The organism is Pseudaeromonas sp. HNCC25DJ180, from assembly GCF_055413345.1.
Genome location: NZ_JBVAYF010000004.1, coordinates 57,672 through 253,019, shown reverse-complemented (window position 1 = coordinate 253,019; position 195,348 = coordinate 57,672). Strand labels below are relative to the sequence as shown.

172 protein-coding genes, 5 tRNA genes, 2 other RNA genes and 3 pseudogenes (1 of these 182 cut by a window edge) are annotated in these 195,348 nt (G+C 55.4%); 97 read left to right on the top strand and 85 right to left on the bottom strand.

From position 1 onward, the window contains the following. Positions 1–238: 238 nt before the first annotated feature. The 4 genes from purB to ACZYTD_RS05500 are packed head-to-tail and all read right to left on the bottom strand — an operon-like array spanning position 239 to position 3,898. Positions 239–1,609, bottom strand: a complete 1,371-nt coding sequence (purB, locus tag ACZYTD_RS05515; protein ID WP_463890099.1) for an adenylosuccinate lyase — start codon at positions 1,607–1,609, stop codon at positions 239–241. A 23-nt stretch (positions 1,610–1,632) separates the two neighbouring features. Next, positions 1,633–2,253, bottom strand: coding sequence for a high frequency lysogenization protein HflD (gene hflD / locus ACZYTD_RS05510; protein WP_463890097.1), 621 nt, complete (start codon positions 2,251–2,253; stop codon positions 1,633–1,635). A 3-nt stretch (positions 2,254–2,256) separates the two neighbouring features. Next, on the bottom strand, positions 2,257–3,378 hold the full coding sequence (gene mnmA, locus ACZYTD_RS05505) for a tRNA 2-thiouridine(34) synthase MnmA (protein ID WP_463890115.1): 1,122 nt from the start codon (positions 3,376–3,378) through the stop codon (positions 2,257–2,259). 55 nt (positions 3,379–3,433) lie between these two features. Then, a complete protein-coding gene (locus ACZYTD_RS05500; protein ID WP_463890095.1) occupies positions 3,434–3,898 on the bottom strand; it encodes an NUDIX hydrolase in 465 nt (154 codons plus the stop codon). A 249-nt stretch (positions 3,899–4,147) separates the two neighbouring features. Here ACZYTD_RS05500 and icd point away from each other — a divergent pair, with 249 nt between their 5' ends. Further along, the gene (gene icd / locus ACZYTD_RS05495; RefSeq protein WP_463890093.1) at positions 4,148–5,401 is read left to right on the top strand and encodes an NADP-dependent isocitrate dehydrogenase; all 1,254 of its coding nucleotides are present in this window, start codon (positions 4,148–4,150) and stop codon (positions 5,399–5,401) included. Between the two features lie 89 nt (positions 5,402–5,490). Here icd and cspD read toward each other — a convergent pair whose 3' ends face one another. After that, positions 5,491–5,709, bottom strand: coding sequence for a cold shock domain-containing protein CspD (cspD, locus tag ACZYTD_RS05490; RefSeq protein WP_463890091.1), 219 nt, complete (start codon positions 5,707–5,709; stop codon positions 5,491–5,493). Positions 5,710–5,940: 231 nt separating this feature from the next. Here cspD and clpS point away from each other — a divergent pair, with 231 nt between their 5' ends. Continuing rightward, positions 5,941–6,261 (top strand): ATP-dependent Clp protease adapter ClpS, encoded by a 321-nt coding sequence (clpS, locus tag ACZYTD_RS05485; RefSeq protein WP_463890090.1) that lies wholly within the window; start codon positions 5,941–5,943, stop codon positions 6,259–6,261. 45 nt (positions 6,262–6,306) lie between these two features. Then, a complete protein-coding gene (clpA, locus tag ACZYTD_RS05480) occupies positions 6,307–8,592 on the top strand; it encodes an ATP-dependent Clp protease ATP-binding subunit ClpA (protein WP_463890088.1) in 2,286 nt (761 codons plus the stop codon). Between the two features lie 66 nt (positions 8,593–8,658). Here clpA and infA read toward each other — a convergent pair whose 3' ends face one another. The 3 genes from infA to aat all read right to left on the bottom strand — a co-directional run bounded on the left by infA (position 8,659) and on the right by aat (position 10,362). Further along, a complete protein-coding gene (gene infA, locus ACZYTD_RS05475) occupies positions 8,659–8,877 on the bottom strand; it encodes a translation initiation factor IF-1 (RefSeq protein WP_460884534.1) in 219 nt (72 codons plus the stop codon). Between the two features lie 67 nt (positions 8,878–8,944). After that, positions 8,945–9,658, bottom strand: a complete 714-nt coding sequence (locus ACZYTD_RS05470; protein WP_463890086.1) for an arginyltransferase — start codon at positions 9,656–9,658, stop codon at positions 8,945–8,947. Beyond that, positions 9,655–10,362 (bottom strand): leucyl/phenylalanyl-tRNA--protein transferase, encoded by a 708-nt coding sequence (gene aat, locus ACZYTD_RS05465; protein ID WP_463890084.1) that lies wholly within the window; start codon positions 10,360–10,362, stop codon positions 9,655–9,657. Before aat ends, ACZYTD_RS05470 begins: the two co-directional genes overlap by 4 nt. A 17-nt stretch (positions 10,363–10,379) precedes the next feature. Between aat and ACZYTD_RS05460 the strand changes: the two genes are divergently transcribed. Continuing rightward, on the top strand, positions 10,380–10,850 hold the full coding sequence (locus ACZYTD_RS05460; protein WP_463890082.1) for a glycine zipper 2TM domain-containing protein: 471 nt from the start codon (positions 10,380–10,382) through the stop codon (positions 10,848–10,850). Between the two features lie 41 nt (positions 10,851–10,891). Here the strand turns inward: ACZYTD_RS05460 and trxB are convergent, their stop codons facing one another. Further along, positions 10,892–11,842: a thioredoxin-disulfide reductase gene (gene trxB, locus ACZYTD_RS05455; protein ID WP_463890080.1), complete on the bottom strand. Its 951-nt coding sequence runs from the start codon at positions 11,840–11,842 to the stop codon at positions 10,892–10,894. A 671-nt stretch (positions 11,843–12,513) separates the two neighbouring features. Here trxB and lrp point away from each other — a divergent pair. From lrp to ACZYTD_RS05435, 4 genes are all read left to right on the top strand, one after another. Further along, complete coding sequence (lrp, locus tag ACZYTD_RS05450; protein WP_463890078.1) at positions 12,514–13,005, top strand: leucine-responsive transcriptional regulator Lrp; 492 nt, start codon at positions 12,514–12,516, stop codon at positions 13,003–13,005. A gap of 192 nt (positions 13,006–13,197) precedes the next feature. Beyond that, entirely contained in the window at positions 13,198–15,756 is a 2,559-nt protein-coding gene (locus ACZYTD_RS05445) for a DNA translocase FtsK (RefSeq protein ID WP_463890076.1), read from the top strand. Between the two features lie 47 nt (positions 15,757–15,803). Beyond that, positions 15,804–16,412: an outer membrane lipoprotein periplasmic chaperone LolA gene (gene lolA / locus ACZYTD_RS05440; protein ID WP_463890074.1), complete on the top strand. Its 609-nt coding sequence runs from the start codon at positions 15,804–15,806 to the stop codon at positions 16,410–16,412. Continuing rightward, positions 16,412–17,749, top strand: coding sequence for a replication-associated recombination protein A (locus ACZYTD_RS05435; protein ID WP_463890072.1), 1,338 nt, complete (start codon positions 16,412–16,414; stop codon positions 17,747–17,749). The genes lolA and ACZYTD_RS05435 overlap by 1 nt, the downstream gene beginning before the upstream one ends. A 21-nt stretch (positions 17,750–17,770) precedes the next feature. On the opposite strand, the gene ACZYTD_RS05430 is transcribed toward ACZYTD_RS05435, so the two are convergent. Further along, a complete protein-coding gene (locus tag ACZYTD_RS05430; RefSeq protein WP_463890070.1) occupies positions 17,771–17,965 on the bottom strand; it encodes a hypothetical protein in 195 nt (64 codons plus the stop codon). Between ACZYTD_RS05430 and serS the strand changes: the two genes are divergently transcribed. Beyond that, on the top strand, positions 17,964–19,262 hold the full coding sequence (gene serS, locus ACZYTD_RS05425; RefSeq protein WP_463890068.1) for a serine--tRNA ligase: 1,299 nt from the start codon (positions 17,964–17,966) through the stop codon (positions 19,260–19,262). The two genes, ACZYTD_RS05430 and serS, sit on opposite strands and share 2 nt — an antisense overlap. Here serS and ACZYTD_RS05420 read toward each other — a convergent pair. Beyond that, positions 19,246–19,446 (bottom strand): hypothetical protein, encoded by a 201-nt coding sequence (locus ACZYTD_RS05420; protein ID WP_463890117.1) that lies wholly within the window; start codon positions 19,444–19,446, stop codon positions 19,246–19,248. The genes serS and ACZYTD_RS05420 overlap by 17 nt on opposite strands. Here ACZYTD_RS05420 and ACZYTD_RS05415 point away from each other — a divergent pair. Then, positions 19,394–19,876, top strand: a complete 483-nt coding sequence (locus tag ACZYTD_RS05415; protein ID WP_463890066.1) for a CvpA family protein — start codon at positions 19,394–19,396, stop codon at positions 19,874–19,876. The two genes, ACZYTD_RS05420 and ACZYTD_RS05415, sit on opposite strands and share 53 nt — an antisense overlap. A 37-nt stretch (positions 19,877–19,913) precedes the next feature. Beyond that, positions 19,914–21,434 carry an amidophosphoribosyltransferase gene (gene purF, locus ACZYTD_RS05410; protein ID WP_463890064.1) on the top strand — a complete coding sequence of 507 codons (1,521 nt, stop codon included), beginning with the start codon at positions 19,914–19,916 and terminating at the stop codon, positions 21,432–21,434. 59 nt (positions 21,435–21,493) lie between these two features. Here purF and ACZYTD_RS05405 read toward each other — a convergent pair whose 3' ends face one another. Together ACZYTD_RS05405 and ACZYTD_RS05400 are read right to left on the bottom strand one after the other, a co-directional pair. Further along, on the bottom strand, positions 21,494–23,449 hold the full coding sequence (locus tag ACZYTD_RS05405; protein WP_463890062.1) for a RecQ family ATP-dependent DNA helicase: 1,956 nt from the start codon (positions 23,447–23,449) through the stop codon (positions 21,494–21,496). 90 nt (positions 23,450–23,539) lie between these two features. Beyond that, complete coding sequence (locus tag ACZYTD_RS05400) at positions 23,540–24,103, bottom strand: acetate uptake transporter (RefSeq protein WP_463890060.1); 564 nt, start codon at positions 24,101–24,103, stop codon at positions 23,540–23,542. A 225-nt stretch (positions 24,104–24,328) separates the two neighbouring features. On the opposite strand from ACZYTD_RS05400, the gene ACZYTD_RS05395 reads away from it, so the two are divergent. Then, the gene (locus tag ACZYTD_RS05395; RefSeq protein ID WP_463890058.1) at positions 24,329–25,123 is read left to right on the top strand and encodes a M90 family metallopeptidase; all 795 of its coding nucleotides are present in this window, start codon (positions 24,329–24,331) and stop codon (positions 25,121–25,123) included. A 20-nt stretch (positions 25,124–25,143) separates the two neighbouring features. Here ACZYTD_RS05395 and ACZYTD_RS05390 read toward each other — a convergent pair whose 3' ends face one another. The 4 genes from ACZYTD_RS05390 to eat form a co-directional block, all read right to left on the bottom strand. Next, positions 25,144–26,133 (bottom strand): 2-hydroxyacid dehydrogenase, encoded by a 990-nt coding sequence (locus ACZYTD_RS05390; protein WP_463890056.1) that lies wholly within the window; start codon positions 26,131–26,133, stop codon positions 25,144–25,146. A gap of 273 nt (positions 26,134–26,406) precedes the next feature. Beyond that, the gene (gene eutC / locus ACZYTD_RS05385) at positions 26,407–27,252 is read right to left on the bottom strand and encodes an ethanolamine ammonia-lyase subunit EutC (protein ID WP_463890054.1); all 846 of its coding nucleotides are present in this window, start codon (positions 27,250–27,252) and stop codon (positions 26,407–26,409) included. Continuing rightward, on the bottom strand, positions 27,249–28,640 hold the full coding sequence (locus tag ACZYTD_RS05380) for an ethanolamine ammonia-lyase subunit EutB (RefSeq protein ID WP_463890052.1): 1,392 nt from the start codon (positions 28,638–28,640) through the stop codon (positions 27,249–27,251). The genes eutC and ACZYTD_RS05380 overlap by 4 nt, the downstream gene beginning before the upstream one ends. Positions 28,641–28,730: 90 nt before the next feature. Continuing rightward, entirely contained in the window at positions 28,731–30,116 is a 1,386-nt protein-coding gene (gene eat / locus ACZYTD_RS05375) for an ethanolamine permease (protein ID WP_463890050.1), read from the bottom strand. Between the two features lie 426 nt (positions 30,117–30,542). On the opposite strand from eat, the gene ACZYTD_RS05370 reads away from it, so the two are divergent. Further along, positions 30,543–31,013 (top strand): NanQ anomerase/TabA/YiaL family protein, encoded by a 471-nt coding sequence (locus ACZYTD_RS05370; RefSeq protein ID WP_463890048.1) that lies wholly within the window; start codon positions 30,543–30,545, stop codon positions 31,011–31,013. Between the two features lie 98 nt (positions 31,014–31,111). On the opposite strand, the gene ACZYTD_RS05365 is transcribed toward ACZYTD_RS05370, so the two are convergent. Beyond that, positions 31,112–31,978 (bottom strand): helix-turn-helix transcriptional regulator, encoded by an 867-nt coding sequence (locus ACZYTD_RS05365; protein ID WP_463890046.1) that lies wholly within the window; start codon positions 31,976–31,978, stop codon positions 31,112–31,114. Positions 31,979–32,173: 195 nt separating this feature from the next. On the opposite strand from ACZYTD_RS05365, the gene ACZYTD_RS05360 reads away from it, so the two are divergent. Then, positions 32,174–32,413, top strand: a complete 240-nt coding sequence (locus ACZYTD_RS05360; RefSeq protein WP_463890044.1) for a hypothetical protein — start codon at positions 32,174–32,176, stop codon at positions 32,411–32,413. Positions 32,414–32,460: 47 nt separating this feature from the next. On the opposite strand, the gene ACZYTD_RS05355 is transcribed toward ACZYTD_RS05360, so the two are convergent. Continuing rightward, positions 32,461–32,889, bottom strand: coding sequence for a hypothetical protein (locus tag ACZYTD_RS05355; RefSeq protein WP_463890043.1), 429 nt, complete (start codon positions 32,887–32,889; stop codon positions 32,461–32,463). Positions 32,890–33,125: 236 nt separating this feature from the next. Between ACZYTD_RS05355 and ACZYTD_RS05350 the strand changes: the two genes are divergently transcribed. After that, complete coding sequence (locus ACZYTD_RS05350; protein ID WP_463890042.1) at positions 33,126–33,662, top strand: YaeQ family protein; 537 nt, start codon at positions 33,126–33,128, stop codon at positions 33,660–33,662. A 74-nt stretch (positions 33,663–33,736) separates the two neighbouring features. Here ACZYTD_RS05350 and ACZYTD_RS05345 read toward each other — a convergent pair whose 3' ends face one another. Both ACZYTD_RS05345 and ACZYTD_RS05340 read right to left on the bottom strand, forming a co-directional pair. Next, positions 33,737–34,900: a ribosomal protein uL16 3-hydroxylase gene (locus ACZYTD_RS05345; protein ID WP_463890040.1), complete on the bottom strand. Its 1,164-nt coding sequence runs from the start codon at positions 34,898–34,900 to the stop codon at positions 33,737–33,739. An 81-nt stretch (positions 34,901–34,981) separates the two neighbouring features. Then, positions 34,982–35,719 (bottom strand): DsbA family protein, encoded by a 738-nt coding sequence (locus tag ACZYTD_RS05340; protein WP_463890039.1) that lies wholly within the window; start codon positions 35,717–35,719, stop codon positions 34,982–34,984. 189 nt (positions 35,720–35,908) lie between these two features. Here ACZYTD_RS05340 and ACZYTD_RS05335 point away from each other — a divergent pair. The 6 genes from ACZYTD_RS05335 (at position 35,909) to ACZYTD_RS05310 (ending at position 46,744) form a co-directional block, all read left to right on the top strand. Next, positions 35,909–35,996: transfer RNA gene (locus tag ACZYTD_RS05335), tRNA-Ser, on the top strand. Between the two features lie 217 nt (positions 35,997–36,213). Further along, positions 36,214–40,062, top strand: a complete 3,849-nt coding sequence (locus tag ACZYTD_RS05330; RefSeq protein ID WP_463890037.1) for a DUF4132 domain-containing protein — start codon at positions 36,214–36,216, stop codon at positions 40,060–40,062. A 15-nt stretch (positions 40,063–40,077) separates the two neighbouring features. Next, positions 40,078–41,166, top strand: coding sequence for an ATP-binding protein (locus ACZYTD_RS05325; protein ID WP_463890035.1), 1,089 nt, complete (start codon positions 40,078–40,080; stop codon positions 41,164–41,166). Further along, positions 41,141–43,567 carry a DUF5682 family protein gene (locus tag ACZYTD_RS05320; protein WP_463890033.1) on the top strand — a complete coding sequence of 809 codons (2,427 nt, stop codon included), beginning with the start codon at positions 41,141–41,143 and terminating at the stop codon, positions 43,565–43,567. The genes ACZYTD_RS05325 and ACZYTD_RS05320 overlap by 26 nt, the downstream gene beginning before the upstream one ends. Next, on the top strand, positions 43,567–44,700 hold the full coding sequence (locus ACZYTD_RS05315; protein ID WP_463890031.1) for a VWA domain-containing protein: 1,134 nt from the start codon (positions 43,567–43,569) through the stop codon (positions 44,698–44,700). Before ACZYTD_RS05320 ends, ACZYTD_RS05315 begins: the two co-directional genes overlap by 1 nt. Before the next feature lie 16 nt (positions 44,701–44,716). Further along, a complete protein-coding gene (locus ACZYTD_RS05310; protein ID WP_463890030.1) occupies positions 44,717–46,744 on the top strand; it encodes an SWIM zinc finger family protein in 2,028 nt (675 codons plus the stop codon). 77 nt (positions 46,745–46,821) lie between these two features. On the opposite strand, the gene ACZYTD_RS05305 is transcribed toward ACZYTD_RS05310, so the two are convergent. Next, entirely contained in the window at positions 46,822–47,808 is a 987-nt protein-coding gene (locus ACZYTD_RS05305; protein WP_463890029.1) for a TAXI family TRAP transporter solute-binding subunit, read from the bottom strand. A gap of 190 nt (positions 47,809–47,998) precedes the next feature. Beyond that, positions 47,999–49,147, bottom strand: coding sequence for a MalY/PatB family protein (locus ACZYTD_RS05300; protein WP_463890028.1), 1,149 nt, complete (start codon positions 49,145–49,147; stop codon positions 47,999–48,001). Between the two features lie 116 nt (positions 49,148–49,263). Between ACZYTD_RS05300 and ACZYTD_RS05295 the strand changes: the two genes are divergently transcribed. Then, positions 49,264–50,442 (top strand): sugar efflux transporter, encoded by a 1,179-nt coding sequence (locus ACZYTD_RS05295; protein WP_463890026.1) that lies wholly within the window; start codon positions 49,264–49,266, stop codon positions 50,440–50,442. Here ACZYTD_RS05295 and ACZYTD_RS05290 read toward each other — a convergent pair. Together ACZYTD_RS05290 and ACZYTD_RS05285 are read right to left on the bottom strand one after the other, a co-directional pair. Further along, entirely contained in the window at positions 50,401–51,369 is a 969-nt protein-coding gene (locus tag ACZYTD_RS05290; RefSeq protein ID WP_463890024.1) for a LysR family transcriptional regulator, read from the bottom strand. The two genes, ACZYTD_RS05295 and ACZYTD_RS05290, sit on opposite strands and share 42 nt — an antisense overlap. A 108-nt stretch (positions 51,370–51,477) precedes the next feature. Beyond that, complete coding sequence (locus ACZYTD_RS05285; protein WP_463890022.1) at positions 51,478–52,227, bottom strand: YciK family oxidoreductase; 750 nt, start codon at positions 52,225–52,227, stop codon at positions 51,478–51,480. 184 nt (positions 52,228–52,411) lie between these two features. Between ACZYTD_RS05285 and sohB the strand changes: the two genes are divergently transcribed. The 5 genes from sohB (at position 52,412) to ACZYTD_RS05260 (ending at position 57,030) form a co-directional block, all read left to right on the top strand. Further along, positions 52,412–53,440, top strand: a complete 1,029-nt coding sequence (sohB, locus tag ACZYTD_RS05280) for a protease SohB (protein ID WP_463890020.1) — start codon at positions 52,412–52,414, stop codon at positions 53,438–53,440. A gap of 198 nt (positions 53,441–53,638) precedes the next feature. Beyond that, a complete protein-coding gene (gene topA, locus ACZYTD_RS05275; RefSeq protein WP_463890018.1) occupies positions 53,639–56,287 on the top strand; it encodes a type I DNA topoisomerase in 2,649 nt (882 codons plus the stop codon). A gap of 162 nt (positions 56,288–56,449) precedes the next feature. Beyond that, positions 56,450–56,525 (top strand) — tRNA-Gly (locus ACZYTD_RS05270). 27 nt (positions 56,526–56,552) lie between these two features. Beyond that, a tRNA-Cys gene (locus ACZYTD_RS05265) sits at positions 56,553–56,626 on the top strand. 200 nt (positions 56,627–56,826) lie between these two features. After that, positions 56,827–57,030, top strand: a complete 204-nt coding sequence (locus tag ACZYTD_RS05260; protein ID WP_463890016.1) for a DUF2517 family protein — start codon at positions 56,827–56,829, stop codon at positions 57,028–57,030. A 20-nt stretch (positions 57,031–57,050) separates the two neighbouring features. On the opposite strand, the gene ACZYTD_RS05255 is transcribed toward ACZYTD_RS05260, so the two are convergent. From ACZYTD_RS05255 to ACZYTD_RS05245, 3 genes are all read right to left on the bottom strand, one after another. Next, positions 57,051–57,380, bottom strand: a complete 330-nt coding sequence (locus ACZYTD_RS05255; RefSeq protein ID WP_463890014.1) for a TusE/DsrC/DsvC family sulfur relay protein — start codon at positions 57,378–57,380, stop codon at positions 57,051–57,053. 37 nt (positions 57,381–57,417) lie between these two features. Further along, on the bottom strand, positions 57,418–59,574 hold the full coding sequence (gene yccS / locus ACZYTD_RS05250) for a YccS family putative transporter (protein ID WP_463890012.1): 2,157 nt from the start codon (positions 59,572–59,574) through the stop codon (positions 57,418–57,420). Positions 59,575–59,686: 112 nt separating this feature from the next. After that, positions 59,687–60,343, bottom strand: coding sequence for a Bax inhibitor-1/YccA family protein (locus tag ACZYTD_RS05245; protein ID WP_463890010.1), 657 nt, complete (start codon positions 60,341–60,343; stop codon positions 59,687–59,689). Positions 60,344–60,515: 172 nt separating this feature from the next. Between ACZYTD_RS05245 and ACZYTD_RS05240 the strand changes: the two genes are divergently transcribed. The 6 genes from ACZYTD_RS05240 to ACZYTD_RS05215 all read left to right on the top strand — a co-directional run bounded on the left by ACZYTD_RS05240 (position 60,516) and on the right by ACZYTD_RS05215 (position 65,788). Further along, positions 60,516–60,603: transfer RNA gene (locus tag ACZYTD_RS05240), tRNA-Ser, on the top strand. Positions 60,604–60,679: 76 nt separating this feature from the next. After that, positions 60,680–61,357 carry a TIGR01621 family pseudouridine synthase gene (locus ACZYTD_RS05235; RefSeq protein WP_463890008.1) on the top strand — a complete coding sequence of 226 codons (678 nt, stop codon included), beginning with the start codon at positions 60,680–60,682 and terminating at the stop codon, positions 61,355–61,357. A 302-nt stretch (positions 61,358–61,659) separates the two neighbouring features. Further along, positions 61,660–62,649 carry an amino acid ABC transporter substrate-binding protein gene (locus ACZYTD_RS05230; RefSeq protein ID WP_463890113.1) on the top strand — a complete coding sequence of 330 codons (990 nt, stop codon included), beginning with the start codon at positions 61,660–61,662 and terminating at the stop codon, positions 62,647–62,649. Positions 62,650–62,731: 82 nt separating this feature from the next. After that, the gene (locus ACZYTD_RS05225) at positions 62,732–63,931 is read left to right on the top strand and encodes an amino acid ABC transporter permease (protein WP_463890006.1); all 1,200 of its coding nucleotides are present in this window, start codon (positions 62,732–62,734) and stop codon (positions 63,929–63,931) included. Positions 63,932–63,933: 2 nt separating this feature from the next. Further along, positions 63,934–65,028, top strand: a complete 1,095-nt coding sequence (locus ACZYTD_RS05220) for an amino acid ABC transporter permease (protein ID WP_463890004.1) — start codon at positions 63,934–63,936, stop codon at positions 65,026–65,028. Between the two features lie 10 nt (positions 65,029–65,038). Next, positions 65,039–65,788, top strand: coding sequence for an amino acid ABC transporter ATP-binding protein (locus ACZYTD_RS05215; RefSeq protein WP_463890002.1), 750 nt, complete (start codon positions 65,039–65,041; stop codon positions 65,786–65,788). 80 nt (positions 65,789–65,868) lie between these two features. Here ACZYTD_RS05215 and ribA read toward each other — a convergent pair whose 3' ends face one another. Further along, positions 65,869–66,492 (bottom strand): GTP cyclohydrolase II, encoded by a 624-nt coding sequence (gene ribA / locus ACZYTD_RS05210; protein WP_463890000.1) that lies wholly within the window; start codon positions 66,490–66,492, stop codon positions 65,869–65,871. Between the two features lie 253 nt (positions 66,493–66,745). Between ribA and cmk the strand changes: the two genes are divergently transcribed. The 6 genes from cmk to pyrF all read left to right on the top strand — a co-directional run bounded on the left by cmk (position 66,746) and on the right by pyrF (position 71,875). Beyond that, on the top strand, positions 66,746–67,435 hold the full coding sequence (gene cmk, locus ACZYTD_RS05205; RefSeq protein WP_463889998.1) for a (d)CMP kinase: 690 nt from the start codon (positions 66,746–66,748) through the stop codon (positions 67,433–67,435). Positions 67,436–67,616: 181 nt separating this feature from the next. Then, positions 67,617–69,287 carry a 30S ribosomal protein S1 gene (gene rpsA, locus ACZYTD_RS05200; RefSeq protein ID WP_463890111.1) on the top strand — a complete coding sequence of 557 codons (1,671 nt, stop codon included), beginning with the start codon at positions 67,617–67,619 and terminating at the stop codon, positions 69,285–69,287. Positions 69,288–69,375: 88 nt separating this feature from the next. Further along, positions 69,376–69,654, top strand: coding sequence for an integration host factor subunit beta (locus ACZYTD_RS05195; protein WP_463889996.1), 279 nt, complete (start codon positions 69,376–69,378; stop codon positions 69,652–69,654). A 56-nt stretch (positions 69,655–69,710) separates the two neighbouring features. Then, positions 69,711–69,995, top strand: a complete 285-nt coding sequence (locus tag ACZYTD_RS05190; RefSeq protein WP_463889994.1) for a lipopolysaccharide assembly protein LapA domain-containing protein — start codon at positions 69,711–69,713, stop codon at positions 69,993–69,995. After that, the gene (lapB, locus tag ACZYTD_RS05185) at positions 69,995–71,161 is read left to right on the top strand and encodes a lipopolysaccharide assembly protein LapB (RefSeq protein WP_463889992.1); all 1,167 of its coding nucleotides are present in this window, start codon (positions 69,995–69,997) and stop codon (positions 71,159–71,161) included. The genes ACZYTD_RS05190 and lapB overlap by 1 nt, the downstream gene beginning before the upstream one ends. Positions 71,162–71,173: 12 nt before the next feature. Beyond that, positions 71,174–71,875 (top strand): orotidine-5'-phosphate decarboxylase, encoded by a 702-nt coding sequence (gene pyrF / locus ACZYTD_RS05180; RefSeq protein WP_463889991.1) that lies wholly within the window; start codon positions 71,174–71,176, stop codon positions 71,873–71,875. Positions 71,876–71,929: 54 nt separating this feature from the next. On the opposite strand, the gene ACZYTD_RS05175 is transcribed toward pyrF, so the two are convergent. Further along, on the bottom strand, positions 71,930–72,178 hold the full coding sequence (locus tag ACZYTD_RS05175; RefSeq protein WP_463889989.1) for a hypothetical protein: 249 nt from the start codon (positions 72,176–72,178) through the stop codon (positions 71,930–71,932). A 619-nt stretch (positions 72,179–72,797) separates the two neighbouring features. Here ACZYTD_RS05175 and ACZYTD_RS05170 point away from each other — a divergent pair. From ACZYTD_RS05170 to ACZYTD_RS05160, 3 genes are all read left to right on the top strand, one after another. Continuing rightward, positions 72,798–76,589, top strand: a complete 3,792-nt coding sequence (locus tag ACZYTD_RS05170) for a chitobiase/beta-hexosaminidase C-terminal domain-containing protein (protein ID WP_463889987.1) — start codon at positions 72,798–72,800, stop codon at positions 76,587–76,589. A gap of 134 nt (positions 76,590–76,723) precedes the next feature. Then, positions 76,724–78,817: a chitobiase/beta-hexosaminidase C-terminal domain-containing protein gene (locus tag ACZYTD_RS05165; protein WP_463889985.1), complete on the top strand. Its 2,094-nt coding sequence runs from the start codon at positions 76,724–76,726 to the stop codon at positions 78,815–78,817. A 195-nt stretch (positions 78,818–79,012) separates the two neighbouring features. Continuing rightward, the gene (locus ACZYTD_RS05160) at positions 79,013–82,069 is read left to right on the top strand and encodes a chitobiase/beta-hexosaminidase C-terminal domain-containing protein (protein ID WP_463889983.1); all 3,057 of its coding nucleotides are present in this window, start codon (positions 79,013–79,015) and stop codon (positions 82,067–82,069) included. 172 nt (positions 82,070–82,241) lie between these two features. Here the strand turns inward: ACZYTD_RS05160 and ACZYTD_RS05155 are convergent, their stop codons facing one another. From ACZYTD_RS05155 to ACZYTD_RS05100, 12 genes are all read right to left on the bottom strand, one after another. Further along, entirely contained in the window at positions 82,242–83,501 is a 1,260-nt protein-coding gene (locus tag ACZYTD_RS05155) for a capsule biosynthesis protein (protein WP_463889981.1), read from the bottom strand. Between the two features lie 15 nt (positions 83,502–83,516). Continuing rightward, entirely contained in the window at positions 83,517–85,544 is a 2,028-nt protein-coding gene (locus ACZYTD_RS05150) for a capsular polysaccharide biosynthesis protein (protein ID WP_463889979.1), read from the bottom strand. A gap of 51 nt (positions 85,545–85,595) precedes the next feature. Further along, entirely contained in the window at positions 85,596–87,158 is a 1,563-nt protein-coding gene (locus ACZYTD_RS05145; RefSeq protein WP_463889977.1) for a polysaccharide biosynthesis/export family protein, read from the bottom strand. Positions 87,159–87,242: 84 nt separating this feature from the next. After that, positions 87,243–88,448: a KpsE/RkpR family capsule polysaccharide export protein gene (locus ACZYTD_RS05140; protein ID WP_463889975.1), complete on the bottom strand. Its 1,206-nt coding sequence runs from the start codon at positions 88,446–88,448 to the stop codon at positions 87,243–87,245. Then, on the bottom strand, positions 88,445–89,101 hold the full coding sequence (locus ACZYTD_RS05135) for an ABC transporter ATP-binding protein (RefSeq protein WP_463889973.1): 657 nt from the start codon (positions 89,099–89,101) through the stop codon (positions 88,445–88,447). Before ACZYTD_RS05135 ends, ACZYTD_RS05140 begins: the two co-directional genes overlap by 4 nt. Continuing rightward, positions 89,098–89,895, bottom strand: coding sequence for an ABC transporter permease (locus tag ACZYTD_RS05130; protein ID WP_463889971.1), 798 nt, complete (start codon positions 89,893–89,895; stop codon positions 89,098–89,100). Before ACZYTD_RS05130 ends, ACZYTD_RS05135 begins: the two co-directional genes overlap by 4 nt. Continuing rightward, positions 89,892–90,890 carry a KpsF/GutQ family sugar-phosphate isomerase gene (locus tag ACZYTD_RS05125; protein ID WP_463889969.1) on the bottom strand — a complete coding sequence of 333 codons (999 nt, stop codon included), beginning with the start codon at positions 90,888–90,890 and terminating at the stop codon, positions 89,892–89,894. The genes ACZYTD_RS05130 and ACZYTD_RS05125 overlap by 4 nt, the downstream gene beginning before the upstream one ends. A 631-nt stretch (positions 90,891–91,521) precedes the next feature. Further along, positions 91,522–92,721 (bottom strand): ABC transporter permease, encoded by a 1,200-nt coding sequence (locus ACZYTD_RS05120; RefSeq protein WP_463889967.1) that lies wholly within the window; start codon positions 92,719–92,721, stop codon positions 91,522–91,524. Next, a complete protein-coding gene (locus ACZYTD_RS05115) occupies positions 92,718–93,929 on the bottom strand; it encodes an ABC transporter permease (RefSeq protein ID WP_463889965.1) in 1,212 nt (403 codons plus the stop codon). The genes ACZYTD_RS05120 and ACZYTD_RS05115 overlap by 4 nt, the downstream gene beginning before the upstream one ends. Then, positions 93,926–94,627 (bottom strand): ABC transporter ATP-binding protein, encoded by a 702-nt coding sequence (locus tag ACZYTD_RS05110; RefSeq protein ID WP_463889963.1) that lies wholly within the window; start codon positions 94,625–94,627, stop codon positions 93,926–93,928. Before ACZYTD_RS05110 ends, ACZYTD_RS05115 begins: the two co-directional genes overlap by 4 nt. Beyond that, positions 94,624–95,778 carry an efflux RND transporter periplasmic adaptor subunit gene (locus tag ACZYTD_RS05105; protein WP_463889961.1) on the bottom strand — a complete coding sequence of 385 codons (1,155 nt, stop codon included), beginning with the start codon at positions 95,776–95,778 and terminating at the stop codon, positions 94,624–94,626. The genes ACZYTD_RS05110 and ACZYTD_RS05105 overlap by 4 nt, the downstream gene beginning before the upstream one ends. A gap of 50 nt (positions 95,779–95,828) precedes the next feature. Further along, complete coding sequence (locus ACZYTD_RS05100) at positions 95,829–96,305, bottom strand: YaiI/YqxD family protein (RefSeq protein ID WP_463889959.1); 477 nt, start codon at positions 96,303–96,305, stop codon at positions 95,829–95,831. A gap of 142 nt (positions 96,306–96,447) precedes the next feature. On the opposite strand from ACZYTD_RS05100, the gene mtgA reads away from it, so the two are divergent. Beyond that, the gene (gene mtgA, locus ACZYTD_RS05095) at positions 96,448–97,221 is read left to right on the top strand and encodes a monofunctional biosynthetic peptidoglycan transglycosylase (RefSeq protein ID WP_463889957.1); all 774 of its coding nucleotides are present in this window, start codon (positions 96,448–96,450) and stop codon (positions 97,219–97,221) included. Positions 97,222–97,277: 56 nt separating this feature from the next. Here mtgA and ACZYTD_RS05090 read toward each other — a convergent pair whose 3' ends face one another. Beyond that, a complete protein-coding gene (locus tag ACZYTD_RS05090) occupies positions 97,278–97,610 on the bottom strand; it encodes a hypothetical protein (RefSeq protein ID WP_463889955.1) in 333 nt (110 codons plus the stop codon). Between the two features lie 225 nt (positions 97,611–97,835). After that, complete coding sequence (locus tag ACZYTD_RS05085; RefSeq protein WP_463889953.1) at positions 97,836–99,974, bottom strand: methyl-accepting chemotaxis protein; 2,139 nt, start codon at positions 99,972–99,974, stop codon at positions 97,836–97,838. Positions 99,975–100,343: 369 nt separating this feature from the next. Between ACZYTD_RS05085 and ACZYTD_RS05080 the strand changes: the two genes are divergently transcribed. Then, positions 100,344–103,058, top strand: coding sequence for a family 14 glycosylhydrolase (locus ACZYTD_RS05080; protein ID WP_463889951.1), 2,715 nt, complete (start codon positions 100,344–100,346; stop codon positions 103,056–103,058). Positions 103,059–103,161: 103 nt separating this feature from the next. Here ACZYTD_RS05080 and cdd read toward each other — a convergent pair whose 3' ends face one another. The 3 genes from cdd to ACZYTD_RS05065 all read right to left on the bottom strand — a co-directional run bounded on the left by cdd (position 103,162) and on the right by ACZYTD_RS05065 (position 105,191). After that, on the bottom strand, positions 103,162–104,052 hold the full coding sequence (gene cdd, locus ACZYTD_RS05075) for a cytidine deaminase (RefSeq protein WP_463889949.1): 891 nt from the start codon (positions 104,050–104,052) through the stop codon (positions 103,162–103,164). 72 nt (positions 104,053–104,124) lie between these two features. Further along, the gene (locus ACZYTD_RS05070) at positions 104,125–104,826 is read right to left on the bottom strand and encodes an LrgB family protein (protein WP_463889947.1); all 702 of its coding nucleotides are present in this window, start codon (positions 104,824–104,826) and stop codon (positions 104,125–104,127) included. Then, positions 104,823–105,191 carry a CidA/LrgA family protein gene (locus ACZYTD_RS05065; protein WP_463889945.1) on the bottom strand — a complete coding sequence of 123 codons (369 nt, stop codon included), beginning with the start codon at positions 105,189–105,191 and terminating at the stop codon, positions 104,823–104,825. The genes ACZYTD_RS05070 and ACZYTD_RS05065 overlap by 4 nt, the downstream gene beginning before the upstream one ends. Positions 105,192–105,679: 488 nt before the next feature. Here ACZYTD_RS05065 and ACZYTD_RS05060 point away from each other — a divergent pair, with 488 nt between their 5' ends. Beyond that, positions 105,680–107,386: a glycoside hydrolase family 36 protein gene (locus tag ACZYTD_RS05060; protein ID WP_463889943.1), complete on the top strand. Its 1,707-nt coding sequence runs from the start codon at positions 105,680–105,682 to the stop codon at positions 107,384–107,386. Between the two features lie 63 nt (positions 107,387–107,449). Here ACZYTD_RS05060 and rne read toward each other — a convergent pair whose 3' ends face one another. Further along, complete coding sequence (gene rne, locus ACZYTD_RS05055; protein WP_463889941.1) at positions 107,450–110,548, bottom strand: ribonuclease E; 3,099 nt, start codon at positions 110,546–110,548, stop codon at positions 107,450–107,452. A gap of 439 nt (positions 110,549–110,987) precedes the next feature. On the opposite strand from rne, the gene rluC reads away from it, so the two are divergent. Both rluC and ACZYTD_RS05045 read left to right on the top strand, forming a co-directional pair. Further along, positions 110,988–111,938 (top strand): 23S rRNA pseudouridine(955/2504/2580) synthase RluC, encoded by a 951-nt coding sequence (gene rluC / locus ACZYTD_RS05050; RefSeq protein WP_463889939.1) that lies wholly within the window; start codon positions 110,988–110,990, stop codon positions 111,936–111,938. After that, positions 111,935–112,603 carry an HAD family hydrolase gene (locus tag ACZYTD_RS05045; RefSeq protein ID WP_463889937.1) on the top strand — a complete coding sequence of 223 codons (669 nt, stop codon included), beginning with the start codon at positions 111,935–111,937 and terminating at the stop codon, positions 112,601–112,603. The genes rluC and ACZYTD_RS05045 overlap by 4 nt, the downstream gene beginning before the upstream one ends. A gap of 20 nt (positions 112,604–112,623) precedes the next feature. On the opposite strand, the gene ACZYTD_RS05040 is transcribed toward ACZYTD_RS05045, so the two are convergent. Next, on the bottom strand, positions 112,624–113,217 hold the full coding sequence (locus ACZYTD_RS05040) for a Maf family protein (RefSeq protein WP_463889935.1): 594 nt from the start codon (positions 113,215–113,217) through the stop codon (positions 112,624–112,626). 126 nt (positions 113,218–113,343) lie between these two features. Here ACZYTD_RS05040 and yceD point away from each other — a divergent pair, with 126 nt between their 5' ends. The 14 genes from yceD to ACZYTD_RS04970 all read left to right on the top strand — a co-directional run bounded on the left by yceD (position 113,344) and on the right by ACZYTD_RS04970 (position 124,357). Continuing rightward, a complete protein-coding gene (yceD, locus tag ACZYTD_RS05035) occupies positions 113,344–113,868 on the top strand; it encodes a 23S rRNA accumulation protein YceD (RefSeq protein ID WP_463889933.1) in 525 nt (174 codons plus the stop codon). A gap of 16 nt (positions 113,869–113,884) precedes the next feature. Next, entirely contained in the window at positions 113,885–114,052 is a 168-nt protein-coding gene (gene rpmF, locus ACZYTD_RS05030) for a 50S ribosomal protein L32 (RefSeq protein WP_463889931.1), read from the top strand. Positions 114,053–114,077: 25 nt separating this feature from the next. Next, positions 114,078–115,097: a phosphate acyltransferase PlsX gene (gene plsX, locus ACZYTD_RS05025; protein ID WP_463889929.1), complete on the top strand. Its 1,020-nt coding sequence runs from the start codon at positions 114,078–114,080 to the stop codon at positions 115,095–115,097. A gap of 8 nt (positions 115,098–115,105) precedes the next feature. Beyond that, on the top strand, positions 115,106–116,065 hold the full coding sequence (locus ACZYTD_RS05020; RefSeq protein WP_463889927.1) for a beta-ketoacyl-ACP synthase III: 960 nt from the start codon (positions 115,106–115,108) through the stop codon (positions 116,063–116,065). A gap of 21 nt (positions 116,066–116,086) precedes the next feature. After that, a complete protein-coding gene (fabD, locus tag ACZYTD_RS05015) occupies positions 116,087–117,022 on the top strand; it encodes an ACP S-malonyltransferase (RefSeq protein ID WP_463889925.1) in 936 nt (311 codons plus the stop codon). A 27-nt stretch (positions 117,023–117,049) separates the two neighbouring features. Next, entirely contained in the window at positions 117,050–117,784 is a 735-nt protein-coding gene (gene fabG, locus ACZYTD_RS05010; RefSeq protein ID WP_463889923.1) for a 3-oxoacyl-ACP reductase FabG, read from the top strand. A 158-nt stretch (positions 117,785–117,942) separates the two neighbouring features. Then, the gene (gene acpP / locus ACZYTD_RS05005) at positions 117,943–118,179 is read left to right on the top strand and encodes an acyl carrier protein (protein ID WP_460884668.1); all 237 of its coding nucleotides are present in this window, start codon (positions 117,943–117,945) and stop codon (positions 118,177–118,179) included. An 81-nt stretch (positions 118,180–118,260) separates the two neighbouring features. Continuing rightward, entirely contained in the window at positions 118,261–119,502 is a 1,242-nt protein-coding gene (gene fabF / locus ACZYTD_RS05000; RefSeq protein ID WP_463889921.1) for a beta-ketoacyl-ACP synthase II, read from the top strand. A 66-nt stretch (positions 119,503–119,568) separates the two neighbouring features. After that, positions 119,569–120,381 (top strand): aminodeoxychorismate lyase, encoded by an 813-nt coding sequence (gene pabC, locus ACZYTD_RS04995; protein WP_463889919.1) that lies wholly within the window; start codon positions 119,569–119,571, stop codon positions 120,379–120,381. Beyond that, a complete protein-coding gene (mltG, locus tag ACZYTD_RS04990) occupies positions 120,317–121,369 on the top strand; it encodes an endolytic transglycosylase MltG (protein ID WP_463889917.1) in 1,053 nt (350 codons plus the stop codon). Before pabC ends, mltG begins: the two co-directional genes overlap by 65 nt. Further along, the gene (tmk, locus tag ACZYTD_RS04985) at positions 121,369–121,998 is read left to right on the top strand and encodes a dTMP kinase (protein WP_463889915.1); all 630 of its coding nucleotides are present in this window, start codon (positions 121,369–121,371) and stop codon (positions 121,996–121,998) included. Before mltG ends, tmk begins: the two co-directional genes overlap by 1 nt. Then, a complete protein-coding gene (gene holB, locus ACZYTD_RS04980) occupies positions 121,983–122,960 on the top strand; it encodes a DNA polymerase III subunit delta' (protein WP_463889913.1) in 978 nt (325 codons plus the stop codon). Before tmk ends, holB begins: the two co-directional genes overlap by 16 nt. Further along, positions 122,947–123,726, top strand: coding sequence for a YchF/TatD family DNA exonuclease (locus ACZYTD_RS04975; protein WP_463890109.1), 780 nt, complete (start codon positions 122,947–122,949; stop codon positions 123,724–123,726). The genes holB and ACZYTD_RS04975 overlap by 14 nt, the downstream gene beginning before the upstream one ends. A 130-nt stretch (positions 123,727–123,856) precedes the next feature. Beyond that, on the top strand, positions 123,857–124,357 hold the full coding sequence (locus ACZYTD_RS04970; RefSeq protein WP_463889911.1) for a GAF domain-containing protein: 501 nt from the start codon (positions 123,857–123,859) through the stop codon (positions 124,355–124,357). Positions 124,358–124,416: 59 nt separating this feature from the next. On the opposite strand, the gene dsbB is transcribed toward ACZYTD_RS04970, so the two are convergent. Continuing rightward, the gene (dsbB, locus tag ACZYTD_RS04965) at positions 124,417–124,938 is read right to left on the bottom strand and encodes a disulfide bond formation protein DsbB (protein ID WP_463889908.1); all 522 of its coding nucleotides are present in this window, start codon (positions 124,936–124,938) and stop codon (positions 124,417–124,419) included. A 127-nt stretch (positions 124,939–125,065) separates the two neighbouring features. Continuing rightward, a complete protein-coding gene (locus tag ACZYTD_RS04960) occupies positions 125,066–125,830 on the bottom strand; it encodes a DNA repair protein (RefSeq protein ID WP_463889906.1) in 765 nt (254 codons plus the stop codon). Between the two features lie 231 nt (positions 125,831–126,061). Here ACZYTD_RS04960 and cysB point away from each other — a divergent pair, with 231 nt between their 5' ends. Continuing rightward, complete coding sequence (cysB, locus tag ACZYTD_RS04955; RefSeq protein ID WP_463889904.1) at positions 126,062–127,036, top strand: HTH-type transcriptional regulator CysB; 975 nt, start codon at positions 126,062–126,064, stop codon at positions 127,034–127,036. Positions 127,037–127,094: 58 nt separating this feature from the next. Here the strand turns inward: cysB and ACZYTD_RS04950 are convergent, their stop codons facing one another. Further along, entirely contained in the window at positions 127,095–127,667 is a 573-nt protein-coding gene (locus ACZYTD_RS04950; protein ID WP_463889902.1) for a CoA pyrophosphatase, read from the bottom strand. Continuing rightward, positions 127,664–129,103 (bottom strand): aminodeoxychorismate synthase component I, encoded by a 1,440-nt coding sequence (gene pabB, locus ACZYTD_RS04945; protein ID WP_463889900.1) that lies wholly within the window; start codon positions 129,101–129,103, stop codon positions 127,664–127,666. The genes ACZYTD_RS04950 and pabB overlap by 4 nt, the downstream gene beginning before the upstream one ends. 150 nt (positions 129,104–129,253) lie before the next feature. On the opposite strand from pabB, the gene ACZYTD_RS04940 reads away from it, so the two are divergent. The 4 genes from ACZYTD_RS04940 to ACZYTD_RS04925 all read left to right on the top strand — a co-directional run bounded on the left by ACZYTD_RS04940 (position 129,254) and on the right by ACZYTD_RS04925 (position 131,645). Further along, on the top strand, positions 129,254–130,780 hold the full coding sequence (locus ACZYTD_RS04940) for a fumarate hydratase (RefSeq protein ID WP_463889898.1): 1,527 nt from the start codon (positions 129,254–129,256) through the stop codon (positions 130,778–130,780). Between the two features lie 445 nt (positions 130,781–131,225). Next, positions 131,226–131,313: transfer RNA gene (locus ACZYTD_RS04935), tRNA-Ser, on the top strand. Between the two features lie 44 nt (positions 131,314–131,357). After that, positions 131,358–131,479: non-coding RNA, RtT sRNA (locus ACZYTD_RS04930), on the top strand. Between the two features lie 44 nt (positions 131,480–131,523). Then, a non-coding RNA gene (locus tag ACZYTD_RS04925) (RtT sRNA) lies at positions 131,524–131,645 on the top strand. A gap of 384 nt (positions 131,646–132,029) precedes the next feature. Here the strand turns inward: ACZYTD_RS04925 and ACZYTD_RS04920 are convergent. After that, complete coding sequence (locus tag ACZYTD_RS04920) at positions 132,030–132,911, bottom strand: LysR family transcriptional regulator (RefSeq protein WP_463890107.1); 882 nt, start codon at positions 132,909–132,911, stop codon at positions 132,030–132,032. 155 nt (positions 132,912–133,066) lie between these two features. Between ACZYTD_RS04920 and ACZYTD_RS04915 the strand changes: the two genes are divergently transcribed. From ACZYTD_RS04915 to ACZYTD_RS04900, 4 genes are all read left to right on the top strand, one after another. Next, complete coding sequence (locus ACZYTD_RS04915; RefSeq protein ID WP_463889896.1) at positions 133,067–133,612, top strand: carboxymuconolactone decarboxylase family protein; 546 nt, start codon at positions 133,067–133,069, stop codon at positions 133,610–133,612. Positions 133,613–133,747: 135 nt separating this feature from the next. After that, positions 133,748–135,037: a pyridoxamine 5'-phosphate oxidase family protein gene (locus ACZYTD_RS04910; protein WP_463889893.1), complete on the top strand. Its 1,290-nt coding sequence runs from the start codon at positions 133,748–133,750 to the stop codon at positions 135,035–135,037. Positions 135,038–135,053: 16 nt separating this feature from the next. Beyond that, entirely contained in the window at positions 135,054–135,653 is a 600-nt protein-coding gene (locus tag ACZYTD_RS04905) for a glutathione S-transferase family protein (RefSeq protein ID WP_463889891.1), read from the top strand. A 24-nt stretch (positions 135,654–135,677) separates the two neighbouring features. After that, positions 135,678–136,151: a nuclear transport factor 2 family protein gene (locus tag ACZYTD_RS04900; protein ID WP_463889889.1), complete on the top strand. Its 474-nt coding sequence runs from the start codon at positions 135,678–135,680 to the stop codon at positions 136,149–136,151. Between the two features lie 364 nt (positions 136,152–136,515). Here ACZYTD_RS04900 and ACZYTD_RS04895 read toward each other — a convergent pair. After that, positions 136,516–136,942 (bottom strand): annotated as a pseudogene (locus ACZYTD_RS04895) (helicase-related protein); the annotation flags it as partial. Next, positions 136,885–137,220: a hypothetical protein gene (locus tag ACZYTD_RS04890; RefSeq protein WP_463889887.1), complete on the bottom strand. Its 336-nt coding sequence runs from the start codon at positions 137,218–137,220 to the stop codon at positions 136,885–136,887. The pseudogene ACZYTD_RS04895 and the gene ACZYTD_RS04890, both read right to left, overlap by 58 nt. Before the next feature lie 197 nt (positions 137,221–137,417). On the opposite strand from ACZYTD_RS04890, the gene ybcJ reads away from it, so the two are divergent. The 4 genes from ybcJ to ACZYTD_RS04870 all read left to right on the top strand — a co-directional run bounded on the left by ybcJ (position 137,418) and on the right by ACZYTD_RS04870 (position 139,789). Next, positions 137,418–137,630: a ribosome-associated protein YbcJ gene (ybcJ, locus tag ACZYTD_RS04885; protein WP_463889886.1), complete on the top strand. Its 213-nt coding sequence runs from the start codon at positions 137,418–137,420 to the stop codon at positions 137,628–137,630. Positions 137,631–137,756: 126 nt separating this feature from the next. Continuing rightward, the gene (locus ACZYTD_RS04880; RefSeq protein ID WP_463889884.1) at positions 137,757–138,398 is read left to right on the top strand and encodes a CatB-related O-acetyltransferase; all 642 of its coding nucleotides are present in this window, start codon (positions 137,757–137,759) and stop codon (positions 138,396–138,398) included. A gap of 169 nt (positions 138,399–138,567) precedes the next feature. After that, positions 138,568–139,371: a DUF1189 family protein gene (locus ACZYTD_RS04875; protein ID WP_463889882.1), complete on the top strand. Its 804-nt coding sequence runs from the start codon at positions 138,568–138,570 to the stop codon at positions 139,369–139,371. A 49-nt stretch (positions 139,372–139,420) separates the two neighbouring features. After that, entirely contained in the window at positions 139,421–139,789 is a 369-nt protein-coding gene (locus tag ACZYTD_RS04870; RefSeq protein WP_463889881.1) for a hypothetical protein, read from the top strand. Positions 139,790–139,812: 23 nt separating this feature from the next. Here the strand turns inward: ACZYTD_RS04870 and ACZYTD_RS04865 are convergent, their stop codons facing one another. Further along, positions 139,813–140,700 carry a DMT family transporter gene (locus tag ACZYTD_RS04865; protein WP_463889879.1) on the bottom strand — a complete coding sequence of 296 codons (888 nt, stop codon included), beginning with the start codon at positions 140,698–140,700 and terminating at the stop codon, positions 139,813–139,815. Positions 140,701–140,907: 207 nt separating this feature from the next. On the opposite strand from ACZYTD_RS04865, the gene ACZYTD_RS04860 reads away from it, so the two are divergent. The 4 genes from ACZYTD_RS04860 (at position 140,908) to ACZYTD_RS04845 (ending at position 143,135) form a co-directional block, all read left to right on the top strand. Continuing rightward, a complete protein-coding gene (locus ACZYTD_RS04860) occupies positions 140,908–141,480 on the top strand; it encodes a hypothetical protein (protein ID WP_463889877.1) in 573 nt (190 codons plus the stop codon). Between the two features lie 110 nt (positions 141,481–141,590). Then, positions 141,591–141,878: a 50S ribosomal protein L25 gene (gene rplY, locus ACZYTD_RS04855; protein ID WP_463889875.1), complete on the top strand. Its 288-nt coding sequence runs from the start codon at positions 141,591–141,593 to the stop codon at positions 141,876–141,878. 124 nt (positions 141,879–142,002) lie between these two features. After that, entirely contained in the window at positions 142,003–142,824 is an 822-nt protein-coding gene (locus ACZYTD_RS04850) for a CvfB family protein (RefSeq protein WP_463889873.1), read from the top strand. Further along, entirely contained in the window at positions 142,821–143,135 is a 315-nt protein-coding gene (locus tag ACZYTD_RS04845; protein ID WP_463889871.1) for a DUF1289 domain-containing protein, read from the top strand. The genes ACZYTD_RS04850 and ACZYTD_RS04845 overlap by 4 nt, the downstream gene beginning before the upstream one ends. Positions 143,136–143,153: 18 nt before the next feature. On the opposite strand, the gene ACZYTD_RS04840 is transcribed toward ACZYTD_RS04845, so the two are convergent. From ACZYTD_RS04840 to ACZYTD_RS04790, 11 genes are all read right to left on the bottom strand, one after another. Further along, on the bottom strand, positions 143,154–143,474 hold the full coding sequence (locus tag ACZYTD_RS04840; protein WP_463889869.1) for an HI1450 family dsDNA-mimic protein: 321 nt from the start codon (positions 143,472–143,474) through the stop codon (positions 143,154–143,156). A gap of 145 nt (positions 143,475–143,619) precedes the next feature. After that, positions 143,620–144,174 (bottom strand): rhombosortase, encoded by a 555-nt coding sequence (rrtA, locus tag ACZYTD_RS04835; protein ID WP_463890105.1) that lies wholly within the window; start codon positions 144,172–144,174, stop codon positions 143,620–143,622. Between the two features lie 119 nt (positions 144,175–144,293). Further along, a complete protein-coding gene (locus ACZYTD_RS04830) occupies positions 144,294–144,704 on the bottom strand; it encodes an H-NS family histone-like protein (protein WP_463889867.1) in 411 nt (136 codons plus the stop codon). A 732-nt stretch (positions 144,705–145,436) separates the two neighbouring features. Then, positions 145,437–146,600, bottom strand: a complete 1,164-nt coding sequence (locus ACZYTD_RS04825; RefSeq protein ID WP_463889865.1) for an EAL and HDOD domain-containing protein — start codon at positions 146,598–146,600, stop codon at positions 145,437–145,439. A 270-nt stretch (positions 146,601–146,870) separates the two neighbouring features. Further along, the gene (locus ACZYTD_RS04820) at positions 146,871–148,154 is read right to left on the bottom strand and encodes an outer membrane protein transport protein (protein ID WP_463889863.1); all 1,284 of its coding nucleotides are present in this window, start codon (positions 148,152–148,154) and stop codon (positions 146,871–146,873) included. Positions 148,155–148,409: 255 nt separating this feature from the next. After that, positions 148,410–149,957, bottom strand: coding sequence for a BatD family protein (locus ACZYTD_RS04815; protein WP_463889860.1), 1,548 nt, complete (start codon positions 149,955–149,957; stop codon positions 148,410–148,412). Continuing rightward, positions 149,951–151,429, bottom strand: coding sequence for a vWA domain-containing protein (locus ACZYTD_RS04810; RefSeq protein WP_463889858.1), 1,479 nt, complete (start codon positions 151,427–151,429; stop codon positions 149,951–149,953). Before ACZYTD_RS04810 ends, ACZYTD_RS04815 begins: the two co-directional genes overlap by 7 nt. Next, complete coding sequence (locus ACZYTD_RS04805; RefSeq protein WP_463889856.1) at positions 151,422–152,393, bottom strand: VWA domain-containing protein; 972 nt, start codon at positions 152,391–152,393, stop codon at positions 151,422–151,424. Before ACZYTD_RS04805 ends, ACZYTD_RS04810 begins: the two co-directional genes overlap by 8 nt. Next, positions 152,387–152,851, bottom strand: coding sequence for a DUF4381 domain-containing protein (locus tag ACZYTD_RS04800; protein WP_463889853.1), 465 nt, complete (start codon positions 152,849–152,851; stop codon positions 152,387–152,389). The genes ACZYTD_RS04805 and ACZYTD_RS04800 overlap by 7 nt, the downstream gene beginning before the upstream one ends. Next, positions 152,848–153,729, bottom strand: coding sequence for a DUF58 domain-containing protein (locus ACZYTD_RS04795; RefSeq protein ID WP_463889851.1), 882 nt, complete (start codon positions 153,727–153,729; stop codon positions 152,848–152,850). The genes ACZYTD_RS04800 and ACZYTD_RS04795 overlap by 4 nt, the downstream gene beginning before the upstream one ends. Further along, entirely contained in the window at positions 153,726–154,682 is a 957-nt protein-coding gene (locus ACZYTD_RS04790; RefSeq protein WP_463889849.1) for an AAA family ATPase, read from the bottom strand. The genes ACZYTD_RS04795 and ACZYTD_RS04790 overlap by 4 nt, the downstream gene beginning before the upstream one ends. Before the next feature lie 174 nt (positions 154,683–154,856). Between ACZYTD_RS04790 and fadI the strand changes: the two genes are divergently transcribed. Beyond that, positions 154,857–156,170: an acetyl-CoA C-acyltransferase FadI gene (fadI, locus tag ACZYTD_RS04785; RefSeq protein ID WP_463889847.1), complete on the top strand. Its 1,314-nt coding sequence runs from the start codon at positions 154,857–154,859 to the stop codon at positions 156,168–156,170. Further along, positions 156,167–158,311, top strand: coding sequence for a fatty acid oxidation complex subunit alpha FadJ (gene fadJ / locus ACZYTD_RS04780; RefSeq protein ID WP_463889845.1), 2,145 nt, complete (start codon positions 156,167–156,169; stop codon positions 158,309–158,311). Before fadI ends, fadJ begins: the two co-directional genes overlap by 4 nt. A 56-nt stretch (positions 158,312–158,367) precedes the next feature. On the opposite strand, the gene ACZYTD_RS04775 is transcribed toward fadJ, so the two are convergent. Further along, on the bottom strand, positions 158,368–161,151 hold the full coding sequence (locus tag ACZYTD_RS04775; RefSeq protein WP_463889843.1) for an insulinase family protein: 2,784 nt from the start codon (positions 161,149–161,151) through the stop codon (positions 158,368–158,370). Positions 161,152–161,307: 156 nt separating this feature from the next. Between ACZYTD_RS04775 and sixA the strand changes: the two genes are divergently transcribed. The 3 genes from sixA to ACZYTD_RS04760 all read left to right on the top strand — a co-directional run bounded on the left by sixA (position 161,308) and on the right by ACZYTD_RS04760 (position 163,468). After that, a complete protein-coding gene (sixA, locus tag ACZYTD_RS04770; RefSeq protein ID WP_463889841.1) occupies positions 161,308–161,775 on the top strand; it encodes a phosphohistidine phosphatase SixA in 468 nt (155 codons plus the stop codon). A gap of 126 nt (positions 161,776–161,901) precedes the next feature. Next, positions 161,902–162,105: a DUF1107 domain-containing protein gene (locus ACZYTD_RS04765; RefSeq protein WP_463889839.1), complete on the top strand. Its 204-nt coding sequence runs from the start codon at positions 161,902–161,904 to the stop codon at positions 162,103–162,105. A 160-nt stretch (positions 162,106–162,265) separates the two neighbouring features. Then, positions 162,266–163,468 carry a methyltransferase gene (locus tag ACZYTD_RS04760; RefSeq protein WP_463889837.1) on the top strand — a complete coding sequence of 401 codons (1,203 nt, stop codon included), beginning with the start codon at positions 162,266–162,268 and terminating at the stop codon, positions 163,466–163,468. A 21-nt stretch (positions 163,469–163,489) separates the two neighbouring features. On the opposite strand, the gene smrB is transcribed toward ACZYTD_RS04760, so the two are convergent. Then, the gene (smrB, locus tag ACZYTD_RS04755) at positions 163,490–164,038 is read right to left on the bottom strand and encodes an endonuclease SmrB (RefSeq protein WP_463889835.1); all 549 of its coding nucleotides are present in this window, start codon (positions 164,036–164,038) and stop codon (positions 163,490–163,492) included. Between the two features lie 63 nt (positions 164,039–164,101). Here smrB and prmB point away from each other — a divergent pair, with 63 nt between their 5' ends. Beyond that, the gene (gene prmB / locus ACZYTD_RS04750; protein WP_463889833.1) at positions 164,102–165,037 is read left to right on the top strand and encodes a 50S ribosomal protein L3 N(5)-glutamine methyltransferase; all 936 of its coding nucleotides are present in this window, start codon (positions 164,102–164,104) and stop codon (positions 165,035–165,037) included. Between the two features lie 7 nt (positions 165,038–165,044). Continuing rightward, positions 165,045–166,133, top strand: coding sequence for a chorismate synthase (aroC, locus tag ACZYTD_RS04745; protein WP_463889831.1), 1,089 nt, complete (start codon positions 165,045–165,047; stop codon positions 166,131–166,133). Between the two features lie 80 nt (positions 166,134–166,213). On the opposite strand, the gene ACZYTD_RS04740 is transcribed toward aroC, so the two are convergent. After that, positions 166,214–166,972 (bottom strand): TerC family protein, encoded by a 759-nt coding sequence (locus ACZYTD_RS04740; protein ID WP_463889829.1) that lies wholly within the window; start codon positions 166,970–166,972, stop codon positions 166,214–166,216. A 238-nt stretch (positions 166,973–167,210) separates the two neighbouring features. Between ACZYTD_RS04740 and ACZYTD_RS04735 the strand changes: the two genes are divergently transcribed. Further along, a complete protein-coding gene (locus ACZYTD_RS04735; protein ID WP_463889827.1) occupies positions 167,211–167,498 on the top strand; it encodes a YfcL family protein in 288 nt (95 codons plus the stop codon). Positions 167,499–167,562: 64 nt separating this feature from the next. Here ACZYTD_RS04735 and ACZYTD_RS04730 read toward each other — a convergent pair whose 3' ends face one another. After that, a complete protein-coding gene (locus ACZYTD_RS04730) occupies positions 167,563–167,988 on the bottom strand; it encodes a hypothetical protein (protein WP_463889825.1) in 426 nt (141 codons plus the stop codon). Positions 167,989–167,998: 10 nt separating this feature from the next. Further along, a complete protein-coding gene (locus ACZYTD_RS04725; protein WP_463890103.1) occupies positions 167,999–168,991 on the bottom strand; it encodes a response regulator in 993 nt (330 codons plus the stop codon). A gap of 201 nt (positions 168,992–169,192) precedes the next feature. Here ACZYTD_RS04725 and nfsA point away from each other — a divergent pair, with 201 nt between their 5' ends. The 3 genes from nfsA to fadR all read left to right on the top strand — a co-directional run bounded on the left by nfsA (position 169,193) and on the right by fadR (position 171,997). Continuing rightward, positions 169,193–169,918 carry an oxygen-insensitive NADPH nitroreductase gene (gene nfsA / locus ACZYTD_RS04720; RefSeq protein WP_463889823.1) on the top strand — a complete coding sequence of 242 codons (726 nt, stop codon included), beginning with the start codon at positions 169,193–169,195 and terminating at the stop codon, positions 169,916–169,918. Positions 169,919–169,998: 80 nt separating this feature from the next. Beyond that, positions 169,999–171,168 carry a 3-phenylpropionate MFS transporter gene (locus ACZYTD_RS04715; RefSeq protein ID WP_463889821.1) on the top strand — a complete coding sequence of 390 codons (1,170 nt, stop codon included), beginning with the start codon at positions 169,999–170,001 and terminating at the stop codon, positions 171,166–171,168. Between the two features lie 115 nt (positions 171,169–171,283). Further along, positions 171,284–171,997 (top strand): fatty acid metabolism transcriptional regulator FadR, encoded by a 714-nt coding sequence (fadR, locus tag ACZYTD_RS04710; protein ID WP_463889819.1) that lies wholly within the window; start codon positions 171,284–171,286, stop codon positions 171,995–171,997. Positions 171,998–172,085: 88 nt separating this feature from the next. On the opposite strand, the gene ACZYTD_RS04705 is transcribed toward fadR, so the two are convergent. The 4 genes from ACZYTD_RS04705 to ACZYTD_RS04690 all read right to left on the bottom strand — a co-directional run bounded on the left by ACZYTD_RS04705 (position 172,086) and on the right by ACZYTD_RS04690 (position 176,392). Then, on the bottom strand, positions 172,086–172,676 hold the full coding sequence (locus ACZYTD_RS04705; protein WP_463889817.1) for a DUF4202 domain-containing protein: 591 nt from the start codon (positions 172,674–172,676) through the stop codon (positions 172,086–172,088). Positions 172,677–172,773: 97 nt separating this feature from the next. Beyond that, positions 172,774–173,943, bottom strand: a complete 1,170-nt coding sequence (gene mnmH / locus ACZYTD_RS04700; RefSeq protein ID WP_463889816.1) for a tRNA 2-selenouridine(34) synthase MnmH — start codon at positions 173,941–173,943, stop codon at positions 172,774–172,776. Then, complete coding sequence (gene selD, locus ACZYTD_RS04695) at positions 173,940–174,974, bottom strand: selenide, water dikinase SelD (RefSeq protein ID WP_463889814.1); 1,035 nt, start codon at positions 174,972–174,974, stop codon at positions 173,940–173,942. The genes mnmH and selD overlap by 4 nt, the downstream gene beginning before the upstream one ends. A gap of 224 nt (positions 174,975–175,198) precedes the next feature. Next, the gene (locus ACZYTD_RS04690) at positions 175,199–176,392 is read right to left on the bottom strand and encodes a class I SAM-dependent methyltransferase (RefSeq protein WP_463889812.1); all 1,194 of its coding nucleotides are present in this window, start codon (positions 176,390–176,392) and stop codon (positions 175,199–175,201) included. Between the two features lie 237 nt (positions 176,393–176,629). Here ACZYTD_RS04690 and macA point away from each other — a divergent pair, with 237 nt between their 5' ends. Genes macA through ACZYTD_RS04675 form a run of 3 tightly spaced genes read left to right on the top strand, consistent with a single transcriptional unit; the run spans position 176,630 to position 181,205 of the window. Then, positions 176,630–177,820 carry a macrolide transporter subunit MacA gene (gene macA, locus ACZYTD_RS04685; RefSeq protein ID WP_463889810.1) on the top strand — a complete coding sequence of 397 codons (1,191 nt, stop codon included), beginning with the start codon at positions 176,630–176,632 and terminating at the stop codon, positions 177,818–177,820. A 3-nt stretch (positions 177,821–177,823) separates the two neighbouring features. Then, a complete protein-coding gene (locus ACZYTD_RS04680) occupies positions 177,824–179,824 on the top strand; it encodes a MacB family efflux pump subunit (RefSeq protein WP_463889808.1) in 2,001 nt (666 codons plus the stop codon). After that, entirely contained in the window at positions 179,817–181,205 is a 1,389-nt protein-coding gene (locus tag ACZYTD_RS04675; protein WP_463889806.1) for an efflux transporter outer membrane subunit, read from the top strand. Before ACZYTD_RS04680 ends, ACZYTD_RS04675 begins: the two co-directional genes overlap by 8 nt. Before the next feature lie 53 nt (positions 181,206–181,258). On the opposite strand, the gene ACZYTD_RS04670 is transcribed toward ACZYTD_RS04675, so the two are convergent. Beyond that, on the bottom strand, positions 181,259–182,683 hold the full coding sequence (locus tag ACZYTD_RS04670; protein ID WP_463889804.1) for a methyl-accepting chemotaxis protein: 1,425 nt from the start codon (positions 182,681–182,683) through the stop codon (positions 181,259–181,261). A 73-nt stretch (positions 182,684–182,756) separates the two neighbouring features. On the opposite strand from ACZYTD_RS04670, the gene yccX reads away from it, so the two are divergent. Then, positions 182,757–183,035, top strand: a complete 279-nt coding sequence (yccX, locus tag ACZYTD_RS04665) for an acylphosphatase (RefSeq protein ID WP_463889802.1) — start codon at positions 182,757–182,759, stop codon at positions 183,033–183,035. Next, positions 182,981–183,892 (top strand): CHAD domain-containing protein, encoded by a 912-nt coding sequence (locus tag ACZYTD_RS04660; RefSeq protein ID WP_463889800.1) that lies wholly within the window; start codon positions 182,981–182,983, stop codon positions 183,890–183,892. Before yccX ends, ACZYTD_RS04660 begins: the two co-directional genes overlap by 55 nt. Here ACZYTD_RS04660 and ACZYTD_RS04655 read toward each other — a convergent pair. After that, on the bottom strand, positions 183,843–186,539 hold the full coding sequence (locus tag ACZYTD_RS04655; RefSeq protein ID WP_463889798.1) for a cation-translocating P-type ATPase: 2,697 nt from the start codon (positions 186,537–186,539) through the stop codon (positions 183,843–183,845). The two genes, ACZYTD_RS04660 and ACZYTD_RS04655, sit on opposite strands and share 50 nt — an antisense overlap. A 426-nt stretch (positions 186,540–186,965) precedes the next feature. On the opposite strand from ACZYTD_RS04655, the gene ACZYTD_RS04650 reads away from it, so the two are divergent. Further along, complete coding sequence (locus tag ACZYTD_RS04650) at positions 186,966–188,390, top strand: DEAD/DEAH box helicase (RefSeq protein ID WP_463889797.1); 1,425 nt, start codon at positions 186,966–186,968, stop codon at positions 188,388–188,390. Positions 188,391–188,516: 126 nt separating this feature from the next. Here the strand turns inward: ACZYTD_RS04650 and ACZYTD_RS04645 are convergent, their stop codons facing one another. From ACZYTD_RS04645 to ACZYTD_RS04620, 6 genes and pseudogenes are all read right to left on the bottom strand, one after another. After that, positions 188,517–188,852, bottom strand: coding sequence for a hypothetical protein (locus ACZYTD_RS04645; protein WP_463889795.1), 336 nt, complete (start codon positions 188,850–188,852; stop codon positions 188,517–188,519). A 250-nt stretch (positions 188,853–189,102) separates the two neighbouring features. Further along, positions 189,103–189,447 (bottom strand): hypothetical protein, encoded by a 345-nt coding sequence (locus ACZYTD_RS04640; RefSeq protein ID WP_463889793.1) that lies wholly within the window; start codon positions 189,445–189,447, stop codon positions 189,103–189,105. A 624-nt stretch (positions 189,448–190,071) separates the two neighbouring features. Next, complete coding sequence (locus ACZYTD_RS04635) at positions 190,072–191,721, bottom strand: S8 family peptidase (RefSeq protein WP_463889791.1); 1,650 nt, start codon at positions 191,719–191,721, stop codon at positions 190,072–190,074. A gap of 39 nt (positions 191,722–191,760) precedes the next feature. Then, on the bottom strand, positions 191,761–192,105 hold the full coding sequence (locus ACZYTD_RS04630) for a hypothetical protein (RefSeq protein WP_463889790.1): 345 nt from the start codon (positions 192,103–192,105) through the stop codon (positions 191,761–191,763). A gap of 341 nt (positions 192,106–192,446) precedes the next feature. Further along, entirely contained in the window at positions 192,447–192,767 is a 321-nt protein-coding gene (locus ACZYTD_RS04625) for a hypothetical protein (protein WP_463889788.1), read from the bottom strand. Positions 192,768–192,921: 154 nt separating this feature from the next. Continuing rightward, positions 192,922–194,476 (bottom strand): annotated as a pseudogene (locus ACZYTD_RS04620) (IS3 family transposase). A 162-nt stretch (positions 194,477–194,638) separates the two neighbouring features. Between ACZYTD_RS04620 and ACZYTD_RS04615 the strand changes: the two are divergent. Together ACZYTD_RS04615 and ACZYTD_RS04610 are read left to right on the top strand one after the other, a co-directional pair. Then, positions 194,639–195,124, top strand: a pseudogene (locus ACZYTD_RS04615) (helix-turn-helix domain-containing protein); the annotation flags it as partial. An 86-nt stretch (positions 195,125–195,210) separates the two neighbouring features. Continuing rightward, positions 195,211–195,348, top strand: partial view of a transposase gene (locus ACZYTD_RS04610; protein WP_463889786.1) — the 5' end (the start) only. 864 nt of this gene lie beyond the right edge of the window; 138 of the gene's 1,002 nt are visible here — the first part of the coding sequence; the start codon lies at positions 195,211–195,213; its stop codon lies beyond the right edge, outside the window.

The following is a 195,348-nucleotide window of genomic DNA, read 5'->3' as shown; positions in this document are numbered from 1 at the left end:
ACCGTAAGGTCAGTCAGCGAGAGTAGGAGACTACTTCGCAGACACGCGACTAGACTGTAAAGTCAGCAAAAAGCCCCGATAGTGATATCGGGGCTTTTTGTTTTATTTGGTTTGGCCATCTCTGTGTCGCAGTAAACACGGGTATCCGCATTGGCTGGCGTTGTGACCATAAAAAAAGCTGGAGTCATACTCCAGCTTTTTGCGTTTTGTTCTTCTTCACTCTAGCGAATGAACGGAGTTACTTCAGTTCATCTACCAGTTTGATGGCGCGACCAATGTAGTTGGCCGGGGTCATCAGCTTGAGTTCTGCCTTGACGTGCTCTGGTAGGGCCAGGGTGTCGATAAACTCACGCATACCCTGGGCATCTACGCGACGACCGCGGGTCAGCTCCTTGAGCTTCTCGTAAGGCTTTTCGATGCCGTAGCGGCGCATCACGGTCTGGATTGGCTCGGCCAGTACTTCCCAGTTGCTATCCAGATCGGCGGCCATGGCGCCTTCGTTGGCTTGCAGCTTGGAGATCCCCTTCAGGGTGGCTTGATAGGCGATCAGTGAATAGCCGACGGCGACACCCAAATTGCGCAATACGGTACTGTCGGTGAGATCGCGCTGCCAGCGGCTGACGGGCAGCTTGGCGGCCAGATGATCGAACAGGGCATTGGCCAGCCCCAGATTGCCTTCGGAGTTTTCGAAGTCAATGGGGTTGACCTTATGCGGCATGGTCGAGGAGCCAATTTCGCCGGCAATGGTGCGCTGTTTGAAATGGCCCAAACAGATGTAGCCCCAAATATCGCGGTCAAAGTCGAGCAGTATGGTATTGAAGCGAGCAATGGCATCAAACAGTTCTGCTATGTAGTCATGGGGTTCGATCTGGGTGGTGTAGGGGTTCCAGGTCAGCCCCAGGCCAGTAACAAACTGCTCGGAGAAGAGATGCCAGTCCACTTCTGGGTAGGCGCTGATATGGGCGTTGTAGTTACCCACGGCACCATTAATCTTGCCCAGCAGTTCGACTGCACGGATCTGCTTGACCTGGCGTTCCAGACGGTAGGCGACGTTCGCCATCTCCTTGCCCATAGTCGTCGGTGATGCCGGTTGCCCGTGGGTGCGGGAGAGCAGCGGCATGTCGCGATACTCATGTGCCAACCGTTTTACCTCGGCTACCAGTTTTTCACAGTAGGGGAGGATCACCTCTTCCCGGGCAGTTTTGAGCATCAGACCATGGGAGTTGTTATTGATATCTTCCGAGGTGCAGGCGAAGTGGATGAATTCACTGACCGCAGCCAACTCAGGATGAGCGGCAACTTTCTCTTTCAGGAAGTATTCGACTGCCTTCACATCGTGGTTGGTGGTGCGTTCGATCGCTTTGATCCGAGCGGCATCCTCTTCATTGAAGTGGGTGATGATGCTGTCGAGTTGGGCATTCGCCGCAGCGGAGAAGGTGGGCACTTCCGGGATCCCGGGGTGGCTGGCCAGTTGTTGCAACCAGCGAACCTCGACTTCTACGCGAAAGCGCAGCAGGCCGTACTCGGAGAAAATGGGGCGCAGGGCCGTACACTTGTCGCCGTAACGACCATCTAAGGGGGAAACCGCAGTCAGTGCTGACAATTCCATGAAATAAGCTCCTGAGGTGGGGGTTATATTTGGTTCAAGGCTGAACGGGCTGCCGCTACCAACTTCTTGCGTGAGAAGAGGATATGACGACGGCGACCGCCCACTTGGCGCCACAATACGGTGGCGCGGATCCCGGCCAGCAGCAGGGCGCGAACCTTGTGCTGGACCAGTGGTTGTTGCAGATAGGCTGGGGTTCCCGCTATCTGAATGCGTGGGCCTATGGGGCTGACATGCTCGCTGTAGATGCTGGCGAGATTGGCCAACACAGGCTCATCCACCAACTGGAAGTGATGGAGCTGGCGTTTGACTTGGGTGATCCGCTCACCCAGCATATTGAGCACATCCCGGCGTCCTGCCAGTTTGCGCTCCAGGGCTACCATGCTGACTACATAGCGGGTCAGCTCGGCATTTTTGGGATTACCGCCATTGCCCAATTGCTCCACAATGGCTTTATAGCCCTCGAGCAATGAGACGTCGGCCAAGACCTCTTCTGGGGTCTTGGGATCTGTGATGAGAATAGATGCTAGGCATTGCTGCAGGCTTGCTTCATCACAATGGCCATGGCGAGCCACTTGCTGTACCAGATAGGCAGCTTGGCAGATACCGGCAAAGGCCATGACTCGAATAGCTTGTTTATCGCTCATCTTCTACTCCTGATGACGAAAACGCTGTTCAATGATACCCCCACCCAGGCAAACCTCGCCTTGATAAAACACGGCGGATTGCCCTGGGGTGATGGCGGACTGAGGGGTTGCAAAGGTGACGCGGATGGTTTCGCTATCCAAGGGCTCGACACGGCAGGGGAAATCCTGCTGGCGGTAGCGGCTCTTGACCGTGCACTCAAATGGGGTGGTGATGGGAGCGCGATCCACCCAGTGCAACTGGCCGGCGATAAGACCATCGGAGAAGAGGCGCGGGTGGTCGTGACCTTGGGCCACAACGAGGACATTGCGTTCCAGATCTTTATCCACCACATACCAGGGGGTGTCATCGGCCTCTTTCATGCCGCCAATTCCCAGTCCTTTGCGTTGACCCAGGGTGTGATACATCAGGCCCTGGTGTTCACCAATGACTATGCCTTCCGGGGTCTCGATGGCTCCGGGCTGTGCGGGTAGATATTTAGCTAAAAACTCGCGGAATTTGCGTTCGCCGATGAAGCAGATACCGGTACTGTCTTTTTTCTTGGCCGTAGCTAGCTCCAGATGTTCGGCGATACGGCGTACCTCGGGTTTTTCCAAGTCCCCCACTGGAAACAGGCTTTGACTTAGCTGCTGTTCACTCAGTGTGTAGAGGAAGTAGCTCTGATCTTTGTTGGTATCGAGGCCGCGCAGCAAACGTGGGTGGCCAGTGCTGTCATCCCGGCGCACATAATGGCCAGTGGCTATGTAGTGGGCGCCTAGCTCTTCGGCGGCAAACTCCAGGAAGGCTTTAAACTTGATCTCTTTGTTGCACAGAATATCGGGGTTAGGGGTGCGGCCAGCTTTGTATTCAGCCAGGAAGTGTTCGAAGACGTTGTCCCAATATTCGGCCGCAAAATTGATGGTATGCAGTTCAATGCCCAGCTTGTCACAGACAGCCTGGGCATCGGCCAAATCCTGAGCGGCTGAGCAGTACTCATCCGTGTCGTCTTCTTCCCAGTTCTTCATGAACAGACCCTCTACCTGGTAGCCCTGTTGCAGCAGCAGGTAGGCGGATACGGAAGAGTCAACTCCGCCGGACATGCCGACGATCACCTTGATTTGGCTGTTATCTGTCATCTGATTCGCTATCGTTACAAAAAACTGTGCGTATTCTAACAGAAATGGTGGTAAGTGACACGGGCTGCTAGCGTCTGGCGCGGCGGTCTTTGAGGCTGCTGAGGGGGAGTCTGACCCCCTGCTGATACTCTTCAAGACACTCCAGAACGAGGGGGCTGCGTAATTTGCTGCCCAGGGCGCGGATCTCGGATTCGGTTAGCCAGTGGCAGGCTATGATGTCGTTATCCGGATCCTGCGGCTCGTGAGGGCCAGGGGCTTGGGTCAGCTCGCAGTAAAAGCAAAAACGCAGGTAGGTCAGCTGACGATAGGGGCTGGAGTAGAGGTAGGTACCCAGCCAGCCATCCGGTGCTAGATCGAGACCGGTTTCTTCCTTTATCTCGCGCTTGACCGCTTCCAGCAGATTCTCATCCGCTTCCAGGTGTCCGGCAGGTTGGTTAAATACCTGGCGGCCATGATCCCGCTCTTCGACCAGCAAGAAGTGATCCTGCCAGCGAATGACGGCGGCGACGGTGACATTGGGGCGAAATCTCATGATGGGTTCTCCGCGCATCGGTAGCCTGCTGGAGGTTGGCGTCGCGGGCGAGTGAATGGTCTGCTGCGACGCTGTCATGCCGTATGCGGTAAGTTAATGACAACGTCTCTATGGTAGCAAATGGCCTGGATCCAGGATATGCGCATTTACTTTGATGTGGCGCGGCAATTTGCATATGGTGTGTGTTGGGCTAAGATGGCCCTCAATTAGATCGACACAATGATAACAAACGGAAGTTAGGAGACACCGATGGAAAGTAAAGTCGTCGTACCCAGTGTAGGGGAAAAGATCACTCTTGATGCTCAGGGCAAACTTGTGGTGCCTAATCATCCTGTTATTCCTTTCATCGAGGGGGATGGCATCGGTGTGGATGTGACCCCAGCCATGATCAAAGTGGTTGATGCCGCCGTCGCCAAGGCTTATCAGGGTCAGCGCAAGATTGAGTGGATGGAGATCTACACTGGCGAGAAGTCTACCCAGGTGTATGGTCAGGATGTCTGGCTGCCTGCCGAGACTCTGGATTTTATCCGTGACTATCATGTGGCCATCAAGGGCCCGCTGACCACGCCAGTGGGTGGCGGTATTCGCTCTTTGAACGTCGCCCTGCGCCAAGAGCTGGATCTCTATATCTGCCTGCGTCCGGTTCGCTACTACGAAGGCACTCCGAGCCCGGTTAAGCGCCCTGATCTGACCGATATGGTGATCTTCCGTGAGAACGCTGAAGATATCTATGCCGGTATCGAGTGGAAGGCCGATTCAGCCGAAGCCAAAAAGGTTATTGCTTTCCTGCGCGAAGAGATGGGGGTCAAGAAGATCCGCTTCCCGGAAAACTGTGGCATTGGTATCAAGCCCATGTCAGCAGCCGGTACTCAGCGTCTGGTTCGTGCCGCCATTGAGTATGCCGTTGCCAACGATCGTGACTCAGTAACCCTGGTGCACAAGGGCAACATCATGAAGTTCACCGAAGGTGCCTTCAAGGATTGGGGTTATCAGCTGGCTCGTGAAGAGTTCGGTGCCGAGCTTATTGATGGCGGCCCTTGGTGTCAGTTCAAGAACCCCAAGAGCGGCAAGACTATCGTCATCAAGGATGTGATCGCCGATGCCTTCTTGCAGCAAATCCTGTTGCGTCCTGCCGAATATGACGTTATCGCCTGTATGAACCTTAACGGTGACTACATCTCCGATGCGCTGGCGGCTCAGGTCGGTGGTATTGGTATTGCTCCTGGTGCCAACATTGGTGATGGCGTCGCTCTGTTTGAGGCCACACACGGTACGGCTCCCAAGTATGCAGGACAAGATAAGGTCAACCCGGGTTCACTCATTCTCTCTGCCGAGATGATGTTGCGGCACATGGGGTGGGTCGAAGCGGCTGATCTCATCATCAAGGGGATGGAAGCGGCAATCCGTAACAAGACGGTCACCTATGACTTCGAGCGCTTGATGGACGGAGCTACTCTGCGTAAGTGTTCCGAGTTTGCCGATGATATGATCGAGCAGATGTAAGCAACGGCCAGGCGCGTAACGTGTCTTGGCTATAATGAAAAGCGGGCTCATGGCCCGCTTTTTCATGCTCTTGTTTTCTTATCCGTTGCTCAGGATTCTTGCGCCCCCGCGGGAATTATGCTGACCGCATGAAATCCCTTGGGCCCAGCCTGTAGCTCAAATTGCACTGGCTGGCCTGCTTTTAAGGTTTTGTAACCCTCCATGTCGATAGTGGAGTAATGAGCAAAAATGTCATCTCCACCACCTTCCGGGCAAATAAACCCAAATCCCTTTGCGTTGTTAAACCACTTGACCGTTCCGGTAGCCATACACCTACGTCCTTAATCAAAATACACCTTAAAGCCGTTGAGTCGGTCGCCAATGATCTTTATAACTGTTTAGTAGCCATCAGTCATAATCGATCCTTGGTTACCAAAGAATCAATCTAGTATGAAAAAACGCCAAGTCAAGTGTTCAATGTTACACCAAAGTTGTAACTTCGATGCAATAATTGACATTGGCCGTAAGCAGGGTAGTAATTAAGTGTAAGGGTTGTGTGTATGAGCAAGTTCAAGGAGGCTGCTAATCCAGCAATACAACAGGAGTCCGATACTGAGACCCGGTTGCAGCCACCCTCCATGTACAAGGTAGTCCTCAATAACGATGATTACACGCCGATGGACTTTGTTGTGGAGGTGCTGCAGAAGTTCTTCCGTTTGAACATAGAGCAGGCGACAGAGATCATGCTTTCCGTGCATTATCAGGGAAAGGGGATCTGTGGGATTTACACAGCCGAGATAGCGGAGACCAAAGTCGAACAGGTCAATCAGTACGCTAAACACCACGAACACCCGTTGCTCTGCACCATGGAAGCGGTGTAATTCAACTGCAGCAGAGCATAGTCAGCATTCTCAGGGGAGGTGCCCATGTTGAGCAAAGAGTTAGAACAAACCCTGAACCTCGCGTTCAAAGAAGCCCGTGATGCTCACCATGAGTTTATGACGGTTGAACACCTGCTGCTGGCATTGCTGGATAACAGTGCTGCCCGGGAGGCCCTGCAAGCCTGTGGCGCGAACCTGGATGGACTACGCAAAGACATCCTGGGTTTTATCCAGCAGACCACACCACTTATACCCACAGATGATTATGAACGTGAAACCCAGCCAACCCTGGGTTTCCAGCGCGTGTTGCAGCGAGCGGTTTTTCATGTGCAGTCCTCGGGTAACAGTGAAGTCAACGGGGCCAATGTGTTGGTGGCCATCTTCAGTGAGCAGGAGTCCCAGGCAGCCTACTTTCTGAAGAAGAGTGATATTAGTCGCCTGGATGTGGTCAATTTTCTCTCTCATGGTATCCGTAAGGAGGGGGGCCATCATGATGAGCCTCGTGGTTCCTCCAACTCATCCCCATCTGATAACGATGGGGGAGCGGAGGAGTCAGGGAGTGTCCAGTTAGAGAATTTTGTCGCCAACCTTAATCAGCGTGTGCTGGAGGGGCGGATCGATCCCCTGATTGGGCGTGATGATGAGCTCAATCGTGCCGTACAGATCCTCTGTCGTCGTCGCAAGAATAACCCCTTGCTGGTGGGTGAAGCCGGGGTGGGTAAGACCGCCATCGCCGAAGGTCTGGCTTACCGTATTGTCAAGGGCGAGGTGCCAGAGGTGATTGCCAATAGCGTCATCTACTCCCTGGATATGGGCTCCTTGCTGGCGGGGACCAAGTATCGGGGCGATTTCGAGAAGCGCTTCAAGGTGTTGCTCAAGCAGTTGGAGAAGCAAGAGGGGGCGATCCTCTTCATCGACGAGATCCATACCATCATTGGCGCTGGTGCGGCCTCGGGTGGTCAGTTGGATGCAGCTAACCTGATTAAGCCTATTCTGTCGGCGGGTCTGCTGCGCTGCATCGGTTCAACCACCTACCAGGAGTATGCTCAGGTCTTTGAGAAGGACCATGCTCTGGCGCGTCGCTTCCAGAAGATTGATGTGGTTGAGCCATCGGTTGATGACACCACACGCATTTTGATGGGGCTCAAGAGCCGCTATGAGGCACACCACAATGTGCGCTATACCAGCAAGGCATTGCGCGCTGCGGCCGAGTTGGCGGCTAAATATATCAACGATCGTCATTTGCCGGATAAGGCTATTGATGTGATCGACGAGGCCGGGGCCAGCCAGCGCATGTTGCCTGCCAGTCGCAGGAAGAAGGTGATCAATGTCGGTGAGATTGAGTCGATTGTTGCCAAGATTGCCCGTATTCCCGAGAAGTCGGTCTCATCGTCCGATCGTGAAGTGCTGAAGAGTCTGGAGCGTAATCTGAAGATGGTAGTCTTCGGTCAGGAGCGTTCCATCGAGGTGCTGACCGATGCGATTCGCTTAAGCCGTTCTGGTTTGGGTAACGAGCGTAAGCCGGTGGGCTCCTTCTTGTTTGCTGGGCCAACCGGTGTGGGCAAGACTGAGGTGACGTTGCAATTGGCCAAGGCGCTGGGCGTTGAACTGCTGCGTTTCGATATGTCCGAATACATGGAGCGCCATACCGTCTCTCGCCTGATTGGGGCGCCGCCTGGTTATGTAGGCTTTGAACAGGGGGGCTTGTTGACCGATGCGGTGCTCAAACATCCCCATTGTGTGGTGTTGCTCGATGAGATCGAGAAGGCGCACTCCGATGTCTTCAACCTGCTGTTGCAGGTGATGGACAACGGTAGCCTCACCGATAATAACGGGCGCAAGGCAGATTTCCGCAATGTGATCCTGGTGATGACCACCAATGCCGGAGTGCAGGAGACACAGCGCAAGTCCATTGGTTTCCAACAGCAGGATCATAGTTTTGATGCCATGTCGGAGATTAATCGGACCTTTAGTCCGGAGTTCCGTAACCGGCTGGATCACATCATCTGGTTCAATCAGTTGAGCATGGAGGTGATCCATCAGGTCGTGGACAAGTTTGTGGTGGAGTTACAGGCTCAGCTGGATGCCAAGGGCGTATCGCTGGAAGTCACCACGGCTGCACGCGAATGGCTAGCCGAGAAGGGATATGACAAGTCAATGGGTGCGCGTCCCATGGCTCGTTTGATCCAGGAAAAGCTAAAGAAACCACTGGCCAACGAACTGCTGTTTGGCCAACTGGTCGATGGGGGCTCGGTGCGGGTGGAACTACTGGATGACGAGTTGAAGTTTCACATCACGTCATCACACAAGCACGAGGCAGCGGTACATTAAGGGCCGCTTTGACCCACTAAAGGCTCAGCCCCCAGCATTGTTGGGGGCTGATACGAATTTCCGGGCTTATCGAGAGCGGAAAACGATGCGGCCTTTAGACAGGTCGTAAGGGGTGAGCTGCACTGTGACTTTGTCACCAGTCAGGATGCGGATGTAGTTCTTGCGCATCTTGCCGGAGATGTGGGCAATGACCACATGACCGTTTTCCAATTCAACCCGAAACATAGTGTTAGGCAGGGTTTCCAGGATGGTACCTTGCATCTCAATACTGTCTTCTTTCGACATTTAATCCTCGTGATGGCCACTATAAAAAACGTGCGGATCATGCCGGATTTAGCCAGCTGTGTAAAGTTTACTCCTGCTTTGAGCTGCCATTTTTCCATTCATGGTCAATAAGTAGCTCATAAGGCTGGAATTGGCACTTGTAATTCATCTTGCGGCAGCCATCTATCTGGTAGCCCAGATAGAGCCATTGCTTCCCCATTCTCCTGGCCAAGTCGATCTGTAACTGTATGGCCAGAGTGCCCAGCGAGCGCGACTCTTCGCTGGCATCATAGAAGGTATACATGGCACTCAGGCTATGGGGCAGGGGATCCGTGATGGCCAGGGCCACCAACTGGCTACCCAGGCGTAACTCCATGAAATAGGGGGTAAGCCAACTACAGAGCAAGAAGTTGTCATATTGATTGCGACTTGGCGGATACATGGAGCCATCGGCGTGGCGCTCGTTTATATAGCGGGCGAAGAGGTCGTAGTATTCGGGCTTATCCTGGGTGCTCAGCACCATCTGCAGATCCTGGTTGCGCTGGCGGATACGGCGCTGGCTGCGACTGGCCTGAAAATGGTGGACTGGAATTCGTATCGAGCGACAAGCCTGACACGCCTGGCAATAGGGACGGTAGATGTCACTGCCGCTACGGCGAAAGCCAGCCGCCAGCAGCGACTCATAGCCGACTGGAGAGAGGTGAGTCTTGTCGAGCAGTACCATCAACTGCTCGCGCTCTGCGGGCAGATAACTGCAGTGGTGCTCTGGGGTCAAACCGACCCTTAATGCAATTTCGGTCATAGAGATACTTGCTGGGTCTCCCAACAGCCAGGGGTTAGGGACTCATCCCTGAGCTGCTTGAGTTGTTTTATAAAGTGCTGCCGTGACCATTCGGCGACTCCCAGGGAGGCCAGATGGTCAGTCCGCATCTGACAGTCTATCAGTGCGCCACCATGGTGAGCAAAATGGTGGCAGAGTGCAATCAATGCCAGCTTGGAGGTGTTAACTTGACGCGAAAACATCGACTCACCGCAAAATAATCGCCCCACACTGATGCCATAGAGACCACCGACCAGTTCATTGTCTGACCATACTTCAATGGAGTGGGCATCTCCCCTGGCATGCAAGAGCTGGTAGGAGAACATCAGCTCTTCGTTAATCCAGGTATCATCAGAGTCTCTACGTGGGGCGGCACAGGCTTGCACCACCTGCATGAACTGACGATTTATCCAGATCTGATACTCATGATGGCGCAGCCACTTGGCCATGCTGCGGCTGATATGGAGCTGCTCCGGCTCTAGCAGGGCGCGTGGATCCGGTGACCACCAGAGGATCGGGTGGTGAGCCGGATACCAGGGGAAAATACCGTTATGGTATGCTGCCAGCAGACGCTCGGGTTTGAGATCGCCGCCCATGGCCAGCAGTCCATTGGGTTCGCTCAAGGCGTGGTGTGGAGCGGGAAATCGGTTAGAGTCTGACTCCAACTGCGTCAAGAAAGTAGACATGGATACAGGATGCCTAAATGAAACATGCCATTAAGATCATAGCGATACTCTGGGCCCTTGTCACCGCAACATCAGGCGTGGCGGCACCTTACCAGCGTAATGTGGCCCGTCCTGTCGATGAGGTGGTGTTTGGTGTGGTGGAGAGTGTCAGAAACATCACCCAGACCCAAGTGACGCAATCCCAGCACTCGGGTTGGAAGACCTTGGGCGGTGCCCTGTTGGGAGGCTTGTTAGGCAACCAGTTTGGTAGTGGTCATGGTCAGGAGATCGCCACGGCGGTGGGCGCTCTGGCTGGGGCGGGGGCGGCGCAGATGTGGACACAGCCCGAGAGTCACGATTATCAGCTGGTGGAGCTGCTGATCCGTACCGAGAAGAACAAATTAATCAATGTGATCCAGGATTATGATGCCAGCATGCAGTTCAGTCAGAAAGAGAAGGTGCGGATCCTTTATTTCAGCGACGGTGTGCGGGTGGATAAGACGTTTTGAGATGAAGCAGGAGGCCGACTCGGCCCCCTTGAATCGATGAATTACAGGCTGTCCAGATAACGCTCGGCATCCAGGGCGGCCATGCAGCCGGTGCCGGCCGAGGTGATGGCCTGGCGGTAGATATGGTCAGCTACATCGCCAGCGGCAAAGACCCCTTCGATACTGGTTTGGGTGGCAAAGCCCTCACTGCCGCCCTTGACCTTCAAATAACCCTCTTTCATCTCCAGCTGGCCTTGGAATAGCCCGGTATTCGGGCTGTGACCTATGGCGATAAAGACCCCCATCAGCTCCACCTCTGAGAGGGCGCCATCCTTGGTGTTGCGCAGTCGCATACCGGTGACCCCCATCTCATCCCCCAGTACTTCTTCCAGGGTCTGATTGACGTGCAGCTTGATGATGCCCTGTGCGACCTTGTCATGCAGGCGCTGGATCAGGATCTTCTCGGCACGGAATTCATCACGTCGATGCACCAGGTGTACTTCCGAGGCAATATTCGCCAGGTAGAGGGCCTCTTCTACTGCGGTATTGCCACCGCCTATGACGGCCACTTTTTGCTTGCGATAGAAGAAGCCATCGCAGGTAGCACAAGCGGATACGCCTTTGCCTTTGAAAGCCTCTTCTGACTCCAACCCCAAATAGCGAGCCGATGCGCCTGTGGCTATGATGAGGGCATCGCAGCTGTATTCACCGCTGTCACCCTTGAGTCGAAACGGCTTGGAGTGCAGTTGCACTTCGTTGATGTGATCAAACACAATTTCGGTTTGAAAGTGTTCGGCGTGGGCCTTCATGCGCTCCATCAGGGCGGGTCCGGTCAGACCCTCTGCATCCCCCGGCCAATTTTCTACTTCGGTGGTCGTGGTCAGCTGGCCGCCTTGCTGCATGCCTGTCACCAGCACGGGGTTGAGATTGGCGCGTGCGGCATAGACGGCGGCGGTATAGCCAGCGGGCCCTGAGCCGAGGATCAAAAGCTTGGCGTGCTTGGTTTGACTCATAATGACACTCTCCTGTTGGTGTTGGCTCAATTCTAGGTAACTGGTTTCATGGGGTAAAGGATGTTGAATCGATTAGTACCATCGCTTTTTTAAATCCCGCTGGTGACTCCGTTTGTCGTTGCCCGCTTATCGTACGCTTGGCACCGTTTTAGGGCGAGAACAGTTGCTATGCGACTCTTATGGGTCATTTTTGGCGACTATTTGGCCTAATACGGCACTAATCTGGTTAAGTATGCTGTTTTTGTTCTTAATCCAAGGCATTTCTCTTGATTCCGTCGCACAAATATGGCAATTGTTAATCACAGCATGGATATGCACACTCGGCCCGCTTCACCATCCCGGATGAATTCCATCTTGGGTCGGCTAGTTGGTCGTGGTTAGTACCATCATGTGGGGGTTGTCTACCTTGTATTGCCTCGATGTCAGTTGAGCTGACCTGCATGGCATGACAAAACACAGGATGCGTTTTTAGGTCTGAATGTCCCAGCTATTGTTGGATATTTATGCTTGAAAGGTGTATTTTTATCCACGCTCATCGTGAGGCTGTCTTCTGATTTCATTTACTCTTGTGTTTAACATCCCAATAATGGGAAGTGATTGACAAATATCACATGGAAATCTATAAATGACTCAGGATATGTCTCTAAAAGTTTGTCAAAGGATGGAATTATATGCTGGAAGAGAACGGTAGGTTACGGGATTTAGACCGGATAGATCGCAACATTCTGAATGAACTGCAAAAGGATGGCAGAATTTCAAATGTGGAGCTCTCCAAGCGTGTAGGTCTGAGCCCAACGCCATGCCTTGAGCGGGTTCGCCGCTTGGAGCGTCAGGGGTTTATCGAAGGCTACACTGCCATTCTCAATCCCCATTTTCTGGATGCGTCCCTGCTGGTTTTTGTGGAGATCACCCTGAATCGTGGTGCGCCTGATGTGTTCGAACAATTCAACAAAGCCGTGCAGACTCTGGAAGAGATCCAGGAGTGTCATCTGGTTTCCGGTGATTTCGACTATCTGCTGAAGACTCGGGTCTCCGATATGTCAGCGTACCGTCGGCTGTTGGGTGAAACCCTACTGCGCCTGCCTGGTGTAAACGACACTCGGACCTATGTGGTGATGGAAGAGGTCAAACAGAGTAATCGTTTGGTGATCAGCACCCGTTAGTCACTATCTCTTTCAAAGAGTGGGGAAGCCTTCACACCATTTCCCTGATCTAGAAATGAGCGGCCATGCCGCTCATTTCTTATTTGCATTCTGATCACCTCTGCCGAGTATAATGTCGCGGCCTGAAACTGCAGGTGGCGAGCCGTTGGCCACTGCCAGTTTCAAATTATTTCAAAGTAAAGGAGTCGGGGTTTGACTGCTAGGAAGTTCACACCTATTTCAGGTTTTCAGCGCATCTTTGAAACTGGCCTTATCGTGCTGAGTGTAGGTGCCCTTTTTCTGCTATTGGCACTGCTGACTTATCATCCCTCCGATCCTGGTTGGTCGCAGACCGCTTGGGGTGGCAAGATCCATAATGCGGCGGGTAGCGCCGGTGCCTGGGTGGCGGATCTCACCTTCTTTATTTTTGGGGTGTTTGCCTATCTCATTCCGCCTTTGCTGGTGCTATTGGGGTGGAGTCTGTTCTGGCGCCCCTACCGGTTGCTGGAGGTGGATTATCTGGCTTTGGGATTGCGGATCCTGGGCTTTTTAGTGCTGTTCTTCGGGATGTCGGCCCTGGGCAGTATGAACTTCAACGATATCCATAACTTCTCTTCTGGTGGCCTGATCGGCGACATGATCTACACCAGCATGCAACCCATGTTCGGTGAATTGGGTACCACCCTAGTGCTACTCTGTTGCATTGCTGCCGGCATGACGCTGTTTACCGGTTGGTCCTGGATCATGATAGTGGAGAAGATGGGCGAGTGTGTCACCGGCTCGGGTCATTTTGTGACGACCTTGCCTGCTCGCATCGCCGGTTGGTTTGCCCGCAAGGCGGGTTATGCTCCTGTTACCACGATGGGCGATGATTTGCTGGATGATGATGACGACGAGGAGATGCCACTGGCCGTGGCCCCCGTCAGCAGTGATGCGCCGCTTATTAAGACCCCGAGATTTTCTATTCATCGCCGTAGCGAACCGAGCACGATAGTGCCAGAGCCGGCCCAAGCCGCCCCCTCTCAACCAGCAGAGAGTGCTCGACGTCAAGAGCCCAGTTTTTCGTTTGCCTCGGAAGCGGTGCAGGTAGCGTCCAACCCGGCTCGGGTGGTAACCATCAGTGCCTTGGATGAGGATGACGAAGATGAGCTTGAATTGCCCTGGGAGCAAGCGACTGCCCCGCAGGTAGCCGCGCCTTTCTCCAAGCCAGTTCCTGCTGCCATGCCGACACCTTTGCAGGCGGCCATTGCGGCAATCAAGTCCAAGCCGGTACCGGAAGGGGAGTTGCCCTCCATCAATCTGCTCAATACTCCGCCGGTCAAGACTCAGGTCATGTCTAATGAAGAGCTGGATCGGATCGCGCGGCTGGTGGAGGCCAAACTGGCCGATTATAACGTGCAAGCCCGGGTGGTTGGTGTATTCCCGGGCCCAGTGATCACCCGCTTCGAGCTGGACTTGGCGCCAGGCATGAAGGCGAGCAAGATCACCAGCCTGGCCCGTGATCTGGCGCGCTCCCTCTCGGCGGTCAGCGTGCGCGTGGTCGAAGTGATCCCCGGCAAACCCTATGTGGGGATCGAACTGCCTAACATTAAGCGTCAAACCGTCTACATGAAAGAAGTGCTCGATTGCGATCGCTTCCGTAATGCCGAGAGTCCGCTCACCATGGTGTTGGGTCAGGACATTGCCGGCGAGCCAGTAGTGGTCAATCTGGCCAAGATGCCTCACCTGCTGGTGGCTGGCACCACAGGCTCGGGTAAATCTGTGGGGGTCAATGTGATGATCCTCTCCATGCTCTACAAGGCCACGCCCGAAGAGCTGCGTTTCATCATGATCGACCCCAAGATGCTCGAGTTGTCTGTGTATGAGGGGATCCCCCATCTGCTCACCGAGGTGGTAACCGACATGAAGGATGCGGCCAATGCCCTGCGCTGGTGTGTGGGGGAGATGGAGCGTCGCTACAAGCTGATGTCGGTGATGGGGGTGCGTAACCTCAAGGGTTATAACACTAAGGTGGGGGCGGCTCATGAGAGTGGAAACCCCATCAAGGATCCGTTCTGGAAGCCGGGTGACTCCTTCGATGCCGAAGCCCCGGATCTGGAGAAACTGCCCCAGATAGTGGTGGTGATCGACGAATTTGCCGACATGATGATGATAGTCGGCAAGAAGGTGGAAGAGCTGATCGCCCGTATTGCCCAGAAGGCGCGGGCAGCAGGTATCCACTTGATCCTGGCCACCCAGCGTCCCTCAGTCGATGTGATCACCGGCCTTATCAAGGCGAACATTCCGACCCGGATCTCGTTCCAGGTCTCCTCCAAGATCGATTCGCGGACCATTCTCGACCAACAGGGGGCCGAGTCGCTGCTGGGGATGGGGGATATGCTCTATCTGCCTGCCGGCGACAGCACACCCACTCGGGTCCACGGTGCCTTTGTCGATGACGACGAGGTACACAAGGTCGTAGCCGATTGGAAGCTGCGCGGTGAGCCCAATTACATCGAAGAGATCTTGAGTGGCGAGATGACCTCGGAGACCCTGCTGCCGGGCGAACAGGCCGAAGGCGGTGAGGATGAGCTGGACGCCCTGTTCGACGAGGCGGTAGCCTTTGTGGTCGAATCTCGTCGTGGCTCCACCTCCAGCGTACAGCGCCGTTTCAAAATTGGTTATAACCGTGCGGCTCGCCTCATCGATCAGATGGAGCTCAACGGCATCGTCAGTCCGCCGGGCAGCAATGGCCAGCGGGATGTACTCGCACCGGCACCCATGCGAGATTGAACCTAACGTGATTACAGCTTGGACTCTTACCCGATAAGGAAAAGCGCATGAGATTATTCAAGGGGTTGGCCGCAGCCTTGCTGTTGGTTGCCACCGGGGCCATGGCGGATGATGCGGGCCAGCTCAAGAGCAAGTTGGCGGCAGTGAAGCTGTTTGGTGCCCATTTCGAACAGACTGTCTATGACATCGAGGGTAAACAGTTACAGCACTCCACCGGGGAGATGCTGGTGTCGCGCCCGGATCGTTTTCGTTGGGAGACCAAACAACCCGATGAGAGTCTCATCGTCTCTGATGGCAAGGCGGTCTGGTTGTTCGATCCCTTTGTCGAGCAGGTCTCGGTGATGAAGTTTTCGGCGGCGGTACAGAACACCCCCTTCTTACTCATCACCAGCAGCGATGAGAAGATCTGGGGTAACTATGAGATTTTACGGGAAGGCAACAGCTTCACCATCACCAGCCGCAAGAAGGATCAGCGCATCGAATCGCTGCGCATCATCTTCGATGCGCGCTCACAGATCAGCCGCTTCGAGGTGAACGAGGCCCAAGGTCAGCGTAGCGAGTTTCAACTCAGCAGCTTCAACCAAACCCCAGCCATCAAGGCTGACACCTTCAACTTCAAGGTGCCGAACGGGGTGACAGTCGACGATCAACGCTGATGAGCTCGCTCTCTCTCGATTTTTCTGCTGATTTTCGTCCTCTGGCCGCCCGTATGCGGCCAGAGAACTTTGCGCAGTACATAGGGCAGGAACATCTGCTGGCCGAGGGTAAACCGTTGCGGCGCGCCATCGAGGCCGGTCACTGTCACTCCATGATCCTTTGGGGCCCACCCGGTACGGGCAAAACGACCCTGGCCGAGCTGATTGCCCACTATGCCCAGGCAGAAGTGGAGCGGGTGTCTGCCGTCACCTCCGGAGTCAAGGAGATCCGCGCGGCTATCGACAAGGCTCGGGATAACAAGTTTCGCGGGGTACGCACCCTGCTGTTTGTCGATGAGGTGCATCGCTTCAACAAGAGCCAGCAAGATGCCTTCTTGCCGCACATCGAGGATGGCACCATCATCTTCATCGGTGCGACTACCGAAAATCCCTCCTTCGAGCTCAACAACGCCTTGCTCTCCCGGGCTAGGGTCTACCTGCTTAAACGGTTGGACGACAGCGCCATTGAGGCCATGATCCAGCAGGCTTTGACCGATCCCCGTGGCCTGGCCAATGAGCCCCTGGCGTTTGCCGATGGTGTGCTCAAGGCCTTGGTGCAGTTGGTGGATGGCGATGGGCGCAAGGCCCTCAACTATCTGGAGCTGCTCAATGATCTGGCGCCCGAACAGCAGGGGCGCAAACTCATCGATCGTCAACTCCTGGCCGAGGTGACGGGTGAGAAGATGGCACGCTTTGATAATCAGGGCGATGTCTACTATGACCTCATCTCAGCCGTGCATAAGTCAATCCGTGGTTCGGCGCCCCAGGCGGCGCTCTATTGGTATGCGCGCATTGTGGCGGCCGGCGGTGATCCCCTCTATGTGGCCCGTCGTCTGCTGGCCATCGCCTCCGAGGATGTGGGCAATGCCGATCCCAAGGCGATGCAGGTGGCATTGGCGGCTTGGGATTGTTTCACCCGGGTCGGGCCTGCCGAAGGGGAGCGGGCCATAGCCCAGGCGATTGTCTATCTGGCCTGTGCCCCCAAGAGCAATTCCGTCTATACCGCCTGGAAGGCGGCACTTAGCGATGCCAAGGAGCTGCCGGATTATGAGGTGCCTGCCCACCTGCGCAATGCCCCTACGCGGCTGATGAGTGAGCTGGGTTATGGCGCCGAGTACCGCTACGCCCACAACGAGCCTGGGGCCTATGCGGCAGGTGAGTGCTTCTTCCCGCCTGAGCTGGCGGGGCGCACTTACTATCAACCCAGCGATCGGGGCCTGGAGAAGCAGATAGCACAAAAATTGGCTTATCTCGCCGAGTTGGATGGTCTCAGCCCAGTGCAACGTTATCGCAAGTAGTGGGTAATCGTCGGCTCGTGCTCAGATAACCCAAGGGAAAATCCAGATGGTGCCATGACAGGCGCCATTGCCTTTTGGTAGACTCCATGACAATTCAGATCCGCCGGAGCCATCTTGCTTGTGCTCGCCAGTCGAGTACCTCACTTCCTCGCCTGTAGTGAGACCCAGGCGCCGGTTTTCCTTTTTCATAGTAAGAACAAGAAGCAGGTCAGACATGCTAGATCCTAAATACTTGCGCGCCGATATCGACGATGTGGCTGCACGCTTGGCTGCCCGGGGCTACACCCTGGACGTGACGCGAATCAATGCCCTGGAGGAGCAGCGCAAGACGCTGCAGACCCGAACCCAAGAGCTGCAGGCTGAGCGCAATGCACGCTCCAAGGCGATTGGTGATGCCAAGCGCCGTGGTGAGGATACCACGCCGCTGATGGCGCAAGTGGGTGAGCTGGGCAGTGAGCTGGATGAGTGCAAGCGTAAGCAGGATGAGGTGCTCAACGAGCTGGAGTCCCTGGCCTTGGCCATTCCCAACTTGCCTGACGAGTCGGTACCGGTCGGCAAGAGTGAAGAGGATAACGTGGAAGCCCGGCGCTGGGGTACACCTCGGCAGTTTGATTTTGAGGTCAAGGATCATGTGGCTCTGGGTGAAGGGGTCAAGGGGATCGACTTTGCCACGGCAACCAAGATCTCCGGCTCCCGCTTTGTGGTGATGCAAGGCCCGACGGCACGTCTGCATCGGGCTCTGGCCCAGTTCATGCTGGATCTGCACACCCAGCAGCATGGTTACACCGAGTGTTATGTCCCTTATCTGGTGAATAGCGAAAGTTTGCAAGGTACGGGTCAACTGCCAAAGTTCTACAACGATCTGTTCCATACCGCCATTACGGGGGAAGGGGATGAAGAGGGCAAGGTGAAGAAGTTCTCCTTGATCCCGACCGCCGAAGTGCCATTGACCAACATAGTGCGTGACACCATCACGGACGAAAAAGAGTTGCCGCTGAAGCTGACGGCCCACAGCCCCTGTTTCCGCTCCGAGGCCGGCTCTTATGGGCGCGATACCCGTGGCCTCATTCGTATGCACCAGTTCGACAAGGTGGAGATGGTGCAATTGGTCAGTCCGCAAACCTCTTGGGCGGCACTGGAAGAGATGGTGGGACATGCGGAGAAGGTGTTGCAACTGCTGGGCTTGCCTTACCGGGTCATTACTTTGTGTACCGGTGATATGGGCTTCTCTGCTGCCAAGACTTACGATCTGGAGGTGTGGTTGCCCGCTCAGAATACCTATCGCGAGATCTCCTCCTGCTCCAACTGTGGCGATTTCCAGGCGCGTCGCATGCAGGCGCGGATGCGTGGTGCCGATGGTAAGCCGGTGTTGCTGCATACCCTGAATGGTTCTGGTCTGGCGGTAGGCCGCACCCTGGTGGCTGTGCTGGAAAATTACCAGCAGGCGGATGGGCGGATCGAGATCCCCGAGGTGTTGCGTCCCTACATGGGCGGTCTCACGCACCTTGGTTGATGGTTATCCCCTCAGGGCCGCTTTTGCGGCCCTGAGCTTTTCTCGTCGCCGTGACGACTCGTATTTTTGCAAGCAAAGCACAATCGTTTTTGCTAAAATGCGCCGCAATTTTACTGGCCAGTGAGGTGCCTGTGGTCTGGATTGATTTTGCTATCCTGGCTTTGATTGGCTTGTCTTCGCTCATCAGTCTGATCCGGGGTTTTGTCAAGGAAGCGCTCTCTTTGCTGACTTGGTTTGCGGCTTTTTTCATTGCCAGCAACTTCTTTGGGGATCTGGCTGTCTATTTCACCTCGATCGCTGACACCATGATCCGCAATGGTGTCGCCATCGTTGTTCTGTTTATCTCGACCCTGATCCTGGGCTCCATCATCAACTACATCATAGGCTCCCTGGTGGACAAAACCGGGTTGTCGGGTACGGACCGCATGCTGGGCATCTGCTTTGGTGCCATTCGCGGTGTTCTCATCGTCAGTGCCCTGTTGTTTTTTATGGATACCTTCACCAGTGCCCATAGCGCCATCTGGTGGCAAAAATCTGTGTTGATCCCGGAATTTGGCGTAGTAGTGAACTGGTTTTTTGAGTTCATGAAGAATTCGTCAAGTTTTATTAAGTAATTCAATTAGTAACTAGTGACCTCGAGGGAACAAGGACATGTGTGGTATTGTCGGTATAGTGGGCACCACCCCGGTTAATCAGGCCCTGTATGATGCGCTGACCGTGTTGCAGCATCGTGGCCAGGATGCTGCAGGCATCGTGACCATAGCTGATGGGAATTTCAAACAGCGCAAAGCCAATGGTCTGGTCAAGGATGTGTTCGAGAGTCGGCACATGCAGCGCCTCAAAGGCAATATGGGGATAGGCCATGTGCGTTACCCCACCGCCGGCAGCTCCAGTGCCGCGGAGGCCCAGCCTTTCTACGTCAACTCTCCCTTCGGTATCACCCTGGCTCACAACGGCAACTTGACCAATGCCAAGGAGCTACGTGACCATCAAACCAAGTTGGCGCGTCGTCACATCAACACCACCTCAGATTCTGAAGTGCTGTTAAACGTCTTTGCCCATGAACTGGAGCGTTCAGTGGATATGCCACTGCGCGCCGAGGATGTGTTCGCGGCCGTGAGCCGGGTTCATCGTCAGGTTCGCGGTGCCTATGCCGTGGTCGCCCTGATCATTGGTCATGGCCTGGTGGCCTTCCGTGATCCCAACGGTATTCGCCCCCTGGTGCTGGGCCGTCGTGATAACGAGGATGGAACTCATGAGTACATGGTGGCCTCCGAGAGCGTAGCGCTGGATATCCTGGGTTTTGCACTGCTGCGTGATGTGGCTCCTGGTGAGGCGATCTACATCACCGAGCAGGGAGAACTCTCCAGCCTGCAGTGTGCCGACAATCCCAAGCTCTGCCCCTGCATCTTCGAATATGTTTACTTTGCTCGCCCTGACTCCTTCATCGATAAGGTCTCCGTCTATGCCGCCCGTGTCCACATGGGGCAGAAGTTGGGAGCCAAGATCAAGCGCGATTGGCCAGAGCTGGATATCGATGTGGTGATCCCCATCCCGGAGACCTCTTGCGATGTGGCTCTGGAGATAGCTCAGCGCCTGAACAAGCCCTATCGTCAAGGCTTCGTGAAGAACCGCTACATAGGCCGGACCTTCATCATGCCTGGGCAGAAGCAGCGTAAGAAGTCGGTACGCAGCAAGCTCAACGCCATCTCTTCCGAGTTCAAGGGCAAGAATGTACTGCTGGTGGACGACTCCATAGTGCGGGGGACGACCTCTGGTCAGATCATCGACATGGCCCGTGAAGCGGGAGCCGCCAAGGTCTACTTCGCCTCAGCTGCCCCTGAGATCCGCTTCCCTAACGTCTATGGCATCGACATGCCGACCAGCAATGAGCTGATCGCCTATGGCCGCAACGTGGAGGAGATCTGCACCATGATCGGCGCCGATGGCCTCATCTTCCAGGAGTTAGGTGATCTGGTCGAGGCGGTGCGCGAGAGCAATCCGGCCCTGACTCAGTTTGAGACCTCGGTATTCAATGGCCACTACGTGACCGGCGATGTGGATCAAGCCTACCTGGATTACCTCAACTCCCTGCGCAATGATGATGTCAAGGCGGTGCGTGAGTGGAATGAAGGGGTCGGCGATCTGGAGCTCTACAACGGCGAAAGTTGATTGCCCAGAGCAAACCTGGTGTTACCCACAAGAGCGGCCAATGGCCGCTCTTGTGCTTTCTACACCGAGCGCGGCAACGCCTCGACCTGAGTCAACACCTGGGCGAAGGGATAGGCTTCCAGCTTGGCAAAGCCTGGCAAGCTTCTAGCCTTGAGCCGGGTGGTGAGCGGGGTGGTGATGCCACACAGATAGCGGGCTAACACTCGGGGCGGTAGTTGGGGTTGGCCACTGGCGGTGAGTAAAGGGTGGCACCAGGCTTGCATCTGTGTGGCCGAGATCATCGCTTGGGCGGGGAGTGGGGGCATGTGAGCGGGTTTGCCCTGGCAGACGCTGCAATGGCCACACTGTTGGGGCGCCTGGTTATCGGCAAAATAGCTAGCCAGGGTGTGGCTCAGACAGGTGCTGGAGGCAAAAAACGCGAGCATGTGCTGGATCCGGGCCAACTCGCTGCGCTCCTTATCCAGGAATTGTTGATGCAGCTGCCTCGCGAGCTCATCCAGGTCATATCCAGTCTGATGTACCCGGTACACTTCGGTCATCTGCTTGCTTTCAAGCTCAATCCAGCCCTGCTCATGCAGGTACTCCAGGGCACGGATGGCCCGCGCGCGCTCCACTCCTTGCTGCTGGAGCCGGGCAAGATCCAGGCTACACCAGCTACGAGCCAGAGGGGCGGCGCGAAAGACAGAAGAAAGAAAGGCCTGCCGCTCGCCGCTGAAGCGACTCACTATCTCCTCCTGGCTGAGGTTCAACTTGAAGCGGTATTCGGCAAAATAGCTGTAACTTGGGGTGAGTATGCCTAGCAGCTCCAGGTAGACCAGCAGGGTCTTGAGCGGCAGTTGGCGAATATTGCTGTGATTGGCCAAAGAGAGCAGGCTTAGCTCCCACTCTCCTGGTTCCGTCGGCTGGGTCTGGCTGTGTTGTATGGCCTGCAGAATCTTGCGTATCCCCTCTTGATCCGGGGTATCTCCGTAGACAAAGTTTTCCAACAGGGGCAACTGTTCGCGGCTGGCCAGCACCACGCAGTGGGATAGCTGACCATCTCGTCCGGCCCGGCCTATCTCCTGACTGTAATTCTCGATGGACTTGGGGAGATCGTAATGGGTAACCCGGCGGATATCGGCCTTGTCGATCCCCATGCCGAAGGCTATGGTCGCCACCACGCAGTGCAGGCTACCGGCCATGAATTGCTGCTGTACCGCCTGGCGGCTTTCACTGCTCATGCCGGCATGGTAGGCGTGGCTATGCAAGCCGTGCTGGCGGAGCAGGGCGGCGATCTCCTCGCTGCTGTGTTGTTGTGTCACATAGACTATGGTCGGTGCGGTAGGCGCCTGTTGCAGCAGAGCCAGCAGGGTGGTCGGGCGATCGATCTGAGCCACCGGCAAGATCTGCAGATCCAGATTCGAGCGATAGAAGCCGGTGACCACCATCTGCTCATTGGCAATGGCAAATTTTTGCTGCATGTCGGCCATGACAGCCGGGGTGGCAGTGGCGGTGAGGAGCAGCACCTGAGGGATCTTCAGCTGTTGCCGATACTCCGGGAGCTTCAGGTAGTCGGGGCGAAAGTTGTGGCCCCATTCGGATATACAGTGGGCCTCGTCAATGACCAGCAGCGAGAGGGGGACTTGGGCGATGAAGTGACGGAAGCGCTCATTCTTCAGCCGCTCAACGGAAATCATCAGTATCTTGATGGTCCCGGCGCGCACCGCCTGCATCACGGCCTGGGTTTGCTGGGGGGTCTGCGTCGAGTCTATGGTGGCCGCCGCAATCCCCTTGTTTGCCAGAAAGGTCAGTTGATCGTGCATCAGCGCCAGCAGGGGAGAGATCACCAGGGTGAGGTGCGGCAGTTGCAAGGCGGGTAACTGATAACAGAGCGATTTGCCCGCGCCAGTGGGAAAAATGGCCGCTGCCGATTGTCCGGCAAGAATGTGGTTGATGACCCGCTCTTGCCCTGGTCGCAGTGTGTCATAGCCAAAGTACTGTTTGAGTAGATGCATGGGGTTTATCTGGGTAGACATGGGTGATCCATTATTCAGGCTTGAGGCGAGTCGGTATATCTGTAAAAAAATAAGGCCGCATAGGCGGCCTTGAGGAGCGAGTCGTGTGACTTACTTGGGTTCGCCGATTGGCAACACAGTACGGCCAAACTTCTCATTCAGCACTTCAGCCATGGCCAGGTAGATAGCGGAGACGCCACAGATGATGCCTTCGAAGCCGGCTATGGTACCAATGGTGGCATTGCCCAGGAAGTCGCGAGCGGCCAGCAGTGCAAACAGCACCACGAGGGAGCCGAATACGAATTGCAGAGCCTTCGGGCCCTTGAGCGTACCGAAGAACATGAACAGGGTGAAAGTGCCCCACATCAGCAGGTACCAGCCCATGGAGAACTCATCGGCGGCGTCTATCCAGCCCCATTTTGGCATCAGGATCAGGAATACCAAGCTGATCCAGAAGAAGCCATAGGAGGTGAAAGCCGTCAGACCGAAGGTGTTGCCCTTCTTGAACTCCATGATACCGGCGATGACTTGCGCCATGCCACCGTAGGCCAAGCCCATGGCCAGGATCATGGCACTGATGGGGAAAAAGCCTGCGTTATGGATATTCAGCAGCACTGTGGTCATACCAAAGCCCATCAGGCCGAGCGGGGCCGGGTTGGCCAATTTTTCGTTCACTATGTCATCTCCATGTGGTGGGGTAACCGGTGGCGGGTGAGCTCGCCGGTTTATCTTGTCAAACGCGCGCGATTTTAGAGGTTGGCTCTGCCTGTGACAAGCTGGCATGGGGATGCGGATGAATTAAATTTTTATCTAGGCTCGTGCCGACTCGCAAACGTGATGTGGGGGCTAGGGGTATAGTAGTGAATTGCGGCAAGAGGTGATATGCATGAGGAGGCTGCATTGAGTTGGGCATGGGCCAAGCGGGTGAAGCTCTGGTGGGGTGGGAGCCAACGCGGTCTGCCGTTGATTGGTGATGAGGTGTGGGCGCGGCAGGTGGTGGCTGTTCCCATATTGCATGGCCTGAGCCCAGAGGAACAACGGCATCTCATCCTGCTAGCCAAACTGTTTGTTCGTAGCAAGGCGATCACCCCCATAGGTGTACGCCCCACCTCGGCCCAGTTGGCGTGGATGGCATTGCAGGCTTGCCTGCCCATTCTATACCTGGGTCTGGATTGGTATCGCAACTTTTATGAGATCATACTGTTACCCACAGCGGTCGAGCGAGCTGAGCCGATTATGCTGGCCGATGGGGTGATGGGGACCGATGTTTCCTTGCATCAGGGGGAAGCCTGGGAGCAGGGGCCTGTGGTGTTGGTGTGGCCTGAGGTGCTACGTGATGGGCAGTGGGATGGCTATCACCTGCTGATCCATGAACTGGTGCACAAGCTGGATATGTTGGCTGGGGGCGTGGCGAATGGCATGCCACCCGCACAGCGTGAGGTGCCCATTAACCGTTGGCAAAGCACACTGGAGCAGGCATATCGTCAGTGGTTGGCCCAGGAGGCGAGGGGGGAGAGCGATGGCTTACTGGATGAGCAGGCGAGCGAGGGGGTGGATGAATTTTTCGCGATAGTCTGCGAACAGTTTTTCACGCGTCCGCGCGCCTTGCGTCAAGCTTATCCGGCTTTGTATGCGTTGTTACAGGCGTGGTTTCATCAAGACCCGGCCAGCAGACAGAGCATGGGGCGCGGCTAACGCGCCCCGACTCCTTCTCGCTATTCTACCTCGTTACCGTTTTTCTGACCGGCAGCAAAAGCCTGCACATTTCCCAGCGTGGTCGTGGCGATGGCCAGCAGCGCCTCTTTGGTCAGGAAGGCCTGGTGGCCGGTGAACAGCACGTTGTGGCAGGCCGAGAGGCGACGGAATACGTCATCGGTGATCACCTCGTTGGACTTATCCTCGAAGAACAACTCCTGCTCCTCTTCGTATACATCCAGCCCCAGCGCCCCTATCTTGCTCTGCTTGAGTGCCTCGATCGCCGCAGTTGAGTCCAATAAACCGCCGCGACTGGTGTTGATGATCATCACCCCCTTCTTCATTTTGGCGAAGGCATCGGCATTGAGCAGGTGGTAGTTCTCTTTGAACAGGGGGCAGTGCAGGCTGATCACATCCGATTCGCGGAACAGGGTATCCAGATCTACATATTCGGCTCCCAGCTCCAGGGCTGCCTGATTCTGATAGGGGTCGCTGACCAGCAGACGCATGCCGAAGCCTTTGAGAATGCGCAGCGTGGCGATGCCGATCTTGCCGGTACCTATGATGCCAGCGGTACGGCCGTGCATGTTGAAGCCGACCAGGCCATCCAGGGCGAAGTTGGCATCCCGGGTGCGTTGATAGGCCTTATGGATCCGGCGGTTGAGGGTCATCATCAGACCGACGGCATGTTCGGCTACCGCTTCGGGTGAGTAGGCTGGAACGCGGACCACGCGGATCCCCAGATCCTTGGCCGCTTGCAGATCCACATTGTTATAACCGGCGCAGCGCATGGCCAGCACTTGGGTGCCATTGGCCGCCAGATCTTCGAGCACGGGACGGCTGAGATCATCATTCACGAAGGCACAGACTATCGGGTAGTTGTGCGCCAGACGGGTAGTTTTGGTGTCGAGACGCACATCAAAGTAGTCGAGCTGATACCCGAACTCCTGATTAGCCAGTTCAAAATGGTCGCGATCGTAGGCTTTGGCACTAAATAGGGCAATCTTCATGGGACACCTCCAGATGAATATGTAATTAAATTACATCATTGGTTATTTATGTCAACGGTTTTGCGGGTGAACGGAGCGCTAATGGGTCAATTCAAGGGATTCTACGGGTGATAAATTGATTTATATCATAGTTCGCCAAGCCTTCCCTGTGTCGACTTGTAATTTAATTACATTTATATGGGGTCGGGGCTATGCGGCGTATCAAGTGGATGGACAACAATCAGGGAGCCTAAGCTCCCTGATTAAGATCCCGACACATAACCCGACAGTGGTTTAATCGGGGGTGCTAAGCGTTGGGGCGGGAGGCGTAATGAGCAGGGTTGCGTCACTCTCATCCTTGAGCACAACGCCGGTCAGCCGCCGGCGGAAGGCTTGCTCCAGCAGCCAGGCCTGTTTGTGTGCCGCTTGAGTATAGTCGAGTCCTTCGGGTCGCACATTGGAGATGCAGTTGCGCTCGGAATCCAGACGGCCGACTCTGGGCTGCCAAGTGAGGTAGAGCCCCAGACTGTCCGGGGAGGAGAGGCCGGGGCGCTCGCCGACGAGAACCAGCACGGCTCTGGCGCTCAGCGCGGCACCCACTTCATCCCCCAAGGCGACTCGCCCTTGTTCGGCCAACACGATCGGGGCCAGAGTAATACCTAGCCGCCGCAGATGAGGCAGAAGCGCCTGAATAAAGGGCAAGGCATGATGATGCAGGGCGGTGGAGGAGAGGCCATCGGCCAGCATGATGGCCAGATCTAATCCCTGTTGTGGTGCAGCTTGTAGCCGGAGCCGGCTCGCTTCATCCAATTGCCGGCCCAGATCCGGGCGGCGTAGATACTCCTCCCGATTGGCGGCGCGGCTATGTACCTGGGCGGTTTCCAGGGCTAACTGCTCTAATTCTGTCGCCAGCTGGGCCACCGCTAGCGGTTGATGCACAGCGTCACGGGCCTGGGCATGGGCCAGGCCAAATTGCAATAGGGCCTGAGTAGGTAGGCTGACACCACTGCGCCCCAGGGCGATGCGGGCCGCGGTATAACGTCGCAGATCCTGCCAGGGATTGGTGACCACAGCCTGTTCGGGCTGCGCCCAGTCGGCTTGCTCGATCCAAGTCTCCAGGGGTTGGCTTGATGGTGTCATGCTGCGGCTCCTTGTGCGGCGAGTTGCTGCAGCAGGGGGTGGTGCAGCGTGGCATTGAGCAACTCTCCCTGCGGCGTGGTCAGCTGCATCCGCTCCAGCCAGGTGGCGAATTCGGGTGCGTGTTTGAGCCCCAGCAGGCGACGGATATAGAGGGCATCATGGAACGAGGTGCTCTGATAGTTGAGCATGATGTCATCGGCACCGGGCACGCCGATGAGGAAGGTCAGCCCGGCATTGGCGAGCAAGGTCAGCAGGGTATCCATGTCATCTTGATCCGCTTCGGCGTGGTTGGTGTAGCAGACATCGCAACCCAATGGCAGGCCTAGCAGCTTGCCGCAGAAGTGATCCTCCAGCCCGGCGCGGATGATCTGCTTGCCGTCATACAGGTATTCCGGGCCTATGAAGCCCACCACGGTATTGACCAGCAGGGGCTTGAATTTGCGGGCCACCGCATAGGCGCGCGCCTCGCAGGTCTGTTGATCCAGGCCATGGTGGGCATTGGCCGAGAGGCAACTGCCCTGGCCAGTCTCAAAATACATGACGTTGTTGCCCACTGTGCCGCGTTTTAGGCTCAAGGCGGCCTCCTGCGCTTCGGCCAGCAGAGCCAAATTGATACCAAAGCCAGTGTTGGCCGCCTGGGTTCCGGCAATGGATTGAAAGACCAGATCGACGGGCACCCCGCGTTCCATCAGCTGCAGGGTATTGGTCACGTGGGTCAGGATGCAGGATTGGGTGGGGATGGCGAAGTGCTGGATCACCTCGTCCAGCATCTGGTTCAGACCCGCCAAGACGGCCAGGTTATCGCTGGCCGGATTGATGCCCACCACCGCATCCCCTGAGCCGTAGAGCAGGCCATCGAGCATGGCGGCGGCGATCCCCTGTCTGTCATCGGTCGGGTGGTTGGGTTGCAAGCGCACACTCAGATGACCGGGCAAGCCTATGGTATTGCGAAAGCGGGTGATCACCTGGCACTTCTTGGCCACCAGGATGAGATCCTGATTGCGCATCAGCTTGCTGACCGCGGCCGCCATTTCGGGGGTAATGCCCGGGGCAATACGGGCCAGGGTCGCGCTATCGGCGGCATCGGAGAGCAGCCAGTTGCGAAAATCCCCCACGGTCAGATGGCTGATGGGTGCAAACGCCAGGGTATCGTGCTCATCGAGAATGAGCCGGGTCACTTCATCCTCCTCATAGGGAATGAGCGGTTGTTGCAGGAATACCTTGAGGGGCAGATCGGCCAGGGCCCATTTGGCCGCCATCCGCTCCTCTGCACTTTCGGCGGCGACGCCAGCCAGATAATCGCCAGAGCGTGCCGGGGTCGCTTTGGCCATTAGGCTGCCTAAGGTGGCAAAGTGATAACTGCGATGAGCGAGATTGCACTTGTACATGACAGACTCCAGTTAGCGGAAATAAACAGGAAAAGAGCCACCGAGGTTACTCGGTGGCAAATCACCGGGGTTAAGGTGTAACGCCTTGACCTAGCAGGCTTTCACCAGTTCGGAGTCAGAGGCCGTGGCCTCGGCATCGTGAGTCAGACGGAAGTAGGCATAGCCAGCCAGCATCAGCCCGCCGAAGATCATCGCCAGCATAGTGTTGTAGTAGACCATGGCGACCAGGCAGAGCACTGCCAGTCCCAACGCCAACGCTGGAGCGTAGGGGAACAGGGGCGCAGTGAAGGGTCGTTCCAGTTTGGGCTCGCTACGGCGCAGCTTGAACAGGGCCGCCATGGAGATGATGTACATGACGATGGCACCAAATACCGACATGGTGACGATATTGGCGGTGAGCGGCAGGCCGCCGATGACGATGAACGAGTCGGAGAAGATAGCCAGGATGCCGACTACCCCACCGGCCAGAATGGCCCAATGGGGAGTATGGAAGCGTCCATGTATGGTCGCCAGGGACTTGGGCAGGTAACCGGCGCGCGCCAAGGCGAAGATCTGCCGTGAGTAGCCCATTATGATGCCATGGAAGGAGGCGATGAGGCCAAACAGCCCCAGCCACACCAGCATATGCAACCAGCCGCTGCTTTCGCCCACTATCATCTTCATGGCCTGAGGCAGAGGATCATTGATGTTGGATAGCTTGCTCCAATCGCCGGCACCGCCGGCAAAAACCATGACGCCCATGGCCAGCACGACCAGGGTCAGAATGCCGCCGATAAAGGCCTTGGGGATGGTTTTCTTCGGCTCTTTCGCTTCTTCGGCAGCCATGGCAGCACCCTCGATGGCCAGGAAGAACCAGATGGCGAAGGGAATGGCGGCGAAGATGCCGGAGATGGCGCCCAGGCTGAATTCCTGTTGACCCGCCCAGCCGTTATGGGTGAAGTTGGCGATGCTAAAGCCTGGGCTGACGACTCCCATAAACACCAGCAGTTCGAAGATGGCCAGCAGGGTGACCAGCAGCTCGAAGGTGGCGGCAATACCTACGCCCACCAGGTTGAGACCCATAAAGAGCAGATAGGCTCCGACCGCCACCCATTTGGGATCTATGGCCGGGAACTGCACGTTCAGATAGGCCCCGATCGCCATGGCGATAGCGGGGGGAGCAAAGACAAACTCCACCAGGGTCGCAAACCCGGCTATGTAGCCGCCAACCGGACCAAAGGCGCGGTAGGCATAGGCGAAGGGGCCGCCAGCGTGGGGGATGGAGGTGGTCAGCTCGGTGAAACTGAAGATGAAGGCGGTATACATGGTAGCCACCAGCAGTGAGGTGACCATAAAGCCTAAGGTTCCCGCTTGGGCCCAGCCATAACTCCAGCCGAAGTACTCCCCTGAGATGACGAGGCCGACGGCTATACCCCACAGGTGGAAGGCTCCTAGCGTGCGTTTGAGTGCCGGTTTGTTTTGTTGAGTTTGTTGCATGTGATACTCCCTATCTGACTGTCAACTCTGACAGCTTCTGTATCAGCGCATCGCAAGGGGCATACCAGAACGGATTTATTATTCTTTTTTATATAAATCAATGAGATGAATAATTGCTCGCTATCGGCGGCGCCTTATTATGGTGCAATCTATCCAGCCTGGCGCATCACAGCGGGGAAAATGGTGAGGTCTCAAGTGGGATGCTCTGCTGATGCCGTTGATGGTGGCGACTAATCTCGGTGGCTTGGCTATGTTGAGTGAAAATGAGAGGCTGACGGTAAAACACAAGCACAAATGACTCCTGAATTTAGTTGCCGGTCAACATGCTTGCAAGCAAGCGGGGTATTGCAGCCGATGCTCCCTCGACTGTGGGTTAAGCAAGCAATTGGCGCTAAGATGAGAGCCTGAATACCCTAAGGAGTCACCATGTTTACTGCCCATATTGACGATCTGCCCTACCTCGTTCTGCCGGCCCGCCTGCGTAGCTATTTGGAGCAGGCGCTGGCCCTGCTGGCCACGGCTCCGCAACCGGGCAAACACCCATTGGATGGCGATAATGCCTTCCTGATCCTGGCCGAGGAGTACACCTCGCCCATCACCCGGCACAGGCCGGAGATCCATGCCCGTTATCTTGATGTGCAGCTGTTGCTGGAGGGGGCGGAGTTGATGGGCTATCGCCCCAGGCGTGCCACTCAGCAGCCGGATGATGATCGCCTGGCCACTCAGGATCTGGCCTTCTTCGATGTGCTGGAGGGGGAGCAGTTTCTGGCGATGGGGCCGGGGGATTTCGTCATCTTTTGGCCAGGGGATGCGCATCGGCCCTTGTGTGCCGTGGCTGAACCCATGCTTATCCGCAAGGCCATCCTGAAGGTGGAGGCCTCCTTGTTGCGGGCATAGTTGTGTACATAGTTGTGTGCATAGTCTCGTGCTGCATAGTTGCGCGCATAAAATCGTGAGCCTTGCGCGTTCATGCTACGGCTCTGAGGGGGTACTCATCACCAGAGCCGATAGTGAGGGCAGGGGGTCGATTGCACCGGCAGGGTAAATCGGAATGGCGCTTCTGATTGTGGGCCGGGGATGTGTAGTTCGATGGGGGCATCGGCATGATGCCACCCCAGATGAAACAACCACTGGGCGTAGCAGTGGTAGAGAAATACCGGCAGCATCTGCATATTGCCCTGCATGGTGAAGGTGGCCTGCCACCCGGTGGGTAGGCTGATGGCTTGACATCCCAGGGGGGGCAAGCCCACGCCTGCGGTGGTTGCGACCATGACACACAGCTGCTTGCCCTGGGGCTGCGGCTGTTTGAATAGCACTATTTGCGGTTTCGCCTCCCCCCATAGCGATGTTAGCTGCCCCATGAGCCGCGAAATCAGGTCACTGAAACCGCAACGGGTCACCGCCTCTGAGTCGATAGGCTCGATAAATCCCCATAGGGTTTGAGCCTGCTTGAGGCTGATCTCCGGCGCTTGTTGCCACTGGGCCGACAGCTCGGTGAGCATGGCATCACCCAGGGCAGGTCTATGGTAGTTGTGAAAGAGACACCCCTGTTCCCGATATTCGCTAGGGCTCATGAAGAATTGGCGGCGAAAGGCGCGGGTAAAGGCTTCATGGCTGCCAAACTGACAATCCAGCGCTAGCCCGAGTATGTCCTGGTGCCCTTGAGACAGGCGCTGGGCGGCGGCCGTCAGGCGTCGACCGCGAACATAGCCTGCCAAGTTCTCTCCCACTAAGCCACCAAAGTGGCGTTGCAGACTGCGTACCGACATGGCGGCCGTTGATGCCAGATCCTCTAGCGTTACCGCCTCAAAGAGGTATTGCTCCAGGTACTCACCGACATATAGCAATCGATCACGGATCATCAAGCCTCCTTGCTGCTATCAGGCAGCCTCTTGAGTCCAGCAGGATATCAAAAATTATACAAAAAGGATCCGTTACCACTTGAATGCTGTATCCATATACAGTACTGTTTGTTTATACACCGAATGCGCTCCTAGGCAGTTATGGACGCCAGTCGGTTCCCCTCAAGATGAGAGATGAATTTTCAGGAGAAGACGATGAGCGTATTCGTAAATGGCATGTATGTAGGCTGTGAGATTTATCCTGGGGTCTATGCCGAGGAGTTGGCAGGGCCAAGTTGGATCCTGCGTAAGGAGAATGAGCAGGGTTGGCCTTGCCGGGTGGGCGAAGTAAAAGGCAGTCGGGATACCGGCGAATTTCTGGCTTGTACCTGCTTGGGGGATGTGCGGGGACGGGCTTATTCATTGCGAACCGCCGCTCGTTTTTTGCTCAATTAGCAGCGCAGGCCCGGCAGCAAACGCGACGGGCCTGCTCACGTAATAACCTACTTGACCCAGCTCACATTGATATGTGGATGATCTGAATGCCAGCTCACCCGCTTGGGTACCAACATGGTCAGGGTTGCTGGCTCGGCATGGGGCCACTCTTTGTCGCTATGAGTGGTTTGCCAGGAGATCTTCACCATTGGACCTTGACTGCTCCACTGCACATGTTTATGGGCATCGGCGGCCAGGGTGGATTCCGGTTGGGTTGGGCCCTCTGTCGCAATTCTGATCTTGTCAGCTTTGGCTCGGGCTACCACCCAGGGAATGTTGGCTGGGGTCTGCCCTTGCTGCCAGCTCACCAGATGATGAGCAATATGCGCCTGCTCGAGTTTGACGGCCTGCAGTGTGATATCCCGCAGAGCTATCCCTTTGACCAACCAGACTACTTTATGCTGTGTCGTTGGCTTGATTACATCATGTTCTTCCATCGCCATTTCCCCTTTATTGTGGATTTAATAATCCACATGGTCGTTACTGCCCGGCGCTAATCATTATTATGACGTCAACTTTTATTGGCTACCAGAAACGGAGGGCCGGATCTTACCCGTCTCTCTACTTAAGTATATGAAGTTGCTACTCAGGCAAAAGGGGTAAGTGCGGATAAATTTGTTGCGTGTGCTCTGGATCGTTAGACTGAAGGCTGATTTTACCCTCAGGAGCAGTTATGGCGTTAAAAGCGACCATTTTTAAGGCAGTTGTCAACGTGTCGGATCTCGACCGGGGGGTTTACCTCGATCAGACGCTGACCCTGGCCAGGCACCCGTCGGAAACCGATGAGCGGATGATGGTCAGGCTGCTCGCCTGGGTCTTGAATGCCGATCCGTTGCTCGAATTCACTAAAGGGCTTTGTGCTGATGATGAGCCAGAATTGTGGCAGAAAGAGCTGCACGGAGAGATAGCCCATTGGATAGAGGTCGGGCTACCGGATGAGAAAAGGCTCAAAAAAGCGTGCAATCGATCAGCTAGGGTCTCGCTCTATGTGTATGGGGCTCGAGCCGCCCAAGTGTGGTGGCAGCAAAACAGCACTCAATTGGCCAAGCTCAGTAATCTGGCAGTTTATTTTTGCCCGGATGAGTTGAGTCAGACGTTGGCGGCGCAAGCCACTCGCTCCATGAGTTGGCAAGCAACTATCAGTGATGGCACCGTCTGGCTAAGTAGCGGTGACTTATCCCTCGATTTTGTGCCGACCCGCTGGCAGTAATAGCGGCCACGCCCCCCCGCATAACCTCATCAACACAGACGCCAGATGCTAGTGCAGATGGCGTCTGCTCTCTGTTAGTCAGCGCTGTCACTCTCCTCATCCCAATCGCTGGAAAAATACCAGTAGCCACTGTTGAGAAGCATGGTCAACCAGGCTAACAGCACAGGGTCATCCAGATAGGCAAGTAACGAATCGGCATCCAAACGTGTATTGTCACACAACATCTGGGCCAGGCTGGTTCCACCCTGAGGCACAGGCAAGCGTTCACCCGCCATGAAACAGGTGTTGGGGTCGCTGTGCAGATAAAAGGCCCGCAGCCCGCCTAGACGCCACAGGGATCCACCTTCCTGCAGGCGGTCATACACATCCCCCTCATTGAAAGCCGGTTCAACGGGTTGCAGATCCAGCTCATGGCGAGGTTGGCTCAAATAGTTGGCCAGCCACTGCTCAAACTCGGGGGTGAGCAGCAACTCCTGCATTAGAGCGCGTAGGCGTTGAACCTCTTGGGGATGAATGGCACCCGGTGCCGTGGTTTGTTGTAGATCGGGATCGGCATAACGCAGATTGCCTGAATCATCGGCCAGCAGCTGATCGGCAAAACTGGAGAAGAGCTCCCGTTGGTTGGGGGCCCGGAAGCCCACCGAGTAATTCAATGAGGGCTCAAGTGCATAGCCATCATGGGGAAATCCAGGAGGAATATAGAGGATATCGCCAGGCTCTAGCTCCACATCCAGGATGGGATCGAATGGATCAACTTGCAGCAGGTTAGGGTGAGGGCAGTGCTGCGGCATAGGTTGTTTTTCTCCTACTCGCCATCTGCGCTTACCCATGCCCTGGATGATGAATACATCGTATTGATCCAGATGGGGTCCGACCCCGCCACCGGGGACGGAAAAGGAGATCATCAGGTCATCCAGTCGCCAATTCGGCAGTACCCGAAAAGGATCCATCAGTTCAGCCACCTGGGGAAGCCAATGATCGACCGCTTGGACTAGCAGCGACCAATTCTTTTCACCCAGTCGCTCAAAATCAGTGAAGGGGCCATGTTCTACTTGCCACTGGTCGCCATGATGGGCGACCAGACGACTGTCGACCTGCTCTTCCATGGCGAGCCCTGCCAACTCATCGGCGGAGATGGGATCGGTAAAGTCAATGAAACCGGACCGGATCACGGTCGGTCGTTTTTGCCAGTACTCGGTCAGGAAGGCTGACCAATTGAGGGTAAAGGAGAGGGACATGGCCGTGGACTCCTGCTAACGAGTGGAAAAGAGAAATAACGGAGCTGTCCTGCCCAGTATAGGGCAGGACAGAGGGGAGGATCAGGATTTGCCGTTGAGCATGGCGCGAATATCATCGGCAGAGCGGGGGGCGCCGCGCAATATGGTCTCACCTATGATGAAGGCCGGGGTGCCAGTCAACCCCAGTTGTTGGGCCAGCTTATGGTTTTCCTGCAACTGCTGGTCAATCTCCGGATCCTTGGTTTTGGCTTCAATGGCTTTCCAATTTAACCCTTGAGCCTTGGCGATAGCGGCGATCTCACCAACCTCTTTGAGTGGGCCTTGGCGCTCCATCAGTGCGTTGTGAAACGCTTCATATTTTTCAGGATGGAGGCGCTGGACGGCCAGTGCAGCCCGAGATGCGAGGTAAGAGGTCTCGCTTAGGATGGGAAACTCCTTGTAGATATAGCGGATCTCTTTGTTTTCGCCGACCACTTCCATAACGGCAGGTTTGGCCCGTTTGCAGTAACCACAGTTGTAATCGAAAAATTCGACAATGGTGATGGAGCCCTTGGCATTGCCACCAACAGGATCATGAGCTTGGTTGTAGATGGCCTGCCGATATTGATTAATGAGCGAGACATCGGCTTTTTCCTGATCCGCCTCCTGCTTGGTACGCAGGGCATTGGACATCTCAATCAGTAGTTCAGGATGCGAGACCAGATATTCGCGCACAATCTGCTCGACATCGCTGCGCTGTAATTCAGCGGCGGACACTTGGGGGGCGATTAGAGGTAACAGGCTGGCAAGCAGGGGAACAGCATAAGACTTCAATTTCATAAGAGAGCCAAATTAGTGGGGTGGGATAGTCAGGTATATAGTGCGTTGTGCCCAGTTCAAGTCAAGCCGTACCCTGCTACCAGCTAGATAATTGCCACATAAACTTGTGATTTGTCGCAAAAATAACCATTTGAATTTTGATGGGATTTACAATCCAAAGTCGAATCGCTACTATCCTGACACACGTGTGGAGGGGTGGCAGAGCGGCTTAATGCAACGGTCTTGAAAACCGTCGATGGGTGACCATCCGTGGGTTCAAATCCCACCTCCTCCGCCATACATATAAAGCCAAAGGCCCGTCATTGACGGGCCTTTGGCTTTTTTGTTGTTGCAACTCTGCCCTCGCCACTTACGACCGTTTGCACAGAGGAACAGCTCCGAATAGTGGGCAATAGTTGTTTGTGCAATCAATCTCAATTGAAACAAGCTGTGGTCGATTGAAAACCAAATCCTGATAATTTACTTGCACGGGAATAGACAGGTTTCGAGAGGCTATGATGCGTCGTTTCGAATACAAGGATGAAAAATCCAGCAAGTTTTGGCAAATCAGACAAGAGGGCGGTGTATTGACGCTGCAGTGGGGGCGAATAGGCACCCAGGGGCAGGGCCAGAACAAGGAGTTTGTCGATGCCGCCCAGGCGTTGGCGGCGATGAACAAGCTGATCAAGGAGAAAACGGGAAAAGGTTATCTCGAGGTCAGCGACACTTCGCAATCCAGCCAATCGCGCCCCGAGCCATCTTGTGCGGCCAGGAGCCACGCGGTTACGGAACACGCCAGTACGCCAGCTTCCACCGTTACCATACCGGATGAACAACCCGATACCATGGCGGTCACTTCGTCTATTGCTGTCGAAAACCCGGCAGCCGAAGCTCCTGCCGTTAGTGCTCGGGCTCCCTGGTTCCTGCCTGCTGATGCGCTTGTTTTTCCAGAAGCCTTGATGCGCCAGCGATTGTGCAGTCGTCGGCATCCGGCGCCAAAGGTGGGGCTGGATGCCCGAGCCAGTTGGATGAACATCCGCAAGCAGCTATTGCTACCCGGGTATATCCGCGTTGATCTGGAGCGTACCAGTGATGAGTTGCGAGCGGATTTTGAGGCGGCCTGGCGGCGATTGGAAGAGGATCAGATAGACGGGGATCTTGCCACCGATACAGTTCTGTTTGCATTGTGTTGCTTGCTAAAACCGGATGATCGAGGTATCGGCTACAGTGATATCACGGATTATCTGGTCGCCCATAAGGGGCTACGTTACGCCACCGATGTGCTGTTGCAGGCGCAAGCCATAGTGACGCATCACGAATGGGACCGCCATAGCCGTGAGTATTACGATTTTTTGACTCATTATCAGAGTGCTTCATACCCCCCCGGTCCCAGATACTCAGCCGCCGAAGTATCGTTACGCACCCTGCTCTCCTGGGCTGAGGAGAGTGAATGGCTTGTTTGTAGCGAGAAATTGCAAGCGGCATTACCCCAACTGCCTCCCAAGCTGCAGCCGCTGATTGCGCTGTTGTTATCCGAACTCCCTGAGCTTGCCGACACTCAGGTTTATCTTGGCCATTCGAATAACCATATCGACTCGTCGCTACTGCTAGTAGCAAGCAGTGAGGAGGCGTTGGCCACCATCATTGAGTCTGGAGTCGGTACTGGATTGCTCAACAATGACTATGCCAAGGCTACCCTGATCGCCGAGCGGGGCGTGGACGCCGTTCCTCTGCTGGCGTTGAATATGGATGCAAACCATGAAGTATTGGTCTCTTTTGGTACGCCAGAGGCCATCGCGGCACTGGCTTCGGTTGCCGGGCAAAGCAAGTCAGTGGCAGCCAGTTTCAGTAAGGCGATCACGCGTTGGCCGCTGGCCGCTATTGCTGCTCTGGCGCAGCTGCTTGCCCACAGCAATAAAAAACAGGAGTTGCTAACTACTTCTTTGACGCAACTCTTGCGGTCGCAGGCCCAACGCCTTGATGAAGTGATGCCTTGGATAAGCATTGAGGGACAGGGGGTGATCAAGGCACTGCTGGCCCGTGAGCCAATCACTGGCGAGGTGGCAGAAGAGAGCGAGTTGCCTGGTGTACTGGTCGCTCCACCCTGGTTAGGAAAAAAGAAAAAGGCGGCCGTGGCCCTGACGCTGGATCTCTTGCCCCTGAGCCCGATCATGGAGTGGTCGGATGCAGAGCGTGAGCAAGCCATGGCGTTTGATGACTTGGATTCATGGCGGCGAGAAAGAGCGGCGGCAGATCCTGACGTCTTGATTGAGAAATTGGGGTTTGGTTATCGAGACCCCAAGGTTGAATCCTTGCGTGAGGCACTCAGGGTTGCGGTCTGTAATCAGGATAGTGCCGCCTTCCTTCAATTATGGCAACAGGTGCTGGAGCAGCAGAGTTTCCTGGTGCTGGATCTGAAATTTACTGCGGATATGGATGATGAGATGGCCCTGGGGTTGTGGTCTGGTTTGGCCTCGATTCCCTATCGCAGGAGCAGCTACATGCTGGCGCGCTTTGGCTTGGTGGCGTTGCCGGGATTGATCACTGCCTGTCAGGTTCGACCTGCGACCGAGATAAAAAAAGCTCTGCACTTTGGCGCCGCCGAGTTGGCGCCCATCATGGCCAGGGCTTATCAGAAGCTCAAGACGGTGCGGGAGAGTGCGCTGCTATGGTTGTTGCGCTATCCGGAACATGCCATCGCCGGTTTGTTGCCAGCTGCGCTGGGTAAACGCACTGAAGCTCAAGGGGCAGCCGTTGCTGCCTTGCGCCTGTTGTCTGCTCATGGTCATGATGATCTGATCATGCAAGTGGCGGCGCGTTATGAGCGCGCCGAGGTCAGTGAGGCTGTGCGTCGCCAGCTGGATGAGGATCCTCTGGATCTCTATCCGGGAAAAATAGCGCCTGCTCCCGAGTTTTGGCAGCCTACTGCCTGGCGCAGACCCCGTCTTAAGGGCAGCAACAAGCTGTTGCCGGAGAGTGCTTTGACGCACCTGGGTACCATGTTGCGCTTTCCTGTCACCGAAGGGCTTTATGAGGGTATCAATCAGGTCAAGGCCGCCTGTGATGGGGAGTCGCTGGCCGATTTTATCTGGGACTGTTTTGCTGCCTGGCAATTGGCCTCAGGTTTGGCCAAGGATAATTGGGCTTTTATATGTCTGGGCTATTTGGGTACTGATGAGACTGCTCGCAAGTTGACACCTTATATTCGTTCCTGGCCTGGTGAGTCACAACATCAACGGGCCGTGGCCGGATTGGATGTCCTGGGGCAGATAGGATCTGATGTGGCGCTGATGTTATTGAACGGCATTGCCCAGAAGGTGAAGTACAAGGGGTTGCAGGAGAGAGCCAAAGAAAAGATAGCGGCCATCGCCGCGGCCCGGGAGCTCACAATTGAGGAGCTGGAGGATCGTCTGGTTCCTGACTTGGGGCTGGATGAAAAGGGCACTCTCTTGCTTGATTTTGGTCCGCGCCAGTTCAACGTCTGTTTTGATGAGTCGCTCAACCCCTTTGTGAAGGATGGTGATAATCGGCGAATCAAGGCATTGCCCAAACCCAATAAGGGGGATGATGAGGCAAAGGCCCTTGCCGCTGTGGAGCAATATAAGCGGCTGAAGAAAGACGCAAAAATGGCCACAGCCCAGCAATTGATGCGTCTGGAGCGGGCCATGTGTCAGCGTCGGCGTTGGGCCCCCGAGCAATTTATGCAGCTTCTGGTGCGTCATCCTCTGCTGCGACATCTGGTGCAGCGGCTGGTATGGGCTCTCTACCGCGTAGAAGAGGATCATAACGATGGCGGGCAGATGTTCTGCTGTTTTCGGGTTGCCGAAGATGGCACCTTGACCACGGCCTATGATGATCCGTTTACGTTGCCTGTTGGTGACGATCTCCGGGTCGGGATCCCCCATGCCCTTGAGTTTTCCGATGAGCAATCGACGGCATTTTCGCAACTGTTTGTCGATTACGAATTACTACAGCCCTTTGTCCAGTTGGGACGAGATACCTATACCCTGACGGATGAGGAGCGTCAGAGTAAGCTGTTGACCCGTTGGGTGGGCAAGGTTGTTCCCACCGGCAAGATACTGGGGTTGGTCAGCAAAGGATGGGTGCGGGGGGAGCCACAGGATGCGGGAGCGATCCTGGAATTCATCAAACCTGCTGCGGGGCAGCTGGTATTCAAATTTGAGCTGGATCCCGGCGTATTTGTGGGTGCGGTCGAGGAGTTTCCAGAGCAAAAGCTGGGTCCTGTTGTGCTGCAGGATCGTTCTACACCCTGGTACCACGAGATATCGCTTGAGCCGTTTACGCTGCTTGACGAGATTATCCTCAGCGAGCTGGTACGCGATATGGAAGCCCTGTGTAGCTAATAAATGGAAGCATCTATGACACCGAAAGAGCAGTTGGCGCTGCAACGTCCGCCCGCGGAGATCCTTTATGCCGATGAATTGGCTCGTTTGCTGGACGCGGATCGGCACGCTAAACCACCGGGTTGGCTGATGAGCCTCAATGCGGCGCGTCGTTTTATTCTGGGGGACCCCGCGCTGGGGATTGAACGCAAGGTGGTGATCGAGGTGGCGGCCATAGAGCGTATGCTGGTCACCTTGGCGACCGGGCGTGGTTTGCTGTTGGTGGGGGAACCTGGAACTGCCAAGTCTCTGCTGTCGGAATTGTTGGCCACAGCCATATCCGGGACCTCGCGCCTGACCATACAGGGAGGGGCGTCAATTACCGAGGATCAGATCAAGTACTCCTGGAACTATGCCTTGTTGATCAACGAGGGGCCATCGTTGGCCGCACTGGTTCCGGCCCCGCTCTATCAGGGCATGCAGCAGGGTAAATTGGTTCGCTTTGAAGAGATCACCCGGGCTCCGCTCGAGGTTCAGGATTGTTTATTGGGTATGCTCTCCGAGCGGGTGATGACCATTCCCGAGTTGGTGGGGGAGGCGGGTCTGCTCTATGCCCAGGAGGGATTCAATATCATAGCGACAGCCAACACGCGGGATCGGGGCGTCAATGAAATGAGTGTTGCGCTCAAACGCCGCTTCGACTTTGAAACTGTATTTCCCATCATGGATTTCCATCAGGAATTGCAACTGGTTGCCGATGCCTCAGCGCGCTTACTGGCCCGTAGTGGTATTCCGCATGTTCTGCCCACGCCTGTGCTTGAGCTGCTGGTGACTACCTTTCGAGATTTACGCTTGGGGGCAGGTGATGGCAGCATGGACAAAATGGCCTGTGTGATGTCGACGGCTGAAGCGGTGAACGTGGCCCATGCCGTGGGCGTTAGAGCCTGGTTTTTGGCCGAGCGGGAGGGACGTCCTGAAGATCTGGTCGAATGTATTGCCGGGAGCGTCGTCAAGGATAATAGCGATGACAGGGCCAGGCTGAGGCGTTACTTCGAACAGACGGTGGCGCAACGTTCGGCTGGACACTGGCGTGACTATTATGCAGCCAGACATCGTTTACCCTGAGGACTATGGTGTGCCAGCCACTGCCGAATGTTCTGAACTGCCGGAAATCATTGGTGTCCGCCACCACAGTCCAGCTTGTGCTCATCTGGTGCGGGAGAGGATCCTGCAGTTAAAGCCCCGCTATGTCCTGATTGAGGGGCCGATGGACTTTAATTCTCGACTTCATGAGCTATTCCTGGCGCATCAACTGCCCCTGGCTATCTACAGCTATGGCATGGCCTCAACTAAAGGGCAAGGCAGTCGCCGTGGCTCCTGGTCACCGTTTGCCGAGCATTCGCCTGAGTGGCAGGCTTTGCTGGCGGGGCGGGCAGTGAATGCCGAACTTCGTTTTATCGATCTGCCTGCCTGGCACCCTGCTTGTGCTGGCATGATTAATCGCTATGCCGATTTAGCCGATGTGCAGCAACAGCGTCAGGCCACAGCCCTTGATCTGGCGCTGGGGCAGCGACTGGGCATTGAGGGGCCCGATGCGCTCTGGGATAGTCTGTTTGAAGTACCTGGCTCACCGGTCGAATTATCCCGGCAACTGCGTTACTACTTTGAGCAATTACGCGCAGATTGTGCTGGCAGCGTTGAAAATCAGGCTCGAGAATCCATGATGGCTAGCTGGATCAGTTGGGCCATGCAGCGTCGGGAGGGGTCGGTTTTGGTTGTCTGTGGTGGCTACCATGCTCCTGCCTTGCTGCAGCTGTGGCGACAGATGAGCCAGAGTAAGGTACCAGAGCCGGTATTGCCTCCGCTGGCCAGCTGTTTTGCCGATGGATCGACGCAAGCCGAATACATAACGGGTTCCTATCTGGTGCCCTATAGCTATAAACGGTTGGATGCGTTCACTGGTTATGTCTCCGGAATGCCATCACCTGCCTTTCAGCAGTGGGTTTGGGAGCATGGGATGGCGCAAGCGGGCACACTTCTCCTGCAAAAGGTGTTTGCCCGTCTGCGTCAACGTGGAGTGCCTGCGTCTACGGCGGATATGGCGGCAGTCTATGCTCGCGGACAAGCCTTGGCCCGTTTGCGGGGTCATGGGGTGCCATTACGTTGTGACTGGTTGGATGCCATGGTCGGGACGTTAGTCAAGGATGCCTTGAGTGTTCCGGTTCCCTGGTCTTATCGGGGCACGCTGCGATCCGGAACCGATCCTGTTCTGGTTGAGATACTGTCTGTGCTCTCGGGTGAGCGCCAAGGCGCTCTGGATCCTCAGACTCCCGCTCCTCCCTTGCTCCATGCTGTTGGTATGTTACTCGATAGCTTGCAATTGACAGCTCAGTGTGAGCTGACTCTGCAGTTGAGTGAGCAAGAAGATCTGCGTCGAAGTAGGGTACTGCATCAGCTCCGCATGCTCGATATTCCGGGCTTTCGCCTGCTGGGCGGGAAACGTCCTCCCTGCTCGGTTCAACTGGAAGAAGTGTGGCATCTGAGTACTCCTCTGGAGCAGACCCCTGCCTTGATCGAGGCGGCCTGTTATGGGGCCACCTTGGCAGAGGCGGCCGGTGGGAAAATGGAGGAGCGGTTCATCACGGCCTGCGCGGCTTCTCATGCTGTCAGTTTGCTAGTTGATCTGTTAAATGATGCTTTGTTGGCCGATGTATCGAATTTTAATCAGCAGATTATTGATGCACTGGACCGTGCCATACAGCAAGAGTCCCGATTTACCGAGCTGGGGCAAGCCATCGGAATATTGCATCAGATCTATCGATATGGTGACGGTAGCAGTCTGTATGGTGCGCTCATATTACAGGTCTTGCTCCAGCAGCTCTTCGATCGAGCGCTCTGGTTATGTGAGGCGCCGGGCTCTGTGCCCGCCTCCGAGAGCTTGAGTCATATCACGGCTTTTAGTGCGTTGAAGGCATTGTTACGTGATCTGTTATCCATGTCACCAGAGCAAAAATCCAGCTGGTTTCCTGCTATTGAGATAGAAAGAGCATTTGCGGTTTTTCGGCGCAAGTCCGTTGCTGAGAATGCAGATCCTTTGAGCCGTGGTGCCGCCATGGGGTTGGTTATGTCGCTTTGTCGGGATCCACTGCCCCTCTCTCCCCTTGATTTGTTATCCAGGATCCCTGTTGCACGCATCGGTGATGGGTTAAGCGGTTTGATTGCACTGGCTCGCCATGAACTGACCGAAGAAGAGGCTTTTGTCTCAGGGTTGGATCAATTGGTCCAGGCTCTTGATGATGGCGATTTTCTTGCTGCTTTGCCGGGTATGAGGGCCGCGTTTGCCTGGTTACCCCCCAGAGAGCGTGGTGAGTTTGCCCGCCGTATTCTGCGGTTACATGACAAGGATCATTTTGCCTGTTCTGTGCTGACAGGGGGCATAACCGCTGCCTCTCTCGAGCATATCGCAGGCTTGCAATATCTGGAAACGCAAGCAATGGCCAAGCTGGCACTATGGGGGGTGACGTAATGACGAACAAGCTCTTCTCCCCGGTTGAATTACAACGTTGGCGACTACTGCTGGGCGAGTCTGCCGAGGCGACGCTGGGCGGTTTGTCACCGGATTATCAGGCGGTTGATAGTGCCCTGGAGTGGCTCTATGGACGAGATCCCGAGTTGCTGGCTCGAGGAGAGAGGCGCGCTGGTCTGGGGAAATCCTGCCTGACAACCCCCGAATGGATTAATGAAATACATCAACTCTTTCCCAAAGAGGTGATCGAACGGCTGGAGCTGGATGCCGTGGAGCGTTACGGCATTGATGACGTGGTTACAAACCTCGAGGTATTGGAGCGGCTGGAGCCTTCAGAATCTTTGCTCAGGGCCATATTGCAAACCAAGTATTTGATGAGCCAACAGGTGTTGGCTGCAGCCAGAAAGCTGGTGGCCGAGGTGGTTAGGCAGATAATGATAAAGTTATCGCGTGAAGTTCGTCCCCTCTTTTCTGGCTCTCTCGATCGACATCGCCCTTCATCAAATCGCATTGCGCGCAATTTTGACTTTAAACGCACGCTGGCAGGCAATTTGCAGCGTTGGAGTCCTTCACACGGCAAACTGTTTATTGAGAAGCCCTTCTTCATGAGCCGGGTGAAACGTCATACCGAGCGCTGGCAACTCATTTTGCTGGTGGATCAGAGCGGCTCCATGGTGGAGTCGGTTATTCACTCGGCTGTGATGGCCGCCTGCTTGTGGAATTTACCGGGAATGGATACCCGGTTAGTGGTGTTTGATAGCGAGGTGGTGGATTTAAGTGCCGATGTCTGTGATCCCGTCGAGTTACTGATGAAGGTGCAACTGGGAGGGGGGACCTCGATTGCCAAGGCCATTGCTTATGCCCACTCCTGCATCTTGACTCCGCAGCGCAGTTTAATCGTGCTGATCACGGATTTTGACGAGGGGGGTAGCCGCGATGAGCTGGTGCGTCGGGTGCGGGCCTGTATTCAAAGTGGGATCCAGGTTCTTGGTTTGGCGGCTTTGGGGCGTGATGCTACACCCGAATATAACCGCGAGATGGCAACCAGACTCAGTGAAGAGGGGATGCAAATTGCTGCCATGACGCCTGGAGAGTTGGCTCTCTGGTTAGCTCAAAAGCTCAGGGGTGACTGAAGATGGGTAGGCCAAGATGAGTCGAGCCGATTTATTGGAGTTGACACCGGAAGCCTTGATGGCATTGAGTAACGTCGGGTTTGTCAAACGGGCACAAAAAGATCTGGCTGCAGGTCAGTATCCCGTTATTACAGAGCAGGATGATGGGGGCATTGATGCGCAGTTTGCGGATGGTCACAGAGTCCTGTTTCCTGTCGGCAAATCTCTGCTCGATGCGAACTGCAGTTGTCCTGCCAGTGGCATGTGTCGCCATAGGGTCATGTTGGTCCTGGCTTATCAGGCGTTAAAGCAACATGTCGGATCTGTGATGCCACAGCATGGAGCCGCGTGGTCTCCGGCTTGCTTCGAGGGGGAGGTTGCGATGCTACCCAAACCACTACTTGCCAGGGCCAGACGCATGATGGGGGAGGGGATAGTCGTTCGCTTGTGCAAAGCCGGGCCAGGTGATGCGACAGCATCGGCTCTTCTTCCTGAGTGTAATGTCCGTTTTTTTTCCCGAAATAGCCTAGCCCATGCTCGTTGTGATTGCATCGCCTCATCGCCCTGTGAACATATGGTGTTAGCCGTATGGGGGTTTGTGCAGGCCGAACGCCAAGAGCCAGGATTTCAGCAGTTAACCCTTACGCTTCAGGCAGTCGATGCCGAGGCCAACGGGCCTCATTCACTGTTTACCCAGACGAAAGCCTGCTCGTTACAAGAAGCGGTTGATACCCTATTGCTGACACTCTGGCTGGAGGGGAGTGCGCAGCCGCAGGCCAGATTGCAGTCACTTATCGCCACAGCAGTCTGGTATGCAGAGCAGTTGCAGTGGCGCTGGGTGCAGGAGAGCCTTAGCGAGATAGCGCTGTTACTCGATGCTCTGCATCATAGATCGAGTCGATATCATCCTTTGCAATTACTCCATGCCGTGAGTGAATTACCTGCTCGACTGATGGCCGCCAGGCACATGGAGAACGCGGATAATCCTCCTCTTCCTGCCTCGGAGATTTTAGGTGTTGGGAAGAGTAGTGAAACCCAATTAAAGCATCTCAGACTGCTTGCGCTTGGTGGCCGCTATTGGTCTGATGATGAAAGAGAAGGAGTAACCCTGATCTTTGTTGAGCCGGATTTGCAAGCCATGATGGTGATGGAGCGACAGTGGTCGGCGGTTGATAGCAGTGGCGATACCCTTTCCCAGCGTCGCATTGCTGGTTATCCGGTAAGAGAATTCGCGGCAGGCCAGCTCATCACCAATGCCGGTAAACGGCGTGCCAATGGCGCTTTCGAATTGGGTGGGCATAGACGTAATCGCTCATTGTTCCCCCTGTCAGCCGATGCCTGGCAGCAACTTGGCGAACCCTTGCGACAACCGGATGCGAACTCGGTAAAACGCTACTTGAATCAATTGGAGCCAAGCTTCGTTCGTCCCCAACAATTGATGGAACGGCTACACATATTGCCGGTGACTACTGTGCAGGACTGGAGCTGGAATGCTTCATTGCAACGGTTGCAGATAGTGATCCAGTCTGGTTTAGAGCAGGAACAAAGTGACAATCGGCTAACTGTGGTACAGGGTTTTGAGCCGAGTTCCCCCAGCGCGGTTGATGTCGTCGCAACGGCATTGTTATCGCCGCAGTGTGGTGTCACCGAAATAGCGGGCATAGTACATCTGGAAGCGGGCGTCTTGCATATTGAACCCCTGGCGTTGATGGGACGAGAGCGGGTCTGGTTGCCTTACCTGGACAGAGGTGATCTAGCGCCATTTTCTCTGGATCGGTTTGCTGAGTCGCGACATGGCACCGATCATGAGCCAACTCTTTGTGATACGGAAGGGCTGCTGGTTTCCTGGTTACAACAAGGAGGGCGGCATCTGGGAGGGCGGGGAATTGGCGAGCTGGAGCGTGTGATCCATTCTCTCCAGGAAAAAGGGTTGTTTCATCTTGCCAAACGATTGGCCCAAGCCCTTTCACTATTGCAGGCTAACGAACAGCTACAATTGCCCACTGAATTGATGGTGGTGTATCAATTACTGAGAGAGCTAAAAGAGGGCTGCGGATCACGGTGAGTTTCTCATCTGCTCTGCTAGACCAGTGAACGCAGGAGGTGGGTGCATTGCCCACCTCTTGCGTTAGTGGACATGGTTTATTCCTTTGAGGGGGGAAGTAGCCCTTGTTCTTGAAAATAACGTAATGCACCCGAGTGAAGCGGGGCTGTCAGCCCTTGTCGCACCATCTGCTCCTTGCTCAGGGAGGCGAAGGCGGGGTGCAGGCGCTTGAACTGTTCAAAGTTATCAAATACCGCCTTCACAATGTAATAGGCTGCCTCGTCGCTTAAGGCAGTGGAGGTGACTACGGTTGCAGAGACACCAAATGAGGGGGTGTCCTGGTCGGCACCTCGGTATAGACCGCCCGGGATTAGCGTTGGCACATATTCAGGATGTTGGGCCAGCAGGGCATCAACTTGGGGCCCGCTCACGGGCAGCAGGCTGATGTCGCAACTGCTGCTGGCTTCCTTGATGGTGCCGCTGGGGTGGCCGACCACATAGACAAAGGCATCAATATTCTCGTCACACAGAGCCTGGGCACGCTCTGCCCCCTTGAGCTCCGACGTGGCGGCAAATTGTGACAGTTGCCAGCCCATGGCTTGGATCAGGTAGTTCATGGTGTTGCGATCCCCTGAGCCTGGGTTGCCGATATCGACTCGTTTCCCTAGTAAATCAGCCAGGGAGCTAATGCCCGCATTCTGCCGGGTAACTAGCGTGAGGGGCTCTACATAGAGGCTAAATAGGCTGCGTAACTCACGGTTGGGGCCGGTCTCGCTAAACAGCCCTTGGCCTTGCAACGCGGCCTTCTGGGCATCGGATTGCACTATGGCCAATTCCAGTTTGTGGCTCTGCAGCCTTTGCAGGTTATAGATGGAGCCTTCGGTGGCTTCGACGGTACAGCGCAGATGATGCGACTTCTGATCTTTGTTGATCAGGCGGCAGATGGCGCCGCCTGCGGGATAATAGACGCCGGTGACGCTGCCTGTGCCTATGGTCAGTTTGCTGGTGGCCGCGAAGGTGGATGTTGCGCCTATTACCAGGCAGGTAACACCCAATGTCATGCTGAGATATTTACTGATGAACATGCTCGATCCTTGTAGGGCTGGGGATGGGCAGTGTCATCCGTGGTGCAAGCGCTGCCATACCGCCAAAAAACCTTAACGATCTTGAGTGAGAAAAGCAATTTAATGATAGGCCAGTTTATCACTAAGCGACTGAGCTAAAATGAAAAAGCTGCATCCAGTTAGATGCAGCTTCCATCGTATGGCGGGCAAATTACTCGGATTGAAGGTAGGGGGCCATGACGGCAATCATGCGATCCAGGGCTTGTTCTAGGATGGCGCGACGGCAGCCAAAATTGAGCCTGACGAAGTGACCATCGCCAAATTGGGCGCCGGGAGAGAGCCCGACTCCGCCCGCTTCAAATTCGGCAATGGGATTGTGCATCTTCAAGGCCGAGACATCGATCCAGGCCAGGTAGGTGGCTTCAATTGTGGCGATATGAATGCCTGGCAGGGAGCCCAGCCGACTCATTACCCGATCCCGATTAGCGCGCAGGTAGCTCAGCTGCTCCTGTAACCAGCTATCGCCTTCTGCATAGGCTGCTTCGGCGGCGATGAAACCCAACAGGTTATTATCGGCTAGCAGACCCCGCATAGATTGTTGCAATCGTTGACGCAAGCGCCCATTGGGGATGATGGCAAAGGAGCAGCATAGGCCGGGAATATTGAAGGTCTTGCTGGGGGCCATCAAGACGGCACTGCGCTGGGCGGCATCGTCATGCAGACTGGCAAAGGGGATATGGCGTGCATCGGGTTCCAGCAGCAGATCGCAGTGGATCTCATCGGAGCAAACCACCAGATCATGGCGTTGGGCGATATCGGCAATTTGCTCCAACTCCTGGCGTGTGAAGACAGTGCCACCAGGATTATGCGGGTTGCATAACAGCAGCAGATCGGCCTTGGGTGCCAACTGTTCCAACACCGCAAAATCGGGCAACCAGCGCTGGTTGACCAGCTTCATCGGCAGGTGGCTGACTTGGCGCTCGGTGTGCTCGGCAGCATGCAAGAAGGGGTAGTAGACAGGGGTTGGGGTGATGACGTGACGATCGGCTTGGCACCACGCCTTGCAGGCGAAGTTTAAGCCAGGCACGACACCAGGCATGAAGAGTAACCACTCAGGTTCAATGGTCCAGCCATAGAGAGCCTGCATGCGTGAGATGACCAACTGGATGAGACTCGGTGAGGGGCGGCTGTAGCCGAACACGCCGTGATCAATTCGTTGATGCAGCGCCTGAATGATGGCGGGTGCTGCCTGAAAATCCGTGTCTGCAACCCAAAGCGGCAGTACATCCTTGTCGCCGAACTTGTCCCATTTCAGACTCTGGGTCTGACGGCGATCGATGGGCTTGTCGAAGTCAAACATCGCTCTCTCTCATGCTATGTAAAAGAGCACTTTAAGAATAATTCTCGTCTGGGGCAACCCGCCCTTGTGATAAAAGCCCGGCTATTTCTACAATAGGCTCTGACTGAGGGGGAGATATGCTGTTGGTTCGGTTTTTTCGCTGGCTTGAGTTGCAGGGCACCAGCTTGGCGTTTATGGCGGTGACCTTCCTGACCGGCATAGGGGCGGCCTTTTTTATCCCGACCATGAGTCTGTTTCTGAGTGACGAGGTAGGTGTGAGCCCCTTCGGGGTGGGCTTGTTTTTCACCGCCAATGCCCTGGCTGGCATAGTGGTTAGCCAGTGGTTGGCCAAGCGCTCGGATCGGCGTGGTAGTCGCAAAAAATTGATCCTGCTCTGTTGTCTGGCGGGGGGGGCCAGTTGCTTGCTGTTTGCCTGTAGCCGCAGTTATCTCTTGTTGCTGAGCCTGGGTATCTTGTTGCTGAGCATAGGCGCGACCACCTCGCCCCAATTGTTTGCGCTGGCCCGTGAGTATAGCGAGCAGCAGGGCAAATCTGCGGTCATGTTCAGCGCCATAATGCGCACCCAATTTTCCCTGGCCTGGGTAGTGGGGCCGCCGCTGGCCTTTGCCATCGCCACTGCCTATGGCTTCTCCTTGCTCTTTACGCTGGGTTCGGTGGCATATCTGCTCTGTCTTGGGGTGGTCTGGCGCTGCTTGCCGGATCTTGGCAAGGTGACTGCCGGGCAGCAGTTGCCGCGCGGTGGCACGTGGCACAACAGGGATGTGCGGCTGTTGTTTATGGCATCGTTGGGTTTGTGGACTTGCAACAGCATGTACCTGATCAATATGCCGCTTTACCTCTCTCGGGAGCTGATGTTGCCTCAGGCTCTGGCGGGTTGGATGATGGGGTTGGCGGCGGCGCTGGAGATCCCGGTGATGTTGCTGGCGGGTTACGGGAGTCGTTGGGTTGGGAAGAAGCCCATGATGTTGCTTGCCGCTTTCGCTGGGGTGCTCTTTTACAGTGGCTTGACCTGGCTACCCACTGGCCCTGTGGCTCTGCTCAGCCTGCAGCTAGGCAATGGCATCTTCATCGGTATTCTGGCGGGTATGGGGATGACTTACTTTCAGGATCTGATGCCCGGTCAACCGGGGGCGGCCACCACCTTGTTTAGCAATAGCATTCGCAGTGGCTCTATCTTAGGTGGCGTGATCGCGGGCATCACGGCCCAGTGGTGGAGTTACCATGGCGTCTTTGCGGTAGCCATGCTCCTCACATCAGTCGCCCTGCTCTTGATGAGCCGGGTCCGCGAAGCCTGAGGCTCTGAGCTCCTGCTCGCTCTTCTCTTCCTGCCAGTTATGGAGTCTATGGCTGGCGCGCAAACACTCCAGCAGGCGCGTGGCGCTGGGCCCCAAGCGCTCTGGATTGGGAACTACCAGGTGAGTGAAAAACTTCCGAGAGCTGCTCTCTTTGAGCTGAATATGATGGAGCCGTCCTTGTTGCAGCAGCGGCTCGATAAGATGAATAGGCAACCAGGCGAAGCCTAAGCCAGAGAGCAGGATGCCGATGGCCTCATGGAAGTTGTTGACGGTCCAGCGCTGTTCAGCCTTCAACCAGCCTGTCAACTCACGGGGCGACTTGCCGGTATCCTTGATGACAATTTGCAGCTCCTGGCTGAGATCGGTCGCCGAGAGGATCTGATTGACTATGGCCAGTGGGTGCAGTGGATGACAAATGGGAACCATGGTGATCTCGGCCAGGGGTTCGCCCATAAAACCGGTGGGCACATGGCCAGTGATCACCAGATCGGCACTTTGCTCTTCAATCGCTTCCGTCGACCCCGTCAATACGGTATCGAGCAATTGCAATTGGGTGCCTCTGGACTTGGGGTAGTAGAGTTGCAAGCCGCGGTTGAGCAGGGGACGAGGGTGTACCAGCTCAACGGCTAGGCGGACCTCAGCCTCCCATCCTTGATGAATGTTGTAGGCCAGCAACTCCAGCTCTTCCATCTGCAGGGTGAGCTGTTTGGCGCGGCGTAGGAAAACCTGCCCCTCATCGGTTAAAAAGGCCTTTCTGCCGCGCACTTCCAGCAGCGCCACGCCCAGCGTCTGCTGCAGCTTTGCCACCGCATGATTTAGCGAAGATTGGCTCTTGTTCAGCTTCTCGGCCGCTTGGGCGTAGCCACCAAATTCGACCACGGCTTGAAAGATACGCCATTGCTCGAGCGTGCTCTTGGGACGAAACATAATAGGGCTGATTTCCATACTAAGTTCGGCGATCAGCCGCCGAACGATCTAAGTTCAGAGTATTAAGTTCAGAGTAACCTCAGCCGTCACCCCTATGGCGGCTGTTAGTCAGTCTCCCTTAGGTTGGGCATCCAGACTCTCGCCACGCATGGCCTGACTCTCATCCCCCATAAGATAAAGATAGAGGGGCATCAGCTCGGCTGCTGTTTTTAGTGTGCGAGGATCCTCATTTGGACAGGCTTGAGCGCGCATCTTGGTGCGGGTGGCGCCTGGATTGATGCAATTGATTCGAATGGCTGAGTGTCGTAATTCGTCGGCCAGTACTTGCATCAGACCTTCGGTGCCAAACTTGGATACCGCATAGCTGCCCCAGTTAGCCCGACCGCGGCGACCTACCCCTGAGCTGGTCAGGATCACCGAGGCGCTAGGGCTGGCCGACAGCAGTGGCAGCATGGCTTGGATCATCAGCATGGAAGAGGTCAGGTTGACTTGCAGCACCTGTTGCCACTCCTGCTCCGCTATCTGAGCGACGGGCGTCAGGCTACCCAGCAGACCGGCGTTCAGCAGCACTCCATCCAGGTGAGAAAACGCGTGCTGCAGCTCTGCAGCCAGACCTTGATACTCTGCGGCATGGGCCTTCAGTAGATCCAGGGTGATGAGCCGCGGGGGCAGGGCCCCCTGGTCAACCAGCGCATCATGGACGGCTTGCAGCTTGCTTTGGGTGCGACCCAGCAGGATCAGCTGGGCACCATGAGCGCCATAGGCCATGGCCGCTTCCCGCCCTATGCCGTCACCTGCACCTGTGATCAGGATGAGCTTATTGCGTAGCAGATCATGAGGCGCTTTGTAGGTCAACACGTTAGCCGATCCTTGAGCCATTTCTTGATGTGCGCAGTGTACTGAAAAAGTATTGCCGCGCACCAGGTTTCTTGCGGGACACCTGGCCACCTCAGGGGGAATAGCCGGCTGTGAGCGCCATATTTGGCCCGGGTGGCAAAAACTCGTAGAATGAGCCGCTTTCCCCCCTCTCTTGGAGTAAACCGTGGACTATCTCTTCGATTATCTGGTGTTTTTAGCCAAAAGCGTCAGCCTGATCTCCCTGTTGGTGTTGGGACTGGTCATGGTGATTATCACCGCCGCCAAACAAAAAGCCCGCAAGGGGGAGTTGGAATTACAAGATTTGACTGCTCACTATGAGGAGACCAAGGAGCAGTTAGAAACCGCTTTGCTGGATAAGCCGGCGCTCAAGGCGTTGGCGAAGCAGCGCAAGGCCGAACTCAAGAGCAAAAAACAGCAGGGCGTGCCCACCACACCAACCAGTCGTCTCTTTCTCATTGATTTTAAAGGAGGAATGGAAGCCAAGGAGGTTGCCTCGCTGCGTGAGGAGATCACCGCTGTGCTCGCGATAGCCAAGGATCAAGATGAGGTGCTGGTGCGCGTGGAGTCCGGTGGCGGTGTTGTACATGGCTATGGCTTGTGCGCCTCCCAATTGCAGCGGCTGCGAGATCGTGGTTTGCGCCTGACTGTGGCCATCGACAAGGTGGCGGCCAGCGGGGGTTATATGATGGCCTGTGTGGCGCAACATATTTTGGCGGCGCCCTTTGCCATCGTCGGCTCTATCGGTGTGGTGGCTCAGTTGCCCAATTTTCACCGCCTGCTGCAAAAACATGATATCGATTATGAGCAACACACGGCCGGACAGTTCAAGCGCACACTCACCCTCTTTGGGGAGAATGATGAGGCGGGGCGCCAAAAATTCCGTGAAGAGCTGGAGTCAGTCCATCAGCAATTCAAGCAGTTTGTCGGGCAGCATAGGCCGCGGGTCGATCTGGAGCGGGTGGCGACCGGCGAGCATTGGCTGGGCAGTGAGGCCAAACAGTTGAATCTGGTGGATGAGTTGCGTACCAGTGACGATTATCTGCTGGAGCAGTATGCCCAGAAACAAGTGGTCAGAGTGCAGTATAAGCAGCCCAAAGGCCTGAGTGAGCGGCTGGGGCGTAGTGCGGCGTTGGCGTTTGAACAGGTGCTGAGTCGTTACTGGCACTACCTGCGCCTGCCATTCAAGGGCTAGGCTGGCCGGTTTCCAGGCATCGCCAAAGTGGGGCGAGCCTCACGCCGATGGAGCAAAAAACAGCATGAGTATCGTGTCAGCGATAAAAAAGGTTGATTCTCGGCGCCAGCACTTCCATTTTAATAAATAGCAGATGCCGCATTAGCGGCATCATCTCGTTCTCTAGCCTGGGTTGATAAAAGGACAGAATAAGCGTCTATGGGCAAATCTTTGGTGATTGTAGAGTCTCCGGCCAAGGCCAAGACCATCAATAAATATCTGGGCAAGGACTTCATTGTTAAGTCCAGTGTTGGTCATGTGCGGGATCTGCCTACCAGTGGTTCGAGCAGTGTTGGCGAAGAAAAAGAAGAGAAGAAACCCGTGGTGCGCAAGAGCGCCAAGGGGCTCACTGACGAGGAGAAGGCTCAGCGCGATTATCAGGCTTTGGTCACGCGCATGGGGATAGACCCGGAGCATGGTTGGGCGGCTCGTTATCAGGTGTTGCCGGGTAAGGAGAAGGTGGTCAATGAGCTGAAGGCTCTGGCGGAGAAAGCAGACACCATCTATCTGGCAACCGACTTGGACCGCGAAGGGGAAGCCATTGCCTGGCACCTGCGGGAACTGATCGGTGGCGATGATACTCGCTTCAAGCGTGTGGTCTTTAACGAGATCACCAAATCGGCCATTCAAGAGGCGTTTTCCGAGCCAGGTACCTTGAATCAGGATCGCGTCAATGCCCAGCAGGCGCGACGTTTTCTGGATCGGGTGGTGGGCTACATGGTCTCCCCCCTGTTGTGGAAGAAACTGGCTCGCGGACTCTCTGCTGGCCGAGTGCAATCGGTGGCGGTACGCCTCATCGTTGAGAAAGAGCGTGAGATCAAAGCCTTTGTCCCGGAAGAGTACTGGGATGTGCATGCGGATCTGTTGACTCAGGCCAAGCAGGCGCTGCGGATGGAAGTGGTGGGGTGCGATGGCAAGAGCTTTGCCCCCGTGATCCAGGCTCAGGCTGACGTGGCGTGTGCCGTGCTGCAACAGGCCCGCTATCAGGTGGTGAGTCGTGAAGATAAGCCGACCAGCAGCAAGCCTTCGGCTCCGTTTATCACCTCCACCTTGCAGCAGGCTGCCAGCACTCGCCTGGGCTTTGGTGTCAAGAAAACCATGATGATGGCCCAGCGTCTCTACGAAGCGGGTTATATCACCTACATGCGTACTGACTCGACCAACTTGAGTCAGGAGGCGGTCACGGCAGTTCGTGACTATATCGAAACTGAATATGGTGCCGGCTACCTGCCTGAGAGTGCCAACCTGTATGGTTCCAAGGCCAATGCCCAAGAGGCTCACGAGGCGATCCGTCCCTCGAATGTGCGTCTGAAGGCTGACAAGATTGAGGATATGGAGAGCGATGCGGTTCGCCTCTACGATCTGATCTGGCGGCAGTTTGTAGCCTGTCAGATGACACCCGCACAGTATGACTCCAGCACCCTGACAGTGCAGGCCGCCAACTATGAACTGAAGGCCAAGGGCCGCATCTTGCGTTTTGCCGGTTGGACCAAGGCGCTGCCACCCATGGGTAACAAGGGGGCGGACATTGAGTTACCGTCCGTCATCTCAGGTGAGGCGTTGGGGCTGGTGGCACTGGATCCCAAGCAACATTTCACCAAGCCGCCAGCACGCTTCACCGAAGCGGCTCTGGTCAAGGAGTTGGAAAAACGCGGCATTGGTCGTCCGTCAACCTATGCGGCTATCATCTCCACTATCCAGGAGCGTGGCTATGTGAAGGTGGAGAGCCGCCGCTTCTACGCCGAGAAGATGGGTGAGATTGTCACCGAGCGTCTGGTGGAGAGCTTCCGTGAGCTGTTGAGTTACGACTTCACAGCCCAGATGGAGGATTCTCTGGATTCTATCGCTCAGGGTAAGCTGGATTGGAAACATAAGCTGGATGACTTCTATGCTGGTTTTCGTTCGACCTTGCACAAGGCTGAATCGGATGTCAGCGCCGGCGGGATGCGCAGCAACCAGATGGTGCTGACCGAGATCGACTGCCCGGATTGTAATCGCCAGATGGGCATCCGCACTGCCACCACAGGGGTGTTCTTGGGGTGCTCCGGTTATGCCTTGCCTCCCAAGGAGCGCTGCAAGAAGACCATCAACCTGGTGCCAGGGGATGAGTTTATCGCTGCTGATTCCGATGAGGCTGAAGTCAACGCCCTGCGCGCCATGCGTCGTTGCCCCAAGTGTGGTACCGCCATGGACTCTTATCTCATCGATGAGAAGCGTAAACTGCACGTGTGCGGCAATAATCCGGATTGCGATGGTTATGTCATTGAGCCGGGGCAATTCCGTCTCAAGGGCTACGAAGGCCCGGTGATCGACTGCGAGCGCTGTGGTGCGCAAATGCAGTTGAAAACGGGGCGTTTTGGTAAGTTCATGGCCTGTACCGGCGAGGGGTGTAAAAACACCCGCAAGATCTTGAAGAACGGTGATATCGCGCCGCCGAAGGAAGATCCGGTACCTCTGCCTGAGCTTAAGTGCAGCCAATCGGATGCTCACTTTGTGCTGCGTGATGGGGCCGCAGGCCTCTTCTTGGCAGCCAGTACCTTCCCTAAGTCTCGGGAAACCCGTGCGCCCCTGGTCTCTGAACTGGAGCGTTTCAAGGAGCGTCTGGCGCCCAAGCATCGTTATCTGGCCGAGGCGCCGGCAGCCGATCCGGAAGGCAACCCCGCCATAGTGCGCTTTAGTCGCAAGACCAAGGAGCAGTATGTGATGACCGAGGTCAATGGCAAGGCTACCGGCTGGACCGCCTACTACTCCGAAGGGGGCCGTTGGGTGGTGATGGAGAGCAAAGCCGCAGCCAAGAAGAGCAGCTAAACCAGCAGAAGGCCACTCAGGTGGCCTTCTTGCTTTAGCTGTGAGTAGGGCGTCCGGCAGGCTAATTGCTAAGCAATTGAATCGATAGTGATAAAAATTGTTTTGACCTGACCGTATCTCTACGTATAATTCGCCCGTCTTTCAGCAAGACAGCATCTACAAGCGGGAATAGCTCAGTTGGTAGAGCACGACCTTGCCAAGGTCGGGGTCGCGAGTTCGAGTCTCGTTTCCCGCTCCAAGTTGCACTGCAAGTTGCCTCATCTAAGGCGCGTTAACAAAGCGGTTATGTAGCGGATTGCAAATCCGCCTAGTCCGGTTCGACTCCGGAACGCGCCTCCATCTTCTCTATGCAAATTCAAACCAGCACCACGACGTCAATTCTGCCACTAAGCACACAGTGCTATCATGGCGGTGAACATGACACTTTTGTGATCTGGCGCACCTTGGATTGACGCCCTCAACGCTGTGTAGTAAATGTACTTCTACGGTGAGATAGCTGCATTTTTTGCATGCTATGTTATGCGATAGGAGGGGTTCTTTTGACTACTCGCTTCGGTCTGCTACATCTGTTTTTGCGGCGTCTCTATGCCTGGAGTGTCGGCATCCTTGCCTTTCCCTTGGTCTGCTGGGTTGCCCCCTGGCGTACCCGTCTTTATAGCCACCTGTTTCGGGTCTGGTTCAAGACCAGTCGCGAGCCCGTCTGGTTGACCCGCGCCTCCCGATATTCCGATTTTATTGTTTGATGGCGTCGTTTGGCTTGGGCTTAGATGCATTTTACCGGTTTAGGCAGGCCGGCTATCTTGGTGGCCTGTTTGGCGGGGCCCTTGGGGAACAGCTTGTAAAGATAACGACTGCTCCCTTTCTCCGGCCCGTACTTCTGCTCCATGGCCTTCACCAAGGCGCGAATGGCCGGTGAGGTGCGGTACTCGGTGTAAAAATCCCGGACAAACCAGACCACTTCCCAATGGGCTGGGGTCATGGGGATCATCTCTTGGGCGGCAATGGCTTCAGCCACACTTTCACTCCACTCATCTAGATGTTTCAGATAGCCATGGGCATCTGTTTCGATGAGCTTATCAGCAACTTGCAACATATCTGACCTCGTTTGTAGCGGGCTATTCTACCACTGCTTAGTCGCGGGTCGAGAGCCGCATTGGCTCTAACAGCCAGGTAAGACGCAGTAACTCATTAGCCTGTTCGGCGATGAGCTGCAGCTCTTGCTGGATAAGCCAATCCGGTTGGATCTCGCTGCTGGCAATGTTAGCTGCGCTTGGCTCCTTAAGTGGTATGGTGCTGATCTCTACTTTTTCGCCGCTGAGCATGACGGCCGTGGCTTCCAGCACCGCCTCGATCTGGGTAATGAGCCCTTGCTGCTCGGGGCTCAGGTAACCGCTCAGTCGGCTTTTATGGGCCCCCAGAGTTGAGATATAGGAGATGATGCTGTGGCTGCGATGGGTCAGACTGGCACACAGCCTCAAGAAACGGCGCTTGCTCTTGGGCTCTAATAGCATGTTCTGCCAGGCTTGGGCCAGGGCGCTATCGGCTAGGTGGGCCTGACGGCGGGCAACCCGATAGAGCAGTTCGTCATCGGCGTGTTGCTGAATGCTGTGGATGATGGTTTGTAGATAGCGGCTATTTTGGCGTAGCGACTGGGCCAGCAGGGCCGGGATGCGGCGATATTGCCAGTCAGGCCAGATCCACATGACGGCGGCAAAGGCGATGAGGGCGCCGATGAGGGTATCCAGCAGGCGCGGGAGCATCAAGGCGTTACTCTGCACACCCAACAGGCCAAAGGCGGTGAGCGCGTAGAGGGTGATAAAGGTGACGGCGGCGCTGTAGTTGTTTTTCAGCTGCGAGAAGAACAGCACGGCAGCCAGGGCCATGCCGATGAGTTGGCCTGTGATAGTGGGGTTAAGCCACAGCAGGGGTATGCCCAGCACTATCCCCAGCAGGGTACCGGCGATCCGCTCCACGACACGTCGTCGCGTGGCGGTGTAACTCGATTGGCAGACAAAGAGACAAGTAAGCAACACCCAAAATCCCTGCTGGATGTGAAACAGTTGCAATAGCCCATAGGCCGTGACCAGGCAGAGGGCCATCCGTATGCCGTGGCGAAAGAGGGGCGAGGTGGAACTGATCTGCTGGCTCACATCGCTCAAGGCAGCATGTGGGGGGCGCGTCAATTGCCGGCTCTCCAGGGTCGCAATGGGCTGGTCGAAGTGACCCGTCAGGGGGCTGGCTTGTTGCAGCAGGGCCAGGATGGCGTTCAGGTTTTGCTGCAAGAAATCCAATGAGGTGCGCAAGGGGCCAGAGAAATGGTGCTGTAGATGGGTATACGCCAGTTGATCCTGCAAGGCGCTCATGACCCAGTTCAGTCCCTTACCCGGGATAAAATGGTGATGCATGCGGATGGCGCTGCCCAGCTGTTCACAGCTTAAACCCAGCTGCTCCAGTACTTCACGAAAGCCATCCAGTATCTCGTTACGCTGGATGTCCTGTTGTAGTTTGTCATAGAGATAGTGGCTGGAGACGATGCGCTCATGGATCTCCTGTGCCAACAGATAGAGTTGCAGCAGGCGTTCCAGGTGAGGATCCCAGCCTGCGCTCAGACGGCCACTGAGCATCTCTTTGCTCAGTTGCATAGTGTGGGTGCAGTTGATGTTCAAGATGGCCAGGTTGTGGCGGATCTGGTTCATATTCTCGCGAGTGACCGGGAAGAAACGAGATTTTTCGTGGCAATAACGGCCTAGGGAGAAAAAGAGCTGGGCCAGCTGTTCATGCACCGCCTTATGCGGTAGTAACTTGAGCCAGACGAGGGAGACCAGGCCATACCAGAGGGCGCCGATGCACAACCAGAGCGGTTGATGCCATAGATTCGGGGCGTGTGCCGCCCCCAGCATGGAGTAGATGGCAACCAGTAGTGAGCCAAAGCTGATGGTGGCATAGCGAGGCCCCAAAGCGCCAAGCATGATAAAGCCCAGGGTTGAGCAAAATAGCCCCAAGGCAAAGAGCCAAGGGTAGGGGTAGAGCAGCTGCACTGAGGTGGTGGCGATGACAAAACAGAGCAGGGTCACGGCCAAGTTTTTCATGCGTCCAGGGACGCTATCATCGGGTTCACCAATGGCGCCGGCGACGACCCCGAGGGAGAGGATGACCGACTCATGGCTCATGCCAAAGAAGAGACCGGGTAGCAGGGTGCCGATAATGGCCACCATCACCTTACCGGCGAAGAAAAAATGGCTATCACTGATGAGGCGGCGCAACAAGAAAGAAAATGACTCAGACATGATAAGTATGGGTTGGCTGGGTATGCCTCATCATACCTAAAAAATAAAACAATACAGAAGATAAGGAAAAGGGCGGAACAATTCCGCCCTTATGCTGCCGTGGTGCTCGAGATTAGTTGCGGTTGCCACCCAGCAAGTTGAGCAGGCTGACGAAGATATTGAAGATGGAGACAAACAACGACACTGTGGCCGAGATGTAGTTGGTTTCGCCACCGTGGATGATGGCGCTGGTCTGCCAGAGGATGGCGCCGCTGGAGAAGAGAATAAATAGGCCGCTCAATGCGAGATGCAGAGCCGGGATCTGTAAGAACAGGCTGGCGACCATCACCACCAGGATCACCACAAAACCGGCGGTCAGCATGCCCCCGAGAAAGGACATATCTTTGCGACTGATGAGCACATATGCCGACAGGGCAAAGAAGGTGATGGCGGTACCGCCCAAGGCCAGCATCACAGTTTCGATCCCTTGGCCTTTAATGACCATATTCAGGATGGGGCCCAGGGTGTAACCGACGAATCCGGTGAAGGCAAAGGCAAACAACAGTCCCAGTGCCGAATTGCGATTGCGTTCGGTCAGAAACATCAAGCCGTAAAAGCCTACCAGTGTGATGATGAGCCCAGGTGCCGGTAGCGCCAAAGCGGCACTGATCCCGGCCGTGATGCTGGCAAACATCAGAGTCAGGGCCAGCAGCAGGTAGGTATTGCGCAACACCTTGTCGGTGCTATGGGAGAGAGCTTTGCCAGAGACCAATATGTCAGAAGTTTGCATCTAGGGATTCCATCAGGTAACAAGTTGGAGCTCCACTGTGGCTCGGAATGGGGCTTTTTTCAACATTAGTTCACCATTTGTGCGGCTGGCGATTAAAGCGTGAGCAGTTAATTTATCCAGCTGGATTAAGTGTTTACAAGCTCTTTGGCCTTTAGTAATATCTCGGCCGTTCGGAGGGGTGGCAGAGCGGCTTAATGCAACGGTCTTGAAAACCGTCGATGGGTGACCATCCGTGGGTTCAAATCCCACCTCCTCCGCCAGTTACTGCAAAAGAGCGAGACCTAGGTCTCGCTCTTTTGCTATGGTCCGCCAGGCAATTGGGTATGACGAATCCAGATGACTGTTGTTACTGCATACCGGGGATTTTCTCTGGTATTTCTTCATGATGATTTTGTGGTGTTGAACAAGTCGCCCGGCCTCGGCATGCACGATGAGGAGGGGATCTCCGGCTTGGTTTCCGAAGCTCGAGCCCAATTGGGCATGATGCTCTATCCAGTCCATCGTCTGGATAAGGTCACCTCGGGGCTGCTGCTGTTGGCTCGCAATGTGGAAGCCAATCGCGCGCTCAGTCAAGCGTTTGCCGAACGCCAAGTGAGCAAGGTCTATCTGGCGCTTAGCCAGCACAAGCCCAAGAAGAAGCAGGGCTGGATCAAGGGTGACATGGAGCGTGGACGCCGAGGCGGTTGGTTGCTCAGCCGCCAGCAGGAAAACCCCGCCATTACCTGGTTTGACAGTGTGGGTCTGGGGGAGGGGCTGCGGCTGTTTCGTGTGTTACCCAAAACAGGAAAAACCCATCAAATCCGCGTGGCACTCAAAAGCCTGGGTTCGCCCATTCTGGGCGATGAAGTCTATGGTGCTGGCCGGGCCGACCGAGTTTATCTGCATGCCCTGCAGTTGACGTTTACCCTGCAGGGTCAGAGTTGGACCTTTACTCGCTTGCCCGAGCTGGGTGAGTGGTTTACGGATGCGCGTGTCCAAGCGGCGCTGAACGCTTGGGATGAGCTGGCCTCTTGATCGCTCTCTGTTATGTATAACCCCTGCCCCTTGTCATTGTATATCCCTATAAAATAGCGGATTCGCACCATTACGGTGCGTTACCGTGGTGCATCACGCTGGTGCGTTACTCGATTTACCCCCTCTCCACGCTAGTTAACGACGCAATAAGCACTGGCACACTCCTTGCTTGATAGTGATTTGTCGCGATTATTACATCTGTAAAAGCAGATTGTGGTTCGCTCATCCTCTCACGACACTCAAAACTAAGCAGGGAAGAAAACATGCAGAAAATAAAAACTCTCGCCATCGCCTCCTCCGCCATGTTGCTGTTACTGGCCGGGCAAAGTCATGCTGCGTCAGGGGATACCCTGGCACAAGTGAAGAAGAAGGGTGAATTGCAGTGCGGTGTCAGTGATGGCTTGCCTGGTTTTTCCAACCCCAATGCCAAGGGGGTCTGGGAGGGGATAGATGTGGATCTCTGCCATGCCCTGGCCGCGGGAATCTTCGGTGATGCCAGCAAGGTGAAATTTATTCCATTGAATGCCAAGGAGCGCTTCACCGCTCTGCAATCTGGCGAGGTGGATGTCTTGTCCCGTAACACCACCTGGACCCTGACTCGTGATGCCACTTTGGGTCTCACCTTTCCCGCCACCATCTATTACGATGGTCAGGGCTTCTTGGTAAACAAAACACTGGGTGTCAAGAGTGCCAAGGAGTTAGATGGCGCCTCTATCTGTATCCAGGCTGGTACCACGACTGAGCTCAATGTCTCTGATTACTTCAAAGCCAATGGCATGAAGTTTACCCCGGTCGTATTCGACACCTCGGATCAAACGGTCAAAGGGTTTGAGTCGGGTCGTTGTGATGTGCTGACCTCGGATCAATCCCAGCTCTATGCCCTGAAGATCAAGCTGGCCAAGCCGGATGCGGCTGTGGTGTTGCCGGAAGTTATCTCCAAGGAGCCGCTGGGCCCGGCCGTACGCCAGGGTGACGAGCAGTGGGGTACCTTGGTGAAATGGACGCTGTTTGCCATGGTCAATGCCGAAGAGCTTGGCGTGACCAGCAAGAATGTGGATGCCATGAAAGCCTCCAAGAACCCGGATGTGCGTCGTCTGCTGGGGCTCGAAGAGCCCAGTGGCAAGGTGCTGGGCATCCAAGCAGATTGGGGCTATCAGATCGTCAAGCAGGTGGGCAACTACGGTGAAGTGTTTGAACGTACCGTGGGTAAAGGCTCGGCGCTGGGGATCGATCGTGGCGTGAATGCCTTGTGGAACCAGGGTGGTTTCATGTACGCCCCTCCTATCCGCTAAGTCAAAGAGCCTGGCCGCTCCGGGCGGCCAGGCCCCTTCAAGTTTGTGCTGCATGCATAGCCGAATTAGTTAGGAAGTCATCATGGCTATTGGAACTTCTAGGTTTGACGCGACCATGGTAACCAGCCCTGTCCGCTGGTATTACAACAGCACGGTGCGCTCGTATTTTTTCCAACTGCTGGTGGCCCTCGCCGTCGCTGGCGGCTTGTTCTACATCATCAGCAATACCCTGCATAACATGCACACGCGAGGGATAGCCTCAGGGTTTGATTTTCTCTCTCATCGTGCCGGGTTTGGCATCATCCAGACGCTCATTCCCTACGATGAGTCCTACAGCTACGGTCGGACTTTTCTGGTCGGGTTGATGAATACCCTGCTGGTGTCAGGCATGGGAGTGATTCTGGCAACCGGACTTGGCTTTATGCTGGGCGTGGCTCGGCTCTCAAAAAATTGGCTTGTGTCACGGGTCGCCACCCTCTATGTGGAAGTTTTCCGCAACATTCCCCTGTTGCTGCAGATCTTCTTCTGGTACTTCGCGGTGCTGCGTACCTTGCCATCCCCCAGACAGAGTCTGAGTTGGGGTGAGGCGCTGTTTCTGAATATTCGTGGTCTCTATCTACCGGCTCCCGTGCTGAAGGAGGGGGCCGGCTATGTGCTCTTCTCCCTGCTGCTGGCTCTGCTAGCCTGTGGCTGGTTGCTGCGCCGGGCTCGGCAGCAACAGATGGCCACCGGGAAGCGCTGGCCGGTGGGCAAGATCGCCATTGCGTTGATCTTGGTGTTACCAGGTGTGACATTTTTGATGGCCGGTCAACCGATAGGGTTGGATATGCCGCAACTGAAGGGTTTCAATTTCAAGGGGGGAATGACCATCATCCCTGAGTTGGCGGCGCTGTTGATCGCGTTGACCATCTACACCGCCGCGTTCATTGCCGAGATTGTCCGTTCGGGCATCAATGCGGTGAATAAAGGACAGAGTGAGGCCGCCGATGCCTTGAGTCTGAATCGCGGGCAAACCCTGCGTCTGGTGGTGATACCGCAAGCCTTGCGCGTCATCATTCCGCCCTTGACCAGTCAGTATCTTAACCTCATCAAGAACTCCTCCTTGGCCACGGCGATAGGTTACCCAGATCTGGTCTCGGTGTTTATGGGCACCACACTTAATCAGACCGGGCAGGCCATAGAGGTGACCGCCATGACCATGGCGGTGTATCTCGTCATCAGCATTACGACCTCGTTCTTGATGAACAGCTATAACCGTAAAATGGCGTTGGTGGAGCGATAATTATGGCAGTTTATCCTGAACAACCAGCCCTCATGGCACCGAGCCATAGAGTCGGCGCATGGGCCTGGTGTCGTCGCAACCTCTTCTCCAGCCCTGGGAATACGGTGCTGACTTTTGGCTTGCTCTATCTGTTACTGCCTCCTCTGTGGCAGCTGTTGCAGTGGGCCTTTCTCCAGGCTGATTGGGTTGGGGCCGAGCGATCCGCGTGCGACTCGGAAGGCGCCTGCTGGGTATTTATCAATGTACGCTTTTCCCAGTTCATCTATGGTTTCTACCCGGATGCGGAGCGCTGGCGCGTGGATCTGATGTTTGCCCTGTGTGCCTTGCAGATGGCGGCCTTGATGGTCAAAGGCGTTCCGGGGAAAAAGTGGGTGGCACTGAGCTTCTTCGGCCTTTTCCCTTGGGTGGCATTATGGCTGTTGCGAGGGGGTCTGGGACTGAGTCCGGTCGACACGCACTATTGGGGTGGCTTGATGCTCACTCTGGTGCTGGCTCTGGTGGGGATAGTCGCCGCTCTGCCCATTGGCGTTTTCCTGGCACTGGGTCGTCGCTCCAGCATGCCGGTGATCAACAGTACCTGCGTGGTGTTTATCGAGTTTTGGCGAGCGGTGCCTCTCATCACAGTGCTATTTATGGCCTCTGTGATGCTACCGCTGTTTCTCTCTGCCCAGGTTGAGCTGGATAAACTGCTGCGTGCGCTTATTGGCATCATATTGTTTCAGTCTGCCTATATGGCGGAGGTGATCCGCGGCGGTTTGCAAGCCATCCCCAAGGGACAATATGAGGCGGCAGAGGCCTTGGGGCTCAGCTACTGGCGCGCCATGGGGCTGGTCATTCTGCCTCAGGCACTGAGGATCACTATTCCCTCCATCGTCAATACCTTCATCGCCCTGTTCAAGGATACCAGTCTGGTGACCATCATTGGGCTGTTTGACCTGCTCGCAGTGGGTAAGGCGGGGCTCTCTGATCCGAACTGGTTAGGTTTTTCAATTGAGGCATATGTCTTCATTGCCCTCATCTTCTGGATTTTCTGTTTTGGTATGTCGCGCTACTCCCAGCACCTGGAGAGACAGCTACATACCGGACACAAGCATTAAGGAACCAGGCATGAATAAACAACAGGAAGTCATGGTCGAGTTGTGCGACGTCAACAAGTGGTACGGTGAGTTTCATGTCTTGAAGAACGTCAATCTGCGCGTGACCAAGGGTGAGAAGATTGTTATTTGTGGGCCATCCGGATCGGGTAAGTCCACCATGATACGTTGTATCAATCGGCTGGAGGAGCATCAGCAAGGGGATATCATAGTCAAGGGCACTCCCTTGACTCACGACATCAAGAATGTCGAGCATGTGCGGCGTGATGTGGGCATGGTGTTTCAGCACTTCAATCTCTTCCCGCACCTGACAGTGTTAGAAAATTGCTGCCTGGCGCCGATTTGGGTTAAGAAGATCCCTCGTGCCGAGGCTGAGGCGACGGCCATGAAGTATCTGGAGCGGGTGAAGATCCCCGATCAAGCCTTGAAATATCCAGGCCAGCTCTCTGGTGGTCAGCAGCAACGGGTGGCCATTGCCAGAAGCCTGTGCATGAATCCGCAGATCATGCTATTTGACGAGCCAACGTCGGCCCTGGATCCCGAAATGGTGCGCGAGGTATTGGATGTCATGGTGGAGTTGGCGGGCGAGGGGATGACCATGCTCTGCGTGACCCACGAGATGGGGTTTGCCAAGCAGGTGGCCGATAGGGTCATCTTCATGGATCGAGGCCAGATAGTGGAAGAAAATACACCGGAGGAGTTCTTCAACCATCCGCAATCGGAGCGTAGCCAGCTCTTTTTAAGCCAGATCTTGCAGCACTGAATGCTGGCGGTAATAAACCAAACGGCGCCATGGATGCGCCGTTTGGTTTTGGGTTTTTGCGGTGGTGCGTCCAATGAGCTCTACTGGCCAGGCTCGGCGGCATCCGGCCCTTCAGACTTGAGCATATGGCCGAGCTTACCCGCCTTGGTGGCCAGATAAAATTCGTTATAGGGGTTTTTGCCTTCCTGTAGCGGAACGCGTTCGGCAACAGGGATCCCCATCTTCTCCATGGCAATGAGCTTGCGTGGATTATTGGTCATCAGCTTGAGTGCATGGACTCCCAGCAATTTCAGCATGTCGGCACAGATGGTGTAGTCGCGCATATCGGCGGCAAAGCCCAGGGCCACATTGGCATCGACCGTGTCGGCGCCCTGATCCTGTAGATGATAGGCATGGATCTTGTTGAGTAGGCCAATCCCGCGCCCTTCCTGACGGACATAGAGCAACACGCCGCGCTTCTCTTCGGCTATGCGTTGCATGGCGGCTTGTAGCTGGAAGCCACAGTCGCAACGCAGGCTAAATAGGGCATCACCGGTCAGACACTCAGAATGAATTCGGCCCAGCACTGGCTCGGGGGTGGAGATATCGCCCATCACCAAGGCGGCGTGATCTTTACCTGTAGCACTCTCTTTAAAGCCCACCAGAGTAAAAATGCCCCACGGGGTCGGAAGCTTGGAGGTGGCGACTAGGGAAACACTGCTCATTCATTTCCTCTTACGCGAGACTAAGCGCGAACTGCAGTGGTGGGTTTGTGACCACACCAAAATGAAAATATGAACCATGTCGCGATTTTCACCCGAATCTTTGCTCTTTGGCAACCCTTTAGCTAGTGAGCGGGCTGATGGGCCTCTCGCCGTTTGTCATTTATGTTCAGTAACATGGAGTTCGGCTATAATCAGCCGCCGTTAAATGTCACCACCATTGCGGCACTTTATCTTGTACAAACTGGAGGCGTTGATGCCGGAAAGACAAGCTCCTGTGATCACGGTTGATGGCCCAAGTGGCGCAGGGAAGGGAACCGTCTGTCAGCAGTTAGCCGAGCGGCTTGGTTGGCACTTGCTGGATTCAGGCGCCATTTATCGGGTGCTGGCTCTGGCGGCGCAGCACCACAAGGTGACTGCCGATGATGAAGCCGCCATGGAGAGCTTGGCTTCCCATCTGGATGTAAGCTTCCGCACTAGCCAGGACGGGGTGCTTATCGTGCTGGAGGGGGAGGAGGTCTCTGCGACCATTCGCACCGAGCAGATGGGCAATGAAGCCAGCAAGGTGGCCGCCTTGCCTCGGGTGCGTGAGGCCCTGTTACGTCGTCAACGGGCTTTTCGCGAGGCTCCGGGGCTCATCGCCGATGGTCGGGACATGGGAACCGTGGTGTTTCCTGATGCGGATGTGAAAATTTTTCTGGATGCCAGCGCCGAAGAGCGGGCTCACCGCCGGGCTAAACAGTTGCAGGCAAAGGGGTTTGATGTTAATTTTGATCACCTTTTGCTCGAGATCCGCGAACGAGATGACCGCGATCGCAACCGTCCAGTTGCCCCGCTACGTCCGGCTGAGGATGCGTTAGTCGTTGATTCGACTACACTGAGCATCGATGAGGTCCTGGAGTTGATCCTGGACCATATCGGAAACCAATTAGTGTCACAGGCGTAAGTCAGTGATAACCATCAAAGGGGTACGGGAAATCCTGAACCCTGTTGATAATAAATTGATATCACAGGCATGAGCCTGTGATGCAATACGTCTGTACCAAGGATGGCATAGGCGAATTTGAACAACCCCGCTCTGGCCGGATTGCCGGGTGGATGTTATTTACTCTCAAGTTATCAAACACATGACTGAATCTTTTGCTCAACTCTTTGAAGAGTCTCTGAAACAACTCGAAACCCGTCCTGGTGCCATTGTTAAGGGTACTGTCGTTTCCATCGCCAACGGCTTCGTGCTGGTTGACGCTGGTCTGAAGTCCGAGTCCGCTATCCCGGTTGAACAGTTCAAGAACGCCGCAGGCGAGCTGGAAATCAACGTTGGCGATACCGTTGATGTAGCTCTGGACTCCGTAGAAGACGGTTTCGGTGAGACTCAGCTGTCCCGTGAGAAGGCTAAGCGTCACGAAGCTTGGCTGCAACTGGAAAAGGCCTACGAAGAGCAGGCCACCGTTATTGGTCTGATCAACGGCAAGGTAAAGGGTGGCTTCACTGTCGAAGTGAACACCATTCGCGCCTTCCTGCCGGGTTCTCTGGTCGATGTGCGTCCGGTGCGTGATACCGCTCACCTGGAAGGCAAAGAGCTTGAGTTCAAAGTTATCAAGCTGGATCAGAAGCGCAACAACGTTGTCGTTTCTCGTCGTGCTGTGATCGAAACCGAGAACACCTCTGAGCGTGACAGCCTGTTGGCCAACCTGCAAGAAGGCCAAGAAGTTAAGGGTATCGTTAAGAACCTGACCGACTACGGTGCATTCGTAGACCTGGGTGGTGTTGACGGCCTGCTGCACATCACCGACATGGCTTGGAAGCGCGTTAAGCATCCTTCCGAGATCGTCAATGTTGGCGACGAAATCGCAGTTAAGGTTCTGAAGTTCGACCGCGAGCGTACTCGTGTGTCTCTGGGCCTGAAGCAACTGGGTGAAGATCCGTGGGTTGCTATCGCCAAGCGTTACCCAGAAGGCGCGCGCCTGACCGGTCGCGTGACCAACCTGACCGACTACGGCTGCTTCGTTGAAATCGAAGAAGGTGTTGAAGGCCTGGTACACGTCTCTGAAATGGATTGGACCAACAAGAACATTCACCCATCTAAGGTTGTGAACGTTGGTGACACTGTTGAAGTGATGGTGCTGGATATCGACGAAGAACGTCGTCGTATCTCCCTGGGTCTGAAGCAGTGCAAGTCTAACCCATGGCAGCTGTTCGCTGAAACTCATGCCAAGGGTGACCGCGTCTCCGGTAAGATCAAGTCTATCACTGACTTCGGTATCTTCATCGGCCTGGATGGTGGCATCGACGGTCTGGTTCACCTCTCCGACATCTCTTGGAACGTATCTGGTGAAGATGCGGTTCGTGAGTTCAAGAAGGGTGACGAAATCTCCGCCGTGGTTCTGCAAGTGGATCCAGAGCGTGAGCGCATCTCCCTGGGCGTGAAGCAGATCGAAGAAGATCCTTTCAATAAGTACCTGTCTGACAACAAGAAAGGTGCTATCGTTAAGGGTAATGTGACTGCCGTTGACGCCAAGGGCGCTACCATTGACCTGGGTGATGGCGTAGAGGGCTACATTCGTGCCTCTGATGCCTCTCGTGACCGTATTGAAGACGCCTCTCTGGTGATGTCAGTCGGTGATGAAGTTGAAGCCAAGTTCATGGGTGTTGACCGTAAGAACCGCACCGTTAGCCTCTCTGTCCGTGCCAAGGACGAAGCTGACGAGAAGGCTGTTATGGAAAACCTGAACCAACAAGAAGAAGTTGGTTTCAGCAGTGCCATGGCTGAAGCGTTCAAGGCTGCTAAGGGCGAGTAATCCTCCCTTACGTAGTTTAAGAAGGGCGGTCTTGACCGCCCTTTTTTATCTGTTTGAATTGGCTTTTATCTCTGCAGGAGTAGCAATTATGACCAAATCAGATCTTATCGAACGCCTCTGTGCCAAATATCAGCACCTTTCCCCCAAGGAGGTCGAAGCGGCCATCCGTGATATTCTGGAGCAGATGGCCGATACACTGCAGAGCGGGGATCGGATCGAAATCCGTGGATTTGGCAGTTTCTCCTTGCACTATCGGGCACCACGAGTGGGGCGTAATCCTAAGACGGGCGAGAAAGTTGAATTACTGGGCAAGTCTGTTCCTCACTTCAAGCCAGGTAAAGAGTTGCGTGAACGGGTAAACGGCTGAGTGTCAGCTGCTGCTTTGGTCATGGTGACGGTAAAGGTAAAAGATGAGGAGTCCCTGTGCGCACTGTATTAGCCCTGATAGTGTTAACTGTCGTGGTGGCGTTGGCGTTAACCCTGGGGGCGGAAAATCAGCAATTTATTCGTCTGAATTATCTGTTGGCTCAGGATGAATTCCGACTCTCCACTCTGCTGGTCATGTTGTTTGCCGCTGGTTTTGCCTGTGCGGCCCTGCTTTTTGGCTTACTGCTATTGCGTGCTCGCTTGAGCCTGCGCGGTCTGCGTAAGCAACTGGCGGTTATTTCTGCTTCGTCTGCTCTATCCGAGAAGGATGCGAGCCGTTAATGCTCGAACTTCTCTTTCTGCTGTTGCCCATTGCCGCAGCCTATGGCTGGTACATGGGACGGCGAGGTGTCAGGCTCGATAGCCAGCACTCCAGCCATAGACTCTCTCGCAACTATGTTGCCGGGATCAACTTCTTACTTTCGGAACAACCGGATAAAGCGGTCGATCTCTTCATCGAGCTGTTGCAAGTAGATGATGAGACCCTGGAGACCCACTTAGCCCTTGGCAATCTATTCCGCCAACGTGGAGAAGTAGATAGGGCCATCCGCATTCATCAAAACTTGGTGGCGCGTCCCAGCCTGACTTATGAGCAGCGTAATCTAGCCATGCTCGAGTTGGCTCGAGACTTTATCGCCGCTGGTTTGCTCGATCGTGCCGAACAGAGCCTGCTGGATCTGCGCAAAGATGAAGAGTATGAGGAGCAAGCGGCTCAGTTGCTGATCGACATTTATCAACAGATGCGGGAATGGCCCAAGGCCATCGACGTGGCTGAGCAACACAAGAAACGGCTCGGGGCGCGAGTGATCCCGGCACTAGCCAATTTTTATTGTGAGCAGGCGGAAGTGGATGTGGCCGATGGCCAACCACGCAAAGCTCAGGCTAGGTTAAAGAAAGCGCTGGATATTGATGAGCATTCGGTACGGGCTAGTTTGCGCTTAGCTGAATTGTATCTGAGTGATGGCCAATCTAGAGCGGCGATTGCGCTACTCAAAGCGGTGGGGGCGCAGGACGCTGACCTCATCTGTGATGCTCTGCCTTTGTTGAAGCGTTGCTTCAGTGAGGCGGAAGAGAGTGATTATGCCGAGATTTTGAACCTATGGCTGGAGCAGTCCTCCTCGGCGGCTGTGGTGCTGGAGCTCGCCAGGATCACGGAGCGTACTGTTGGGCCTGAAGTGGCTGAGCAGTTGGTGCTCAAGGCATTGAAGCGCCATCCGACGATGAAGGTCTTTCTTCGTCTGATGGATTATCAAATGAGAGAGATCGATAATCCGCAGGGCAAAGAGAGTATTGGCTTGCTCAAGCGCCTGGTTGAGGAGCAGATCAAGTCCAAACCTAGTCATCGCTGTCGGCATTGTGGTTTTTCTTCACGCGTTATTTTTTGGCAGTGCCCCTCTTGTAAGCAGTGGGCAAGTATCAAACCCATCCGTGACCTGGATGGGGATTAGTTTGGAGTAAACATGCAGGAACCTAGAGTCATTGTTGCCTTGGATTATGCAAAAGAAGCAGATGCCTTGGCCTTTGTGGATCGCATCAATCCGCAGTTGTGTCGTCTGAAAGTGGGTAAGGAGATGTTTACCCTGTTCGGTCCGCAGTTTGTTCGCGCCCTGGTGGCTCGCGGCTTTGATATTTTTCTGGATCTCAAGTTTCATGATATTCCCAATACTGTGGCTAAGGCTGTGGCTGCCAGTGCGGAGTTGGGTGTCTGGATGGTTAACGTCCACGCCAGTGGGGGTCAGCGTATGATGGACGCGGCGCGCCAGGCTTTAGTGCCTTATGGCCAGTCGGCACCACAACTTATTGCCGTAACTGTCTTGACCAGTATGGAGCCTGACGAGCTACGCCAGTTGGGTATCTCCTGCTCACTGCAGGAGCAGGTACTGCGTCTGGCGACACTGACGCGAGACTCAGGGCTTGATGGTGTGGTCTGCTCCGCTCAAGAGGCTCAGTTACTAAAACAGCAGTTGGGTGCCGAGTTCAAACTGGTGACTCCAGGGATCCGTCCGGCGGGTAGTGAACTGGGTGATCAACGCCGTGTGCTCACGCCTGCCGAAGCCTGTGCGCAGGGGGCGGACTATCTGGTGATCGGTCGGCCCATCACGCAATCGCCAGACCCGGCCGCTGCGCTGCTGGCTATAAACCAATCACTGCCTATCTGCTAAAACTAGTCTGCCCAGCTCGACCATGTTCGGTTGGGTAGACTGCTGCTTTCTCTCTTATCTTGTATTTGCGCTTGTTTCTGCTTTTATTGGCAATCCATTTTCTATCCCACCTAATTTCCAATTGTCTCTCGTACTGGTCATTAGGCTGAATATATTGTGATTCAACTCAAATTTTGGATTTCGATAAGATTTTCGGTGAGCGCTGAAAGCGTTACCTGAATGAAGCCCACTGTTAATCGCTAATAGTGATGGAGTTGGCTTTTTATCTGTATTTTTAAGTTTTTGTCGAATATCTAATGCCAAAATCAGTCTGCTAATGCTTTAGGTGGGGGACGGGGATGTGGCCTTAAAAAAGTATTAGCAATTAAGTATTAGGTTTAATTTACTTCTTTTTCGTATCATTTTTGCAACATTCGTATCTTATTGTATTTATTGGTTATTAATGGTTGCCCCCCCCCTGCTATGTCGTGAGAAACCATTTTCAAGCTTTGAGTATTAATAATCTGATACTGCTTTTTTAATGTTATTGGCAATTTAATCAACTGGCTGTAAATACAGCTATTTTTCACTGTTTTAATTTGTGAAGTCAGCACGGCTTTTCTTATATAAAAACCCTATTCTTCCCGGCAACTGGCCAACTTGCTTTACCCGCTCCACTTGTTTCATCAGTGAGAGCGGTCCATATGCTAGGTTCAGCCAGTCGCTTAGTTGCCAAGTGTCGAGATGCATAGTCGACCTGTCTGTAACAAGAGCAGGGAGCCTCAACTTCAGCAAGTAGTGAGAGTATTGAGAAAGAGAGCCCAGTGGCGCGAGGTATGACGTGCTGTCAGGGTGAAATCAATCAGGCTTACAGCTTGCCTCGGCCAGAACGCTGGTTTTAGTAGAAGAGCTGCTGTCTTTGAATTCAATAAAGGGAATATTTATGAACAAGTGGTTATTGACTGCCGGTCTTATCGGCACAGCAAGCCAAGCAATAGCGGCGGTAGACACTGTTGCGCCAACAGTGAGCAGAACACCGGCTCCTGGCACCTACTCTGTGGCTCAGAGTGTCAAACTGGCCATCAAAGACAATACTGATGCCAAACCCAATCTCTACTACACCACTGATGGTAGCTTGCCTGGCGTTCACTCTAAGCTCTACCGTGGCGAAGTGATCAACGTAACAGACTCTAATTCCAATACTGCTGATTACGACCTGAAGATCCGCACACTGGCCATGGATATCAATGGCAACATGGCACGCAACAACTTCTTCTATCGTGTCAATAGTACCGATAAAGTTGCGCCAAAAGTATTTGCTACGCCTGTCGCGGGTACCTACACCTCAGCCCAGAAAGTGGTGTTGAAGGTTACCGATGATAAGGACAAGGCTCCCAAGATTTATTACACCCTGGATGGCAAGACTCCGACCACTAAATCTGTTGTCTATGTGCCTGGTCAAGTGCTGAATGCGGTCGATAAGTTCGCAGGAACAGAGTTCGATCTGCGTGTTCGTACTCTGGCAGTCGATGCGGCAGGTAACCAAGCCTTCCGTAACTTTGGTTATGTTATCAACGCTACGACTACCGATGTCACTGCGCCTGAAGTGGCCGTATCTCCGCTGCCTGGCAAGTTCACCGCTAAGCAGAGTGTGACCCTGCAGGTTTCCGATAGCCAGGATAAGGCGCCTAAGCTCTATTACACCCTGGATGGCTCTGCCGCCAGCAGCTCTTCTACTCTCTACACTGGCCCCATCAGCGTTGCTGAAACCACAGTGATCAACACCTATGCGGTTGATGCCTCTGGTAACAAGGTGACCGGTAAGTACAGCTATGAGATCGGTAGTGAAACCGGCGTGGGTGATGGTTACCTGCTGGATCAATATGTTTCTCCTGGCATTGCCATCTATGTGAAATCCGGCTGGACCAAGACCAACCTGCACAGCTTCAGCGTGCTGCCTGCGGGCACTTCGGCCGATACCAAGTGGCCTGGTAATACCATGACCGATATCGGTAGTGGTTGGACGAGCGCCGTATTCACGGGTGCGACCACTGTCAATATGGTGTTTAACAATGGTGCCGGCACCCAGTACCCAACTGGTATGGGTAAAGAGATGCGCACCGAGTCTGGTTGTCTGGATATCGCCAGCAAGGCCTGGACTACTCTGGCCGATTGTGCCGCCCCGCTGCAGGCTTCTCTGACCTCCTCTGTGGCCAGTGGCAAGTTCAGCGATGAGCTGGAAGTGACCCTGAGCATTATGGGTGCCGATGCCAATGCTACCGGTTACCTGACTCTGGATGGTGTAGCACCGACTGCTTCTCATGGTCTGCTGTTCAAAAATGGCCAGAAACTTAAGCTGGGTAAGAACACTGCCGCGGGTAAAGAGATCAAGTTGTGGTTGAGTGCCGAAGGCAAAGAAGCAGCATATACCTACTCTAAGGTTGAAGCGTTGCCTGGCGTGAAAGTGCAGATCTATGCACCTAACTGGTCTACGGCCAATGCTCACTACTTCAATGTGACTCCGTCCACTGTTACTGCCTCTGCTTGGCCTGGCGTGGCAATGAAGCCTGATGACGCTAACAAGGGCTGGTATAGCTATACAGTTCCGAATGCCGAGTCCGCTTCTTTCTCGTTCAACATGAACGGCGATGCGACCAAGGCCAAGGATCTGGTGGCTTCCAAGGGCGGTTGTTACAGTGTGACTGCCGGTGCCGTACCGACTGAAACTGCATGTCCTATCCCTGTTGCAGCCGTTGCCGCATCAGTCAATAGCGGAAATTTTGACACTGAAAGTGTGAAAGTTGCTCTCTCTCTCTCTGGCAAGGATGTCGCTAGCGGTTGCTACACTACCGATGGCAAGGATCCAGCTGTCTCTTGCACCAATAGCTTCAAGAATGGTGATGTAGTTACCCTGGGTCAATCACTCAAGGTCGGTGAGGCTGTCACGCTGAAGCTGTATGCCAAGAACGACCTGGGTGTTGATAGCAAGAGTTATACCTATACCAAGATAGCTCCGCCGCCAGTGGGCGCCTTTACTTGGGATAACGCCACCGTCTACTTCGTGCTGACTGACCGTTTCCGTAATGGCGACACCACGAACGATCACAGCTATGGCCGTGAGTGTCCTAAGTCTGCCTATGATAAGGCAACGGGTAAGGTCAATACCGCGGGCTGTTACACCGGTTACGAGAAGCGTACTGGTAACTTCCGTGGTGGTGACTTGAAGGGCATGCTGGAGAAGCTCAACGCTGGCTACTTTAACGACCTGGGTGTGAATGCCATCTGGTTGTCCGTACCGCTTGAGCAGACTCATGGCTTCGTGGGTGGCAAGAACTTCAAGCACTATCCGTACCATGGTTATTACATCCTCGACTTCACTTCAGTCGATGCCAATATCGGCGACAAGGCTCTGATGAAGGAGTTCATCGATACCGCGCACCAGAAGGGTATCCGGGTCATTTTCGACGTGGTAATGAACCATGTAGCCTATGACACCATGAGTGATGCCGACGAGTATGGTTTTGCCGGGCTGAAGGCTGGTTGGGAAAGCTACTACTACACCAACAATGCATCCTCTATCCACTACGAAACGTACGCTAACCATCTGAACTATGCCGATAGCAACTGGGGCAAGTGGTGGGGCAGTGACTGGGTTCGTTCCAAGGCCTACGGTACTTGCACTGGTGGCACGGAAGAGACTCGTTGCCTGGATGACCTGCCGGATCTGAAGCTGGAAAGCAGCTCTGAAGTGGGTTTACCACCGGTTCTGATCACCAAGTGGACTCGTGAAGGTCGTTTGGCTGCAGAGCAGGCCTCTTTGGATGCCTTCTTCCAGAAGACTGGCCTGAAACGTACCGTGGCTAACTACACCATCAAGTGGTTGACCGACTGGGTGCGTGAGTATGGTGTGGATGGTTTCCGTTGCGATACCGCCAAGCATGTACCGTTGAACGTCTGGGCTGAGTTGAAGCGTCAATCCAATGCTGCACTGAAAGAGTGGCAGGCTAAACCGGGTGTGATTAAGCCGGATAACCAAGACCTGAACTTCTGGATGACAGCCGAAGTGTGGGGTCATGGTGTGGGTCGCAGCGCTTACTTCGACAACGGCTTTGACAACATCATCAACTTCTCCTTCCAGAAGAGTGGTGTCAACATTGCCGGCGCCGAGTCAGTGTTCAGCAGCTACGATACTGCAGTTAACTCGGATCCGACCTTCAACGTGCTGAACTATATCTCCAGCCATGATACAGCTCAGTATAACCGCGGAGATCTTATCAACGGTGGCACCATGTTGCTGTTGACTCCGGGTGTTGCCCAGATCTTCTACGGTGATGAAACGGCCCGTCCGGTTGATACCACCTTCGTTGAGTGGAATGAGCACCACCGCAGCATGATGAACTGGTGTGACGGTACTCTGGGTTCAGATCTGTCACCTTGCGTAGACAAGACAGTCCTGGCTCACTGGCAGAAACTGGGTCAGTTCCGTAACAATCACGCAGCAATTGGTGCGGGTCACCACAGCAAGATTGCCGATACTCCGTACACCTTCTCTCGTGTCCGTGGTAGCGACCAGGTAGTAGTTGCCTTCGCCAGCGGTCAGCAATCTATCAGCGTAGGCTCCATCTTCGCTGACGGTACTGCGGTAGTGGATGCCTACACTGGCACCAAGGCCACTGTGACTGGCGGCAAGGTGAGTGTGAACGCCGGTGGTGTGGTTCTGCTCGAAAAACAGTAATCCCTAAGTCGTAAACAGCGTCGGCACCGAAATCGGTGCCGACCCTCCAAACCCGATTTCAGCTCAATCAGCACTGTTGCACTCCTCCCGCCTGGTATTACCAAGCATGAATGGATGCAATCTGAGGAGATATGATGAACAAATGGATAATGACCGCAGGGGTTCTGGGACTGGTTTCTCAAGCCTATGCCGCAACGGATGACACAGTACCAGTAGTCAAGGCCAGCGTGCCAACAGGTACCTACACCGCAGTACAAAACATTCTGCTTTCAGTTACAGATAACCTGGATTCAGCCCCGGTTGTCTACTACACCACCAATGGCAAGATGCCGACTACCGCCTCCAGCAAGTACAGTGGCCAAGCTATCCAAGCTAAGGATACAGCCACGGGTAGCGCCATCGATCTGCAAGTTCGCACTCTGGCCGTCGACAATGCGGGTAACTGGGGTCGTTACGACTTCAAATACCGCATCGATCCTAGCCGCGACTTGGTCAAGCCAGTGGTCACCCCGAGCAAGGCGGCGGGCACTTACAGTGGCGAGCAGAGCATCACTCTGGCCGTTACCGATAACGCCGATAAGGCTCCCAAGCTTTACTACACCATCAATGGCTCCACACCTGCCGCGACGGCCGCCAATCTCTACAAGGCCGGTACTGTGATTGCGGTCAAGGCCAATATGCGCCTGCGCACTCTGGCGGTGGATGCGAGCAACAACAAAGCCACTAATAGCTTTGACTATGTGATCACCGCAGGTGATACGGTGGCGCCCACTGCCGGTACATCCCCATCGGCGGGTACTTATGAAACGGCACAACAGGTGACCTTGAATGTTACCGATGCGGTAGACAAGGCTCCTAAGCTCTATTACACCCTGGATGGCACCGCGCCACAGGCCGTGGCTGCTGCTCTGTACAAAGCTGGAACTGTACTGCCTATCAGTGCTACCACTCTGGTTCGCACCTTGAGTGTGGATGCTTCTGGCAACCAGCGCACCCAAGAGTTCAAGTTCACTATCAGCAGTGATATCCAGGCGCCCGCTGTAACGGCCAGCCCAGAGGCCGGTGCCTATACCAGCACCCAGACGGTCAAGCTCTCCATCACAGATAACAAGGATACCGCGCCTTTCCTTTACTACACCACTGATGGCACGGCGCCTCAGGAAGTAGCGGGCCAGCTCTACAAGAGCGGTACCCCGATCGCCGTTAGCGATCTGGGTAAAGATGTGGATATGACCATCAAGACTCTGGCGGTAGATGCCAGCGGTAACAAGGCCAGCAACAGCTTCAGCTACTCTATCGGTGCCCAGAAGGAGAGCTACTACAAGACTAACCCGAATAACCAGAAGGGTAAGGTCAAGACCATTACCGTTGATGGCGCGCCTACTGACTGGACCGAAGATATGGTCATAGCCCAAGGCGTGGCCAACGATGATCCGCGGATCTTCCGTGGCTCCCATGAAGGCCCGGTTTATGATCTTTACAGTCTCTCTGCGGCTTGGGATGACACCAATCTCTATCTGATGTGGCAGTTCACTAACGTCACCGACGTGGTCGACCCGGGTCAAGGCTACCCCATCAGTGATAACGGCAAGCCTTACCAAGGCGATATCCCGCAATCCATTGCCTTTGACATCGATCCTGCTATCGGTGGTGATGGTACGGTTGCCGGTGGTAAAGGGGTGTGGGGTATGAAGCACCGCTTTGCGAACAAGGAAGTGGATCAGCTGATGCTCTTCTCCAGCAAGCCGGGTGTGGGTCAGCCTGCGCTGTTCAAGGTCAATCCAACCGCTGGCATGTTTGACTACGGTCCTGCTTATGTCACTAGCTTCAAGGTCGGTGGCATTGCGTTCAAGTACAGTGATGGTTTTGCTTTCACCAAGATGAACGGCATCAAGAAGAACGGTTACGAAGGCTATGTTCCGGCCGATCTGGCGGATATGACCAAGTTCACCGATCTGCTGGCCACCAGCCATAGCAAGAAGCAGGATACCGTCTACGAGATGAATATCCCGCTGGCGGCGTTGGGCCTTACTAAGGCACAACTTGAGTCTAATGGCATGGGCATCATGCTGCTGAGCACCTTCGGTGAGGATACTATCGGCTCACTGCCGAATGATCCGACCACCCTGGATGCCGCGACACTGCCTTATGCTCAGGATGCCTCCTCTTCTGCCGAGAAGAGTGATGGTGACAGCTTCACCAGCAAGTTTGCCCGTATCGGCAAGTAAGGAAATCAAGGTCGCCGGCTCTGTCGGCGGCCTTTTTTCAGCCACTTTGCCTCAACTTTTTGCCAACTAATGGCAGAAAAGTGAGTCAAGCTGGCCTAGCTCTCTTCAGGCATCAGCAGCACAGAGACGACATAGGGCGTCAGTGACAGTGGGACTATCGGAAGTTCCAGTCTATACGCGAAGTGAGGAGTGATGATGAATAAATGGATATTAACAGCCAGCGCATTAGGGCTGGTTTCTCAGGCGTATGCCGCCACCGATGACGCGGTTCCGGTGGTTAAGGCCAGTGTGCCGACAGGCACTTACAATGCGGTCCAGAGTATTCTGCTGTCCGTCACCGACAATCTCGATACCGCTCCTGTGATTTATTACACCACCAATGGCAAGATGCCGACGACCGCATCTACCAAGTACAGTGGTCAAACTATCCAAGCCAAGGATACGGCGGCAGGCAGTGCGATTGATCTGCAGGTTCGCACCCTGGCAGTCGATGCCTCAGGGAACTGGGGCCGTTATGACTTCAAATATCGCATCGATCCCAGCCGTGACCTGACCAAGCCGGTGGTCAAACCCAGCCTGGCAGCAGGCAAGTACAACGGTACGCAAAACATCACCCTGGCCGTGACAGACAATGCGGACAAAGCGCCCAAACTCTATTACACAGTAGATGGTACTACGCCCAAAGAAACCTCGGCCTATCTCTACAAGAGCGGTACTGTGCTGACGGCCCAAGAGCTGGGCAAGAGTATTGATCTGCGCATCCGTACCCTGGCCGTTGATGCCGCTGGCAACAAAATCTCTAACACCTTCGACTATCAGATAGACGCTGCCGATACGGTGGCCCCTGTGGCTAGCTCCACCCCGGCACCAGGCCAGTATACCGGGCAGCAAAGTGTGCAGCTGCTAGTCTCGGATGCGGTGGATCAGGCTCCTGCTCTCTATTACACCCTGGATGGTAGCCAGCCAACGACGGGCTCAAGCCGTTATGTGGCGGGCGCCAAGCTGGTTGTTGCCACGACTACGCTGGTGCGGACTTTGGCGGTGGACGCCTCAGGCAACCAACGTCAGCAAGAGTTCAAGTTCACCATTGGCAGCAGTGATACCGCCGCTCCTGTGGTGACGCCATCACCGGCCGCAGGCACCTACGACAAGACACAGAATGTCACCCTGGCCATCAAAGATGACAAGGATTCTGCGCCTAAGCTCTATTACACCATCGATGGTTCTCAACCGACTGTCGCCTCACCGCTCTATGTGTCTGGTACCGTGATTGCGGTAGCCGACAAGGGCGATGGCACTGATATGGTGATCCGTACCCTGGCGGTGGATGCCAGTGGTAATCAGGCTCAGGACGCCTTCTCCTATGTGATCAATACCGCGCCTATGGTGGTGGATCGTCTGGGTGCTGTCTATTCGGCCGCCAAGACCGTCTTCTCCATTTGGTCACCAGATAGTGGCAATGTGGCACTCAATCTGGATGGCAAGAGCTATCCCATGACCAAAGCAGCTGATTTCTCTGGCTATACCAACGTGTATCAAGTCACAGTGCCAGGAGACCAACTGCTCAAGAGCTATAACTTCAGTGTCAATGGCACCGAAGTGCGCGACCCCTACGGTAAGATGGTCAAGCCCAATACCAACCTCGATATCGTAATGGATACCAGCCGTACCGACCTGCCTGCTGGCTGGTCTGAGCGTCCGGTACTCAAGCAACGTGAAGATGCCATCATCTATGAAATTCACGTTCGTGATTTCACCATGAATGCCAACTCGGGTGTGCCTGCCAATAAGCGCGGCAAGTTTTTGGGTATGGTTGAGCCGGGTACCACCTACAGTAATGTGAAGACCGGGATCGATCACCTCAAGGAGTTGGGGGTCACCCATGTGCAGTTGCTGCCGGTTTATGACTTCGGCTCTTGCGCCGATGTGAACGATACCTCTTGCTACAACTGGGGTTATGATCCGATCAACTTCAGCGTACCGGAAGAGCGCTATTCACTGACGCCGTATGACTATGAAAACCGGGTTCGTGAATTCAAGATGATGGTGGATGAGTTCCACAAGGCGGGCATCCGCGTCATCATGGATGTGGTCTATAACCACACCTATGACAAGAGTGTGTTCAACGCCATCACCGGCAAGTACTACACCCCAACGGACTTGTCCGGTTGCAGCAACTCTATTGACGCGACCAATCCTATGGTCGGGCGCATGATTCAGGATTCGTTGGAGTACTGGATTGATGAGTACAACATCGATGGCTTCCGCTTCGACCTGGTCGGCATCTTCGACTATGCCGTAGTCGATGGTTGGGCTAAGTACCTGAATAACAAGTTCGCCGATCGCACCCTGTTGCTCTACGGTGAGCCTTGGAATGGTTATGCCACGGATACCCGTGAGAGTCAGCGAGTGCGTTTGGGCACAGTGGGTAAGCTTAAGGATGCTCACTTCGGGGTGTTCAATCCCAAGTTCCGCGATGCCATTCGTGGCCAAGGAGATCATCCAGGTTGTGATGCGGGTGATTGCTTTGCCTTCAACCAGAGCCCGGATACCTGGCGTATCAAGGTGGGTAGCCGTGGTGCCATCCGCGCCTTTAACGGCACCGAACAGCTGAATGATACCTGGGATCCGATGTTTGCCGCCGATCCGGAACAGACCATCAACTATGTGACTGCGCACGACAACTACAACCTGCGCGACAAGATAGTGAAGTGGGCTGAAACCACAGGCAACTCGGGTAACAGCGCCTATCTGCGCCGCATCCAGCAATATGCCAACGGCATAGTGTTGACCAGCCAGGGGATCCCCTTCATCTACGGCGGTGAAGAGATCATGCGTAATAAGCAGGGCGACAAGAACAGCTTCAAGTCTCCTGACTCGGTTAACCAGTTTGACTGGAGCATGAAGGTGACCAATGCTGACATCTTCAACTATTACAAAGACTTGATGTCGGTTCGTAAGGCTAATCCGGCTTTGCGCCTGACCAGTTGGGAGGCGATCAACCAGAACGTCAGTACCACAACACCGGCAGCGGCTGTGGTGGTGAATTACATCAAGTCAGGGAACAACGGCGGTACTAATTGGCCGGATACTGTTGTAATCATGAACAGTGGCAGCAACTATACCTACACGCTGCCTGCGGGGAACTGGAAGGTGGCCATGGAGAAATCCACACCGCTAACCGCGCCGCGCAGTGTCTCTGGCTCTGTTGTCGCCGAAGGTACGGCTGTGACTGTAGTCTATAAAGAGTAGTGATCCTCAATTGCCAAAAGGGCTGCCAATAGGCAGCCCTTTTTTTGATCTGTTGCGAGTCAATAGCCGTTACCAGCAAGAGGAGTGAAGGATGAGAACTCATCCGCATTAGATGGGGAGAGATGAGCCGAGCTCATGGGATGCGTGGTGAAGACACTCGGGGAGCGCTGGACTACTGCGGGGCTTGATTGCGGAGTTTATGGGGCGTGACGCAGAGGTAGGTAGGTTGTGGTTCGCTAACCCTGCCTTGCTGGAGATAACGCCAGATAGCGCTACAGGTATAGGCGGTTTCACGATAGAAGCTGCCATTGATCTGGCCATAGTGCAGTAAAAACTGGCGAAATTGGCCAAACAGTTGACGATTGACTGGGGTCGGGTGACACCAGAACTCGTCGAGAGAGCATTGACTGGTTAGGCCTGGAATATCATACAGTGCCTGGCCTAAATTCAGCGTGGGTACGCCTTTGAGCAGGGCTGAGATCCCTACCGTGCTGTTAATGGTGACGAGTCCGCGACACAGAGGATAGAGGGGGGGCAGGGGGAGTTCATGACCATAAAACACCCGATCCCCAATGCCTAATTGCTTACTGAGTGACACGATCAGGCGGCAGTAGTTGATGTGGCCTCTATCCATGGGGTGGTGTTTGAATAACAGGATCTGATCTGTCGGGGCATGGTGGGCGAAAGAGATGATGACTTGACGAATGAAGGCTTGAACGTCGGTAAAGGGGGAGTGTTCCCGGATCTGAAAATCTTCGGCTACCTGTAGTGGGACTAAAAAAATTCTCCCCTGGTACTCATTCATGGTTTGCATGAGCCAGGTATCTCGTACCTGGCAGCGGATCTTGATCCAGCCACTGTTTAACCAGTTGATGGCCTCAGCCAGGAAGGTATGCGGTCTATGGTGGCGATAGTTGCGGAACCGTTTTTTTTGCATCTCCATGGCCAGATAATAGCGCATGGCGTGATAAATCCGGCGAGTAAAGGTGGGGCCAACCGGGGTTACCACCGAAATATCCTCCTCCTGGGGGGTGAGCCAATGGAGGTTGTGACGCTGACTGAACCAGGGACTGTTGGCATTCGTTCCCCCCAGCTCCAGGCTGATGAAATCGGGTCTTAGGTATCCCTCTTCGAAGACCCAGAACGGGATGGACAACCGCTTACAGATTGTCCTGGCCTGTTTATGGTAATAGCGGCAGTCGCCATAGCAAAAGAGGGCGTCGATTTGATGTTGCTTGAGAAAGTGGGACAAGTAGCGAGGCCAGGCTTCTGGCGCTCCCAAATAGGCATAATTTTCCCCCTCACCTTGATAGAGGGCATCACCGCCATTGAAGTGGATCCGATAGACGTTAAGTTCCCGCTTATTCAGAAAATGGGCAAAGTCCCGGAAAAATGGTCCAATTGGTCCCTGTAACAACAAGACATTTTTCATCGGGCCTCCTTATGGTCAACGGGCTAGCAAGGTTTCTAGCAAATAGCCCAGTTTCCGGCCATGGCGGGCAAGTACTCCCTGACGTTTGGCGACATGCGCTTGCCGTTGCTGATTAGCCAAGTGGCTAAATAGCGGTTCCGGCGTAGTAAAGCAGCCAAGTTGCCAATCGTAGTAACGGGGATAACGGCACAGGGTGATGTAGATCAGCGCCTCCAGCGACAGCACGCGATTGCGTCGTGGCAGGGGATAGATATCCCGCGTCAGTCCCCAGCCAGCATAAAAAGGCATGCCCCACACCACGACAGGGCAGTGGCGGATCAGGGCTTCAAACCCGGCCAGCGAGGTGATGGTGTGCAATTCGTCGATCTGCTCCAGACAATCTGGCAGGGAACAGTCGCCCAGTGTCAGATCCACGCACTGACGTAGGCAAGCCTCTGAGACCAGGCACTGGCGATTGCCGTACAACACATCGGGATGGGGTTTGTAGACGATCCAGGCATCTGGCTCTCGCGCTCTGACGGCAGTGAGTAGGGCCTGGGTGCTCTTGATCTTGAGGCTACCATACAAGAGTGAAGCATCATCATCCACCTGACCGACGACCAGCACTATCTTGCGTCCTTCTGCCTGCTCTCTTAGTGGGGGAAGCGCGGGCGAGCTTAGATTATATTTGCTGAGTCGTTGCTGGATCAGGCTTTGACGCAGGGTTTCAGCATGAGCCAACTCAATGCGATTGGGGCTGTAGCTGAACAGAAGTTGCTCCAGTCGGCTCTCTTTTTGTGCGTTGAAATAGATACCTTCCGGATCCAGGATCAAGGAGTGGGGGCGGCACAAGTCAGAGCCCAGTCCCACTGAGCGGATAAAGCCATCTTCCACCCGCCAGGCTTGCTTGATATCGGGATAACGCATCCCCCAGAGCAGCAGTTGATCTCCCTCGTGCAATTGCGCAGGTGGGGCGCTGCAAAATTGCACTCTTTGCGCCATCTGTGCGAAAAAGCGGCGAATAAACAGCTGCTTCCAGCGGGAAAATCCGACGGCATACAGGGTTCCCACGGGTGGTAGGGGGCTGTATTGTGCTTCGATGAGTTCGAGTAAGACCTCGGGTTCGCACTGTGCACCCGTTCGGGGATCAACGTATCGGCAATACTTGATCAAGGTGGCACTGACCAGTTTCAACAAGTTGACTGGGCCCATGCGAGGAGGCATGGCCACTCTGTCATCGGTCAGCCCCCAACCGGCATAGAAAGCAGCGCCAAAGCAGACCACGGGTTTGCCTAGCAGCAGGGCCTCAAAGCCCAGCAGAGAGGAGACGGTGTAGACGGCATCCACCTTTTCCAGCAGGGCATGCGGATGGCAATCGGCATCCAGCAGTTTGGTATTGGCATCGAGCAGCAGATGGCTGAGCATACCGGGACGCCCCTTGAGCAGGGTATCTGGGTGGGCGCGGATCAGCAGCTCGGCATCAGGATGATCTCGCCTAGCACTTGCCAGCATCAGAGCGAAGCGCTGCGGATCAGCCAGGGCTCCGGTTATGGACTCATCACCGGCAATCTGGTCAACCAGCAAGATACGCTTTTTCTCGCCGGCCAGTTGCTGAGCCAAAGCCCTTGGCAGGGCCCTGCTGGGGTATCGGTTATATTTGGTGGCGCCTACTTCACGCCAGCGGCGCAGAAATTGACTGGCTCGAACCATCTCGCTGGCCGTAAACCAGGAGGGCTCCTCAAGCCACTGCTGCAATTCTGAGGGGTGGCGGGCATCGTAATAGATGCCCAGAGGGTCAGCGATGAGCGACAGGGCAAGGCCCCCCGCGGCCGGGTGCCCTAAGTAACCGATGAAGCCATCTTCCAGACGCACCAGAGGCAATTGCTTGGCCTGTGCCCAACGCTCTGCCCTTTGCGTATTCGGCTTGGTACCCCAACCCACCACCCACTCATCAGCCATGACTTGAGACCAGGGCAGAGCGAGGCGTACCGGTTTACCCAAGGCCACCTGTAATAGATGGCGCTTGCGATAAATCCCGGGTGACAGGGTCCAGATCTTACTCATTAGGCCTCCAGCTTGCGTATCTGTCAGGGTCTATTTCCCTGGCCTAGTGAGTTACAGCAGTACCAGTGCGCGAGCCGAGAGCGCTATCTGATAGAAAACTTCGGTAAAGTCTTTGGTGATCTGCAGATTCTTGCTATCGACTTTGGGTACCACAAAAATCTCATCACCTGACAATACCTTGATGCTGTCATCACTAATATCGTCGGCGGGAACCTTGCTGAAGGTACCATCTCGGTGCAGTAACAGGATCCGCGAGCTACCTTCGTTTTGGGTAAAACCGCCCGCCATGTTGATGTAGCCCTCCACGGTACGGGCTGGATCCATCAGAATGGCATTAGGAAATAGCACATCACCATGGACCATGACCAGATTGGTTTTGCGTGGAATACGGATCACGTCATCGGGTTCCAGAATGATTTGGTCTGGATTTTGTCCCTGGGCCAGAACCACTTGACCACGAGGCTCAACCGTTTTGGCTCGAGTGACCCACTTCATTAGCAGGTCCGCTTCACTGGTGCGCAGGGCGGCTTCATCCTTGGTGCTAGAGCGAGCGGTCAATATGCTGGCTTCCAGAGCCTGCAAGGAGGAGTTAAGCATCTCTTTTTGGCGCAGCTTGACGCTCTTGCGGTACAACTGCAGCGAGCTCATATCGGCATCGCCGGTGAGTTGCACCTTATGCAATACATCACCCAAGCGTGCGCCATAAGGCAGGATAAATTCCTGGCTGCTGCTATGTTCCCCCTCCACCCGTACCGCGATAGAGGCATACTTCTTATCTGCCACGACCTCAATACTATCGCCCGCCTGGATGCTGTACTGATTGGCCTGTTGGATCGGTAAATATTCCATGCGAATACTTTCGCCACTATTGCGGTTGATGCGCACATGAGTTGCGTCTGCATCCTGCTGGGCTAACGCGAGTAAATCCGGTAAAGAGATACGCGCATTACGCAGCTCGAAACGGTTGGCGTTGTGCACTTTGCCGGTGACATCGACTCGGTAACGAAGTGGTGAAACGACCAGCGTATCGCCATCACGTAACTGGGTGGGGATCAGTTTGCCTTCCAGTAAGAATTTGTAGAGGTCAAAGCGTGTGACAAGGCGGCCCTTGCGCATCAGGGTGATATCCAGATAGCTGCCCCGATCGGGTGAGATGCCGCCAGCCTTATCTAGGTAATAGAGCACAGAGTCGCCAGATTGACCGGCGTAGAGACCTGGCTGTTTGACATAACCAGTGACAAAGACCTTGACCGGTTGACTGATATCCAAGGTGGCATAGACGCTGACATTCTTCTGATAGATGCGCGTGACTGCCTGGCTCACCACATTGTTGAGCTTGTCATTGGTGATCCCGGCGACCTTGATGGGGCCGACCTTGGGTAGAAAAATGGAACCTTGCTGATCAATGGTCAGATTAGCTTGGTATTCGTAGCCACCCCATAACTGGAGCTGAATCTGATCGCCAATGCCTAACACATAGTTAGGGTTAAACCCACGGAATGACTCCTTGGCAAAATCACCGTTGAACAGCCAATTACCAAAGACAGGCAGCGATGGCGTGGAGATACCCTCTTGTACTTGTGGTACGGGCTCGGCGGGCGGAGCGACATTCATCTCGCCCGCTTGGGCGCAAAGGGTGAGCCCGCAAAGAGCAAGCCAAGTAAGCAGGGCATGTTTGATCACGAAGTACCTCAACGATTAATCCTGATGCTCGCGAATAGTGGCCAACACCATGACCACCAAGCCGTAAAGCAGGCAGAGTACCACACCAATAGTGGCCAAGTTGTATGCCCGGCGAGGATATAGCGCCGATTCTGCCTTCTCGGGTTCGGCCACCACCAGCAAAAATTTCAATTTGCGATAGGCTTCAACTCTGGCCTGCTCCAGGCTGACTAGCCCTGTCTTATAGAGATCGGTGGCGAGCTCGGCTTGCACCTGATAGGTCTGGAAATCGGCGGTGACTTCATTGAGTGCGGGGGCCTGTTTACCCGTCAAGCGCTGTTTCTCTTGCTCCAACTGGCGGGAGAGGGCATCGATGCGATCGCGCATTGCGATGACTTCGGGAGCGGTGGGGTTCATGAAGCTGGTCAGCCGCTTGAGCTCGGCCTGTTGACGCACCAAATCTCCCCCTAGCTCATTGATCACCACCTGAACCGCTTGGGTTTGGATTTCAGGGTTGAGCAACTGATGCTGATTCTGAAATTCGAGTACCTTGCCTCGACTATCTTGTAGGCGGGTGTGAGTGCGCTGGATCTCCTGCTCTACAAACCTGAGCTGCTCGCCAGCCACTTTATGTCCCAGGTGGTTGATCATCCGCTCACTTTTTTCCAGCATCACCTGCAGTATCTGTTGGGCATACTCGGGGGTGAAGGCCTGGATCTGGATGGTCAGCACGCCAGAGCTGTTATCCAGGGAGAGGGTTAGGTGATCCTGGTAATAGTTGAGGAACTCCTCTTGGGTGGCATCATCGGACAAACGAGAAAACCAGTCCGCGCTATGGGATTGATAGTGTTTCTTCAATGCCAGCCGCTCATCCAGAGACTTGAGCATGTCCAACGAGCGCAGGTATTCCTGCACAACCAGGGTATCTTGATTATTGCTACCACCCAGGCCGAGTAAGGCCAGGCTATCGGGTAGGGTGCGCATGGGGTCGGCTTGGCGAATGATCACCTTGGCTTCACTGACAAAACGATCACTGGCTATGGAGGTGTAATAGATACAGGCAAGGAGAAAAACCACAACCACCCAGAGAAAGCTGCCTAACTTGACCATCTGTTTCCAGGTGCGTAGAGCCCGATCCCCGGCGGCACGCAGGCCGCGGGAATCGATGAGAAAAAGTCTGGGGTCTCGTTGTAGTTTGCGTAGCTTGCGTTTTAGCGGGGAGTCGGGTTGGCTTTCACTCATTGACACAATTCCTCATGACGGACGATGGCCTCCTCTATGCTGTCAAACTGCATGAAACGACCAGCATGGAGCACCACGCCCATGTCGCAATGTTGCCGGAGAGTCTTCATATCGTGGGAGACCAGAATAACCCGACTATTTTGCCTTTTTTCGTCAAAGACTTCCTTACACTTCTGCCGAAAGCGCTTATCGCCCACCGAGATAATTTCATCAATGAGATAGACATCAAAGTCGAAGGCCATGCTGACGGCGAAGGCAAAGCGAGAACGCATGCCACTTGAGTACCCTTTTACCGGCAGTTCAAAGGCATTGCCCAGCTCGGAGAAGTCCTGAACGAACTGTTCGATCTTGCTGACATTGTGCATACCATGGACGCGGCAGATGAAACGGCAGTTCTCCCGCCCTGTCATGCTGCCCTGAAAGCCGCCATTGAGTGCCAATGGCCATGAGACACGGCACTCACGTTTGACCCGGCCCTTGTTGGGACTGTCCATGCCACCTAGCAGGCGTAACAGGGTAGACTTGCCCGCGCCGTTGGTTCCCAGTATGCCAATATTGCGATCGGCAGGCAGGTTAACGTCCACATCGCGCAGTACATAGTTACGGCCAAAGCGGGTTGCGTAGTATTTGCTGACATTCTCGAGTCGGATCATGATGAAAGTACCAGGCGATGATGGAACAGACGGTAGGCACTGAAGGCCAGGCAGAGGCAGATCAAGGTGCTGGCAGATAAAAACGACCAGCTAGCCCCACTCTCGGGGTAGTGATTGATCCAGCTAGCGCGAATAAGCTCCAGGGCATGGACCAGGGGGTTCCACAAGAAGAAGGGGTGATACTCTTGTGGAACCATTGATAGCGGGTGGAAGACGGCGGAGATCCACATCAAGGGGCGCATCAGAATGGCCAGGAACTTTTCCGCTTCACCAAACAGGGAGGTGATGATGCAAAACAGCGTGCCCAGGCCAAAACTGAAGAGCAGTAACAGTGACAGCCCGGCCAACATCTCCAGCGGGTTGGTGGGTAGTGCATTGAAGCCAGCCCACAGCAGAGCGACGATCAATATCAGCAGGGTGGCCATACCAATCAGCGACTCCAGCAGGAAGCGCGTAAACAGCGTGGTAAAGGGGGTGACTTGACGGAAGCAAAATAGGTTCTGGTTGGCGCTGACCGCTTTTTGCAGGCGAGAGCAGCAATTTTTAAACAGCAGGAATGGCAGGTAGCCACTGGCAATGAAGACCGGAGCCTCCACATCACCAAACAATTGACGCTGCTTGAGGCCAAACACTATGCAAAACAGCCCGATGGCAATTAGCGGGTCCAGCAGGGCCCAGGCATAGCCCAGGCGATACTCACCATAACGAGTCTTCAGCTCGCGCAGCAGCAGGGCAAAGTTGACATCGCAAAATACTTGCCAGTCAGAACGCTCAACCACACTGCCCCTGTTCATTGGAAGAACTCGACTATGCCGCAGGGACGCTGGGTGCTATCGAGTATCACCAACTGTTTGATCTGCTTTTCACGCATCAGGTGCTCGGCATCGCTCAACATGGCGTGGTCGGGCAGTGTCACCGGGTCAGAGGTCATCACATCGGCGGCGACAATTTTGTCCAGATCGAAGTCAGAGCGCATCATGGCCCGACGCAGATCGCCATCCGTAATGACGCCAAGCATCTGACTATCCCCATCATTGACCACTGCCAGGCCATTACGGGTTTGTGTCATGGCGACAATCACCTCACGCAGCGGGGTGGTGGCGGTAACGCAGGTCAGCTCCTTGCTCATTACATCTTTGACTCGGGTCAGCAACCGACGACCTAGGCTGCCGCCTGGATGGAAACGGGCAAAATCCTGAGGCTTGAATTGGCGCTTGGTGACCAGGGCGATAGCTAGAGCATCACCTATAGCCATGGTGACCGTGGTAGAGGTGGTTGGGGCCAAGTTATTGGGACAGGCCTCACTCTTGATACTGATCTCGAGTACAGCGTCAGAATTTTTGGCCAGGGTGGAGTGGCTGCCCCCTGTGATGCCAATGATCGGATTACCAAAGCTTTTGAGTGACGGTATGAGTTTTAACACCTCATCGGTCTCGCCACTGTTGGAGATGAGGATCACCACATCGTCTGGCGTGATCATCCCCAGATCCCCATGGAAGGCTTCGGCTGGGTGCAGGAAGAAACTGGGCGTGCCAGTGGAGGCCAGTGTGGCCGCAATTTTACGGCTGACATGGCCGGACTTACCCATGCCGCAGACTATGATGTGGCCACGACACGCCAGCATCAGCCCCAGAGCCCGGCGATATTGCAGACGGTTAAAATCATCGGCCAGGGCGCGCAGGGTCTCTGCCTGTTGCAATAAGGTGGCGCGCACTGAGTCGGTGAGGGGGCTCTCAGCAGCATGGTCATAGAAAGGATGGGCAATGACGCGTTGACTTTGTGCATGCATGTTGAGGCTCCTTATTTCGGGGTTCAGGACATTTGCTGATATTCCTGATGGGGCATCAGGTATTAGTCATTCCTGAAGCTGACCCTCATACGATACGTCTAGCGGGGGGGGGCTTCTGGCTGAGTTTTTTATTAATTACTGTCAGAACTGTCAAAACGGGGGCATTTTGTGAGGCATGACGCACTGCAGGGTAAATATGTATTAAGCAGGAGGGTGAATTAATTGAATTAAGCTCCAAATGTGAACCGTTACACCTGTTTTGGTATTAGAAAAGCATGGTGTCGTTATCGAGTCCATCGCAAATAGCTAAAGTTAATCTGATTTATCTCAATGAGTTGTGGTGGCTTAGTCGAGTGGTTTAACCGTGGTTAGGTGGCAATGCGGCTAGATTAAAGTGAGCTGTATCACGCTATGAACGGGTGTTAGGGAATATCTGTGTTTTTATTGTTAATAACAATATCAATACGAGTGGTTTTTTAATCAATGACTATGTGCGTTAATAAATGTACCGACAGTATGCAATAAGACATTTCGTCATGAAAAAGACTAAAAAAGTAGGAATGATTATTTTGTGTGATGGGGCTGGCTATGCATGAGTCCGAACTTAATAACTCAGCAGAGTGCTAGACGCTTACTCACCGCGCAGGGCGACAATCGGGTCTTGGTTCATGGCGCGCAGGGCGGGGGATATGCCGGCCAGCAAGCCCACTAGGGCCGAGCTGAGCAGGGCTAACAGCAGATAGAGAGGGTGTAGGGTCAGCGGCAGGCTGGGCAGCAGCAGGGTGACGCCAGTGCGGATCAGCAGCAGCAAGCCTAACCCCTGCAGACCGCCAAGTAAGGCGAGGGCGATAGCTTCACCGAGAAACAGTAGCAAGATCTGCTGGTGTTGGCAGCCCAGTGCCTGCAGCAGACCGATTTCAGGGATACGCTCCTGCTGGGCTATGCTCATGATACTGAAGATGCCAACGGCACCGATCAGCAAGGAGATGATGCCCAAGCCGCCAATGGCGCCCTTGACTATGTTGAGTATCTTATCCAGGCTGGCCAACATATCCTGCTGTGAATAGAGGGTGAAGTCTTCGCTGCCATGTCGAGCCACCAACTGGTGTTTGATGGCGCGGCTGATCTGTGGCTCGTTGTAGCGCTCTGCATAGACCAGATCTATCTCTTGTAGCCCCTCCTGATTGAATAGCGCCTGGGCGTGAGCGGCCGGGATATAGACCATGTCATCCAGATCAAAGCCCAGAAACTGTCCCTTGGGTTCCATCACCCCCATCACCCGAAAGCGCCGATCTCCGACGCGGATCAAGGTGCCTAGAGCCTCACCCTGACTAAACAGCTCGTTGGCCACCTTGGCCCCCAGTACGGCATAGGCGCGAGGCATGGCGCTGTCATCGGCGGGCAAAAATCGCCCCTGAGCCAGCGTAAAACGCCAGCCCAGGGCGGCCTGATGGTTAGTCCCTAAAATTGCGGTATTGCGGGTTAAACGTCCGGCTCTAACCTCGCCCTGGCCTTGAACCACGGGGATGGCGGCTTCAATACCGGGCAGGCGTCGCAGGAGATCGGCATCGGTCAGCAGCAGAGGTCGGCTGCTGGCCAGTATTCCCTGGGGGCCACCAGCGGTTTCGGTCTTGCCGGGGGAAACGGCGATGAGGCGCGAGCCAAATTGGGAGAAACTATCCAGCAGGTAGAGACGCAGCCCTTCGCCTATGCCAGTCAGGGTGGTTACCGAGGCAATGCCGATGGCAATGCCCAGGGCCGAGAGCAGGCTGCGGGTGCGGCCTGCCATCAGGGCGCGCAGCAACCACAGCAGAAGATCACCCGTTCTCATAACTGTCCACCTCGCAGGCTGGCCACAGGCTCCTTGCTGGCAGCTTGGCGGGCAGGCAACCAGCTGAACAGTAGACCCGTCGCCAAGGCGGCCAGGGGAGCGATCACCGCAGCTAGCGCGGGCACTGTGACTGGAAACGTTGGCCAGAGTTGGGCGGCTATCTCTACGCTACCATAGCCCAGTAGTGAGCCAAACAGAGCCCCGCTGCCGGAGAGCAGCAGAGCTTCACACAGAAATAGTTGCCGGATCACCTGGCTATTGGCGCCCAGGGCCTTGAGTAGCCCGATCTCCCCAGTGCGTTGATGGGTACTGACCAGGGCTAGATTCATCATCATGATGCCGGAGACGAGTAGACTGATAGCGCCGATCCCGGCTACGGCCAGCGTCAGGGTCAGCAGGATGCGGTTGAAGGTCTGCAACAGGGCGTCCCGGCGCATGACGGTTACATCGAGTATCCCCTGATGGCGTGCTTGCATGTGGCGTTCCAGAGTGGCGATGAGCGCGGGAACGGCTTGGCCAGCCAGAGGCTGGATCATCAAACGGAATAAGCCCTGAGTATTGAACAGGGATTGGGCCGCCCCTACCGGAATGAGCGCCGCCTCGCTAAACTCAAAGCCCAGATTGCTGCTGCGGCTGGTAAATAGCCCTATGACTCGAAAGCGGCGATTATCAAAACGCACCCACTGGCCTATGGCTTCGTTCTCACCGAACAGCTCATGGGCGGCCTTGCTGCCGAGCAGGCAAACCGAGAGATCCTGCTGCGGATCGCCGGGGAGCCATTGTCCTTTGAGCAGGGTCAGCTGGTGGGTGTGGCGCATCTCGTTACTGGCACCTAGCACCATGGTCTGGCGCAGATGGGCTCCCTGTTTGGCTTCGCTGAAGCCCATGATCAGCGGCACCAGGCGCAGGGCGGGCACCTTGCGGGCTAGGTAGTTCATGTCTTCGAGGGTGATCTCCCGCAGGCTGTTACCACTGATGGGCGGCATGCCCCCTGTGGTCTCCTTGCGGCCGGGAAACATCACCAGCAGATCCTTGCCCAGGCCACTGAACTCGGCCGCTACAAAGTTGCGAGCCCCTTGGCCCAGGGCGGTCATGGCCAGCACAGAGGCAACGCTCAGGCCGATGGCCAGTACCAGCATGATAGCGCGCCCTCTATGGCGAGTGAGAGCCACCCAAGCAAACTGTAGCTCATCTGCGGGCAGCATCATGGCAAACCAGCGCTCGTGGCTGTGCTCTGGCTATCATACGCTATTCTGCCATCACTCATGCGGATCTGGCGTCTGGCGCGGGAGCCCAAGCGGGCATCATGAGTGACCACCATCAGGGTGATGGCTTGAGTTTGGTTCAGCTGCTCCAGCAGAGCCATCACCTCGTCGCCCGAGTGGCTATCCAGATTACCGGTCGGTTCATCGGCCAGTAGCAGACGCGGCGACATGGCAATGGCGCGGCCAATAGCTACGCGTTGGCGTTGGCCCCCTGAGAGCTGGGCTGGCTTATGTTCCGCCCGATTGCTCAGCCCTAATTCAGCAAGCAGCTCATTGACGCGGGGGCGCCGGAGCTTGGGGGCGACCCCTGCCAGCATGAGCGGCAGCTCGATATTTTCCCGGGCGCTCAGGCGAGGGATCAGATGAAAGGATTGAAAGACAAAGCCGATGCTGTGACTGCGAAGGTCAGCCAGCTGGCTCTCATTTAGCCCGGCCGTATCTCTACCGTCTAGCAGATAGTGACCCGAGTCCGGCCTGTCCAGTAGCCCAAGCACATTGAGCAGGGTGGATTTACCCGATCCAGAAGGGCCCATCACCGAGACATACTCGCCGGCGGCAATGGTCAGGTCTATCTGCTCCAAGGCATGAACCTCTTGCTCGCCAAGCAGAAAGTGACGTTCGATCCCGACGAGCTGGATCATGGCTGGCGACTCTTCTGGGATTCAGCCGCCGGTTGCACCAAGAGGTCGGGGGTAAAGGCTATTTGGCCCGGCTGCACCACCAGTTGGTCCTTCGGCTCGAGCCCGGCTTTAACCTCAAGCCAGTTCCAGTTTTCCAGGCCAAATTCGGGGCTCACTAATTCAAGATGCTTGCCGCGCAGGCGCAGCACCTTGCCATCCTCCCGGCGGGCCTCGGCAGGCAGTCGCCATACCTGATTGCGGCGGGCGACTTCTACCTCTACATCGGCACTGTAGCCGATAAGTAGGGGCAATTGAGTTGGCCGAGGGGTGAACTCGGCCTCGATCTCCACGGTTCTGGCCTGCTTCTCAACCTCTTTGACATAGGGCGCAATCCGGCGCACTCGGGCGGGAAAACGCTGGCCTGGCAGGGCATCGAGCAAGATGACCGCGGCTTGGCCCACGCTCAGCCGGGCGGCATCGACCTCATCTATCGGGGCCGAAACATAGAGGCAGCTATCGTCGATGAGGTCGATGACTGGCGGCATGGCAACACCCGGCGGCGAAGGGGTCATGTATTCGCCGAGCTTGCTGTTTACTTCGGCTATGACGCCACTGAAGGGGGCGCGCAATTCACTTTGACTCAGCCGGGCTTGGGTAGCGGCAATGAGGGCCTGATCGACGTGGGCTTGTTCCGTGGCAGCCAGACAGGCGAAGCGGCTGTGAGCGGCCAGGGATTCTGCCTGCTCGCTCAGGGTTTTGGAGGTCAGATCCCGGGCGCGTAGGCTGGCCAGCCGCGCCGCTTCCCGCTGATGAAACTCGGCCTGAACGCAACTTTGCTCTTTGAGTACTCGATTGAGGGCGGCTGAGGCCTTGGTGCGGGCGAGCTCAGCCTGCAGATCCTGGTTCCACAGCGTGAGCAGCGGCTCGCCTTGCTGAACCTTGTCGCCGGCGGCCACCCGGATCTGCTCCACCACGCCGCCCATGGGCAAGCTGAGCCCGGCACGCTGGCAAGACTTGATGGTGCCGGCCCGGGTATTGACCACACTGCTGATCAGGTCGCCACGGCTAGGGTGTACCCAATCGACGGTTAGCGGCGTGGGCATCAGCCACCATGCCCCCAAACTCAGGGTCGCGGCTACGGCAATGCCAAGGCCTATCCACTGTTTTTTCATCTTCATCCTGGTTTATCGGTTGTCCTTGCCCTGGGGAGTCTGGCCTTGGGTTAACTAGGCTGCTTGGTGGCGCCAAGACGGCGCTGAGCCTCCACCAACCAACGATCCAGGGCATTGGCAAATTGCTGTTTATCGGCCTGAGCCATGGTAGCAGGCCCGCCACTTTGAATTCCGGAGCTGCGCATCGTATCGAGAAAATCGCGGATCGCCAGACGCTCGCCTATGTTGGCTTGGGTCATGGGTTGACCCCGAGGTGTCAGCACCGCGACCTCCTTGGCCAGCAGTCGGGCGGCCAGCGGAATATCGGATGAGATGACCAGATCGCCTGGCTGCGCCTGCTCTACCAGATAATCATCGGCCTCATCAAAGCCACTGGATACCCGTACGCTACGGATGAGCGCCGAGGGTGGCGTACGTAGCGGTTGATTGGCGACCAAGATCAGCGGGGTGCGGGTGCGCTCCGCGGCGCGATACAGCATCTCTTTAATTACAACCGGACAGGCATCGGCATCAATCCAGATGGTCATAGCACCTCCTTATGGTGAGTGGTGCATGCTATCACGTTCAAGGATGGGGCTATGGGGGCTGATTGCTTAGGCTTGCCCTCTTTCGTTACAATCACGGCTCGTTTTCTGCTCCCCACAGGTTTGTTATGAGAACAGGTTTGTTATGAGATTGCTGGCTCACTTCTTGCGCATCATGGGCCGCTTGCCACTGATAGGGCGCTTTATGCCGCGACACTGGCGCAAGATCCGCATTAAGCATCTGCTTTTGGGCTTGCTGGCTTGCTACCTGTTCTGGAATGTCTGGATTTTCACGCATATCGTCTGTTGGCGTTGGGTTAACCCCGATATGACCAGTTTCATGAGCGAGCAGTTGACCCGGCTGCAAGATGATGATCCCAATGCCGAACTGAAGTACCAATGGGTTCCATATGGCAAGATATCGCGACATATGAAACGGGCACTGCTAGTGGCGGAGGATGCCAAGTTTGCCGACCATGATGGTTTCGACTGGGAAGGGATGCAGTACGCCTGGGAGAAAAATCTGAAGAAGGGGCGGATAGTGGCAGGGGGCTCCACCATCAGCCAGCAACTGGCCAAGAATCTGTTTCTCTCTTCTAGCCGTACTCCTTGGCGTAAGCTGGAGGAGGCGCTGATCACTGTGATGCTCGAAGCCGTGTTGGATAAGCAGCGTATTTTTGAGATCTACCTGAATGTGATTGAGTGGGGGAATGGTCTGTTTGGTGTCGAGGCGGCGGCGCGCAAATATTACCGTATGCATGCTAGTCAATTGACCCCCTCTCAGGCGGCGAAGCTGGCCGCCATGGTGACCAACCCCCGTTACTATCAGCTTCACCTGACCGATCGCCGCTTGCTGCGCAAGGCGAGTATCATACAGCAGCGCATGACTCAGGCCGACTTGCCGCAACCTGGTCAGTAAGGCGAAAAAGAAAAAAGCCCGTTATGCAACGGGCTTTTTCTTTGGTCAAACCGCTATCACGGCTCGGTTGGGTCATCAACAGGAGGCGCATCCCCTGGGGGAGGCTCAATACCCTCTGGCGGCGGCATACGCTCTGGCCGACAGGCTAGGGCCGTTTCCTGCTGCTTGTTTTTCACCGCAACACAGCTCCCCTCTAACACCTGATTATTAGGCGTTGTGACGGTGCAGGGATCCTGTGCGATGAGATTGCTGCAGGCTGTATAGGCTTCTTTGGGTGGCTGGGGTGGGTGTGCCTGTCTATCTGTTTCGGCAGCCAGCAGCAGGGTGGGGCTGAGTAGGGGGAACAGTAACGCCAACCAGCAAGAACGGATGCGGGGTATTGTGGTCATAGTGGTTTGATCTCAAGCTAACCTCGGGTAAACACAAGCCTACGTCAGCCGGTAAATAGTGGCTGGTGGGTTTGCATAGATTTACTTTTTGCTCACCCAGATAGTGGTTACTTGAGTTCAATTTACGTTTTCTTGCGCCGCGAATACCTTTGACGCCGTCAGTTTGCGAGCGAGAAGGAGGTTTCCCCCCTTCTCGTCGTGCCACTTTGGGTTGTCAGAGGAAGGCTATACCTTAAACTGATTGACCAACTGCTGTTGCTGGTTGGCCAAGGCCTGCAAACCCTCGAGCATCTGGTTAGATTCATCTGCTGCTAGGGTTACAGTTTCACTGGCCTTACGGATGTTGTTGACGTTTTCACTGATCTCGCCACTGACTTGGCCCTGCTCTTTAACGGCTATCTCAATCTGATTGCTCATCTCTTGGATAGTGGCGATGGCTTGGGTGATCTGCTCAATCACTACTACCGCCTGCTGTGCATTTTGATGAGTGACATTGGCTTGTTCATGGCTGGCGATAATGGCACTCACCACCTGCTCAGTACCCGATTGCAGGTTGCCTATCACCTGCCGGATCTCAACCACTGAGTCCTGAGTGCGGCGGGCGAGATTGCGGACTTCATCGGCGACTACCGCAAAACCTCGCCCTTGCTCACCGGCTCTGGCGGCTTCAATGGCGGCGTTTAGAGCCAGCAGATTGGTTTGTTCGGCGATGGCGGTGATCACTTCCAGTATTTGACTGATGCTGTCACTGTTTTCGGCTAGTGCCTCAACCTCAGGTTTGGCTGAGCTGATGTATGCCATCAGTTGAGACATGGCTTTCTGAGTCCCTTCGACAACTAACTTTCCCTGTTGGGCTGACAATTCTGCACTGTCCGCCGCGACTACTACGCGATTGGCACTCTGGGCTACTTCGGCGGAGGTTTGGTGCATCTCTTCAAAAGCCGACGCAACCAGATCGATCTCATTGAATTGAGCCTGCAGGGCCTGGCTGCTTTGGGATGAGAGGCTCCGGCTTTGCTCTGTCATCTGATGGCTCTGGTGGGTTGAGCTCACTATTTGGCGAACTGTGCTATGCAGTTTATCGAGAAACGCATTGAACCAGTTTGCCAGTTCACCCAACTCATCATTGCGCTGCAGGCTGATCCTTTGGGTCAGATCCCCTTCGCCTTGGGCAATATCCCGTAAACGATCGACCACCCGACGTAAGGGGGTGGCGATCTGGCGGGCGACAAACCAGAAAATAACGAGACCAAGCATACCTATGATGAGGGCACACAGTACCAGTTGGAACGTGGTCTCTTCGAGTTGAAGGGAGAGTTTGTCCGCTAACTGGGTGGCTTGATGCAGCACTGTGGCGGCGGGCATGGTGATGATCAGCGCCCAGGTTGTCTCTGCACCCTGCATCTGGATTGGCATGACGATGCGTAGCATCCCTGCTTGCCAACGGGTTTGCCGTTGTTTGCTCTGGAGCAGGGGCAAGATCTCCTGCTGCAGTTTAGGATCCTGTTTTTGTAGCAGAGCCCCGCGTTTGATGTTTGTTTGAGTCGTTCCGGCCACTATGCCATGTTGGCTGACCAGCAAGACGTTGCCTGCGCCGCCAAACATTTGTTGGTTCATGCTCTGGACCAAGTGTTGCAGATGCTCCAATTCGATATCAAGACCGGCTATGCCTATCAGCTTATTCTCACTGAGGATGGGGACCGTCACTGAGGTCATGAGTTTGGCAGGTGTAATGGCTTCATCGAGATAAGGGTCCAGCAGGCAGGTCTGTTTCGCCCGTTGGCTGCATTGCAGCCATTCGGTATTGGCGATCCCGTTCTCATCTATGCTGGTATCTGATAATTCTTTTTCGCCGATGGTTTCTAATACCAGTTCATGCTTGGCATTTCGTGTCCAGTAGAGGGCGGCGCGGCCTTTGTCATTGGCGCCTAAGTTGGTTGAGCCCACATAGTTGGCATCTTCGGAGTCGAGGGCATCGGGGAGATAGACGGCATAACCGGCCAATATATGGTCAGCGTGTTCTACGGTAGCGCGCATGGTCTGGTTGATGGCACCACGTAGCACTTCGCTACTGAGTAGGTTCTCTTCGGCGTAATATTTTTGAAATTGCAGGGCTTGGACCAGCATTTGACCGCGGATCACCGCATCGTTCAGATAGCTGACTACGCGTGCCGATTCGGCTTCAGCCTGTTGCGTCAGATTTTGTTCGGCGTTGCGTTTGAGTTCATCACTGGCCTGAGTGACCACCATTTGATTGGTGCGATAGGCTGCACTCAGTGCCAGGCCTGTCAACACAGTGGTAGAGAGCAGTAAGCAGGTTCCTGCTAGCAGAGATATCTTCCATTGTATGGAGAGAGCACGCATAAATTTCCCTAAATGCATAATCCTTGATGAATGGAGTGTATATTCTAATTCGCAAATTTGAATAGAGGGTGGACAGATTTTTTTTGATATAACCTATTGAGAAATATAATTTTAATGACAAAACTTCCGCAAAGTCTAACATGGGGCTAGATTGGGGCTGACTTATGTTCCAAGGCCGGAAATAGTCAAAACTGCCACTTCTATTTCTGAAATTCGGTATAGGATGGTGACGGGGTAAGATTGAAAAATGTGTGATGAATCACATTATCCCGTACTGAAAAGCATATCAGGTTTGCAGTTTGTTCCCCAAGACGGGAAAACCACAGCGGACATTCCCGTTGCCATGCGTCACTATGGCCAGAGAGACATATGAATAGTATCAAGTCACCCCTGCAGGTCTGGGTTCACCTAAGCGCCGATCTCACACGTAATATTCTGCAGCTTCCAGCTACGCCTGAACAGTTCCAAGCCTTACAACAGAAGCTCAGACGAGCCCGGCAGGCTGGTGTCGATGGCATCATAGTTCCGATCAGTTGGCGCCATGTCGCGCCTTTCATTCCGGAACAGGTGGAGCAAGCCGCTTCCTGGCAGGCCTATCACCAACTCTTTACCCTGATCCGAGCTGAGGGGTTACAGATCATCCCCGATCTCTCCTTAGTCGCCCGCGGTATGAATGATGTGCGTTACATGAGCCTGCTGCCGGATTGGCTATGGGGCCGTCTGCAGCAAGAGCTCCCCTCCCAGATGCCATTGGATAGTCTGAAATATCTGGATCAGCATGGGCGCGATAGCATAATGGCGACCTCGCTCTGGGCTTCTGAATTGACCATTCCCTACTTCCGTCAGTTTATGCAGGGCTTTGCCGAGCACATGGTGGAGTTTGCCGATGGGATCCGTCATCTGCAGTTAGGTATAGGTCCGGAAGGTGAGTGGCGTTATCCCTTCATCGGACATTACGCTGAAGCTGGACTGTCGGCCTACTTTCCCTGTTACAGTCAACGGGCACTCGGCTTGTTTGCTGAAGCCATGCTGGCCCAGTATCAGAGTCTTAGTCAGTGGCAGCAGGCTTGGCACTGCCCTGAGCTGGATCTGCGCCTGCCGGCTGTGCTCAAACCCGTGGTGGTCGGGATCACCGAGCGGCTGCTGACGACTGAGGCTGGTGCGGCTGAGCGTGATTTTTGCCACTGGTATCATGACTCTCTGGTGGGGTATGGCCGCCAACTGTTGCAGTTGGCCCATGAGGTGTTTCAGCTGCCTTGGCTCAATGCCACGCTAGGTGTCAGAGTGCCCGGCCGCTTGCCGCGTCTGGTACAGGCCGAGAGTGCGTTGGCTGAGTTAGTGGCCGGGTTTATTGCCGAGCCGAACTCCCATCAGGCACGCAGTGCCCTGTTCGCCCAGACCCTGGAGCAGTTGGTTCCGGTGGCATTGCGGGGCCGTTGCCGCCTGCTGTTGACGGGGGCGGGGGTTCATCACGGGGAGAGTGAACCGGCGTTGCTGGGGGATTGGCTGGCGGCAGCCAAGCAACTCAGCCTACCCGTGCTGGCGGAGAACAGTCAGCGTCTGAGCTTGGACGACCATCCCCAGTGGGATCATTTGATTGGCTCCGTGCTCAATCATGCCAGCTACTGTGGCTGGGTCATTCGCGATCTGGATGTGTTGCTCAGTGCCGGAGTCGGGGAGGCGCGCTTGCGTCAACTCACTCGGCTGCGCCATGGGCAGGGACAAGTCTCGCGCCTTAGCCACAAGGCGTTCCGGGTGATGGGCCCCCTGCATCTGAAGGTGGCGAACCAAAGACAATTGCTCTCTGAGGCCGAATGGCGCCGTTTTGCCGATGAGGTCCGAACGCTGCGCCGGATGGGGGTCACCGCCATCTCCACCGATCTGTGGTGGGGGCTCATAGAGGGGCGTCAGGCCGGACAATTTGACTGGAGCTACTACGATCGGGTGGTGGCGCTGTTGGCTCAGCATGACATGCAGTGGGTGCCTATCCTCTCGTTCCACCAGGCGGGAGGCAACGTCAATGATGACTTCATGCAGACCATACCGCTTTGGCTGTGGGGCAAACTGCTGGAGAGTCATCCTGAGCTTAGCTCGGTGCGTGATCTGCAATATGTGAGCGAGACGGGCGATGCCTCCATGGAGTATGTCTCCTTGTGGGCGGATGAGTATGTGATGCCCTATTACCAGCGCTTTATCGCCGCCTTCCGCGACCACTATGCACCGCGCGCAGGCATGATTGCCGAGATCAACGTCAGCTTGGGACCGGCCGGCGAGCTGCGCTACCCTAGCTATAACTCCCATGATTGGGGTAACTACCCCAATCGCGGTACCTTGCAGTGTTATAGCCCCTTGGCCGAGCAGGACTGGCGCCGTTATCTGGTGAGTCGCTTCGGCACTATCCAGGCCTTGAACTATGCCTTCGGTACGCGTCACAGCCAATTTGACGCCATCAGTATGCCGGTGGCTGATCATCTGTTTGAGAACAAGGAGTATGTCTACTCGGCTTGGGCTCGGGAGTTCCTCTGCTGGTATCACGGTGCCTTGGTGAGTCACGGTCGTCGTATCCTGGAGATGAGTCTGGCCCTGTTTGACAACGATAGCTGGCGCACCATTCCTGTGGGTGTCAAGGTGCCCGGCATCCATTGGGAGATCAGCGACCCGAAATCGCCTCGGGTGGCCGAAATCACCGCGGGTCTGATCAAACCCCATCCCACCCTTGGCCCCCATAATCAGCGGGAATATGTGCAGTTACTGGAACAACTGGTGCCCTCGGAGCAGCGCTCCCGGGTGGCGTTGCACTTCACCTGTCTGGAGATGATCAACAAGGATTACGAGGGCTATTCCCGCGCCGCTGATTTGGTGGGCTGGTTTGCCGATGCCGCCCATGAGCTGGGCATAGCCTTGATGGGCGAAAATGCCCTGGCGGGTGAGTTGTATGGGGAACAGGGCTGGAAGCAGATCGCCTCGGCCCTGCATCGTACCCCCGGTTTTGGTGGCATTACCTTCCTGCGGATGCAGAACTTCTTCGATGAAGACAAGACGCCACGAGAGCGGCTGCAATGGCTTATTAACCAGTTCCAGTAAGGGGATAGTTGAGCTGCGAATAGAGAAAATAGACTGGTTAATCCAGTCTATTTTTTTGCCTTGTTAACGCGCTTTCTCTGCGCTCTTGTGAGCAGGGGGTAGGTTAGAGGGCTAGATAGCTCAACTCATGGATGCCATAGGCTGCGAGCAGCATCTCTGTGCTATGGCGATGACTCAATTGCCCCTCTTTCGCTTCGACCAAGGCGGCAAGACGCACATCTTCTGGGGCATAACCGGCCATCCGTAATAGGCTCAAGGCCGATTGCAGCGGGGGAAGGCTGGGATTAAAGGCGGCATTCTCGGCATAACGGCCGACAAAACAGCGGCCATCACCGCACTGCAGGGCAACTCCGGCATGACTCTGGCTATAAGGGGCATAGCTCAGGGTGGCGGCTTGTTGCGCCAACTGTAGCAGGGGATCCGCTTCGGCTGGGGGTACTGGGGGTAAGGGGTGCACCTGTGGGGTGAGCAGCGTATCTGTGATAGCCAACTCGGTTGGACCAAAGGCATAGGGCAGCAGCTGCTGCAGGGTATATCTGCCCGTTGGCAGGTAAATGGCCAACCCTTGGCTCGAGTTGAGCTCATTCATGAACTGGCGACAGTGACCGCAGGGCGAGGCGTTGATGGTGATGCCCAGCACGGTTGTCTCGCCATGCAACCAGGCATGATTGATGGCGCTCTGCTCGGCATGTATCGTTTGCCCCAAGGCTTGATGGCTGAACTCCATATTGGCCCCTAGGTAGCAGGTTCCTGATCCCCCCCAGGCAATCGCGCCTACCTGAAAATGGGAGAGAGGAGCATAGGCATGGCAGGTGGCCAGCGGCAACAGCGCCAGAGTGAGCTCCCGTTTATCCAGGCCACTCACATGGCTTAGTTCGTGCAATAGCTCGGGTGGGAGCATGGTGATGGAGTGGTGGCTTGACCACTGCTCAAGTACTGGGCGCAGGCTGCTGGGCAGCTGAGCCATGGTATGACGCAAGGGTATCGGCATCATTCACTCCTGACGACTCTGCGGCTCACTCTGAGTGTGCTCCATATGTCGCCCACTCACTCTATGTCTACGTTGCTAACCGGCGAACCACTGTTGGAGCAGGTGATAACCAGCGAAGAGCAGGGGAGCCAGTATGGCGGTCAGCAGACCACATGCCACCATGGCCAAGGAGGAGAAGGCGCCCTGACTGATCCCGCGTTCTGCTGCGGCGGCCGTCCCCACGGCGTGCGAACAGGCGCCCATAGCGAGCCCTTGTGCTTGGGGATCGGTCACACCAAACAACTTCAGCAGAGGAAAACCCACTACGGCGCCAAGAATCCCCACCAGTACGACTATGGCGGCGGCGATGGCGGCTATGCCCCCCAGGCTGGTGCTGACACTCATGGCCAGGGGTGTGGTAATGGAGCGGGTGGCGATGGAGCTGATGATCTCAGGCGGTACTGGCAGCAGGCTGCAGGTGATAAAGGTGAGCAGTACGCTGATGAGAACCGACACAGTACAGCACAGCAGTATCGGTTTGAGACGAGCGCGGATCTGCCCCAATTGCTGATAGAGCGGGATGGCCAGCGCCACCACGGCGGGCTCTAGCAGCAGGTGTATGGGTCTGGCTCCGGCTTGATAGTCAGCTAAGGAGAGACCGAAGTAGCTGAGCAGAGCCATGATCAGCAGCATGGGAATAAGCACGGGGTTGATAAAGGGCAAGGGCTTCAGACGATAGAGGGCGCGGGTCAGCCAGTAGAGCAGCAGAGTCAGGGGGATTGCCAGATAGAAGATCATCGATTCATCCTTTGGTAGAGACGGCCCACTACTAGCAGGATCAGCGCTATCCCCAGCAGCACATTCAGCATGATAACGCCAAGCGATGCCATCACCGTATCCAGATAGGCCAATAGACCAACCGCGACCGGAATAAACAGCAGGGCCATGTGGCGTAGCAGCAGGCCGGCAGAAGCTTCTATCCAGGGTAAGCGGATCAGTTGAAAATTGAGCAGTAAGAAGAGGATCAACATACCCAGTATGCTGCCGGGAAACGGGAAGGGGAGTAGGGTCGCGATGAGTTTACCCACTCCCAGACAGGCCAGTATGATGGCAAAGCTGAGCAGATAGGCGCCGAGTTGTCGTACTCGCGGGTGTCTGTACATGAGTGAAACAATCCAAAAATGGCGATGATGTCACACTTTACCACGTTATCGACTCTTCGACAGAGGATGATAGCGTTATCAAGAGGGGAGCGGTTCAGCTTGTGTTGGCAAAACCCTGCTAGAGTCTTTGATAGGCAACGTAAGTTTGGGGTGGATATGTCGGGATACAACATGGCGAACGTACTGTGGGTAAGGAGTGGCAAAAGCCGAAATGGGTAAGGGCGAGTCGGTGTATTGACTCGCCCTTACTTTTTTTCGCTGCTATAGAAGCAGTATTCCGCATCGTACATGAATTAACTCTATGAACGCCGACCCCCAGAATAGCGGTCGTCTGCTCGCTACCTAATGAAGAAGTCCGAATCTAAGTAGCAATTTAAATATAGTCTATTTTTGACTGAGTAAAGGTCGTAGCTAAAAAAAATTTTGCAAGGGTGCTGCCGTTTGAATGGCGGCAATGTCATCGGCAAATAGTTAACAGGATCAAATAGATGAAAACGAAACAAGAGACTTGGCGTCAGGCTCTGGTCAGCTATCAACCCGGAGACGGCTTGCTGAGTAGCCCGGCCTGGAGTGATGGCGAATTTGTCGCCCGCCTGGATAACATAGGTGGTCAGGCTAGGCGTCTTCCCAGTTGGCTGTTGTTTGATGGCATGGTGGCCGCGCCGGATACGCCCATCTACGGTGAAGGCTTTCAGATGCTGGCGCAAAGTGGTGGGGTATGGGGGGCGCCCGAGGCGATCGGACGTTGTCCCGATGCGAGTGTGTATCGCATCACAGCCGATGAGCAGTACCACACAGTGCATAATCTGTTGCTGTATCGGCAGGAGGAGCAGTGGTGTCTGTTGGGCTTTACGAGTTGCCAGCGCTTTGGTGGCGAGTTTCGGCTCTTCCCCAGTGGCCGTTTGCAGATCCTGATGAACAGTGAGGGCTTGTGTCTGGGGGCGGGGCAGCACTGGCTAAGTGAATCTTTGGTGGTGTTATGTGGCCCCCAGCGGGAGACCTTGCTGGAAGACTATGCCGCCCGAATTGCTCGCCATCATCCACCCCTTGCGACTCAAGCGCGGGCTACCGGCTGGTGCTCCTGGTATCACTACTATGCTGAGGTAACCCGGCAGGATATTGTCGAAAACCTGCAGCAGATGGCGGCCCATTTTCCGCATTTCCAGTTTGTACAGATTGATGATGGGTATCAGCGGGCCATGGGCGACTGGTTAGTACCCGCGGAGCAGTTTACTGGGGGCTTATCCTCCCTGGTGGCGACTATTCATGACGCTGGTTTTGAGCCGGCACTCTGGGTGGCCCCCTTCATTGCCGAACCTGGCTCCCAGTTGTTTCGAGATCATCCCGACTGGTTTGTAAAAAATGAGCAGGGTGAACCCTTGCCTGCAGAGAAGGTCACCTATGGGGGCTGGCGCTGCACCCCCTGGTACGTGTTGGATGGCACTCATCCACAGGTGCAAACTCACCTGCGACAACTATTTCATACGCTACGCCATGAGTATGGCATTCGTTATTTCAAGCTGGATGCCAACTTCTGGGGGGCAATCCACGGTGGGCGGTTTAGCAATCCGCAAGCTACCCGAGTCGAAGCCTATCGGCAGGGAATGGCTGCCATATATGAGGGGGCCGGAGCGGACAGCTTCCTGCTCGGTTGCAATGCGCCGTTTTGGCCATCGCTGGGACTAGTACATGGTATGCGTGTGGCTGATGATGTGGAGCGTAGCGGTCATCGTATTCGGCAGATCGCCCGTGAGATCTTCTGTCGTAGCTGGCAGGCCGATCATCTCTGGCAACTGGATCCGGACTGTTTATGCTTGCGCAATATTCCCGGGCAAGAGGCGTCGACGGCTGAGTACAGTTTTCATGCAGCAGCACTGGTGGCCTGTGGCGGCATGTTACTGTTAGGTGATCGTCTGTTGGATCTCAATGATGAGCAGAGGGGGCTTATCGATAAGCTCTACTCGTTGGCCGCGGCCAAGGTGCCGGCCGCGCATTTTGCTGACGACCATCTTGAGGAGGGGAAAATTCCATGGAACGACGGGACGCTGCACTGTTTTTTCAACTGGCAAGCTGAGCCGCGTACCATACTGTTACCCAGTGGCAGTCGTGACTTTTGGCGCGATACCCTATTCACGACAGCCTCCATCACGCTGGCGGGCTACGCCGGCTTGGTCGTCTGGAGTCCAGAGGCATAAAGCGGAATGGGTTAACCATAAAAAAGGCCGTGCAATTGCACGGCCTTTTGCTTGATGAACAACTCAGTCAGCGGTTGGACGCCACGCAGGTGCCGAAGCAATACTGCGCAGATCCTTGATGCTGGCCTTACGTCCAGAGACTTGAGCCGGTTGACGCTCAAACGGCGGGTAGTCAATTGCCTGTACCGGTAACTCGGGGGCGGGCGCTGGCAGTGCCATCTCAGCCTGTGCAAAATGCACTTGGCTCAGTACACCACTGCGGTGAGCCTTACGAGGTTTCGCGGCTTCCGCTTGGGCTTGAACTACCGGCGCAACAGCTTCCATCGGCTCGGGTTGCGGTTCGATAGCGACCACAGGTTGTGCGACCGGAGTCTCAACTTGTGCCGCTATGGCAACCGCAGCCTCGGCAACTACAGCTACAGGAGCTACAGGCGTTTCAGACTCGCGCACGACTGGCTCGCTTGCTTCCACAACGACAGCGGTGGGCACAACGTTGACAGCCTCTTGCTCGACCACGTCAGTGGAGCTGGTTGCCGTCTCCGTTGGACGACGGCGAGAGCGGCGTGAACGCCCCTGCTCTGCTGACTCGCCAGCAGATTCTGCATGGCTCTCTTCCTGTTCGCTTTCGCTGGTTTGAGCATCATCGGAGTGCTCAGCGCGTGGCTGACGCTGACGGCGAGCATCTTCATTGATGCGCTTGCGGCGTTGACCATGAGACTTGGATTTCTCCGCATCTTCTGCATTGTCATTTGACATCGCAGGTTCATCAACCAGTTGCAGCTTCTCCTGGATCAGAGCCTCAACCAGGGATGTTTCTACCTGTACCACATCGGTAGTCGGCAGTTCATCACGGCTGGTCCACTCGTCTTGGGCGATCACGACCGGCTCAGTCGGGGCCTGGATGGCTTCCCCTGGTTCGGTTACACGCACTTTTTTGCGCATGTTACGACGCTCACGACGTTCGGCGACCTTTTGCTCTTTTTCCTGACGCTGCTGCAAATCGCTCTCGGTGACCACGGCCTCGGCTTCTACCGCGGCGACGGGTGTCTCACGAGGCTTGCGTTCCGGTCGTGGCTGACGAGTCCGCTCAGGGCGTTCGCTACGCTCGGTGCGTTCGCTACGCTCGGTGCGTTCGCCACGCTCGGTGCGTTCGCTACGCTCAGGGCGTTCGCTACGCTCGGTGCGTTCACCACGCTCGGTGCGTTCGCCACGCTCGGTGCGTTCGCTACGCTCGGTGCGTTCGCCACGTCCGGTACGCTCGCCACGTTCAGGGCGCTCGGTGCGTTGCCGACGAGCAGGTGAGCGCTCCTCACTCTTGATACCCTCTTCGCCGGTTTTTTCTGGCGATTCATCACGGCTGCTCTTCTCGCGACGGCTATTGTTACCACGACGATGGCTGTCTCGTTGGCTTGTCTCACGACGGCGACGGCTATCGGTGCGCTCAGCGATTTTCTTATCTGAGGTGCTTTCCGGTTGCTCATCACCACGGAACATGGCCATCAGCGACGCAAACAGGCGAGTAAACAGGCCTGGTTGCTGAGTCACTTGGGCTACGGGCGCAGGTTGGGGCGGTGCCGTGAAACCTTGTACTGCAGGCTCAACGCTGACGGTACGTGGCTCCAGCAATTTGGGTTCATAGCTATCACGCACCAGCTCGCTCTTGAGTTCGTAACTTGGCGCATCGCTAGTTTCACCAGAGCGTACACGGATCACTTCAAAGTGCGGTGTCTGCATCAGTTCATTAGGAATGATGAAGATACGAACCTGGTGACGCTGTTCCAGACGCAAGATGGCAGAGCGCTTCTCGTTGAGCAAGAAGGCGGCCACATCAACGGGCACTTGGCCGTGAACTTGATCCGTGTTGTCCTTAAGCGCTTCTTCTTCGATGAGGCGCAGGATAGCCAGGGCCAGGGACTCATTATCACGGATGGTGCCTTGACCCATACAACGGGGGCAGACATGGGTGCTGGACTCGTTGAGTGAGGGACGCAGGCGCTGGCGTGACAGCTCCAGTAGACCGAAACGGGAGATGCGGCCCAATTGAATGCGAGCCCGATCTTGACGCACCGCATCGCGCAGGCGGTTTTCCACTTCACGCTGGTGACGCACCGGGGTCATGTCGATGAAGTCGATGACGATGAGGCCACCCAAGTCACGCAGACGCAGTTGGCGCGCAATTTCATCGGCTGCTTCCAGGTTGGTCTGCAGTGCCGTCTCTTCGATGTCACCGCCCTTGGTGGCGCGTGCCGAGTTGATGTCGATAGAGGTCAGCGCCTCGGTCGGATCAATGACGATGGAGCCACCAGAGGGGAGGCGAACCTCGCGCTGGAAAGCGGATTCGATTTGGCTTTCGATCTGGAAGTGGCTGAACAGCGGGATCTCACCGTTGTACAGTTTTACCCGACTGATGAAGTCAGGACGAACCAGCTCGATATGTTGCTTGGCCCGTTCGAACACCTTGGGGTTATCGATCAGGATCTCGCCTATGTCACGACGCAGATAGTCGCGAATGGCACGCACAATGACGTTGCTCTCTTGGTGGATCAAGAAGGGAGCTGACTGTTTATCGGCGGCTGATTTGATGGTTTCCCAATGCTTGAGCAGTACATTCAAGTCCCACTCCAGCTCTTCTTTGGATTTGCCAACGCCTGCGGTACGCACTATCAGCCCCATGCCGTCCGGGACTTCCAGACCAGTTAAGGCTTCCTTGAGTTCAGTCCGCTCATCTCCTTCGATACGGCGGGAAATCCCACCGGCGCGTGGATTATTGGGCATCAGCACCAGATAACTACCTGCCAGACTAATAAAGGTAGTGAGCGCCGCACCCTTGGTGCCACGTTCTTCTTTATCAATCTGTACTATGACTTCGTGGCCTTCCTTGATCACTTCTTTGATGTTGGGGCGGCCGGAGAAGGAGTAGTTAGCGGGGAAATATTCGCGGGCAATCTCCTTTAATGGCAGAAAACCGTGGCGTTCGGCTCCGTAATCAACGAAGGCGGCTTCCAGGCTAGGTTCTACCCGAGTGATTTTACCCTTATAGATGTTAGCTTTCTTTTGCTCATGGCCTGGGCTTTCAATGTCCAAGTCATAAATGCGTTGTCCATCAACGAGGGCAACGCGCAACTCTTCTTCTTGAGTTGCGTTGATTAACATTCTTTTCATTCAGTTCTCTAATTAAAGTTTTGTGTTCTGATGTGAAATGCACTCGCCATTTGATGGATACATAAGCAGAGCCGACCTCGAGTCTGCAGCATGGTCGAGCAACCTCCCGGTTGGTCATGCATGAGGCGCACACAGGGCTATTCTTTGTATCCTTGAAACTCGACAGGCCACTATGTGACCTGGCGGGTATAGAACAATCTGGCGAAATCAGGATTTACGACAACTATCAGGCTGCCACAGGGGGCTCAACGGTGCTGTAAAAGTAATGCATGAACACAACATCCTTGACCCACTGTCTTCGGTCGAGCCTGATCCAACCCGTTTACCAGGCGGTTGGTTGCTGAAAATCGCTCGGCATTATTTCATTTTAACTGTCTGTATAGCAAGGTAGCGTTTTGGCTTTGCGACAAAGCTCGCCATCTGATGTAGAATTGTCGCCATGAATACATCAAATCCACAAGTGCGACTGCTGGTAATCGATGCTGAGCAGCAAGGGCAGCGCATAGATAATTTTCTTAAGACTCAGCTAAAGGGTGTGCCAAAGAGCCTGATTTACCGGATCTTGCGCAAAGGGGAAGTGCGGGTAAATAAAAAACGCATCAAGCCTGAGTATAAGTTGGTGGCAGGTGATGAGGTGCGGGTACCGCCTGTGCGGGTGGCTGAAGAGAATGAGTTGCCATCGCCGAAACTCTCGAGCATCCAGGCGCTAGAGTCCATGATCCTGTTTGAGGATGAGGTGCTGATCGTGCTGAATAAGCCGGCTGGCATGGCGGTTCATGGCGGCAGTGGCCTTAGCTTCGGGGTAATTGAAGGTTTGCGGGCGCTGCGTCCCGACGCTCGTTTTCTGGAGCTGGTTCATCGCCTGGATCGGGATACTTCGGGTTGTCTCTTGATTGCCAAGAAGCGTAGCGCCCTGAAGAGCCTGCATGAACAACTACGGCTGAAGACCATGCGCAAGCAGTATTCGGCTCTGGTGCGCGGTCAGTGGCAGGCTCATGTCAAGGTGGTGAATGCGCCATTGCTCAAGAATGTGTTGCAATCGGGTGAACGAATAGTGCGCGTCAATTCCGAAGGTAAACCCTCGGAGACACGTTTCCATATTCTCAAACGCTATGCCGATGCGACTCTGGTCGAGGCCAGCCCCATTACCGGTCGAACTCACCAGATCCGGGTGCATACGCTTCATGCTGGTCATCCGATTGCCTGTGATGATAAGTACGGTGAACCGCAATTTGATGCATTGATGCGCGAGCTGGGCCTGCAGCGCCTGTTTCTGCATGCTAGCCGTCTCACCTTCCAGCATCCCGTTGATCATCGTGAGCTGACAATGGAAGCCCCGCTGGATCCCCACCTGCAACAAGTGCTGAACCGGTTGGATGCCCAATCATGAGTGGAGCTTACCGCCTGGTCATCTTTGACTGGGATGGTACCTTGATGGACTCGGTGGGGCGAATCGTCTCCTGCATGCAAAAATCGGCATTGGATTGCTCCTTGCCGATCCCCTCGACTGAGCAGGTTAAGGAGATCATCGGTTTGAGCTTGCGGGAAGCTATGCCTCGCTTGTTTGCAGATGTCACGGATGCACAGGTAGAGGCGTTGATCGTTCGCTATCGGGAGCACTACCTTTTTTTGGATGAGACGCCAACGCCCCTCTTTCCTGGGGTAGCGGAGGTGATCGCCCGCTTGCATGCCCAGGGTTTTATCCTGGCCGTGGCCACCGGCAAGGCCAGGGCAGGTCTGGATCGGGTTCTGCAAGAGACGGGGTTGGCCTCCTTCTTCCATGCTTCACGTGGGGCTGATGAGGCGCGCTCCAAACCGGACCCTTTGATGCTGGAGCAGTTGCTGGCAGAGTTGGAGATCCCCCTACATCAGGCTGTGATGGTGGGGGATTCAATCCATGATATGGCCATGGCCAAGCAGTTGGGCATGGCCCGTATCGGCATCAGCTGGGGTGTGCATTCAGCTGAGCGGCTTGAGATCTATCAACCCCAGGCCGTGATCGCGAGCTTGGATCTGCTGCCGACACTGCTAGCGTCAGGCCTGTCACACGGCTAGCCAGGCACGCTGTGCTGTGGCTATGGTTGTAAGGGTAACGTCACTCCCCATAACGCTAACATATCGATCAGGGCCATTAGCGGCAAGCCGATCAGGCTGTTGGGATCCCGTCCTTCAAAGGCGGTAAACAGTGTGATGCCCAACCCTTCACTCTTGAAACTGCCCGCACAATCCAGAGGTTGCTCCAACTGCAGGTAGTGTTTGATCATCTCATCGCTTAACTGACGAAAATGGACCCGATAGGGTTCGACTATGAGTTGCCTCTTGCCATTGGCTGCATCCAGCAGACAGAGTCCGGTATAAAAGGTGATGGCTTGCCCAGAGGCCTGGCGTAACTGCGCAAAAGCCGCCTCAATGGTGCCCGGCTTGCCTAGGATCTGCTGATTGATCACACACACCTGATCAGATCCGATGATCCAACCCTGATCATGGCTACTGGCCACGGCTTGGGCTTTTTCAGTAGCCAAGCGGGCCACCAGTTGCTCGGGTGTCTCCCCGGGGCGGGTGCTTTCGTCAATGTCGGGAGCTGCTGTGGTAAAGGGGAGGCCTAGTTTGTGTAGCAGAGCCTGGCGGTATTGGGAGCTGGAGGCCAGTATCAAGGGAGCCGGGAGCATGGAAGTGCCTTTCACATCGGATGGAGGGCTGATCATAATCACCAAGCCAAGATTATTCACTGAGTTTTCAGGCTTTATGGATTTTCCTTTGACTATATCTGACCATGGCTATATCATGCGCGCCTTATGGAAAAGGTGAAGTTGCCCATTAAGATTGATCCAGTTCGCTGTGCCGTGAAACGCCTTGATTATGAAGGGTTCGTTGAACGCGCTCAGCTTGAGCGGCTGGCTGAATCTGTAGTCGATGTTCAAGGTGATATCGAAGCTAAATTGTCCTTTGGTACTGATGCCCAAGGTTTGACGGTTGTTGAGGGTACTGCCCATGCCCATGTCAAACTTGAGTGCCAACGGTGCGGTGACCCTTTCGATTATCATTGCGACGTTGAGTTCATATACACTCCTCTCTCTCCCAAGATAGAGGAGGATGAGCTGCCGGATGTTTATGAGCCCATTGAGTTGGATGAAAACGGCGAAATTAATCTTCACCAACTGCTAGAGGATGAATTAATCCTCAACTTGCCCATAGTACCCATGCACGCCGAGCATGAGTGCAGGCGGGCAGGCATGCAGATGAGTTGGGGTGAGATTGCGCCTGCTGATGAACGTCCGAACCCGTTTGCAGCTCTGAACAATTTGAAACACAGTAAATGAATTAGGAGTAAGGTCAATGGCCGTACAACAGAACCGAAAAACCCGATCCAGACGTGGTATGCGTCGTTCACACGATGCACTCACTGCTACTGCTCTGACCGTGGATCAGACTTCTGGTGAAATTCACCGTCGTCACCATGTAACTGCAGACGGTTTCTACCGTGGTAAGAAGGTTATTGCTTAATTTAATTATTAAGTAAGGATACTTTTTGTCTTTTCTAACCATAGCGTTAGATTTGATGGGGGGCGACCACGGTCCCTCTGAAACAGTGCCTGCCGCCGCGCAGGCACTGTCGCTTTTGCCGCATTTAAAATTACTCTTGGTTGCCGATCAACCGAGCGTATTGTCATATCTACAGCTTTATGCGTTAGATTCACATCCCCGTGTTGAACTGATCCAGGCTTCCCAAGTGGTGTCCATGTCAGACCAACCTGCTTTTGCTTTGCGTCATCTCAAAGACTCCTCCATGTATGTGGCCATTGAGTTGGTCAAGCAGGGGCGTGCTCAGGCGTGTGTCAGCGCCGGGAACACCGGGGCTCTGATGGCGATTGCTCACCGGGTGCTGAAGTGCATCGTTGGTATCGAAAGGCCTGCGCTGATGACTTGCGTCCCTACCATGCGGGGACAGCGATCCGTGTTTCTGGATTTGGGTGCCAATGTTAATTGTGGCCCAGATAATCTTTGGCAATTTGCGGTGATGGGGCGTGTCGTTGCCGAAGTGGTGCTAGGCATTGCCAACCCGACCATAGCGTTGCTGAATGTGGGGGCTGAGGCCAACAAGGGGAATGAACAGGTCAAACAGGCCGCCGAGTTGATCACCAAAACGCCTGAGCTCAACTATATCGGCTACATAGAGGGCGATGCGCTCTTTTCCGGCGTGGCCGATGTGATTGTATGTGATGGTTTTGTGGGGAATATTGCACTCAAGACCGCAGAAGGGATGGTACGGTTACTCTCCGAGGCGAGCCATCAACAACTCAGTGGTATGGCCGGGTGGCTTCAATCGCTGTTGACTCGTTTTTTCAAGCGTCGCTTATCCCACCTGAACCCCGACCAGTATAATGGGGCAAGTCTGTTAGGATTGCGCGGCATCGTTATCAAAAGTCATGGGCGTGCCGAGAGGCATGCTTTCTCCAATGCCGTTTTGCAAGCTGTGGTAGAGGTTGAACGCCAGTTACCTCTGCGTATAGCCGAACGGCTTGAGTCAGTACTATTAGACAGGCGCTAGTCGAACCTATGTTTAGTAAAATTCTTGGTACGGGCAGTTATGTGCCCGCAATGGTTCGCACCAATGCTGATCTTGAGCGTATGGTCGAAACCAGTGATGAGTGGATTGTTGAGCGTACCGGTATAAAAGAGCGCCGTATTGCTGGTGACCATGAAACAGTGGCAACAATGGCCCATGAAGCTGCCAAACAGGCACTCGAGGCTTCTGGGATCTCGGCTGCTGAACTGGACATGATAGTGTTGGCCACCACCAGCGCAGAGAATGCGTTCCCTGCCGCCGCTTGTGAACTGCAGGCCCTGCTGGGCTGCGGTAAAATTCCTGCCTTTGATCTTTCTGCGGCCTGTGCCGGTTTTAGTTATGCCTTGAGCGTGGCGGATCAGTTTATCCGTGGTGGCATGGTTAAACGGGTTCTGGTGGTCGGTGCGGATGTCTTGTCGCGGACCTGTGATCCGACTGATCGCGGCACCATCATCATCTTTGGGGATGGCGCGGGTGCTGTGGTGTTGGAGCAATCTAGCGAACCGGGGATTCTGTCGACCCACCTGCATGCCGATGGTCGCTACGGTGAGCTGCTCAAGTTGCCCCACGCCAAGCGCGGTGACGTCCCTGATGACTTCTCTCCCTACATGTATATGAAGGGCAATGATGTATTCAAGGTGGCCGTGACGCAGTTAAGCGAGATTGTCACAGAGACCCTGGCGGCCAATGGCATTGATAAGTCAGAGCTTGACTGGTTGGTGCCCCATCAGGCCAATTACCGGATCATCAGTGCCACGGCCAAGAAGCTGGGCATGTCGATGGATCAGGTGATCCTGACATTAGACAAACATGGTAATACCTCGGCAGCCTCGGTTCCCCTGGCGTTGGATGTGGGCGTGCGCTCCGGGCGTATTCAACGGGGCCAGCTCATCCTGCTGGAAGCGTTTGGTGGTGGTTTTGCCTGGGGCTCGGCCCTGATCCGTTTCTAAATTCACAGGACAATGATGAAGATGACAAAGTTCGCGATCGCATTTCCCGGTCAAGGTTCACAAAGTGTTGGTATGTTGGCCGAGATGGCCGCTGAGTATCCGGTGATCAAAGCCACCTTTGCAGAAGCTAGTCAGGTTCTCGGTTACGATCTGTTCCAATTGGTCATGGATGGGCCAGCGGAAGAGTTGAACAAGACCTGGCGTACCCAGCCTGCGCTGCTGACCAGCTCAGTTGCTCTGTGGCGTGTTTGGCAAGAGTTGGGTGGTGCACAACCTGAAGTCATGGCCGGTCATAGCCTGGGTGAATACTCTGCTCTGGTATGTGCTGGTGCCTTGGCTTTTAGCGATGCCGTGAAGTTGGTTGAGTTGCGTGGTTTAGCCATGCAGGAAGCCGTGCCGGAAGGGGTGGGCGCCATGTCGGCCATCATTGGCTTGGACAATGATCTTATCGCTGAAAACTGTCGTCAGGCTGCGCAAGGGCAGGTGGTTTCTCCTGTCAATTTCAACTCGCCTGGTCAGGTGGTCATTGCCGGCCATAAAGAGGCGGTGGAGCGAGCTAATGTGCTGATGAAAGAGTCAGGTGCCAAGCGGGCGTTGCCCCTGCCGGTAAGCGTGCCTTCCCATTGTGCTCTGATGCAGCCTGCTGCTGATAAGCTGGCACTGGCGCTTGCTGAGATCGAAATACAGCAACCGCTGATCCCGGTGATTAACAACGTGGACGTGACGGCGGAAACCGATCCGGCCAAGATCAAGAGTGCTATGGTGCGTCAGCTATTCAGCCCGGTTCGTTGGACCGAGACGGTTGAATCCATGGCCAATGTTGGTGTGGAACTTGCGGTCGAAATGGGCCCGGGTAAGGTGTTGAGCGGACTGGCCAAGCGTATTGATAAGCGCGTTGAAGGCGTGGCCGCCAATGATCCGGCATCGATGCAAGATGTGCTGGCCAAACTGCAATAACAGACCGTTTCTCTTAAAGGAAAGATCATGAGTTTCAATGATAAAGTTGTACTGGTTTCCGGGGCGAGTCGTGGGATTGGCCGTGCCATCGCCGAGGCCTTTGTAGCTAAGGGAGCCAAGGTGGTGGGGACGGCTACCAGCCAAAGTGGTGCAGAGGCTATCTCGGCTTATCTTGGCGATGCCGGTTGTGGTTTGGTGTTGAATGTAACTAGCCCTGAATCAATCGAATCTCTTTTTGCTGCGATCAAAGAGAAGTTTGGTGAGGTCGATATTCTCATCAATAATGCCGGTATTACGCGGGATAACCTGCTGATGCGCATGAAAGACGATGAGTGGCAGGATATTATTGATACCAACCTGACCTCTTTGTATCGTCTGAGCAAGCCGGTGCTGCGTGCCATGATGAAAAAACGCTATGGCCGCATCATCAATATCGGCTCCGTGGTGGGCACCATGGGCAATGCGGGTCAGACCAATTATGCGGCCGCCAAAGCCGGTTTAATTGGTTTTACCAAGTCGCTGGCTCGTGAAGTCGCATCACGTGGCATCACGGTGAACGCCGTCGCTCCTGGCTTTATCGAAACGGATATGACCCAGGCTCTGACAGAAGAGCAGCGAGGTGGCATCCTGAGTCAGGTGCCAGCCAATCGACTGGGAGATCCGAAAGAGATCGCTGCGGCCGTGTTATTTCTAGCTTCTGATGAAGCCGCTTATGTGACAGGTGAGACGTTACATGTCAATGGCGGCATGTATATGGTCTAGTCAGCAGGACAAATAGTGGTCATATTTATGCAGTTTTTTAGGCGATGGATGTCTAAAATCCTGGTTTGACCACGCCTAACAGTCTTGCAAACTATGAACAATCGAATAAACTACTGCAACGACACGCAATTGCGTATTTCTAAAGGAAAAATCAGGTCATGAGCAATATCGAAGAACGCGTTAAGAAAATCATCATCGAGCAACTGGGCGTCAAGGAAGAAGACGTTAAGTCAGAAGCTTCTTTTGTCGATGATCTGGGCGCTGACTCTCTGGATACCGTTGAGCTGGTAATGGCGCTGGAAGAAGAGTTCGACACTGAAATTCCTGATGAAGAAGCAGAAAAGATCACCACAGTTCAAGCTGCTATCGATTACATCAATTCCAATCAGGATTAATCTCCTGGTCTACAAGAGCGGCTAGAGGCCGCTCTTGTTTCTTTTGCATCTTTTTTAATTTTACCTCGCGGAGGCAATCCTGTGTCAAAACGCAGAGTTGTGGTGACCGGTCTGGGTATGCTTTCACCTGTTGGTAATTCTGCTGAAATCTCCTGGCAGGCATTGCTGCAAGGCCAGAGTGGAATCACCAACATCGAGCACTTTGATACGACTGAATTTCCAACCAAGTTTGCTGGTTTGGTAAAAGAGTTCGATCCTGAGCAGTTCGGTATTTCTCGCAAAGACGCCCGTAAGATGGATTTATTCATCCAGTATGGCGTGGCGGCAGGTCTTCAAGCGCTGGACGATTCTGGACTTGAGATCACAGAACAAAATGCCCCCCGTGTTGGCGTGGCAGTGGGTTCCGGTATTGGTGGTCTGGGGCTGATTGAGCAGAATCATTTCAGTTTGATCGCTGGCGGACCGCGTAAGCTCAGTCCCTTTTTCGTGCCTTCGACCATCATCAACATGGCCTCGGGGCATATTTCCATCATGAAAGGGTTGCGTGGGCCGAATATCGCGGTCACTACGGCCTGTACCACGGGTACCCATGCCATTGGCTTCGCCGCTCGGATGATCGCCTACGGCGATGCCGATGTGATGGTGTGTGGTGGTACGGAAAAAGCGTCCACGCCTATGGGCATGGGTGGTTTTGCCGCCGCTAAGGCTCTCTCCACGCGCAACGATGAACCGCAAAAGGCCAGTCGTCCTTGGGACAAGGATCGCGATGGTTTTGTGCTGGGGGATGGCGCGGGTGTGTTGGTGCTGGAAGAGTACGAACATGCCAAGGCGCGTGGTGCCAGGATTTATGCCGAGTTTGTTGGCTTTGGTATGAGTGCTGATGCTAACCATATGACTGCACCACCAGAAGATGGTTCAGGCGCGGCCTTGGCCATGCATAATGCTATCTTGGATGCAGGCCTGACTCCTGAGCAGATTGGCTACGTGAATGCTCATGGCACGTCGACTCCGCTGGGTGATTTGGCTGAGTTGCGCGCCATGAAACGCACTTTCGGTGAGCATGCCAACAAGTTGATGATTAGCTCCACCAAATCTATGACCGGCCACCTGTTGGGTGCGGCGGGTGCGATTGAGGCTATCATTACCATATTGGCGTTGCGAGATCAGATTGCTCCTCCGACCATCAATCTGGACAATCCAGACGATGAGTGCGATCTGGATCTGGTACCGAATGTTCCCAGAAAAGCCGAGTTTGAGTATGCACTCTCCAACTCTTTTGGCTTCGGTGGTACAAACGGCTCCTTGATTTTCAAGCGCGTCTAACTCTGGTAGCAAATGGTAAGGGCCTGGTACTCTGTATCAGGCCCTTTTTTATGGGAAATATTAGCTATGTGGCTCGTCAATGGCCAGCCAAGTGACAGTGTCTCGGTGCAGGATCGAGGATTGACGCTTGGCGATGGTTTCTTTACTACGATCCAATTGCGCCATGGTCGTCCTTTGCTGTGGCGGTTACATGCCCAGCGTTTGCAGGATTCAGCTGAGCGACTGCGGATGCCAGCCCCAGACATTGACTCCATTTATACCCGATTACAGCAATTAGCTTCGCATGGCCCGGCAGAGGCTTGCGGTAAGGTCATACTGACGCGAGGCCAGGGTGCTCGAGGATATGGCATTGACGGCTGTGGCCAGCCAACGGAAATAGTCAGTGTGCATGGCTATCCATCACATTACCGTCAGTGGCAACATAACGGCATCTGTTTGGGTGTTTGCCAAGGTCGATTGGGGAGCTCATCACTCCTGGCTGGGCTCAAGAGCCTCAATCGTCTGGAGCAAGTATTGCTCAAAGCCGAGTTGGAGGCACGAGGTTTACCCGAAGCTGTGGTGCTGGATGGTGGGGGCGCTGTGGTGGAATGTGTAACGGCAAATTTATTTTGGTGCCGAGATTCCGTAGTATACACGCCTACACTGGAGTGCTCGGGCGTTGCTGGCGTCATGCGAGCCTGGGTGCTGGCACAGCTCAGTCAGCTAGGGCTGGATTGCCATGTGGTTTCGGCACCCTTGAGTGAGCTGCTGAGCGCCGATGCCGTTTTTATTACTAATGCCTTGATGGAAGTGGTCCCTGTTTGTGGAATTGAAAATGTTATCTACACCAATCATAGCCTGGCGCGACGGTTGCAAACGCTGTTTGCTCAAGCGGCCTAAGCTTTATCTGAGTTTGCTGCTGAGTGTTGCCATACTGGGTAGTGGGCTATTTTGGGGTCACTATCAACTGACGCGTCTGGACGAAATGGTGCTGCAGGGGCCGACTCGGCTGTTTACTGTGAAAAAGGGGATGTTGGCCAAGCAGTTAGTGCAAGAGTTGGCGGTAAAGCCGGTTTCGCCCTTCTGGACCACTCTCTGGCTCAAGTTGCATCCTGAGTTGGCTCAGGTGCGGATGGGCACCTACAAGCTGGAGTCTGGCTGGTTGGTCAGTCATGCGCTATTGCTGTTTAATAGCGGCAAAGAGGTCTTGTTTTCGGTCACGCTGGTTGAGGGGGGGCGCATTGAGGATTTTATCCGTACCCTGCAGCAGACGCCCTATGTTGAAAGCACCCTGGACGAGGATGATGCCGACGACGTGCGCAGCGAGTTAGCGCTTGAGCTGGATAATCTCGAGGGGCTGTTTTTAGCAGAGACGTATGCCTATACGGCGGGGACCCGGGATATCGATATCTTGCGGCGTGCCAAAGATCATATGGATAAATATCTGGCTCATAGCTGGGCCTCTCGCAGTAAGGGATTGCCGTACAAGAGCCCGTACGAGGCGCTTATCATGGCCTCCATCATAGAGAAGGAGACGGGGAAGGCTGGTGAGCGACCACTCATTGCCTCGGTCTTTCTCAATCGACTGCGTAAGGGGATGCGCTTACAGACAGATCCCACCGTCATTTATGGCATCAAGGATCGCTATGACGGCAACATTCGCAAGGCAGATCTGCAGGATGATAACCCCTATAACACTTATCTGATTGAGGGGTTACCGCCGACGCCGATTGCCATGCCGAGCAAGGCCGCGATCCAGGCGGCCCTGCACCCAGCCACATCGCCCTACTACTATTTTGTGGCTAAGGGGGGGGGTGAACACTATTTTTCTAAAACCCTGGATGAACACAATCGTGCTGTTCATCGCTACCTATTGAGTCGCTCCTGATGGCTGGAAAATTTATCGTGATCGAAGGTCTGGAGGGGGCGGGGAAGAGTTCTGCTGTCAGACACGTTGAAGAGTGGCTACACAGCCAGGGCATTGAGCGTATTGAACTGACCCGTGAGCCGGGAGGCACACCTTTAGCCGAGCGCATGCGGGCTATCGTTAAGGAAGTTCATGAAGAGCCTTTGACCATACAGGCTGAACTGTTGCTCATGTATGCCGCACGGGTACAGCTGGTCGAAACACGTATCAAGCCAGCTCTCGCCCAGGGACACTGGGTGATTGGGGATCGCCATGATCTCTCCTCTCAAGCCTATCAGGGGGGCGGGCGCGGCATCGATGCGCGATTGATCCAGCAGATCAAAAGCGCCGTTCTCGGTAGTTTTGCCCCCGATCTCACCCTCTATCTGGACATAGATCCTGAGTTAGGTTTGGCCCGAGCCCGAGCCCGCGGCGAACTGGATCGTATTGAACAGGAAAAACTGGAGTTCTTCATCCGTACCCGCCAGCGCTATCTGGAACTGGCGCGTCAAGATCCGCAGATCAGGGTCATTGATGCCAGCCAATCGGAGGCTGAGGTGGCTAATGCGATTATTCAGGCTCTAGAGCTCAGCTTATGTACCCCTGGTTAACCGAATACTGGCAAACCTGGTTAGCCGCTTTTGGTGAAGGGCGATTGGCCCATGCTTGGCTTATCAGCGGTCCAGCTGGCTTGGGAAAGTTGGCATTGGCCCAAGCCATGGCGCGGACTCTCCTGTGCCAGCAGCCGGGAGCAGATGGCGCCTGTGGCTTTTGCCATGCTTGTGAGCTGATAGCGCATGGTAACCACCCCGACTTGCAGTTGGTAGGGCAAATCGATGAGAAGAGTATCGGCGTCGATGCCATTCGTGCCGTGATCGCCCAGCTCAATGGTAGTGCGCAGCTGGCTGGAGGCAAGGTGGTGATCTTGGCCCGAGCCGAAGCCATGACTGAGGCGGCGGCAAATGCCTTGCTAAAAACCTTGGAAGAGCCCGCCGGTCGATCCATGCTGGTATTGCTGTCCGATCACCCCAATCGTTTGTTACCAACCATTCTCAGCCGTTGCCAGAAGATGGCAATCCGCATTCCTGAGCCACAATCCCTGCTGGGGTGGTTGCATCAGCAAGAGGAGGGGCGGCAAGCGAGTGTGTTGCATCTACGCTTGAACCAATATGCTCCCCTGCAGACATTAGCCTATTTACGCAATGGCTTGGAGGTAAAACGACACGCCCTACTGGCTGCCCTGCTCCAAGCGCTAATCCAGCCTAGTCGCCTAAGTAGCCTAGTGACACAAATTGTTGCCACTTCGCCCCATGCCCTTCATTGGCTGCACTATCTGTTGCTGGATGCACTCAAGGCGCAGAGCGGTTGCAGGACGGAGCAGTGGACCATGAGTGATGCCGCGGCGTGTGTTGAGCGGCTTGGTAATTACTCGACAGAACATCTATTGCGCGCCTTGTCGTCGTTACAGACGCTGATTTCTCCTGCCGAGGGTATGGTCACGGCCATACCCAGCCTTCACATCACGCAGTGGTGTAATTCTCTTATTACCGAGGAGCCTGATTTTGCTCGTTGATTCACATTGTCACCTTGACCGACTCGATTACCAGACCAAACATGCCCATATCGCCGATGCGGTGGCGAAGGCCACGGCGCGCGGGGTATCCCATTTACTCTGTGTCTCGGTCACCCTGGAGCAGTTTCCAGGTATGTTGGAGAAGATCACGCCTTTTCCACAAGTCTTTGCCTCCTGCGGTGTGCATCCATTGGATCAGGAGAGCCGCTGGAGCGAAGAGCAATTGCGGGCTCTGGCCGTGCACCCGCGGGTAGTGGCGATCGGTGAGACAGGCTTGGATTATTTTTATCACCCAGAGCATAAAGCAATACAGCAGCAGGCCTTTCGCACACATATTCAGGTGGCGCGTGAGCTGAATAAGCCCCTGATCATCCACACCCGGGATGCCCGGCAGGATACGTTGGCTATCTTGCGTGAAGAGGGGGCGGATGCCGTTGGTGGGGTTCTGCACTGTTTCACCGAGGATTGGGCCATGGCCGAGGCGGCGATGGAGCTGGGCTTTTATATCTCCATCTCGGGCATAGTGACCTTCCGCAATGCCGATCAATTAAGGGATATTACTCGTCGTCTCCCGCTTGAGCGGCTGCTACTGGAAACCGATGCCCCCTATCTGGCGCCGGTTCCCCATCGAGGCCAAGAGAATGAGCCTGCCTATGTGCGGGATGTGGCTGAATATGTGGCTTGGCTGCGAAATTGCTCGGTTGAGGAGATAGCCCAGAGCACCTCGGAAAACTTCTTCAAACTTTTTGCCTTGGCGCGATCCTGAGCTTGGCTGGACTTGGTGGTGTTTGGTGAACTGTGAGCTCAAATGCTTGTGGCATTGCGGATTGTTCCGCTAGCGGTCTACAAAATTAACTAGACTGTAATGGTTATCTCCATTTTGAGTGTTCATCTCTATGCAAAAACCCGAGATCCCCATGGAGGAGCCGCAACGTCTGATGGCGTTGCATGAGTTGGGGGTGCTTGATACCGAGCCCTGTGAGCGATTTGATCGGATCACGCGGCTGGCGGCCAGGCTTTTTCATGTGCCTATTGTGCTGGTCAGTTTGGTCGATGAGCATAGACAATGGTTCAAGTCGTGTTTGGGGTTGGATGTCACCGAGACGCCACGCGATGCGTCATTTTGTGCCCATGCCATATTGAGTGAGCAGATGCTGGTAGTGGAGGATGCGCTAACGGATGTGCGCTTTGCCGATAATCCTTTGGTGCTGGTTGAGCCTAAGATCCGTTTCTATGCGGGTCAGCCATTGCATGGGCGGGACGGATTGCGGATCGGTACGCTCTGTCTCATCGATGTGTTGCCCCGGTCGTTTTCTGCCCAAGAGCGTTCTTTATTGCAAGACCTGACTCGGATGATCGAGCATGAGCTGAGTTTACTGGGTGATAAAGCAAACTGATCAGCGTAAGCCATAACCAGACCACCCGGGAGATGCCAGGTGGCATGGTATGGGTGTGCTTATTCGCAGCAGCGTCCCTTGGCCAGATTACCCACTATCACGGCTAACGCTATGATGAGATAGACGGCAAAGAACAATACCAGCCACTGCGGCATCTCCCAACCTAGGAGTGACCATTGGCGTTCGGCACAGTCGCCAGTCGGGTTAAATAGCCAAGGGATCCATCGATCCAACGGCAACCATGACGGGAACTCAGCAAAGGGCGAGCAGGTGTTGAAGGGGGAGGGATTGAGCTGGATATCGACATGGCGCAATGTGAGGCGTAAACCTTCAAAGGCAGAACCCGCCCATAAGAGTAGTGCTGGCCAGCGCAGCCACAGTTTCTTGGGGTTCACCAAGGCAAGCAGCGCGGCAGCCATGATCCCGAAGATGGCAATGCGCTCATAGATACACATCACACAGGGGTTTAGGCCCATCACATGCTGGAAGAAGAGCCCACAAAACTCGAAAAACAGGGTGGAAGCCAGTAGCAACAACCAAGCGGTGCGCTGTTGGGTAATCAATCGAATGAAGGCAATCATGAGAGCCTCGTGCCAGGATAAAGAGGCTCTCGATTAAAAGATAAAAACAGCGAAAAGGGAAGGGGAAACAATGTGATGGCAGGCAAAAGGCTCAATGCTGCGAACAGGCGCTAGGCTCCTTATCGGGTTACCATTTCCGCTTCGGCTGAAATAGCACATCCAGATCGTCTTTTTTCTCTTTCATCTCATCCAGCTCTTTCTGATTGGCTTGCTCCTGAGCATCGGCCATTTCACGCAGTCGCATGCGCATGTCCTCTTCTCGGGTGATGAGCCAAGCATCCTTGTCATGGATTGCGGCCAGCGTGGTGACGCCCTTGGTCAGCATCTGTTTTGCCGAACCAAACTGGCGCTGGATTTGGGCATCCATAGCCCGTTGTATCAGGTTGGATATGTTGATCTTCAGTAACAACAATTCCAAACGGCGATCTTCACTGCCGAAAGCCTGTGGATCTATTTTACCCTTGTTATGCTCGATACGAACCACAGCCCGGATCTTTTTCACCAACTGCAGCATCTGCAGTGCCTGACGGTCACTATCGGGCGTGCGAAAGGCACTCTCTTCGTTATTGGAATAGTGCTCTTGCACATAGTTAATCTGAGCCGTGACATCCTGGATGCGTTGGCGTACCGAGTTCAGATTAGGGCTAACATGCAGGATCGCCTTGAGGGCATCCAGAATGCGGTTTTGCAGCAACAACACCAAGGTCTTGGTGTAGGGGAGACGATTGGCATTCAACAGCAGTTCATCAGACTCATCGATGAGCTGTTTTTGCTTGGACATGGTGTAGCGGCGATCCGATTCCTGCTTCTGCTTGTACTGCTGCACTATGTTGTAGGTAATGACCAGAAACAGAAGTGCACCGATAGACAGTAGCACCAGGGTTAAAATCATAGTGGCCTCAATTTCCTGTCGGTGAATACGGTTCTAATACGCTCTGGTTACTATAACACCTCCCTCTAATTGTAACGAAGGGGAGAGGTCGCAGAATTTACAAACGAACCAGCTTTGTCGCTCCGGGACGGTTTTTGTCAGCGTCGACCATCTAGTATATCGACTCTGAGATGCAGATTATTAAGTAATCTTTGTTACTATTATCACAAGGCTCTCTTATTCTGGAATGCTATGAAACTGCAGCAACTGCGTTATATCGTCGAAGTGGCCAACCACAGCCTGAATGTCTCTGCCACTGCTGAGAGCCTCTACACCTCGCAACCCGGGATCAGCAAGCAGGTGCGCATGTTGGAGGATGAGCTTGGCGTGCAGATCTTTGAGCGCAGTGGTAAGCATCTGACTCAGGTTACTCCGGCAGGGCGGGATATATTGAAGATATCCCAAGAGATCCTGGCCAAGGTTGAAAGTATTCGCTCGGTGGCCGGGCAATATACCAATCCAGATGAGGGCACCTTGAATATCTCCACGACCCATACCCAGGCCCGGTATGCGTTGCCAGGGGTGATCCGCTCCTTCATCAAGCGCTATCCCAAGGTGTCATTACACATGCATCAGGGCTCGCCAGCCCAACTGAGTGAATCAGTGGCTAAAGGCACCACGGATTTTGCCATTGCCACCGAGGCACTGCATCTTTATCAGGATTTGGTAATGCTGCCCTGCTACCACTGGACTCGTAGCATGCTGGTGCCTAAAGGGCATCCACTGACCGAGTTGGAGCATGTCGGTATTGCCGAACTGGCCCAATATCCCTTAGTCACCTATACATTCGGTTTTACGGGTCGTTCCGAGCTGGACTCCGCATTCAGTCGCGCTGGCTATGAACCGCGCATTGTATTCACCGCAACCGATGCCGATGTGATCAAGACTTATGTTCGCTTGGGGCTTGGGGTCGGAGTTATTGCCAGCATGGCTATTGATCCGGAGACGGATCAGGATTTAGTGGAAATTGACGGTAGCCATCTGTTTCAGTTTAGTACCACCAAGATCTGTTTCCGACGGGGCATATTCTTACGCAGCTACATGTATGACTTCATGGAGTTGTTTGCGGCACACCTGACTCGAGACGTGGTGGACAAGGCGCTGGCCTTGAAAACGCCTTATGAGGTGGAGCAGTTGTTTGACAATATTAAGCTGCCGGTTCGCTAGTCACAACAGAGCATCAAGGTTGCACACTAGCGAGATGGCTGAGCGGGGGTAGCCAGAGCTAGTCGGCAAGCTGGCCTGCTAAATCGTACAAGATACGTGCCGTTGCCCCCCAGATGAGGTGCTGCTGTAGCGAGCAGCCCACTACCATCTGGGTTTGTCCGCCTCGGATCAGGGGCCAGTGTCCGTAGTTTTGTCTCTCCAGCAGAGGTTGGAGTGGTAGCTCAAAGGCTTCTGCCACCTCCTCGCGGGTCAACTGCAGTCGATAGTCCGGCACCAGCGTGGCCACGAAGGGGGTAATGATAAAGCCGCTTACGGTATGGTACTCGGGCAAGTGGCCCCACACCTGGATGTCATGGCTGGCTATGCCTAACTCCTCCTGGGTTTCACGCAGTGCCGTCTGTCGTAAGGAACCATCCTCCGCATCATATTTGCCACCAGGAAAACAGATCTGCCCGGCATGGTGCCTCAGGTGCAGGCTGCGACGGGTCAGCAGTACAAACAACTCTTGCTGGCGCTCGATAAGTGGGATCAATACGGCGGCAGGCTGATAGGTTTGAGCCGCGGAGTGACGGGCACTGGCTACCTGTGGGGATAGCAAGAAGCGGCTGCGTAGTGCCTTGGCTGTGTTCACTCGGCCATTCCTGTGGCTATCGATCCCTCTAGCGCCCCATACTGGGTGAGTACAGGCAGTATCTTGCCCAGCTTGTGGAAGGTTTCTGCATACTCGTCATCAACTTGAGAATCGGCTACCAGACCTCCTCCGGCCCAGACATAGAGTTCACCCTGTTCGGCAACGAGGGTGCGAATGGTGATGCTGGTGTCCATGCGTCCACTCTGGCTGAGATAACCTATGCTGCCGCAATAGGCACTGCGGCGTTGGGGCTCTAACTCCTCAATGATCTCCATGGCGCGGATCTTGGGCGCACCTGTAATGGATCCCCCTGGAAAGCAGGCGCGCAGCAAGTCGGTAGCACTGTAGGTTGGATCTAACCCCCCTGTGACGGTGGAAACCAGATGATGCACAGCGGGGAAAGACTCCACGGCAAACAGGCTCGGCACCTGTACACTCCCTGGGCGGCAGACGCGCCCTAAATCATTGCGCAACAGATCCACTATCATCAGATTCTCAGCTCTATCCTTATCCGCTTGCTGTAGCTCGTGGATTGCGGCTTCATCGGCCTGATGATCCGTATGGCGGGGACGCGTGCCCTTGATCGGTTTGGTTGACACCTCACCCTGCTCGAGGGCTAAGAATCGTTCGGGTGAGAGACTGAGTATGCTGGCTTGGGGTAAGCGCAGGAAGGCAGAAAAAGGGGCCTGATTTTCCGCGCTTAGACGGCAATAGGCCTGCCAGGTATCCCCGCGATAGGGGGCCTGAAAACGTTGGGTCAGGTTAATTTGGTAGCAATCGCCAGATAATAGGTAGGCTTGGACTCGGGCAAAGCGCTGGCGATAACCGGCCTCATCCATGTTGGCGTGCCAGGGGCCGGTCAGTGAAAACGGCTCCGGTGTCGTGGGCGCGGCAGTCATGGTTTGCCACCATGCCATGCGCTTGGCCAGATGCTCGGCACTGCCCCTGACCACCAGATGAGCCTGTTGCAACTGCCTGTCTAACACCCAGCCCCAGTCATAGATCCCCATGGCCAGATCGGGAACTGTCAGATCAGCTTCAGCCTGCTGGGGAAGTTGTTCAAAACGTCGGCCCAGATCATAGCCCAAGAGTCCCATGGCTCCGCCGGTGAAGGGGAGTAGGCCCTCATAGTGCGGGGTTAGAGGCCCAAGTAGGCGGGTCTGGAGCTGTTCCAACAGCCACAGAGGGTCGGCTTCGCTTTCACGGTTTGTTCCCCCCTCATGAATGCTGGTTCGAGAGCCATGGGTTTCCAGAGTGGCGAGGGGATCGGCGCACAGTATGTGGTAACGGCTGTCGATATGCTCCGCGCTAGCTGACTCCAGCAGCATGGCCCAGGGCTGGTGGGCAATAGTGGCGAAGAGTTGGCGGCCGGCACTGTCAGGTGCAAGTTGCAGCTCGGCAAAGGTGAAGGTTTTGATGGTCACTGGGGTCGGCATTATATAATCCAAACAACAGATTAAGTCGTGCAAATGGCGCTGGCTTGACGTGCAGCGTATCATAAGCGGACAAGAGACAGGAGTGTTCTACTCGGTAGGGCGGTCGGCCGCCTAGCAAGCCCCTCCCGTGAGGCCATAAAAGAGGATGTTATGAGCGTGATTAAGCAGCAGGATTTCATCGATTCTATCTTCGATGCACTGCAATTTATTTCCTATTACCACCCGCTTGATTTCGTACAGGCGATGAGTGCGGCCTATGAGCGTGAAGCGAGCCCTGCGGCTAAAGATGCCATCGCCCAGATCCTGATCAACTCACGGATGGCTGCCGAAGGCCACCGTCCGCTGTGCCAAGATACCGGCATAGTGACCTGTTTTGTTAAAATTGGCATGCAAGTGCAGTGGGAAAGTACCCTGACTGTTCAGGAGATGGTGGATGAGGGGACGCGCCGAGCCTATACCTATCCAGATAATCCGCTGCGACTCTCAGTGCTGGCCGATCCAGCAGGCAAACGACTCAATACCCGTGATAATACCCCGGCTGTGGTGCATATCGAGCTGGTTGCAGGTGACAAGGTTGAGGTTTTGATCGCCGCTAAGGGCGGCGGGTCAGAGAACAAGTCAAAACTGGTGATGCTTAATCCGTCTGATTCTGTCGTCGATTGGGTTCTGGATACCGTCTCGAAACTGGGTGCGGGTTGGTGTCCGCCCGGCATGTTGGGGATTGGTATTGGCGGGACAGTGGAAAAAGCGGTGCTGATGGCCAAAGAGTCTCTGATGGAAGATATTGATATTCAGGATCTTATTGCTCGCGGTCCGAGTTGCAAGGAAGAGGAGCTCAGGATCGAGCTCTACCACAAGATCAATCAGCTCGGGATCGGGGCTCAAGGATTGGGCGGTGTGACTACAGTGCTGGATGTAAAAATCAAATCTGCACCCACTCACGCTGTTTCCCTACCGGTTGCTATCATCCCCAATTGCGCGGCCACCCGTCACATCCACTTTACCCTAGATGGCTCGGGGCCTGCCGAGTTGCTGCCGCCAAGTCTGGATGCCTGGCCGCAGATCAGCTGGGAGGGGGGGAAGACGGCACGGCGTGTCGACCTGGATGGCATCACCAAAGAGGAGATCTCGACCTGGAAGGTTGGTGAAACTCTGCTTATCTCCGGTACCATATTGACCGGACGTGATGCGGCCCATAAGCGGATACAGGATCTACTGGCCGCCGGTGAGCCTCTGCCAGAGGGGGTGGATTTTCGCGGCAAATTTATTTACTACGTGGGCCCCGTTGATCCGGTGCGAGATGAGGTGGTTGGTCCCGCAGGCCCGACCACCTCGACGCGCATGGATAAATTCAGCGAAACTATGCTCGGTGAAGCGGGTCTGTTTGGCATGATTGGCAAATCCGAACGTGGCCCCACGGCCATTACTGCTATCAAGAAGCACAATGCGGCCTATCTGATGGCGGTGGGAGGCGCGGCGTATCTGGTCTCCAAAGCCATCAAGAAGGCGCGCAAGGTGGCGTTTGAAGATCTGGGCATGGAGGCCATCTACGAGTTCGAGGTGGTCGATATGCCCGTGACTGTGGCGGTAGATAGTCAGGGTCACAATATCCATGAGATCGGCCCCGCCCATTGGAAAGCCATACTGCAGCCGCTTGAGGTCAAAACCATAGAGTGACGCTGAACAAGGGAGGCTTAGTGCCTCCCTTGTTGCATAAATAGACAAACGCATTATTTGATCCAAAATTTATATTGTAATCATAGAGCTGTTTCCCTATTATCCCGCCCGTCGTCAGGCAAACCTGATGGACAAGGCGATGAATTCGCGCCTTAAACAAGAGTTCAAAAAACGGTGAGGTGTCCGAGTGGCTGTCCAGTCTGCGAAGCAGACGATAAGAAGAGCACGCATGGCGTGCGACGCAGCTACCAAGCACAGCACTGGAAAACAGGTGATGAATTCACGCCTTAAACAAGAGTTCAAAAAAACGGTGAGGTGTCCGAGTGGCTGTCCAGTCTGCGAAGCAGACGATAAGAAGAGCACGCAAAGCGTGCGACGCAGCCACCAAGCTCAGTACTGGAAAACAGGTGATGAACTCACGCCTTAAACAAGAGTTCAAAAAAACGGTGAGGTGTCCGAGTGGCTGAAGGAGCACGCCTGGAAAGTGTGTATACGGCAACGTATCGAGGGTTCGAATCCCTCCCTCACCGCCATCTTGAAAGAAGAGCTGCAGTAATGCGGCTCTTTTTGTCTGTGCAATTTCTTGCAAGAGGGAGGGTGAGAAGCCTCGTAGGTTCGAGCCGAGCGCAGCGAGACAACATCGCGTAGCGATGGCCCCGAAGGGGGGCGCGCCAGCGCATAATCCCTCCCTCACCGCCATCTTGAAAGAAGAGCTGCAGCAATGCGGCTCTTTTTGTATTCGCAATTTCCCGCAAGAGGGCGGGTGAGAAGTCTCGTGGGTTCGAGCCGAGCGCAGCGAGACAACGTCGCGTAGCGATGGCCCCGCAGGGGGGCGCGTCAGCGCATCATCCCTCCCTCGTCGCCATCTAATTTACGAATCAACCCTATGAATATCATAGGGTTTTTTGTATCTAGAATATGCAGATCGGCCAGTGTCACATGAAGGTGTCTCACTATGCCGAGCTATATGCTGAAAAACCGTAATGGCAACGACTATACCCGCATCATCTTTCCTCTCATCTTGAAGCAATCTGGCTGTCCTGCCGAGGGCCAAATTTCGCTGCAAACCAAGGAATACTCCCTTGCAAGTATGCGAAATCTGCTTGTTGCGCATCGTTTGAAATCCCTAATTGCAACACTCGCTACTCGCCTAAAGAGGACAGTGTCACCAACCGATGGATTAAGGCCCTTACTGGAGTCAGAACTGGCGCAGATTCGTCTTGGTCCTGAGGCGAGTCAGCCCCTACGCCTACGCCTGCGACAGCTGAGCACGCAACCGCACAGCCAGGAGATCGACGAAGGTGCGGATCTTGGCTGATGAGAGCCGCCCTTCGCGGTGCAGTATGTGGACTGGCAGTGCGGGATTCTCGAATTGGCCGAGGACTCTCTGTAGCTTGCCGGTCGCCAGGGCGTCGGCGACCTGATAGGAGAGCAGGCGAGTGATGCCAAGCCCGGCGATTGCCGCTGCGGCTGCCGAGTCGTTGTCGCTGACACTCAGCTGCGGCTTGAACTTGACGCTGTGGGGCGCCCCGTTCAGGGTGAAGCGGAATTCGTTAGTAGGGGTCAGCCCTCGCGCCACAATGATGCGATGGTTTACCAGATCGCCGGGCGTGGTTGGTGTGCCGTGCTTCACCAGATAGTCCGGTGATGCAAAGAGCTCCCGACGAACCTCTCCAACCCGCAGCGCCCGGTAGGAGGAATCGGGCAGTTCGCCGATGCGCACGGCCACATCTACCCCCTCTTCCAGCATGTTCACCACCCGGTCGACGAACAGTGCATTAACCTCAACCTCCGGATACTGTTGCAGATAGTCGATGATGCTCGGTATCACATGGAGACGACCAAAGAGGACCGATGCGGTGAGGGTGAGCTGGCCGCGAGGTTCGGCGTTGATGCCCAGAACAGCGTCATCGGCCTCATTGGCGAGGTTAATAACGTGGCGGGCGTCTTCGAAGTACTTCTGACCAGCATCGGTCATTCTGACGTGGCGAGTGGTGCGGTTTAGCAGCTTGACGCCGAGGCGTTCCTCCAGGGCGGCAATGGCTCTGGTCACCGCCGGTGGTGACAGCTGCAGCCGGCGCGCTGCGCTGGCGAATCCTCCGGCTTCGACCACGGCAACGTAGACACTCATCAAATGCAATCGGTCCATCAATAATTCCACCAAGTGAAATAGTTAATTGGATTTTGCATGCATTCTTTGTTTTAGCGAAATGGAAAATACTGTATCTGCCAGCTCGATTGACCCACAAGCAGATGGCAACCCCATTTACGCACCGGAGAACAACCATGAGTCGCATCACTACTATCCGTCACGACAATGCCAGCGAGGAACAACGCAGCCTGCTGGACGCCATTCACGCCCAGTTGGGCATGGTGCCGAACTTCCTGCGGGTGTTTGCCAACTCCCCGGACGCACTCAAGGCTTTTCTCGGCTTGCATCACATCGCCAGCCACGGCTCACTGGATGGCGCGACCCGTGAACGCATCGCCCTCGCGCTCGCCCAGAAGAATGAATGCGAATACTGTCTTTCCGCACATAGCGCCATCGGCCGCAAGGCGGGACTGGACGCGGCAGAGATCGGCGCTAACCGGGCCGGCTCCAGCCACGATGCCAAGGCGGCCGTGGCTGTCAAGTTTGCTCGTGCCCTGGCCGAGCACAATGGCGAAGTGACGACCAATGAACTGCAGGAGATGCGCGACGCCGGTTTCAGCGAGGCAGAGATTGTTGAGGTGATCACCCACGTTGGCATGAACGTGCTGACCAACATTCTCGGCAAGGCCAGCCGCGTCGAGATCGATTTTCCACATGTGGCGTTACAGCCATCAGCCTGAGTCCTGGGCTGCCCGCCCAGGGATGGACGTGGCCCAAGGCGGGGCGAGAGGCTTGCTCACGCCCCGTCATTTTAGTGTGCCATTGCCTCTGGCCCTGGTATCGCGATCACGCTGTTGTACGCCATAAGGAGCAAGATGATGGCCCGTCCCTTTGCCAAGATCAGCTTCACCCCCGATGTTCAGGCGGTGCAACGTGCCATGGGCAGTCGCGCAGCTTATCAGGCCGCTGAGTCAGGCCCTGTCGAAGAGACGCTCCTTGGCGACGCAGAGCAGGCGTTTATCGCCGGGCGCGACAGCTTTTATCAGGCAACGGTGAGCCAGACGGGCTGGCCTTATGTGCAGCATCGCGGCGGACCTGCGGGCTTCCTGAAAGTGCTGGATGAGCGCACCATAGGTTATGCCGATTTCAGTGGCAACCGCCAGTATCTCTCGGTCGGCAACCTGCGTGGCGATGACCGTGTCAGCCTGTTACTGATGGATTATCAGCAGCGGCGGCGGCTAAAGATCTGGGGGCGAGCGCGCAGCGTGGAGGCACAAAGCGAACCGGTGCTGCTGGCGCAGCTGGAGTTGGCCGATTTTCGGGCGCCGGTCGAGCGCGGTATTGTCATCCAGATTGAAGCCTTTGACTGGAACTGTCCCAAGTACATCACTCCCCGCTACAGTCAGGCTGAGGTTGAGGCGCTGCTGGCTCAGGCGCGGCGGGCAGCGCCGGTGGTGACCGAGCAACCCGCGGCTGTGATGGAGGGGAGTGGTCCCTGGCCGCTGACTGTGGTCGGTATCCGTCAGTTGACCCCGGCGATCCGCAGCTATGAGTTGCGCCATGCCGACGGTCTGGCGCTACCGGGTTACAGCGCTGGCGCTCACTTGACTGTGCCGGTGGTGCTGGCCGACGGCAGGGTGACGATGCGCAGCTACTCGCTCACCGATGGCGATGAGAGGCCAGGCTGCTATCGCATCGCCGTGCTGCGGGTGGATGACGGCGATGGTGGTTCACAGGCCATCCATGCTGGCTGGCAGCTGGGCACGCAAATCAGGGTCGATGCGCCGGGCAACTATTTTCCGCTGCACGCTGATCCCCGTCCGGCCCTGTTGATTGCCGGCGGCATTGGCATTACGCCGGTAAAGGCGATGGCGGGGACACTGGCCCGCCGCGGCGTACCCTTTGAGCTTCACTATGTCGGCCGAAACCGTGCGCAGATGGCATTTGTTGACGAGCTGCAGCGCCGCTTCCCTGATCAGTGCCGGATCTATTGCAGCCGCCCGCCCACGGCAACAGCGCTGAACGTAGAGGCACTATTGAGCACCATTAGCGACGATACCCTGATCTATAGCTGCGGCCCCAACCGCTTGCTGGATGAGGTGCGCCAGACCGCGCGACGGCTTGGTATCGCCGACAGACGACTGCAGTTCGAAAGTTTTAACTAATCACAAGGAGCATCCGATGATCACTCTGTACGACATGGCGTTATCCGGAAATTGCCACAAGGTCCGGCTTATGCTTAGCCAGCTTGGATTACCCTTCCAGATCATTGCGCTAACGGGCGGGGCTCAGCACAGCCCTGAGCATCTGCAGCGCAATCCCTTTGCCCAGGCGCCAGTCATTGACGACGACGGTCTGGTGATCCGCGATAGTCAGGCTATTTTGGTATATCTGGCGCGTCGCTACGGCGGCAGCCAATGGTGGCCAGATGACGCAGCCGCTTTGGCGCAGATCACTGCCTGGCTGTCCACCTCGGCCAACGAGATCGCCAATGGTCCGGCCTTGTTGCGGGTGCATCACAAGTTCGGGCGTGAGATCGATAGCGCCAGAGCCAACCAGATCACCACCAAGGTGCTGGCCATTATCAATGGTCACCTGGCAAGCCATGAGTGGTTGGTCGGCGAGCGGGTCTCCATCGCCGATATTGCGGTCTACCCCTATCTGGCGCTGGCCCATGAAGGCAATATCGATCTCGATACTTATCCGCACATCAACGCCTGGTTTCGGCGCATCGAGGCGCTACCCGGTTACCTCACCATGGCCGGTATCTCGCCAGCCTGATCACTGCATTCAAGGAGAAGCTTAATGAGCAACGAGATTAAAGCGCCTGTCCCGCCCTTTACCGCAGAGACGGCGATGCAGAAAGTCCGCATGGCGGAGGACGCCTGGAACTCATGCGATCCGGAGCGCGTTGCGCTCGTCTACACCGAAGAGACGCAGTGGCGTAACCGCGCCGAGTTTCCGCACGGGCGGCAGCAGGTGCGCGAGTTTTTGCAGCGAAAATGGGCCAAGGAGCTGGACTACCGCCTGATCAAGGAGTTGTGGGCCTGGTCCGGCAACCGCATTGCCGTGCGCTTTGCCTACGAATGGCGCGATGACTCGGGCCAATGGTTCCGCAGCTATGGTAACGAGAACTGGGAGTTCAACGATCAGGGGTTTATGCAACGACGCTTTGCCAGTATCAACGATCTGCCGATTACGGAAGCGCAGCGGCTGTTTCACTGGCCGACAGGGCGGCGCCCTGATGACCATCCCGGACTCAGCGAGCTGGGGTTGTGACCGGCTAGTTGGTCTTGTCAGCGGTAGCGTAACCCTAGGGCGCGGCAGCCACGCCGCCCAGACTCAGGCTTTCGCCCCTGCATGATGAGCAGGGGGATGGGCATAGGGGCGGCGCTGCTGTTCACGTAATGTGTCGGCGTCAGCGTGCCCCAACTTGCACTGGCGGCCATACTAATGGGAATCAGGTCCATGAGAGCGGTGACGGCTAACGCCGAGCAGTAGCCCAGTGACCCGTGGCTGGTGCTTCCGTAACGAGCACCAGGCCAGGGAGAGATTGCATTGAGCGAAACAAGCCGCGTCCTTGCGTGGCTTGTCTCTTTAGACCGGTTATCCCAACAGATCCCGGATCATCTCGGCATTGATACCGACCGCTGGCCTGATCCTCGACGGCCGGGTTCCACCAGGGATCCAGATGGATGACGGCATCGGCCTGGGTCTGGTTCAGACCTGTGCCTCCCGCCTTGAGGCTGATCAAAAACAGCGGAACAGGCGTTTGCTGGAAGCGGCTCACCGCTGGCTGGCTCTTTTTCCAATCGGTTAGCAGCAGGGCTGCTGAGCAGCTGCATCAGGGCATGTCCCTCGGCCTGTTGCATCTGCTGCAGTGCTTCCAGACGATTCGCCTCATACAGAGCCCGCTCCTCATCCGAGAGGCTGATATGGTGCACTATCTCGGTCTTTTCCGGCAGCTCGGTGAGCACCTGTCGTTTCAAGCGGCGCAATACGAAGGGGGTGATCACGCCACGCAACTGCTCCATATGGTTTGCATCACGCGCCGCCTTGCCAAAGCGTTGCCATGAAAGAAGTTGCGGTTTACCCACTCTGGTGCCGGATAGTTATGGAGCAAGATTTGCTGCATCAAGAACCAGAACCCATCTAAAGAGATATCCAGTCTGTTCTTGCTATCCTGTTCGATAAAAAATTGGCTGCCAAGGCGCGTCAACTCATCATCAAGGTCTTGCTTGGCTTCTTTGCCGGTGAGTTTCAGTTGTTGTAACAGCACTGACGCGGTTTGTTGGGGTCGTTGCAGAAGGTGGCTGAGGATGGCGTATCCCAAGGCGTGTGCTGTCATGATAGATAGAAGGCAGTGTAAGTCAGAACATGAACGGTTTCTTAATTCTACCGTTTCAACTCTGTCGATTGCTTCAATTTATTTCAAGCAAGAGCCGATCCATGCAGAGCATTCGACATTTCACTTAATTTATGACATACATGCCGGCTGTTAATGGTCGGCATGGTCCGATCCTGTCTGTTGGCCGAGGAGAAGTAATGGAGACGTTTTTGTTGGAGGGTCACCCTCATGTGGAGTTGTGTGATCTACTGAAGCTGCTGGGATGGAGTGACAGTGGGGCATCGGCCAAGGCCTTGATTGCTCAGGGTCTAGTATTGGTGGATGGTAATATTGAGACCCGCAAGCGCTGTAAAATTTTGGCAGAGCAAGTGGTTTCCTTCGCCGGACAAGAAGTTGTGATCAAGGCTTGACCGGACGATTTGACAAAAGGGATGGCCTAGTTGCTGTCCCTTTGTGCTTTTCGGGTCGCTATCTACTCCAGGTCGGGTTTCTTGTGATAAAACGAAACCCCTGTTTCTGCTATATGGTGGTCTGCAATGGCGGCGCCCTCACCTGAACAACCTCATCCTATTCCGGGGTTCCCCCAAGTTGGCTTTCTTAAACCCTTGATACGTGCCTCTTATATCGAGGTCGGGGATTACACCTATTACGATGACCCTGAGGGGCCAGCGCGCTTTGAACAGAGTGTGCTGTATCATTTTCCTCTGGATCATGATCGACTGATCATTGGTAAGTTCTGCTCCATAGCTCGCGGCGTTACCTTCATCATGAATGGTGCCAACCATGCCATGAACGGTTTTTCCACCTACCCATTTAGCATCTTTGGCCAGGAGTGGGCTCGGGTCATGCCACATGCCAACCAATTGCCGGATAAGGGCAATATCGAGATAGGGCATGATGTCTGGATTGGTTACCACGCGACTCTTATGCCTGGTGTGACGGTGGGATCGGGGGCCATCATTGGCGCTCATGCCGTGGTGAGTCGCGATGTGCCGCCGTATGCTATTGTGGCGGGAAATCCGGCTCGGGTGGTGCGGTTTCGCTTTGATGAAGAGACCATAGCGTCCTTGCTGGAGATCGCTTGGTGGGATTGGCCGATAGCGCACATTACGACGCATCTGGAGGCTATTGTTGGTGCGGATCTGGCGGCGCTACTGCAAGCGAGCCGAGCACTGTAGTGGGTGGATCTACAGAATACCTAGCCAGCGGGTGAAATGGGCTGATATCCTCGTGGCTGAATTCACCGCGCCTGCTCTTCCTAGGCTACCCCCTTGTTTGCAATGGCATTCACCCATGATGTGTGTTTGTGAATGGGGAGTGAAGCTACTTTAGTAAAAGGATAAATTCGTGTCGCCCTACCGTTTTTGGAATATCCCTCTCTACAGTTGTTACTCCGCCCCGCTATATGTCCACGTTGCGCGAACCTGGCAAGGGTTGGGAGTGCTCTATCTATTTTTCATCCTCGCTATCTGTTCTTTAAGCACGACCTATCGCCTGGGGGTGGTCATGGAGTCAGTGGTACAAGAGCGGGTGATGCCCATAATAGATAAAATCCCAGTGCTGAGATTTGAACAGGGCCAGCTTAGTGTGGCCGGCCCCCAGCCGTTGGTGATCCTGGATCCGGTTACCGAACTGCCCATGGTGGTGATTGATACTTCGGGTCATACCACCTCATTGGAGCAAAATGATACCCCTCTCTTACTCATGAAAGATCGCGCCCTGGCCAGACAAGGGCGTGATGGAGAGCGTACTTTTGAGTTTGCCGGATTAAATGGCGTACAACTGGATAGTGATGCCATCCGCAACGGGTTGCAGCGTGCCATCGGATTCATAAAACCCTTGGCCTATATTCCCGTGTTACTGGTGGAGTTTCTCTATCGGCTGGTGCAGGCGCTGTTGTATGCCGTGGGCGGCTTGGTGTTTGCCTCATGGCTCAAGGTTTCCTTGCCCTATTCTGTGTTGTTTCGCCTGACCTGCGTGGCCATGACCCCGAGTCTGCTACTCACTGCGGTGCTGGATCTGTTTGGCATAGGCTTGCCGTTGGCTGGGTTGCTCTTTTTCCTGTTGTCGCAGCTCTATCTCTATTTTGCGGTCAGGAGTGTGGCGGAAGATAGTCATACTCACAACGGTTCCCACTATCTTGAGGTCTAGCACCGGATAATGGATGGATATCTAGTGGTAGCAATGAGGATCGGCATCTATGCATGATATGCGGCGGCTGAGTGGGGCTTTGTTTGTCTTGTTGCTATTACTAGCCGCACTCTTGTTATGGTCGTTGAATCGCCAGAATGCCATGTGTGAATTTGAGCTGGAGAATGTGAGTGGGATCGGGGTGCGTTCACTGCACTTTAGCTATGTCAGCGCCTCGGAAGATGGCGAGCTGGATGTGGAGTTATCCCCGAAACAAGAGTTGGTGTTGCATGCGGGCTTCTACCTTGGAACTGAAGGGGATGTGGCCATTGAGGCCCAATTAATGGATGGCTCTGTGGTCTATGGCCAGCAAGATGCCATCGCCCCACACGCTTCCGTGCATATGGTCCTCACCCAGAGTCGCATTGAGAACCGCTAAGCTATTTTGGCAACCGTTACCCATTATGCTTTGCGCTGAGCAATCAACCAGACACCGAGAATGACCATGGTGGCGCCTAGCCATTGAGTGATGGTCAGCGACTCCGCCAACAGCTGTGCGCTCATAAAAATAGTCAGGATTGGGCCCAGGGTCGCTATGATGGCGGTTTTGCTGGCGCCGATTTTAACCATGGCTGCAGATAGAGCATAGATGGGTAATAGGGTGGAGAGCAGCGTCATGGCGGCCGCATAACCCCAGACAGCAGGCGGTTGTGCCATGAGCGTGGCGGGGGAGCGAGTGAGGAGGAAATGGAGCAACATGGCCGCAGCAGAGACCAAAAGTGCCAACTCGGTGAAGCGCATGGTTCCAGCAGCCCGGATGATGGCCGGGCTCCAGGTCAGGTAGAGGGCATAGCTGATAGTGCTGCCCACTATGAGCAGTATCCCCCAGATGTCAGCATGCCCGCCTAGAACGTCCGGGGCGAGGACCAGGGCTATGCCTAGGTAAGTCAGCAGCAAGGCCTGCACCATATAGCGAGTAATGGGGCTCTTGGTTAACCAAGCGGAGAGCAATACCGTCAGGGTAGGGTAGAGGCAGAGGATCATCCGCTCCACACTGGCACTGACGCTTTCCAGGCCAAGGAAGTCGAGAAGACTGGAGAGATAGTAGCCCAATAATCCTAACAGCAGCAGCCACCCGCGGGTGTGCCAGCTCAGCGGCGCTTCACGCCGCCTGTGGCAAAAGCGTAACAGCAAGAGAATGGGGAGTGCCAGCCCGAGTCGCATGGTCACCAAGGTAACGGCATCGACGCCATAGCGGTATGCCAACTTGGCAAAAATAGCCTTTGAAGCAAATCCGGTCGCAGCCAGGATGGCCAAAATAAAACCGACATGACGGCGCAGGATAAACAAGGACAACTCCTGTTTGTGGCAAGGGGTAAAGCCTGGGCGGCGGCTGCACCATTCAAGCCTGTGGGTTCTATGGTGCCCTAGCTTATTGATTAAGGCCAGTATCTATCGCCAGGCAGATATCTGCAGGCGGGCTAGACTTACTTAAGTCAAATGAGTCATGGGCATGGGGTGGTGCCATGGCCATTTTATTCTGGCAGGGTGAGTAGCATGTTGGCACTGATGATGACGCTATGGCTGACTATTGATGATGTCCGACCCCAAGCAGAAGAGAGCTGGCTTTATGTCAGAACTTCAGAGATGGCGCGTTACCCGCGCACCGATGCCCTGCGACTGGAGTGGCAAGGTGCGGCTTATTCGGCGCTGCGAGTTGAGGCGACGCAAACTGGCTGGCGAGCGCTGTTCCATGTGCGAGCTCGGCCGCCAGCGCGTCTTTATATTGATGAGCAGATGCCAGCCGATGAGGCGGTAACACCATGGCATAACATGGGGCCGCAGGAGGAACCGCGGGTGATTTGTCATCGCGTGAGCCATGCTGGGGAGACGCTGTGGCGAGTGGGTAAGCAGTTGGCTGGCGAGGCCGATCCCTACTTGTTTGTTTTGGCCTTATTCGCCGCTAATCGTGAATTATTGCAAAATGATCCGCAAGGATTACGCGTGGGTGATCAGTTGCGCTGCCCTACCCAGAATGAATTTTCTGCGTTTATCAGTATGTTGCCGGATCAGCGTAAACACACTTATCAAAGATTACTGGCCTATGGTGAGCGGTTGAAGCGGCGTTAGTTGCTTGTTTAGCCGGGGTAACCTTGGTATTATCCGCCGCGTTTTACCCGAGGTGATTGGACGGTCGCATCCGGTCACCATAAATTCATTTAAAATAGTGAGATTATACCATGGCTTATTCATTCGAAGCTCAATTGCGTTCCGACCTGGGGAAAGGTGCGAGCCGCCGCCTGCGTCGTGACGAGAAGGTGCCTGCTGTTGTTTACGGTGCTGGCCAAGAAGCAGTGTCTATTACTGTTGACCACAACAAGATCATTGTTGCTCAACAGAATGATGCGTTCTACAAAGAACCTATCACTCTGCTGATCGATGGCAAAGAAGTAGTTGTTAATGTTGTTGCCGTTCAGCGCCACCCAGTTAAGCCGAAGGTTGTCCACCTGGACTTCATTCGCGTCTAAGTCTACGACTTAGCAAAAAGGCGCTCACTGGAGCGCCTTTTTTGTTGTTATCTGCGTTAGCATATTCTCCTCTGCACTTGCGTTTACCTGATAGGGCTCGACCTCGATGATCAGACTTGGCTCCATGAACACTCTTACGCTACTCCGCCGTGATGACAAAGGTGGTTGGCTTGATGCCGAAGATTTTGGCGAGATGCTGCTGCCCATGCGGCAGTTGCCTCGGGATGCCAAACCCGGTAGCGGGGTCAAAGTCTTTGTCTATCTGGATGGGGATGGTGAACTGGTCGTCACCGGGTTTAAGCCTTTTGCCGTGGTTGGCGAATTTGTTGGCCTCAAGGTCGTCAGTGCCAATCGCTTGGGGGCATTTCTGGATTGGGGGCTGAAAAAGGATCTCTTTGTCCCAGCCCGAGAGCAGGCGCAAGCCATGCAGGTCGATCACCACTATGTGGTCTACCTCTACCTGGATAGGGAAGGGCGAGTTGCCGCAACCAGCAAGCTGGATCGTTTCTTGATTGAAGGATTTCCTGACTACCGAGCTGGCGATGAGGTGACTGTGTTACCTTGCGAAAATACGCCACTGGGTATCAAAGCGGTAGTAGATAGCCGGTTCTGGGGCGTTCTGTATCGCAATGAGCTGTTTGGCAAGGTCACTATCGGTCGCGAGATCCGGGGCTTTATCAAACAGGTGCGCGAAGATGGCAAGATAGATCTGACCTTGAACCGGGTAGGCAAAGCGGGCACCGAGACGGCCGCGGATAAAATTCTGGCGCGCTTGCAAAAGCAGGGCGGCTTTTTGCCGGTGGGCGACAAGAGCAGTCCGGAAACCATAGCGCAACTGTTCGCCATGAGTAAAGGCACCTTCAAAAAAGCCATTGGTGCTCTCTATAAGCAGGGAACCATCATCATAGAGGAAGATGGCATCCGCTTAGTCGCAGATAAAGCGTGAGCATATCCTCTCCTTGCCTGGGGCGCTGTCAAGCCGGGGGGGAGGGTTGCCTTGGTTGTGGGCGCACCCTGGATGAAATTGCCCGCTGGCGCAATATGTCAGTAGAGGAGCAGCAAGGCGTATGGGCTCGTTTACAGGCTGTTACCCACAGATGTCCAGGGTGTGGCGAGGCGGTCTCTTGTGCGGTGGCATTGGGAGCTTCTATTGCTACTTGTTGGTGTCAGCAGCTAGTTCCTTGGCCACTTCCGGTCGATATGGCCTCAGCTGTGTGCCTATGCCACCGCTGCCTGTTAAAGCGCCAGCAACAGTAATCCCGCAATAGGGTTTGGTTATAAGGTGGGCTTCCAGTGAATGATGGCCCGCTGTCGCTCACCGCTCTTGGGTACCAGTATTTTGGCAAACAAGAGACAAAACTCATCCTGATGGTCCAAAAGCCCAATCCAAATTTCTAACCACTCGGCTGGAATATAGGGGGCGGGTACTTCATTGTGCCATTCGTTGCTGGGTGGACAGGATTCCACCGCGCCACGCTCTTCAAATTCTAGCGTCACATCGACAATATCTTCTGGTGGTAAATGATCGGCCGCAGACTCAAGGAACAGTTCATAGGCAAGTTCAATGAGTTGCTCTGCAGATAACATGGATTTCATATTCCCCCCGGATAGTTGGTGCGACACCTCTATCAGTATCGACATACTGTTTAACAGCGGTTCACATTGAAATGTTAATAGTGTCGTTTATATAACACTAGTGCAAGGGTGGTTACCCCGATGATGTGATGACTAATTATCACAATTAATGATGACCAACATAAGTCTTTGGTTTCAATTTAGCCCAAAGCATAACAAATAATGCTAGAGCTATGCCGCTCAAAGTGCCAAAAAGGTGTGACTCAACATGAACCCTTGCACCAATCAAGTGGGCGGTCACGCCATCTTCTCGGGTCAGATCAAACAACAATTTCAGCAACAAGCCACTAAACCACCACTTAGCCTGGGCTTCACCACGCTGCCAACTGCGTAAACAACAAAAGACAAATAGGCCATGGATTGCGCCAGATAGGCCCCAATAGTTAAGGGTGGAGGGCATGAATAATAACAGACAAAGATCGACCAGCAAGACCTCAAGCACCATAACCAGCAACCAGCGCCACCCCGAGAGGATAGGTAAAAATAGAGACCAGATCAGACTCATGGCTGCCAGGTTCATCCATAGATGCATCATATTATGATGTAGCCAACCGCCGCTGAGTAGGCGCCACCACTCTCCTGCCATGATGGCCTCTCTGACATAGGCCAACGGCAACCAGGGAGCGAGATACTGGCTAGAGGTCGCCAGAAATATAGCCATAAGTAGAGGAAATAAAGCGGTCAGACGAGATGAGATCACAATGTTATGGGGTCTGGTGCAATGATGGTGCAGTAGAAAAAAAAGAGGGGGCTAATGCCCCCTCTTCATGTTTTTATGGCTTACGCTTTTTCGATCAGGAAGTCTTCGAGAGTCTTACCCTCAGCGGCAATCGCGTTGCGAATAGTCAACGGTTGACGACCTTGGCCAGTCCAGGTGCGAGCTTCACCGTTTTCATCAGTATACTGGTACTTAGGCGGGCGAGGCGCGCGCTTGCTGCTCTTTTCAACGTCGCCCGATACGGGAACCAATTCAGCTGGGTCAATCCCATCTGCGATCAGCATGTTCATATACTCGGTGATTTTGCGAGTACGCTGTTCGCGTGATTCACGTTCTTGTGCATCTTCATTGCGTCGCTCTTCAACAACGCTGGTCAATTTGGTCAAGCCTTCTTCGAGCTGTTCGATTGTCAATTCACGAGCAACGGCACGAAGACTACGGATATTCAGTAACACCTTGAGGAAGTCGGACATAATAATCTCACCCTATCTGTTTTTTGTTAATTATTGTCTGGTCTAATTAAATAAGCAATCTATATTGAATAATAAAAATGTCAAGCATGCCTCATGTTACTGCTATTTCTTTACTGCTTTTTACTGGTCAGGTAGGAGGACGTTATTGCGTCAACCATCTCAGGAAACCCATGTTGGTGGTTGGTCGCGGTTCATAATGTTTCATATGAAAACAATTGCGGGTGTTGGACTGTGAGATATGAAATGAGGATAGTCTCGTTTTTTGCCAGTGACCGATCTGCTTTTTTTATACTAATGGCTGAGTGGCGGGACTCATATTGCTAGTCAGTTTTTATGATTAACCGAGCCGAATCCATACCTGAGTTCGTCTAAATAAGAAGAACCAAACAAAAAATAGCATTGGGAGCTGAAGGCAAAAATATGTTCCATATGAGGTCATGGCTTGGGCGTTTGCTTGCTTTGCAGCACCTATGATGGCGGTAAAATAGTAAGGTAATGAGACTGTTTTTATTGTAATTATCCGTTATGGCTGGATATTCAGGAACATTTACCTGGTAGACAAGATGGCCGTATAAATTGTTGCTAATATCCTCATCTGACATCATATGACCTGTTGCATATTGGCCTCATAAGTGACGTCTGTGGGGGGCCTTTGTGTTGCCTGGCATTCGATAGCGGAATCAAAGAGTAGCTGCCGCTGTGGGCGCGAAGGGGAAGAACTATGCGGTTGCGTTAGCTGCTGGCTAACACCTGATCGGCCCATGTATTGGCATCCAGATAGCATTGCACCATCTGGTTTTCACTCATGGCGATTTTTTCTGCTCGTCTGGAGAGTCGATCCCAGTTGAGCTGTTCATAATCAATGGCGAAGGAGAGGTAGAAGGCTAACTCGCCTTTGCGCTCGGCCAACGCGCTGATGATATCGGCAGATAGGGGAGTATGGCTTAATATATCCTGAAAGGGTTGATCTAAAATCGCATCGAGCAACGAAAATAAGCCGCAGAGAAAAGCCTCGGAAGGATCGGTCCAGCCATTGCGATGCAGTGCCAGTAATTCGCAAAACCGGGCTCGCACCATACTCATACGATAGAGTTCAGCTGATTTGTTTTCACTGCCACTGGTGGCGGTTACTAGCGACACAAAACGGCGTAACTCTTGGCGGCCAAGGAAAACGACGGCTTGGCGAAATGAGGTGATGGGTTGAATGGAGTGATAACGGAGATTGTTGACGTAGCGTAACAATTTATAGGAAAGGCTGAGGTCTTTACTCAGCAGATCATCAATCTTCCCATAATCTAAATCCAGCTGATTGACCTCTTTGAGCAGTTGCATGACGGTGAGCTGATTGGCTGACAGGTTCTTGCGCTGCACAATTTCCGGCTTACTGAAGAAATAGCCCTGAAACAGGGTGATGCCCATCTGTTTAGCCGTGATGAAGGCTTCATGACTCTCTACTTTCTCGGCAAGGAAGGTTAGTTTGGTGTGGCGATGTTGCTGGATAAACTCCTGGATCTTATGAAGGGGGGTATGTAAAAAATCAAATTTGATCACATCAATGTAGGGCAGGAATTTTTCCCAACGAGGATCCAGCGTGAAATCATCCAGCGCCAACTGAAAGCCCCGTTTTTTAAGCCGCTTGATACTCTCCAGGAGCAGCTCATCCGGTTCAGCATCCTCAAGCACCTCGATGACAACTTTGTCGAAGGGGAGCGAGTCGGCCAGCCCCTCGAGCAGCAGAGTGTAAGGAAAATTGATGAAGCAGCGCTGTTCACCGACCAATTGCTGGATCGGGTGACTGAGGAATTGTTCGGCAATCAGAGTGGTAGTGGCCAGTTCAGCACTGACATCGGGGAAGAAGTTATCCAGACCTTTCCGGAATAGCAGTTCATAGGCCACGGGCCTCTGCTCTGTGTCCAAAATAGGTTGTCTTGCCACGAATGAGTACATCACTACACCTGTCAGTCATCAGCATAAGAACCGAGACAAGCCTGGTTACTTCGCCCTCCAAACTAACAGTTGTAGAGGGGATCAGGCAATCATGAGGAGGGCAAATAGCGAGGAAGCCTGCAAAACTTACGGTAAATATGACATTAACTGTCATATTCGGCAGGCGGAATTAACCTCAAGCCTTCGCTAAGTGGCTTGAGGTTAACGGGTCAAACCGAGTTAGAAACGGTAGTTGACTTGAGCTGAAGCCAGAAATGCCGAGGCGCTGGAGCTGTACTTGGCCGTTGGCAGCCCACTCCCCAGTGACTCATCAATATTGACATCTTTACCATCCAGATAAGCCAGACCCAGATCTACACCCAGGGTCGGAGTGAATTGGTAGCTGGTGCCCACGCTGTACCATAACCGCTCTGTGTCTGGAATGCTGATCACATCGTGGGCGGCTTGTTCATCCAGGGCTAGACCGGCGCGCAAGGTCCACAGCTCATTGAGATAGTAAGAGGTGCCGATGGCATAACGGAAGCTATCGGAAAAGTCCTCCGTTTTCTTGAAGCATTGGCCAGCAGTTCCGTCGTTACAGCCGGAACTAGTGGCCCGCAACTCATTGAACTTGCTCCAATTTGTCCACTGCACCGAGTAGTGGATGGCAACTTGGGGGTTGAGCAGGTGATAGCCAGAGAACTCGGCGATGGCGGGGAGTTCCAGATCCAGATCACCCGTTACTGTCTTGAAGGTTAGGGGCGAAACCGACTGCACTCCCGCCGCCTTGCCGGTGAAATCACCCTGGAAGCTAAGAGTAGTACCGGAGCGATAGGTGAGGCCCCAGCGATTGGCATCGTTGAGCTCGAACAGGGTACCGATATTCCAGCCCCAGTCCAGGGTGTCACCTGAGATGTTGACCAGTTCAGTGCTGGGGGCCTTGGGTGAGACAGCGCCTGCCCGGCGGATGAGGGTGGCATCGCCATAAATAGCCGAAATACCGGCGCCTAGGCTCCATTGCTCATTTATCCGATAGGCCAGATTGGGGTTAAAGTTGAGGGTTGTCAGCTCAGTCTTGCCACCGATGAGGCCAGCGGCATAGTTATCGTCAAACTCGCTAGAAAGACCATAGTTGGTGAATATCCCCAGGCCCCACGCCCATTGCTCATTGATGGGTTGAATAAAATAGCCTGCTGGTACGAAGGCACTGGGCGCAATGTCATTGGCATCCAATTGCGTTTGCGAAATACCTAGCGCAGGGATACCTTCTCGCCCTTTGAGATCAATGTTGGGTTTGATATAGGTGCCAGCCAGACTGAGCTCCATGCGCTTGAAAAGCGTCATCGCAGCTGGGTTCCGGGAGAGTACCGATGCATTATCGGCAATGGCCCCTTCCCCGGCAAATGCACGGCCCAGACCGGAAGCTGAGTGTTCATTGAGGTTGAAGGCAGCAGCATGCACCTGTTGGGTTACCAAGGCGACGGAAAGGGCGGCGAACACCTTACAAAAATTGGCTTTAAACATTTAGATCCTCTTTCTGGACGGGTTTTCGACCCCAATAGCGGCGTATTCTACGTTGCACTCTTAGTGGGACATATCTGACCACCTGAGTCAGGATAGCGGTAGCACAAGGGTTTGCGCAAAGTGGCAGGAAAAATATCAGATTTGGCGGGGTGGCGACGACTGCAGAGGCTGGTTGGTTGGCTGTTGTGAGCAGGCAGCGGTTTTAGGCGAGATAACCGCTGCCTGTCACCAAACCAGAATAGCTAATTCAGGGGTTCATAGCAGTCCGTCTGGATTTTCTGATGTTGGCGTGCTGCTCCGGGTTTCCCGCCAATTTAACAGGGCACGACGCAGGGGGGTCACGTCCCACGCTATTGGGGCGTCGCAGTAACACGCGGCCAGTAGCTTATCCAGTTCAATGTGTAGTTCCTCATAGCAGGGCAGCGCCTCGATGCAAACCGGGAATTGCTCAGGCCAGCGTAGCTGCCCCCACAGTAACAGGGCCCGGTGGATCTGCTTGGGGTCCTTCTGGCGCAGGGCTTTTTTCACGGTGCGCCAAGCCAGCTTGTCATTGACATAGGGCAGTTGTGCCAGTGTCGGTCTGTGATGACGCAGCCACAGCCAGAGTGCTGCAGAGCACAGCGCCCCGAGAAACAGACCTATGGCTAACCAGGGCCATAGCGCCTGCTCAGTGGACGGGGGGGTTACTGGCTGCAGTGTGCTGGTCGCCCCTTGGGTGATCGCTAAGCTGGCCGCTGGCAGGCGGGCATGGTTCATTTGCCGGGTGCGAGTATTCCACCAGGGGATCTGCACCTCGGGCAGGGTGAGGGTGCCTACTTGCTGGGGTAATAGCGCCTGACGCCAGGTGCGCTCCACGACCCATTGTCCATTGACGATCTGCTCCTTGGTCTGCACCCCGTCATCGTAACTGCGTAGGTTGCTCTGACGCGGCGGTTCGATGACTGGTAACTGTTCGCTCAGGTTACCAACGGCTGTGATGCGGATCTGGCGAATGATAGGGGCACCGGCCTGATAGGGGGCGGAGGCCGGTTGCCAGCTCTCCTCGAGTCGCAGATCCTGACTCGGCAGAACACCATGAGTTTCGGGGGCGGGGAGTATGGTCACCAGCAGGTTAGGCGCCTGTTGCAAGAAGGGGCTGGTTTCCCCCCGTTGCTGCATGATCCCCTGCAACAAAGAGCCCTGGATCACGCCTGGCCCCGGCTTGTCTCTGAGTACCGCATAGTAGCGCAGCAGGCTCTTGACCCGGCGTCCGCCAATGATTTCGTTGAGGAACTGATCCTCTCCCAGCTGACCCAGCGGTTTGTCATCCAGCGTGGGGGGGGAGATGGAGTCGACCTGCACGTTGCTGGGCAGTCGTACCTTCAGGGTATAGAGGGCGACTTGCTGCGGATAGAGTCTATCCTGCTCCAGGCTGGCCTCGAGTAAGGGTGCGTTTTTGGCCTGTGGCCCTTGACCGGCTAACACCTGAATGGTCAGGGGGCGAGTGATCAACGAGGCGACCGTCAAGGGCGGAATGGAGAGTGAGCCGCTTTGTCTGGGCAGCAGCGGGATCTGCCACTCGGTCACAAAGCCGGTGGCGCTAGTGCGCTCATTGAAGCGGATTTCGCCGACAATGAAGTGACGAAAAAGGGGGGCCAGCTGCAGGGCACTGGCTTGTAGTCTGTCATCGGCACTGATGGTCAGCTGCAGGCTCTCGCTCTCGTAGAGTTGCTGCTTGTCTATGTTGACAGTCACTCGCTCCAGCGCCCAGGCGGCGTGGGTCCAGCCGCCAAGCAGCAGGGTGATTATGAGCGCTCTTACCATGGTTGGGCCGATCCCCTTATCATCCGTTTTTGACTCTGCAGACGTAGCCTATTCTTCATCAGATTACCGGGTTGTTCGGCTACCTGCTTTAACAAGGGCGCGGGTGTGCTCTTCTCCTCAGATTGCTCCTGCTGGTGTTGACTCTGCTCCTGGGCCCGGTTGTCACTCAGCCACTGTTTGATGAGATCGCGGTTGTAGCGGGCATCTTCCAACTTGGGCTCTATGGCCAACGCCTCGTCATAGGCTGTGATGGCCTCATCAAGTTGTTGCTGATTGGCCAAGGCATTGCCCAGGTTATACCACCCCTCGGCCGAGTCACTCTGGCGATAGGCCTCAGCTGCCTCGGCAAAGTGACGGGCACGAAACAGCGCATTGCCCCGCCAGATGGGGTCGGTCAGCACGGTGGCGGCGGCCAGATACTCCCCCTTTTGGTAGAGAGCCTGCCCATCCTCGGCCCAAACTGGCGTGGGCTGTCCCAGCACCAGCAGTAAGGGGATGATCAGCAGGCCCCGGCGAAATCCCAGCCCGAGCACTAACAAGGGTAGCAGCAACCAGTAACCCAGATCGTTAAGCTGCAGGCGTTGTAATCCGCTCGCCTGTCCTGTGGTGCCGGGGTGCAGCAGCAAACCGGCCAGCGGTTCGTCATTCTCCGCTGACTCCAGGGTAAAGAGGCGTCCCGAGCTATTGCTGGCCAACCGTGCCAGCTCATCGAGGTTGCTCTTGGCAACCACTATACTGCCCAGCCGGTCCCGCAGCAGATTGCCGCCCGGCAGTTTGATGGGGGCTCCCTGCTCTGTGCCCACGGCGAATACATCCAGAGGCCAGGCGTTGGCTTTTATCAGTCCCTGCATGGCTTGGCTCTGCCCTGGCTTGAGATCATCAGTGATCAGCAGCAGACGGCCATGACTGGTTCCGGCCTGTTGCAACATCTGGATGCCCAGCTTGAGGGCTGCTTGGGGATTGGAGCCCGGAACCGGCATCACATCGGGGGTCAGCTCACGCAATAAGAAGCGCAGGGTATCCATGTCATCTGTGGGGGGGGCGATGACATAGGCATCTCCCGCAAAGGCGATGAGCCCGATATGACGACCCTGGGCGCGCTCCAGTAACTGCAGCAGTTGGTAACGGGTGCGTGTCAGGCGGGACGGTGGTTCATCATCGGCCAGCATGGAGTGCGAGACATCCAGCATCCAGATCCAGGTTTCATCTTGCTGGAACAGTTCACTCTCTTTTCGCTGGGCTGGGCCTGCCAGGGCGAGCACAGCCAGCAACCAGGCCAGACCCTTGCCGGCGATGAGCCAATAATTAGTGGCTTGCACCAGGGATGTCTGCTCTGGGCTGAGATAATCCAGCAGCTCGGGGCGGATAAAACTCTGCCCTTTGCGCTGTCTGCGCAGATTAAGGAAATAGAGCAGCAGTGGCAGCAGGAGCAGCAACAGGCACCAGGGGCGTAACAGGGTCCAATCAGCCATGCCGCGCTCTCCTTAACAACACCAGTTGGGCCAGCAGATAACAGCCGATGGCCAAGGCCAGGGGCCAAAGATAGAGCTCGCTTCTGGGTTGTAAGAAGCGGTGTCCGCGTTCCTGAGGCTCCAGCCGGTTGATCTCTTGATAGATATCGGCCAAGGATTGAGGATCCCGGGCGCGGAAGTAACGGCCGCCGGTGAGGAGGGCAATCTGGTTCAGCGTTATTTCGTCCAGGTCGGCAGAGGGATTGTCGCCACCACTATCCAGCAGATCATCCAGGGCGACCTCGGCACCCAGACCAATGGTGTAGATCTTCATCCCTGCCTGTTTGGCCAGCTCTGCTGCGGCCAGGGGGGGAATCGTCTCGACCGTGTCGCGCCCATCACTTAGCAGTATCATGATCTTCTGTTTGCTCTTCTGGCTGGCAAAACGCTTCAGGGTCAGGCCAATGGCCTCGCCCATGGCCGTCAGATGTCCGGCCAGGCCAAAATCCAGCTCATCCACAAACTGGGTCAGGGTATGCCAGTCACTGGTGAGCGGGGCCATCAGATAGGCGTGATCGGCAAACAGGATCAGTCCCATGCGATCGCCCGCCCGTTGACCGATGAAACTCTTGAGCTGGGTCTTGACCACACTCAGGCGATTGACAGTGCGCCCCTGCTCCAGCATGTCTTGAGTGCGCATGCTGTCGGAGAGATCAACCGCCAGCATCAGATCCCGATGGGGTTGCTCTAACGAGACCGGATCCCCCAGCCACTGGGGACGAGCCAACGCCAGGCAGAGTAACACCCAGGCCAGCAGCGAGAGATAAAAACGCCAGCTGGAGCGCTCTGGGGCTTGGGTATGGACATGGGGCAGGCTGGGCAGATAGACAGGGGTGTAACTCTGTACCTTGGCCGGTAGCAGCAAGCGTACCAGCAGGGGGAGAAGAGAAAGTAGTAAACACGAGGGCCAGACCAGAGTCAGCACATGCGCCTCCTGGAGTGTTGTTTGAACCAGGCGCGGGCCTGGGTGATGAGCGCGGCCTGCTGCTGGACCGAAATGGGCTGCTGATCATAGACCCAGCCATTCCACAGCGCGGTAAATTGGCTGAAGCCACCGGGGCTATGGGCATCCAAAAAGGCAAGCCAGGCTTGGCCGTGCAACTGGGCGACCTGCTCTTTAGGGTAATAGAGCAGGGCACTCTGTTTGAGCCAGCGGTTGAGTTGGGCTACCCAGGTGGGGTCTTGCGCCGGCAGTTGCTCCAGGGCGCGCAAGGCGCGCCAGGCCTGGCGCCGAGGGGCATTACGCCGCCAGCAGCGAATGAGCCAGGCGAACAGGGGCAGGGCGAGCAGCGCCAGCGCCAATAGGGCCCACTCCAGAGGCGAGATGCCGGGCGGTGGGGGCGCATGAATATCGCGCAGTTCCTGAAGTGGAAACGGGGTCACAAGCTTACCCCCTGCCGCAGAGGCTGCGCCGCATCCAGCGAAAAAGAGCGCTGGGTGGTTTCGCGCAGGTGTCGCTCTATGGTGTGCTGGCGATGCTTGGCGATCTGCCGGTAGTGACGCACAAAGCTCTCGGGGCTCGGTGCCAGAAAGCCCTGCTGTTTGCCATTGTCGATGGCCAGACTACCCGAACCCAGCACTTCACGCTCCAGTCCATCAAAAATCTGATAGGCCCGGATCTGGTGACTCTTGTTGAGCCGACGCAGCCAGAGCCAGCCATTGTCATTCATCTGGTAAAAATCACTGATGAGGTGGATGAGGCTCCCGGGGCGAATATGAGCGCTGAGCAGGGCCAGCATCTCATCCAGACGTAGCGTCTCTTCAGGCTTGGATAACCCCAATTGATAGGCGCTGAGCACTCGGCTCAACCAATGCAGCAGATCCTTGCGCCGTCCGGCGGGCTGATGGCGCACCAGGGTGCCCCCCACCAGGATGAGGCCCCCCACTTTGTCGCCCAGCTCCAGTGCCTGCCAGGAGGCGGAAGCGGCGATCAGGGCGGCTAGCCTGGCTTTGAGTTGGCCTCGAGACCCAAAAAACATGCCGGGGGAGAGATCCAGCAATACATAAACGGCGCGATCCCGCTCCTCGCGAAACAACTTGGTGTGGGGCTTGCCGGTGCGGGCGGTGATCCGCCAGTCGATAGTGCGCACGTCATCGCCTGGCAGATAGGGGCGAACCTCGGCAAACTCCATGCCGCGCCCCTTACTGGCCGAATGGTGCAGCCCCATCTTCAGACCACTGCTGCGTTGCGAAGGCAGCAGCTGAGAGAGGGGGGGCACTCTAAGCAGCTGCTCCAGACTCAAGGCAATGGGGTCACTCATGCCACCACAACCTTCTGTAGCAGTCGGGTGATCACCTGATTGGTATCAATGCCGTCGGCCTCGGCCTCCATGCTCAGGATCAGACGGTGGCGCAGTATGGGATAGGCACAGGCCTGGACATCATCAGGGGTGACAAAGTCGCGGCCCTGCAGCCAGGCGCGCCCCCGTGAGCAGCGTGCCATGGCCATGGTGGCCCGCGGGCTGGCGCCATAGGCTAACCAGCGCGCCAGCTCGCCATCGTAGGCCACTGGGCGGCGGGTCGCCATGACCAGGGTGACGATATAATTTTCCACGGCCGTGGCCAATTTAACCTGCAACACCTCCTGACGGGCGGCGAAGAGGGCCTCCTGAGTCAGGTGGGGAGCCTTCAGCTCGGGCGTTTTCTGACACTCATCATGATTCAGACGCAGTATGGCCAGTTCAGTCATGGCATCCGGGTAGCTCAGCTGCAGGTGCAGCATGAAGCGATCCAGCTGGGCCTCAGGCAGGGGGTAGGTTCCCTCCTGCTCCAGCGGGTTCTGGGTCGCCATGACCAGGAACAGCTCGGGGAGTTGGTAGCTCTTGCGACCGATCGTGATCTGCTGCTCGGCCATGGCTTCGAGCAGGGCGCTTTGCACCTTGGCGGGCGCCCGGTTGATCTCATCGGCCAGCAGCAGATGATGGAACAGGGGGCCGGGCTGGAAGACGAAGCTACCATCTTGGGGCCGATAGATGTCGGTCCCGGTCAAGTCGGCGGGTAACAGATCCGGGGTAAACTGGATGCGATGAAAGCGCCCCTCAATGCAGTTAGCCAGCATCTTGATGGCGCGGGTCTTGGCCAGGCCAGGCGGGCCCTCTACCAGAATATGGCCATCCGCCAGTAGGGCCGTCAGCAACCCATCAACCAGCTCAGGTTGACCCAAAACCTGTTCGTTCAGATAGGCGCGCACCGCGCTTATAGCTTGTCTTGACATTTCAACGCCTTAGTTTGTCCCTATACCGGTAGGATTCTACCTTGTCACCGCAGCCATGGGCAGAATGAATTGAGTCTGGCTACAAGAATGTGAGCCAAGTGAGCTATGCATCTGTAAATCATTGGTTACAGTTATTACTAGGGTTCTGCTCATTCACCAGCTTAGGAGTCTCACATGGCCAGTTCCAAGTGTCTGATGACCACCAAAGGGGAGCGGATCGCCCTGGTGCGTGGTTTGCGTACGCCCTTTGCCAAGCAGGCGACACACTATCTATCGCTGCCGGCATTGGAGTTGGGGCGCCAGGTGGTCGAGGAGTTGCTGGTGCGTAGCGAGCTGGAGCCGGGGCTGGTGGACTTGCTAGTCTTTGGCCAGGTGGTGCAGACCCCCTCTGCTCCCAACATAGCGCGTGAGATAGTCTTGTCTACGCGCCTGGGCGTGCAGACCGATGCTTATAGCGTAACCCGCGCCTGTGCCACCAGCTTCCAGTCTGTGGCCTGTGTGGCCGAGGCCATGGTGGCGGGGCAAGCGGAGGTGGCTATCGCGGGCGGGGCGGACAGCGCGTCCTGTCTGCCCATAGGCATCAGTCGCAATCTGGCCGAGGTGCTATTGTTGCTGAGCCGTACTCGCAGTTGGCGTCACAGGTGGCAACTGCTCCGCAAGCTGCGACTCTGTGATGCCAGATTAGTGGCGCCTGCCATTGCCGAATACTCCACCGGCCTCTCCATGGGGGATACCGCCGAGCAGATGGCCAAGCGCTACCACATCAGCCGGGAGGCCCAAGATGCCTTCGCTCATCGCTCCCATACCCTGGCGGCGGCGGCCTGGCAGCAGGGGGCCATTAGCGATGAAGTGGCCCCCCTCTTCACCGGCGAACATGCCGAGGTCTTAACTCGTGATAACACCATCCGCTTTGATTCCGAGCTCAGTGGCTATGCCCGGCTGAAACCTGTCTTCGATCGGCACTTGGGTAGTGTCACCGCGGCGAATTCAGCCCCCCTGACGGATGGGGCGGCGGCCCTGCTGTTGATGAGTGAAGGGCGCGCCAAAGCCCTGGGCTACGAGCCGCTGGCTTACCTGTATGGTTACAGCTTTGCGGGGTTGCCGGTCAAACGAGATATGTTGCTGGGGCCTGTTTATGCCACCGCCAAGGTACTGGCTCGCACCGGTTGTACCCTGGCGGATCTGACGCTGATCGACATGCATGAGGCCTTTGCAGCCCAAGTGTTGAGCAATCTACAACTGTTCAGCGATGAACGATTTGCCAGGGAGCAGTTGGGGTTGAGTCAGCCACTGGGCGAGGTGGATTGGGCTCGATTCAATGTCCAAGGGGGCTCTTTGGCTTATGGTCACCCCTTTGCCGCCACTGGGGCGCGCATGATATTGCAGACAGTCCGCGAATTAAGACGGCGAGGCGGAGGTTTGGCACTGACCACGGCCTGTGCGGCCGGTGGGTTAGGGGCGGCTATGATTTGGGAGGTGGCATCATGAGCTATTTCACACTGCAGGAGCATGAAGAGGGAATCGTGGAGCTGACCCTGGATGTGCCGGGGGAGCGGGTTAACACCCTGCAGGCGGCTTTGATCCCCGAGTTTGCCCATTGGCTGACCACCCTCAAGCAGAGGCCGGTGTTGCACGGTCTCATCATCCGCTCGGGCAAGGCCGATAGCTTTATCGCCGGAGCCGATCTGCACATGCTGGATGGGTGCGACCATGAGGAGCAGGCTCTGGCCTTGAGTCAACAGGGGCAGCAGTTGTTCAACCTGCTGGCCGAGTTACCTTGTCCGACCGTGGCGGCTATTCACGGGGCTTGTTTGGGGGGCGGACTGGAGTTGGCGCTGGCCTGTGATTTTCGCGTCTGCAGCCAGGAGGAGTCGACTCGCCTGGGATCGCCCGAGGTGCAGCTGGGCTTGATCCCCGGTAGTGGCGGCACCCAGCGTTTGCCCCGGCTCATCGGCCTGCCCCAAGCGCTGGATCTCCTGCTGACCGGGCGGCAAGTGGATGGGGCTCAGGCCCGGCGTTTAGGTTTGGTTGATATGGTGGTTCCCGAGTCTGTGCTGTTGCCTGCGGCGTTGCAGTTGCTGGCGCAGGGCAAGCGACGTAGACGCTTGCCCTGGTTTAAACGTTTGCTGCTCCGTTTTCCCATGGCGGCGCTGATCCTCTATCGGGCCCGTAAGGCCATCATGAGTAAGACCCGGGGCAACTACCCGGCCCCCCTGGCGTTATTAAGCGTGGTGGAGACGGGGCTGCGCCATGGCCCTGCGGCGGGCTTGGTTCAAGAGGCCAAGCAGTTTGCCTGCTTGGTGCGCAGTGACGCCTCCTCTTGCCTGCGAGCACTGTTTCATGCCGGCGTGGCGCACAAGAAGGAGCTCCTCTACCAGGGCGTGGCCCCCCAGGCGGTGCGGACGGTTGCGGTACTGGGGGCGGGCATGATGGGGGCAGGCATTGCCTATGTGACTGTGGCTAAAGCGGGCTTGCCGGTACGCATCAAAGATACCTCACTGGCGAGCATCAATCGGGCAATAGGTTACACGCGGAACTTGTTACAAAAACGAGTCAGCAGGCATCAACTGAACCACTACCAGAGTCAGGAGCAGCTACATCGCATCAGCGGTGGCATGGATTATCAGGGTTTCAAGGGCATGGATGTGGTGATAGAAGCGGTGTTTGAGGATCTGGTGCTCAAGCAGCAGATGGTGAGCGAGGTATTCGCCGCCTGTCATGGCCAGACGCTGTTTGCCAGCAATACCTCCTCGTTGCCGATAGGAGAGATAGCGGCTATGAGCCGCTTTCCCGAGCGCGTCATTGGCTTGCACTACTTCAGTCCGGTGGAGAAGATGCCGCTGGTGGAGGTGATCCCCCATGCCACGACGGCTGCCAGCACGGTTGCGACCATATTGGCGCTGGCCAGGCAGCAGGGCAAGACCCCGATAGTGGTCAACGATGTGGCGGGTTTCTATGTGAACCGGATCCTGGCGCCCTACATGAATGAGGCGGCGCTGATCCTGGCGGAGGGGGAGACCATAGAGGACATAGATGAGGCCCTTCTGCGGCAAGGCTTCCCTGTGGGGCCGCTGGCCCTACTAGATGAGATAGGGCTGGATGTGGCAGGCAAGATAGCCCCTATTTTGGCGGGAGCACACGGGGCCCGTTTTGCACCGCCCAAGGTGTTGACGCTCATGCTGGCGGATGGCCGTAAGGGGCGAAAATCGGGGCGAGGTTTCTACCTCTATCCGGCCTCGGGCAAGAAGCAGGTGGATGGCAAGGTGTATGACTTGCTAAGAGTCTTGCCATTGAAGCGTCTGGGCCACACTGTGATTGCCGAACGTTGCCTGCTCTTGATGTTGAATGAGGCGGTGCGCGCCCTGGATGAGAGGGTGATCGCCTCCCCTCGAGATGGGGATCTGGGGGCCGTATTGGGCATAGGCTATCCACCATTTTGCGGTGGGCCATTCCGCCATCTGGATCACTGGGGGCTGAACTTGGTTATCGACAAGTTACGCCATTACGCCCAGTTGTATGGTGAACGCTTCGTACCCTGTCCAGGATTGTTACAGCGGGCCGAACGCGGCGAGCGGTTTCATGTTGCGGGTGCCCCGGATTTGGCCCAAATGCAAAACGGTGAGCAGTAGCCTGGGGGGCCGCCAGGCGGGAGGAGCGCCATGGCGCTCCTCCAGGTTGGTCTAACTTACTGATGGGTAAACATCCGGCTGGCGAGGCGAAATGCGTTGAGATCCCGGATAACAAACCCCTCCTCGATACGTTCGCCCTGACGATGGGCCTCACCGTAACTGCAGAGGATCAGGCGATCGGCGCGATCACTGCGCAAGGAGCGAATGAAGCGGATGAGATCGGCGCGGGTCATCTGCTCGAGCTCCACGGCGACCCGTTCACGTTGATTGAAGCTGAAATCCCGGCTGCCGATACTGACCCAGAGTCGCTGACTGCGAGTTCGCAGATTGGCATCCTTTTCGCGTAACTGGCTCAACAAACCCTGCTTGCTCTCCTGCCATGCCTGCTCTGTGAGCTCCAGCAAGATGAGATGGAAATCATCGATAAAGAGCTCAATGGCATCCAGCAGGTGTCGGGGACCCACCACCGGTGACTGGATGTAGAAAATGAGCCCTGGGTGACGATTGAGCGGCAGGTTGCCGGTACCGACCACATAACCCAACTGCTGCCGAGTCCGTAACTCATGGAAGAAGGTGGAGGAGATGATGTGGTTGGCCAGGGTGTAGTGGGCTATGTCCAGGGGGCGGGTGCGAGCCGCTTGGTAATAGACCAACAGGGCGGAGTCCATATGATGGCACTCCTGCTCGCGGATCAGGGTGCCAAGCTGGCTGATATCGATTAAGCGGCGACGGGTCTCGCGACTGGGCAGGCTATGCGGGGTCAGTTCCCGCTCCAGGAGCCCGGCGATCTGGCGGACATCATCGGCCAGCCAATCCCCATGGGCCAGTACTTCCAGGTGGACCGCCCTGTAGAGTTGTCGTACAAACTCCGGTAGCTCATCGGCCGTGGTCTCGGTGAGAAACTGCAACAGTTGATCGGTGGGCGGATTATTGGGTTGCAACACGCTGGTCAAGTGGCTGAAGAGCTGGGATATGGGGCGGCCCTTATTCTGGTTCTGCCAATTTTGCAGCATCTGCTGCTTGATGTTGGCAAACCGCTTGGGGTCGACCCGGCCGAAGGTGCGGTTGCGCAGTATGAGTTCCAGCAACCGGGGCAGGCGACTGCTAAAGCCATTGAGCTGCAGGGTAAAGCCCCCTTGATGGGCATAGATGTTGTAGCTGAGCCCCGCTAATTCTGCTGGATAGGTGAGCTCATTGAGGTGGTCGATCAGCAGCTCGACGGTCAGCCGCATCAGGGCTATGTGTCGGGGGGAGCGCACCGCATGCTCACTATCCACGGCAATGAACAGCGCCCCCTTGGGCACTGGGTATTCGGCATCGTGCAGATGCCAGACCCGCAGACCGGCCCGGGAGATGAGGCAGCGTGGATGGGGCTCAGGGCTGGCGCACAGATGGGGCTCCAGACGGTCACAGATGAAGGGGTTGGCCTCGGGTAGCGTCAGGCTCGGATCCAGTGGCATAGGGTCCTGCCAGCGGCGCAGCCAGGCACTCTCTATGGCCTCGACTCGATAGGGGGTGTCATACCAGCGGGCCTGTTTATCTGTGCTGACGCCCGGGGCTGTGAGTTGGATGCGCATGTTGTCCGGGCGCATGAAGGAGAGCATCTGTTGGGTCAATGCCACATCAAACCGCTCCATCAGGTAATCGCCGACCACTATCTCCTCGGGCGCATAGTGGTGCATGTTGATGACCAGATGAGAGACATTGTCGATGGCTCGCCCGCCCTCCTGAAAACGGAATATGGAGTGCAGCACCTGCCGTTTCTCCTCATAACGCCAGGCATCCAGCCCCTGTCGCTCGATCAGGCGCAAGTAGGCAAACAGGGTCTCGATTATGGTGCCTTCGTGGTGCAGCCCCTCCTTGGTGAGGCCAAAGCTGACGCAGAAATCCTTGAAGTTACTCCCGCCCACACCGCTGCCGGCGGAGAGGGTATTGACCCAGCCTTGACGTTTGAACCAGGAGAAGAGGCTACCCTTGCCCTCATAGCCGAGCAGATGGCTGATGAAGGTCAGGGGTTTGAGGTGATAGAGGGCTTCAATGCCTGGTAGGGCAAAACTGACTATCAGTTTGCGACTCTCCTTGATGGGCTCTATCTGGATGCGAACGCCCAGATCTTGCGGCCGGTAGAGTGGGGTGGTGATGTGCTGTTTTCCCAGTGCGTGATTACGGATCTGGCTAAAATGGTCGCGGCAGAGACGCTCCTGCTCATGCAGGCTCAAGCGTGACTGGATCACCAGCGTCATGCGATCGGCACTGTAGTGGTGGCGATAAAAATTCAGCAGCTCCTCGCGGATGTGTTTGCCGTCCCTATCCCCCAGTGTCTGCCAGTTGCCCACCGAGAACTTGGAAAAGGGATGCGCCGGATTGACTGTCTCCTTGTGAACCTGATAGCTGCGCCGCACATCATCTTTTAATTTGAGCTTGAATTCGGAGTCGACGGCATTGCGCTCCTTGTCGATGAGCGAGGCCTCGAAGGTGGGACAGGTGAAGAACTGGCTGAATCGGTGCAACCCTTCGGCGAAGAATTCATGGTGGAGATCGAAGAAGAAATTGGTGAATTCGGTGCCGGTCCAGGCGTTATGAGAGCCACCATGCCGATTGATAAACTCCTGATACTCGCCTGGCTTGGGATAGGTTTCGGTACCCAGGAACAGCATATGTTCAAGAAAATGAGCCATGCCCTCACGGTCTGACGGATCATCAAAATGACCGGCATTGATGGCTAGGGCCGCCGCTGACTTTTCAGTTTTGTGATCCTCAATCAGGAGCACTCGTAGCTGATTATCGAGCTCGAGGTAGTGGTACAACCTATGATCGTTGGGGCTGACATGAAGGCGCATTAGGAGGGGATCGTCGACAGTTTATTGTTCTGTCGCATTATTATTGACCGGCCGGGAGGGGGGTGCAAACCGTTTCTGCGATGAGTGGGCATTGTTATGGCAAGGGGAAGTCAGTAAACTCGCGCCGTTGGTCTGACAGCCTATGGATGCGAGTCGATGAAAATCATTGTGATGCGGCATGGTGATGCCGTGCTGGGTGCTGATGATGATGCGGCGCGGGCGCTGACTGAGCGCGGTCGCCAGCAGTCGTTGGCCATGAGTCAGTGGTTGGTGGCGCAATTACCGAGAATCGATCGGGTCGTGGTTAGCCCCTATCTGCGGGCGCAACAGACCTGGCAGACGATCAGTTCTGTGTTGCCTCATGGCGTGGTGGAGACGCTGGACGAACTGGTGCCTCACGGCCATGCTGACCGGGTGAGTGACTACCTGCGGGCCCTGGAGGGTGAGGTGCAGAGCGTGCTGGTGGTGAGCCATTTACCTCTGGTGGGTTACGTGGTGGCCGAGCTCTGCCCTGGCGTGGTGCCGCCCATGTTTGCCACCTCGGCCATGGCGGCGGTGGAGTTGGAGCATGGGCGGGGTCGCCTGTTATGGCAGCAATCGCCCCACTTGCTGGATACGAAATAATTAACCCTTGCCAAAGTGGGTCTTAAGTCTAAGTTTTGATGACTAAAAGAATTTTTGTCTCTGGATAAGGAACATTTCCCTTTATTATGTTTCTAACTTGACGTGAAACACGAAAAGGGAAGCAAAATGAGAATTTTCAAAAAATATCTGCCAGTGATGATTGCCAAGTATGTGAAGACCTTCTTTCGCGGACGGATCTACATTCAGGGTCGAGGTGGATATGAGTTTGCTGATGGCCACCTGGTGATGCCGAACGAGGCGGATCGAGTGCATCAGCACACGGTAAAAGAGATCAATACCACCATCTCCGAACTCAGCAAGGCCGCCTAGTCACAGGCGCTGTCGGGCCAATTGCAACATCAAGCTTGTCTTCAGAAGGGGTAGCCATAGGCTGCCCCTTTGACGTTTGTGTGTCATGCCTGCGGTGGAGTTGCCCCCATTATGTGGCTACACTGGCGCCGCCTGCCCCGACCGGAGTTTTTAGCCCCTCATGCCTAGCTCGTTACGCCCCCTGTTTACCGAACTGGATGGCTTACTCACCCAATATGCCTCGTTCTGGCAAGTTCACCCTTTTCGCTTGCGACAGCATGGTTTCCAGCTGACGCAGCCGGCTTTGGCGGCCTGTCTGGATGCCCTGAGCCTGGAGCAACTATGGGCGCTGGATGAAGAGCCGGCGGCGCTGGTGGCTTGCCTGCAGCCCCATATTCCCATAGCTGAACGGCTGGCTGAGTTGACGCGGCTTCCGCGTCTGGAGCGTCCCTGTCAACCTGTGCCTGAGCCCCTGGCCCGGTTTATTCCTGGACGAAAATTGGCTCAGCTGCGTCACTTTGCTTCGGCCATGCCCGGGGTGCGCGGACCTCTGCTCGAGTGGTGTGCGGGCAAGGGGCACTTGGGGCGCCTGCTTGGCTTCCAGTCGGGGCAGACGGTTGTCAGTCTGGAGTGGCAGGCCCAGTTGTGCGAAGAGGGGCGGGCCCTGGCGGCGCGCACCGGCGTGACCATGGCATTTGTACAAGGGGATGCCTTTGCCCCCGAGTCTGATGCGCTGTTTTGTGAAGAGCAACATGCGGTGGCACTGCATGCCTGCGGCGAGTTGCATATGCGCTTGATGCAGTCGGCCTGCCAGCGGCGTACCCGAGCCATCACGCTTTCGCCTTGTTGTTATCACCTCATTCGCAGTGAGAGCTATCAGCCCATGTCCGAGTTTGCACGGCAAAGCCAATTGCAGTTGCAGCCCCAGGATCTGCGGATGGCGGTACAGGAGACGGTCACCGCCGGGCAGCGGGTGCGGCGGTTGCGCAGCATAGAGCTCTCCTGGCGCCTGGGCTTTGATCTGCTGCAGCGGGAGATCCGGGGCGTGGATGAGTATCTGCCACTGCCCAATGTGCAGAAGTGTCTGCTGAGCGGCTCATTTGCCGAGTTTGTCCGGTGGGCGGCTCAAGTAAAAGGGCTCGATTTGCAAGGCTTGCCAGCCGCCTCCGCGCTCGATGCTTTTGCTCTGGCGGGCGAGGCGCGCTTACCCGTCGTGGCCCGGATCGAGTTGGTGCGGCATCTATTCCGCCGCCCCCTGGAGTTGTGGTTGGTGCTGGACCGTGCCCTCTATCTGGAAGAGCAGGGTTATCGGGTGACAGTCGGTGAGTTCTGTGGCAAGGAGCTGACGCCTCGCAACTTCATGTTGCATGCCGAGCGGGATTAGGCGACAGCGCGCCGAGCGGGATTAGCGGCGGGCTTGGGCGGCCAGGGGATCGCTCTGCTCAATCAGCACCAGCAGGGCGGCATCCCCCCCCCACGCCTTGGGTGCCTGGTGAAACGCCTCGACCAGTGGGTGTTGGGCCAGCCAGAGTGGCACCTTTTGCTTGAGCACATTTTTACCATGGCCATGCATGATACAGGCACAGCGGATATGCTGGCGACGGCATGCCTGCAGCAGGGCGGCCAGCTCCAGCTTGGCCTGTTGCTGGGAGAGGCCATGCAGGTCCAGCAGCATGTCAGGGTAGTAGTCGCCTCGGCGTAGCCGCTTGACCTCGAAGCTGGAGACATCGCCGCGCACATAGCGCATGGGTCCCTCTTCGCTGAGATGGGGTACAAATTCATCGGAGAAGTAGTGGCTGACGCCCAGGGTTTCACGCACCTCACGCAGCAGTGCTTTCTGCTTGACCGGCTTTGGGGTGGGACTTATGGTATCCTGCTTTATCTGACGGGTACCGACAGCGGCCTCGCGGAACAGGGCAAGATCCTGCTCATCAAGGACGTTTTTTTTCTTCATTAATCAGGTATCTGCATTGTTATTGGGGGCTAACCCCGAATTCTACTCGACCCGGAGGCGGTTTTGGAAAAGATTATCATCGACGAGGCAGTCAATGAGCTGGCTACCGTCAATGACATGATGCGTTGGGCCGTCAGTCATTTCAATGGTGCAGGGCTCTTCTATGGCCACGGTACCGACAATGCGTGGGATGAGGCGGTACAGTTGGTGTTGCCGACGATTCACTTACCTCCCTATATCAGTGAGGAGATCCGCACCGCACGTTTGACTCGCAGCGAGCGTCAGCTCATAGCCGAGTTGGTTTCGCGCCGGGTGGTGGAGCGTATTCCGGCCCCCTATCTGACCAATAAGGCCTGGTTTTGCGGTCTTGAATTTTATGTGGATGAACGCGTCATAGTGCCGCGCTCGCCCATAGCCGAGCTCATCGGCAACCGTTTTGCCCCCTGGTTGCAGCATGAGCCCCAGCGGATCATGGATTTGTGTACCGGCTCGGGTTGTATCGCCATTGCCCTGGCGCAGGCGTTTCCTGAAGCCGAAGTGGATGCCATTGATATCTCTGGCGATGCCCTGGATGTCACCCAGATCAACATCGAGATGTATGGTCTGGAGCAGCAGGTGATCCCGCTGAGCTCGGATCTGTTCAATCACCTGCCCGCCGGTGACAAGTACGATCTCATCGTCTCCAACCCCCCCTATGTGGATGCGGATGACATGTTTGATCTGCCCGATGAGTTTCGTCACGAGCCTGAGTTGGCTCTGGCGGCGGGAGAAGATGGCCTCATCCTTGCCAAGCGCATTCTCGCTTCGGCCGGAGATTTCCTGAATGAGGAGGGGGTGCTGGTGGTTGAGGTGGGTAATAGCTATGTAGAGCTGCAAGCCCAGTACCCAGATGTGCCCTTTACCTGGGTTGAGTTTGCCCAAGGTGGCCTCGGGGTATTTGTAATGACCAAGGCGCAACTGGACGCTTGTCGCGATCAGTTCGCCGCTTACAGGAGTTGAGTGATTTATGGCAGGGAATAGCTTTGGGCATCTGTTTCGCGTGACCACCTTTGGCGAAAGCCATGGTTTGGCATTGGGTGCCGTAGTAGATGGGTGTCCTCCCGGGTTGGAACTCACTGAGGCCGATCTGCAGCATGATCTGGATCGCCGCAAGCCGGGAACCTCCCGTTTTACTACCCAAAGGCGTGAAGCCGATGAGGTGAAGATCCTCTCCGGGGTGTTTGAGGGTAAAACCACGGGCACCTCCATTGGCCTGCTCATCGAGAATACGGATCAGCGCTCCAAGGATTACTCGGATATCCAGGATCTGTTTCGCCCGGGTCATGCCGATTACACCTATCACCAGAAGTACGGGATCCGGGATTACCGGGGCGGCGGCCGCTCCTCCGCTCGTGAGACGGCCATGCGTGTGGCGGCGGGAGCCATTGCCAAGAAGTATCTGCGTCAGCAATTTGGCATCGAAATCTTCGGTTATCTGACTCAGCTTGGCCCCATCAAGGGCGAGCGCTTCGAGCAGGAGATCATCGAAAATAACCCCTTCTTCTTTGCCGACCCGGACAAACTCGAAGAGCTGGATGCCTTCATGCGTGACCTGAAGAAAGAGGGCGACTCTATCGGTGCTCGTTTGCAGGTGGTGGCGCGCAATGTGCCGGTAGGGTTGGGTGAGCCGGTGTTTGATCGTCTGGATGCGGACATTGCCCATGCGCTGATGGGGATCAATGCGGTGAAAGGGGTCGAGATCGGTGACGGTTTCGGGGTGGTAGAGCAGCGAGGTTCGGCACACCGTGATGAGATGCGCCCGGAAGGCTTCAGCAGCAACCATGCGGGCGGCATACTGGGCGGCATCAGCTCAGGACAGGATATTGTGGCCAGCATAGCGCTCAAGCCGACTTCCAGCATCACAGTGCCGGGTAAGACCATAGACACAGCCGGCAATCCGACCGAGATGATCACCAAGGGACGGCATGACCCTTGCGTGGGGATCCGCGCCGTACCGATCGCCGAGGCCATGTTGGCCCTGGTGCTGATGGATCATCTGCTGCGGCATCGTGGTCAGAACATGGATGTGGTGACAGCGACGCCCAAGCTGAAATAGCGGGAAGCGTAACCCGAGTAAATAAAAGAGGCCGAGCATTGCTCGGCCTCTTGCATGACTGGATGTTATTGGCGCGGCTGTTACTCGCTGAGGCTCTTGTGCAGCTTGACCGGTGGTTGTCGTCCCTTGCGCAGGCGGATGTTGAGCATCTCGACGGCCAGGGAGAAGGCCATGGCGAAGTAGATGTAGCCTTTGGGAATATGCAACTTGAAGCCTTCAGCTATGAGGGCTACACCGATCAGGATCAGAAAAGCGAGTGCCAGCATCTTCACGGTTGGGTGGTTATCGACAAAATCGCCAATGCTTTTGGCTGCAAACATCATGACGCCTACCGCAATCATGATGGCCAGCACCATGACAGGCACATGGCTGGCCATGCCAACGGCGGTGATCACCGAGTCGAGGCTGAAGACGATATCGAGTATGGCGATCTGGATCAGCGTGGCCACGAAGCCGCGTCCAGCGCTGCCGGCCATAGAGACGTTACCCTCTTCACCTTCTTCACCCTCCAGACTACCGTGGATCTCATGGGTACTCTTGGCCAGCAGGAACAGACCCCCCAGGATCAGGATAAGATCTCGCCCTGAGATGCTCTCGTTGAAAATGCTGAACAGGGGATGGGTGAGACGCATCACCCAGGCCAGTGACAGCAGCAGCAGTACCCGGGTCACCATGGCCCCTGCCAGTCCCAATATCCGAGCCTTTTGTCTCTGCTCTGGGGGGAGTTTGCTCACCAGGATGGAGATGAAGATGATGTTGTCGATACCCAGCACAATCTCAAGCAGGGTTAGGGTGGCCAGCGCCATCCAGGCACTGGGGTCAAGCAGCCATTCGAACATAATAAGATTCCATTGCGGCAATTGCCGTTTACTGATGTTAACAAAGTTGACAAGTCTACCAGTGAATAGGCGTGATCTGTATCATTGGCGGTGGCAGCCGGATGGATTTTTTTAACGGCTCTTGGGCTCGTGAGCTAGAAAAATAGGCAGGGCTCAGGCAGTATCTGCGCCTTCAGATCGGTTATCGCCGATTGATGCAGATCCGCCTTATCCATGGCCTCTACCAAGTGATCGAAACATGACTATTCTAGAGTTTGAACGACTGTTGCTGGCACAAATTGATGATCTGGTGGCCGAGGGTTCTGATGATGAACTCTTTGCCAGTGGCTATCTACGAGGACACATCTCCTTGGCGGTGGCCAATTGTGAGATACAGGGGCGAACCCTGCTGCGTGATGTGGAGATGAGTGTGCTGCGCGGGTTGCAGCAGGCCTGTCTCAACGGTGAGCTGAGTGATCAGGATCAGCAGCTGGTGGAGAACATGTGGCAGCGTTTGCTACAGCAGGTTAAGACACAACAATCCTGAACATCAGGTTAGCGACACAAGAGAGCGGGCCTAAGCCCGCTCTTTGCTTTTCCAGAGGGTGAGCCTAGGCACTCTCTTGGCTGGCCATGGCTTCTTCGGTGACGTCGTAGATCAGGATGGCCACATGCTCAATCTGACCGGTGAAATCCGGTAGCGGCATGATGGTGACGTTTTGATACATATGCTCGGCGCTGCCGGTGATGGGCCTATAGTTGGAAAATTTAAAGAGATAGGGGCGCTGCTCCCAGCTGATGAACGCCTTGTTGTTCAAGGTCTTGACCATCTCCAACTTGCGTTCGAGCCAGATTTTGTCCAGCTCGGGGTAGAGCTCGAACAGCTCCTTGTCTTTCACCTCGTAACTGAGTTTGCTGCTGTGGCTCTCCATGAAGCTGTTCCAGACCTCGATCCGGTTCTCTTTATTTAACACAACCAGGCCGACTTCCAGGTTTTGCACTATGGTCATCAACCAGTGAAACTCTCTGATCTCCATCTTCACTTCCTCATATCAGATGCAGGATCTTGTTATTCATGAACTGGATCGAATCCTCGGTAAACAGTAGCAGCAGATCGCACTGTACCTGGTGATCGCGGATCTGGTAGTTGATCTCTATGGCCAGGGTGCGTTTCCACCTGTGCTGGTTGGCCTGGATCAGCTGCTGAATGGGCCTGTGCTGCCCCAAGACCACTGGGTGTCCTTGACTGAAGGGGGTATCCAGTTGGTTGGCAAAGCCGCGCAAGAAGGCGCCGATGAGGACGTTGGACATGTCCATCAATAGCTCCAGCTCCACGCTCTTGGTCAGCGGGCCCGAGTGTTTCATCAGCTTGGCCAGATCGGCAAAGCTGGAGTCATGGAACAGCACTAGCGCTTCACCCGCTATGCCGGCACCGATGAAGCCCTGACATACCGCCGAGAGAGTATCGCTCCGTGAGGCCGAGCTCAGAGCCATATGCAGCTCACTCACCTCCAGGACATTGACATTGGGGATGGGCAGCAACACAAAGCCCCCCAGCATGCGGGCCAGCAGATCGGCGGCTTGCCCCATGGCCACGTTAGCCAGCTCCTGGTAGACATCCCGAGCTTCGACCGTGAGGTTAACACCGGGCGAGGGGAGCGACTCGGCTTCCCCGCCAGGTCGGTATAGATTGAGTCGCTCCAGTAGGTGGCGAATGTCATCGCCACTGCAGGGTTTTTTGATAAAATCCAGTGCGCCCAGCGCCATGACTTGGCTATGGGCCTCAGGCTGGATATCACCGGAGACGACTATGACTTTGCAACGGATATGTTCGCGTTGCAGGGTTTGCAGGACTTCGTAACCATCCATGACCGGCATGGTGAGGTCGAGAAAGACGACATCCCCATGGCCAAGCAATATTTGCTCGACGCCTAATTGCCCATTTTCGGCGAAATGGAGTTCGATGGGCCAGTCCGGGGGGAGCGCTCTTGCCATCTGCTTGCGAGCAAAGGCGGAGTCGTCACAGATCAATACGTTCAGCGCCATGATGCCTCTTCTTGTTGCGGGTTTGTTTCAAGCCTGAGTATAAGGGTAGCCTGTGCAGAACTTTGAGCAAAGAGTAATGGATCGGGCCTTGGACCAGTATGAAGATTGGCAGCCTTTGCGCCAGCTCACTCTTTGCTGGGATAGAGCAGGCCATTGCTCGGGCATGGCTGTTTACGAACAAGATTAAGGAAGAAGATGACACCGACTATCGAGCTATTGCGTAATCACACCTCCATTCGTCATTTTACGTCACAAGCTATCTCCGCTGAGCAACGGGAGGCGATCCTGGCTGCCGCCCAAGCCACGTCGAGCTCCAGTTTCCTGCAGTTGGTCAGCCTGATCCGCATCACTGACCCCTCAGTGCGATCCCGCTTGGCCTCTTTGGCCGGTGAGCAGCCCTATGTGGCCAGCGCCGCCGAGTTTTGGGTCTTCTGCGCCGATCTGGCGCGCAATCAGCGGATTGCGCCGCAAGCCAAGCTGGGCTTTGCCGAGCAACTGCTGATGGGGTGTATTGATACGGCCCTGATGGCGCAAAATGCCCTGACGGCAGCCGAGTCCCTGGGCTTGGGGGGCGTATTCATAGGCGGGATCCGTAATGCACCGCAAGAGGTTACCGAGCTGCTGGCACTGCCCGAGCAGGTGTTACCGCTCTTTGGTCTGTGCCTGGGCTATCCGGCGGAGCAACCGGAGCGCAAACCACGCCTGCCCCTCGCTCTGTGGCTGCATGAGGAGCGCTACCCCGAGGCCTTGGATGAGTCGTTGCTGGCCGAGTATGATGTGACGATGCGCCATTATTACGCCGCTCGCAGCCACAACACCAAGCAACAGGATTGGAGTGGTCAGGTGAAGGCGATACTGAGCAAAGAGAGCCGCCCCTTCATGCTGGCCTATCTGCAGCGGCAGGGGTTCATCCAGCGCTAGGTTAGGCATTCCCACTCCCAACTGACATCTCGCCCGGGCTTTGTTATCCTTGCTGCCCGTTTGAATTGTAGGGGTTTTTTGTGCGACCTTTTGCCTGGCTTTCGTTATTTCTTGTTGCCATTTACTTCGTGTACGGTGCTTATGTTCCGTTTTGGGCGTTGTGGTTGGAATCCCGCGGTTTGTCGGCCGATGACATCGGTTTGCTGATTGGTCTTGGGCTTGCCATTCGCTTTGTGGGAAATCTGCTGATCATGGGTCAGGCCAACCGGGCCTCCTTGCTGATCCCGGCCTGTCGTTATCTGGCCTTGGTCAGTTTGCTCTGCTTTGTCGGATTTCACTGGTTGAGTGGCTTCTGGCCCTTATTGTTGTTGATGCTGCTGGCTAATTTCATTTATCCCACTTTGCTGCCCCTGAGTGAAGCATTGGCAACTCGCATGACACTGCAGGTCAACCTGGATTACGGCAAGATCCGCCTGTGGGGCTCGGCGGCGTTTATTCTGGGTTCAACCCTGGTGGGGGCTCTGGTTCAGCACTGGGGCGCGGACTGGGTACTCTATACCATGCTCATCGGCTTGGTTCTGCTGTGTGGTTTAAGCTGGTTGCCCATGACCCCAGCGCCGTTAGATGGCGCCAGCCAGAAGGCGGGCGCGGGTTTCATGCCGCTTTTGAAGAGTCCGACTTTTTTGCGGTTTTTGCTCATCACTGCCCTGCTGCAAGGTAGCCATGCGGCTTACTACGGCTTCAGCGCTATCTACTGGAAAGCCAGTGGTTATGCCGAGAACCTTATTGGCTATCTCTGGGCCCTTGGCGTGCTGGCTGAAATCATCATGTTTGCGACTAGTCGTCGCGTGTTGAGTTCATTAGGTTACCAGTCTCTCTTCTTGATCGGTGCGGTTGGCTGTCTGCTGAGGTGGTCGATACTGGCGACAACTACCGATGTGACCTGGCTGGCGCTCTCTCAACTGCTCCATGCGGTTACCTTCTGTGTCAGCCATCTGGGAGCCATCCGCTACATGACGCAACATATGTCTGCCGATCAGGTTATCCCTGCTCAGACCCTCTATGCCGCGGTGCCGACAGGTATTGTCATGGCGTTGCTGACGGTACTCTCGGGTGTGCTGTTCCAGGCGTTTGGTAGCCAGGTATTCTGGCTGATGGCTGTCATAGTGCTGCCCGTTTTTGTGTTGCGCTTGCCAAGCCATGCTGTGGCTCACACCACAGATCCTGAGAGGGTGGCGGGAGCGAAATAGTCCGCAATGGGAACGTTAAGTCGCTGGTGATGGTCGACTGGTCACACCAGCGCTTGTTGTGTCGGATAGAGCTCTGCTATCATCGGCGCTGCTTGATAACAAAAAGAGTCAGTTGATGATCATTAAAGCTCAAAGCCCGGCCGGTTTTGCCGAGGAATATATCATCGAATCGATTTGGAATAATCGATTCGCCCCGGGCACCATACTTCCTGCCGAGCGTGAGCTCTCTGAGCTGATTGGTGTAACCCGAACCACGTTGCGCGAGGTGTTGCAGCGCTTGGCCCGGGATGGCTGGTTGACCATTCAGCATGGCAAGCCGACCCGAGTGAATAACTTCTGGGAAACCTCAGGGCTCAATATTCTGGAGACCCTGGCGCGTCTCGATCAGGAGAAGTTCCCGCAACTGCTGGATCACCTGCTATCGGCTCGCACCAATATCAGTGGCATCTTCATTCGTGGGGCCGTGAAGAACAATCCGGAGCAGGTGATCACCCTGACGGCGGAAGCCGCCAACCTGGGGGATGATGCGGCCTCTTTCTCCGATTTTGATTACCGCCTCTATCACCAACTGGCATTCGCCTCCGGCAACCCCATCTATGCCTTGATCCTCAATGGCTTCCATGGCTTGTATACTCGCCTGGGGCGCATCTATTTTGCCGAGAAACAGACCCGCGACTGTAGCCTGAATTTCTACCGTCAATTGTCGGAATTGGCTGCTCGCGGCGAATATGAGGCGGTACTGCCCTTGGTGCGGCAGTATGGTGCCGACTCGGGCAAACTCTGGCACACCCTCAAAGCCTCCATGTCGGATAATCTGGTCGAGATCTGATGTGAGCTCTGGCAAGGTGAGTCTGTTGAAAAAAAGCCAGTCTGTGTGACTGGCTTTTTTGTTGGCGAAGAGGGGCTTAACCTTGTTGCTACAGCTTCAGGGCTACCTTCAGCAGCGCCAGTTGCTCCGGCGTAAAGGGTAACGTCAGGGCGGCGGCTTGACCGGCGGCCGACATCTTACGCCAGGTTTTGGCGACTATGTCGATGATCTTCTCCTGGCTGTGCTGGCTGGCAAACTCGGCAAAATAGTGGCGCAGGAATACCAGACAGACCACATCCTCCAGCAGTTGCCCTTCGGCATCGCTCTTGAATTTCTCTTTCTTGATCAGGGTCGCGACCCGGGCCTGCTCCTCTTGGCTGTAACCGGCCTGAGCCATCAGCTCACACGCCCGCTTGGCATGCCAGAGTTTCAATTCGTTGCGCCAGGCCAGGTAACCCTCCCGGTTCATGGGGTAGCTATCCCGGGGCAGCTGCCAGCGCTCCAGATGCTGGCCCCGGGCGGCCAGTTGCAGATATTCGGAGGCGGTGGGGGCAAACTGGGCTAGCTCGGCACTCATGCGCCGGGCATAGAGCAGCTCATAGGCTAGCTCCTCACCGTCTAGTTGAACCCGGCGCGGGTCGGCCTGGTTGGCGGTATCGAAGGCGGCCAAGGCCTGTTGAAAACGAAGGGAATTCTCCATCACTCACTACCTGTGTTGAACTGGGGTCGGCGTTACTCTACCGGATTGCCGCCGACTTGCCGATCCCTGTTTGTGGATGGTGACCGTTGGCCGCGGGTTAGAGCGTGAGCCCCAGATGCTGGAAACTCAAGGCATTGAGGTACTCCCGGCAGGCCTGGTGATCGCCGCGAAAAACAATCTTGGCCTCACGCGCCCGCAGGTGGCGCAGATAGATAGGGTCGTAGTAATCCACCAGCAGGCGCTCGATCCACAGATGATGGCCCGAATAATCCTGTTGGTTGAACTGCTGCTGCAGAGCCAGCTCTAGCTGGGCATTGAGCTTTTGATAGTTCAGTAAGCCCAATCTGCGGGTCAGACGCTCCAGCCCTTGGCTAAGAAACTGCTGTAGCGCCTGCTCGGCACTCTGTGCACTCTGGCCATTGGGTTCACTCTGGCCACTGGCTGCCACGGCGGCAAAACGCTGGTACATGCCTTCGACATAGTCGCGACAGATGCGGTGGATCCGCTCACCCAGCGGTGCATCCAGCTGTACCAGAGGGGCCAGCTCCATCAGTGAAAAGAGCGAGCTGGGTAGTGTGCAGCGGCCAATCATCCGGCTCTCATCCTCCAGGATGAAGTGGCTCTGGCCTGCGGCCTGGCGCTTGAGCAATTCAATCGCCAACCCATTTTCAAAGTTGATATTGCTCGGTTGTCCTCCTGGCAGGGCGCCGAAGCTGGAGCCTCGGTGCCGGGCATGCTGCTCCAGATCTACGGCCGCTGGCACCTCCAGCAGCAGATCTGTCTTGCCGGATCCGGTCATGCCGGTGACCAGCCAGAGCGGGGAACGGGCCACCACAGACTCCAGGGTTTGCATCAAGAATTGACGCATTGCCTTGTATCCCCCCGCGATACGGGGAACCACGACCCCCTGCTCGGCGAGCCAGAGCTGTACCGTTTGTGAGCGCAGACCGCCGCGAAAGCAGTAGAGCAGCAGATCCGGTTGCTGGCGGATCTGGGCCAGCCACCCCTCGATGCGTGCTTCGCGTAATGCGCCGCCCACCAACTGGTGGCCCAGCGCAATGGCGGCCTCCTGGCCACGTTGGGTATAGCAGGTGCCGACGGCGGCCCGCTCCTCATCGCTCATCAGCGGCAGGTTGATGGCGTTAGGAAAGGCACCGGCGGCAAATTCGATGGGGGCCCGCAGATCGATGAGGGGCCGCGCCTGTAAGAACAGGGTGGTCAGATCGCTGCAGACGGGTAATTCCTGGGGCAAGTGGCGGCTATTCATCGCAACATGACCCGAGTGCTGCCCGTGTAGGCGCTGAGCTCCCCTATGGGGGCCAGCGTCAGCCCCAGGCTCTGGGCGCAGGCGAGAAACTCGGCGCAGGCGGCGGGACGTACGGCCACCAACAGGCCACCACTGGTTTGCGGGTCACACAGCAGTTGCCGCTCCCGCTCACTCAAGGGGGCCAGTTTGTGGCCATATGAGTCAAAGTTACGTTGGGTGCCGCCGGGGACGCAACCAGCGGCCAGATAGCCATCCAGGTGCGGTAGCAGGGGGAGGGCGGCCATCTCCAGGCAGGCCTGTAGCTGGCTCCCTTCGCACAGCTCCACCAGATGCCCCGCCAGGCCGAAGCCGGTCACATCGGTGAGTGCCGTGACGCCGGGCAGGGTGGCAAAGGTGGCTCCGGCTTTGTTGAGCTGGCACATGGTCGCTATGGCCAGTTGCTGGTGTTCGGCGCTCAACTGCTGTTTCTTCTGGGCCGTGGTCAGTATGCCCACCCCCAGGGGTTTGGTCAGAAACAGCTGGTCGCCCGCCTGGGCGGTATCGTTGCGCTTGAGCTGATCCAGCTGCACCAGACCATTGACCGCCAAACCAAAGATGGGCTCTGGAGAGTCGATGCTGTGGCCGCCCGCCAGGGAGATCCCTGCTTCCCGGCAGGCTTGGCGCCCCCCATCCACCACGGCTTGGGCTATGTCGGCTCCCAGCAATTTGATGGGCCAGCCCAGTATGGCGATAGCCACTATAGGGGTTCCGCCCATGGCGTAGACATCGCTGATGGCATTGGTGGCGGCAATTCGGCCAAAGGTGAAGGGATCATCGACTATGGGCATGAAGAAGTCGGTGGTGGAGATGAGGCCACGACCATCGCCCAGATCGACCACGGCGGCGTCATCCTTGCTCTGGTTACCGACTATCAGGCTGGGGTCCACAAAACCGGGCAGTTGGCTTTGCAAAATAGTATCCAGGATCTTGGGCGAAATCTTGCAGCCACAGCCGGCACCATGGCTGTATTGGGTCAGACGGATCGTGCTCATACCACCTCGCAGCATTGTGCAAAAAGCATTGTGCAAATAGGGGATCTTACACCCAAATGGGGCACTAGCCTTTGATGTAATGCAAGTGGCTTTGCAAACGCTGGGGTTATCGCTGTGGGTTATCGCTGTGGGCTATCGCTGTAGCTAGGGGCCCCAGGGCCCACAAAAAAGCCGATCCGCAATGGCGGATCGGCTCTATGTCTAGCTCAGGCGGGGTTGAGGTGTTAGCGAACGCGCAACACCAGCCCCTTGAGGTAGAAACCTTCTGGGTAGGCTACACCAATCGGGTGATCCGCAGCCTGGCTCAGGTGCTCCAGGATCTGGGCTTCACGACCGGCATCCAGGGCCGCATCGGCCACTACCTTCTGGAACAGTTCGCTGGTCATCAGGCCAGAGCAGGAGAAGGTCAGCAGGATACCGTTGGGGTTGAGCAACTGGCAGGCCAGCAGGTTGATATCCTTATAGCCACGGCAGGCGCCTTCCAGTTGGCTCTTGCTCTCGGCAAACTTGGGCGGGTCCAGCACTATCATGTCAAACTTCTCGCCGCGCTCCTTGCATTCACGCAGCAGTTTGAAAACATCCTGCTTTTCGAAGCGGGCGGCGCTGAGATCCAGGCCGTTGATCTCGGCATTGCGACGGGCCAGTGCCAAGGCAGGCTCGGAGACATCCACGTTCACCACTTCGGTGGCGCCGCCTTGCAGGGCATAGACGCCGATGCCGCCGGTATAGCAGAAGCAGTTGAGTACCCGGCGTCCCTTGGCGTAGCGCCCGGCTATGGCCCGGTTATCTCGTTGGTCGAGGTAGAAACCAGTCTTATGGCCGGTCTTGATGTCGACCAGGATCTTGGTGCCGTTATTCTCTTCGATCACCAGCTCATCCGGCGGGACTTCGCCGTAGACCACACCCTGACGTTCAGCCAGACCCTCTTTCTTGCGTACCGCCACATCCGAGCGCTCATAGAGGCTGCATTCGGGGAAGAGTTCTTTCAGGGCATCAAACAGCTGCTGCTTGTGGTATTCGGCACCTGCCGAGAGCAACTGGCAGACCAGGAAGTTGTTATAGCGGTCGATGATGATGCCGGGCAGGCCATCGGACTCTGCAGCGACCAGACGGTAGGCGGAGAGTTCCAGGCGGGAGATGAGCTCCTGGCGTCCCTGATGGGCCGCACGCAGGCGACGCAGGAAGAACTCGATATCGATCTGCTCGCTGCGGGTAAAGGTCCAGACCCGGATGCGGATCTGTGATTCCGGGGACCAGGCACCGCGGGCCAGCCAGCGTCCGTCGTTGCCGAAAACCTCGACTGGCTCGCCATTGGCGGGCTTACCTTTCACCTTTTCTATGGCCTTGGAAAAGACCCAGGGGTGACGGCGGAGCAGGGTACGCTCACGCTCTTTTAGTAGATAGATGAAGGTGCTCATGGGGTTCTCGTTAAGACAGATAGCAGATTAAGGGGGCGTATTTTAGTGCGCCCTCAGGTTAAAGGGAATGAAAAAGGTCGTTGCGATGTGAAATGGTCTGAGCGCAGCATGATCTTGGGATACGTGCCGTTTATGCAAAGTCGTGTAAGTTCGCTTAATGGGCCAGATATCACTATCTATTATGCCCCGGGTCTAGCCAATGTGCCGTGCGGCCAGCAGCAATAGCGAGGAGTGTGGATGAAGAGGTGGATGTTGCAACACAGAGGTGGATTGATGATGGGCCTCTTGTCGCTGCTGTTGCTGGGCTGGCTGGTCAAGCCCAGGTTATTTCCTGTACCGATTGAGTACATGACTGTGCCCGTAGTGCGCCAAGATATTGCGGAAACTGTGCTGGCGACCGGCAGCCTGGAAGGGCTTAAACAGGTCAACGTGGGGGCTCAGGTCTCCGGTCAGCTCAAACGGCTAGAGGTCAAGCTGGGCCAGAGCGTCAAGCAGGGAGAAGTGCTGGCAGAGATAGATCCCGTGCTGCAGCAAAACGATCTGCGGGATGCCCAGGCCGGGCTGGAGAATGTTCAGGCGCAGCAGCAGGCCAAGCAGGCTTTGCTGCGTCAGTATGAGTTGGCCCTGTCTCGGCAAAAGAAGATGCGCAGTCAGGATGCCTCCGCCCAGGCCGATCTGGAGAGCGCCGAGGCGGCCTTGGCCCAGACCCGGGCCGAGCTAAGATCCCTGGCCGCCCAGATCCGTCAGGCCGAGATCAAGGTCGATACCGCCCGTGCGAATCTGGGGTATACCCGCATCATGGCGCCCATGGATGGGGTGGTGATCGCCATCGTCACCGAGGAGGGGCAGACAGTGGTCTCGGCGCAATCGGCCCCCACCATTCTTAAATTGGCCGATCTCGACACCATGACGGTGAAGGCGCAGATCTCCGAGGCCGATGTGATCCGGGTTAAGCCTGGGCAAGCAACGCGTTTTACCGTGCTCGGTGACCCGGATCGGGAGTATCAGGGGGTGATGCGGGCCATTGAGCCTGCGCCTGAGTCGGCCAGCAGTGACACGTCGACCACCACGAGCAGTACCACCTCAGCCATCTATTACAACGGCCTGTTTGATGTGCCCAACCCCGAGCATAAATTGCGTGTCTCCATGACGGCCCAGGTGATCATCACCTTAGGCCAGAGCCAGCAGGCGCTGGCGATCCCCCTGTCGGTACTGGGGCGCGCGGTCGCGCCACACCAATATGAGGTGGAGGTCTTGATGCAAGGGGAACCCAGGTCTCGCACCATCCACACTGGGCGGCAGGATAGCGTTAATGTGGAGGTGCTCTCCGGCCTGGCGTTGGGTGAGCGGGTGATACTGGGGGATAGCCAAAGCGCCGAGGCCGCGGTGCCCAGCTCGGCGCGGCGTGGCCCGCCACCACGAGGATAAGCCATGAGCCAATTTGCGACAACTCAACCAAGCGAGCCCCTGTTACGGCTGGAACAACTGGATCGCTGCTTCCTCAGTGGCGAGCAGGAGGTGGCCGTACTCAAGAACATCAATCTGGCCATCTATCCCGGTGAGATGGTGGCCATCATAGGCGCCTCGGGCTCGGGGAAGTCCACCTTGATGAATATCCTGGGGTGCCTGGATAGGCCCAGTCGCGGGGAGTATCTCATCGATGGTCACGCCACCCAACGTCTCGGCGCCAATGAGTTGGCGGCCCTGCGGCGGGATCACTTCGGTTTCATCTTCCAGCGCTATCACCTGCTGCCACACCTGGATGCGGTGGCGAATGTGGAGATCCCGGCCATCTATGCCGGGCTGGATAAGCGTCAGCGCCATGAGCGCGCGCTGGGGTTGTTGGCACGCCTGGGGCTGGCCGATCGAGCCAGCCATAGGCCTGGGCAACTCTCCGGCGGTCAACAGCAGCGGGTCAGCATAGCGCGGGCGCTGATGAATGGTGGCACTGTGATCCTGGCGGATGAACCGACCGGAGCCCTCGATAGCAAGAGCGGTCAGGAGGTGATGACCATACTGCGTGAACTGCATGGGCAGGGACATACGGTGATCCTGGTGACCCATGATCCGCAGGTGGCCGCCCATGCCGAGCGCATCATAGAGATCCACGATGGGGAGATAGTGGCCGATAGGGCCAATCCGCGGCTGGCGGGGGGCGAGGCGGTCGCCACTGCCGGCAAACGTGCGCCCGCGGCGGGGCATCCGGGCGGCGAGGTCAACGCCTGGCTGGCCCGTTGGGGGCAGTTTAGCGAATCATTCAAGATGGCGGGGATCGCCATGGCCTCCCATCGTCTGCGTACCCTGCTCACCATGCTGGGTATCATAATCGGTATCATGGCCGTGGTCAGTGTGGTGGCCCTGGGGCAGGGGGCCCAGCAAAAAGTTATCAGCGATATCTCCGCCATGGGCACTAACACCATAGACATCTATCCGGGCAAGGATTGGGGGGATGAGCGTGCCAGTGCCGTGCAGACCCTGGTGCCTGCTGACTTGTCGGCCTTGCAGGCTCAGGTCTACACCGACAGTGTGACGCCCAGCCTCAGCAGCAATCAGCTGTTGCGCCTGGGCAATATCACGGCTACAGCCGCGGTCAGTGGCGTGGGTGAGCAGTACTTCCGGGTTCGTGGTTATGAGCTGGCCCAAGGGGTGCTGTTCAATGCCGAGGATGTGAAACGGCAGGCCCAGGTGGTGGTGATCGATGCTAACACCCAGCAGAAATTTTTCCCCCACGGGGTCAATCCTCTAGGCCAGGTGTTGCTGCTGGGCTCCTTGCCCTGTCGGGTGATAGGGGTGACGGCCAAGAAAGAGAGCCCATTCGGTAATAGCGATAGCCTGAATGTCTGGATCCCCTATACCTCGGCCATGAGTCGCCTGCTGGGGCAGCACTACTTCAGCTCCATCACACTGCGGGTGCGGGAGGGAATGTCCAATGGCATCGCCGAGCAGGGGGTGCTCAAGCTGCTCACCCAGCGCCATGGTAGCAAGGACATCTTCACCAACAGCAGCGACAGCATCTTGAAGACGGTGCAAAAGACCACGGGCACCCTGGCGCTGCTCATCTCCGCCATCGCCGTCATCTCGCTCATAGTTGGAGGGATTGGGGTGATGAACATCATGTTGGTCTCGGTGACAGAGCGAACCCGGGAGATAGGTATTCGCATGGCGGTAGGGGCGCGGCAGAGCGATATCCTGCAACAGTTTTTGATCGAGGCCGTGCTGGTCTGCCTGTTGGGGGGAACGCTGGGGGTGCTGCTCTCCTTTGGCATAGGTGCGCTCTTCTCCTATTTTGTGCAGGCCATCAGCATGCTCTTCTCGCTCACCTCGATCCTGGTGGCCGTCTTCTGCTCATCGCTGATCGGCATACTGTTTGGTTTTCTCCCGGCCCGCAATGCGGCGCGGCTGGATCCTATAGAGGCTCTCGCTCGTGAATAAGCGCCGGTTTATCTCATCAGGCTACACGCTCTGTCTGGGCCTGCTGGTTCTGAGTCTGAGTGGTTGCAGCAATTTGCGCTCTGAGTATCAGCGACCTGCCGTCACCCTGCCCAATGCGTGGCAACAAGCGACCAGTGGTCACGCCGTGCTGGCGGGGGAGCGCTGGTGGCAGCTATTTGGTGATCCGACACTGGATGGTTTACTCACTCAGGTACTAGAGCGCAACAACGATCTGGCCCTGGCCGGGCTCAAGCTACAGCAGGCTCGCCTCGAGGCCAATCTGACCGATAGCAACCTATACCCCACGCCCGCGGTTACCACCCATAGCCAGGTGACCAAGGCTCTGGACTCAGCACGCGCCTCGACTCAGAGCCACAGTGCATCGGCAGAGCTCAGCTATGAGCTGGACTTGTGGGGGCGGCTGGCTAGCCAGCGCGATGCCTCGCGTTGGGAGGCCGAGGCCACGGATCAGGATCGGGCCGCAACCGCGCTCTCCTTGATCGGTACCACGGCGACCCTCTACTGGCAGATCGCCTACTTGAATGAAACCATAGCCTTGAGTGAGGCCAGCCTGCAGGATACCCAAAGGGCACTCGATCTGACCCGGGTCAAATACCAGGCCGGAGCCATCAGTGGCTTGGATCTGCTGCAGGCCCAACAGCAAGTGGCGAGCCAGGAGGCGGAGCTGACTCAGTCGCGCCAGCAGCGTGTAGCACAGCGCCATGCGCTGGCACTGCTCTTTGATGGCCCGCCTGAGCAGACCCTGGTTGAGCGGCAGAGCCTGCACTCCTTGAGTGTGCCCGCCGTGCCCGCAGGCTTACCCGCCGATCTGCTTGCCCGACGCCCCGATCTGCGGGCCAGCGAGTTACGCTTACGCTCCACCTTGGCCAAGGCAGATGACACGCGACTCAGCCTCTACCCCGAGTTGACCTTGACCGGTTCCGGGGGCAGCAGCAGTGAGACGCTCAGTAAGCTGCTGAGTAATCCCGTCGGCGCCCTGGGTGCCAGTGTGACACTGCCGTTTGTGGATTGGCATAAGCAGCAGCTCAAGGTGCAGGTGGCCGATAATGAGTATGCCCAAGCCGTGGTTAGCTTCCGCCAGCACCTCTACCAGGCGTTGGCTGAGGTGGAGGATAGCCTGTCGGCCCGTGTCCACTATCAGCAGCAAGCCCAGTATCTAACCCAATCACTGGCGTTGGCCAAGCGCAGTGAACAACTGGCCGAGGTGCGTTATCGGCAGGGCGCCACCGGGGTACAGGAGTGGCTGGATGAGCAGAAGAAACGGCGCGATGGCGAGTCGGCTCTTGCCCAGAATCGGCAGGATCAGCTGAATAACCAGATGAAACTTTACCAGGCATTGGGGGGCGGGGTGCCGAAGTAAGGCGTAAAAAGCAATAAGGCCACCTAGGTGGCCTTATTGTCATGGGCTAATGGTTAAACCTTAAGACCGTGCAGCAGGCTAGTGAGCTCCTGGGCGGTGATCTTGAGGTTGCTGGTTCCGGCGACTGTGCTGGCGGCCGACTCCTCAACTTGCAGGGATTGTTGGCGCACCTCATCCAGATTGTGGGCTATGTCGGCGGCGACCGAGCTCTGCTCCTCGGCCGAGGTGGCGATCTGGACGCTCATCTCGAACATGGATTGCCCATAGCTGGCGATCCGCTCTATCTCCTGGCCCACTTCACTGATCAACTCCCGACTCTCGGCTGCCCTGACCACTGTCTTTTCCATTATGTCATTGAGGCTGCCGGTACCGGTTTGCAGCTCCTCTATCATCTTCTGTATTTCCACTGTGGCTTTCTGGGTGCGACCGGCCAGGGTTCGCACCTCATCGGCTACCACCGCAAAGCCGCGCCCCTGCTCACCGGCCCGGGCGGCCTCGATGGCGGCATTGAGTGCCAGCAGGTTGGTCTGACCCGAGATGCTGTTGATGACGGTGACCACCTCATTAATCTTGTTGGCGCGCAGCGTCAGATGCTCAACGGCACTGGAGGCTTGGCTTATCTCATCGGCCAGGCCCTGAATGGCATTGATGGTGCGATTGATGCTGGCGGCCCCATGCACCGCCTCTTCGCTGGATTGGCGGGTCTGCAGTGAGGTGTCGTTGGCGTTGCGGGCCACTTCCCGAATGGCGGCCGTCATCTGCTCCATGGCGGTGGCAAGCGAGTCTAAGTATTGGCGCTGATGCTGAGCCACGGACTCCCCCTCCTGGGCGGCGGAGCGAAACTCATCGGCAAACATCTCCAAGGCATCGGCGCTCTCGCCTATGAGCTTGACCATGCCATGCTGGCGCAGGGTCAGTCGGTCCAGGTTAGCCGCCAGCAGGCTGAACTCATCCCGGCTCTCCATGAAGTTGAGTCGCTGGGTCAGATCGCCATCGGCGGCGAGTTTCAGTGCCTGGTTAATGGCGAAGATGGCCCGTTGCACAAAGGTAGTGAGGTAGTAGGAGATGAGGCCCAACATGCCGATGGCCAGAACCATGAAGAGCAGGGTCGCTTTTTGGTGGTCAAACAGCGAGTAGTGGGCCAGGTTGAGTTGCCCGGTCACATAATCGCCCTGGGGGGTGATGGCGGCTAGGGTGACGAGCTCGCCACGCACTTGCTTGCCCGCCTGAGCAGTGATGCTGCGCGTCAAGCCGACGGGTAGGCTGGTTTGCCCCGTGGCCTGGCTAGCCGTGGTCTGCACCTGACTCTCCAAGGAGGCGATAGCGTCATAGATCCGGATCTGCTTGGCTTGGCTCATACTGAACAGGGTGATGCCGAGAATGGCGATGATGGGCAGCCAGAAGAGGATCAGGAATTTCTCCTTGATGCTGAGCTGGATGAGAAATTGGTCAACCCAACGCAATGTTAATGCTTTCATACTTTTATCCTACGAAGAAAATGTTTTCATTGTAGAGAGTTTAGCGGGTGACCAGCACAAGAGGGATCACAAATTGTCTAACATAACCTTGAAAATCGTGGTGTCCGGGCTGGTGCAGGGGGTGGGGTTTCGCTATTTCACCCGCCAGCAGGCCCAGCGCCTGGGGCTAAAGGGGAGAGCGACCAACCTTGCCGATGGTCGGGTCGAAGTCGTAGTGGAGGGTAGTGAGGAGGTAGTAGTCAAGATGCTCGATTGGCTCAAGTCTGGGCCCAGCTCGGCGCGGGTGGAACATCTGGTGTGTCAACCCTGCCCGGAAGAGAGCGGCACATTCCCCGATTTTCGGGCCTACTGACTATGGCGGATGCCTACGCTTTTTTACACCAACAACAGCAGACGCTGACCACCTTATGCTCTGGTGAGGCCTGGTCCGAAGAGTCGTTGCATGACTACCGGGTCTGTTTGCGGCGGCTGCAGGTGGCTTGGCCGCTGCTGGAGCTGTTGACGCCGGAGTGCCCCACTCAGCGCAACCGGATTGGCCGCCAGCTCAAAGCCAGTAATCGGGCCCGGGATAGCCAGGTGTTACTCACTCAGTTGCAGCAGCTCTCGGCCCCAGCCAAGTTGATAGCCAGGCTACAAGCCGAACAGGTCGCGGCCAAGCCGGTATCGCCAGCCTGGCTCAAGGGGCTGGTCGAGGCGCTGGCGCTCGGCTGTTGGCGTTGGGAGCAGGTGGCGGATCATCATGGGAGCTGCAAGGCGTTGTTGCTGCTTCAGCACAGGCTTTACCTGCACTTGGTGAGCGAGTTGGTCGAGCCGCTAAACCGTCCGCAACGGGCCAGGCAGGCCAAGCGCTGGCACAGGTTACGGGTGGCTATCAAGCGACTGCGCTATCTGCTGGAGTGGTTGGTCACGCTCGACGCGCGCTGGCAGAGTGATCTGCGCACCCTGAAAGGGTGGCAGGAGAGCCTGGGCAACATCTCCGATCTGGCTATGCTGCACGACTGGTTGCACCAGCGGCATCTGCGCCGGCAACCAGGCGCCAAGCGTTTGCTCAAACAAGTTTGTGAACAGCAGCAGGCCTGCCAACAGCAGGCCTTTGAGCAGTTGCCTTTCCTCCGCCAGTTTTTGCAGCAAGCCCAGGCTCAGCCAGAGGCCGCTGAGCTCAGGGGCGCGGTTGGCAGTTGCGCTGATAGCGACGCAGCAGCGCCTTGAAGGCCTCTATGGTGAGGTAGTACCCCCCGGCCATCAGCAGCACCCACAGCCAGAAGATGGCAGGCAGGGGAACGGTCGCAAACAGTGTGTTCATCCAGGGCAGGTAGCACTGGGCCGCCTGCAGCAGCACCAGTGCCAGCACAGCCCAGCCCACCTTGGGGTTTCCCAGCCAGGCCTGACGGTTGAAGGTGTGGCGCTCCCGTTGTCGACAATTGATGAGGAAGAGGATTTCGCTGGCGATCAAGACATTGATTGCCAGGGTACGGGCCAGTGCGCTATCTCCGGTCAGCTGCAGGGCCCCCTGATAGCTGGCCAGGGTCAGCAGGGCCATCAGCAGGGCGCTGACCAGTATGCTGAGCCATAGATCGGCGGGCAAGATGGGCACATGCCGGGGGCGTGGTGGTTGGCGCATCAGCCAGGAGCTGGCTGGCTCAAAGGCCAGTGGCAGCGAGAGGGCGACGGCACTGACCATGTTGACCCAGAGGATCTGCACCGGCGTGATAGGCAAGGGGATGCCTAAGGCAATGGCAAACATCAGTACCAGCGCCTGGGCACCATTGGTGGGCAGGAGAAACAGCAGGGCCCGGCGCAAATTCTCATAGATGGCCCGCCCTTCGCTCACCGCATCGCGCAGGGTGGCAAAATTGTCATCGGTGAGCACTATGGCCGCCGCCTCCCTGGCGGCTTCGGTGCCACTTTTGCCCATGGCCACGCCCACATCGGCCCGTTTGAGCGCCGGGGCATCATTAACGCCATCTCCCGTCATGGCGATCACGCCACCTTGGGCCTGCAACGCCTGGATCACCCTGAGCTTATGGCTGGGGGTGGCGCGTGCCAGGATGTCGAGACTCATCACCCGCTGCGCCAGTGCCGCATCATCCAGGCCATCGAGCTCACTGCCGCAGAGCACCACAGGGGTTTGAGCCAGCCCCAGCTGGCGGCCAATGGCCTGAGCCGTCGTGGCATGATCGCCGGTGATCATCATGATGCGGATCCCCGCGGCATGGCACTGGGCTATGGCTTCCCGAGCCTCGGGACGGGGCGGGTCGGCCAGCCCCACCAGCCCCAGCAAGTGACACTCAGCCGCGGGTTGCCAGCGCTCTTGCCACTGGAGGCCGGGTGGGGCAGTGAGTGTCTGACACGCCAGTGCCAGCACTCTAAGCCCTTGATCGGCCAGCTGTTGCACCTGCTGTTGCCAGTGCGTCAGCTCATGGGGTTCCAGGAGGCAGCAGGGGAAGATGCGCTCGGGCGCGCCCTTGAGCAGCAGCTCATAGGGGGCCGCCGTGTCACGGCTCTGGTGCAGGGTGACCATATAGCCATGGCTGGACTCGAAGGGCAGGGTATCCAGGCGTGGGCTATCCAGCGTGGTCAGGGTTACTCCCACCTTCTCGGCCAGCACCAGCAGGGCTGCCTCGGTAGGATCTCCCGCTACCTGCCGCGCGTCAGCTGGGCCCGTGAGTCGGGCGTCATTGCACAATAAGCCGACCCGAGCCAGCGCATGCAATTGACGCCAAGCTTCGCTGCTGGGGAAGGTGCCATCCGCTTGGGTCAGCTCCCCCCCAGCCTGGTAGCCCGAGCCGGAGACCAGCAGCAGGCCCGAGGGGAGGATCAGCTGTTGGGCTGTCATGGCGTTACAGGTCAGGGTGCCGGTTTTATCCGAGCAGATGACGGTGACCGAGCCCAGCGTCTCGACGGCGGGCAGGCGCCGGACTATGGCGTGTTTGGCCGCCATCCGTTGCACGCCGACCGCCAGGGTGATGGTGATGACCGCTGGCAGCCCCTCGGGAATGGCGGCGACGGCTAGGCCCACAGTCGCCATGAAGAGTTCATCGAGACTGTAGCCGCGAAACAGCCAGCCAAAGCCGAAGGTGAGTAGCGCCAGTGCCACTATCCACTGGGTCAACTGTTGCCCCAGGCGGGCCAGTTGCTCCATCAGTGGCGTGGTCATGGGCTCGATCTGTTGCAACAGTTGACCTATCTTGCCCAACTCTGTGTTATCGGCGGTGGCGACCACCACGGCCCTGGCCCGGCCTTGGGTCACCAGAGTACCGGCATAGAGCATGTTGCTGCGTTCGGCCAGGGGGAGCTCGGCCGTCAAGGCTTCTGTCTGTTTCTCTACGCTCAGTGATTCGCCGGTGAGCGTGCTCTCCTGCACCTGCAGATGATAGGCATCCAGCAGGCGCAAGTCGGCGGGGATCTTGTCTCCAGACTCCAGCAGCACCACATCGCCACAGACCAGCAGTTCGGCATCCAGCTGTTGCGGTTGGCCTTCTCTTTGTACCGCGCTCATGATCTTCAGCAGCGAGCGCAAGGCGGCAAGGGCACTCTGGGCTTTGCCCTCCTGCAAGTAGCCAAACAGAGCATTGATGAGGATGACGCCGAAGATGACGACGCCATCGGTCCAGTGGCCGACCACCCAACTCAGCAGGGCGGCGACTATCAATACATAAATGAGCAGATTCTGGAATTGCCGTAAAAATTTGCGCAGGGCGCTCTCGCTGAGCGGGGGAGTTAACCGGTTGGGCCCCTGCTCGGTCAGACGGCGCTGGGCTTCGGCTTCGCTGAGCCCCTCAGTCTGGCTGGAGAGCGCTGCCAGAGTTTGTGCCGCGGTCAAAGCATGCCAAGGTTGAACGGACTGGCTTTGCATAGTCGGTTCCTGTCGAGAGAAATGGCTCCTTTGAGTATGCGTTCAGGTTAACCCATTGCCGAGAGGCGGGTAGCAATAATGGTCTGCGTCGGTTAGGCGCTGTCGGCCTGCTTGTGGCGGCAGAAGCTGCGTGTGATCACATTTATCTCGTCTCAGGGGGGCAAAGAGAGTAAGCTTGCTGGCGCATATCAGTTCCTCGGCTTTATTTCGGGTGTGAGTCGCCCTCTGCGACCGCGCCGTGAAGCGCGATAGGCTGTGAAACCGTATTGTTAGCATGGGTGCCGATTTGAGTCGTTACCTGTGTATTGAATTGAAGTCTCTCTTCCTCCCGGTTTATTCCGCAGAAAGGGCCGGACTTCCCCCCTTGTCCGGCATCATCCGTCCCGCTGGGATGGAGCTGCCCTCTATTTCTCAAGTAGGTTGTTAATGAGTTTTTCCTCTCTTGGACTCTCTGAATCCTTGTTGCGTGCCGTGGCCGAACAGGGCTATGAAACCCCGTCTCCCATTCAGGTTCAGGCTATTCCTGCCGTATTGGCGGGCCGTGATCTGATGGCTGCCGCCCAGACGGGTACCGGTAAAACCGCCGGCTTTACCCTGCCGATACTGCAACGCCTGATGGGCGAGCCGGGCCAGCCCCGGAAAAAGGTGAGTCCAAACCATATTCGTGCCCTGGTGCTGGCGCCGACCCGTGAGTTGGCGGCCCAGGTGGGTGAGAGCGTGGCCACCTATGGTCGCCACTTGCCGTTGCGCCACACAGTGGTGTTCGGTGGGGTCGGTATCAACCCCCAGATGATGGCGCTGCGCAAGGGCGTTGATGTGCTGGTGGCGTGCCCCGGTCGTCTGCTGGATCTCTACTCCCAGAACGCGGTGCGCTTTGACGAGCTGGAGTTTCTGGTGCTGGATGAAGCCGACCGCATGCTGGACATGGGTTTCATCCATGACATCCGCCGCATCCTCAAGCTGTTACCGCAAAAGCGCCAGAATCTGCTCTTCTCGGCCACCTTTGCCGAGGAGATCCGCGAACTGGCCACTGGCCTGTTGAACAACCCCCTCTCGGTGGAAGTGGCGCCGCGCAACAGTACGGCCGAGCGCATCGAGCAGTTGGTACACCCGGTTGATAAGGCGAACAAGCCCTCGTTGCTCTGCCACCTGGTCAAGGAGCACAACTGGGAGCAGGTACTGGTCTTTACCCGCACCAAACACATTGCCAACCGTCTGGCCGAGCGCCTGGAAAAAGAGGGCATAGCCGCCGCGGCTATCCATGGCAACAAGAGCCAGGGCGCGCGTACTAAAGCCCTGGCTGGTTTCAAGAGTGGCGACGTCAAGGTGCTGGTGGCGACCGACATAGCCGCACGAGGCCTGGATATCGACAAGTTGCCTCAGGTGGTCAACTTTGAGCTGCCGAATGTGGCCGAAGATTATGTCCACCGCATCGGTCGTACCGGCCGTGCCGGGGCCGCGGGTCATGCCATCTCCCTGGTCAGCGCCGATGAAGGCAAGCTGCTGCGGGGCATAGAGCGTCTGATCAAGCAGGAGCTGCCGCGCGAAATCATCGCCGGATTTGAGCCCGATGCCCAGACCATGCGTGCCATAGAGCAGGGCACAGGGCAGCCGGTGCGCAAGGGTCAAGACGGTGGCGAGCGTGACGGTCGTCCAGGTGGTCAACGTCCTGCTCGTGCCGGACAAGGCCAACGCCAGGGTCAAGGTCAAGGTCGTCCCCAGGGACGCTCAGGTGGTGCAGGTGGCGCCAACAGCGGCAAGCCAGCCGCCGAGGGGAGTCGCCGTGGTCAGCCCCAGCGCTCACCCGATCGCCACTCGAATCAAGCAGTCAAGCCCCACGGCAATCGCTGATCTCGCTAACCGCTTGCTTTGCGGCCAAATAAAAACAGCCCGCCAGAGGTCACTCTGGCGGGCTGTTTGTTTGGGAGGTATATATGCCTTCTCGTTGGCGTATTGTTTTTAGTTCATAGTTGGAACTTAATTTTTGATAATCCAAAAGTCGAATGTTGGTTGATTTGGTTGTGCTGCATAACAGGAATCAGAAACATATAAGTTTACTTTTTTTCCTGCAAAGAATGCTGCTGTTAGTTGACTGAGAGCTGCGTTTCCATTGACATCCTTAGAATTCCAACGCATAGAATTTGTTTGACATCCAGTCGGTCCAAAAACACCTCCGCTAATATTGATGTAACATGTGCTGTCTGCTTTGTGACAGCCAATTTCTAGAATTGTTTGTTCTCCGGTATATGTCCCTGCGTTGCAAAAAAAAGATGTGGTAAACAACGAAACCAAAATTAAAACATGTTTCAACATGAATATTTCTCCAATCCTAAGATTGTTAAACATGAAAAGCTGTGAATTGCATTTCATGATAAGAACGCTATATCATCTATTCTTTGCTTAAAATATCCACAGAAAAATTAACCCAGCGAAACCCAAGTGAAATACTGCTTTCTATGCAATTAATCAGAATGTTCTGGTGTTCAATCAATGAATAGATGAATGTTATTTTTACTACTAAACCTTCTTGATTAATAATTTTTATGTTCGTTTGATGTGTATTTTAGCCCTTTAAGTCAAAAGCTGATAATTTTGCAGATTTTCCTGATGGACCATCAATGCAATTAGTATTGCCCATAACCCAAACTAGTTTATCTGAAACCTTTGCAGTCAAGGCTATGCTTAATATTGTTTTATCATAATCCTGTGCAGGGTCTAGCCAGAGAGATATAAAGTTGCTTTGATTGGCGCAGGTGTTTGCATTATCGAAGTTTCCTTTGCTAATGTTGACGAATATCTTTCCATTATAGGCAAATATATTGGTTACATATCCCTGATATGAATCGCAAAATGCTTGTGCGCTGAACAATAGAGAACAAATTAGCAGCATGGGCTTTTTAAATGACATGATATATCCTTGCGTAAAAATTTATTGGCGTGTATGTTACGGCTTTGTGTGTAAAACGTAGCAATAATATGCTCAGACAATGTTGTAATTAGTTAAGTAGATAGCTTATTGCGGGATAAATTGCCTAAAAACCGTAAACAGTGACTATAGCATTTTCTTCATCCCAATAACCATCTTGGTCAGATACTGTTAAAGATACATTATAAGTCCCCTATTTTCATAAAGATGATCTACAAAACTAGCAAGTTGGGCTTGTCTAATGACGGTCCCATCTCCCAACAAAATTGCAATACCCCTCCTTCTGGGTCACTCTTTTCGCCTGTATCCATAGGCATCTACACAAGTTAGCTCAAACCCTATACACATTAACCAAAATATCAACTGGCTATCTTGGCCAGCCTCTGTAGCTCTTTCGGGGTATAGGTGCTCATTACTTCCTGCATCTGAATGAATTGATACAAGCCGGCAGGAGTGCAGTGACCAGTTCATCTGGACGCAATTCTGTTTTGCGTTTTAAGGTGATGAGCGTTTCGCCGACAAACAGAAACCCAACGCGGCCTCGCAGTGATACCCTGCCTATTCAGTTCCCGCTAAGGTACGAAGAGCCTTTTTACTTGCACACGGTTAAAGAAGCAAGCTACAAGCGATGATTGATATGATAGCGGGGTTATAAACGGTAACAGATGCCATATCGTCTGGATTTGAATATTTATTACCATTTGTGAGAGACAAGCTAAGGTTGTAAGTGCCTATGCTATTATAAGTATGTTTGGTATTTGCTGAACTTGTTTGAATGCCACTAACTCCATCGCCAAAGCTCCAAATATATGACAGAGGGTTGTTGTTAGGATCTGAGGAAGAGTATGCCGTAAACTCTGTTTCTTTGTTTACAATTACTGAATAAGAGTCCTTGTCTAGGGAAGAAATTGGAGCCCCATCAAAAGATCTTACTGATTTATATAAATCCAACCTGGGAAATGTCAAGTTGTTTCTTGTGTCTAATACTGATACACCATTGGCTTTTAATGAGGCCTCAATATCGACAACTGTTGCTTTAGGATGAATTGCCCGCATTACAGCAAAAGCGCCAGCGACATGAGGTGTGGCCATCGAGGTTCCATAATGATCGCCATATCCACCACCTGGTATAGATGATGTAATGAGGTCGCCTGGCGCGAGGATATCGACCAAGCGAGAACTATTTGAAAATGGTGAAACATCGTCATATGTATCTGTAGTACTTCCAACTGTAATTGCAGCAGATATGCAACCTGGAAAACTAACCGCAGTGGAGCTAGAATCATTTCCAGATGCAATCACAGTCGCAATACCCGCACGCCTTAAATTAGATATAGTATTAGCTAGAACATGATCATCACAGGCAGACGTATAAGATCCACCACCTATGCTCATGTTAATTGCCGCAATATTTTTAGTGTTCGACTTATTGAGAACCCATTCTAACGCCGCAAGTTGATCAGAAGGGTAAGACAATAAACAGCTTGCTTTACCTTTACATTCTGGTCCGGTAACCTTTGAAAACACCTGCACGGCTACAATATTTGCGTTAGGAGCAACCCCCCTCATAGTTCCATTATCTCCCGCTGCTATGCCAGTCACATGAGTACCATGAACGCAATTGGGTATTCCTGTAGTAAGTAAGCAATCTTTAGCAGCCCCAGCCCCAAATTGTACTTTTTGTCCATTTGGACACAGGCTAGTTGCATTTTCAGTATTAGATGAAAAGCAAGCCTGCTCAACAAGCCTATTTGCGTAAAATGGATGATTCAAATCAACACCGGTATCGAGAATTACAACAGCCTGGTTACTACCCTTAAATCCTGAATTGTGCGATAAATCAGCACCAATATGATGAATAGACTGTACTAGCGCGGGTGGTACAGGAATATCTTCTTTTATGTCCTCTATAATGCCACTATTAATAAGGTCATCTAAGGCATAATCATCTACCTCAAGAACTAATACACCTAATCGAGGAAGTTCTCTTTGAGCCTTCATGCCGAGATCTTCTAATCGCTCACTTGCCCGAGTAAATCCTGATGGTACGGCTTTAGAACGAGGACTGCCTATTTCTACGTTTTTAATTTTGGCAATTATTCTAACTTTATCTCCTCTACTAGTCTTCTTTTTTATAACATTATAACCCGTTGCTATGTTAATTTTTGGATCGCCATTTGTAATTTGCTCTTTCGCGAAAAGACTCGACGACAACAGGAAAGAAAAAGTTATTAAACAACATGCTCTAAGATTCATATATTTCCCCAATGAGATTTACTATCTATTTAGTTACCTTTAATTTTTGACATCCATTGCTGATAACTTGACAGACTTTCCAGATGGGCCATCGATGCAATTATTGTTACCTATAACCCAAACAAGCTTCTCAGAAGCCTTTGCTGTCAGAGCCATGCTTATGATTGCTTTATCATAATCCTGTGCTGGATCTAACCAAAGAGATATAAAGTTACTTTGAGTATTGCAGGTGCTGGCGCTATCGAAGTTGCCTTTACTAATGCTGACGAATATTTTTCCATTATAAGCAAATATGCTGCTCACATATCCTTGATCAGAATCGCAAAATGCTTGTGTGCTAAACAACATAAATGATAGTGATAGCAATGACTTTCTTAGTGACATAAATCATCCTTGTTTTGAAATTAATTAGCGCATGAGGCGGTGAATAATACACTCAAGTATTGAGTTTTAATAAATTAAATGATTGATTGCGGGTAAGCTGGCTTAAAAGCTGAATTTTAATTCTTTATAACCAAGTAATCAGCTCTAGCGCAAGCCTGTTTATTGGTGGCGTCTGTGCTATCTAGAATAAAATAGTGTAGCCCATCAATTCTGACTATTACATCTCTTTTACCTTGCCAGCTTGGGTGCCGGCGAATGAATAGCTACTTAATAACATGCTTATTATGGCAATGGTCTTTTTCATGTTTTCCTCATTGTTTTAATCATAAAACAGCCATGGATCATTTCAATTCCATATATTCTGGTGAGGCATGTTTCTGGTTTTTCTCTGTGCATTGGGTCAGCGTGGGCCAGTAAAAATCTATCTTGCGATTAGTGGTTAATGCCGTTAATAAGACTGAAAGGGCATTTTTCTTGCTATCTGCGGTGGACCATTTAATTTGGCACCAGGTGGTGCTACATGTTTGGTCGGTAACAAAATAGATCTCACCATCAAAGTGCGGAATGACGCGGAGTACAGTTTCATAGCAGGTCTGGCCAGCTAATGCGGAATGAGACAACAGGGCGAGTGTCATGGCGAACATGGTTTTCTTGCACTTCATAATTAACTCCTTTTAAGGATAACATATTTTATGGTTCAGTTTGAGGCCTCTAACTACGTGGTGCTGAGGCCTTGGTCACGAACTCTCTCTCCCATTTTTTTAAGGTTCTTCGCGGAAGCGGCGTTTTTCAAGATAGTTGTCGCGTAAACCTGTTTTAAGCCGCCTGTTTTTGCTCTGGTTCGGGCCGATCTGGATTCAGCATCACCGCACCGATAGGCGCCCAGTTTCTCGTTGTTCGGCTCCACCTGGTTGGATGTCGCGCTCGGGCCGCCTGATACACCGCATCCCGTTTCGCCAGCAGGGCTTTATCTTCACCCCGATGCCGCTCGCTTGGTGTGACGAAGAGCGGATACGGCTATGCCGGTGCTCTTCGTTATACCAAGTCATAAAGTCGCGCACCCACTCTCTGGCCGCTTCCAGACTGGCAAAGCCATCTGATGGCCACTGTGGGCAGTACTTCAGGGTCCGGAACAAGGACTCCGAGTACGGATTATCGTTGCTGACCCGAGGCCGTCCCCGCGAGGGCGTGATGCCCAGGTCATACATCTTGGTCAGCAGCGTGACCGACTTCATTGGCGCGCCATTGTCCGAGTGCAAGACCAGTGGCTGCTTCCAGCACTGTTCGCGGATGACGCTCCGTTGCAGCAACGCCGCCGCTTGTTCACCGCACTCTTGCTCATGCACTTCCCAGCCCACCCCTTTGCGGCTGTAGATGTCCTCTATCAGATAGAGGTAGTAATACTGGCCACGGACGAGTGACGGCAAGTAGGTGATATCCCAAGACCACACTTGATTGGGTCCGGTCGCGGTATGGCTGGTTGGTACCGGCACAGGACGCGGTGGCTGGCTCCGGCCACGCCTGTGCTGCTGGTCAGCCGCCCGCAAGATGCGATAGAAGCTCGACTCACTGGCCAAGTAGCGCCCTTGGTCGGCCAGCCGTGGCACGATTTGACTCGGCGGCAACGAAGCGAACTCCTGGCTATTGCAGACGTCCAGCACGGCCTGCCGCTCCTCTGGACTCAAGGCATGGGCTGGAGTAGGGCGAACCGCATCCGGTCGCCTATCGGCACTCAGCTCAGGCTCGGCCAACCAGCGCTGGAGCGTGCGCAGACTCAGCCCCAACACCTCGGCCGCAGGATGCTTGCGGGCGCCAGCTTCAAGCGCTTCGCGCCACCATGCAACGTATTGCTGCCGCTCTGGCAACGAGGTCAATCGGCCTCGTCGACGCTGCTCCAGTAGGCATCGAGCTTTTTTTGCAATATCAGCAGAGCTGCCGCCTCGGCCAAGGCCTTGTCTTTACGACGCAACTCTTGCTCTAGTTGCCGGATGCGCTTCTTGTCGGCTTTGGCTTGCACTTTATCCGCCTGTTGTTGGGCGCGAGCGGACTGCTGGCCTTGGACACAAGCCGCTCGCCACGCCTGTATCTGCTCTGGGTAGAGGCCTTTTCGGCGACAATACTCGCTGAGTTCAATCTCCGAAAGGGCAGCCGTTTCCAGCACGGTTGCGAACTTGGCCTCGGCTGGCCATTCATCGGTCAGTTTGTTGTCTCCAGGCACCGGAGCCCCTCCGTCTTTGGCTTGTTTGCGCCAATGATACAGGATGGTCTTGCTAACCCCATCTTGGCGAGCCACCTCCGCGACAGACATATTAATGGGTGGCAACAGTTTCTTGAGTAAAGCTGCTTTACGCTCATCAGAATAACGAATCATTCGACACTCTTTTCCGCCCCCAGTCTTCACATTTAAATGGTTCAGATCAGGCGACAACTATTCTGACACCGGGGGGAAGCGTGGGGAAAGGTAAGTTGACAGACAGGGATCGGGTAAACTGGTAGTCGCCAAACAAACCGGTTCCTTCACCCTGCTGTCGCTATGCATCATATTGATTTTGCCTCGTTCTGGCCAGGTTACGACGTTTCTGTCCATAGCCGCTGTACCAAACAAATTACATTGGCTCTTGAGCCTCGCACCAATCACCTGCCTCTCTGTGGCAAGTGCCATCAGCCCTGTCCATTGATCCATGACCGCCGGATGCGCCTGGTTCGTGACCGTGACCTGTTTGAACTACGTGTCCGCCTGCAAGTCCCCATCCGTCGGGTTGACTGTCTGCACTGTGGTCGGGTTTCTGAACATATCGATTGGTTGCCCCCCAGCTCCCGACTCACACAGCGATTGCAGTGCTGGGTAGAGGCCTTGCTTGAGTTGATGCCCATCAGTCATGTCAGCCAGCTCACCGGACTGCACTGGCATACCATCAAGGCCATCGACAAGCGTCGGCTACAAGCCAGTGTTGGCACCTTTGAGCCCGGTGCAGTACGACGGCTAGTGATGGACGAGTTCGCCCTGCATAAAGGCCATAGTGACACCGGGGGGGACATCCACTTCGACTTGCTGTATGTAAAAACAGTATCTACGCTTTGGTCATGATGGTTCTGTTGGAGTAGATGATGACCTTACCTCGCAGCCAATTGATCTGCCCAGCATCCACACCTTACTACCACTGCATCGGTCGCTGTGTGCGCCGAGCCTTTCTGTGTGGTGAAGATGCCGTGACCGGCAAGGATTACAGCCACCGCAAGGGC

Coding starts and splice junctions, on each gene's coding strand:
- purB (WP_463890099.1), bottom strand. CDS start 1,609: ATGGAATTGTCAGCACTGACTGCGGTTTCCCCCTTAGATGGTCGTTAC.
- hflD (WP_463890097.1), bottom strand. CDS start 2,253: ATGAGCGATAAACAAGCTATTCGAGTCATGGCCTTTGCCGGTATCTGC.
- ACZYTD_RS05500 (WP_463890095.1), bottom strand. CDS start 3,898: ATGAGATTTCGCCCCAATGTCACCGTCGCCGCCGTCATTCGCTGGCAG.
- icd (WP_463890093.1), top strand. CDS start 4,148: ATGGAAAGTAAAGTCGTCGTACCCAGTGTAGGGGAAAAGATCACTCTT.
- cspD (WP_463890091.1), bottom strand. CDS start 5,709: ATGGCTACCGGAACGGTCAAGTGGTTTAACAACGCAAAGGGATTTGGG.
- clpS (WP_463890090.1), top strand. CDS start 5,941: ATGAGCAAGTTCAAGGAGGCTGCTAATCCAGCAATACAACAGGAGTCC.
- clpA (WP_463890088.1), top strand. CDS start 6,307: ATGTTGAGCAAAGAGTTAGAACAAACCCTGAACCTCGCGTTCAAAGAA.
- infA (WP_460884534.1), bottom strand. CDS start 8,877: ATGTCGAAAGAAGACAGTATTGAGATGCAAGGTACCATCCTGGAAACC.
- ACZYTD_RS05470 (WP_463890086.1), bottom strand. CDS start 9,658: ATGACCGAAATTGCATTAAGGGTCGGTTTGACCCCAGAGCACCACTGC.
- aat (WP_463890084.1), bottom strand. CDS start 10,362: ATGTCTACTTTCTTGACGCAGTTGGAGTCAGACTCTAACCGATTTCCC.
- ACZYTD_RS05460 (WP_463890082.1), top strand. CDS start 10,380: ATGAAACATGCCATTAAGATCATAGCGATACTCTGGGCCCTTGTCACC.
- trxB (WP_463890080.1), bottom strand. CDS start 11,842: ATGAGTCAAACCAAGCACGCCAAGCTTTTGATCCTCGGCTCAGGGCCC.
- lrp (WP_463890078.1), top strand. CDS start 12,514: ATGCTGGAAGAGAACGGTAGGTTACGGGATTTAGACCGGATAGATCGC.
- lolA (WP_463890074.1), top strand. CDS start 15,804: ATGAGATTATTCAAGGGGTTGGCCGCAGCCTTGCTGTTGGTTGCCACC.
- ACZYTD_RS05435 (WP_463890072.1), top strand. CDS start 16,412: ATGAGCTCGCTCTCTCTCGATTTTTCTGCTGATTTTCGTCCTCTGGCC.
- serS (WP_463890068.1), top strand. CDS start 17,964: ATGCTAGATCCTAAATACTTGCGCGCCGATATCGACGATGTGGCTGCA.
- ACZYTD_RS05430 (WP_463890070.1), bottom strand. CDS start 17,965: ATGTCTGACCTGCTTCTTGTTCTTACTATGAAAAAGGAAAACCGGCGC.
- ACZYTD_RS05420 (WP_463890117.1), bottom strand. CDS start 19,446: ATGAGCGAAGACAAGCCAATCAAAGCCAGGATAGCAAAATCAATCCAG.
- purF (WP_463890064.1), top strand. CDS start 19,914: ATGTGTGGTATTGTCGGTATAGTGGGCACCACCCCGGTTAATCAGGCC.
- ACZYTD_RS05405 (WP_463890062.1), bottom strand. CDS start 23,449: ATGTCTACCCAGATAAACCCCATGCATCTACTCAAACAGTACTTTGGC.
- ACZYTD_RS05390 (WP_463890056.1), bottom strand. CDS start 26,133: ATGAAGATTGCCCTATTTAGTGCCAAAGCCTACGATCGCGACCATTTT.
- eutC (WP_463890054.1), bottom strand. CDS start 27,252: ATGACACCATCAAGCCAACCCCTGGAGACTTGGATCGAGCAAGCCGAC.
- ACZYTD_RS05380 (WP_463890052.1), bottom strand. CDS start 28,640: ATGTACAAGTGCAATCTCGCTCATCGCAGTTATCACTTTGCCACCTTA.
- eat (WP_463890050.1), bottom strand. CDS start 30,116: ATGCAACAAACTCAACAAAACAAACCGGCACTCAAACGCACGCTAGGA.
- ACZYTD_RS05370 (WP_463890048.1), top strand. CDS start 30,543: ATGTTTACTGCCCATATTGACGATCTGCCCTACCTCGTTCTGCCGGCC.
- ACZYTD_RS05365 (WP_463890046.1), bottom strand. CDS start 31,978: ATGATCCGTGATCGATTGCTATATGTCGGTGAGTACCTGGAGCAATAC.
- ACZYTD_RS05360 (WP_463890044.1), top strand. CDS start 32,174: ATGAGCGTATTCGTAAATGGCATGTATGTAGGCTGTGAGATTTATCCT.
- ACZYTD_RS05355 (WP_463890043.1), bottom strand. CDS start 32,889: ATGGAAGAACATGATGTAATCAAGCCAACGACACAGCATAAAGTAGTC.
- ACZYTD_RS05350 (WP_463890042.1), top strand. CDS start 33,126: ATGGCGTTAAAAGCGACCATTTTTAAGGCAGTTGTCAACGTGTCGGAT.
- ACZYTD_RS05345 (WP_463890040.1), bottom strand. CDS start 34,900: ATGTCCCTCTCCTTTACCCTCAATTGGTCAGCCTTCCTGACCGAGTAC.
- ACZYTD_RS05340 (WP_463890039.1), bottom strand. CDS start 35,719: ATGAAATTGAAGTCTTATGCTGTTCCCCTGCTTGCCAGCCTGTTACCT.
- ACZYTD_RS05330 (WP_463890037.1), top strand. CDS start 36,214: ATGATGCGTCGTTTCGAATACAAGGATGAAAAATCCAGCAAGTTTTGG.
- ACZYTD_RS05325 (WP_463890035.1), top strand. CDS start 40,078: ATGACACCGAAAGAGCAGTTGGCGCTGCAACGTCCGCCCGCGGAGATC.
- ACZYTD_RS05320 (WP_463890033.1), top strand. CDS start 41,141: ATGCAGCCAGACATCGTTTACCCTGAGGACTATGGTGTGCCAGCCACT.
- ACZYTD_RS05315 (WP_463890031.1), top strand. CDS start 43,567: ATGACGAACAAGCTCTTCTCCCCGGTTGAATTACAACGTTGGCGACTA.
- ACZYTD_RS05310 (WP_463890030.1), top strand. CDS start 44,717: ATGAGTCGAGCCGATTTATTGGAGTTGACACCGGAAGCCTTGATGGCA.
- ACZYTD_RS05305 (WP_463890029.1), bottom strand. CDS start 47,808: ATGTTCATCAGTAAATATCTCAGCATGACATTGGGTGTTACCTGCCTG.
- ACZYTD_RS05300 (WP_463890028.1), bottom strand. CDS start 49,147: ATGTTTGACTTCGACAAGCCCATCGATCGCCGTCAGACCCAGAGTCTG.
- ACZYTD_RS05295 (WP_463890026.1), top strand. CDS start 49,264: ATGCTGTTGGTTCGGTTTTTTCGCTGGCTTGAGTTGCAGGGCACCAGC.
- ACZYTD_RS05290 (WP_463890024.1), bottom strand. CDS start 51,369: ATGTTTCGTCCCAAGAGCACGCTCGAGCAATGGCGTATCTTTCAAGCC.
- topA (WP_463890018.1), top strand. CDS start 53,639: ATGGGCAAATCTTTGGTGATTGTAGAGTCTCCGGCCAAGGCCAAGACC.
- ACZYTD_RS05255 (WP_463890014.1), bottom strand. CDS start 57,380: ATGTTGCAAGTTGCTGATAAGCTCATCGAAACAGATGCCCATGGCTAT.
- yccS (WP_463890012.1), bottom strand. CDS start 59,574: ATGTCTGAGTCATTTTCTTTCTTGTTGCGCCGCCTCATCAGTGATAGC.
- ACZYTD_RS05245 (WP_463890010.1), bottom strand. CDS start 60,343: ATGCAAACTTCTGACATATTGGTCTCTGGCAAAGCTCTCTCCCATAGC.
- ACZYTD_RS05235 (WP_463890008.1), top strand. CDS start 60,680: ATGACTGTTGTTACTGCATACCGGGGATTTTCTCTGGTATTTCTTCAT.
- ACZYTD_RS05230 (WP_463890113.1), top strand. CDS start 61,660: ATGTTGCTGTTACTGGCCGGGCAAAGTCATGCTGCGTCAGGGGATACC.
- ACZYTD_RS05225 (WP_463890006.1), top strand. CDS start 62,732: ATGGCTATTGGAACTTCTAGGTTTGACGCGACCATGGTAACCAGCCCT.
- ACZYTD_RS05220 (WP_463890004.1), top strand. CDS start 63,934: ATGGCAGTTTATCCTGAACAACCAGCCCTCATGGCACCGAGCCATAGA.
- ACZYTD_RS05215 (WP_463890002.1), top strand. CDS start 65,039: ATGAATAAACAACAGGAAGTCATGGTCGAGTTGTGCGACGTCAACAAG.
- ribA (WP_463890000.1), bottom strand. CDS start 66,492: ATGAGCAGTGTTTCCCTAGTCGCCACCTCCAAGCTTCCGACCCCGTGG.
- cmk (WP_463889998.1), top strand. CDS start 66,746: ATGCCGGAAAGACAAGCTCCTGTGATCACGGTTGATGGCCCAAGTGGC.
- rpsA (WP_463890111.1), top strand. CDS start 67,617: ATGACTGAATCTTTTGCTCAACTCTTTGAAGAGTCTCTGAAACAACTC.
- ACZYTD_RS05195 (WP_463889996.1), top strand. CDS start 69,376: ATGACCAAATCAGATCTTATCGAACGCCTCTGTGCCAAATATCAGCAC.
- lapB (WP_463889992.1), top strand. CDS start 69,995: ATGCTCGAACTTCTCTTTCTGCTGTTGCCCATTGCCGCAGCCTATGGC.
- pyrF (WP_463889991.1), top strand. CDS start 71,174: ATGCAGGAACCTAGAGTCATTGTTGCCTTGGATTATGCAAAAGAAGCA.
- ACZYTD_RS05170 (WP_463889987.1), top strand. CDS start 72,798: ATGAACAAGTGGTTATTGACTGCCGGTCTTATCGGCACAGCAAGCCAA.
- ACZYTD_RS05165 (WP_463889985.1), top strand. CDS start 76,724: ATGAACAAATGGATAATGACCGCAGGGGTTCTGGGACTGGTTTCTCAA.
- ACZYTD_RS05160 (WP_463889983.1), top strand. CDS start 79,013: ATGAATAAATGGATATTAACAGCCAGCGCATTAGGGCTGGTTTCTCAG.
- ACZYTD_RS05155 (WP_463889981.1), bottom strand. CDS start 83,501: ATGAAAAATGTCTTGTTGTTACAGGGACCAATTGGACCATTTTTCCGG.
- ACZYTD_RS05150 (WP_463889979.1), bottom strand. CDS start 85,544: ATGAGTAAGATCTGGACCCTGTCACCCGGGATTTATCGCAAGCGCCAT.
- ACZYTD_RS05145 (WP_463889977.1), bottom strand. CDS start 87,158: ATGAATGTCGCTCCGCCCGCCGAGCCCGTACCACAAGTACAAGAGGGT.
- ACZYTD_RS05140 (WP_463889975.1), bottom strand. CDS start 88,448: ATGAGTGAAAGCCAACCCGACTCCCCGCTAAAACGCAAGCTACGCAAA.
- ACZYTD_RS05135 (WP_463889973.1), bottom strand. CDS start 89,101: ATGATCCGACTCGAGAATGTCAGCAAATACTACGCAACCCGCTTTGGC.
- ACZYTD_RS05130 (WP_463889971.1), bottom strand. CDS start 89,895: ATGAACAGGGGCAGTGTGGTTGAGCGTTCTGACTGGCAAGTATTTTGC.
- ACZYTD_RS05125 (WP_463889969.1), bottom strand. CDS start 90,890: ATGCATGCACAAAGTCAACGCGTCATTGCCCATCCTTTCTATGACCAT.
- ACZYTD_RS05120 (WP_463889967.1), bottom strand. CDS start 92,721: ATGAGAACGGGTGATCTTCTGCTGTGGTTGCTGCGCGCCCTGATGGCA.
- ACZYTD_RS05115 (WP_463889965.1), bottom strand. CDS start 93,929: ATGATGCTGCCCGCAGATGAGCTACAGTTTGCTTGGGTGGCTCTCACT.
- ACZYTD_RS05110 (WP_463889963.1), bottom strand. CDS start 94,627: ATGATCCAGCTCGTCGGGATCGAACGTCACTTTCTGCTTGGCGAGCAA.
- ACZYTD_RS05105 (WP_463889961.1), bottom strand. CDS start 95,778: ATGAAAAAACAGTGGATAGGCCTTGGCATTGCCGTAGCCGCGACCCTG.
- ACZYTD_RS05100 (WP_463889959.1), bottom strand. CDS start 96,305: ATGACCATCTGGATTGATGCCGATGCCTGTCCGGTTGTAATTAAAGAG.
- mtgA (WP_463889957.1), top strand. CDS start 96,448: ATGAGATTGCTGGCTCACTTCTTGCGCATCATGGGCCGCTTGCCACTG.
- ACZYTD_RS05090 (WP_463889955.1), bottom strand. CDS start 97,610: ATGACCACAATACCCCGCATCCGTTCTTGCTGGTTGGCGTTACTGTTC.
- ACZYTD_RS05085 (WP_463889953.1), bottom strand. CDS start 99,974: ATGCGTGCTCTCTCCATACAATGGAAGATATCTCTGCTAGCAGGAACC.
- ACZYTD_RS05080 (WP_463889951.1), top strand. CDS start 100,344: ATGAATAGTATCAAGTCACCCCTGCAGGTCTGGGTTCACCTAAGCGCC.
- cdd (WP_463889949.1), bottom strand. CDS start 104,052: ATGATGCCGATACCCTTGCGTCATACCATGGCTCAGCTGCCCAGCAGC.
- ACZYTD_RS05070 (WP_463889947.1), bottom strand. CDS start 104,826: ATGATCTTCTATCTGGCAATCCCCCTGACTCTGCTGCTCTACTGGCTG.
- ACZYTD_RS05065 (WP_463889945.1), bottom strand. CDS start 105,191: ATGTACAGACACCCGCGAGTACGACAACTCGGCGCCTATCTGCTCAGC.
- ACZYTD_RS05060 (WP_463889943.1), top strand. CDS start 105,680: ATGAAAACGAAACAAGAGACTTGGCGTCAGGCTCTGGTCAGCTATCAA.
- rne (WP_463889941.1), bottom strand. CDS start 110,548: ATGAAAAGAATGTTAATCAACGCAACTCAAGAAGAAGAGTTGCGCGTT.
- rluC (WP_463889939.1), top strand. CDS start 110,988: ATGAATACATCAAATCCACAAGTGCGACTGCTGGTAATCGATGCTGAG.
- ACZYTD_RS05045 (WP_463889937.1), top strand. CDS start 111,935: ATGAGTGGAGCTTACCGCCTGGTCATCTTTGACTGGGATGGTACCTTG.
- ACZYTD_RS05040 (WP_463889935.1), bottom strand. CDS start 113,217: ATGCTCCCGGCTCCCTTGATACTGGCCTCCAGCTCCCAATACCGCCAG.
- yceD (WP_463889933.1), top strand. CDS start 113,344: ATGGAAAAGGTGAAGTTGCCCATTAAGATTGATCCAGTTCGCTGTGCC.
- rpmF (WP_463889931.1), top strand. CDS start 113,885: ATGGCCGTACAACAGAACCGAAAAACCCGATCCAGACGTGGTATGCGT.
- ACZYTD_RS05020 (WP_463889927.1), top strand. CDS start 115,106: ATGTTTAGTAAAATTCTTGGTACGGGCAGTTATGTGCCCGCAATGGTT.
- fabD (WP_463889925.1), top strand. CDS start 116,087: ATGACAAAGTTCGCGATCGCATTTCCCGGTCAAGGTTCACAAAGTGTT.
- fabG (WP_463889923.1), top strand. CDS start 117,050: ATGAGTTTCAATGATAAAGTTGTACTGGTTTCCGGGGCGAGTCGTGGG.
- acpP (WP_460884668.1), top strand. CDS start 117,943: ATGAGCAATATCGAAGAACGCGTTAAGAAAATCATCATCGAGCAACTG.
- pabC (WP_463889919.1), top strand. CDS start 119,569: ATGTGGCTCGTCAATGGCCAGCCAAGTGACAGTGTCTCGGTGCAGGAT.
- mltG (WP_463889917.1), top strand. CDS start 120,317: ATGTTATCTACACCAATCATAGCCTGGCGCGACGGTTGCAAACGCTGT.
- tmk (WP_463889915.1), top strand. CDS start 121,369: ATGGCTGGAAAATTTATCGTGATCGAAGGTCTGGAGGGGGCGGGGAAG.
- holB (WP_463889913.1), top strand. CDS start 121,983: ATGTACCCCTGGTTAACCGAATACTGGCAAACCTGGTTAGCCGCTTTT.
- ACZYTD_RS04970 (WP_463889911.1), top strand. CDS start 123,857: ATGCAAAAACCCGAGATCCCCATGGAGGAGCCGCAACGTCTGATGGCG.
- dsbB (WP_463889908.1), bottom strand. CDS start 124,938: ATGATTGCCTTCATTCGATTGATTACCCAACAGCGCACCGCTTGGTTG.
- ACZYTD_RS04960 (WP_463889906.1), bottom strand. CDS start 125,830: ATGATTTTAACCCTGGTGCTACTGTCTATCGGTGCACTTCTGTTTCTG.
- cysB (WP_463889904.1), top strand. CDS start 126,062: ATGAAACTGCAGCAACTGCGTTATATCGTCGAAGTGGCCAACCACAGC.
- pabB (WP_463889900.1), bottom strand. CDS start 129,103: ATGCCGACCCCAGTGACCATCAAAACCTTCACCTTTGCCGAGCTGCAA.
- ACZYTD_RS04940 (WP_463889898.1), top strand. CDS start 129,254: ATGAGCGTGATTAAGCAGCAGGATTTCATCGATTCTATCTTCGATGCA.
- ACZYTD_RS04920 (WP_463890107.1), bottom strand. CDS start 132,911: ATGAGTGTCTACGTTGCCGTGGTCGAAGCCGGAGGATTCGCCAGCGCA.
- ACZYTD_RS04915 (WP_463889896.1), top strand. CDS start 133,067: ATGAGTCGCATCACTACTATCCGTCACGACAATGCCAGCGAGGAACAA.
- ACZYTD_RS04910 (WP_463889893.1), top strand. CDS start 133,748: ATGATGGCCCGTCCCTTTGCCAAGATCAGCTTCACCCCCGATGTTCAG.
- ACZYTD_RS04905 (WP_463889891.1), top strand. CDS start 135,054: ATGATCACTCTGTACGACATGGCGTTATCCGGAAATTGCCACAAGGTC.
- ACZYTD_RS04900 (WP_463889889.1), top strand. CDS start 135,678: ATGAGCAACGAGATTAAAGCGCCTGTCCCGCCCTTTACCGCAGAGACG.
- ACZYTD_RS04890 (WP_463889887.1), bottom strand. CDS start 137,220: ATGACAGCACACGCCTTGGGATACGCCATCCTCAGCCACCTTCTGCAA.
- ybcJ (WP_463889886.1), top strand. CDS start 137,418: ATGGAGACGTTTTTGTTGGAGGGTCACCCTCATGTGGAGTTGTGTGAT.
- ACZYTD_RS04880 (WP_463889884.1), top strand. CDS start 137,757: ATGGCGGCGCCCTCACCTGAACAACCTCATCCTATTCCGGGGTTCCCC.
- ACZYTD_RS04870 (WP_463889881.1), top strand. CDS start 139,421: ATGCATGATATGCGGCGGCTGAGTGGGGCTTTGTTTGTCTTGTTGCTA.
- ACZYTD_RS04860 (WP_463889877.1), top strand. CDS start 140,908: ATGTTGGCACTGATGATGACGCTATGGCTGACTATTGATGATGTCCGA.
- rplY (WP_463889875.1), top strand. CDS start 141,591: ATGGCTTATTCATTCGAAGCTCAATTGCGTTCCGACCTGGGGAAAGGT.
- ACZYTD_RS04850 (WP_463889873.1), top strand. CDS start 142,003: ATGAACACTCTTACGCTACTCCGCCGTGATGACAAAGGTGGTTGGCTT.
- ACZYTD_RS04840 (WP_463889869.1), bottom strand. CDS start 143,474: ATGAAATCCATGTTATCTGCAGAGCAACTCATTGAACTTGCCTATGAA.
- rrtA (WP_463890105.1), bottom strand. CDS start 144,174: ATGGCTATATTTCTGGCGACCTCTAGCCAGTATCTCGCTCCCTGGTTG.
- ACZYTD_RS04830 (WP_463889867.1), bottom strand. CDS start 144,704: ATGTCCGACTTCCTCAAGGTGTTACTGAATATCCGTAGTCTTCGTGCC.
- ACZYTD_RS04820 (WP_463889863.1), bottom strand. CDS start 148,154: ATGTTTAAAGCCAATTTTTGTAAGGTGTTCGCCGCCCTTTCCGTCGCC.
- ACZYTD_RS04815 (WP_463889860.1), bottom strand. CDS start 149,957: ATGGTAAGAGCGCTCATAATCACCCTGCTGCTTGGCGGCTGGACCCAC.
- ACZYTD_RS04810 (WP_463889858.1), bottom strand. CDS start 151,429: ATGGCTGATTGGACCCTGTTACGCCCCTGGTGCCTGTTGCTGCTCCTG.
- ACZYTD_RS04795 (WP_463889851.1), bottom strand. CDS start 153,729: ATGAGTGACCCCATTGCCTTGAGTCTGGAGCAGCTGCTTAGAGTGCCC.
- ACZYTD_RS04790 (WP_463889849.1), bottom strand. CDS start 154,682: ATGTCAAGACAAGCTATAAGCGCGGTGCGCGCCTATCTGAACGAACAG.
- fadI (WP_463889847.1), top strand. CDS start 154,857: ATGGCCAGTTCCAAGTGTCTGATGACCACCAAAGGGGAGCGGATCGCC.
- fadJ (WP_463889845.1), top strand. CDS start 156,167: ATGAGCTATTTCACACTGCAGGAGCATGAAGAGGGAATCGTGGAGCTG.
- ACZYTD_RS04775 (WP_463889843.1), bottom strand. CDS start 161,151: ATGCGCCTTCATGTCAGCCCCAACGATCATAGGTTGTACCACTACCTC.
- sixA (WP_463889841.1), top strand. CDS start 161,308: ATGAAAATCATTGTGATGCGGCATGGTGATGCCGTGCTGGGTGCTGAT.
- ACZYTD_RS04765 (WP_463889839.1), top strand. CDS start 161,902: ATGAGAATTTTCAAAAAATATCTGCCAGTGATGATTGCCAAGTATGTG.
- ACZYTD_RS04760 (WP_463889837.1), top strand. CDS start 162,266: ATGCCTAGCTCGTTACGCCCCCTGTTTACCGAACTGGATGGCTTACTC.
- smrB (WP_463889835.1), bottom strand. CDS start 164,038: ATGAAGAAAAAAAACGTCCTTGATGAGCAGGATCTTGCCCTGTTCCGC.
- aroC (WP_463889831.1), top strand. CDS start 165,045: ATGGCAGGGAATAGCTTTGGGCATCTGTTTCGCGTGACCACCTTTGGC.
- ACZYTD_RS04740 (WP_463889829.1), bottom strand. CDS start 166,972: ATGTTCGAATGGCTGCTTGACCCCAGTGCCTGGATGGCGCTGGCCACC.
- ACZYTD_RS04735 (WP_463889827.1), top strand. CDS start 167,211: ATGACTATTCTAGAGTTTGAACGACTGTTGCTGGCACAAATTGATGAT.
- ACZYTD_RS04730 (WP_463889825.1), bottom strand. CDS start 167,988: ATGGAGATCAGAGAGTTTCACTGGTTGATGACCATAGTGCAAAACCTG.
- nfsA (WP_463889823.1), top strand. CDS start 169,193: ATGACACCGACTATCGAGCTATTGCGTAATCACACCTCCATTCGTCAT.
- fadR (WP_463889819.1), top strand. CDS start 171,284: ATGATCATTAAAGCTCAAAGCCCGGCCGGTTTTGCCGAGGAATATATC.
- ACZYTD_RS04705 (WP_463889817.1), bottom strand. CDS start 172,676: ATGGAGAATTCCCTTCGTTTTCAACAGGCCTTGGCCGCCTTCGATACC.
- mnmH (WP_463889816.1), bottom strand. CDS start 173,943: ATGAATAGCCGCCACTTGCCCCAGGAATTACCCGTCTGCAGCGATCTG.
- selD (WP_463889814.1), bottom strand. CDS start 174,974: ATGAGCACGATCCGTCTGACCCAATACAGCCATGGTGCCGGCTGTGGC.
- ACZYTD_RS04690 (WP_463889812.1), bottom strand. CDS start 176,392: ATGAGCACCTTCATCTATCTACTAAAAGAGCGTGAGCGTACCCTGCTC.
- macA (WP_463889810.1), top strand. CDS start 176,630: ATGAAGAGGTGGATGTTGCAACACAGAGGTGGATTGATGATGGGCCTC.
- ACZYTD_RS04680 (WP_463889808.1), top strand. CDS start 177,824: ATGAGCCAATTTGCGACAACTCAACCAAGCGAGCCCCTGTTACGGCTG.
- ACZYTD_RS04670 (WP_463889804.1), bottom strand. CDS start 182,683: ATGAAAGCATTAACATTGCGTTGGGTTGACCAATTTCTCATCCAGCTC.
- ACZYTD_RS04655 (WP_463889798.1), bottom strand. CDS start 186,539: ATGCAAAGCCAGTCCGTTCAACCTTGGCATGCTTTGACCGCGGCACAA.
- ACZYTD_RS04650 (WP_463889797.1), top strand. CDS start 186,966: ATGAGTTTTTCCTCTCTTGGACTCTCTGAATCCTTGTTGCGTGCCGTG.
- ACZYTD_RS04645 (WP_463889795.1), bottom strand. CDS start 188,852: ATGTTGAAACATGTTTTAATTTTGGTTTCGTTGTTTACCACATCTTTT.
- ACZYTD_RS04640 (WP_463889793.1), bottom strand. CDS start 189,447: ATGTCATTTAAAAAGCCCATGCTGCTAATTTGTTCTCTATTGTTCAGC.
- ACZYTD_RS04635 (WP_463889791.1), bottom strand. CDS start 191,721: ATGAATCTTAGAGCATGTTGTTTAATAACTTTTTCTTTCCTGTTGTCG.
- ACZYTD_RS04630 (WP_463889790.1), bottom strand. CDS start 192,105: ATGTCACTAAGAAAGTCATTGCTATCACTATCATTTATGTTGTTTAGC.
- ACZYTD_RS04625 (WP_463889788.1), bottom strand. CDS start 192,767: ATGAAGTGCAAGAAAACCATGTTCGCCATGACACTCGCCCTGTTGTCT.